Raw genomic sequence first — 227184 nt, 5'->3', positions numbered from 1 at the left:
CCCGTTGCGGCTGGCGATCATGAAAACCAATGCCGCGGCCGCCAGGCCTCCGGCAATGGAACCCACGGCAATCTGTGCGGCACTCGCGGTGGTGAAAAGCATCAGCGCCAGCGCCGCGGTGTAAGCCCCCGAACTGAAGCCAATCACGTCCGGGCTGCCCAGGGGGTTCCGGGTCAACGATTGGAAGAGTGCACCAGAGATTCCGAGGGCGAATCCGAATGCCAGTGCCAGGACCACCCGGGTCAGCCGCCAGTCGCGGACCACCACTTCATAACGGTGCTCGGAGTTTCCCAGCAGCGCGGGAATCACCTGGTCCATCGGCACACGCACATCCCCGAGGGCCAGGGATATGAGCCCAACCAGCAGCCCGCACAGGGCCAGGGCCGTACCCACCAGCAGCGAGGTGCGATCAAGCCGCCAACTCCAACGGCCACGACCGATCCGCACTTCCCGTCGTCCGGTTGGCACCTGGCACCCTTGCACACGCGCACCGGCTGCCTCAGCCGGTGCTGGGATCAGGGGCTTGAGGCTCATAGGGTACTCGCGTTCTTGCGCCGGGCCAAGGCCAAGAGCACAGGTGCACCGGCAAAGGCGGTGATGATTCCCGCCGAGACCTCCGCATTGGGCAGGATCACCCGGCCCAGGATGTCGGAACCAAGCAGCAGCACAGGGGCCAGGACGATGGTGAAAATCAGGATCCAGCCCTGTTGCACGCCAAACAGCCAGCGCACCACGTGCGGAATCATGAGTCCGACGAAACCAATCGGGCCTGCCAGCGCGGTTGCCGCGCCGCAGAGCAATGTCACCGCGGCGATGACCGCGATCCGCACCGGGGCGATGCGCACGCCCAGCGCCTTGGCCGGAGCATCCCCCAGGGCAATCGCATTCAGCGACCCGGCGCAGCACAGCGCGATGGCAAGGCCCACTGCCACGAAGGGGACAATCAGCAGCACTGCTGGAAGCTCGTGGCCGTTGAGATTTCCTGCGGTGTATACCCGCATCATGTCGAAAATCTGCGGACGCAGCAGCACCAGCGCGGTGGTGATCCCCGACAGCACCGCGCCGAAGGCCACACCAGCCAGCACCAAGGTCGACGGGTCGGCGGCGCGTCCTCCCTTGGAGAGGGTTAATCCGTATACCGCCAAGGTTGCGGCGAGCGCACCGCCCAAGGCCCACCAGATGGCACCGAGCACACTCAGCGAACCGAAAGCAAAACTTGCCATCACCAAGGAGAATTGGGCTCCGGCGTTGACGCCCAGGATGCCTGGATCCGCCAGCGGGTTGCGGGTCAGCGCCTGGATCAGGGCCCCGGCTACGCCCAACGCGACCCCGGCCAGAACGCCCAGGACCGTACGTGGAACCCGCAACTGCCGGATGACCTGCGCCTCATCGGTATTGAAGGAGGGATTGGTGATGGTCTGCCAGGCCACGGACAGGTCGATCTGGCGGCTGCCGAAGGCCAGCGAGCACAGCACCGTGAACGCCAACAGGGCAATCAGGCCGGCAAGCCATACCAGCTTGGCTCCCGGTGAACCCACCAGCACCCGGTGCCGTTGGTCCGCATCGGTACCGGCCGCGCTGCCCGGTGGTGCTGCGCCGGGTGGGGCCAGCAACAGCCCGGGGTCCCGTGTGGTTGCCACCGTGCTCAGAGCCCCAGGCGTGCAAGTTCGGACTCGTATGCGATCAATGCCTCGTCGTGGTCTTCGAAGCTGTCCCAGAGGGCATCAAGGGCCTCCTTTATACCGGCATCCAAGGCATCCCACTGGGCACGCCACTTCTCGGCTTGCTCGACCCAGTAGCCAATCACCTTGTATTGGGTGCTTGGCCACCGCAGTTCCCGGTGCAGCATCTTGCGGATCTCACGCAGCGCAGCGGATTGCCCGGCCACCCAGACGTACGGGCGGGTTTCCGATCCGGCCGCCGCCTCAACCGCCTTGCGTGCCACCTTGGGCAACACGCTGGGGGCCACGCCGTTTCCGGCCACAATCCACTGCACGCCCAGGTTCGGCAAACCCGACAGGTCCAGGCGCGAGGCCTCATCCGGGATCTCCACCACCAGCTCGGTGCGCACCTGTTCACCGGTCAGTTCCACCAGCCGTACCGCGGCCGGCAGCCCGGTCAGGTCGCAGATCAGCACCTGCGAGGTTGCTTCCGGCGGGCAATCGTACAGCCCGGTCGGTGAGTTCAAGCCGATCCGGTCTCCTGGTTCGGCGGCCAGTGCCCACGCGGCGGCAATGCCTCCGTCATGGACCACGAAATCGATATCGATCCACCCCTCGCCGCAGTCGCGGATGGTGTAGGTGCGCATTGGCGCGTCCGGCTGCCCCGGAGGCGTGCGCCAGGTATCCCCATCGGCTACCGGAAGGCACAGCAGGCTGCGGTCCTCGGTATGCGGGAAAAACAGGCGAACATATTCGTCGCCGACCCCCGTGCTGGTGAAGCCCTGCACCGCGAAGCGCAGCCGCTTCAGCGTAGGCGAGAGCAGGCGGGTGGATTGCACGGTTGCTTCAAAAATTTCCATGAAAGGATCCTGAATCTGGGGGCGTCGGCTGCTTGAAGTGCGAACGCAGGAGGGGTGGTTGAGCTGCGCTCAGGCGCAGGCAATGGCCGTATCCGTCCGGCCGGGAAACTTGACGGGGCCGGACGGATGCGGCCATGGCTGGATTATCCGGCGAGGTCGCTGCGGACCTGCTGCAGGAACGCTGTGGCGCCCGACGGCGAACCGTAGGCCATTTCCATGTTGTAGGTGTAGATCCGCTCATTCTTCACAAAGGGCAGATCCTTCCAGTAGGGCGACTTGGCCATGGAGGCGATGGACTTGTCCAGCTCGGCCTTCGCATCCTCGCCAACGCCGGTGGACATCCACACCGCGTCCACGTCCTTGAGCCGGTCCAGTTCCTCCAAGCTCAGCGACAGGCCTTTTTCGCGGCTCAACTCGGTGGTCTCCAGGCCAATGGTGTCAAAGACTCCGCATTCGAGGTAGGCGTAGCAGTCGACGTTGACCTTGCCATCCCAGTACCCCAGGGTGGCGACGGTCAGGTCGCCGTTTCCGGCTTCGTCGATAGCGGCTTTGGCTTCGGCACCCGCCTGCTGGTAGTCCTGCAGCCACCGGTCGTACTGGGCCTGCCGGTCGAGGTCCTTGGCGGTCCGCTCGAAGTGCGACTGCCACGTTTCGCCGTCAAAGGCGTTGGTCGTGTAGGTCGGGGCAATGGCCGCGAGCTTCTCATGCACCTCGGCGTCATACCCTAGGCCGTTGAGGATGAAGTCCGGGGCGGCGCCGAGGACGCGCTCGTAGTTGAATTCCGGGTAGTTGGCGAACGGGGTGACCCCCTCCAAGGCTTCCTGGTCGAAGTAGTCCGGGAAGGTAGTGAAGCCGGAGTCGCCGCGAATCGGCTGTTCAGCGGCCAGCGGCACCTCCAGGATGGTCAGGATATCCACGTCGGTGGTGTAGAAACCCAGGGCTGCGGCGGGTTGCTGCTCCAGCGAAACTTCGTGGCCTTGCGGGTCCACGGTCTTCAGCGGGGTTCCTTCGGCCGCCGGGGACGATGGCGCCTGGGAGGCCTCGGAGGACTGGCCGCAGCCGGTCAGGGCCAAGGCCGTGGCGGCAAGCAGCGCGGCTGGGGCCAACAAAGTGCGAGTGATCTTGCGGGTCATGCGGGTGATCCTTAAACGGTCGGCCGCCGGGTGCGTGGACTGCGAGGTCCCACGGAGCGCACCACAAATCGGCACTGAGCATAGGCTAACCTATGTGAGTTACGAAAATAATTAATAGCATATTATGGGTAGCATGTCCTCATCTATGCTCACCGGGCGCACTCTGCTGCGCGGCATGCTGCGAGCCGAACGCGGCCACATCATCGGCGCCATCGCCCTCCTTTCCTGCTGGACAGCGGGCGAAGCGCTTGTCCCCGCGCTGGTCGGTGCCACCATCGACCACGCCATCGCCGGGCAGAGCTTGCCGCTGCTGGTGGTGTGGCTCGCCGCCCTCGGCCTGTGCTTCCTCATGCTGTCCTCCGGCTACCGCTTGGGTGCACGGCTGGGCAACTCCGGAATGAACCGCCAGGTGCACCTGATGCGAACCCGGATCGCCGAGCATGTCATGGACCCCGGCTATCGGCCTGCCACCGCACGGATGCCCGGGGAAATTGCTGCCATCACCTCGGTGGACACCACCGTCACCGCGACGATCATCCGCCAGGCTTCCCTGGGCTTCAGCGCCTTGGCGGGCCTGCTGGTCTGCGCCGGATACCTGCTCTGGGCCAACCTCTGGGTTGGCCTGGCGGTGCTGGCCATCACGCCACTGGGCATGGCCGCCCTGCGCTGGCTGACCCCCAGATTGAGCCGGGCCAGCGACCGGTTGCAGTCCGATATCGCCGCATCCGGCGCGGCGGCCGCCGATCTCATGGCAGGAGTCCAGGTACTGCGTGGCATCGGCGGCCAGGACCAGGCATCCGAGCGCTACCGTGCCGCCAGCCGCAGCGCCGCCACCGCGGGGGTGGCCTCCGCTTCGGCCACCGGACGGATCGAGGGCGCCCAGGTATTGATCTCGGGGCTGGTGCTGCTGTCCGCCGCCAGCCTGGGCGCCTGGCAGGTTGCTGAAGGAGCCATGGGCATCGGCACCTTGCTGGGTGTGCTGGGCGTGGCCCAGTTCTTGTCCACGCCGCTGGGCACCCTGGTCTCAACGGTGGAAGCCGGCACCCGGTCCATCGCCGCGGCGGATCGCGTTGCCGCATTGCTGGCCGACGGCGGGCGGCAACCCGGAACCCGGCGTCCGGCGGCCCAGCCGGATGCAGCACTTGCCTTGGATGTGCCCGGGCTTGGCGAACGCCCGCTGGTTTTCGTGCCCGGCAGGTTCACCGTGCTGGTCTGCGCCAACGACAGCATGCGCCACCGGCTGGCCAAGCTGCTCAGCGAAGGCTCGGAAAATCCTGGCACCGCGGCAGTCCGCGAAGGTACAGCGGCGGCGGCCGCGCGGCTGCTGGTTGATGGAATCGACGCCGCGCAGATCGATCCCGCCTACCTGCCGCAGCTGCTGCGCATGGCCCCGCATCAGGCGCACCTCATCGAGGGCAGTGTGAAGGAAAACATTGTGGGCGACGCAGCGCTGCCCGACCCGCAGACCCTGCAGCTGCTGCTGCGCGCCAGCGGCGTCGACGAGCTGCTGGGCACGCTACCCGATGGGCTCGAACACCAGGTCCAGGGCCGTGGACATAACCTTTCCGGCGGCCAGCGTCAACGCATCGCACTGGCCCGCGCATTATCCGGCGGACCGTTGGCGCGCGTGCTGCACGATCCAACCAGCGCAGTGGATTCGGTCACCGAGGCGAACATCGCCCAGGGCCTGGTCCAGCTGCGCGCGCATGCCGCCAGCAACGGAGCCGGGGCAGGCACCTTGCTGGTGCTGAGCACATCCCCCACCCTGCTGCATGCCGCAGATGAGGTGCTTTTCCTCGCGGCCGATGGAAGCATCACGCGTTCCACCCACCGCGCACTTGCAGAAAATACGACCTATGAAAAGGTGGTCGGCCGATGAGCGCTGTTCACGACCGGGCAGAACCCTCCGCTCCCGCCCTGCCGACCGCCAGCGCCGCTGCGGCCTGGCGGGCACTGCGGCGAACGCTTCGCCCGCACCGCCTGCTGATCACCTGGGCATCCGTGATCACCCTGGCTGCCTCCGCAACGGCCATGGTCCCGCCGTTTGCCATTGGCATCCTGGTGGATGCGCTGGGCACCGGCGCACCGGGCTCCGCCCTGGTGTGGTGCCTGGCCTCCATTGCCGCCTCCTTGCTCGGCGGCGCGCTGCTGACCTGGTACGCCCGGGTGCTGTACGCGCGCATTGCTGAGCCGACGGTGGCCACGCTGCGCGAGGACGCGGTAGAGCACGCGCTCCACCTGGAGTCGGGAATCCTGGAGCGCGCCGGTGATGGCGAGCTCGTCTCGCGTGTCTCGGATGACTCGCGCCTGATCTCCCAGGCAGTAGCCTGGCTGCTGCCCGCGTTGTTGTCCGCCGGCACGCTGCTGGTGCTGTCGGTTCCAGGGCTGTTCACCCTGCACTGGGTGCTGGGGCTCACCGGGCTGATCGCTGTCCCGATGTACCTGCTCTCGCTGCGCTGGTACCTGCCACGCAGCGCACCGCTCTACCGCGAAGAACGCGAGATTCTCGCTCGACGCACCAATACCTTCTTGAACGCATTCCATGGCCGGGCTATGCTGCATTCGCAAGGCTGGGCGCAAACGCAAATCGATGCCCTTGAACACGCAAGCGACGATTCACGCCACGTCGCGGACCGGGTTTTCCGCATGCTGACCCGCTACTTCGCACGCAACAACCGGGCCGAATTCATCACCATGGCCGCGCTGCTGACCTCGGGGTTCTTCCTGGTCCAAGCCAATGCAGCGACGGTTGGCGCTGTCACCACCGCGGCTCTGCTCTACCATCGGCTATTCGACCCGATCTCCGAGGTGGTCACCTTGTTCGACATGCTCCAGGAAGCGGGGATCGCGTTGCGCCGGGTGACCGGAGTGTTGCTGGCCGCTCGGCGCACCCCGCTGGCCAGATCCGCGGTTCCCTCAGCTTCTTCCCCTGCCGAGGGACTGACTCTAAGTGGTGTCAGCCACCGTTTTGAGACCGGCCCGCAGGTCCTGGGCAATCTCGACCTGCATCTGCGCGATGGCCAGTGCGTCGCCTTGGTCGGTTCGACCGGCGCCGGGAAATCCACAGCAGCCAAGATCTTGTCCGGCGTCATCGAGCCGAGCTCAGGCACCGCCGCGTTGGATGGAACCGCGCTGGCCGCCCTGGACACCGCGACCCTGCGCCGCAACATCGCATTAATTTCGCAGGAGACCCATGTCTTTGCGGGAACTGTCCGGGAGAACTTGCTGCTGGGATCCACGGCGCCGTGCACCGATGCCCGGATTCAGCAGGCGTTGGAAACCTGTCACGCTGGCTGGATTAATGCACTGCCCGAAGGCCTTGATACCCTGCTCGGCTCCGATGGGCATCAATTGACGGCCCACGAACAACAGCACCTGGCGTTGGTCCGCATTGAGCTGCTCAACCCGCGCATCATTGTGATGGATGAGGCCACGGCCGAGTCCGGTTCCAGCAACTCGCGGACCCTGGACATGGCCGCCGCCGCGCTGGCTGCCGGGCGCACCGCCTTGGTGATTGCCCACCGTCTCTCCCAAGCGCGTTTGGCCCACCGGATCATTGTGATGGAGCACGGTCAGATTATCGAGGATGGGAGCCATGAGGAATTGCTGGCAGCCGGTGGGCGCTATGCCCAGCTCTGGGCCGCGTGGGAAGGATAGTTCACGTTCTCCTGGCAGCCATGTTCAGTCCGACGTCGAATAGCTGCTGGCTACGGGCTTCGCACCGCTCGGGGCGGCGCTGGTGCTCTCGCGCAGGATTCCCCCTATGCCAAGGCGCCGTGATGCCCTGGACGAGCAGAGCTGGAGGCCCGAGATGTCCCATCCTGCCTCCAGCCCCTGCCCGGTGCTTTATTGTCCGGCTTGCGCGGCTAGCTTGCGCTGCGGCGCTCGTCCCTGATCTGGCCGACCAGCTCTGCGAGCATGTCCTCCAGGGTCACCATGCCGGTGACCTTGCCCGTTTCGCCATCACGCACCAGGGCCAAATGGGCTCCGGAGAGCTGCATTTCCTGCAGCGCGGTGCGCACGCTTTGCTGCTGCCCGAAGGACGGCAGCTCGCGGATGCCGCTGCGCTGCAGCGGCTGCGTCCGGGCTTGCGCGTCGGCGCCCAGCACGTCCTTGACGTGGACATAGCCCACCGGGGTGCCGCCGGCGTCCACCAGCGGGAAGCGCGAGAAGCCATGCGCGGCCGCCGCCTCGATCTGCTCTATCGTGGCATCCACCGGCAAGGTCTGCACCTCATCGAAGCTGATCGCCACGGACTCGATGCTCCGGGCATCGAAGTGCAAGGCGCCCAGCAGCAGCTGCTCGTCATGCGCATCGAGCAGGCCTCCCTCCCGGGATTCGGCCACCATGGAAGAGACCTCGTCGCGGGTAAAGGTGCTGGCCACTTCGTTCTTCGGAACGACGCCGAAAATCCGCAGCACCAGGTTGCCCATGGCATTCATCAGCCACAGCACCGGGCGCAGCACCTTGACCAGGATGACCATGCTCGGGCCCAGGATCAGCGCCATGCGCTCGGGTCCGGCCAAGGCCATGTTCTTGGGCACCATCTCGGCAAGCACCACGTGCAGGTAGGTCACCGCGATCAGCGCAATCGCGTAGGACAGCGCGTCGATCATGCCTGCCGGAACGCCGATGGCTTCGAAGGGCCCGGCCACCGCGTACTTCACCAGCGGCTTGGTGACATAGCCCAGCGCCAGCGAGCAGACGGTGATGCCCAGCTGGGCACCGGCCATGACCAGCGAGACGTTCTCGATGGCCCACAGCGTCATCTTGGCGCTGCGGCTGCCTTCCATGGCCTTGGGCTCGATGATGCTCCGGCGTGCGGAGATCAGCGCGAATTCGGCGCCGACAAAGTAGAAGTTCGCTGCCAGCAGCGCGACCGTCACCAGAATTCCCATAAGGTCGCTCATCGCGCGTCCTCCCCTTCTGCCTGCTCGGACACCGTCACATCGACACTGGCGATCCGCTGCCCATCGGTGGCGTGGATGGTGAATTCAAGTTCCTTATGCGGTCCACCGGGCTCGCCCGGGACCACGAGGCGCACGACATCGCCCACCTCGCCGAACTTGCCCAGCTGGACGGTCAGCAGTCCTGCCAAGGTCTCGTAGTCCGAGTCCTCGGGGATCTGGCAGCCCAGCAGCTCATTGGCCTCATCCGGCCGCAGTGCCGCATCCAGCCGCCAGGAGTTCCCGGAGAGCACCTGGATGGTGGAATCCTCCGGGTCGTGCTCGTCGCGCACTTCGCCGACGATTTCCTCCACGAGGTCTTCCAGCGTGAGCATCCCGGCGACGTCGCCGGTCTCGTCGATCAGTACCGCCAGTTGCAGCCCGCCGTTGCGCATCTGGTCCATCAGCTCATCGAGCTCGATGGTATCCGGGACCAGGAAGGCATCTTCTGCACTGTCCCCTGCCGCGGACTGCTGCCGCTGGGCGTAGGGGATGGCGAGCAAGGCGCGGATGTGCACCATGCCCAGCACGCGGTGCCCGCCCTCGTCCACCAGCGGGAAGCGGGAATGCCCGGTCCGCGCGGCAAGCTCCAGCACTTCGTGCACCGTCTCCTGGGCGGTCACGGTGATCATCCGCGACCGGGCGGTCATCACATCATGGGCCCGGCGGTTGCCGAAGGCCACGGTCCGGCGCAGCATTTCGGCAGTTTCCGAGGGAAGCAGTCCCTCGCGGGCCGAATGCCCCACCAAGGCCACCAGTTCCTCGGCCGAACGGGTCGAGGCCAGCTCTTCTTGCGGCTCGATGCCGAAGCGGCGGACAATCCAGTTGGCGTTGCCGTTGAAGAATGTAAGGAAGGGCTTGGTCACGACGCTGAAGCCGCGCTGGAACCCCACCACGGCCTTGGCTGTTTCGAAAGGCTTGGCAATGGCCAGGTTCTTGGGAACCAATTCGCCGAAGACCATGGTCAAGATGGTGGCCAGGATCAGCGCAATGGCAATGGAGACCGAGCGGGCCAGGGTTTCGTCGAGGCCGAAGTCCTGCAGCGGCCCGACGACCAGGGCCGCGATGGCCGGCTCGGCGAGGAAGCCGATGCCGAGGTTGGTCAGCGTGATGCCCAGCTGGGCGCCCGAAAGCTGGGTGGACAATGTTTCCATGCCCTTGAGAACACCGGAGGCACGGCGGTCGCCGTTCGCGGCGGCCTGCTTGACCTGATTCCGGTTAACCGTGATCAGCGCGAATTCAGCGGCAACGAATAATCCGCAACCGAGAATGAGGAGAAGCGCTATGAGTAGCGAGATCCATTCCAATTACATGCACCCCCTGACCTGCGGAGCCTGGCCGGCATGCCTTCCGGGCAGAGGGTTGGAACTATGAGATCTACTGTCGCCTGAAGCGTCCATCATTCCCTTCCGACCGGAGTATCTTCCTCCGGCCTGCTGTGTTCCATCAATTATCCGGCATGCTGCGCGCCAAATTGGTTGAACCGTACAATTGTTTGCCCAATCCCCTGCTCTTGCATAGAGATTTCACAAGATTACCGGCAGCCGAGCTGATCGGCTATGCCGGAGATTCAACAAACCTGTATCTTCGGTTCAGATCCATTGGCTTCTTTTAAGTCCGCGAAATACGCTGGTCCGGCGCATGGCGCCCAAGAAGGAGAAGCTCTATTTCCGGGCGCTACCGTCTTCGGCGGTTCCTGACGGGCGTGGCTCACTGGCGTATTGCTCTTAGCTTCTTCCAACGACCTGGACACGCAGTTCAACTAGGCCGAAGACCCGCAGAATTTCGTCATCGTCAGGCACGGCTCCCAAGAATGCGGACGTCGAAGGGCTGACTACCGCTTGCTTGAAGATGCGCAAATGCCTGGGCGGTGGGCACTGAGCCGGCCGCTTGCCGGCTCACCCAACAGCGAAGAGGTTCGCCGCGGAGCTACAGTGCTCCATGGCGAACCTCGTCAATGCCCATGCGTCAGGAGAAGTTGATGCCGCCATCGATCAAGACGGTCTGGCCAGTCATGTGGTCCGAGTCCGGGCCTGCCAAATAACTCACCAGCTTGGCGACGTCCTCCGGCTCGGAAACACGGCCAGCCAGAATGTTGTCCACCTGCGCCTGCAGGGCACTGCCCCTCGGGGTTCCTTCACGCGCCGTGAGCCGCTCGTCAATCAAATCCCACATCGCGGTTCCCACCACGCCCGGCGCATAGGAATTGACGGTGATGTTGTGTTTGGCGAACTCCATGGCGGCCGCTTGGGTCAGTCCTCGCACCGCCCATTTGGTGGCCGAATACGAGGCGAGGATGGGAAACGGACGGAAAGCAACGATGGATGCCGCGCCAATGATTTTCCCGCCGCTGCCCTGCTCAATGAAGCGTTTGGCCGCCAGCTGGTAGGAATAGAAGACGCCTTTGATGTTCACGTCGAGCATGCGGTCCAACGCCTCGGGTTTCACGTCCAGGATCTCGTCAACCTGCGCAATGCCGGCGTTGGCCACGAACACCGTCAGGTCGCCCAAGGCTTCGGTACCCTCCTTGATCATCCGTTCCACGTCTTCGGGGTTCGACACGTCTCCGGCTACCCCGACCGCACGGCGCCCGCGCTGCTGGACGGCGGCGATGACCTCATCCACGTTCTCCTGGGCTCCCGGGACATCGGCAACGATGATGTCCTGCCCATCATCAGCCAGGCGCTCGGCGATGGCCCTTCCAATCCCTCGTCCTGCTCCGGTGATGAGTGCGACCCCTGCGGTGGATCCTGCCATGGTGATTCCTCCTGTTAGATGCTGCTCGGACTTTGAAGCGGCCCCTTGGCCCGTCGAGTCTGCCCAGCTTGGGGCCCGCGCTCGCTGCGGGGATAGCTTCGTTCTCGCAGAGCGATAATGCCCGCAACGTGGCGCCGAGCGCGTTGCCGGGCCATTCTCACCAGCCGATAACGACGCTGGCAGCACTGTGACGTGCACTACATAATCCAAGTAAGGCTTCACTGCCGGTTTCCCTGCAGAATCAGCGCAGGAACTGACCTAACCGTCTAATAATCGAGGTGACAACAATGGTGTTCCCAGCAAAATATTCATCTCTCAACGCCCTGGAGCTCTCGGATGAGGCTCGGCGGATCTTGACCCTGATCATTCGGGTTTCGTTTCCGCACCCGCAGTTCCCGGATGGGCCCTACGAGCGCATGACAGAGAAAATCATCGAGGCTTCAGCCGAATCCAGCTGGTTCCGCATGGCTTTGACCCAGGGCTTGATGACCCTGGATACGCTCAGCGAAGAGCATTTCCTGGATCTTCCCGATGACCGTGCACTGGCGGTGCTCAAGCGCATCGCGGATCTGGAGTTCTTCGCCTTCATCCGCCGCACCGTAGTCCTCAATTTCTACGATGACCCCGAAGTGCATCAGGCCCTGGGCTACGAAGGCGAATCCTTCTCCAAGGGCGGCTACGTGAACCGCGGTTTCAATGATCTGAATTGGTTGCCCGAACCGCGCATCGAGGAAAGCGGAGAGCCCGTACAAGACCAGGGCCCGCTTCCCTACGCCGTGAAAGCCTACGCACCAGAAACCAGCAGCAAGCCCGTGGACAACGTCCTGGGTGATTCAGGAATCCTCGAGGAAGGGACAACCCGATGAGCACCGAAGAGCAATCGGCAGTGCACGACCATGACGACGACTCGGTAGTTGTCGTCATCGGCTCCGGCGCCGGCGGCGGAACTTTGGCCCATGAGCTGGTTTCCAAGGGCGTCAAGGTGGTCATGCTGGAGGCCGGCCCGTATCTGAAGAATGAGGACTACCACCAGGACGAATGGGCCGCCTTCAACCAGATGGCTTGGCTGGATCCGCGGACCACCTCGGGGTCATGGCGCGTGGCCCGCGACTTCCCCAATCTGCCGGCCTGGATCGTCAAGGCGGTCGGAGGCACCACCACCCACTGGTCCGGGGCCACCCCGCGATTCAAGGCACATGAGTTCAAGGCGCGCAGCACCTACGGCCGGGTCGACGGGGCCAACCTGCTGGACTGGCCCATCACCCTGGACGATTTGGCACCGTACTACGACCGTGCCGAGCAGAAGATGGGCAGCACCCACCGCCACGGGCGTCCCGCGCTGCCGGCCAACAACAACTACAAGGTTTTTGCCAATGGAGCCCAGCGCCTGGGTTACCGCCAGTACGCCACCGGGCCCTACGCAACCAATGCCGAACCCTACGACGGCCGCCCAGCATCCATCCAGGATGGGTTCAACTTCCAGGGCGACAAGAACAAATCCAAATGGTCCACAATGGTCTCGGAAATCCCGAAGTCGCTGCGCACCGGCCTGCTGGATTTGCGTCCCGAATCGCATGCTGTTCAAGTTACCCATACTGCTGCCGGCAAGGTGGACGGAGTCATCTACATAGATTCCGAAGGGAACCCGCAGCGCCAAAAAGCACGCATCGTGGCGGTGGCCGGCAACGCCATTGAAACCCCTCGCTTGCTGATGCTGTCAGCTTCGCCGCTGTTCCCCGATGGATTGGCGAACTCCTCGGGCCAGCTGGGCCGCAACTACATGCGCCACACCACCGGCAGCGTCTATGCCAAGTTCGACCAGCCGGTGAACATGCACCGGGGCGAGACGATGGCCGGGCTGATTGCCGACGAATCCCGCCATGATCCGGATCGCGGATTCTGCGGTGGCTATTACATGGAAACCATCGCGTTGGGGCCGGCGTTCCTCGCCAGCTTCGTGGAGCCCGGCGGCTGGGGACCGGAATTCACTACGCTGCTGGACGACTACTTGAACACTGCGGGCATGTGGATTACCGGTGAGGATATGCCGCAGGAAAGCAATCGAATCACGCTGAACAACACGGTGAGCGACCGCTTGGGCCTGCCGGTGCCGAATGTCCATTTTGACGACCACTCCAATGACCTCGCCATGCGAACGCACGGCTACCAGCAGGGTTCGCTGCTCTTCGAGGCAGTGGGCGCGCGGTCCACGCACCACACTCCCCCGTACCCGTCGACGCATAATCTCGGTACGGCGCGAATGAGCCAGCGTCCTGAAGACGGGGTGGTCAACGCTTTCGGCCAGGCCCATGATGTTGCGAATCTGTTCATCTCCGATGGCTCGCAATTCACCACTGGAGCCGCGGCCAACCCGACCTTGACCATCGTGGCGCTGGCCATCCGCCAGGCCGAGTACATCGTCGAGCAAATGGCCCAGGCCAAGTTGTAGGCTGTCCGGGCACCTCGTTAGTCGGCGCAAGCTGCGCCTAGCATCGAGGTGCCCCGCAGCGCGCGGCTCACCCGCGAAGCCACATCGCGCAGCAGGACGGAGACGTCTCGGTGGCGGGTCTGGAATTCGGCCGGGTCCATGGAAACTGCCACCGATCCGATGACTTGCCCGGCGCCCGTGGTTACCGGGGCGGCCATGCAGGAGGCACCTCGGATGAATTCTTCGCGTTCGATGGCAATGCCGGTCTCGCGTACGGCGTCCAGTTCTGCGGCAAAGACCTGCGGATCGCAGATGGTCGCGGAGGTCATCCCGGGCATGCCGTGCTTGTCCAGGTAGGCGTGGCAGCGTTCGGCATCCATGGCCGCCAACAGCACTTTGCCGAAGGCGGTGGCATGGGCACCATTGTTGAACCCGAAGCCCATGGGGGTGATGCGCGGGCGCAGTGGCGACTCAACGACGTGGGCGACCACGATATCTTCTCCGCGGTGCACTGCGTAGTAGGCGGCGGCATCGGCCCGCACATGCAATTCGCGGATCAAGCGCGCCACCGAAGGCGGGGTGCCTACCTGCCGGCGCAGCGAGTTATCCAGGGCGTGAAGCTTGTAGCCCAGGGCATAGAGCCCTTCATCGCGCAGGTGGACCAGGTGGCCCGACAGGGTCAAGGTCTTGAGCAGGCGATAAACGGTAGGCAAGGGCATCTGCAGTTCTGCAGCGATCTCCTTGGCAGCCATACCCCGGTTATGCGCGGCCACCACGTCCAGCAAGGCGAATGCTTTTTGAACTGAAGCAAGGCCAGCTAGTGAATCGTTATATCCCATAACCCCATCTTGTCGAGGTGAGCTGGGAACTTCAATATGAGTCGCAGCTGCCGCTGGCCTTGCCCCAGCAATTTCAGGGTTCATCGCAAAAGTTGCTAGCTGATTTCCAATTCGCCCATGCGGTCCCAGGTATCGCCTTCGATCTGCCGGCTGACAATGCGCGGAGTTTCAACCAGGGCCGGCGCCATGTCGATCATGGCCTGCTTGAAGTGGTCGCTGCCCACGTGGTCTCCAGCTGCGTCGTCCTGGAAGGCTTCAACCAGAACGAATTCGTTGGGGTCTTCAAGGCTGCGCGACCAATCAAACCAAAGGTTGCCTGGTTCCGCACGGGTTGACTCGGTGAAACTGCGCACCAGATCCGGCCAGCGGTCTGAGCAATCCGGCTTGACTTTGAATTTAACGACAATAAAGTACACGATGACGTCCTTTCGGTAAGCAGCACATCCCTGCAGAAACAGGGCCTACTGCCAGTTTCCCCGGTGCCACGCGGCTGGGCCTATACGCATTATCGACAGGCGAGAATGCGGCAATCCCAAGAGGACAACAGTGTCCTGCAGCAGCCATCCTGTCCGAGACTCCAGGCGCGATAGTGGCAGTGAAATCCAAATCAGAGCAGCCTCAGCAGCGAGTGGTTGCCGGCCAGATCCTCATCGCCCATCACGGCATCCTTCGGCGGTCCCGCTTCAATCTTGTATTCGACTGATTGGCCTTCTTCGACGCTCATGAATCCGCAGCTCTGAATTGCACTGCAATGCGCGAAGGCATCGGCAAATCCGCCACAAGGCTGGATGAATCCGAAATTGCACGCATGATCAGCCTGCATTTCATGATCTCTCTCCTTATGATCGGGGCCAGCTTTCTGTCCCCATAGAAGTCGCCGCACGGCAAAGCCCTGCGCGGCTGAACGTCCCAGAATTCCAGCAACTTCTGCAGGCACTTTCTGACCGGCCGTAAGCATGGGTACACGGCATAGGGCGCTCTTGCCGATAGGGTGGGCCGTAACCGGAACAATGGCAGAATCCACCCGAGATCCAAGAGGAAATGGCACCATGAAGAATCCGATTCCCGATTACCTCCACGAAGTGCTCGATGCGCTGCGCGACGACACCTCCGGGCAGCGCGCCGGCTACATTCCCGAGCTGGCCGACGCCAATCCGGATTTCTTCGCCCTGGCCGTGACCACCGCTATGGGCAGCACCTACACCGCCGGGGATGCCGGGATCGAGTTCACCATCCAGTCCATCTCCAAGCCCTTCGCCTACGCAGCGGCCATCATGGACCGCGGGTTGGAGCATGTGCTGGAACATATCGGGGTGGAGCCTTCGGGCGAGGCCTTCAACGAGCTGTCGCTGGAGGATGGCACCAATCGGCCGAAGAACCCGATGATCAATGCCGGGGCCATCGCCGCCCACGGCCTGATGGTCGGCGCCGACGCCACCGGCGAGCAGCGCGTTGACCGGGCACTGGATTTGTTCTCCGCACTGGCCGGGCGCCGGCTGCGCATCGACGAAGCGGTCTTCAACTCGGAGCTGGGCACCGCGGACCACAACCTGTCCATGGCCCACATGCTGCGCAAGCACGGGATCATCGACGATGACCCGCATGAGGTGGTCACCGGCTACACCCGCCAGTGCTCCATCCTGGTCACCGTGGCGGATCTGTCGGCGATGGCCGCCACCTTGGCCAATGGCGGGGTGCAGCCGTGCACGCACGAGCGGATCATGGACGAGGCCACGGCCCGCCAGGTGATGTCGGTGATGGCGGTGGCCGGAATGTACGACGGGGCCGGCGACTGGCTGACCCGCGTCGGGATCCCCGCCAAGAGCGGGGTGGCCGGCGGGCTGGTGGGCGTGCTGCCGGACCAGGTGGGCATCGGCGCGTTCTCGCCGCGGCTGGATTCGCACGGCAACAGCCAGCGGGCGCGGCGGGCCTTCGAGCGGCTGTCCACGGACATGGGCATGCACCTGCTGGCCCCGAGCCATGGCCGGCTCGATGTCATCGACGTGCAGCGCGGCGGCACGCGCGAGACCTTCTCGCTGCAGGGCAACGTGCAGTTCACCGCTGCTGCCGAACTGCTCGATATCATGTCCGAGTCGCGTTTCGACGGAGACGTGCACGTGGATATTTCCCGGGTCTTCTCCTTCACCGATGTGGCCCGGCGAATGACCTTGGAAGGGCTGCGCCGGCTGCGCAATGAAGGGCGTCGGGTGTTCTTGCATGATCCGCTGCAGTCGCTGGCAAATCCGGATTTGGGCGATGGTACCTATCCGGAGACGCCCTGAGCGCCGGAATCTAGCGGAAGATGTCCAGGTACGCCAGCGCGGAACCCACCCGGTACTCCGCGGCGGGGTTGTTGGCCACCAGGTAGCGGTCCCGGATGGCCAGTTCCACGTTGTCGGTGACGATGCCGTCCACGCCGATGCCCAGCAGCTCGCGGATGGTGGACTCGTCATTAACGGTCCAGGCATACACCTCCCGGTCCAGCGCGTGGGCCTGCTCCAGGAATTCGCGGGTGAAGGAGGCCTGCTCCAGGGTGTAGAAATCGGCGTTCGCCTTCGGCAGCCCGCCCACGCTCATGGCCACGGTCAGCCCGACCCGCAGCTCGGGGCGCTGCGCCTTGATTTCCTTGACTGCCCGGGGGCTGAGCGAATGGTAGATGTTCTGCGTGGTGGTCCCGGTCGCGTCCAGCTGCGCCAGGAAGCGCTCCAGGTAGCCCTTGGATTCGTGGCCGGTGACCTTCAGCTCCACGAGCACCGGGATGCCCAGCTCATCGGCGTGCTCCAGGTACTCCTGCATGGTGGGGATGCGGTCGGCGAAGCCGCCTTCGCGCACGGTGACCTTCCGGACTTCGGCCAGGGTCATCTCGTGGATGTTCCGGTTCACCCCGGCGACCACCAGCAGGTTGGTATCGTGGCTGGCTACGAAATGCCCGTCCGCGGTTTCCTGGAAATCGGCCTCGACGATGTCGGCCTGATGCGTTGCCGCGGCTTCCAGGGCTCCCAAGGTGTTTTCCACCCCGCCCGCCGAGTAGCCGCGGTGGGCCAGGATCTGCGCGTCCCCGGCTCCCGTTGCGGTCTGCCCCAAGGCAGGGGATGCGGCAAAGCTCGCTGAAAGCACCAAGGCCGCGGCCGCGGTCCCGGCGGTGGCCTTCAGTGCGCGCGACTGCGCGCTGCGATGCCGCTGCGAGCGCTCCTGCAGGGTGACGGGCAGTGCCAGGTGCTCGCGGCTCAGGGCCACCACAATCTGGATCGCCACCACGGTCGCGGCTCCGATCAGCAGGAAACCGAGCGTGTGTCCCACGCCGATGCACAGGGTCGCCACCAGCGCGGAGTTCTGCACGCCGAGCAGGCTGGCGGCCAGATCCGAGGTCCATACCAGCGCCTCGACCAGCAGCGAGGCGCACAGGGCGCAGACTCCCAGCGGGATCCCGATCAGCAGCAGGTAGCGCAGGCTGTTGCGGTGCGTGGCCTTCAGGCTGGTGCCCAAGGCAGCCAGCGGCCGCTTCGGCCCGACAGCCAGCAGCGGCAAGGTGAGCACCAGGCGGAGGTTGGCGTAGATGATCGCCCCGATCATCAGCAGGTAGATCCCCGTGCTCAGCGGCGCCTTGAGGTACTCGCGGGTCACGAAGGGCGGGATCCCCACACCCTGGATCAGCACCGAAGACAGGCCCAAGCCGCCCAGCGGCAGAGCGAGGAAAAAGTACACCATCATCAGCGGCGAGGGGTAGGACAGCATCCGGCCAAGGCAGGCGGCGGTCTCGCGGCACTCGGCCCGCAGGTTGGGAGGCTCCCCGGATTGCTGGCGGTTGACCATCACGATCAGTGCCACGAACTGCACGCTCACCGCGCCCAGTGCCAGCACCGCGATGGCCAGCAGGAGCAGCACCGAGACCGGGTGGGCCAGCAGCGCGGTGTAGGTCCGGTCGGTGACGTTGTTCAGCTTGCTGATTTCCAGCGCCAAGCCGAAGAGGTATTTGATCGCAGGGATGACCAGCAAGCCATTAGCTGCCTGCAGGGTGGTGATTACCGCCAGGTAGCGGAAAACGCGCACGTGCCCAAGCTTCAGCACGTGCAGCAGGAAACCGAGGATCTGCTTCAAGGCAGGCAGGCCGCGGCCCGAGGGCAGCGCAGCGACAGGATAGTTCTGCCTGTCCTTGCGCGATGAAATCCTTGAGGCCACTGCTTTGCTATGCCTTCCCGCCCGCCGGGTACACCTCGGCGGCTCCTTGCAATTCTATCGCCGCCACGTGCCGTTCGCTGAGCGCCTGCTGGATGGCACCTGCGGGTAGCTTGCTGGACAAGGGGCGAGTGTCGCCGCCAACGGGCAAGACCCAATACGAACTAGTCGAGAAGAACCCATGGATATTTTAAGTTGGATCGTTTTGGGACTGATCGCCGGTGCTATTGCCAAGGCCATCAAACCCGGAGAGCAGGGCGGCGGATGAGTCGCTACTTTGCTGCTGGGCGTCGTCGGCGCAATCGTAGGTGGCCGGATCGGCTCAGCAGTCTTCGGCGAAGGCGTGGACCAGTTCTGGTCCCTGTCCAGCTGGGTCCTGGCCATTGGCGGTTCGCTGATCGTACTAGTCATTAGGGGATTGCTCACGCGCAAGCGTGCCTAACTGCACCTGCAGAGCAACGGTCCACCACGGAATAGTGGTGGACCGTTGCCGTGTGATGAAGTGCCTCTCGCATGCCTGCGCCGGTTGCTCACTGGCGAGAATCGGATTCAAAGTCCCGATCCCGAGCCGAATCAACCTCGGGGCCAGTGTCCGCTTCTCTGGTGGAAGACTCAAACTGTTCCAGTTCATCAGTACTGTGCTCGTGAATTGTCTCGCGTAGACCCTCGACTTCCTGGGCCCGTCCTTCCCAGTAGGCCGGCTCTAAGCCGAAGCCATTAGTCGCTTCTTCGGCCATCTTCTTGAAACCATCTCGATGGTCCTCCAGAGCGTTATTCAGATCCTCGAACTCAGCATGACTGACACTTACATCAACGTGCTTTCGTGGCATTTGCATCATCCTAACTTGTTAGAAAGGCTAAATACTTTCTGGTTTCGTCTAACTTACGCGTCCAAGTTGCCTGCGACAGCTACCACAAGGTTTTCCTCAGAAACCTGTCTTCAGAAACACAGGAACTAGGCCCCTCGCGCGTCAGACGATCACTCAACTAGAGCACGTGGAGAATCAAAATCACTGAAGGAAACTAAACGGGCTACTATCCCTTGGTCGGTCTGCTAACTAAGGTATCGGTCAGATCTTCCAGCGTGGATAAAGCGGTGCTATGCGCTCTGCACCTACCGGGAAGACGCGGTGCTCTCCGCCATCTGAGATTTCCCCCTGGAAGGCTGGCTTGGCTCGTCCTCGATCTCGACGCTGCGGATCATGGCCTTCAGGAACTTGGCAACCGCAACCCTCTCGGCCTCGGAGAGCGTGCATACGGCATCCATCATCTGCTCATGCATCCGATGCAGCGTTCCTCGAACGTCCGTATCACTGTAGTCAGTGGGCACAATTCCCACAGACCGCCGATCTGCAGGATGCACAATACGCTCGGCATACCCATCGCGGCATAACCGGTCGATCAATACCGACACCGAGGCATTGGAGATCCCCAGTTCCTCAGCAAAATCCCGCTGGCGGGGAACCAACCCCTTACGGTGCGCAGCGAGCAGGAAGCGCAGCGCCGACATATCGGTCTCATTCATTCCCATCGAACCGCGGGTCGCAGCTCGCATCTTGCGCTCCGCCTCACGGTACTTGCGCATCAGATTCAACAAATCCACCGCCTCGGGCACCGAACGGCCCTCGCCGTACCAATACCCACTGGCTTGATACCTACTCATGAAAACTCCTTCCGCCGGATGCGAACGCCATGCCCGCAACCCCTGGGGTTCCAATACCCTTCTTCGCGAGGTCCAGCTTGCTCAACACAGAAAAAATCATGTAACCTATCTAATAGTTAGCTTGTCTAAAGATATTCTACTACGAAACAGCTATCAGTACCGGAGTGAAAGATGAAAGAATCCTTAGCAGTTCCCGTAGAAACAACGATGCATGACACCAATTCGTGGACCACGCGAATCCACAAGATCGCCGCCTTCGCCTCTGAAGAGTGTCGGAGCCGGGACGCGGTGCATTCAGCAATATGCACCATTACCGGGTCCCCGGAGCAGCTGGTCGTGAATTTGACCTGCACCGCGAAGAGTGAACGGGACGTATCCTCGCTGATGCAATATGTCAACGACACCCTCATGCCGCAGATGGAGACAGCGCTCGGTGTCCGATTCGAGGTGAAGAATCTGCAGTTCGCCGTCGCCGGCAAGGAGAGCCTGCTCACAGCACCAGAGCACGCGCCCGAAGCTGGACTCCCAGCACATTGGCTCGATCAGCCTTCCACCGCACCTTCGCTGGCCCCCACCACTGGTTTAGGGTTCGAACCTACCAGTTTGGGAAGTGAATCAGATGGATCCCATGCAGATTTGAGCATGGCCTAGGATCTGCAGCACCCGCCGCACGCCAAGAGCGGCACCACCAAAACGACGGGACCTTTCCGAAGCGCATCTCACTGCGGAGAATTACGTCCACATCGATATTTTTCATGAGCAGTGCACGAAAGGGAAGTATCTAAAATGCCAGGTCGAATCGCACGAACCCGAACCGCAGTCAGAGTCGCTGATTTTCTCGCCACCCGTGAAGGCAAGTCCCACCTGTCCGACTACGGCTGGGCGCAGGGAATGCCGATCGTCATGACGCAGCCTGCCGAATCGCTCAACGATGCCATGGGCATGGCATCAATCCATGGCCGTGCAGTGCTGGTGGCCATGCTCGATCCGCAAACCGAAGAACTGCACATGATGCATGTCACCGTCCCCCAAGCAGCACTGAAAGTCACCAGGGCCTGCGCTGATCGACTCACCATGGAAGAGTTCTTCGAACGCCTGGCGACCGAGCTCATTGCTGAGTTCCGTGTGAAATTCTGGAAGAACACTGCCGTCGCCCACAAGATCCCAGCCTGCCCCGCTATGCAGTCGCGAACCACCTCACCGGCTCGATATCCTCTCCCGGAACGCTGCCACGCAGAAGCGCCCGTCGCGGCGGGCGCCAGCCAGTAAGCCCTTCAGCCCAGCGGTCCTGGCTCATTCTCATGGCTGGTCAATACCCATGTTGGGTTGGACCGCTAATGGGCCAGAACCGGGCTTCTTCTGGGGGCTAGTTGTTGGCCTCGGTCCTCTATCCAGGGTTGCGGATACCAGGATCCAGAACAGCCACTAAGCCACAACAAAGTGCACAAAGCGTGATGGCATTACCCATGAAGCGATGATGCTCCCCTTTCGTAGCCTTCGAACCGGGATCTTCTGCCTGCCAGTTCCCTTTCAATGACGCCTTTTCGTGAAAATCATTAAGAAATGCTCACCATCAGCACGTAAAGTTACCTGGGACGCAGCGTCCACTTCAGTCGACTGCCTCCTTTCGTTGGAACTTCGGCAGTTAAACATTTAAGGACGGATTCCAGGAGCTCAGCGAAAAAGTTCATCCCCTACCGAGTTATGCTCGATATTGACCGCGAAGACGACAGCTACTGCCTCTTTAAAGCGCTCCAGCATTAAGGTCGATAGCTTAGCGACCACAGCCGGCTCATGGTCACCGAGCACGGCGTCTAGAGGGTCGACTCCTTGCCCGAAGCACTCCCTCTTCACCGGGCATGAAGACCTCGGTGCCAGCATATTCTCGGTTCTTCCCCTAGAGATCGGGCAATTTTATTCGCCTGGGTGTCGGCGTCTAATCCGAATTGGCCCTTTGACACCGTCAGCTTCCACGGGCTCGCCATTTTGAGTTGCAACGACTTCACCTTGCACGGCCAATGCCGCGGCAATCTGGCGCACTTGTCCCATGTACTTACGCCACCCTTCGTCCGGCCCGCCCACTATGCGTGCAACATCACTCGGGCAGATTGACGTGTTTGCCCTATGGCTCAGCAAGCTGCGAATGGTCGCGCGAATTCGCTCTCCCATTGAATCCGATTCCGGCTCCTCCCACCACGGCTGTCCACGTTCGCCCAGTGCGAGCTTGGCATTATTCACACGCTTGCTAGCGCCGATTTCGCCTTGCTTGACTGCCCGGCGGGCTGACATCAGCTCGTTGACCAGCTCTTGTCGTAATTTCGCAGGGATCGAGGGATCACTGGCTCTCCACCGCCGCCCCTTGATTATCAGGTAGCGCCCGTCGGTGGTGGTTTGTACTGGCTTCTCTGAAGGTGCCATCCTATACCCCATCTCCATTCAAAGTCCGACTCCCGAAGCGCACCGTCGCGCTGATCGCATCCTATGGCGAATGAGTCAACTACTAGAGAATTTGCTTTCTATAAATCGTCGAAAATTAACTTGATGAAGGGCAATTGCATTCGCGGACTGCCGCAGGGTTACAGCTGTTTGATAGCTGCAGGGCTTCGGCATTTTATCTTCGTGGCTAGTGCCAGATAGGCGCTGGCACTCCCCCGACCTCTGGGGATGCTCGCTTGGTTTCGGAGCACGCCAACTACTCATCAAATGCTTCCGATACCCGCTCCGATCATGGTTTGGCTGATGCCGGGTTCAATTTTTCCCCGAAGGCAGGGGTCGTTACGGCGCATTCCACGCGTTCGCCGGGCTTGCCGGTTTGCGCCGCGATCTCCTTTACCCCGTCGAGCAGGATCCGGCAGGTGGCGGTGCTGCCTGCGGCAGGCGTAGCCGCGATGGCTGCATCCTTTTCGGCCGTGATGACGCTCTGCGCAGTCCAGATTGATTCGCTGTTCTTGCCAGCACCGCTGGTCGTGGCCACCGCTTGCTCGGTCACTTCGGCCGAGTCTTCGCCGCGGCTGGGCGAGTCCAGGTAGGACACATCACTCAGCGCATCGGCGGCTTCCCCGCTCACGGTGATCTCGTAGGTCACCGCCCAGGCATCCGCAGTCGATTTGTCGAAGCTTTCAATGGCGCCGCATCCAGTCAGGCCCATGCCGAGGACAAGCGCTGCGGAACTGGCCGCCAGCCAGGTCGAAGTGCGGTTGGATGCTGAACGCGAAGTGCCGTGCATGGGATTCCTTTTCTCAGGTGGACGCAGCTGCTGCTTTCTCTACGTGTCAACACTAGTTCCGCGCGCCGGCGATGTCCTCCCGACTGGGAATGATATCCGTTGCCCCGCCTCCCCCCCCTCAGGGTGGAGGCAAGGATCGCCAGCGCTCCCCTGCTTGCCGCGTCTTGGATGCCCCGCTGCCCTGCGCAACGCGGTAAGCTCACTGACTGGACCCTCGCCGTTGAAAGGACATGATCATGCAGCTGCAGCTTGCCCCGGAGAATCGCAAAGCAGGCCTGCCTGCATGAGGCTTTCCATACTTGACCAGGTCCCGCTCACCGAGCATGCCCCCACCGCAGGCCAGGCCCTGTCCAGCGGCCTGCAATTGGCTCAGGATGCGGAAGCGCTGGGCTACCACCGCATCTGGTTTGCCGAGCACCACCACTCGAAATCCTTCGCCAGTGCCGCCCCGGAAATGATGACCGCGCTGGCTTTGGAACGCACGGAAACCATTCGGGTCGGCACCGGTGCCATCTTGCTGCCGTACTACCAGGCGCAGAAGGTCTCCGAAGCCATGGGCCTGCTGGCCGCCGTGTACCCGGACCGGGTGGACATCGGCGTGGGCCGCGCTGCACTCTCGGACCCGCATTACGCGCAGAAGATTGCCACCCTGGTGCATGATCTGGACGCCGTCCACGAGCCCTCGGATACCGAACCGGCAGGCCGCGTCTGGGTACTGGGCGCTGGCGGTTCCACCGCGCCCTTGCCTGGAATGCTCGGGGCGGGCTACGTCCATGGGCACTTCCTGCGCCCTGCTGGCGGCGAGCCTGCCACCCGGGCCTACCGCGAGGCCGCGGCCAACGCAGGGCACGCCGCCCACACCGTGCTGGCCGTTCGCTTTGCCACCGCCTCAACCGAAGAGAAGGCGCAGGCCCTGGCCAATGCGCTCTTGCTCTGGCGCGTGCGCAAGGACCTCGGCCACGATGGACCGATCCCCTCGACGGCAACGGCGGCGAGCCACCCGTGGAATACGCAGGAACTGGCCCGTGCCGAGGAGCGCAGCAAGGCGCTGATCGTAGGCACCCCGGACCAGGTCCACGACCGGTTACTGGCCTTGGCCGAGGAGCACGGTGCCGACGAGCTGATGCTCAATACCTTGGTCTGCGACCCGGCAGACCGGTTGGATGCCTATCGCCTGCTCGCCGAGAGTTTCAACGCCTGAGCTCGGCTTCTGCGTCATTGCCTCGCATCCCGGTCAGCTGCTCATGGCCCAGCACGCAGGGATGCACCCCGTATCCCGGGATCCCGCGTTCCTGCCAGGGTGCCGAGCCTCTGCCTGCTTCGCCTAGCGCCTTGAACAGAGGATTCTCCTAATTGGCCGGCTCGGCGACACGGACAGCTCCACCTTCAACTCGCTTGCCCGTTCCGCGGCGCCAAACGAAAACTGGCTGGGTGGCTATCGATTGAGCACGAAGGTGTTCAAATCATCCAGCGTTTGCTGCATGTGGTTGTCCATGGCTTGGCGGGCTTGGGAGCTGTCGTGCCGCTGAAGCGCAACCAGGATGTGCTCATGCTCGGCGATGGCGTGCTGCTGGATCTGCGCGAAGGCGCTGGTCTCACGCCGCCGTGAGGAGAGCACTCGGCCCAGCGGCTCGTAGAGCGCCGAAACGAAAACATTTCCCGAGGCCCGCAGGATCACGTCGTGGAATTCCAGGTCCGCTTCGACAAAGCCGTCCAGATCGGCGGCCGCGTGTGCTGCGCGCATGGCTTCGAGCAGTTCGCCCATTGCTGCCAGCTGCTCCTCGGTGATCCGCGAAGCGGCCAGCTCGCAGGCGCCGGTTTCCAGCATGCGGCGCAACTCGATCAGCTGCACGGCAGCCGCGGCCGCCCCCACGCCGGCGGTTGTGGCGCGTACTACCGCCTCCAGCGAATTCCACATGTTGACCGGATTCACATAGGTCCCGCGGCCCCGTTCGACGCGGATGATGTTCTGCGCCGCGAGTGTCTTGATCGCTTCGCGCACCGTCATCCGGCTGACTTCCAGGGTCTCGCAGAGTTCCAGCTCGCCAGGAATCAACTCGTCAACCGACAGTTCACCGCTGACTATGCGGTCCAAGACGCTGTCGGCGACCTCTACGACCAATGACTTCCGGGCCATGCTTCCTCCATCCCCGGGACAATTCATCCCGCCAAAGACCTGTCCAGTCTATGTCCCGCAGGCAGTTGCGGCTGACCGCGATCCATGTAACACTAATCGTCATGACAGATGTCTGACATCTTACCTATGATGCCGAGGCATTGCCCAATGACAAAGGAGTCCTTGACCATGCTTGAGTCCGAGTTGCTCGCCGGATACCTCCCGGAGCGCGAGATCGCGCCCGCGAAAATCGCCGAGGCCGCGCGCTCCACCGGCAGCGTGCTGGTGGTCCTGGATGACGACCCGACCGGAACCCAATCGGTCAGCAACCTTCCGGTGCTCACCAGCTGGGACGTCGAGGACTTCCGCTGGGCCTTCGCCCTGCAGGTGGATGGCGAACGCCCGCTGGCCGTCTACGTGCTCACCAACACCCGCTCCCTGGACGCCGACGACGCCGCACTGCGCAATGAGCAGGTAGCCCGGGCCGCCTTGCAGGCAGCGGCGGAAACCGGTCTGTCGGTGTCCTTTGTCAGCCGCAGCGACTCCACCCTGCGCGGGCATTTCCCGCTGGAAACCGACACCTTGGCCGCCACCGTGGCCGCCGTGGATCCGGATTCCTCGGTGGATGCCGTGCTGATGGTTCCTGCTTTCGGCGAAGCCGGGCGGATCACCGTGGCCGGCGAGCATTACATGCGCACCATCGATGGCCAGGTCGCCAAGGTCAGCGAGACTGAGTTCGCCAAAGACGCCACCTTCGGATTCAGCACCAGCTATCTGCCGGACTACGTCGCCGAGAAGACCGCCGGGCGCATCGCGGCCAAGGACGTGATGGTCCTGGACTTGGACACCATCCGTTCCGGCGCTTCCTCCATCGCCACCCGCCTGGCCGAAGCTTCCAACGCACAGGTCGCCACCGCGGATATCGTCACGGAAAACGACCTGCTGGCCTTGTCCGAGGGCCTGCAGCAGGCCGAAGCGGCCGGAACCCGCGTGCTGTGCCGCGTGGGCCCGCCCTTCGTGCGTGCCCGCATCGGCCAGCAGCAGCGCCAGCCATTGTCCGCCGAGGAGATCTACGCGGGCAACGGCGCCGAGCGGCGCACCGCCGGCGGGCTGATCGTGGTGGGCTCCCACGTGGGCGTGACCACCCGCCAGCTGGCCGACCTGACCGGCCGGCACTCGAATGCCACGGTGATCGAGCTGGACGTCCCGGAAATCCTCGCCGACGGCTCCGAGGCCTACCTGAAGGGCAAGGCCGCGCAGATCAGCGCCGCCCTGGCCACCCAGGATGTCATCGTGCACACCTCGCGCAAGCTGGTGAAAACCGATGACGCGGCGCAGTCGCTGGAGATCGCCCGCACCGTGAGCGCTGCGGTGGTTTCGGTCGTCAACCTGATCCTGCACGCTACTCCCCCGCGCTTCGTGATCGCCAAGGGCGGGATCACCTCCTCGGATGTCGCCGCCCATGGCCTGGAAATCCGCCATGCCATCGTGCGCGGGCCGATGCTCCCGGGCATTGTCTCGCTCTGGGAATCGGTGGACGGACCTGCCGCCGGCATCCCCTACATCGTCTTCGCCGGCAACGTGGGCGACGACAGCTCGCTGACCGCCGTCACCGCCAAGCTGAGCGCCACTTTCTAACCATCTTTACAATTTCCTGGAGATCCCAATGAGCACTACCAAAGTTGCAGTCCTCGGCCTGGGCGCCATGGGCCTGCCCATGGCAACCCGCCTGGCCACCAAGCTGGAAGTCAACGGATTCGACATCTCGGCCGAACGCATGGCCCTGGCCAGCCAGTCGGGCATCACTACCTACGCTTCCGCCCGCGAAGCGGTCACCGGCGCTGATGCACTGCTGCTGGCAGTACGCAACGGCGAGCAGCTGGATGCCGTGCTCTTCGGCGAGCAGGGCGTGGCTGGGCAGCTCAAAGCCGGCGCAGTGGTCATCCTGACCTCCACCGTTGGCCTGGAAGCAGTGCCCGCCACCGCCAAGCGCCTGGCCGAACTGGGCTTGGGCCTGGTGGACGCGCCGCTCTCCGGCGGCCCGGTGCGCGCAGGCGAAGGCGACCTGCTGATCGTGGTCGGAGCCGAGCCGGCTCAGCTGGAGAAGGTCCGCCCGGTGCTGGAGCTGCTGGCCTCCACCCTGAGCATCGTGGGCGACAAGCCCGGCGATGGCCAGGCCCTGAAGACGGTGAACCAGCTGCTGTGCGGCGTGCACATCGCCGCGGCCGCGGAGGCCCTGGCCCTGGCGGACAAGCTCGGCCTGGACCAGGCCACCACCCTGGAAGCGCTGCAGGCCGGCGCCGCGAACTCCTTCATGCTCGGCAACCGCGGCCCTCGCATGCTCGAGGCCTACTCCGAGGATGGTGCCGAAGTGCTCTCGCGCCTGGACATCTTCGTCAAGGACATGGGCATCGTGACCTCCGCGGCCCGCTCCCTGCACCTGTCCACCCCGGTGGCCTCGGCGGCCGAACAGCTCTACCTGCTGGGCGAAGCCCACGAGCTGGCCGCGGCCGACGATTCCGCTGTCATCAAGGTCGTAGCCCCGAAGGCTGCCCAGTAAAGTCATCAGCGCGCGAGTTCGACACCCGCGCACCGCGTCAAAGGAGACGACACAACCCATGAGCCCGCTAATGCTGCTACTGATCGCAGTGGCCGGAGTGGCCCTGCTGCTGCTCGGCGTCATCAAGTTCAAGATGCCCGCCTTCATTGTCCTGCTGCTGGTCAGCATGCTCGTGGCCCTGGCCGCGGGCATCCCCATCCAGGAGGTGGCCGGCCTGGTCACCGAGGGCATGGGCGGCACGCTGGGCAGCGTCGCCGTGCTGGTGGGCCTGGGCGCGATGCTCGGCAAGGTCATCGAGATTTCCGGCGGAGCCCAAGTGCTTTCCACCCGCTTCACCGCGCTCTTCGGCCCGCGCCGGGTGATCGCCGCGCTGACCACCGCGGCCTTCCTACTGGCCATTCCGGTGTTCTTCGACGTGGGCTTCATCGTCCTGGTGCCGATCATCTACGGCTTCGCCAAGGCCCTGGGGGTCCCGCCGGTGAAGATCGGCCTGCCGGTGGGCGCAATCATGCTGGCCATCCACGTTGTGGTTCCGCCGCATCCGGGTGTGGTCGGCGGCGCAGAGATCCTCGGCGCCGACATCGGCTGGGCCACCATCCTGGGACTGGCGTTCTGCGCCCCGCTGGGCGTCTTGAGCTACTTCGTGGCCAAGCGCATCAACCGCCGTGAGATCCCGATGCTTCCCGAAACCGCCGAGCAGTTCGAATCCTTCGGCGCTTCCGGAACCGGCACCACCCTGGCCAAGACCAAGGCCCCGACCTCGTCCATGGTCATTTCCATGATCCTGCTGCCGATCGTGATGATCATGCTCGGCACCGTGGGCGGCTCCCTGGTCGCCGCGGAATCCGCTGCGGCGAACATCCTGGGCTTCATCGGCTCGCCGTCCGTCGCGCTGCTGGTAACCGTATTGGTTTCCTACTACCTGCTGGGCGTGCGCAGCGGCTGGAGCAGCGAGCAGACCGGCAAGGTCATGGACTCGGCCCTGGCCCCGGCGGCCATCGTGATCCTGGTGACCGGCGCCGGCGGCGTGTTCGGCAAGGTGCTCACCGAATCGGGCATCGGCACCGTGCTGGCGCAGTCGCTGTCCTCGGCAGGACTGCCGATCATCGTGATGGCCTTCATCCTGGCCGCCATCCTGCGCGCCTCGCAGGGTTCTGCAACGGTCGCGATCATCACCACCACCGGCCTGCTGGCCGCAGCCGTGGAAGCCGGCGGTTATTCCACCGTGCAGACGGTGCTGATCCTGGTCGCTGTGGGCTTCGGCGCCTTCGGCCTGAGCCACGTGAACGACTCGGGCTTCTGGATTGTCACCCGCTTCCTGGGCCTGTCCGTGGCCGAGGGCCTGCGCACCTGGACCGTGCTGACCACGGTGCTGGGCGTGGCCGGGTTCGCGCTCACCGCCATTACCTACGCCATCATCACCGCTGCAGGAGTGTAATAATCCCGATGCTCACCCCCATGAACCAGATGGCCGCCCAGGCCATTGCCGCAGGGCACGCCGTCCCCGCCTTCACCTGCTACGACTTCACCACCGCGCTGGCCGTGGTCGCCGAGGCCGAAGCCCAGGACCGCGCGGTCATCCTGAATGTCGCGCCGAAAGCCGCCGGGTCCACTGCGGGCCTGCGGCTGATCACGGCCCTGCGCACCCTGGGCGAGCAGGCCGCCGTGCCGGTGGCGATCCAGCTGGACCATGCCAGCGACGCGCAGCTGATCGCCCGCGCCGTGCAGGCCGGCGCCACCGCGGTGCTGGCCGACGGCTCGGCCGGGACGCTGGAGGAGAATACCGCGTTCGTCCAGCAGGTGCGTTCGCTGATCGGCCCGGAGGTGGTGCTGGAAGCCGAACTCGGAGCCCTGCCCGGCAACGAGGACAAGGCCTTCGAGCAGAGCGCCTCCCAGCTGACCGATCCGGCGCAGGTGGCCCGATTCGTCCAGGACAGCGGCGCGCAGCTGCTGGCCGTGGCCATCGGCAATGTCCACGGCCGCTACAAGGGCGAACCGAAGATCCATTGGGATGTGCTGGAAGCCATCAATGCCGAATCACCGGTGCCGCTGGTGCTGCACGGGGCTTCGGGCATCGCGCCTGCGGACCTCTCGCGTTCCATTTCCTTCGGGGTGGGCAAGGTCAATTTGAACACCGAGCTGCGCACCGGGACCCTGTCCGCGCTGGCCGGGCAGCTGGACGCCCGTCGCGCCGATGGGCAGAACATCCTGGGCCTGCTCGGTGACTGGGAGCGCGCGGTCACCGAGGTCGCTTCGGCGACGTTCGCCGCGCTGCGCGCCAAATAGCTTGCTGCCTTCGAAGGCCGCGGTACAGGGACTTTCCAGTTCCGGCACCGCGGCCTTCGGTCTATCCGGTGGCGGCGGTGCCGGCACGGTCCAGCGATTGCTGGTGGGTGCGCAGCTGGAGCAGCGCGGCATCCAGCAGCGGGGCGGCCACACCCAGCTGCTGTGCCCGGGCGGCCAGATCCCCGATGATGTGCTCGGCCTCGGCAGGGATGCCGTGGCCCAGGTCGCGGTAGAGCGAGGAGGTGAATGAGCTGCCCGGCTCGGTCAGCAGCCCGATGGACTGCTTATGCCCGGCTTTGCTGACCGGATAGCCGGCCGCGGACGCGATCCGTTCGCATTCGCCGATGGCTTCGCGGATCTTGGGTTCTCCCCCGGCGGCGAGGATATCGCCGATATTCCCGCGGAACAGGCAGGTGATCACCCCGGCCGCGGCGATGAAAGCCCACTTCTCCCAGAGCCGGGCGAGAACATCGTCGAGCACTCCAAGCTCGATGCCACCCACATCAAGAGCCTCGATGATCGGCTCGGGGATCTCCTGTCCGTGCAGACCGCCGAGACCCAGCTGGCACAGGCCGGTCAGCTGCTGGACGACTGCCTGCTCATCCAGCGTGGCAACGATCTTCACAATGCCGCCGAGCACCCGCCCGCCGAAGGCCTGCTCCAGGGCGTCGATATGGGCCATGCCGTTGAGCAGCGGCAGGATCCATGTGCTTTTGCCCAGCGCACCGGCCAGTTCCGGGATCAGCGAGGCCAGCGCCGGGGCTTTGACCGCGACGATCACCAGGTCGAAGGGTTCTTCATCCGCAAGAGCGGTGACTGCCCGAACCGGCCAGGTGCCTTGGGAATCCGGGGCGCTGAAGCGCAGCCCATGATCGGCAAGCTGGGCCTGTCGGCGTTCGCGCACCAGAAAAGTCACGTCCCTTCCGGCCGCCAGCAGGCGTGCTCCCAGCGCGCCGCCGGTCGCACCGGCACCGGCAATCAGAATGCGGGTCATTTTCTCTTCCTTTCCAACAGGCAGCCGATGAGCGCCCTATCGATTTCGTGGTTTACCGGTGCCATCCGGCAATCGGATCAGCCAGCCCCAGCACCGCGGCAGCTAGCAGTCCGAGGGCAATTGCCACCAAGGATACCCCGCCGGCCAAGGTCACGATGCGGCCGGCGGATGGCGATCGATGCACTCCGGAGAACCGGATGACCGTGATGGCCCCGGCCCACCACAGACCGGCCCCGAGGACCACCGTCGCGCAAAGCAACGCGGTCCGGACTGAGGCGCCTTCGGCTTGCCCGATGAACTGCGGCAGGATGGCAGCGAAGAACAGCAGTGCCTTGGGGTTGGTTGCATTGGTGAGCAGCCCGCGGGCGTAGCCGCTCCGGGCCTGTGGGGTCTGGGCCGGCACGGTGCTGTCCGCCCGAGGCAATCCGGCGCGCAGCATGCTGGCCCCCATCCACAGCAGCACCACGGCACCCAGAATCTGGGCGGCGGCCATGGCCCCTGGCGCCGAAATCAGCAGCGCGGTCAACCCGGCCACCGCCAGCAGCGCATGCAACATCAGCCCGGTGACTACTCCTGCAGCCGTGGACACGCCTTGCTGGACCGAGCGCGTGGCCGCCTGCACCACCAGGGCTAGGTCGGGGCCGGGCACTGCCAACGCCACCAATAGCGCCAGGGCAAATGCCACCCATGATTCGATCCCCATGCCATCCCTCCAGCCTCAACTGCTATTCCAGATTTAGACTAGGGGTCAAATTCGCTAGAATCAGTCCATGGGTGACTCAGAAATGAAATCAATCAAATCTCCCGAATTGGATTCGGTAGATTGGGCAATACTGGAATTGCTGCAGGTTGATGCCACGATGCCGAACAAGGAGATCGCGGCCGAGGTGGGGGTCGCGCCCAGCACCTGCCTGGAGCGGATCCGGCGCATGCGCCGCAATGGCACCATCGTGGCTACCCGCGCCCATGTACTGCCTAGCCTGCTGGGCAAGGGCGAGCAGGCGTTTTTGGGAATCCAGATCCGTCCGCACGCCCGCGACACTGCCAACGACTTCGTGCAGAAGGCCCTAGCTTTGCCCGAAACCCTGGCGCTGTACAACGTCAGCGGCAGCGAGGACTATCTGGTCCATGTCGCGGTGGCCAACAGCACTGAGCTCCAGACACTGATCATCGACAAGTTGCTGGCACTGCCCCAGGTGGCGCACTGCCGCACCCAGCTGATCTTCGGCGAGCCGTGGGTGGCTTCGCTGCGCCACCGCTAGCGGTAGCACGTCCCGTCAGTACGGTTTTTCGACCGAGAGCACTTTCAACCCTTCGGCCACCACCCGCCCGTCGTGGATGACGGTGCGGTCGGTGCCCCGGTCCATCACGGTGGAGGCAATGCTCTCGCCATCCACCAGCACCAGGTCGGCCCGGTCCCCCACGGCCACCCCTGGGCGGTCGGCCACCGAAGCCAGGCGCGGCACCGAGCGGTCCATGATCGAGGCACCGCCCATGGTGGCCACGGCCAGCGCATGCCCGATCAGTTCGTCCTGGCGGAACCCGTTGACGAAAGCCAGCTGCCAGGTCCGGTCCAGCAGATCGCAGTTCCCGTAGGGGCTCCAGTAGTCGCGCTGCCCGTCCTCGCCCAGGCCGAAGCGCACCCCGGCTCCAACCAGGTCCACCAGCGGCAGATGATTGGAGGTGCTGGGCGCAACGGAAGTCAGCGAGATGTCCAGCTCGGCGAAGGTGTCGATCAGCCGGCGGCTGGCAGCCTCGCTGACGCTGCCCAGCTCGTAGGCATGGGACAGGTTGACCCGGCCCTGCATGCCCAGCGCCCGGGTGCGTTCGGCAATCAGCTCTGCCGAGAAGACGGCGAGCGCACCGGGCTCGTGCAGGTGCACGTCGATGTCCACCTGGTATTTATCGGCCAGCCCGAACACCACGTCGAGGTGGCGGACCGGGTCGCGGTCCAGTGCGCAGGGGTCGATGCCGCCCATGGCATCGGCGCCGGCTTCCAGCGCATCCTCGAGGTGCTTGACGGTACCCGGCTCGCGCAGGATCCCTGCCTGCGGGAAGACCATGATCTGCACCTCGGCCTCGTTGGCGAACTTCTTTTTCGCGGCCACCACGGCCTCGTATTTCTCCAGCTTGGAATCCACATCCACCTGGGCGAAGGAACGCACCCGCGTGGTGCCGCGGGCGATCATCCGTTCCAGGGTTCCGGCCACGCGCTCGGGCAGCGGGATCTCCGCATCCCGTCAGTTTTCGCGGTCGTTGCTCATCATGCCCCACACTCCCGGGCGTCCAGTGTGCTCGCGGAAGGGCAGGCCGATGCGCGTGGAATCCAGGTGCACATGCACGTCGGAGAAGGAGGGGATCAGGATGCGCCCCCGGCCATCGACATCTGCCAGGTTGCGCACCTGCTGCGGGTCGTGGGCGGTGATCGACGCGATTTTGCCGCCCTCGATCAGGATGTCGCTGGGCGGACCGCCCCAGGGGCGGGCATTGCGGATGAGCATGGTTCAGCTTCCTTGCCGGTATGGACAGTGCTAGTAGAAACGTACCGCATGCGCCCCTAGGGCCAGCAGCGCTTCGGGCCGAGCGCGGTTCTCCTGCTCCAGGCAGGACAATGGCGGGCCCTTGCGGGCCCGCCATCAACTGGATCGGCTATTCGTCAGCCTCTTCTCCGGGCAACGTCGACTGCTCCGGCAGGCTGTCCCAGAACGAGGTGTCCATGGTTTCCACGGAGCCATCGGCTACCGCCTTGATGGTGCTCTCCAGGGTCAGGATGGTCTGCTGGCGCAAGTAGCCATTGGATTTCTGTCCCAGGACATAATCCGGGTTGCTGTGATCGCTCATGCCGCGCATTTCGAAGAGCAAGGTGGAAATGCCGTATTCGGCCGCGATGCCATTGCGCGCAATGGTGTTAGCGGTCCCGCCCACGTACTTGCCCAAGTGGCCCCAGCCGGTCCGGTCGACATTCTGGTAGACCACTGCGCCCAGGCGCTTGGAACCCTCGCGGACTTCCTCAGGCACGTCCGGGGTCGTCGGGTAGAGGATCGAGCCGGACACCAGCTTGCCGTCCACCGCCGAGCGGGTGCCCTGATGGTGCAGGTCGATCATGTAGTCGATGCCGTAGGCGGAGAGCACATTGTTGTGCAGCGCCTGGATTTCCGGTTGCGTCTTGGCCACGTGGTCCCGGTTGATGTCCACGTTGTTGGCGTTGTAGCGGGTCAGGTGCCGGTCCCCCGAGGCGATGTAGTCATCGAGCGGGAAGTCCACATCGCCCATGGCGCCATCCGGGTTCAGCATCGGCACCACCAGGATGTTGACGTCCTTGAGCACCTCCTTCATCCGCCCCGAGCCCAGGTGCTTGATCACTTCCAGGGTCCCCTCGGTGGTCAGCTGCTCGTTGCCGTGCTGCTGGGTGAGGAACATGATCGTGGGATTTTCCGGGTTAGAAAGGTACTTGGCCAGGAACAGATCGCGTCCCTTGGCGGATTGGCCGATGACTTCCAGTTCCATCGCCGATTGCTTGGCATCCTGCTTGCGCAGTTCGGCGGCCATCGACTCGTGCGTATGCAGGATCGAGGTGTTGATGGTTTCATTTCCGGTGTAGTCCGGCCCGTTGCCTACGGCATTGGCCGGGACAAGCCCCAAGCCGAGGAACAGTGCCGAGCCGGCAACGATGCAGGAGCCCCTCTTCAGCAACTGAGCGGGGAACTGCTTTGGCATATTCTTCATTGAATCTCCGATGTCTTCCTGTGATGGGATGGATCTTGGTCATTGCGCCGTCCTCCGGCGTTTCCAGTCTCAGCTGCCGATGATGAAGTAGCCGCCGTTCAGTCCGTCCACCATGACGCGGTAGGACTTTTTCTCCAGGCTCGCTTCGATCATCCAGTTGGGTTTCCAGACCTTTGCGACACTGCTCTTTTCCCGGACCCCGCCGCGCCAGGCCAGCCGGGCCCGGCGCAGTGCCGCGGTGGATAGCAGGGCCTTGGCCCGCCGGCGTGCAGTGTCGAAATCGATGGTGTTCCACTGCGGATCAGCCACCCGGTCCAGCACTTGGCCGGTTTCCGCATCTTCGGCTTGCCACGGATCGCAGACGAAGGCCTTGCCCGAGTAGTAGTCCACCAAGGCGTGCGCCTGCCCTGACCGCCCGGCCAGCTGCGGCACCTCGAAGATGAACCCCGCAAAGGGATGATGGCGCAGCTTGGCCGACTCGACTCTCAGCCCTGGCGCCTTGGCGGCAAGGATGCGTTGCGCGTCCTGTTCATCGACCAAGGTTTTCAGCACCAGTTCATTCACCGCGGGCCGCCATTTCCGCCTGGCTGGCCAGCAGTGCATCCTGGCCCATGAGCATCTTCTTCGGGATCGGGCCGATCTTCGCGGTCTCATCCAGGGCCCGGCCAATATGCTCCGGCACGGGATGCGACTTCTGGCTGGCCAGGCTGCCGATGACCATGGCCGCGGTGGAGGCCAGGATGCCGGTGACCATCGGATCAATGCCGGTGGCATCCGGCGCGCCGGACACCTGCCAGAGCACCGAGACCAGTGTGCCGGCGGCCATCGAGGAGATCGCGCCAACGGTATTGGCCTTCTTCCACCACACCGCGCAGATATAGGAAGGGACAAAGGCGCTGCCCAGCACGGTCGTTGAGAAGATCACCACGGCGGCCACCGCGGGAGGATCAAAAGCGGCAATGCCATAGCCGATGATGGCCAGGGCCAGCACGGTGATCCGCGAGACCCAGACCATCTGCGCATCGCTCATCTTCTTGTTGATGAACCGGGCGTAGATGTCCTGGCTGGCGATGGTGCCGGCCTGCAGCAGCAGGGCATCGGCGGTGGACATGATGGCTGCCATGATCGCTGCCATGACGATGCCCACGGCGAAGGTCGGCAGCACCGCGTCGGCGACCTCGAAGATCGCGGTTTCCGGGTTGGCCAGGTTGGGCAGCAGGATCAGCGCGAACAGGCCCACCAGGTAGGGGCCGGGGATGAACAGCAGGTTGAATACCAATGAGTAGACCCCTGCGGTGCGTGCCACCGATGGCTTCTTCATGGCCATGTGGCTGACCACCACGTGCGGCCAGCCCATGTAGCCGATGGAGAAGACCAGCAGCGCACCGAGAATGACTCCCCACTGTCCCTGGTAGCCCAGGTCCGCTCCCCACATGGTCAGCAGGTTGGGGTTGATCCCGCCCACGGCTTCATTTCCCTTGGTGAAACCGCCCACGGCCATCAGCGTGGCAACCAGGATCCAGACCATGCCGACCACCATGATGATGGCCTGCACGAAGTCGGTGTAGGCCACAGCCAGGTAGCCGCCCAGGAAGGTATAGAGGACAATCACGCCGATGGCGATCGCCAAGGCCACCGGGAAGGACACCCCGGAGACCATTTCCAATCCGCGGCCGCCGGCGATGAACTGGGCCAGCACGTAGAAGAACATGCAGAACAGCGCCACGGGAGCGGCGATAAGCCGGATCCACTTCGAGGGATAGCGGTGCTCCAGGTACTCGATGGAGGTGATGGACCCCAGGATCTGGGATAGCTTGCGCATGCGCCGGCCCAGGACCGAGAGGTTCAGGATGCCGCCGCCCAGGTCGCCCAGCGCGTACCACATGCTGAAATAGCCTTGGGTGTAGCCCATCGATCCGGCACCCATGAACATGTAGCCGGACATGGAAGAACTCTGCAGCCGCAGCGCGGTGACACCGGGGCCGAGGCTGCGTCCGCCGAGCAGGAACCCTTCGGCATCTTGCTTGCCTCGCTTCATCGCCCAGAAGCCGATGGCGGCCATGGCGATGAAATAGATGACCAGGAACAGGATTTCGATGCTCACTGCTACTCCTTCGCATCCTCGCGCTTCCAGCCGCGGCTGAGCCACAGGAAGACAGCTATGTAGATCACCCAGAGGGCCGGAACCCCGATGATGACCATGGTCGTGAACGCCGGTAGTCCAAACATCGACACATTCCTTCTGGGAGCCGCTGGTTCTTATTTCATGAGCTGGGTCACAAGCACCCGCTTGATCCATAGCCTTGCATAGCCCCAGTGGCCAAGACAAGGATAATTCCTAGGTTAACTTGGGAAAACTTCCGTGTCCCTGCATTCGACCGCACTGTCTTCCCGGCCTTTGCGCCTCCGGTCGAGCGCCTCCGGGCCCAAACGGCGGGCAACAACAAAGGCCCCGGCCGGGTTCGGCGGGCATCGTCATATGATGTCCGTCGAATCCCCGCCGGGGCCTTTGGCCCGGAGGGTGCTAGCGCAGCACCACAGTGCGCGAGCCGCTGAGGAAGACCCGGTCTTCGCAGTGCCAGCGCACCGCATCGGACAGGGCCTTGCACTCGGTATCGCGTCCGGCGGCCACCAGGTGCTCGGGCGCGTAGCTGTGGTCCACTTCCTGGACGCGCTGGGTGATGATCGGCCCCTCGTCCAGCTCCGAATTCACGTAGTGCGCCGTGGCGCCCACGGTCTTCACCCCGCGCTCAAAGGCCTGGTGGTAGGGTTTGGCCCCCTTGAAAGAGGGCAGGAACGAATGGTGGATGTTGATGGCCCGGCCGGTGAGCTTGCGGGTGAGATCATCGGAGAGCACCTGCATGTAGCGGGCCAGCACCACCAGATCCACCTCGAAGCGCTCCACCAGGTCCATCAGCTTGGACTCGGCCTCGGGCTTGGTCTCAGGGGTGACAGGAATATGGAAGAACGGAATCCCGTTCCACTCGACCTGCTGCCGGTGGTCTGGGTGGTTGGAGACTACTGCCGCGATCTCCACCGGCAGCTCCCCCATCCGGGCGCGGAACAGCAGGTCATGCAGGCAATGGCCGAACTTGGAGACCATCACCACCACGCGCTTCTTGTTGCCGGCCGGGCGCAAACCCCAGGTCGCCTGGTGCTCATCGGCAAGCTGGCCGAGGCCCGACTCGAGTTCGGCGATCTCGGCAGGGATATCCTCCGCCGCGGCGACCTCGAATTCGATGCGCATGAAGAGCGTCCCGGAAAGCTGGTCGTCATGCTGCTTGAGCTCCCGGATGTCGCCATGGTGCTTGAGCAGCAACCCGGTGACCGCATGCACGATGCCCGGGCGCTCGGCGCAGGTGAGGGTCAGGACATACTTGTTGTTCGGTTCGGTCATCGTGCCGCTCCTTGGTTTCGCCGAGATGGCATTAGCTTCGCCATGGCTCGTAGTGGTTTTTCGGGGGATTTTCATGCGGTTGCAACTGGCTTCCGCGCAGTGCTCTGCGCCGCGGATTCAAAGCCGTCCGGTCTGAGTTTTCCCAGCGGAACTGCGCGCCGCCCCTGCCTTCGGAAGCAGCTGCGGGCAGACTCGCCAACCTCTGGCCGGATACTGATATATCAATTGATGATCACAATACTATGTGTGCTTCAGCACAGCGTCAACAACTTTTCCGGCGGTTCTTCCTGGCGCCTTTCCCAGCGCCCCCAGTACGGTTTTCCGCTCTGCCGCTGGCCGGCAAGCCAAGGGCTGTTGAGCGCATCGGCACAGGAAAAGCGCCCAAATCGAAGCCGGGGCGATACTCTTTGTGTGTCGGCAATTGATTTTTGAACAGTGATAGAGAGCGATATGCCAAGGCCCACCGAACTGACCAGCGCCGCCACCGAGCAAGGCTCGATGGCTGATCGAGCCTACAACGCATTGCGCGACCGGCTGGTGCTGCTCGAAATCGCTCCGACGCACCCGATCCACGAGCCGCAGCTGGCCGAAGAACTGGGCATTGGGCGCACCCCGATGCGCGAGGCTCTCAAGCGGCTGGAAACCGACCATCTGGTGGTGTCCTATCCGCGCCGCGGCACCTTCGCCACGGCCGTGGATTTCCATGAGCTGAACTACATCTCCGAAATGCGCCAGGTGCTCGAGCCGCTGGCCGCGCGCAACGCAGCCGCGAACAAGGACCCGCAGATCCGCGAGCAGCTGGCCAGTTACCTGCAGCAGATCGATGCCCTGGATCCCGCCCTGGACCAGCGTTCGCTGCTGCTGCTGGATGTGCGCATCCACCGGCTCATCTACAAAGCGGCGGCCAACAAGTACCTGGAGGAAACCCTGGTGCGCCTGGATAATCTGGTGACCCGGATCTGGTGCCTGGTCATCGACCAGATGCCTCCGATCGCAGAGCACATTTCCGAGCATTCGGCCCTGCTGCGCGCCATCCTCGACGGCGACGCGCAGCTGGCAGCGCGGCTGGTCTCCGAGCATGTGGCCCACTTCGAGCAGGCCCTGCGCCGCGCCCCCTAGCTGGATGCCGGGGACGCGAACCGGCCGCTAGCGGCCGGCGCCCTCGGGTTCCAGATCAGTTTCGGGCCGCGGCTGCGGTTCGCGCACCGGGGCTTCCAGCTCCTGGGCCACCGGCTCCGGCCGGTCTCCAGCCGGCAGGCCCGACGCGGCCACAATGGAGTTCTCCCTGGTCATCAGGCTGAACTGCTCGCCTTCGTGGCGGTCGATTCCGTCATCCACCGCCTGCTCCAGCACCTCCATCGCCACCTTGCCGCGCAGCACCAGCGGATCACGGCACAGGTCCTTCCACAGCGCCACGCACAGCAGCAGCATCACCAGCACGAAGGGCAGCGCCGAGACGATGGTGATGTTCTTCAGCCCGTTCAGGGCCGCCGCCGGATGGTCCCCGCCGGCCAGCAGCATGACCGCGGCCACCGCTCCCACCGAGACGCCCCAGAAGACCACCGACTTCTTCGAGGGCTCCTGCGCGCCGCGTTCGCTCAGCGCGCCCATCACGATCGAGGCGGAGTCCGCCCCGGTGACGAAGAAGATGGCAATCAGGACCACGGCCAGAGCCATCAGCGCAATCGAGAACCATTCGGGGAATGGCAGTGCGCCCAGCAGCTCGAAGAGCACCGAGTTGAAGTCGATGTCCGGGGCCCCGTCCACCATCTGGGCCAGCGCCTGGCCCATGTCCCCGTTGCGCTCGGCCCGTTCCTGCAGGCCGATGGCGCCGCCGCCGAAGATGGCGAACCAGAACAGCGTGACGGTGGAAGGTACCAGCAGCACCCCGGTGACGAACTGGCGGATGCTGCGCCCGCGCGAGATCCGCGCGATGAACAGGCCAACGAACGGGGTCCAGGAAACCCACCAGGCCCAGTAGAAGATGGTCCAGGAGGAAAGCCACGCGGCCATGTCGCCGTCCCCGGAAGCCGCGGTCCGCGAGGCCATTTCCGGCAAGTCAGCGATGAAGGAGCCCACCGCATTGGGAATCACGTTCAGGATGAACAGCGTGGGCCCGCCGATGAACACGATCAGCGCCAGGATCACCGCCAGCACCATGTTGATATTGGACAGCCACTGGATGCCGCGCTCGATTCCGGAGACGGCCGAGGCCACGAACAAGGCGGTGAGCACCGCAATGATCAGTACCAGGACCCCCGAACCCACCGAGGACAGCAGCCCGGCGGACTGGATGCCGCCGCCGATCTGCAGCGCGCCGAGCCCCAGCGAGCAGGCCGAGCCGAAAAGCGTGGCCAGGATAGCCAGGATGTTGATCGTCTTCCCGCCCCAGCCGTGGACGACCCTTTCGCCGAAGATCGAGGTGAACATCGAGGAGAACAGCTGCGGGCGGCCCAGCCGGAAGCTGCCGTAGGCCATGCCCAGCCCGACAATCGCGTACATGGCCCAGGGGAACAGCGTCCAGTGGAACATGGTGGTGCCCATGGCCGTGCCCACCGCGGCCGAGGTCTGCCCGCCCACGGTTTCCGGCGGCGGAGACATGTAGAAGTACAGCGGTTCGCCCACCCCGTAGAAGACCAGCCCGATGCCCATGCCGGTGGCGAACATCATCGAGATCCAGGAAACCGTGCTGAACTGCGGCTTCTCCCCGTCCTTGCCCAGCGGGATGCGCCCGAAGCTCTTGGCCGCGACCACCAGCACGAACAGGGTGAAAACGGTCGCGGCGATCACGAAGACCCAGCCGGTGTTCGTAATCACCCAGTCGAGGGCCTTCCCGGCCGCGGAGCCCAGCCCTTCGGGCGAAGCGAAGCCCCAGGCGATGAACGCCAGGGCGAGGAGTCCGGCAATGCCGAAGACCCAGTAGTCGGTGCCGGAGGACAGGTATCTTCTGGGCCGGCGCCGGCGAGCCGAGTGCAGCTCGCTGACCAGGTCGTTCACGGGTTGCTCAGTGCGTTTCATTTCGGTTTCCTTCAATAAAGGCAATAGGTGGCGGGCCGGCAGGGGAATGCGGGCGCGCCGAATCAGCCGGGGTCCCGGGGTTGCTCGTGAGTGGTGGCCGGGGCCGGCAATTCGGCCGGGCTCAAGAGCCGGCCGGAAGTGCGCCGTGCAGGCCGGGAATTGTTCCCGGCCGGCACGGCGGGCAGCGGTTAAATGCGCGTCAAGCGCGGATCAGGCGCTGATCAGCCCGTGCGGGTCGAGCACGAACTTCTGCGCGGCGCCTTCGTCGAAGGCCGCGTAGCCCTGCGGGGCCCGGTCCAAGCCAATGGCCGTGGCGTTGACGTTCTTGGCAATCGAGACCTTGTCCGAGAGGATCGCCTGCATCAGCCCGCGGTGGTACTTCATCACCGGGCACTGGCCCGTGACGAAGGTGTGGGACTTGGCGAAGCCCAGGCCGAAGCGCATGGACAGCGAACCGACCTTGGCCGCTTCGTCCTCGGCGCCCGGATCCCCGGTGACATAGAGTCCCGGGATGCCCAGGCTGCCGCCGGCACGGGTGATTTCCATCAGCGAATTGAGCACCGTGGCAGGCTGCTCCTTGCCAGCGTCGTGCCCGTGCCCGCGCGCTTCGAAGCCCACCGCGTCGATGCCGCAGTCGACCTCGGGCACGCCCAGGATCTGGGCGATCTGCTCGGCGGGGTCGCCCTGCGAGACGTCCACGGTTTCGCAGCCGAAGCTGCGCGCCTGGGCCAGCCGGTCGGCGTTCAGGTCCCCGACAATCACGGTGGCCGCACCCAGCAGCTGCGCGGAGGTGGCCGCGGCCAGGCCCACCGGGCCGGCGCCGGCGACGTAGACGGTGGAGCCGACGGTGACCCCGGCGCCGATGGCTCCGTGGTAGCCGGTCGGGAAGATGTCCGAGAGCATGGCCAGGTCCAGGATCTTCTCCATGGCCTGGTCGCGGTCGGGGAATTTCAGGGCGTTCCAGTCAGCGTAGGGCACCAGCACGTATTCGGCCTGGCCGCCCACCCAGCCGCCCATGTCCACGTAGCCGTAGGCGGAACCGGGGCGGTCGGGATTGACGTTCAGGCAGATGCCGGTTTGCCCGACTTTGCAGTTGCGGCAGCGGCCGCAGGAGATGTTGAAGGGCACCGAGACGACGTCGCCGACCTTGAGGAATTCCACATCGCGGCCTACTTCCACCACTTCGCCGGTGATCTCGTGGCCCAGCACCAACCCGACGGGGGCGGTGGTGCGGCCGCGGACCATGTGCTGGTCCGAACCGCAGATATTGGTGGCGATGGTGCGCAGGATGACCCCGTGGTGCACCTGCCGCCCGACGTTTGCCGGGTGGACCCCGGGTCCGTCCTTCAATTCGAATTCGGGGTACGGGGTGTCGATCAGCTCGACCTTGCCTGCCCCGGCGTAGCTTACTGCCAAGTTGCCCATAGCGGACCACTTCCTTGAAATATCAGTTGGATACCAAATCGGATGTGCCCAAGTCTGACCACTGGATGTGATCCATGTCAATAGCCCGGCGAGAAATCCGCCGGGTCCGGCAGCCCGCCGGCGGCCGGCTACCCGTCCAGTTCCTCGGCCGAGCGCAGGGAAATGATGTCCTTGGCGGTGCGCTGCAGGATTTCCAGGGATTCCTCGATCAGCGGCGAGCCGCGGCTGCCCTTGCGGGTCACCGCCACGATGCGCCGCGAGGGCTTGGCCGCCCCGGAAATCCGGCGGCGCACCACGTTCTGCGCATCGCCCAGGGTGGCCAGCCGGGGCAGCAGCCCCACGCCCAGGCCCGCCCCGATGAACGCGATCATGGTTTCCCACTCCACCGCCTCGTGGGCGATATGCGGGGTGACCCCCAGCGAAGTGAAGGCGGCAACGAACAGCGCCCGGTAGACCGACTGCCCGGATTCGGAGATCCACGGGTCATCGGCCAGGTCCTCCAGGGCCACGGACTTGTGCTGCGCCAGCCGGTGCGTGGCGGGCAGCACCACATCCAGCGGGTCATCGAGCAGCACGGTCTGCTCGAACCGGTCCCTGGCGGCAGAACCCGCGGACGTCTGGCTGGCCACGATCACGGCCAGGTCGATCCGCTCCGCGAGCAGCAAGTCCAGGCAGCGCTGCGGCTGCGCTTCGATCAGCTGCACTTCGGTATCGGGCCGAGTGGCTCGCAGGTTCGCGGCCAGCGGGGCAAGCAGCTGCGCGGCAGCGGTGGAGAAACCGCCCAGGCCGAACTGCCCCTGCACCTGCCCGGAGGCGTTGCGCGCGGACGCCGCGAGCAGCTCCCATTGCGTCACAATCCCGTCCAGGCCCGCAACGAAATGCCGGCCCGCGGAGGTCAGCCGCACCCCGCGGCCCTCCTTGGTGATCAGCTTGATACCCAGGGTGCGCTGCAGTTCGCGCAGCTGCGCGGAGACCGCCGAGGCCGAGTAGCCGGTCAGTTCCGCGGTGCGCGCTACCGAGCCCGTGGAGGAGAAGACCCGCAGGGTGGCGAAGCGTGGATCAATCATGCACCAATTGTGCATGGTTCCGTTCAATTTCTTGCGCTTTTCTTGCCGACTATTTCTTCCTAGTCTCGATTCATGCGGTGACCGGCCTCACATCGGCCCGCGCAACCACAGCCAGAGGACGCCAGCCGCGTCGTGTTCCAAGGAGTAACAGATGACCGCTTCGGTAAGCGCACCGCGCACTACGCGTGGGAAGCTCGCTACGTCGGTGAACCAAGAACAGCTCGCCGAGATCACCGAACTCTTCCGCAACCGGCGCAAGGGCTACTCGCTCGAAGCCCCGCTGTATACCGACCCCTCAGTATTCGATGTCGAAATGCAGGCCATCTTCGGGACCCACTGGCTGTTCGCCGCGAGCATTGCCGAGATCCCCGAGCCCGGGGACTACGTCACCGTGGACTACGGTCCGCATTCGCTGATCGTGCTGCGCACCGAGGAGGGCGGGGTCAACGTGCTGCACAACGTCTGCCGGCACCGCGGCGCCCGCGTGCTCACCGAAGCTTCGGGCAGCACCGGGAACCTGGTCTGCGGCTACCACTCGTGGACCTACTCCCCCGAAGGGGACCTGATCCATGCCTCCGCCCCGGGCGAAGGCAAGTTCGACAAGAGCTGCTTCGCGCTCAAGCGCGCCCACGGCCGGGTCCATGCCGGGCTGGTCTTCGTTTCCCTGGCCCAGGACCCGCCGGCGGACTTCGACGAGGTCGCCGGCATCTTCGAGCCCTACCTGGCCCCGCACGATATCGCCCGCGCCAAGGTCGCCTACCAGCAGGACATCATCGAGGAGGGCAACTGGAAGCTGGTGATGGAGAACAACCGCGAGTGCTACCACTGCGACGGGCACCCCGAGCTGGCCTGCTCGCTGTTCCCCACCTGGGGGCTGAGCGACGACACCGTTCCGCCGCACTTGGAAGAGGTATGGGAACGCAACCAGCAAGCCCAGGCGGCCCTGGAGGAACGCTGCCGCCGCTACGGATTGCCCTACGAGGTCGTGGAGCAGCTGGACACCCGCATCGCCGGCATCCGCATCTCCCGCGAATCCCTGGACGGCGACGGGGAATCCTTCTCCGCCGACGGGCACCGCCTGTCCAAGAAGCTGCTCGGCGAGCTGCGCGACTTCCGGCTGGGCCGCTGCTCCATGCACCTGCAGCCCAACAGCTGGTTCCACTTCCAGTCCGACCACGTAATCACCTTCGCGGCCTTCCCGATCAACGAGCACCAGACCCTGGTGCGCACCACCTGGCTGGTGGCCGATGACGCGGTCGAAGGAGACGACTACGATCTGGAGAAGCTCACCCACACCTGGAAGCAGACCAACCTGCAGGACAAGGCCTTCGTCGAGCTGTGCCAGAAGGGCGCAGCCAGCCCCGCCTACCAGCCGGGCCCGTACATGAAGAGCGAATACCAGGTCGAGGCGTTCATCAACTGGTACACCCAGCGCGTGCTGGAGCACCTGGCATGAGCGCAGGCGCCCAGCTGGCATCGAGCGTAGCGGCCCAGCGCATCCGCGGGCTGGAAATGCCGTGGAACCGGGTCCTCAGTTCCCAGGAAGGCCCGGCGAGCGCGGCCCGCGCGCTGGGACCCTGGCACCCCCAGGAGTTCCTGGCCGAATGCGTGCAGACCATCGAGGAAGCCGGCGGGCTGATGACCTTCGTCTTCCGCCGCGCCGACGGCGCCCCGCTGGCCTTCCGCGCCGGGCAGTACCTGAACATCGCCTTCCCGGTGCATGGCGAAGACCAGGACCCGGTGGACCGCAGCTACTCGATTTCCAGCGCGCCCACCGTGCCCTGGACCTTCAATGTCAGCATCAAGCGCGATCCCAAGGGCCTGGTCTCCTCCTGGGCGCATGAGAACCTGCGTCCGGGCATGGTGCTGGAGATGCTCGGCCCGGTGGGCGCCTTCCACCTGGGAGATTCCGACCGGCGCGCCCGCTACCTGTTCCTTTCGGCCGGAGCCGGGATTACCCCGATCATGTCGATGGTGCGCACCATCCACTCGCTGCCCGGCCAGGCCGATGTGGTGGTGCTCTGCCACGGCACCGTGCCCGGGGACTTCGCCTTCTGGCCCGAGCTGGAATACATCGCGCAGGTCGATTCGCGGATCAAGGTGTTCTACTCGCTGGGCGACCGGGCCAAGCCCAAGAGCTGGAAGGGCTTTGCCGGGCGGCTGACCACGGCGATGATCGACGCGGTGGCCCCGGATGCCAATGGCCGCAAGGTGTTCGCCTGCGGGCCGGAAGGCTACCTGAATTCGGCCACCCAGCTGCTGCGCGAGGCCGGGGTGGATGACACCTCGGTGTTCATGGAGTTCTTCTCCGGGGACCGCAAGACGCTGCTCGAATACCAGGAGGAAATCGCTCTGGCCGGGTCCATCGCCGAGGAGGTGGCCGAATCCGTGGAGGAGTTCTACGAGAGCCAGCCGCCGGAGCTGGGGATGTACGAACCCGAGTACGACCAGAGCGGCACCATCGAGGCCAGCGGCCAGAAGCTGGTGGCGGTCGATTCCAATGCCCCGCTGCCGCCGGCCTCACCGCGGGTTCCCGCGCAGGACCCGCCGGATACCGCTTCCTTCCCCACCGTGGGCGAAGGCGAGCTGACCATGACCTTCCTGCGCACCGCGGTGAATGTCCGGATCAGTTCCCAGGAGCACATCCTGGGTGTCGCCCAGCGGGCCGGGGTGCGCATCGGCGCCAACTGCCAGGAGGGCATGTGCGGCTCGTGCAAGGTCGTCAAGCTCGAAGGCGAGGTGGCGATGAACCACCAGGGCGGCATCCGCGCCCGTGAAATCGCGGCCGGGAAATTCCTGCCCTGCTGCTCCACCGCCCAATCGGATCTGGTCATCGACGCCTAGCCGCGCCGGCCACCACCACACCATCAGCTTTCAAGGAGTCCCCATGTCCCGTCTTTCCCCTCGGATCGTCATCATCGGCGCCGGCATCGTCGGCGCCAACCTCGCGGACGAACTGGCCGCGCTAGGCCACACCAATACCCTGGTCATCGAGCAGGGTCCGCTGGATCTTCCCGGCGGCTCCACCTCGCACGCCCCGGGCCTGGTCTTCTCGTCCAACCCGTCCAAGTCCATGACCGAATTCGCGCAGTACACCATCGAGAAGCTCACCGGCCTGGTGGGCGCCGACGGGCGCGGCTCCTTCCTCCCGGTGGGCGGGCTGGAAATCGCCACCACCGATGAGCGCCTGGCCGACCTGCATCGCCGCGCCGGCTGGAACCGCTCCTACGGGGTCGACGCCGAAGTCATCGACGCCGCCGCCTGCCTGGCGAAGTTCCCGATGCTCAACCCGGAGAAGGTCCTGGGCGGCCTGTTCACCCCGGGCGACGGCCTGGCCCTGGCCGCCAAGGGCACCGCGCTGGTCATGGAACGCGCCAAGGCCGCGGGAGTCGAGTTCCGCGACCGCACCATCGTCACCGACATCGAGGTCTCCGGCGGCAAGGTCGCCGCGGTCATCTGCGGCGAGGAGCGCTTCGCAGCGGACATCGTGGTCTCCTGCGCAGGCTTCTGGGGACCGAACATCGGCAAGATGGTGGGCACCTCGATCCCGCTGCTGCCGCTGGGCCACCAGTTCGCCTGGAGCACCCCGGCGCCGTCGCTGGCCGGAGTCAACGAGCTGCCGGCCGGTGCCAGCCGCCCGATCCTGCGCTACCAGGACCGCGACCTCTACTACCGCGAGTGGGGAGATCGCATCGGCATCGGCTCCTACGCCCACCGCCCGATGCCGGTGGACCTGGACACCTTGCAGGCCTACCGCCCGGAAGAGATCACCCACGAGCGGATGCCTTCCTCGCTGGACTTCACTCCGCAGGACTTCGCCGCCGAATGGGAAGCCAGCCAGGAGCTGCTGCCGGATCTGCGCAACACCCGGATCCAGCGCGGCTTCAACGGCATCTTCTCCTTCACCCCGGACGGCGGCTCGCTGGTAGGCCAGTCCAGGGAAGTGGACGGCTTCTACGCGGCCGAGGCCGTGTGGGTCACCCACGCGCCGGGCATCGCCAAGGCCGTGGCCGAGCTGATCACCACCGGCACCTCCACGACGGACCTGAGCGACTGCGACCTGAACCGCTTCGAGGACGTGCAAACCACCAAGGAGTACGTCAGCGAGACCTCGCAGCAGAACTTCGTGGAAATCTACGATGTCCGCCACCCGCTGGAACCGCGCACCAAGCCCCGCGCCGTGCGAACCAGCCCGTTCTACTCCCGCCAGCAGAAGCTGGGCGCCTTCTTCCTGGAGGGCACCGGCTGGGAGCGCCCGCACTGGTACGAGGCCAACGCGGCGTTGCTCGATGAAATGCCGGCGGAGTGGGTGGCCCCGGAGCGCGACAGCTGGTCAAGCAAGTTCCACTCGCCGATTGCCGCGGTGGAAGCCTGGAAGACCCGCACCGCGGTGGCCATGTTCGACATGACCCCGCTCAAGCGCGTGGAAGTCACCGGCCCCGGTGCCGGGCCGATGCTCCAGGGCTTGACCACGGCGAATATGCTGCGTGCCCCGGGCATGGTCAGCTACACCCTGCTGCTGGACCATGCCGGCGGCATCACCAGCGACATCACCGTGGCCCGGCTCTCCGAGCAGGTCTACCAGGCCGGCATCAACTCCAACGTGGATGTCGCCTACCTGGACCGCGAAGCGCGCAAGTTCAATGAGGCCAGCCCGGGCCAGTGGGTGTCAGTTCGCGATATCACCGCCGGGACTTCCTGCATCGGCCTGTGGGGCCCGCTGGCTCCACAGGTCATGGCCAAGATCAGCGACGACGATATGGGCAACGAGGGGCTGAAGTACTTCCGCACCAAGCAGATCTCCATCGCCGGCATCCCGGTCACCGCGATGCGCCTGTCCTACGTGGGCGAATTCGGCTGGGAACTCTACGCCTCGGCGGATGTCAGCGCCAAGCTCTGGGATGCGATCTTCGAAGCCGGGCAGGAGCACGGCATCATTGCCGGCGGGCGCGAGGCGTTCAACTCCATGCGACTGGAGAAGGGCTTCCGCTCCTTCGGCACCGATATGACCAGCGAGCACGAACCGGAACAGGCCGGCCTGGGCTTCGCGGTGAAGGCCGCCAAGACCGCGGACTTCGTGGGCAAGTCGGCGCTGGCCGAACGTGCCGCGGCGGCCACCAAGCGCCTGCGCTGCCTGACCGTGGATGATGGCGTGTCCATGGTCCTGGGCAAGGAACCGGTCTACGTGGATGGCAAGCCTTCCGGCTACGTCACCAGCGCCGCCTACGGATACACGGTCCGCAAGCCGATCGCCTACGCGTGGCTGCCGATCTCGGTGGAAACCGGAGACCCGGTGGCGATCGAGTACTTCGGCAAGCAGATTGCCGCCACCGTGGTCGATGATCCGCTGTACGATCCGCAGATGGACCGTTTGCGCGGAGTTTCGCTGGCCACTTCGGCCAGCTAGCAGCCAGACGCACGTACCCGGGGCCGGGCACCGCTCATGCGAGCGGTGCCCGGTCCTTTTCCATCTGCACCGGCAGCCGGCTGGCTGGTCCATGCCCATGGGAACCCTGCCGCCTGATGCGGCCGCAGCGCTCTCTTGGACTCACTGGCTTCACTGGCCTTCTAGCCGCGTCCGGGAAAAACCAGCTTGCCCATTTGGAGAGAATACATATAGCCTATCTAATAGTTAGCCTGTCTAAATTAATTAGGCATTGAAGCAACTCAACACAGCGGAGCAGATGATGAGTGGTTCCTTGGCAGTTCCCGCAGAGGTAAGTCCGGTTCACAGCTCGGCCTGGGACAACCGGATCGGCCAGGTCGCTGCGCTGGCAACCCGGCTGTGCCAGGAGAAGGATGCAGTCCACTCCGCCTACTGCAGCATTTCCGGATCCCCGAATGAGCTCATCGTGAATCTGGCCTGCACCGCCACGGGCGAAGAGCATGTCCCGATGATCATGCTCTACGTGAACGACACGTTGCTTCCGCAAATGGAAAGGTCTCTCGGCATCCAGTTCGAGGTGCGAAACCTCCACTTCGCCGTTGCCGGCAGGGAAGTCCATGCTCCCGCAACCGCTGGGTTGAAGGGCTGCTCGCCCACCATGGATTGACTGGACCAGCCATTGACCGAGCCCATCCCTGCCACCTCGAAGGATCCCCGGGGTGCCCACGCGGACCTGACATTGATTTAGCCCCTCCGCCAGTGGAGGAATCCCCTCTCGGGTGGCGATTCCTTCGAGCTTGCTTGTTTTCTTATCCAGCGCAAGAAAAGGAAGTAACTGAAATGGCAGGTCGCATCGCTAGAACCCAAACCGCGCTCAGGGTCGCGGATTTCCTCGCGACGCGCGAGGGCAAAACTCATCTGTCGCAGTACGGATGGGTTCCCGGAATGCCCATCGTGATGACTCGGGCCACAGAATCAGCAGATGACGCCATGGGAATGGTCTCGATCCATGGACGTGCGGCCCTGGTGGCAATGCTCGACCCGCTGACCTCGGAACTGCGGATACTGCATATCACCACCCCGCAGCCTGCACTCAAGAAGGTCCGGGTCTCTCCGGCAGGTCTCACCATAGGGGACTTGTTCGAGCAGCTTGCCTCGACGCTGATCGTCGAATTGCGCGTCAGGTTCTGGAACCACACCGCCGTAGCGCACATCATCCCGTCGTGCCCCGGCATGAAGAATGCGAACGACTCCTGGGGCGCTGCCTTCACACGGACCCAGCGGCCGCTGGAAACCACTGCCCAGGCAGCTGCCCTCCCCTGATCCGGCGCGACTGCCGGTAACTGGGCGAAGGGATCCAGGAATGGAATCGAAGCCAGTGCGCGCTGGGATCAACTGTGCCTCCTCGCGCTGAATCCCCGCCAGAGAACCTTCCCTGCCCGCCGCGGAACAGCACCCATGGGAAAGCCGCCGCATCATCAACCTCCCAATCGATGATGCGGCGGCGGCACGTGGTGCACCTGGCCGGCGGCAGATCCCAGTTCATGTCCCCGCCGGCGTGCACCGTGCCCGTGGTTCGCTTCGCCATGGCAATTGCGGTTCCGGCATTGAGGGTTCCACTGCCTGCTGGCTTGCCCGCAGCGGAATCCGGAACACCGGCCAGCCAGCTACCGGCGTCCGGCCATGTGCGCTCCCTTCGCCGGGGCCGCCTGCTGGCTTGCCGCCGCGGCCTGCGCGGCATGCAGGACCAGCAACGCCGTCGTCACCGTGCCCACGCCGCCGGGAACCGGACTCAGGGCCCGTACCAGCGGACGCACCGATGCCGCATGGACGTCTCCCACCAGCTTTCCTTCGGCGTTGACGTTGGTTCCGACATCGATCACCACAGTGCTTTCTTCCGCGTCATTGCCGGTGAGCAGGTTCGCCTTGCCCACGGCCATGACGACCACCGCGGCGGACTTCGTGAAATGGGCCAGATCGGCGGTCCTCGAATGGCAGATGCTCACCGTGGCATCGCGCTGCAGCAGCAGCTGGGCCAACGGCTTGCCCACCACCGCAGAGCGCCCGACCACCGCGACATGCTGCCCGGACAGCGGGATCCGGTAGTGCTCCAGGATCTCGATGACCGAGCGTGCGGTAGCCGGGGCGAAGGCCGGCTGGCCGACACTGAGCCGTCCCAGGCTCAGCGGATTGGCCCCGTCAATGTCCTTGGCCGGGTCGATCAGCGCCACCAGCGCCGCGGCATCCACCCCTGGCGGCAAGGGCGTCTGCAAGATGATTCCGTGCACCGAGCTGTCCTCGTTCAAGGCGGTGATCGCTTCGGACAGCTGCTCCTGGCCGGACCCGGTCAGATCCACGACCTGGCAGTCCACCCCGAGCTGCGCGGCGGCCCGTTCGATCGAGCGCACATACCAGGCGGTGGCCTCGTTATCGGTGGCCAGCACGACCGCGATCCGGACACTGGTGCCCTCGCTGGCCATGCGCACCACCAGTTCTGCGGTGCGGGCGCGGATCGCTTCAGCCACCGGCTGCCCGGCTAGATTGCGTGCCGTCATGCTGCCACCACCGCACGGGCGTGCGCGCTGAGCTCGTCGGCGTGGGCGATCGCCTCGCTGGCCTGGCTGGCCGCCTGGACCAGCCGGTCGCGCTGGGCGATGTCCTTGATTGAGCAGATGTTCATTTCCAAGGTGGCCAGCGCGGTAGCCAAGGCCGCCCGGGCAGCTTCGGCCGCGGCGGCCACGTCGCTGAGAACCGATCGGTTGCCAATGGGCAGCAGGCGCTGGCCCAGCTTGATGACCTCAATGGAGGCCTCGACGGTAGAGGCCAGCGGTGCGGCGGCGGCGATGGTGGCGTTTTGAATGGCCGCGCTGCGCTCCGACTTTTGCTCGCTGCTTTCCTTGGGCAGCTTGTACGCGGCACCCAGGGCGCCGAACAGCCTTTCGTCTTCCTCCGCGGCGAAGAGCCCCTGGCGCATCAGCAGCCGGGCATGCTCGGAAATCTGCTGGGCCTGCTCCTGGACGTCCGCGTACCGCGGTCCGGAAGTGAATTCGGCAACCATGGACACCAATGCCGCGGCCTGCGCCGCATGCAGGCCCGCGGCCGCGCCCCCTCCTGGCGTCGGGGCGCCCGAGGCAAGCCGCTCAAGGTAGCTGCTGACAGTTTCATTGGAGATCAATGGGGTTTCCCCTCGTTCGGGACGCATGGAAGTTGATCCCTGCACCGTTCGGCGGGATTTCCGGCGCGCAGGACCACGGTCCAGGCCGCCGGAACCCCTTGGTATCCGACTGGTATATCAGGTTATCTTGAAGCCTAGAGCACCTACCGAACGCCGGTCAAGGGTTTTCTGCCGCCCGGAACACCCCGGCCCCAAGCGCCATGCGACAGGATCGCCGCTAGTCCATCTAGGAACTGCACATGCCGGCCAACGGGGCCCGGAAGGCATTTTCCCTGCGGCGCACACGCGGTCCCGGCGAAGGGCCAGGCGTGCGCGGCACGAGCCGGAATCCATCAGGAGTGCACCACAGCGACAACCACTTGCTGCGGTGGCATGCCCGCGAACCGCGGGGCCAAGCGAGCGAGCACCACCTTCTCGCGCCCGATGGATCGGGGCAGTGTCCAGCCTCACGAGCATTCCACAAGAAACTTGTACAAGTTAATTGTATTCTATAGCTATGGAAATTGATCCCGAGCCCGCAGACCTTCCCCAGCAAATGCTCGAGGTGCTTTCGCCATTGCTGAGCCTGATACGCACGGCACGATCCATCTCCCCGGGCAAACTGGGAATCCTGCACACCTTGGCCACCGAAGGCCGGGCCAGTGCCGCCCGGATGAGCCAGGCCATCGGGGTCAGCCAGCAGGCCATCTCGCTGACGACCAAGGAATTGGAAGGCCTCGGACTGATCGAGCGGCACCGGGATGAGGCCGACCGCCGCAAGCTCTGGTTCCAGCTCACCGATGACGGCCGCCAAAAGCTGGACCAGGAAATCCTGCTCGGCCGGACCGCGCTGCTCCAAGCCATGGGCGAGAACCTGAGCGAGGAGGACCATTCCCTGATCCGCTCCGCCTTGCCCGCGCTCAAGAAAATCAATACCGCGGTCCGCCCATGAACCGCAACGCACCCAGCCAGAGCCCGCTGGTGCCCACGCTGGTCTTCGCCGCGCTGGCCACGGCAATCGTCTCCTCGCTGGGCATGCTGCTGGTCCCCTCGATTTCCCTGCGGTTCAATGTCGATATTGCCGCCGCCCAGTGGATGCTCACCGTGAATCTGCTGGCCGGCGCCGTGGCAACACCCATCATGGGACGCCTCAGCGATGGACCGCATAAGAAGCGGCTGCTGCTCGTCTCGCTGGCGGCCATGTTCCTGGGTTCTGTCATGGCAGCGTCCGCACCGAGCTTTGGCGTGTTTCTTGCCGGACGCGTGCTCCAGGGATTGTCCTACGGCATTGTTCCGGTCACCATCGCCATCGCCAGGCGCTATGTAGCGCCCGAGCACGTGCAGAACACCATCTCCACCTTGTCGGTGACGGTTGCTTCCGGAATCGGCATCGGCTATCCATTGACCGGCATCATCGCTGGCATTTTCGACTACTCCTACGCGTTCTGGTTCGGTGCGCTATTCGTGCTGGCCACCATCTGCGTGGTGTGGAAAGTTGTTCCTGCAGGCCCCGATACCCAGGCCGAGCAACGCCCCTTCGACTACACCGGCTCCGGCTTGCTGGCCCTGGGGCTCACCTCCCTGCTGCTGGCCATATCCGAGGGCCCCAAGTGGGGCTGGGCTTCACCTGCCACCCTTGTTTTGGGCGGTTTCTCGGTCATCGTGCTGATCATCTGGGTGAGGGTAGAAAACAGCCTTGGCCACCCGCTGATTAATCTGCGCACGCTCAAGCAGGGCGAAGTCCTCCTGGCCAATATCTCGGCCATCGCCCTGGGCGCCGCACTGTATATCGGCATGTCCGTATCATCACTGGTAGCCCAGGCAGATGCGGCAACGGGCTACGGGCTGAGCCTGCCGGTCTTCTGGGCAGGATTTGTCATCTTCCCGCTCTCGGTAGGCAGCTTGGCTGCCAACCGCGTGGTGCGCATACTTGCAAAACGCGTTGGCATCCAGGTCATGCTTCCCATTGGAGCGATCATCATGGCCGCAGCAGGCACCATGCTCTGGCTGCTCCACTCGGCGCTCTGGGAGATCTTGCTGAGCATGCTGGTCTTCGGCATCGGCATGGGCGCAAGCTATGCGGCCATGCCGGCATTGATCGCCCGCAGCGTAGCGACCAAGGAGCTAGGCAGCTCGGTAAGTTTCAACCAGGTGCTGCGTACTGTAGGTTCTTCCTTCGGCACGGCGATTTCCGCGGCCATTATCGCCACCCACCCCGGACTCAATGGCGAGGCCAGCCCGGAAGGCATCGACATGACCTTCTTGATCGGCGCACTGCTTTGCATCGCCTTGGGTGCTGCGTTGCTGGCCGATTCGGCACGGCGCAAGTTCAAGGGACGCAGGTAGGCGAAAGGGTCCTGGATGCAGATAACGCCCCGATACCACGAAGGCATCGGGGCGTTGCCCGCAGGCTGCTGCGCCTAGAATTCGACGATCTCGAATTCGAGAAGTTCAGCGCCGCTGGCCACTGGCTTCTTGGCATCGTTGCCAGCATGGGCCGCATCAGCGCGCTGGGTACGCCAGTTCTCGAAGTCCTCGCGGGTTGCCCACTGGGTGTACACGAAGTACTTGTCTCCACCATTGACCGGATGCAGCAACTTGAACCCTTCGAACCCCGGTGAAGAATCCACTGAATGCTTGCGAGCAGCAAAACGCTTCTCCAGTTCCGGTCCAGCTTCGCCGGGAACCGATAGGGCATTGATGACGACAATCGACATGTTCAACCTTTCTTTTCCGGGCTTCTTTCACGGGAAACCCTCTGTCTCCACCCTACGCCCGCGCGTTCTCGACCGCAGGCCAGCGTGACGAAGTTCGACCGGCTAGTCGGCATGCTCCTGCGGCCAGCAAATTTCAAAGCGTTCCAAGACCAGCTCTCCCCCGGCTTTGGCGGTGTCTTCAGGGTTCCAGTCGATTCCTATGGATTTCTGCGTTCGGCGCCAGAATTTTTCATGTTCTGCGCGCCAGTATTCCAGCGAGAGATCCCCTTCGCCCTCGGCCGCGGCAAACTGCGCGTCTACCTCGAAGAACGAGGAACGCTCGACGGAAAGTACTCGCAAAATTGCTCGCGGCTGCCCTTGCCCATCGCAGACAATGCAGTGGTCTTCAGGTTGCGGGACACGTTCGTTGTAATAGGCATAATCGCTAGCCAGAGATGAAGTCGCTCGCTTGGTTCCGTGCAGCATTTCATCCAGAAGCTCATCGGCAAGCGCAGGATGATCACCGAACGATTCGGCGACATAGTGCGGTGCCTCGGTCCGCGGAATCCCCTTGCTCACCAGGTACGCAGACCACATCTGTTCAGCAGCTTCTGCATTGACAGGCGGCAACACTGGAAGAGATTTTTCAGTCATGGAACGATCCTAGCCGCGAAGCACATTCCGGATGGCCCTGGAATGGCAATGGAAGGACGATTGGGCTGCGTCTAGAGTCCTGGAATCTTGAATTCGAACTTCTCCTTCGAGTTCCCTTGGCTTTCAAATGCAATAGTCCGGCCCCCAAGGAAGTAGAACTGCTTCAGCTTTATAGTCATTGGGCCTTCGCAGCTTAGCCTGAACGAATTAGCTCGCATGTTCGAGGGAACGCAGTTCCCCTCGTACGTCATGTTATCCACCCAAAGCCAGTTGAGCCGCACCTCGAAACTTATTGGATCGCTTTCAGAAGCTCCGCTGATATCGAAGGTGTAATTCGCAAAGAATCCACCTTCCTCTTGTGCCATGATGACCTGGAATCCAGACCCGTCTTGGTCGTCTTCCGGCTCAACTGTTGGTTCCGAGGTTGGTTCCGAGGTCGGTTCTGCAGTCGGCTCCACCGTTGGTTCCGGGGTTGGTTCAGGAGTCGGTTCCGGAGTTGGTTCCGGAGTCGGCTCCACCGTTGGTTCCGGAGTTGGTTCAGGAGTCGGCTCCACCGTTGGTTCCGGGGTTGGTTCAGGAGTCGGTTCCGGAGTTGGTTCCGGAGTCGGCTCCACCGTTGGTTCCGGAGTTGGTTCCGGAGTCGGCTCCACCGTTGGTTCCGGGGTTGGTTCAGGAGTCGGTTCCGGAGTTGGTTCCGGAGTCGGCTCCACCGTTGGTTCCGGAGTTGGTTCCGGAGTCGGCTCCACCGTTGGTTCCGGAGTCGGGTCGACTGTAGGCTCCACCGTTGGTTCCGGAGTTGGTTCAGGAGTCGGTTCCGGAGTTGGTTCCGGAGTCGGCTCCACCGTTGGTTCCGGAGTTGGTTCCGCAGTCGGCTCCACCGTTGGTTCCGGAGTTGGTTCAGGAGTCGGTTCCGGAGTCGGTTCCGGGGTTGGTTCAGGAGTCGGGTCCGCAGTCGGTTCCACTGTTGGTTCCGGAGTCGGTTCCGGAGTCGGCTCGATTGAAGGCTCCACCGTTGGCTCCGCAGTCGGCTCAAAAGTAGATTCAGAGGTCGCTTCAGGCGACGGTCTTGCCGCTGGCATATGTGACAGCGGGAAAAACGGCTTCGTGGATGGCGATTCCACTTGGTTTGTGAATTCTAATTCGTCTTTCGCATCAGGAACAGTTCGTCCAGTCAGGTCCCGCAAGAACATGGCACGGCTCATGACGGCAGATGGCTCGGCCCCAACAATCGGGGCTTCGACTCCTTCCAGCTGGGGCTGGACTGCGCTTTCGGGTGCGGCCCATTCTCTTTCATCATGCACGATCAGTTTCGGTATCAGACCGATGGCGGACGCTGTTACGGCGACACCCACCAAGCCAACGCCTAAAGTAACTGCCAGGCTACTACCTCCTGCAATACTCACACCGGCCCCCGAAGCAACAGAAGCTGCTGTCCCGGCAGTAGCTCCACCAGCAGCCGTTGCCGTGGCTGCCGAAGCTCCCATTCCTGCAATACCTCCCGAGGCAGGAATCCCCAGCGCAGTAATCCCTCCAACGACCAGAGGAAGGACGAAAGCACGCAAAGTAGCACCGATTTCGTCCAGTTCCCCGAACACTACTGCGCAATTCGCGCACGACTTCAAGTGCGCCTTGACTCCACGCTCGTTCCGGCTCCCCAGCGTTCCACGGATAAAGGCCGGCAGATGTTCACGAATATCGGAACAACTTGCGGGCAACCCTGACTGGCCATTCATATGCGCAGCCAAGTAGGCTTCGCGCAGTCCCTCTCGCGCACGTACTGCCAATGCGGAAACCGCATTGGGTGTCATGCCGAGCATTGGCGCAACGTCTCTCGGCGGCAGTTCCTCTACTTCGGTGAGCCACAGGACCGTCTTCCAGCGCTCGGTCAAGGCCTTGAACGCGAGGATGGCAAAGGTGGATTCATGGCGTTCCATCGCCTCGTCCGCGTGCGCATCGCCTGGCAGGAAGTCCTGGACGTCTTCGACGGTAATCTGCTTTGAGGCTGATTTGTTCCTGGAAAAGGCTTCGCGCGATACCGCAGTCAGTAAATAGGCGCGGAAGAACTCATCAGGCCCTGCCCCACGTTCGATGATACGGAAGACCCGCAGGAAAGCTTCGGAGACGACATCCTCGGCATCGGAAGGAGAGTTCGTATGCCTAAACGCTACGTTCAGCGCCACTTGCCTGTGCCGTCGATACAGGTGGTCCTGGGCCTCGCTGCTTCCGTTCCTAACGCCACGAATTAAATCTGCATCGCTGACGTCAGCAAAGCGTGCCCCAGAATCTATTGTCATTACGTCCCCATAACGTTTCACGCGACAGCGCCGGTACCCGCCGCCGATCGCCCCAAGGATTCCCCAATCCCCGGAGCCGGCAATCGGCAACCAATGCCCCGTCGACAATGCCGCCCGACTTTGGACGGCATTTTCATCCTTTAGAACCTATCAGGATTTTTCCAATATCTCTATGAAATGGGTTCGAAAATCCTGAAAGGTGGGCGAGCTCCATCCCCCAAGCTTGCAACTCGCCCACCCGTCAGCATCTTCCCCATAAGACAACTGGACGTCTCGAAACCTCATAATTCCTTGTTGCCCAGTTCAGCGCGTACATCACTTAGATACGCGGAAAAGGGAATCATGACGCAAGAATCCGGATTAATCTGAAATTTTTTCTTCGAGCCGGAATTCGCATAGATTCCGCGATTAGTCCGCACCCGGGCGAGTAGCAGGAACCTGGCTCCAAGCACCCTCCAATGCGGACCATATGCTGTCGTCCATTAACGAAGTGGGGGTAACGGAGACATGCAGCAATGAATGGTCCTCGGCATTCAGCAGTTCCTTGCTCACGGAACTGCTGTCCATGGAGCCTGCGCCTTCCCAAAGCCCGATTTCCAAGGAATACTTTTCAGGTTCCTGCTTCATGTACCGCTGTACCAATTCGTCTGTCGAAACCCGATTGGACGATGCGATGCCCCGAAAATTCCAGATGTTCAGGCGGTCAACCACGTTCAGAAGCTGCCCGTAGTCTTGGCCGGAATCAGGGCGTCCCCTTGGATCTCCATTGGCAGGTGATCGCACATCCATGGTGAGCACCGGACCGGTTTCGTCCAGACTTCCAGCCACTTTCTTCATGATCGAGGTGACTGCGTTTGACCGCCATAGGTAGATTTGCTCTGACGTGGAATCAATCGTTCCGTCAGCAGACCTCGGCCAATCAGGGCGCTCGCTGAACTTCGCAAAGTTCTCCAAGTCATCCTCGCCGAACGTGTAGCTGGGAAACATCAGCTCCGTGACGTTGATGCCATCGGGTGCATAGCGCCGAACGGCTTCACTAACCAGCTCGACAAGCCTGGTATCAAGTCCATCCTCTTTCCACGCCGAGATACTTGCCCAGTTCTTGGAAGGATGCCCCTCGGAGTTGATTCCTGCTAGCGATGGACGGCGCTCCAGCTCTCTGCCCAGCAACGTATCGATATTCAAGTAGATTGTTCGAGGTCTACCCTGCTCATCGCAGCGGAAGGCACTAATCGCTTCAGCAACATAGTCCCGCCCGGTTTGCGTGACTTCGCTGGATTCGACATCGCGTTGGGCTGGCCAGGGGAAAGCCACCCAGTCGAGACGTCCAATGGAGAGCGATACTCCTGTCGCCCTGACCGAATTTAATCGACGGGCAATTTCCGGGATACGGGCAGGATCTTCGGCGGTAATATCTTCAAAACCGACGTTCACAACTCTGGAAAATCGGGGAAGTTGGGTGTCTGTCTTGGAGTGGCGCATGCCGAGGTTGTCTCCTGGGGAACTGGTGCCCTCTGCGCGAGGGGAATCTTGGCAGGCATGCTGCGGAGGCATCGGCTCGACCACCGTGGGGTCCGGCGTCGGGGTCGGTTGATGCGCTGCAGAAGTGGGGAATCTGGTCATGTAGCAAGCAGCCGCCAGCAAAAGAAAAGTCACCAAGCCCGCTATGGCTGCCATTGCCAGTTTCCGGCGTTGACGCTGCATCTTGGCCGCGCTCATGATCCGCTTCCAAGAATGGCAGAGAACTCACCGCTGGAAATGACACCGGTTCTTTGCAGCTTGTTCCATTTGGCGGGCCTCCCGCGGATCTCAAACGCTACCGCTGCGAGCATGGTGAGCCCCATCCCCGTGGCATAGAACGGCCATAGCGGTAGGGTCCACAGGTTCGCCAAATCCCTCCATGCAGTGTTCAGCGCAATGCCAAGAACCACCGAAGCCAGCGTGATTCCGATGCCAATCCAACCGACCACCATCGCGGTGCGACCAATTAAGGTTGCTTCTTCTTCGCCGCCGAAGGTAATCAGCCCGGCCGGGATGAAATAGAGCAATCCGGCAAGCACCAGGATCTGAGCCAGTGGCACCACCACCATCGTGAGAAAATTGAACAGCAGGAACACTCCGAACGGCCCGAACCGGGGGTTGCCGTGCATCCGCCAATGTATCTTGATCGATTGCAGCAGGCCCCGTGCCCAGCGGACTCGTTGCTTCCACAGCGCCTGCAGCGTAGAAGGTGACTCCGCCAAGACAATCGCGCGTGGTTCAAAAGCCACACGATACCCGGCACCATAGAAGCGCCAGGTCAATTCCAAGTCCTCTCCAACCGTATCGGTGCGGAACCCGCCAAGATCCCTGACCAGATCAGCACGGAATGCACCTATATTCCCGGAAACTACCGGCAAGCAATGAATCAGGGACAACGCCCGCCGAACAACCCCCGTTCCCAGATGCGAAAGGACCGAAAGCATCTTGGTCAGCACCCTATCCAGGTTTACAGGCCGGTCGTCACCGCAAACCGCCCCCACCTTCACATCGCGGAATCCAGTGAGCAACCACGGAATAGTCACCGGCGAAAAAATTCCGTCGGCATCGACAAAAACCAGTATCTCTCCAGTCGCGAGGGCAATTCCACGATTAAGTGCCGCGCCTTTGCCGGCATTCTCCTGGCTGATGGCCTGCACCAGGCGATGCTCTTGAGCCAGCTCACGCATCAGCCGTGCGGTGCCATCGGTGGATCCGTCATCGACAATCACCACTTCAGCGAGGTTTCCCTTGCTTCGGACAATTGATTCAACGCAGGCGCGCAATACCACTTCCTCGTTATAGGCCGGGATGATTACCGATACCCTGTAGTCCGGGATCTGCCCGAAATGCCTCGACGCCCGGGTTCGACGGCGGGGCCGCAGAATAGTGTTTGCCGGGCTGCCAGGAGGCAATGACGACAGCTTCCCGTAGCGGGTGAAAAGCAGACCCCGGCGGCATTCGAAAAGCAACGCCAAGGGGATCAACCCCAGCTTGAGCACACCGACGGAAAGGATGACTGCGGTCAGTGTGTAATAGCCAAGAACGAGTGCCGAACTCATGCACAGCCAACTTGCGCTGTGGACGCCACCCCGAGCAAGCGCAATGCAGCATCCAGCAGTTCCGGCGCGGACTGGCTATTGGCTCCGAAACGGGCATTGACCTCGAGCACCACCGGTTGCCCATCGCCACCCAGGCGCACGTCCATGTCTACCGGCCCGACCAGCTCCAGCGACTGCACTGCATTCTTGGCCACCCACGCAACATGAGCGGCTATTGGATCATTCGACTCGCAGCGGCGCACCGATACTGCGTTGCCCACGAGCCCCTCGCGCAGCTCGGTCTTCTCCACCACCACGCAGACCTCGATCTCCCCGGAATCAGGGTTCCTGAAGATCATCGGCGCGAATTCGCGTCCGGGGGCAAAGCGCTGCACAAGATCCCGCGTACCAGCCGGTACGCGGCCTGCCCCGAGGTCTCCTGCCGTAGCCAAGCGGACGCCCCGTCCTCCGCGCGATACGCGTGGCTTGATGATGATCTGCTCTTCCGGGCTGAACTGCGCCAAGGCTTCGCCACTGCCAGCGTTGATCCGGGCAAAATCGGGGACGGGCACGTTATCCCCTCGCAAAGTCAGCATCGTGTAGTACTTGTCGTCGCTGATCAGCACGGATTCTTTCGAGGAAATCAATAATCGGGCTCCGGCCGATTCCAGCAGCTCTCGGATACTCTCTGCCGAAAGCACCGGGAGTTCTTCGCTGACGGTCGGGATAACCAGTTCAGCTGAGTGCTGGAGAACAATCTCTTGAAGCCGAGTGGGGTACTGCTGGTGACCGGCTGCTGGCACCTGGTGGAAGGCGTCGAGCAGCGGATCAGTTATTGGCACCATGTCAGCGCCGATGACGCTATGTCCTCGCGCGTGCAGCTGGCGCGCAAGCGAGCTTCCTGCTGGACCTCCGACCCCGGTGACTAGGATCTTCATTAGAAATCTCCCACTGTGGTTGATACGAGGCGCATTACTTCAAATCCTTCGGCCCGCTGCTGCTTGACCTGGTTGCCACGGAAAGTAGCCATGGACTCGATCCGCGCACGGGTCATATAGGGCTTGTTCCGCTGATCGGCATGTAGCTTGATGGCTTCGACCTTGACGTCGGTGTAGTTCTCGACGTCAACGAAGAAGCTTGGAGAGAAATCATTGCCCACCGAGGGGCTCTCGAAGCAGAGTATGGAGGGCAGTCGCCTCCCGGCGCGCATTACTGCACGGTGCACCGCCTCATGGTCTTGGTGGATATCAGTAGCAGAATGAGTCAGCACGACATCCGGTCCGAAAGCAGCGATTTCCTCCTCGATCGCTGCAACCATCAGGTTGGAATTCTCCGACAGCCGCGTATCGCAAAAGGACCGCACCGTATGGGACTGGGCACCCAGGTAACCGGCTCCGCGTCGGGCTTCTTGAATCCTGCGAGGAGCATGTCCGCCACTTTCACCCTGCGACATGACCACGATACGAACATCATGGCCGGCATCCACCAATTTCGCGATGGTCGCACCGCAAGCCAGCTCGACATCATCAGGATGTGCTCCGACTGCCAGGAAGCGTCTCGGACGGGTGTTGTTCTGAGGCCTTCGTTGCAGCGTCAACATGGACAGGCAGAAAATCAACAATGAGATGGCCATCATTATGGCCACGACTGCCCCGATGTCCGACTGCCCTTGGAAGAGAAGATGCCAGCAGGCCGCGGCTACGAACACCAAGTTGCCAGCAATCCAAGCAACAAGGATGGTCTTGTAGTGCGTAAAGTCACGCACCAGCCATCGTCGTCCCCGCCGGCTCAATGCACTGAAGATCGCGGTTATAGAGGCCACAATGCCGAAGATTGCGAGTGACATACTCATGACGTTCTCTTTCTATGGAGCGTTCAGAAGCGGATCCTTTGCGTTCTTGGCTCTGGTCCTCCTGATAGCGAAGAAAGCCGCATCCCCATGCTGCGCCCGGATTGCTGGGAGATTCCTAAAGCGCATGCTTTCATGCCATCAACGAGTGTCCATTCGATGGATCCATAGAGTTAGAGGGCGCCTGGGTTCACTTCGTGACGGCACTTTCGCAGGAAATCCGAAACTGCGTGTCGGCGAGCAAGCAATACCGATGGCAGTGAGAGCTACAACTGTTAGCTCACTAATGGTTTCAACCGAGGTCCTAGATTCTGGTGACTCATCGCTGCAGGTTCACAGTGCGGAGGGAACCAGACCGGCGAAGTTCAGATGAGAACACCGGGCGGAGAGGCCATCAGCAACGCACCAAATAATCCGGCCGGTTGAGTCAAGCTCAGGACGGTCTGAAACAGCTGCCCGTTTTTTGCACATCGTCCAGATACGCAAAACGCCCGACCGGAAAATTAATTCCAGTCGGGCGTATGCGCGAACTATCTGCAAGAGCCTAGACGATCGGTCCTACGACGATCGCAAGAGCCTGCTCCGCGAACAGTTCACAGCCTCATTCGAATCCTAGGCTTTAGCCATGTCGGCGGTTGCTGCGCCGAGAAATCAGCACACCAGCAGCTGCCAAAAGGAGTCCAGCGATCAACACGTACATCGCAGTGAAACCTGTGTCCGCAAGCTTGTCATCCTTTTCAGATGGCGGCGGAGCTTCGGCTGAGCCTTCAGCCGGAGCTGCCTTCTGAACGAGATCTTCCTCGGCTTCATCGGATTCAGTAAGTTCCGTAGGATCCACAGTCGGCTCAGTCGGGTCAACTGGCTCAGTCGGGTCAACAGTCGGTTCCGAAGGCTACCTCATCTGCTGTCCTCTAAACCGCGGTTCAAGGCCCCGGTCCGGCGCAGGTCCCCGAGCGCCGAAAGCACTTCAATCCGCGGTGCTGGGAGTTGACGGGTACCGCTTGCTGGACTCGGAGCCTCATCACGCTCGGCCGGACGCTGATCAGCTGGAGAACCGTTGGCATGCCGGCGCCAATGGGCATAGGTCTTGAGCCCGAAGGCAAGGAGCACAGCCATGAGGATTGCGCCGAAGACCAGCGACACCTGGACCACTTCGCCCAACGCCAGATCGTCGACTTCTTTGCTCATAATCGAAGCAGCAGTAATCGCGTTCATACCCATTTCCTGTATTCAGAGTGACGGCTGCTCTATCCCCATAGTGCTGACAGTCTATGAGCTGGGCAGCCCAATCCTTTAACGCCACATCCAATCGATACCTGTTTGTTATGCGCCAGGGAAATAGCCTGCGTACCACCGGTGAATACGCTGCGAATCTGCGGTAGCCAAAGCACGCCGGGGCTATCATTGCCCACGGCGCGGCAGAGCCCCCGTCCTGCGGACAGGGGCTCTGCGAGGTACCGGTTCCTAGCTCTCGCGGCGGATCAGCTGACCCGTTGGATTCTGGAAGTCCACGTCGGTCCCGGCAATGATGGACCGGCGGACTACGCCGTTCAGGGTCTTGCCCTGGTACGGGGAAATCGGGTTCTTGTGGTGCAGCTTCTGGACATCCACCTCGAAGGTGTCCTCCGGAGCGAAGACCGCGAAGTCCGCGTCCTTGCCTACCTCGATGCTGCCCTTGGCGCCCAGTCCGGCAAGCTTCGCGGGATTCAGGCCCATCCACTGCACGACCTGTTCCAGCTTCAGTCCGCGCTTCTTCGCCTCGCTCCAGATCAGCGGCAGCCCCAGCTGCAGCGACGCCACCCCGCCCCAAGCCACGCCGAAGTCGCCGTTCTCCACATCCTTGAGGTCAATGGTGGATGGGGAATGGTCCGAAACGACGCAGTCGATGATGCCTTCCTCCAGGCCCTTCCACAGCAGCTCGCGGTTGTCATTCTCGCGGATCGGAGGGCAGCATTTGAAGGCTGTGGCGCCGTCGGGGATTTCCTCGGCCAGCAAGGTCAGGTAGTGCGGGCAGGTTTCCACGGTGAGCAGCACGCCCTCGGCCTTCGCTTCGCGGATCATCTGGAGCGCATCCGAGCTGGACAGGTGCAGCACGTGGGCGCGCACTCCGGTGGTGCGGGCACGCTCGATCACCTGCGCGATGGCGGTGTTCTCGGCATCGCGCGGGCGCGAGTCCAGGAAGCCGGCGTACTTGCCGCCCACCGGCTGCGGGGAGTTGCCGATGATATCGGAGTCCTCGGCGTGCACGATCATCAGCGAGTCGAAGGAGGCCAGTTCGGCCATGTCCTCTTCCATCTCGCCTACACTCAGGGACGGGAACTCGTCGACTCCAGAATGCAGCAGGAAGCATTTGAAGCCGAAGACTCCAGCTTCGTGCAGCTCGCGCAGATCCTTCTTGTTGCCCGGGATGGCACCGCCCCAGAATCCGACGTTGACATAGGCGTTCTTGGAAGCGGCCGCGCGCTTGATTTCCAGCGCTTCGAGGTTCACCGTGGGCGGGATGGAGTTCAGCGGCATGTCCACGATGGTGGTCACCCCGCCGGCAGCGGCGGCCTTGGTCGCCGACTCGAACCCTTCCCATTCGGTGCGTCCTGGCTCGTTCACGTGCACATGGGTATCAACGAGTCCGGGCAGCAGGACCTCGTCGGAGGCCACCTCGATGACGCGCTCTGCGGCCAGTCCGGCACCCAATTCCTGCACGGCGACGATCTTTCCGTCGCGCACGCCGATCTCGCGCGGGCCAATGCCCTGCGCGGTCAGCACTTGCTGGCCGCGCAGCACCAGGTCATAGGTGGTTCCGGTGGCGGTGGGGGACGATGTGCGGCCAACAGCTTCGTTGATGCTCATGAGGTGTTCCTACTCGTTAATTGCTAGGTGTTCTTGGGGCTCGGCAGCTCTATGCCAAGTCTAGGTTGTTGTGGCGCGGGGCACACCCGTATTGGTGAACCGGTGCCCCGCGCCAAACTTTGCGGGTTGCAGGTCAGCGACGACTGCCCTTTCACGCACCCACGGTGGCCGAGGCAGCCATCGGCACCAACGCGGTTGGTGCATCGGCGGCGTCCAAAGCCAGGTCTTCGAATTCATTGACTGCATCCAGCTGCGCGCCCATGGCGATGTTGGTGACCTTTTCCAGGATCACTTCCACCACAACCGGCACCTGGTGCTCTTCGGCCAGCGCATTGGCCTGCGCGAATCCGGCAGCCAGCTGGCTCGGATCCTCGACGCGCACGGCCTTGCAGCCCAGGCCCTCGGCGACCTTCACATGGTCCACGCCGTAGCCGTTGGTTTCCGGGGAGTTGATGTTATCGAAGCCCAGGGACACGTGGTAATCCATCTCGAAGGCGCGCTGCGATTGGCGGATCAGTCCGAGGTAGGAGTTGTTGACCACCACGTGCACGTACGGCAGCTTGAACTGGGCGCCGACGGCCAGCTCCTCGATCATGAACTGGAAATCGTAGTCTCCGGAGAGGGCCACGACCTTTTCCCCCGGCTTGCCGCGCACGACGCCCAGGGCGGCCGGTCCGGTCCAGCCCAGCGGGCCGGCCTGTCCGGCGTTGATCCAGTTGCGCGGCTTGTAGACATGCAGCATCTGCGCGCCGGCGATCTGGCTGAGTCCGATGGTGGACACGTAGGTAGTGTCCTGGCCGAAGGCGGCGTTCATTTCCTGGTAGACGCGCTGCGGCTTGATCGGCACGTTCTCGAAGTTGGTCTTGCGGTGCCCGGTGGACTTGCGGGCGGTGGCCTCGTTGGCCCAGGCCGAGTAGTCCGGCAGGGTGCCGGCGGCCTTACGCTCGCGCACGACTTCCAGGATGGCCTCGATGGCGGCGCCGGCATCCGAGGTGATTCCCAGGTCCGGGGAGAACACCCGGCCGATCTGCGTGCCTTCGATATCCACGTGGATGAATTTGCGTCCGGCGCGGTAGGTGGCCAGATCCCCGGTGTGGCGGTTGGCCCAGCGGTTGCCCAGGCCCAGCACCATATCCGATTCCAGGAAGGTCTGATTGCCGTACTTGGTGTGCGTCTGGATGCCGACCATGCCCGACTGCAGGCGGTGGTCATCCGGGATGGCGCCCCAGCCCATCAGGGTCGGGGAGACCGGGATGTCCAGTTCCTCGGCGAGTTCGACCAGCTGCGCGCTGGCGTTGGCGTTGATCACGCCGCCGCCGGCGATGATGATCGGCTTGCTTCCGGAGAGCAGCAGGTCCACGATCTTCTCGGCCTGGCCGCGCGTGGCCTTCGGCTTCTGGACCGGCAACGGCTCGTAGGCATCGATGTCGAAGTCGATTTCGGCCATCTGCACGTTGATCGGCAGGTCGATCAGGGCCGGGCCCGGGCGGCCCGAGCGCATGATCTGGAAGGCCTTGGCGAAGGTGCCCGGAACCAGTCCCGGCTCCAGCACGGTCGAGGCGTACTTGGTCACCGGCTTGGCGATGGACTCGATGTCCACGGCCTGGAAGTCCTCCTTGTGCAGCACATTGGTCGGGGCCTGCCCGGTGATGCACAGCATCGGGATGGAGTCGGCGATCGCGGCGTACAGGCCGGTGATCATGTCGGTGCCGGCAGGGCCGGAGGTGCCCAGGCACAGGCCGATCTTGCCGGTGGCCCGCGAGTAGCCGTCGGCGGCGTGGCTGGCACCCTCGACGTGGCGGTGCAGGGTGTGGCGGATGCCGCCGTGGGCCTTCATGGCCGAGTACAGCGGGTTGATCGCGGCTCCTGGCAGGCCGAACGCCTCGGTGGCGCCCTCCTTGGCCAGGATCTGGACGACGGCGTCGATTGCGCGCATCTTAGGCATGGGAATACGTCCTTTGGAACGAGAAGAAGAAAAGAAGGATACCTACGGCGGGAAGCCAAGGTGCATGAGTCACCACAACGCCGCTTCCTTGAGCACCAGCTAGCGGCGATGAACTGGAACAAAGCCCATTGCGCAGCGGATACGGTGCGTCGGGCCCCTGCCGTGTACCAGGGGCCCGGCGGCACCGGAGCGTAGCCGGTATTGCGCGGCCGCTAGCTGAAGAAGCGGGTTACCTAGTTGTCCCCGCCGTAGGAAGATTTAGCGGCGCTAGGCCGGGACCGGGGCCTCGATTTTGCCGGCCAGGCGCTGCACCCCGCGGAAGAGGCCCGAATGATCCAGCGCCCCGTCGCCGGAAGCCACGGTGGAGGTGACCAGCTGGGCGACCAGTGCGCCCAGTGGCAGCACGACACCGGCTTCGCGGGCTGCGGAGGTCACGATGCCCATGTCCTTGTTGTGCAGGGCCAAGCGGAAGCCCGGGGCGAATTCGCGGTCCAGGATCTTCTGGGCCTTCTGGTCAAGCACCTTGGAGCCGGCCAGGCCGCCGCCGAGGACCTTGATGGCCGCGTCGGTGTCCACGCCATAGGCTTCGAGGAAGAGTACCGCTTCGGACAGGGCCTGGATATTGGCCGCGACGATCAGCTGGTTGGCCGCCTTGACGGTCTGCCCGGAGCCCGAAGGACCCACCAGCACGATGGTCTTGCCCACGGCTTCGAGCACCGGCTTGGCCGCCTCGAAGTCAGCTGGCTCGCCGCCGGCCATAATGGACAGCACGCCCTCGATGGCGCCGGCCTCGCCGCCGGAGACCGGGGCATCGAGCGGGCGCAGTCCGGCGTCGCGGGCCGCGGCCGCAAGCTCGACGGCCACGTCGGGACGGATCGAGGAGTTGTCGATCCACAGCGCTCCGGCCTTCGCGTTGGCGAGGACGCCCTCTGCGCCGAGGGTGACGGCCTGGACATCCGGGGAATCCGGGACCATGGTGATGACCACGTCCGCATTGGCCACGGCTTGCGCGATGGAAGCGGCCTTGGTTCCGCCAGCGGCGGCCAGCTCATTGCCGGCCTTGTCGCTGCGGTTGTAGCCGGTGACGTGATAGTCGGCGTTGACCAGGTTCTTGGCCATCGGCAGGCCCATGATGCCCAGTCCGATGAAGGCGATGTTCTGCGACATGTGATTCTCCAAAAATTCTTGTGCGAAAAGGTGTTCTCTAGACTGCGGCGCTGCTGCTGGCGCTCTGGAGCCAGTCGAAGGCGGTGGCCGCTTCCTGCTTGTACTCCAGGGCGACGTTGCCGGTGTAGCCCAACTCGCGCGAGCGCTTGATCCAGTCCTGCAGCGGCAGGTCCCCGGTGCCCGGAGCTCCGCGGCCCGGCGCATCGGCGATCTGGATATGGCCGAAGTCCTTGGCATGCGCTTCAATGACGGCGGCGACGTCATCGCCGTTGACTGACAGGTGGTAGAAGTCGGCCAGCAGCGCGATGTTCCCTTCGCCCTGGGCCTTGACAGCCTCGACGACCGCAAGCGCCTGGGCCGCAGTTTTCAGCGGGTAGGCTTCCGTGCCGGAGACCGGCTCGATCAGCACAGTGCCGCCGACCTTGGCCACGCCCTGGGCCGCGGCCACCAGGTTCTCCAAGGCCAGCGCATCCTGGGCCGCCGGGTCGGCGCCCTCGATGCGGTTGCCATACAGGGCGTTGAAGGCCTTGCAGCTGGTAGCTTCGGCGATCGCTACTACCGCGTCGATGTTGTCCTTGAATTCGGACTCGCGCCCCAGCCATGAAACCAGTCCGCGGTCGCCTGCCGGCATATCTCCGGCGAAGAAGTTCAGCCCGTCCAGCTGGACGCCGGCGTTGGCCAGCGAGGCGAGAAATTCGTCGACCTGCTTGCCGGAGGGGGCGGCTTCGCCAAATGGCCACCAGAATTCGACGCTGTCGAAACCCGCCTGCTTGGCGGCATCCGCGCGCTGCAGCAGCGGCAACTCGGTGAGGAGGATCGAGCAGTTCAGAGTGTAGGACACTGGATTTCCCTTCAAGAACACCTTCCAAAGATTCCGCTTTATGGAAGTTAGCTTTTGCTTTATGAAAACTCTAGGACGAGACGCCAATCACTGTCAAGAAGGTTTTGGGACGAAGTGCCGATGCGTGCAGAGCCGCGCAGAAGAGCGCTGCAGTGGCATCAGGACAGGAATGGCGCCCGGTGCGCTCCTGATAAAAGCTGGCTCATCAGTGGATTCCGGGAACGGAATAAAAGGCTCCGGAATCCGGACAAAATACCATCTGGTGAAATTATCATTTTCTATTGCGGGAATGTGATCCAGTGCATACAGTGGTGGTTACTCACCTGGCACATATCTCGGAGTGACTTCCTAGCTCAGGAGCAGCCATGCTTTTTCCACCGTGCATCACGCACAGCGCACAGCGGCTTGCCGTTGCGCCGCGCCCGGCCATGCCGCTTCTCGGCTCGCCGGCCGAGTTCTACGTTAATTTCGGACAGCCGATCTACCCGTAAGCGGGCCCGCCTACCTGTCCTGCGTCCCCGCAGGCAGGCACGGGCCGTTCCCCTGAACGCTCCGCTTCCCCAGATCTGTCATCTTCCCCTGCCGCAGTGCGCCCGAATGCGCCTGCCCGGATGCATGACCCTTTGACAAGGATGTCCATCATGTCGCAAAAGACCCCTGAAATGGTGCCCGAGGCCGCACCGCAGGAAAACCGGCCCGCTATCGACCGGGCCAATCCCTTCGAGTTGAGCGCGTCGCTCTACAACCAGGACCTGGCACCAACCACCCGCTCCGGACGCACCTGGAGCTCTTACAGCATCTTCACCCTGTGGGCCAACGACGTGCACTCGCTGGGCAACTACACCTTCGCCATCGGGCTCTTCGCGCTGGGCATGAGTGGCTGGCAGATCCTCGGCGCGCTGGGCATCGGAGCGGTCCTGCTCTTCGCGCTGCTGAACTTCTCGGGGTTCATGGGCGAGAAAACCGGTGTCCCTTTCCCGGTGATGAGCCGCATCGCCTTCGGCATCAACGGCGCCCAGATTCCCGCGCTGCTGCGCGGGGCCGTGGCCATTGCCTGGTTCGGCATCCAGACCTACCTCGCCGCCCAGGTCCTCGCCGTCATGGTGATTGCCGTGGCCCCGGGGTCCGCAGCCCTGGAGCAGACCAGCTTCCTGGGACTGAACGCCCTGGGCTGGATCTGCTTCGTCGCCCTCTGGGCGGTGCAGCTGGTCATCGTCAGCTACGGCATGGAGATGATCCGCAAGTACGAGGCGTTCGCCGGCCCGGTCATCCTGGCCACCTTCCTGGGCCTGGCCATCTGGATGCTCTTCGAATCGGGTTTCAACGTCTCGATGAGCACCGGCGAATCGAAGACCGGCATCGAGATGTGGACCGCGATGTTCGGCGCGGCCGCGCTGTGGGTCTCGATCTACGGCACCTTCGTCCTGAACTTCTGCGACTTCACCCGTGGCGCATCCTCCAAGAAGGCGATCGTCAAGGGCAACTTCTTCGGCATCCCGCTGAACATGATGTTCTTCGGCGCCATCGTGGTGGTCCTGACCGGTACGCAGTTCTCCATCAACGGCCAGGTCATCACCTCGCCGTCGGATATTGTCGGCGCGATCCCGAACACCTTGCTGCTGCTGCTGGCCTCCGCCGCCCTGCTGGTGCTGACCATCGCGGTGAACCTGATGGCCAATTTCGTGGCACCGACCTACGCATTGACCAACCTGCTCCCGAAGAAGCTGAACTTCCGCACCGCCGCACTGATCTCCGGGGTCATCGGCCTGGTCATCCTGCCCTGGAACTTGTACAACTCCCCCGAGATCATCAACTACTTCCTCGGCGGCCTGGGCGCGCTGCTCGGCCCGCTGTTCGGCATCATCATGGCCGACTACTGGCTGATCCGCAAAGCCCGGATCAACGTCATGGACCTGTACCGCTCGGATGCCGAAGGCACCTACTACTTCACCCGCGGCGTGAACTACCGGGCTGTCGGCGCACTGGTGATCAGCTCGGTGATCGCACTGGTGCTGGCCTTCGTCCCTGCCCTGCACATTGTCGGTCCGTTTGCCTGGTTCCTGGGTTCGAGCGCCGGTGCCCTGGCCTACCTGGCCTTGGCCAAGCGCCAGCACGATCTGGCAGACATCGATGGCGAGCCGATCGCCGTGGCACCAACCCACTAGGAAAACTCATGCGCATTCTGATCCTGAACGTCAACACCACGCAATCCATGACCCGCGCCATCGGGGATTCCGCCCGGCAGGTCGCCTCGCCCGGTACCGAGATCATCGAGCTGACCCCGGATTTCGGGGCTGACTCCTGCGAAGGAAATTTCGAGAGCTACCTGGCGGCCATCGCCGTGATGGACAAGGTGGTCCGCTACACCGAGCCATTCGACGCGGTCATCCAAGCAGGCTACGGCGAGCACGGCCGCGAGGGCCTGCAGGAACTGCTGGATGTCCCGGTCGTGGACATTACCGAAGCCGCCGCCTCCACGGCGCAATTCCTCGGCCACAAGTATTCGGTGGTCACCACGCTGGACCGCACGGTGCCGCTGATCGAGGACCGGCTGAAACTGGCCGGCCTGACCGACCGGCTCGCCTCGGTGCGCGCCAGCGGGCTGGGCGTGCTGGAACTGGAATCCGATCCGCAGCGCGCGGTAGCGGCCATCGTCGAGCAATCCCGCCAGGCAGTGGAGCACGACAAGGCCGAAGTGATCTGCCTGGGCTGCGGCGGCATGGCCGAGCTGGAGGAACAGGTGCGGCTGGCCACCGGCGTGCCAATTGTTGATGGCGTGCGCGCAGCGGTGACCATCGCGGAGTCGCTGGTCCGCATGGGGCTGAGCACCTCCAAGGTGCGCACCTACGCTCCCCCGCGGCCCAAGACCGTGAACGGCTTTCCCATGACTCCGGCGGCCGTCGTTCCGGCGGGTCTCTGAATGCCAAGCCAAATGGCAGGCTCAGCCCAGCGCGCTCACAGTCAGCCGTCCTAGAGTTATAAGTACCTCATGAAGGTGCGAGTGATGACAAAAGGAAACCCCGGTGCTTCGGCACCGGGGTTTTCTTCTTGCCCTGCTCTCCATCGAGGACCGGATTGGCCTAGGAGAATTCAGGCACCTTCGGCAATGCCATGTTCTTCGAGAAGAACTCGGCCAGTTCCGCGCGGGCAGTCAACGGCAAGACCTGGGCGACATACGTGTCCGGGCGGACGACAACCAGGGCTCCGGGCCGGTCGATCTTGCGCTCCGTGAAGATATCCTGATGCGGGATCGCGGCATAGACCTTCTCCCAGTCGGTGATCTGGACCTGGCCCACCTTCGGCATTGCCCGCACCCGGTGCGATAGCGCCCAGCACGAGGGCCGGATCCACGGCAGACCAGCCGATATCGTGCAGCAGCATGGCCAGCAGCACGATATTGGCACCGGCTTCCGGGTGATGGCCCAGCAGCTGATGGGCCATGGACACCGAATACAGGGTGTGCGCATAATTGCTCCGGAACGCGAGAAGCTCCTTGGCGTCCTCCCACCGCTTGCCCGCGGGCAGAAGGCTCCGCATCCACTCAGTGGAAGCCGCAGAACTTTCATCCGCAGACGCAGAACAGCCCTGCCCCCGTTGCGGAGGCAGGGCTGCGGCTGCGCATTCCTAGACGATCGCTTCCACGATCGGCATGTTCCCGTTGTAGAAGTTCACGGTGGAGCGGCGTGCTGCATTATTGGCCACCACATGGGTGATCACTTCGGCGACGTTCTCGCGCGAGGTCTGCGATGCCTCGCCTTCAACGTCTGCTCCGTTCACCTTGCCTGCCTTGTCAGCCAGCACCACGCGCTGGCTGGCCGGTTCCAGGGTCAGCGCCCCCGGGCCCAGGATCGTGTAGTCCAGCTCCGTGCCGCGCAAGTACGCGTCGGCGTCGTGCTTGGCCTTGGCATAGGTGTAGAACGAGTTGGCCGGATCCAGGCTGTCCACATCCACCAGGGCGCGGCTGTAGGAGACCATCACGAAGCGGTCCACGCCGGCCTGCTTGGCGGCCTGCATGGAACGCACCGCGGCATCATAGTCCACGGCGCGGGTGCGATGCTCGTTGCCGCCACCGGCACCTGCGGAGAAGACGATGGCGCTTGCACCGGAAAAGGCCTGGGCCAACTGATCCACGCCAGCGCTTTCGATGTCGATGACTACTGGGGTGGCGCCCGTGGCGCTGATGTCGGCTGCATGCTCCGGGTTGCGGATCAGCGAGTTGACCGCGTAGCCGCGCCCAACCAGCTTGGGCGCTGCCAGCAGGGCAACCTTCCCATGTCCGCCAATGAGAACTACTCGATTTTCTTCAGCCATGAACTGCTCCTTCTGATCGATGCTCGTATTCGGCACAACAAGGCCTGCCACGAGCCTATTCCCGGCGAGCTTTGGCGACGACTTTCTGAGTGCCAGCTTGATAGCGGTCATTTCGGCTGGCAATGGGCGTACGCTCGGGTTCATAGAATTCGCACTCGACCCAGGATGAAGCTCATGAAGCAGAGAACCTTGAACTTGGAACTGAGCAATGACCAATTCGCGGACCTGGCCAATGCGCTGGAGGACCACCGGGACTATTTCAAGAAACGCGCCGATGAAGCAACACTCGGCTTCGGGCTCGACACCGGCTACTGGCAGTCCCGTGCTGCCGAAGTCGAAGAGCTGCTCCAACTAGTCCTCAGCTCCGCCAAGCACGATCAGCATTAGCCCCGCCCCTTCCCCACCCAAGGAGCCAGCATTTTGCCCGCTGGAATTTTCACCATTGGACATTCGGCACGATCCATCGAGGATTTCCTCGCACTGCTAACGCAGTACGGAGTCACGAATGTTGTGGATGTCCGCAAACTGGCCGGCTCCCGCAAATTCCCGCAGTTCAATGCGGATGCCTTGGAAGCCTCCTTGAGCACGGCAGGAATCAGCCTGCACCACGCGGAAGCGCTGACCGGCAGGCGTCCTGTGAGCCGAAGCGTCGATTTCGCAGTCAACGCATGGTGGACGAACCGCAGCTTCCATAATTACGCCGACCATGCCCTCGGGGACGATTTCCTGCAGGCGCTCCAGCGGTTGCAGGCGCGGGCCGCCGGCCAGAAGACGGCGATCATGTGCGCCGAAGCTGTATGGTGGCGTTGCCATCGCAGGATCATTGCTGATCATCTGCTGGCCCGCGGTGCCGAGGTATTCCACATCATCGATGGGCATCCGGCCAAACCTGCCGAGCTGAGCCCGGGCGCGGTGATCGACCAGCAGTCGCGGATCACCTACCCGGCAGCCTGATACCGGCGCGCAAAACGGGCATCAATGGCAGCATCTGCGCCAGGGCTCGGCTCATGCAATGAGCTGGAGGTGCAATTCATTACGCTGCCTGACGCAGCTTCCTCCATGCCTTCGGACACTAATTAAACAAGGCCGATGATCGTTATTTCTCCCTGAAATAGCCCAGTCAGCTGGGGCAAGCCTCATCAAGAGCCGCATTTGCGGACGGTTCCAGCCTTGAATTCGCGCATTTGGGTGACCTAGCTAACATAAGAGCCGTTTGGCTTAATTCGCTCAGATAAGGCTAAGCTAATTATCAGATCACTCAATAGCGCAACCAACGCCGGTTGCTGTCCGAAGAAGGAATACATGTCCTCCATGAAGCTTCGCGCTGCCGTACTGCTGAGCATCGCCGCACTGTCACTGACCGCTTGCGGTTCCGCTACCGATACGGCAGCTGAGGCCAAGGCTGGCGACACCAAGACCGTCACCATCACCGACAATGAAGGTGAGAAGAAGATCGAGGTTCCCGCGAAGTCTGTCGTTGCCACGGATAACCGCACCTTCGAGACCCTGGATTCCTGGGGCATCAAGCTCACCGCAGGCGCTGTCTCGCTGATGCCGGATACCATCTCCTACACCAAGGACGAGAACATCCTGGACTTGGGCAGCCACAAGGAACCGAACCTGGAATCAGTTGTCACCGTCGACCCTGACCTGATCATCAACGGCCAGCGCTACACCCAGCACGCCGCGAAGTTCAAGGAACTGGCTCCGGAAGCCGCCATCATTTCGCTGGACCCACGCGAAGGCGAGCCATTTGACGCTGAGCTGGAACGCCAGGTCACCACCCTGGGCGAGATCTTCGGCAAGCAGGCCGAGGCCAAAAAGCTCGTTGAGGACTTCGAAGCCGCCGAGAAGCGCGTCACCGATGCCTACGACAAGGACCAGACCGTCATGGGCCTGATCGCCTCGGGCGGCGAGCTGGGCTACTCGGCTCCTACCACCGGCCGCACCGTCGGCCCGATGTTCGACTTCCTGGGCCTGACCCCGGCGCTGAAGCTCGACGAATCCTCCACCGACCACGAGGGCGACGACGTTTCGGTCGAAGCCATCGCCAAGTCCAACCCGGACTGGATCATCGTCATGGACCGCGACGCAGCGGTTGAAGCCGACGGTGCGGACTACCAGCCGGCAAAGGACCTGCTGGAGAAGTCCGAGGCGCTGCAGAATGTCACCGCCTCGAAGGAATCCCAGGTTGTCGTCATGCCTGCTGACACCTACACCAACGAGAGCATCCAGACCTACACCGAGTTCCTGAATACTTTCGCTGACGCGCTGGAAGCTGCCAAGTAGCATTCCGGACACCCCAGCCAGCTAGTGGCGAAGCCGTATTCCGGCTTCGCCACTAGAGCTGTTTTCCCACCACTTATTTCCACGGCGGCATAATGACAAGCACGACCTCCCCGGCCCGGACCAAGAGCAAGGTCCTTTCCGGAAAACTCGCATTGGGCATCCTCGCAGTGCTGGTGCTGCTGGCGTTCTCCCTGTTCACCGGCGTCTACGACATCTTCGGCAAGGACGACGGCGCGATGATGTTCGCCGTCACCCGCATTCCGCGCACCATTGCACTGGTACTGGCCGGAGCGGCCATGGCCATGAGCGGATTGGTGATGCAGCTGCTGACCCAGAACCGCTTCGTGGAGCCGACCACCACCGGCACCACCGAATGGGCGGGCCTGGGCCTACTGACCATGCTGGTACTCTTCCCCAGCGCGTCGCTGCTGGCCAAGATGAGCGTCGCGATTGTCTTCGCCTTCATCGGCACCATGATCTTCTTCCTGTTCTTGCAGCGCATTTCGCTCAAGGCCTCGCTGACCGTGCCGATCGTGGGCATCATGCTCGGTTCCGTGGTCGGCGCCTTCTCCACCTTCTTCGCGCTGTCCACCGACAAGCTGCAGTCCATAGGCATCTGGCTGGCTGGTTCCTTCACCTCTGTGATCCGCGGGCAGTACGAGGTGCTGTGGATCGTGGCCATCGTCGCCATTGCCATCTACATCGTGGCCGACCGCTTCACCGTAGCAGGGCTCGGCGAGGAAATCGCCACCAACGTCGGGCTGAATTACCGCCAGGTGATGCTGCTGGGCACCGCGCTGATCGCGGTCGCTACCGGCGTGGTCACCGTGGTCATCGGCAACCTGCCATTCCTCGGCCTGATCGTGCCGAATATCGTCTCGATGGTCCGCGGTGACGACCTGCGCAGCAACCTGCCCTGGGTCTGCCTGCTGGGCATCGCGATCACCACGGTGTGCGACCTGATCGGCCGCACCATCATCATGCCGTTCGAGGTCCCGGTCTCCCTGATCCTGGGCGTACTCGGCGCGGCCGTCTTCATCTTCCTGCTTCTGAGGCAGCGTAAAGTTGGCTAATCTCATGACTCATCCCGCTTTGGGCATCCACCACTCCGCCCGTTCTGCCGGGCCGCTGCCCACCAAGAAGGTCCGCAAGCGATACTGGATCACCCTGTCCATCATGATCGGGCTGGCCCTGTTCTTCGGGATCGGCCTGCTCGCCTGGGATAACCCCATGCCATTTGGCTCCGACGGATTCTGGATCATCGCCAAGCTGCGCGCCAGCAACATCCTGACCATGGTGATCGTGGCCGCCTGCCAGTCCATCGCCACGGTGGCTTTCCAAACGGTGACCAACAACCGCATCATCACCCCGTCGATCATGGGCTTCGAAGCCTTGTACCGGGTGGTGCAGACCGGTGCGATCTTCGTGCTGGGCGTTGCCGGGGTGACCTTCTTCACCGGAGTCAGCCAGTTCGTCCTGCAGGTGGCGATCATGGTGGGCCTCTCGGTGGCGCTGTACGGCTGGCTGCTTTCGGGCAAGCTGGGCAACATCCAGATCATGCTGCTGGTGGGCATCATCATCGGCACCGGGCTGGGCTCGATCTCGACCTTCATGCAGCGCCTGCTGACCCCGAGCGAATTCGATGTCCTCACCGCACGCCTGTTCGGCTCGATGGCCAACGCCGACATGAGCTACATGCCGGTGGCCATCCCGCTGGTGGCCATTGCCGGCGGCTACCTGGTGCTGTCCTCGAAGAAGATGAACATCCTGGCCTTGGGCAAGGAAACCACCATCAACCTGGGGATCAACCACCGCCGCGAGGTCATGAAGACCTTGTTCTTCGTATCGATTCTCATGGCGGTCACCACCGCACTGGTGGGCCCGCTGACCTTCCTCGGCTTCCTGGTGGCCACCTTGGCCTACCAGCTGGCGGACACCTACGACCACCGCTACATCTACCCGATGTCCTTCCTCATCGGCTTCGTGGTCCTGGCCGGCGCCTACTTCGTCATGAAGAACATCTTCTACGCAGAAGGCGTGGTCGGCATCATCATCGAAGCCGTCGGCGGCATTACATTCCTGATCTTCATCCTGCGAAAGGGCCGGCTGTGATTACCCTCAATTCCGTCAGCAAGAAGTACAGCTCCACGGTCTCCATCGGCCCGGTCAGCTTGGAAATCCCCACCGGCGGCATCACCGCCCTGGTAGGCCCGAACGGCGCCGGCAAGTCCACCATGCTCACCATGGTCGGGCGCCTGCTGGGCATCGACCAGGGTTCCATCGAGGTCTCCGGCTACGACGTATCCAAGACCAACTCGAAGGATCTGGCCAAGATCGTCTCGATCCTGCGCCAGGAAAACCACTTCGTGACCCGCCTGACCGTGCGCCAGCTGGTGGGCTTCGGCCGCTACCCGCACTCCAAGGGCCGGTTGACCCAGGCCGATGAAGAGATCATCTCGCGCTCCATCGACTTCCTGGACCTGGGCGAATTGGAAAGCCGCTACCTCGATGAGCTCTCCGGAGGCCAGCGCCAGCGCGCCTACGTGGCCATGGTCCTGGCCCAGGACACCGACACGGTGCTGCTCGATGAGCCGCTGAACAACCTAGACATGAAGCACTCGGTAGTGATGATGCAGCACCTGCAGCGCGCTGCCCGCGAGCTGAACCGCACCATCGTGATCGTGCTGCACGACATCAACTTCGCCGGCCACTACGCCGACTACATCTGCGCAATGAAGCAGGGCAAGGTCGTCGAGTTCGGCACCCCTGATGAAATCATGTGCGATGAGGTGTTGACCAAGGTCTTCGAAACCCCGGTAAAGGTCATCCCGGGCCCCAATGGCCCGCTGGCGGTTTACTACTAGGCAACGCCATGAACACCAAAAGTTGAGCCCCGTGAACGACAACTAGTTCATGGGGCTCAACTGCATCCATTCACCCGCACTGCGGGCCCTGCTTTTGCTATTGCTTGGACTTCCCCAGCGCATTGATCGCGTCAACCATCGTCACGCCCGGATGCTGACGGCGGTATTCCTTCACATCCCGGGGTGAGAGCCCCTGTGCATCGACGGTGATTTCCTGGGGCTTCGGACTGCCAGTCCAACCCCAAAGCATCAAGGTCCAGCTGCCTACGAGCAACCCCCAGGTAGGTTCCTCCGACAGCGCCATGAGCAGAATAGCGGCGGTTGTCAGCGCCAAAAGAACACTGGTGCGCGTTGATTTGCCCATGGGACCGCCTAGCTCGCTGGGGTGGTGCTGTTCCCTTCCAGCCTTTCAAAGAACACACCGGTGATCAAGGATCCATCCCTCATCCTTTAGCAGGAGGCCTGGGCCGTCCATTCCTCAGCCAACAGCGCGTAGCCCACGGAATCCATCCATTCACCGCTGCGATGCAGGCTGTCCTTGCGGCCATGGAATTCCTTGCGCATCCCCAAACGCTCCATCAGTCTCCATGATGGCTCATTGGCGGCAAAGCATTCGGCAGTAACCCTGCGCAGGCCAAGAGGGCCGAAGCACAGGCCCATGGCAGCGGCAACGGCTTCAGTGGCGTAGCCCTTGCCACCGAAGGAGGGATCGAAGCTCCAGCCGAGGTTGCCCTCAACGCCCTTGGCGCGCTGCTCAATTTCGCTTTGCCCCCAGCCATCCACGATATCCAGCATGACCGTGCCAATCAGCTGGGTCCCCTGCCCGGTGTCCAGTTCCACAGCCAGGTTCCTCAGCGGATAGTCCTTCGCGAAGAACAGCGAACGGAATTCTTCCACGGTTGCTGGGCCAGCGGTAATCCACTGGGTGACATCGGCAAGCTGCCGGTAGCGCCAGAGGTCTTCCACATCAGCCGAATTCACGCGACGCAGGGACAGGCGTTCAGTGCGTACCGGCCAGCTGATCTTTTTCAGCGCATCTTCCATTCCCCAAGCCTAGCCCTACGGTTTCCAGGCGGTCCTGGCCGCCACGTTCGCTCGACTGGGATCTGCCTGGTCTTGTCGATGATGGCCTTCGTAGCGGAGGGCGCCTTGCATGCCAAGCTGGATGATTCGCGCTGCACCTGGCCCCGCGCTGTCCTGGGCACTGCAGGTTCTCACCGGCATCATGCAGGCGTTGCGGCAGAAGGAAACGGGCGGGATCCATAAGGATCCCGCCCGTTCCCATTAGCCAGCGCCATCAGGCTGCAGGCAGTTCAGCGCATGCCCCTAGTCGCGTTTGCTGCTGACAAAACCCCAAATGACCAGGACCAGCAGCGAGCCGCCGATGGCCAGCAGCCAGGTGGACAATGACCAGAACTCGCTCACTCCGACACCGAAAACTGCCGAGCCAATCCAGCCTCCCAGCACCGCCCCGACCACGCCGAGCAGCAGCGTGGCAAGCCAGCCGCCTCCCTGCTTTCCGGGCTTGATTGCCTTCGCGATCGCACCGGCAACGAGGCCAAGGATGATCCAACCGATTATTCCCATGCATTCCTACTTCCCCAAGAGATGCGGCACGATGCCCGTGCCGTTAATGGCTATTTTTTGTTTTCCTGGGCCGGCTCAGATGAGCACGGCCTTATTCGAATCCTGCTTTTCCGGCTTCTGGAAGCTGAACGAGATGTGCTTGCGGGAGAAAGGCACCCCCAGCACCATTTCAAGGTCAGGTACCACGCGGCCATTGACCAGCTCGATCCCTCGATTCGCCGGAGCGTCGGCGCGCAGGGTGAATCGCGCATAAAGCACGGGTTCAGCTGCATTGCCGCCAATTCGAACGTTCGCATCCACGATTTCCGGTTGCGTTCGAGCGGCCGTTTCCGCGGCTTTGGCTATTACCGAAGTCTCGATCTCGCTGACTCCTTCGCTGCTCGATTCGTATCTGAATTCATGCGCCGATGGGCGGCGCGGAATGGCAGTGATCAGCACCGCCAGCGAGAGCACGATGCCGGCAATTCCGAGCGCGAGTCCCAGTGGCAGCAGGTACTGCTGATCGATCGGCAGGCTGCTGGCAATCCGGGCTTGGCCGAGGCCAGCGCCTTGGCCAAGCCCCCACCAGACTGCTGCGAGGCCCGAGGCACCGGCCGCCAGCAGGACCAAACCGAAGATCGCCAGAATAAGTCGTTGGCGCACCACATGCGTTCTGAACATTTCTAGTTTCCCCCTCGGCGTTGCACTGAGACCTTGACCTTGGGAGCGCGTTGCAATGGCAACCCGTCGATCACGCGCTGCGCCCGCGCCTGCGCGTTTTCCCGCACGCGCTGAACCGAGTGCGCTGGAGTCTGCACGGTAACCTGGACCAGGGCCGGGCTGGTTTTCACGCTCGCGCGGGTCACCGAATCGGTTCGCTCGACCTCATGCCCCACCAAGGTTGATATTCCACGGCATGAGATTGCCTGTTCCGACCCCGCTGAAGGATCATCGGTAGTCAGCAGGATGCTCTGCCGGGGCCCTGGAATGAGCGCGCTGAGCAACAGCAGCAGACCGAGCACCGCAAGAACCACCATGGCGATCACTGCCAGGTTGTCATTGAAGCGCAAGTTGCTGACCGCGTTAATGCCCTGCTGGGCAAAACCGGGCCATTGTCCGCTGGTCAAACGCAGCAGGCAGGATAGCGCCAGGAGAATGCTCGTGGCCAACACGACGATGAAGCTGATCATCAAGGCCATGGTGCGGGCACTGCGAACGTGCCAGAACCTGCTCATCGCAGCCTCCTGTTGCTAGTTCCTTCATCCGGCGTTGACATCCAGCTCACCCGTATATCGGTTTGCACCTGCTCAACGCCCAGATACTTGCGCAGATCAGCCGCAACCATGTTCCGCACGTCTTCGCAGGCTTGCTGGACATTGCTCGGATAGCTCAATCCAAGGTCCAAATCGACCACCACTGCACTTCCAAGCACCTCGGCCTTGGCCTTGGGCCGGCTGTCAAAATCCTTGTACTTGCCCAGCCCCAGGATCCCACCCGCGGCAGAGCCGACAACTGGCACCTTATAGGCTGCTTGGGCAGCGATTTTTGAATAGACGGCCGTGTTCACCGTGGTGCTTCCACGGCTAGAGGACAGCTCTGCCATCTGCTTCACCGCCGACGTTTGCTGAACACTTGACTGAGGTCAACCCTGTCCTGCAAAAGCCATCCGACTCCAGCGCCGATGATGGCGAAGAATGCCACCACCACGAACTGGGTGAATGATCCGAAGGCAATCAGCAATCCGGCTAGGCAGCCGATGGCCAAACCCCACTTGACGTGTAACATGTTCTGCTCCTTAGATGAGGACAGTTATTTCAGGCCATCGCGGGGCTCGGCGTCATCGTCATCGTCTTCTGGCAGGTGCACGTCGGTGACTTCGATGTTTACCTCGATAACTTCCAAGCCGGTGGCGCGTTCAACCTGGGCGATGATGTTCGAACGGATCTCGTTGGAGACCTCAACGATCGAGAACCCGTAGGAAACTACGATCGACACGTCGATGGCGGTCTGCTGCTCGCCCTTTTCGACGCTCACGCCTCCAGCCGCGTTGGCTTGGGCACCGGGGATGCGTTCGGCCAGCGAGTTGAAGGTCCGGCGGGCGGCGTTGCCCATGGCGTAGACGCCGGAAACTTCGCGGGTGGCGATGCTGGCGATCTTCTGGACAACACGGTCTTCGATGGTCGTCTTGCCCAGTTCGGTGTGCAGCGGACCGCGCAGCTCTTCGTGGACCGGCGTGTCATTTGCGGCCTTTGCCTTGGCCTGGCGTTCCAGCTCTTCGCCGGTTGGCTTGATGATTGGCCCTTGTGAATCGCGTTGCACCATGATGGTCTCCTCATTCATTGAACGGATATTTTTGTGCCTTACACTCATACAGACGAGAGCTACAGATTAATCCTCACACATTATGAGTGTGATATATATCACTTAAGGAGGGGTGTTTGGAACCGACCCGGTTGACCGTGCTTGTTGGTCGTTCAATGGAGGGGGACCCCGAGGCCTTCGGCGAACTCGTCACCGCGCTGACACCCGGCCTGCGCCAATACTGCAAGACTTTTTTCAGCAGCTGGCACGATGCGGAGGATGCCACCCAGGATGCCTGGATCCGCGCGTGGCAGTCATTGGGCTCGCTGCGCGAACGTGCCGCGTTCAAGACTTGGCTCTACCGCATGGCACGAAATATTTGTCTTGATCGCATCCGCCAGCGTGCCAATGACCAGCAAACCGTGGATGATGAAGTGCTAGAGCAAACCCCAGTCCCTGACCGTGAATTGCCAGAAAACGTCGCCGTGCAACGCGGCGAGATTGCCGATGCCTGGCAGATCATCAACGGATTGCCTTCGGCGCTTCGCCAGGCGTTCGTACTGGTCGCGCTCCAAGGCATGAGCTATAAGGAAGCGGCCCTGGTGACCAACGTTTCAGAATCAACTGTGCGAGGGCGACTCGCACGGGCACGCAATGCAATCAGCGAGGCGGTGTCATGAAAACCCTTCCCTGCGGACGTACTACCGAAGACGTTTTGCTGAACCTGGATGAACCTGCAGATCTGCACGAATTGCAGTGCCGGTGGTGCCACGCCGAACGGCAGCGGCTCAAGGACCAGAACGGATTCATCACCCAACTGCTGCACAGCTCGACCCCGGAGCACCAGCCTGAAGCATTCTCGCAGCGAATATTGGGCAAAATAGCCGAGCACTCGCCGTTCCAGCGGATGTGGGATGTGCAAGATGCGGGCACGGGACTGGCCAAACGCGTATCGTCCCTGGAATTAATCAAGGCGATTCGAGCGGCATTTTCCGAGTCGCCGACAGCGCAATTGAACTACACGGAGATCAAGGCGACTGACACGCAGATTCCCCACCTTAACTGGAGGGTGCAATGCCATGTCAGCATGGCTGGGGATAGTTCGGTCCAGGTTATCGAGCAGCAAGTCCTTGACTATGTTCGCTGTGCCATCAGCCCGTTGATCAGCTGGAGGGAACTGGTAGTTAATCTGGTCATTGAAGACCTGCACGGAGAAGCCATCGAGTCCATCACGCTTCGGGGCGAAAACTAGCTACGGCTTCCTTGCTCCCCTGTTCCATCGCTCCGCGGGCTTTTTCCACGCAGCACTGGCGAGCAAGCAAGCACCACAAGTCCCGCAATGGGGAACACCATCAGGGCCATGCTCAACCCGAAGTTCTCGGCAAGGAAACCAACTAGCGGTGGCGAGAACAAGAAGCCCAATCGCATGAGCCAGGAGACGATGCTCAGCCCAGTTCCCGGAGGCAGGCCGGGCAGCTTGTCGGCCTGGTCCATCACCGCCGGGACCAGGGTTGCCGAGCCGAATCCAGCCGCGGCAAATCCCAGCAGCGTGCCCGGAACCGTGGGGAAGAACAACGCCAGACCCATACCGATTGCTATTAGCGCTCCCCCGAACTGGGCCATGCCGCGCTGGCCAAAGCGGTTGACCATGCCATCGCCGAGAATTCGGCCAATGAACTGGGCCCCGACCAGAGCGATGAACCCGCTGGCCGCCAGCGCCGCTGGCGCCCCCAGCTGGCCAAGATACAGCGTGGACCATGAATTCCCGGCGTCTTCAACCATTACTCCGGCTACGGAGATCAAGACCAGGGCGCTCATCATCAGCAGCAGCCGTCCGCGGGATCCTGCGGGGGCCGCGGCCCGGGCAGTTCCGGGTGCAGGTGGTGCAACAGGTTCTATGACCGCCAGTTCGGCGGATCGAGGCAGGCAGAATTTCAGGGCAGTCAGTGCCACCGCGGCGAAGAGCACCATCGATATGCCCAAATGCACTGGCAATGCCAAGTTCATCTGGATCGCTCCGGCGGCCATCAAACCGCCGATCACCGCTCCGACAGACCACAATGCGTGGAAGGAATTCAGTATCGAACGCCCATAGCGCCGTTGCACCACCAGCCCGTGCGCGTTCTGCCCGACATCCGTAATCGAATCCATGGCGCCGCCCAGGGCAAAAGCCAGCACGACCAAGACCACGCCCGGCGCGCTGCCGGCGGCCAGCAAGGCAGCACCGGTAACTATCGTGCCCACGACGGCAACCTGCGCGGAACCAAAACGGCGCACCAGCGCACCTGCAGCCAACCCTGCAAGGATTGCCCCAACAGGCCATGCGGTGACCAGCAAGCCGTAGCCGGCGGTGTCCAATTCCAGTTCCCGCTTCAGCTCGGGAAGGCGCGGCGCCATATTGGCAAAGAGTGCTCCGTTTGTGAGGAACAGGGCCGCGACTGCAGCGCGGGCGCGGGAGTTGACGCTGGATTCGCTGGCTGCCATGGGGCCTTTCACTGCACGTGCATGCGGATTCTTCACGGGGAATGCTTCACTAGCATCCAGCGTCGAGAGTACCAGTGCACCTGCTGGCAAATCCCGAAACCGTGCCGAAAGGCCCGGGAATGGGTGTTTTGCGTCTGACCAGCTGCATCAGGATAGCGGCGAGCTGGCCATCCGCCGGTATTCGCGTTTCGGCTGCAACCTTGGAAGCCCAGCTGGTCCAGTAGCTGGATCGCCCCGTTCGCCAGATGCCCTGCCGCCGTGGAGCCTGCGCTCAGCGTGGCCATAGGCATTGTCAATATCGTAGAAACAACCTCAGCGAGGGTGCGAGTGATGATCGCAGAAGTTCCCGCCGGTTCCACCGGCGGGAACTTCTGGTTAATTCGCAACCGGAAAATCGGAGCTAGCCATCGAGCCAGCGCACTTCTCCGCTGTCCAGGTCGTAGACAGCTGCCACCACCCGGGTCCGCTTTTCTTGCACTGCCTCGCGAATGATGGCAGATCGCTCCAGTAGCTGCTCGGTGACGGCACGGGCATTGGCCTGCACCACTTGGTCCACCTCTTCGCTGCCCGAACCTTCAACTTTTGCCTTGCGTGCTACAGGAGCAATCTGTTCAGCGAAGTCGACCATCTCGCCGGGCAATTGCGGATTCTTGGCATCTTCTTCCATTGCCTTCAAGGTGCCCGCCACCGCACCACAGGCCGTATGGCCGAGGATCACCAGCAACGGGACCGAATAGGGACTGGAAACAGCGAATTCCATGCTGCCAACCAAGGTGTCATCGAGCACTCCGCCGGCGGTCCGGGTGACGAACAGGTCTCCGATCCCCTGGTCGAACAGGAGCTCGGGGGTCACGCGGGAATCCACGCAGCCGTGGATCAGGGCGAAGGGGTTCTGGTGCTCGGCCTGCTCGCTGCGCCGTTCGGTTGCTTGATTGGGGCGTTCTGGCATGCCGTCGGCGTAGCGCTGGTTCCCGGCGCGCAGTACCTGCAGCACTTCATCGGGGGTCTGCGGGGGTCCGGCGAGGTTTGCCCTGTCCGCGTCCGTGGCCTGCGGTGATGCGCAGGCTGCCAGTCCGGCCAGGGCAATGAGCCCGGAGGCACCGGCGAGCAGGCCGCGGCGCGACGGTCCGGCTGGGGTTGGGTTTTGGCGGTTGAGGAAACGTGGTTCAGGTTGCGGCATCATGCCTTCCAGTGGCGTCTGATCAGCTGCCCAGCAGAATTAACTAGAGCTTGACAGTAAATAACATCAAGCAGTCTAGTGTTTTGCATTTGATTCATAAATAGCAAACGTCATATTTCGGCCCCTTTTAACATGAGCGTTGCATGAGGTGCGGATGGCAGCGCCACTCGGTGTCCCCGTCCGCGGAAGACGGTGATTGACACCACACTTTTTCTTCGGTTGGATAGAAGCAGTCAATCGATTGATTGACTCTTGAGTCACAGGGTGGTGTCCATGGAACTGGGAAAGGTCCAGCAAGCAGCCGTAGCCTGCTTTGCCCAGCGCGGTTTCGCCGCCACCGGCATCCGCGAACTAGGCAGTGCCGTAGGACTGAACTCGGCGACCCTCTACCATTACGTCGGCGGCAAGGAAGACCTGCTGGTGGGCATCATGAACGACTGCCTGGCCGCCATGATCTCCGGTGCCGAGCAGGCGCTGGCCGGCAGCAAGGACCCGGTACGCCAGCTCGCGTTGCTCGTGGCCTTCCACGTGGGGTTCACCGCCACCAATCCCAGCACCGCACGTGTCACCGAATACGAGATGCGCGCGCTATCGGCCAAGGCCCGCGAGCAGATGCAGGAACTGCGCGACGCCTACGAGCAGCTCTTCGCCGACGCGCTTCAGGCCGGCGAGCGCCAGGGCAGCTTCAGCACCGTGGACCTGGGCATCGCCCGGTTGGCACTGATGGAAATGGGGACCGGTGTCTCGCACTGGTACCGCAAGGACGGCCGGCTCACACTGGCCCAAGTGCAGTTGAACTTCATTTCCCTGGCCATGCGCATCCTGGCCGTGCCCGACGAATTCCCGTTGCCTGCGCAGCAGCTGCCCGTACCCCGGGTGATCGCCAGCGAACCGACCAGCAAGGACTGACTTCGTGAAGACCCTCTCCTCCCACTTGAACCCCGAGCAGTTCGAGCGCAACGCCGCCGACCAGGCACCACTGCTGGCCGAACTGCACGAACGGCTCGAACGCGCTGCGCGCGGCGGCTCCGAGAAGTCCCGGCAGCGCCATGTGGATCGCGGCAAGCTGCTGCCCCGCGAACGCGTAGACGCGCTGCTGGACGACGGCTCGCCCTTCTTGGAAATCGCACCGCTGGCCGCCGAGGACATGTATGACGGCGCCAGCCCCGGCGCCGGAATGATCGCCGGCATCGGCCTGGTGCACGGCCGCCACGTGCTGGTCATCGCCAACGACGCCACCGTCAAGGGTGGCACCTACTTCCCGATGACGGTCAAGAAGCACCTGCGCGCCCAGGAAATCGCGCTGGAGAACAGCCTGCCCTGCATCTACCTGGTGGATTCGGGCGGGGCGTTCCTGCCCATGCAGGACGAGGTCTTCCCGGACCGCGAGCACTTCGGGCGCATCTTCTACAACCAGGCGCAGCTCTCCGCGAAGAAGATCCCGCAGCTGGCTGCGGTGCTCGGTTCCTGCACCGCCGGCGGCGCCTACGTTCCGGCAATGAGCGACGAGACGGTCATCGTGCGCAACCAGGGCACCATCTTCCTGGGCGGCCCGCCGCTGGTGAAGGCCGCCATCGGGGAGATCGTCACCGCCGAGGAGCTGGGCGGCGGCGACCTGCACGCCAAGACCTCGGGCGTGGTGGACCACCTGGCCGAGAACGACGAGCACGCGCTGATGATCATCCGCGATATCGTCTCCACCCTGCCGGCCAACCCGGCCCCCGCCTGGAGTATCGAAAGCCAGGTCGTCGAGCCGCTCTACCCGGGCAGTGAACTGGCCGGGGTGGTGCCGGTGGATGTCAACGCGCCCTACGACGTGCACGAGATCATTGCCCGCATCGTCGATGCCAGCGAGTTCCACGAATTCAAGGCCGACTACGGCACCACCCTGGTCACCGGCTTCGCGCAGATCCACGGGCACCGGGTAGGCATCATCGCCAACAACGGCGTGCTGTTCTCCGAGTCCGCGATGAAGGGCGCGCACTTCATCGAGCTGTGCGACCAGCGCGGCATCCCGCTGCTCTTCTTGCAGAACCTCGCCGGATTCATGGTGGGCCGCGACTACGAAGCGGACGGCATCGCCAAGCACGGGGCCAAGATGGTCACCGCCGTGGCCACCGCCCGGGTGCCCAAGCTGACGGTGGTCATCGGCGGCTCCTTCGGCGCCGGCAACTACTCGATGTGCGGCCGGGCCTACTCCCCGCGCTTCTTGTGGATGTGGCCGGCCGCGCGCATCTCGGTGATGGGCGGGGCCCAGGCCGCCTCGGTGCTCTCCACGGTCAAGCGCGACGGAATCGAGTCGGGCGGCGGCAACTGGAGCGCCGAGGAGGAGGAATCGTTCAAGGCCCCGATCCGCGAGCAGTACGAAACCCAGGGAAACCCCTACTATTCCACCGCCAGATTATGGGACGACGGGGTCATCGACCCGGCAGATACCCGCCGGGTGCTCGGCCTGGCCCTGGATGTCTGCGCCCGCCAGCCGCTGCCGGAGACCAGCTTCGGCCTCTTCCGGATGTAGTACGAGGAAAACACCATGACTACCAAGCTCTTTGACACTGTCCTGATCGCCAACCGCGGAGAGATCGCGGTGCGCATCATCCGCACCCTGCGGGCGCTGGGCATCGAATCGGTCGCCGTCTACTCCGATGCCGATGCCGGGGCGCTGCATGTGTCCGAAGCCGATCGCGCGGTGCGCATCGGCGCGGCTGCGGCCAATGAAAGCTACCTGGATATCGACGCGGTGATCGCCGCTTGCCGGCACACCGGTGCCCAGGCGGTGCACCCGGGCTACGGGTTCCTCTCCGAGAACGTGGACTTCGCCCGTGCGCTGGAGGCTGCCGGCATCACCTTCATCGGCCCGCCGGTGAACTCCATCAATCTCATGGGCGACAAGATCCGTTCCAAGAACCATGTCCTCTCCCACCAGGTGCCGGTGGTTCCCGGCATCGCCGAACCCGGCCTCGGCGATCAGCAGCTGCTCGCCGCTGCCGCGGACGTCGGCTTCCCGCTGCTGATCAAGCCTTCGGCCGGCGGCGGCGGCAAGGGCATGTTCGCCGTGGATTCCGCCGCAGAACTGCCCGAAGCGCTGGCCAGCGCCCGGCGCACCGCACGCAATGCTTTCGGCGATGACACCCTGTTCCTCGAGCGGCTGGTGCGCAATCCGCGGCATATCGAGGTGCAGATCCTGGCCGATGCGCATGGGAACACCGTGCACCTGGGCGAACGCGAATGCTCCTTGCAGCGCCGCCACCAGAAGGTCATCGAGGAAGCCCCGGCTCCGCTGTTCGAGAATCTGGAGCACGGCGCGGCGATCCGCGAGCGCATTGGCGCCGCCGCGGTGGCCGCTGCGCAATCGGTGGGCTACGTCGGCGCCGGAACTGTCGAGTTCCTGGTGAGCGACCAGAACCCCGACGAATTCTTCTTCATGGAAATGAATACCCGCTTGCAGGTGGAGCACCCGGTCACCGAGGAAGTCGTGCGGGTGAACGGCGCAAAGCTGGATCTGGTCCAGTGGCAGGTGCGCATCGCGGCCGGACAGCCACTGGACTTCACCCAGGACCAGGTGGCATTGGAAGGCCATGCCATCGAGGCCCGGCTCTACGCCGAAGACCCGTCCTCCGGCTTCCTGCCCTCGGTGGGCACCGTGCTGCACGTGCGCGAGCCGGAGAATGTCCGGGTGGATTCCTCTCTGCGCGACGGCCTGGAGATCAGCGCCCACTACGATCCGATGCTTTCCAAGCTCATCGCCTGGGGCCCGGATCGCACCGAGGCGCTGGCCCGCTTGGATAAGGCACTGGCCGGCACCGTGGTGCTGGGCGTGCTGACCAACAGCGAATACCTGCGGCTGCTGCTGGCCGACGAGGATGTGGCCGCCGGAGCCCTGGACACCAACCTGATCGAGCGGAAGATGGACCAGTTCGGCTTCCGCCAGGTCGGGTCCCGCGAACTGGCACTGGCAGCGCATCTGGAGGATCGGCGCATTCCAGCCGCGAATACCCCGTGGGGCCTGCGCGACGGATGGCGGGCCCAGCATCGCCGGGCCAGCATCGGGCACTTCGACGTCGAGGCCGCCGAGGGCAGGACCGCGTTGCTCAGGGACCCCGATTCGAGCCGGGTGCGCGTGGGCGCCGAAGAATTCACCGTGCGGCAGGAACCGGATGGAACACTGTCCGTCAACGGGCAGCGCACAGCACTACAGCATGCCTTCGCCGCAGATGGCACGCTGTGGCTGTGCGAGGAAGGCTGGACCGCGGCGGTGCGCAAGCTGCCCCGCGAAGAAGTCCTCGAACGCCAGCTGGCCACCATCGCCAAGCAATCCGGGACCTTCTCCCCGCATGTCCTCTCGCCCATGCCCGGCACCGTGATCAACGTGCAGGCGGCCGATGGCGATGCGGTCGCCGAAGGCCAGCTGCTGCTGAGCATCGAAGCGATGAAGATGGAGCACCAGCTCTTCTCCCCCGCGGACGGCATCGTGCGCATGACCGGGTTGAAGACCGGGGATCTGGTCAAGGCCAAGCAGGTCGTGGCCACCGTGGAAGCAGCGCAGCCAACCGAAGCACAGCATCAGGAGCAGGACGCATGAGCGAGCAAACCCACAAACGTGTCGAGCAGCGCGGCCTCTACTTCGATGAGCTGCAGCTGGGGGCCACCTACGTGCACAAGCCCGGGCGCACCCTGACCGAAGCGGATAACGTCGCGTTCACGACGATGACCATGAACAACCAGGGCCTGCACCTGGACGCGGCATGGGCTTCCACCCAGCCTTTCGGCAAGCCGCTGGTCAACTCCCTGCTCACCCTGAGCACCATGATTGGCCAGTCGGTAGGCCAGCTGACCGAGGGCACCATCGTGGGGCAGCTGGGCATCAATGACGTGCGCTTCCCGCACCCGATGTTCCACGGCGATACCCTCTACACCGAAACCGAGATCACCGCACTGCGCGAATCGAAGTCCCGCCCCGGGCAGGGCCTGGCGTCCATGACGCACACCGGCCGCAACCAGCACGGCGACATCGTGGCCACCGCAAACCGCACCTGCCTGATGTGGACCAGGCAAGCACACCAGGATTCGATGCAGGCCAAGGGAGGAAAAGCTGATGACTGAGTTCCTGATGGGCCCTTCCCTGCTGTTCTGCCCGGCCGACCGGCCCGAGCGCTACGCCAAGGCGGCACAGCGTGCCGATGCGGTCATCATCGATCTGGAAGACGCTGTGGCTGCCGGGAACAAGGACGCGGCCCGCCGCGCCTTGCTGGATACGCCGCTGGATCCCGCGCGGGTCATCGTGCGCGTGAACCCGGTCGATAGCGAGCACTTCGCCAAGGACCTGGCAGCGCTGGGGCAAACGGCCTACCGCACCGTGATGCTGCCCAAGTGCGAATCGGCGGCGCAGCCGGCCGCGCTGGCAGGCTACGACGTGCTGGCACTGTGCGAAACCGCCAAGGGCATCACCAATGCCTCGGACATTGCCGGGGCGCAGAATGTCGTCGCGCTGATGTGGGGCGCGGAAGACCTGATCGCCTCGCTCGGCGGCACATCTTCGCGGGGCGAGGATGGCAGCTACCGCGAGGTGGCACGGTTCGCGCGGTCGCAGGTGCTGCTGCATGCGGTGGCCCAAGGCAAGGCCGCAATTGATTCCGTGTACCTCGATATTCCAGATCTCAAAGGCCTGGGCGAGGAGTCCCGCGATGCCAAGGCCTCGGGATTCGCCGCGAAAGCCTCGATCCACCCGAACCAGATGCCGGTCATTCGCGAGGCATTCGCACCGACCGAAGCAGAACGGGAACGTGCCCGGCGGATCCTCGACGCCGCGGAGGCGAATCCCGGAGTTTTCGCTTTCGAAGGGCAGATGGTCGATGAGCCGCTGCTGCGCCAGGCCCGGGCCACCTTTGGCAGATAAGCTGTTTCCTGCCATGGGCTACAGTGTGTAGCAATGACCGCCGACAGCTGGCCAACGGAGGTTCAAATGCCTGTCGTGAAGAAACCCGGAGCCGATACCCTGGTGTATTTCTGGTTTGCGGTGGGGTTGGCCGTGCTTGGCATGGTCATCCAGCAAATCGGCGCCGTCATGATGCTCAACGGCTCGCTGGAGCTGAACGTCCTTGAAGTGACCACGCTTCACCTGGTCGCCTGGGGCTGCTATGCCGGATCGGCCATCTTCACCATCGTGGTCATGCACAAGGCTCTGGCCATGCTGATTTATCTCGTGCACCATCGTCGTCCGCTGCCGCCACGCAGGATGCCGGTGATCCGCGATGCCCCGGTGACGGCCCAAACCGCCGAGGCAGCCGCAACAGGCCAAGCCTCCGCTGCCCCATCGTCCATGGCCGATCCGCTGGACCAGGACGAACCGCCTTCCGGGGCCAAGCTAAAAACCTTTCCGCGGCAGGCGCTGGGTGCAGTGCAGCCGCAGGACCGGCACCCTCGCAGCCGGCGCCAGAACCCCAGCAACGGCAACGACCCCGCATAGCGAATAAGCAGAGCCGATCAGGCGCAAAAACTGAGTCTGCCGCGCTTCGCCATGCACAGCTAATCCCGGCGAGGCAAGGCGCTCCACCTGTTTCGGACATCAATATTTGTTCTTCGCACGTCACGAACTCCAACGCCTGTTAGCGCCGGTGCAATGCTTAAAGCAACACCCAGAAGGAGCATGCGATTGAACTCCCCGAAGCCATTGCGGATCCATCGAGCCTGGCTGGTCGCCATCGTGACCACGCTGGCGCTAGTCGCCACGGCGGCGTTCCGCTCGACCACCGGCGCGTTCTTTGAACCACTTGAATCCGAATTCGGCTGGCTCCGCTCCCAGTTATCGACCGCGGTGACCATCAACCTGGTGGTCTACGGCCTGGCAGCTCCTTTCGCCGCGACTTTGCTGGAACGGTATTCCATGCGCAAGGTGGCTGCCATCGCTCTGGCATTGGTGGCCTCCGGAGCCGGATTGTCCGTGTTCATCAGCCAGATCTGGCAGTTGTGGGCGCTCTGGGGTGTGCTGGTTGGACTGGGCACCGGGGCGATGGCGTTGGTTTTCGGTTCTGTGGTTGCCAACCGCTGGTTCTGCGAACGGCGCGGCCTGGTGATGGGCATCTTCTCTGGCGCGAATGCCGCCGGCCAGCTGGTGTTCCTGCCAAGCATTGTACTGATCATCGAGCAGTACTCATGGAGGGCCGCGGCTCTGGTTGTTGCCGTCTTCGCGGTGCTGATCATCCCGTTGCTGCGCTGGCCCTTCGCCAATTCCCCTGCCGAAGCCGGTGTACTGCCTTACGGCGGGGCCGGAGCTGCAGCCGCGCCGGCATCCGGAACGCAGCAGGGTTCGATGGCTGCCGCGACTCTCAAGGCCCTGTTCGCGGCCTCACGCTACCCGGCATTCTGGGTCTTGGCGATGACCTTCTGGATCTGCGGATGGTCTACCAACGGGCTGGTGCAGACGCACTTCATCCCTGCGGCGCACGACCATGGCATGCCGGCAACGACCGCTTCCGGGTTGCTGGCGCTGGTTGGCATTTTCGATATCCTCGGCACGGTGTTCTCCGGGTGGCTGACCGACCGTGTACGCCCGTGGCTGCTGCTTGCGGTGTACTACGCGTTGCGCGGACTGTCCCTGATGTTCCTGCACTCGCTGATGGGTCCAACCGTCGAGCCGCTGATGTGGATCTTCATTGTCTTCTACGGTTTGGACTGGGTGGCCACCGTGCCTCCTACCGTGGTGCTCTGCCGCCAGTACTTCGGTCCGGTTAGAGCCACCGTGGTCTTCGGCTGGGTCTTCGCCTTCCACATGATCGGCGCAGGCGCCGGCTCGCTGACCGCAGGGCTGTCGCGGGAAACCACCGGCAGCTACCTGGCCGCGTGGATTACCGCTGCGGTGCTGTGCCTTGCGGCAGCCGTCAGCCTGCTGTTCTTGCCGCGCATGCGCAAAGCCTACGAGCATCCTCAGCTCGAGAAAGTTGGGGTGTAGCCCGAATCAGCACCAGCAGCTCTCACGGCTTAACGGAAAACCTCGCAGAACAGATCATTGCTGATCGCTCTGCGAGGTTTTGCTTTTCGTGCTTAGACGAGCGCTACGTCCTTGGAAGGAACGTGGAGCTCCTTGTTGCCGTAGTGCACCGAGAAGAACCAGCCGATACCGGTCACGATATGGATCAGGGACAGGCCCACAGCGGTAGCGGCATCTGCTGCGTTCATGATCGGGAAAACGATCGAGACTACCGCGATGAGCAAGCCAGCCCACTGCGCGATCTTGCAAATGCCCTTGTTTGCCCGTCCGATCAGGAAGACCACCAGGCCGAAGAACAGAATCGGGATCAACGTGAACTGCAACAGGTGGTCAAAGGCGACAACATCAGTTGAATTAGGACCAATCCGGCGGGATGCCCCAGCGGCGCCAGACAGGAAGAAAATGATGACATTCAGGTAGCTGGTACCCAGCGCACCGATAATCACCTGAATGAAATTGAATGGGCTATTGGGTTGTCCCTGAGACGTCATGGCACTCCTAGAATTGTTGATAGTTCACAACTATTCTATTCCCGAGTGCCTGTGCCACGGCTCTCAGGAGCCCGTGAGAACCGCGACACTTAGCAGGGCTATAGGTTTTCCAGGGCCGCGATCTCGTTGAACTTCCTATTCGAGTAGTTCACCGCGATATACCAAGACGCTGCAACAACCAGGTGCATAATCGCCAGGGTCAGCGCGGTCCCCCAGTCCTCGGCGAAGAACCACTGCACCACCGCTGAGGTCAAGACGGCGGCAACGCCGACCCACTGGGCGATGCGGCAGAAGCCCGGCTTGGCCCGGCCGATCAAGAAGGTCAGGAAGCCGAGAATGAGAATGGGCAGGGCAGTGAATCGCACGATGTGGATGAAATCCAGGTTCCGGAATAAGCCGCCGGAGTACTCCATGGATGCGCCGATAACCCTGGCAACAAAATAGGCCAAGGTGCTAAGCCCCATGGCTCCGAAAGCCGCAATAACCACCTGGGCGAAATTGAACGGCATCTTGAATCTAGCGTCAGCCTGCATCGCGAATCATCCCCTTTTACAGCGAATTCGAGCTGGACCGGTATTTTCACTGTACGCGCATTCCCGCCCGTTGGACCCCGAACTCCGGAACATTCAAGATCGGGCCCCGCATTAGCCGCTGGCGGTTTCCGCTGGCCTCCCGCGCCATGGCCCGGACCGCGACAGGGTGACGCCCCTCGGCAACACAAGCCGTTGCAGCCGCGGGCACCCTTCGTCGCTTCACTTGGCCATTTTCCGGTCCACAACCGGGAAACCGGAGTAGACTGGAATTGGATCTAACTTCCGTAGAAATGCCGTCATCGGAAGCACTTCCTACCGGCGTAGAGCTTTTGTGCCCTCCTCATTGCCGAGGACGGCGTTCAGATTAACGCAGCAGTGTTGAACCGGGATCTTTATCGAGGCGGCTCGAATTAACTGCCCGCTTCCTTGCGCTTCTCCCATTTGCCCGATAAGGGTTGCCCGCCAGGAACGAATCACAGTTTTGCTCCAGCAGCCCACAGACCGGTTCGGTCCGCTAGTGGCGAATCATGCAACCAGCACAGCCGGACAATACATTTGAAGCCGACAGTGCAAAACGGCAGTACGCGCACAACTGCCGCGGTCCCCGCGATGCCCAACTCAAGAAATGGTACGGCGTTTCCCGTGGAACCGGCCTTGAACTGCAGCACCGAGGGCAGAGCACGGCAATAAAAACGACTATGCAGCAACGGAGGGAATGTCATGGACAAGCCGAACAGCTGTCCGAGGTGCTACAGAAATACCTTGGTTGAAACAGAAACCCGTCGATTCGTCGATGATCAAAACCAGCTCAAGAGATGGGACAACGAAGGCGGCCACGAAGCTGGCCAGCGCCAGGACATGCTGGTAACGATGCGTGAAGTGCTCTGGACCTGCACCTCATGCGGATGGCGCAAGGTTGCCTACAGTTCGCAAGAACCACTACAGGGACCAGAGCGCCGCGTGGACATCTTGCCTGCTACGGGCCAAGCAACCCTACGGCAAGCCTAGCTGAGCTGGCGCCAGGCGCTGCTGCCCACGGCAGAGCACCCTGGTCGCCGGCATGGGACGGACATGGAAAGGAAAAGCCATGATGGACTTCTCCCGCACTCTTGGCAAGAAGCACCAGCCGCTGAAGATAGGCCCGGTGCTCATGAACTCTCTGCCGGGAACTTTGCTCAGCGACAAGGCGCCCGGCGCGTACCGGGTTGCCGCCGTTTTCAACCGCCAGCCCGCAGCCGAGGAAACAGAGTTCTTGACCAGCGATTTCATGCGCGGCCAACTCGATGCCGCCGGCTACCCTAATGCCGTTCTGAGCGCAGCTAACCGAAGATTGGAAATTTCCAACACCTCCCTGGAACAACTGCGTGACGGATTGGCAGCATTAATTGCCCGGGAGCTGGCTCTCGCCGGAAAGAAGTTCGAGGCTGACAGGGACGAAAGAAATTCCCAGTTCCACAAGGATATCGATGCGGAGTCACAGCGTTATGCAGCGGTGCAAAAGCTCGCGGAATCGGTAGCATTCAGCTCCGCGGAGATTCTCGAGCTCCATGGGCCCTGACCCTTCGGTAAATCCGGGTCCCAGCACCGGTACAGCTAGAGCGCCTGGACTGGCTGCACCGGCCCGGGCATTCGCAATAGGGCCGGAACAGCACTCGCGCCGCGCCTGCAACTCCTCTGGCCGCTACTGCCGCAGCCTCGATAAACCTGCGCCTGGCGAGCACCCGGAACTAGGCGCCGAGCACAAGGATGATCGCGCAAGCGCCTAGAGCCAGCAGCACCGCTGTTTTCAGCAGCACGGCGAGAACATCCGCGCTGACGCGTTCAGCCTTCACGCCTTGCGCCATTTTCCGGTACCGGGCACGCTGCGAGAGCAGAATCCCGAATGCCATCGAGGAAGATATCGCAATCAGCAGGATCACGGCCAGGCCATAGTGCGGAAGCCAGCGCAGGAAGACCGCGGAAACCACGAGAAATGAAACCATTGTCCGGTTCCACGCGAAGACGGTGCGCTCTGGCTGCAACCCCGGGTCGCTGATCTCGATGGGCTCTTTCATCACGAGCTGAGGGACCAGAAAATCATGGCGATCGCTGCCAGTGAGGCCACCACGGCACCGAATGCCAGCAGCGGGACAATGGCGGGAATCGGCAACGGCCTGCCGGTGCGCATGCTGCGTTCCACGCGGACCCAGCGCACGGCTGCACCGGCGGCAATCAGGATGCCGACGCCGATCACCAGCACCGCCAGCCAGGTGCGAACTGGCGACGGGAAGGCCTCTGCGGCGAAGGCCTCCAGCGCTGTGCCGCCCGCGAGGAAGGCTAGCGAAGTTCGAATCCAGGCCAAGAAAGTGCGCTCGTTGGCCAGCGTGAAGCGCGGGTCAGGCTCACTGCCCCGTGGCAATATCCAGCGTGAAAGCCGGCTGCGATCTTGCTCGGACATGACCCTCCTTGGTTTGCGTCGATGCTATGAGCATACCCAACCCATTATCGGCTAAACCTATTTAGTTGGTTGATAAAAACAGTTTTACGAATGTGATCCAGCGCATAAGAATTGAATGCAGTACCTGAACGAACGAAAGGGCGCATTCCATGGCCTCCACCAATCTCAATCCCCGCGTCGTTACGCTGGGCACCGCCGGCGGACCACGCTGGTGGACCGGCGAGAACGCCGGCAAGCGCGCGGGAATTTCCACCGCCGTAGTCGTAGGCGAAAGCGTCTACCTGGTGGATGCCGGAACCGGCGTGGGCAACCAGCTGATGAAGGCCGGGTTCACCCCTGCGAACCTTCGCGGCATCTTCCTCACGCACTTGCACTCCGATCACACCATCGACCTGGCTTCGCTGGCCATCTTCGGAATGTTCACCCTGCCGGCCGGCAAGGCTCCGATTTCCATCATCGGCCCCGGCGACCGCGGCGCCCTGCCACCTGCCTCCCCGCGCGCAGTGACCGCCCCGCAGCCGGTCTTCGCGCAGAATCCGACCCCGGGCACTGCCTCGATGTTCGAGCATCTGATGCAGGCCTACGCCACGGACCTGAATGACCGCGTGATCGACGCCCTGCGCCCCTCCCCGCTGGACCACTTCATCGCCTCGGACATCGAGATTCCGGTGGGCACCGGGTACCACCCCAACGAGAACCCGACACCGAAGGGCTTCGCGCCGTTCGAGATCTACCAAGACGAGCTGGTCACGGTGACCGCAACCCTGGTCAAGCACCCGCCGATCGCCCCGGCCTTCGCCTTCCGCTTCGATACCGCAGAAGGCTCGGTGACCATTTCCGGAGACACCGCACCCTGCCAGAACCTGGTGGCCCTGGCGAAGGATACCGACCTGCTGCTTCATGAGGCCATCGATTTCGACTGGGTGCAACGCGCCTACGGTTCGGTTGGCACCTTGGAAGCCCAGGCTTCGATGGACCACCACCGCGCCTCGCACACCTCGCCGGAGCAGGCGATCGAGATCGCGCACCAGGCCGGGGCGCGCAGCCTGGCCCTGCACCATCTGGTCCCCGGAACTACGCCTTTGCAGGTCTGGGAAGCCCACGCCGCGAAATTCTCCGGCAACTACCTAGTGCCCAACGATCTGGACACGATATCCTTTTCCCGCGTCAACAGTGAAATGGCGGCAGTACGATGAGCAGCACCCTGAATAATGGCAACGGCGTGGAGGCACAGGCGTTGGTTCCCTCGCTGAAATCCCCGCAGATGCGCCGGATCCTGGCTTCCAGCTTCATCGGCAGCGCAATCGAATTCTACGATTTCATCCTCTACGCCACGGCGGCCTCGCTGGTCTTCAACAAGGTCTTCTTCGTGGGCCTGACCCCGGGTGTAGCCATCTTCGCTTCCTTTGCCACCTTGGCCGTGGGCTATCTGGCCCGCCCGCTGGGCGGCATCGTGTTCGGCCACTTCGGCGACAAGATCGGCCGCAAGGGCGTGCTGATCACCTCGATGGCGATGATGGGCGGTGCCTCGACACTGATCGGACTGCTTCCTCCCACCGCGCAGATCGGCATGCTGGCCCCGATCGCGCTGATCATCTTGCGCATCGTCCAGGGCCTGGCCGTGGGCGGCGAATGGGGCGGGGCCATGCTGATGGCACTGGAGCACGCGCCGAAGGAGCGCCGCGGCTTCGCGGCGAGCTTCGCGAACATGGGCGGCCCGGCCGGCGCCGTGATGGCCACGTTGGCAGTCTCGGCCGTCTCGCTCATGCCCAATGAGCAGTTCCTGGCCTGGGGCTGGCGCATTCCGTTCCTGATCAGCATCGCGCTGGTGGGCATCGGGCTGGTCATCCGGCTGAAGGTCACCGAGTCCCCGCTGTTCCTCGCGTTGGAAAACAAGGCAGAAGAGCGCAAGACCCCCTTCATGGAGGTCATCACCAAGTACCCGAAGTCCGTCATCCGCGGAACCTTGGTGGGCATGAGCTCCTACACGGTGCAGGGCCTGATGACCGTCTGGGCCATCTCCTACGTAGTCGAGGAAGTCGGCATGGACCGCACTGCGGTGCTGAACATCAAGGCCATTGGCGCCGCGTTGACCGTGGTGGGCATCTGGGTTTCATCGCGCTATTCAGACAAGCTGGGCCGCCGCCCGGTCATGATGGTCGGCATCCTCGCCGGCGCCGTGGCCGCCCTGCCGATCATGTGGATGCTGGAACTGGGCCAGCTGTGGCTCTTCGCCATCGCGCTGTTCGTGGCCAACGGCATCATCCAGGCCTTCATCTTCGGGCCATTCGGCGCGTTCACCGCGGAGCTGTTCCCAACCCGCATCCGCTACACCGGCGCTTCGCTGGTCTACCAGCTCTCCTCCACCGTGGGCGCGGGTTTCACCCCGATGATCGTTGCAGGCCTGGTGCTGCTGGGCGGCGGATCGCTGTGGATCGCCGGAGCCGTTTGGGCCGCCGCGTTCATCGTCGCCGCCCTGGCCATGCGCGGCATCAAGGAAGGCCGCGACGCCGACCTCGAGGCCGAGGAAATGAGCCACTAGCCTCCCGACTGGCGAAAGCGCGGGGCCGGTTGGAACCTACGGGTTCTAACCGGCCTTGCGCTCTTTCTCGGCTCCGGCTTCCTCGCAGAAATCCAAGAACGCGCGCAGCCGCAAGCTAGGGCGGTCCGAAGCGGTGTAGGCCACGCAGATATCGCTCACGCCAACCTCGCCCTCGATCTCCAATACCGACAGCGGCAAGCCGTCGTAGCTCAGGTTGACCGGCGGGCGCTGCACCAGAACGGTATAGCCCAAACCCCGAGCCACCATCCCGCGCACCGCCTCGAAGCTCTGCGAACTCCACCGCACCTTGGGGTCCAAGCCCGACATGCGAAGATTCACCAGCTGGTTATCGCGCACCGTGGGGATGTCCAGGGAGACGAAGTCGTCGTCGGCCAGTTCGCTCAAGGCGACGGAGGTGCGATCGGCCAGCCGGTGATTGCCTCCCACCAGCACATAGGGCCGGCCCGACATCACCGTACGCGAAGAGACCTGCGGCAGCAGGTGGCGGGTATGGGTGAGCACCGCATCCAGGTGGCCCTTGAGCATGCGCTCCTGCAGGTCGGCCCCGTCCCCCTCCACGAGGGTGACCTGCAAATCCGGGTGCACATTGGTGAAGCGTTCGCAGATCACCGGGATCCAGAAAGCGGCCAGCGAGGAATAGCAGCCGATCACCAAAGGGCCGGAGAGCTTGGTCTGGCGTTCGACAATCTGGTCCTGCACTTCTTCGGCATGGCGCACCAGGGCCCGCGAGTCCAGCAGGAAGTCCGTGCCGACAGCCGTGAGCACCACGCCGCGGGCACGTCTGCGCACCAGCAGCTGCGAGCCGACGGCGCGTTCCAGCTCGTCCATGGACTGGGACATGGCTGCCTGGGAAATATGGCACTGCTTCGCCGCAGCGGAGATGGAGCCGAGTTCAGCGACGGCGACGAAGTACTGCAGCTGGCGCAGGGTGTAGTTGATCACCCGCCCAGTCTAGCCAGCGGGCAGCGGACCATTACCGTTCGTAAAGTCGTCCGGTTTTCCTGACCCTCGCCAGATCCCGCTGGCTGACCCTAGTTCTTTCGGCCAACTGACCCAGGCTGGCGCCGTGTTCCAAGGCCAGCACGATAAGCCGCTCAAGCTCAGCAACACAGCTTTGCAGTTCCGCGGTCACCTCGCCGGTTCCTCTGGCTTGCACCTGCAGCAGTGCCAGTCGCTGAACAACGGTGTCGATCGGCGTCCAGTCAAAGTCGAGGACGGGAGGCTTGTACCCGTCCTCGAAAGAAAATTGCCAACCACTCATGCGGGACATCTTCGCATTCAAGACGTTCTGCGGGCAACACTGCACGGTTAAAACCTACGGGCCCAGCATCGGCAAAGAATGCTGGACCCGCAAAATCAAGGAATCTACTTTGATGCACCAATCGCCCACACGCGCGGAAGCTCGGTGCCATTGACCGCCAGGTCGCCAATCAACCGCGCCTTGAACACCCAGGGGTTGTGGTTGCCGGCGGTACGGGCATTGCGCCAGTGCCGGTCCAGGTTCTTGGTAACGCTCGTGGCGCTGGCGGCCAGCGCATCGAAAGCGTGGGTGATCGCGTTGAGGACCAATGGCGTGAGCACCACCTGCGCCTGGGCGCTGGCCAGCTCTGCCGCATCGTTGGCTGCTTCGTCCTCTTCCCCGGTCACCTCGCCGGTGTGCAGCGCCTGCGCAGTTTCGTAGGCACCCTGCAATGCCGTCGACACTCGTTCTACCGTTGCCGCGGCAGCGAAGGCCGCCGCGGAGACCTCGCCGATCACCTGCAGCAGCTGCGGGTCTTCGGCCGCCACATTGGCCGCGGCATGGCTGAAGGTCCGCTTGCGCGCCTTCAGCTCAGCGGCGAAGTCGCGCTCGGCTGCTTTGGCGGAGCCGGCCAGGACAGCGAGCAGCACCTGCTGGTAGAAAGCTGTCTGGTACTTGAAACGCGTATCGAAGTCGATGAGGTCTTCTTCGGCGACAATTGCATCGGTGAAGGTCGAGGTGCCGGTACCCGTGGTGCGCTGGCCGAAGCCATCCCAGTCATCGGCCAGCTCGACGCCGGGCTGGTGGCGGTTGACTGCGGCGATCACCCGCTTGCCGGTGTCGGTGCGCTCTGCGTAGGTATCCAGCCAGTCGGCGAAGATCGAGCCGGTGGAGTAGTACTTGGTGCCGTTGATCTTGAATCCTCCCTCGCCGTCCGGGGTGACCTTGGTGATCACGTCCCCGACCTTGACGGTGCCGACCTCGGTCCAGGAGTTGCCCACCAGTTCTCCCGCCACGAAGCGGGCCAGCCACTTGTCGCGCCCCGGGCCGGGGGCCGCAACCAGACGGTCCTCGACGAAGGCGAAGTGCGCGCGCAGCGCTTGGGCAATATTGGAATCCGCGGCCGCGAGATCCACGAAGAGCTCGAAGAGCTCGGGCAGCGTAGCACCGGCACCCCCGTGCGATTCCGGGACCCGAACCGCACCAAAGCCGGCAGCGGCCAGGTCCGCGACCTGCTGGTAGGGCAATTCGCCGGTGCGGTCGCGTTCGGCTGCGCCCTGCGCAATGCGCGCGAAGAGCGGTGCGAAGCGGTTTTTGAGTCCTGCGAGTCGATTGCCAGTTGCAAGTACAGTCATCGTTCAGTCCAATCCGGGAGAAGTTTTCTTAGGTGTACAGCGAGAGCGGCTGGGACTCTCCGCGCAGGAAGTAGGCGCCGACCTCGATCTTCTTGTAGTCCACTGGGTCGTGCAGCGAATGGGTGCGCACATTGCGCCAGTACAGGTCCAGGCCCACCGAGTTCGCAGTCGAAGATGAACCGGTCACCTCGAAGATCCGGTTCGCCACATCCACTCCCACCTCAGTGGAGACCACCTTGGCTTCAGCAATTTCCACGGCCAACGCCGCTCGCTCGGGCTGGGTGACATCCCCGGCCTTCGAGAGCAGGGCGTCGAATTTCCGGCCCAGCTTCTCGGTCAGCGCCGCCACCGCTGCGGTGCGGGCTTTGAGCTCTCCGACGGTGCGCTGGAAGATCGGGTCCTGCGAGTAGGTCTCTGCCTGCGAGAACAGCCAGGCGTTCTTGCGGCCCAGCAAGATCTGCTTGCCGCGCGCCAGCGCTCCCTGGGCGATGCCCAGGTAGAAGTTGGCGAAGGCCAGCTGGATCCCGGGGGTGAGCAGGGTGGAGACCGGTTCATCGGTGACGAATCCCAGCAAGTCCCTTGCTTCGAGCCGCACGTTGTGGAACTTCAAGGAATTCGACGCGCTCAGCCGCTGTCCCAGGTAGTCCCAGTCGTCAACGATTTCCAAGCCATCGATATCGCGTGGCAGAACCAACGCGAGAATCTGCCCGTCGTATTCTCCGCCCTGGACCAGCGCGTTGATGACGATGACCTCTCCAACACCGGAACCCGTGGAGAACCGCTTGGCTCCATTCAGTCGGTAGCCGTCCCCTTCGGCGCTCAGCGTCAAATCCGGATCAACTGGATTCACCGAATCGCCCCAGAGCCACCCCCCTTCCACGGTGCGCTGCCACCATGCCCCTTGAGCTTCTGCCGGGGCGTAGAACGCAATGCCGGACTGGTTGATGTAGTGGTAAGCCAGCAACTGCGAGATGGATCCATCAGCTGCGGCCAGTATGCGGACCGCTTCGAAGGCCGTTTCCCAATGGGCTCCGGCTCCGCCGAATTCTGCAGGCACCAAGAGATTGAGCAACCCGGCTTCGCGCAGCAGCTGCACTTCGGCGAAAGGCTGGGCGTTCTTGCGGTCGCGGTCGAGCGCGTCAGCCGCCAGTTTGCCAGCTACTTGCTGGGCGACGTCGCGCCAATGAGCGAGTTCAGCTTCATCAGCAGTGCCGATGTAGGGCACGCGCGGCAATTGGGTATCCAGTACAGTCATCTTCGTTCTCCTCTTGGGCTATGGATTCCGAAGGATGCAGAAAATCTGCGGATCCATCGAACCTGGCGTTAGCACTACCTGCGGAGTGCAGGCTTGCTGCGGCGTCTCGGAGCCAGGTCTCTCAGCCGCTCTGGATGGGTTGTGCTCCATCAGTGAAGCACCGACGGCCTCCGCTTGGCAGGGAAGATGTCATAGGACGGAACATCGTCATGAATCGACATTTTCGAGGCCTTCACAGGAGCCTCAGTGGCCGTCATATTTCCTCATGTGTCACCGGGCGCCTAGTACAGCTTCAGGTGTTTGGCTCGCTTCGGATTCCGCTGCCGAGGCCTTTCCCGCATAAGCCCCGCGATAGGCGGCTGCCGGGTGATCGTCAGCCACTCGCGTCGTGCCGGGACCCGCCAGATATTCGCGCAGGGTGTTGCCTTCGTATCCTGCCCAAGTTCTTCCGCGCTTCCGCAACTCGGGAACCACCAGATCGGTGAACTGCTCGAAGGAACCTGGGGTGATGGCATAGGCCAAGTTGATCCCGTCCAATCCTGATTCATCCACCCAACGCTCGATTTCGTCCGCCACGGTTTCCGGCGAACCGACGAGCACCGGTCCGATGCCGCCAACTCCGAGGTAGTCGGCGATGGCATTCGGGGTCCACTTCTGCTGCGGATTCGCTGTAGTGAAAATCGAGACCGCCGATCGCGCCGCGTTGGTTTCCAGATACTGCAGCTCCTCATCCGGCGCGTACTGGCTCAGGTCCAAGCCCGACCACCCGCCATAGAATGCCATGGCACCTTCGCGCGAGGCATAGGACTGGTATTCGCGGTAGAGCTTCTGCGCCTGCGCGTCTGAATCAGCCACCACAGTGGTCATCAGCGCATAGATTTTGGCGGCGTCCCGGGGCCGACCCACCAGTTCGAACTCGTCGCGGATCGCATCGGTCTGGCGGCGGGTGACCGCGGTATTGATCGAATTCAGGAAGATGCCCTCGGCATGCTGCGCGCCAAAGCGCCGGCCGCGCGAAGAAGCGCCCGCTTGGAAGATCGCCGGGGTGCGCTGGATGGAAGGCTCGGAAAGATGGATGCCCGGCACGTTGAAGTACTGGCCGTGATGGTTAATCGGATGCACCTTGGAAGGGTCGGTGTAGACGCCACGTTCGCGGTCCTTGAGAACCGCGTCTTCCTCCCATGATCCCTCCCAGAGCTTGTAGACCACGTCCATGAATTCATCGGCAATGTCGTAGCGGGCGTCGTGATCCAGCTGCCTGGCCATGCCCAGATTGCGGGCCGCCGACTCCAAGTAGCTAGTCACCACGTTCCAACCGATGCGCCCGCGGGTGAGGTGGTCCAGCGAGGAGAACTTCCGGGCCAGCGCGTAGGGTTGCTCATAGGTCAGCGCGCTGGTCACCGCGAAACCGAGATTCTTCGTGGCCGCGGCCATGGCGGAAACCTGCATGAAGGGATCGTTCAGTGGCACCTGGTCGGCATCGAGCAAGGCTGGACCGCTGGAATTCTGGTACACGTCATAGATGCCAAGTACATCGGCGAGGAACAGGGCGTCAAAGCCACCGCGCTCCAGGGTCTTGGCCAGATCCACCCAGTATTCAAGGGTGTTGTATTCGTCGGCTCGATTCTGCGGGTGCCGCCACAGCCCAGGGCTCTGGTGGCTGACGCAGGTCATGTCAAAGGCGTTAAGGTGGATGCGCTTGCCCATTATTTTCTGTTTCCCTTCGCGGTGTTCGTCAGTGCCTGATGCTTGGTCGTGCGCAATAGCGCGAAGATGCCGGTGGCCGGCCGACTCTTGGCCCTCCCGAGCACCACGGCGGCGAGCAGGATGGACAGGAGAACCAGCCCTCGGGCCAGGTCTTGCCAGAAGAAGGACAGGCCAATCAGGTTCAGCCCGTTATCCAGCAGGCCAAAAATCACCACGCCGATCAGCGTTCCGCCCACGGACACTCGCCCGTAGCGGCTGATGGTTGCCCCGATGAAGACCGCGCCAATGGCATCCATCAGATAGGCCTGTCCGCTGCCCGGGACATATCCGTTGGAGCGTGCTGCCAGCACCACTCCGGCGAATCCGGCGATCACCGCGCACAACAGGTAGGCGCTGGCGATCAGCGCATTGGTCCGCAGGCCAGATATTCTTGCGGCGCTCGGCTGTTCGCCGGCCATGGTCAGCTTCCGCCCGTAGCGGGTGATGCCAAGCAGCAGGGCCACCACCAGGGAGATGGAGACCGCGTTGACGATGGCGGCGTCAATGCCCAGGAAGTATCCGCGCCCGATCACGGCAAAACCGTCCGGCACCAGGGGCGCCGACAGGTAGATCGGTGCGCCGCCGCCGGTGAGCAGCTGCTGCACGCTGGTGCCGGCAAACCACACGCTCAGCGTAGCCAGGAAAGCCGGGATTCGCAGGATCACGATCAGCAGCGCATTCACCGCTCCCACCGCCAAGGCGAAAAGCAGCCCGCCGGCCACGGCCACCCACGCACGGTAGCCGTCATGGATCAGCCAAGCGCTGGCCAAGGCTCCCAGATCCAGGGCCACGCCAATCGACAGGTCGATGCCTCCGGCGCGCACCACCAGGGTCAACCCGATGGCGGCCAAGGCGAGCAAAGCCACCTGCCCCAGGATTCCGAAGAGGTTTCCCACGGTGAAAAACACCGGGCTGAGCACCGAGAACACGATGAGGATCAGGGCCAACGTACCCGGAGCCACCAGCCTCGATGCTTGAAGCGTGCCGCGTTTCTTTCCGCTGTAGGCTGCGACCGGTCCGGGGCTCGGCTCCACGGGTGCGGCCAGGGTTTCAATGGTGCTCATCGGTTCTTCCTTCCGCGCAGGGTCACGCTGGCCAAGACCAGCAGGATCAGCAGGCCCTTGGCAGCACCCACCCACTGGCTGGCCACGCCCAGCAGCGTCAATCCGTTATCCAGGGCGGCCACAAATACCGCGGCCAGAACGGTGCCGACCACACTGACCAGCCGCCTGCGCGAAAAGATCATGGACATGTAGGCCACCAGGATGATGTCCAGGAGAATTTGGGTTCCGATGCCTGGAACGGCGGCCGAAAGCCTTGCCACCAGCAGCGTTCCGGCCAGGCCAGCCAACGCCGAGCTGAGCACATAGCTAGCTAGCCGGTATCGGCGCGGGTCAAGTCCCGCCACCTGCGCGGCGGTCGGATTCTGGCCAACCGCATAGGAATTCACTCCCCAGCTGGTTTTGCCATATACCCACCACCCCGCTGCCCCGATGAGCGCCATAAGCCAGGCCACCAATGGGATGCCGAAGAGCACGCTGCCCCGCGCCGCTTCGAAGAAGCCACCGGTAACGGCGATCTTCAAGTTCTGGCTGAAGACCAGTTCCAGCGAAGCGGCCACCCCCATGGTGGCCAAGGTGGCCAGCAGCGGACGCAGGCCCAAGGTGACCGAGAGGCCATTGACGACGCCGATCGCGGTGGCAACGAGGACCCCGTAGAGCACCGCGACCATGCCCGGGGTTCCGGCAGCCGCGGCCAGCGCGGTCACCGTTCCGGCTAGTCCTGCCACCGCGCCGGTGGACAGGTCGATGCCTCCGTTGAGCACGTCGTCGCCGCCAGCGATGATCACAATGGCCAGCCCCACCCCGGCAATGCCGAAGACCGACGCTTGGGTCAGGATGGTGGCGATATTCGAAGCCGTCAAGAAAAATGGGGAACCGAAGGCAAAGAGCAGCAGCACCGCGGTGATGCCGGCGTAGCCGATCCAGGCCGCCAATCTCGGCTTCGTGCGGGACGCGCCAGGCGCAGGTGCTTCGTCGACCGGAACAAGGGTGGTGCTCATGCTTTGACCTCTTCGCGTGATGTTCCGGCGGTTTGGCCGCTGGATGCCAAGTGAAGAATTCTTTCCGTACCCGCCTCGCTCGACGGCAGTTCGGCGATGATCCGACCGCGATAGAGCACCAGCACTCGATCGGCCAGTCCCACTACTTCTTCCAGGTCAACGCTGACCAACAGCGCGGCGGCTCCCTGCTGGACCAACTGGGAAATCTGCGCGTAGATATGCGCACGGCTTCCCACGTCGACGCCCGAGGTGGGTTGGTCCAAGACGAGCACGTCCGATCCCTTGGCCAACCAGCGGGCCAATACCGCTTTCTGCTGGTTGCCGCCGGACAAACCCGAAGCCACGGCTTCTGGATTCGCCGGACGGATATCCAGGCGCTGCACCAGTTCGCTGGCTGTGTCCCGCTCTTTGCGCGCATTCAACAAGCCCAGGCGGCGGCCAAGCTTTCGCAGGCTGGCCGCTGCAATATTTTCGCGCACGGTGTTGCGCAGGAAGATGCCATCTGAATGCCGGTTCGACGGGACGTAGGCGCCTGCCCGGGCGGCAAAGTCCGCCGCAGATGCCACCGGCCGGCCGTGCAGCAGCGCCGAGCCGGTATGCGCACGATTGCCGGTGGCCGCGTCGGCGAGCACCTCAATCCCCGATCCCACCAATCCGGTGACGGCCACGATTTCTCCGGGCGCCACCGAGATATTGATGCCGCTCAATGTTCCGGCCACCGAGAGGTCCACCAGTTCAAGGGCAGGCTCGCCCTGAACGGCGGGCGGCTCGCGCCTCTGGTGCGAGAACTCGTTAACCTGGTTGCCCAGCATCAAGCCGATGACATCTTCGATACTGTCACCGTCCGCGAAACTGGCGTCACCGGCATTTCTGCCGTTGCGCAGCACCGTAATCCGGTCGGTGATCTGCCGCAGTTCCTGGAGATAATGCGAGATGAAAATGATCCCTACCCCGCGGTCCCGCAGATGCCGGATCGTGCCGAAGAGCTGTTCAACTTCATCATTGGCCAACGGTGCGGTCGGCTCATCGAGAATCAGCACCTTGGGTTCGGCCAGTACGGCACGGGCAATCTGGATCAGCTGCTGCTGGGCAACGCTGAGCTCATCAACGAAGGCACCGGTGTCCAGCTCCTGGCCGGTGGTTCGCAAAATATCCGCCCGGGCTGCTGCCTGCGCGGTGCGCTCGTGGCGCCAGAGCCCACGACTCTTCGCGGTGCCCAGATACAGCTGTTCGGCGACGGTCAAGCGGCCGGCCAGATGGCGGTCCTGGTGAATCACTTCAATGCCTAGCGCTTCGGCATCGGCAGGCCGGCGAATTTGCACCGGCTGGCCGGCAAGTTCGATCTGCCCCGAGTCCAGGGTGTACAGCCCGGTGAGTATCTTGATCAGGGTGGATTTTCCAGCTCCGTTTTCGCCCACTAGGCCCAGAACCTCTCCGGCCCGAAGCTGCAGGTGCACATGGTCAAGCACGGCGACCGTGCCAAAGGACTTGTTGATGGCGGCCATGCTCAGCAGTTCCTTAGATTCCGTTGTCATGGCGCACCTGATTCACGTTGTCCTTGTCGACAAAAATCGGCTCGGCATAGCTGGTGCTCGGAACCAGATCGGTTTGCCCATCGAGGAACAGGGCGATATTAGTGGCCGAGGCAGCGGCAATCTGCTTGGTGGGCTGAGCGACGGTGAACTGGTATGAACTGTCCGGGTTCGCTATCAAATCCAGGGCCCCGGGCTCTGCGTCCACTCCATACAGCTTGATGTCGCCACCAGTGGGATCGATGGCCTGCGCGGCACCGATCAGCGGCATGTCCCAGCAGGACCAAATCGCGTCAACTTCGCCCTCGGGCAGCCTGCGCAGTTGGTCCTGGATCTGGTTTTTGGCATCCTCGATGGTGCCTTCGTATTTGTCCTGGAGTTCCGGGGTGATCTTCTCGATATTTGGGTAGTCTTCCAGCACCAGGTTCAGGCTGTTGTACCGGATCCGGCAGGGAGTCACACCGGGGAAGCCGTTGAAGACCAGAATCTTCCCCTTGCCGTGGAGGTCTTCAGCCATGGTGCGAGCCAGCGTGGTGCCGACGTTCCAGTTGTCGCTGGTGACGTTGTTCTTCGAGTATTCGCTTTGGAAATCGATGGTGAACAGCGGGATCCCGGCGGCGTCCACCTTGGCCAAGGCAGGAGTGAGCGTTTGGGCATCGCCCAGGATCACCACGATGGCATCGGGCGACTGGGTGATCAGGTTTTCTACGTCAGAGACGTGCTTCTCGTCTTTGGCTTCGGCTTGGGTAGCGATGACCTCGCCGCCGAGCTCTTTGATGCGCTCTTGGATCTGCTGGTAGACCACGCGCGAGTAGTCGTGCAGGATATCCTTGGCCGCGATGCCGACCTTTTTGCCTTTGAGTGAAGGAACGTTGTCGAGCTTATGCTCGGCTTGCGGATTACTGCTTTGCGCCACAACCGGCGCTATTTCCGGCCGTGGTTCTTTCAGCGAGCAGCCAGTCAGCAGTGTTGCTGCCGCCATCGCTGAAGCCAGAACTTTCAAGGCGTTCGGACGAGTACGAGTCATGTCGTCCCTCTCTTAGACAAATTGAACGAGGGATCCCGAACAGAAGTTCATGCTTCTAGACCCGGGAGTTCCATCGAACCTGGCGTTAGCACTACCTGCGGAGTGCAGGCTTGCTGCGGCGTCTCGGAGCCAGGTCTCTCAGCCGCTCTGGATGGGTTGTGCTCCGAGTCAAGCATTACTGGCAGGTCCTCGGGAAGGGCGCTGTCATGCGGAGGAACAGCAGGACAAAATACGTCATCTTCGCGCCTTCGCCCTGCCGGAAAACGGGCAGATAAGACGTCATATGACCTTCGCATGACGTAATTGGCATGCCGGAACTGGATCTCAAGAGCGTTCCCGCAGGCATCGATTGGGAACACAGCGTGGATCAGGGCACTTCCATGCGACCGCATAGAATGGCCATTCAAGATCAATCGGCAGAAGAGGCGGCAAGTGGATCCAGCAGGCGTGATTGCCTTCATGTTCGGGTTGCTGAGCATAACGCTGGTCGCAGCGTTCCTCGCCCCGATGGCACGGGACCGGAAGCTCGCTCGCAATGCGGCGATCGGCATCAAGACGCGCCACACCTTGGCCAGCGATGGGGCCTGGCTCGCCGGGCATCAGCAGGCTGCGCCCCTGCTTGCCGCGGCTTCCTGGGCCGGTTGGGCGGCATTGGCCAGCGCAGCAGTTCTCTGCCTGCTGGGCCAATTCGGTTTCGCCTTCGCCGCGACCGGAGCCGGCTACCTGGCCGCCATCGCGTTGCTGGTGATCTCGACTGCCACAGCGAATAAGGCCGCGCGGAGCTTCCCGGTGGCAGGCCTGGGCTAATCCAGCACTGCTTAAAGCAACGGATCGCGCCATCTGCCGATGGCGCGATCCGTTGCTTTCTTGGAAGGCGTGCTGCTAAAGCAGTACGGCTCCCAGGACCAGTACAGTCAGGAACCCCGCGGTGCCCTGGATGGCGGTAGCCACGCTCAGGGTCTTGTAGGCGGTGATCACCGGAATGCGGCTGAGCTGCGAGACGACCCAGAAGTAGGAGTCGTTGGCGTGCGAGACAACCATCGCACCGGCGCCTACTGCCAATACGGATAGCACCATGCCCAGCTCCGAACCCAAGCCCAGGGAGCCGAGCATCGGAGCGACCAGCGCGGAAGTGGTCACCATTGAGACGGTGGACGAGCCCTGGGCGGACTTCAGTGCAGCGGCGATCAGGAATGGCACAGCCAGGCCCAAGCCCAGTCCGCTGAGTGAATCCGAAAGAATCGTGGTCAGATCCGACGCGGCCAGGACCGCGCCGAAGCCGGCGCCGGCACCGGTGATCAGCAAGACCGGAGCAGCGGTGCGTACAGCTTCGTTCATCTGCTCATTGAAGACCGCCAGCTTGCTGCCACCGCTCAAAAGAAAAGTCGATGAGATCAAGCCGAAGATCAGCGCAATAACTGGCGTCCCCAGGAAGGAAAGGATTTCCAGGGCAGCGCCTTCGCCAATCGGGTGCGAGGGCAGCTTCGCAATGGATGCGGCACAGATCAGCACCAGCGGAACCAGGATCGGCATGAAGGCCAGCGCCGGGCTGGGCAATTTTCCGAAGCTTGCACGCAGCTGCTCATAGTCGAGTTCGGAGATGTCATTGTGGTCGTCGCTTGGCAACGGGGTCCATTGGGACTTGTTGAAGCGGCTGGCGTAGGCCAAGCCGGCAAGTGCCGAGATGGCCGCAACGGGCAATCCGACAGCGATGATCAAGCCCAGGTTATCGGCAACGCCGATGCTTTCGGCTGCGGCCAGCGGGCCCGGAGTTGGAGGCACCATGGTGTGGGTCGCGTACAGGCCGGTCATCAGGGCGATGGAAGTTGCCAGCCCAGAGACCCCGGTACGCAGGGTGATGGCTTTGCGCAGCGAGTTGAGCACCACGTATCCCGAGTCGCAGAAGACCGGAATGGAAACGATGTAGCCGATAATCGATAGCGTCAGGTTGGGGAACCGGGTACCGAGGACCTTGATCAGCGCATCTGCCATGGAGATCGCGGCGCCGGATTTCTCCAGGATGACACCGATCATTGTTCCGAACAGGATCACCAGTCCGATATTTCCCATGGTGCTGCCAAAGGCCGTGGTGACCGTCGAAGCCACGTCGGCCAGCGGAATCCGGTAGGCGAAGGCCGCCAGGATAGCGGCGCCAACGAGGGCGAGAAATGGGCTGATCTTCAGGCGTGCTGTGACCATCACGATGGCCACAACAAGGATCAGCAGAACAAGCAGTTCGTACACGGCGGGTTGGCTCCTTTGCCAATATCGGTAGTTCTCTGCGTCCAGCCCGCAATGGCTCAACGGGTGGACCAGCCCTGTCGGCAAAGCCGCTCAAGGCTTTGCCCGTTGGGCTAGATGCCACCGTGCCACCCCGGTTTCGGGCGCAAAGATCGATCATCCTGCCAATACTAGGAAAAGTGACCCCGAATACCTATGGGCACACGACCATATTTGCCTGGGTTCGAAAGAGCCAATGTGTGCAAACATCCCACCCTTCCCAGCCCCGGCGCCAGCTCCCCTCGTTTCCAGGGCCTAGAAAACATGCAGCTGGCCCAAGGCCACTCTCGCGTAGATGGCATGCTGGAGTTTCAGGGATTCGCTGGACCGCCGAATATCGACGCCGCTGACCTGGCTTATCCGCTCAAGTCTTTGCACCAAGGTATTGCGGTGAATATGCAGATCCGTGGCCGCTTGGCTCATCGAAGCAGCTGTCGCAACGACCAGCAGGGTTCTGGCTTGTTCCTCATTGAGCTGCATCGCTGGAGCAGCTGCATGTTCCAGGCTGCGGGCTGGGGTGCGGGCGATAGCCACAGCAATTTCCCGGCTCCACATGCGGCGCCGTGCGTGGGATGGCACGAGTGCCGGATAGCCCACCAATACGCGCAGCACTTCGGTTTCGGCCATGAGATCCTCGGCCTTTTCGACAGGCGCGGAGACCAGGAAACGTTCCTGGTCCATGCGCTCGGGAGCGAAAGCTGGCTCGCTGGCAGCGCAAAGCCTCCAGTACGCGCCGGAAAGGCTAACCCATGACGTGCGGTGATGATCCTTCGCCGGCTCTTCGAGCGACGGATCCCCCACGCTTCGGGGCAGCCAAGCTTCAATGCATTTCGGCCCGCGCAAACCATGCGCTGCGAGCGAGCGGTCGATCACTTCAGGCGCAACGCGACCGGCGATCAACGCAGAAATAATGTCGCGGGCTTCGGTCTCGCGCCGCGCGCTGCGAGAGTGCTCGCGTTCCTGGGCAAAGAGCAATTGAACGGTCAGTGCAATCAGGCCGGCCAGCGGTTCCACCTCGTGGGGAGCTCCGGTCACGCCCACAACGCCGCAGAGCTGGTCGTTCAGCACCAGTGGCACATTGACCCCGGGCTGGGTTCCGGCCGAGCCGTCGGCCCGGCTGACACGGATGATGTTGTTGCGGCGGATCGCCTCTGCGCTGCCGTCGTGGTGGGTACCGATACGCGCAGCATCCGTAGAAGCAATGATGACTCCGTGAGCATTCATGATGTTCACATTGCGGTTGATGGTCGGCGCAATCGTGTCGACGACTTTCTGCGCCAACGCGCTAACCAGCCGGGGTTGCTCCTTTTCGCTCATGAGCTCATCCTATCGGCCCGGGACTGCGCAAAGCAGTCCCGGATTAGAACATTGCCGCTAGTCGAGCTTGACGGTGACCGACTTCAGCGAGGTGTAGGCCTCGATGCCTTCACGGCCATTTTCGGCGCCCCACCCCGACTGCTTGAATCCGCCGAACGGCATGTTCGCATCCATGCCGGCACCGGTATTCACCCTGACGTTGCCGGCCTGGATTTTCTTGGCGAAGGTCAACGCGCGGGAAATGTCCTGGGTGAAGATCACCGAATTGAGACCGTAGTCGGTGTCGTTGGCCCGGCGCAGCACCTCGGCCAGCGAATCCTCGTCGCCGAAGGTGCTCACCGAGAGCACCGGCCCGAAGATCTCATCCTTGGCGATGGACATGTCCGGACTGACATTTTTCAGCACGGTCGGCTGCACGAAGAATCCTTCTTCGCCTTCGGCCAAGCCACCGGCAACGAGTTCCGCGCCATCAGCGATGCCCGCCTCGATGTACCCCAGCACGCGCTCGCGCTGCACCTGCGAGATCAGCGGGCCCAGCTGGGTTCCTTCTGCCAGGCCAGCGCCCAGCTTGAGGCTCTTCGCGAATCCGGCGATGCCTTCGATGACCTGGTCTGCGATGTCTTCGTGGACATACAGTCGCGACCCTGCCGCGCAGACCTGGCCGGAGTTGCCGAAGATGCTCATGGCGGCGGCCGGAATGGCCTTGTCCAAATCCGCGTCGGGATAGATCACCACCGGGGATTTGCCGCCCAGCTCAAGGCTCAGCCGCTTGAGATTGACCGCTGCCGACGCCAGCAGCTTCTTGCCTACCGCGGTGGATCCGGTGAAGGAGAGCTTGTCGACATCCGGATGGTCGGCGAGCGCTTGGCCGGCCACCGGCCCCAAGCCCTGGACCACGTTCAGCACACCGGCCGGGATGCCTGCTTCAAGCGCAATCTGCGCCATGCGCACGGCGGTCAGCGGGGTCAGCTCCGCGGGCTTGAGCACGACGGTGCAGCCGGACGCCAGCGCCGGAGCCACCTTGGACAGCGCAATGGTGAAGGGGACATTCCATGGCACGATCAGTGCGGCCACGCCCAAGGCTTGGCGCTGGGTATAGGCGTGCCAGGTTCCTGGCAGGGAAATATCGCGGGTTTCGCCGTTGAGCTTGGTGGCCCAGCCGGCGAAGTAGCGCAAGGTCTCGATGCCCGCGGGCAGCTCGCCAAAGCGGGCGATGTTGAAGGGCTTCCCGCAGTTCAGGGACTCCAGGGTAGCCAATTCATCGAGGTTCGCTTCCAATGCGTCAGCGAAGCGGTGCAGCGCCCGCTGGCGTGCTGCCGGGGTCATTTCTGCCCAGGGCCCGGACTCGAACGCTGCACGGGCGGCAGCTACTGCGCGGTCGATGTCCGCTGCGGTGGCAGCCGTCGTCTCGGTCAGCAGCTGGCCAGTGGAGGGATCGGTTACCGGCAGCTTTTCCCCCGAGCCAGCGACCTCCTGGCCATTGATCACCAGCGGAAGGGGCGTGGCCGCCAAAGCGGCGCGAAGCTGCTGAGCCAGCGGAACGGCGGAAAGATCTGTTGCTGTCATGGAATGTATCTCCTGGTCTGCCCGGCGCGCTTCGTCGTTGGCATCATTTTGAATGTGAGTCTTGCCACACAATCATACTAAAGATATATTGTGATTCAAGGAATACATTTTGATGCTCAGTGTACTTCTTCTTCCGGGAGCCGACCCCGGTCGACAACTCGCAGCCTTCGCCTAGGCACCAAGCTTTCAAGGAGATCCCCATGGTCACGAAACGACGTTTTGCACGGAAGGCCTTCTCCGGCCTCGCAGTCTCTGCCCTCGCAATCGGCACCCTGGCCGCGTGCGGATCCAGCGAGGAGGCCAGCGCCGACGGCCCGGTGAAGCTGCGCGTCGCCATTGCTCCGATCCAGTTCGAAACCGCACGCATCGCCGAAGAGAAGGGCTACTTCGAGGACCAGGGCCTGGACGTTGAATTGGTCAATGGCGCCGACCCCGCCGCCCTGCTGGCCCAGGTGGTCTCCGGTGACGTGAACGTTGCCATCGGCTCGTGGATCAACGTCGCCACCTCTTTCTCCCAAGGTGTTCCGATCCAGGTCATTGGCGGCAACGGCATGGTCGACCCGGAAGCCGACAACTCCGGTGTCATGGTGGCCAAGGATTCCGGGGTCAAGGAACTGGCAGACCTGAAGGGCAAGACCATTGGCGTAGTTGGCGTGAAGTCCGGTGGCGACATCCCCGTGCTCCAGGCATTGGAAGCGGCCGGCGTGAAGGAAAAGGAAGTCACGGAAGTCGCTGTTCCCTACGCGGGCATGGAAGCGGCCTTGGAACAAGGCACCGTGGATGCAGTAGTGCCTGCCGACTCCTTCTACCACCAGATGCTGGAGAAGGGCTACCAGACCATCTCCAACCCGGTACAGGAATTCCAGTCCAGCATGCCGGTAACCGTTTGGACCGTGCAGAAGCAGTGGCTGGAGCAGAATGGCGAGACCGCCAAGAAGTTCGACGCAGCTATGCAGGATGCCGTGAAGTTCTACTCGGACCCGGCCAATCTGGAGGAAGTCCGCAAGGTCCACGCCGAAGCCAACCAGATCGATGTAGCCGATGCGCCCAAGACCTTCGTCCCGGCGGACGTCACCTTCAACGTGGCTGAAGCCCAATCCGGCATCGATGCCATGGTCCACTTCGGCCTGGTCGAGAACAAGGTCATCGTCAAAGATGTGCTCTGGGACGAAGCCCCTACCCGGGCTTCGGCAGACGCCAAGTAGCCCACGTCCTATTCGCCCCACCGGTGGCGTCATCCCCTGCGCTGGCGCCACCAGCACCCCTAGCTTGCAACTGCTTACTCAAGGATTCCCATGAAAGAGTCAACGATTTCACCGGGTCTGCTCTGGACCCTGCGCATCGTGGCCATCGCCGCCCTGCTGGGCATCTGGCAACTGGTGATCGCCTCAGGAACCATGCCCTCCATGCTCCCCGGCGTGGAAAAGATCTTCTCTGCCATCTCCGAAGCCCTGGGCCAAGCGGCCTTCTGGGGCGGGCTAGGCAAGACCCTGCTCGCAGCCCTCACCGGCTGGCTCATTGCTTCGGTCGTGGGTGTCGTCCTGGGCCTGGTCATTGGATCAGTTCGCTTCCTCGACAACTCCACCTCGATTCTGATCGATTTCGGCCGTTCGTTCCCGGTACTGGCCCTGATGCCGGTAGTGATCATGCTGCTCGGCTCGAACACCATGATGGAAATCGTCGTCGTCGCGCTGTCCTGCCTGTGGCCAGTGCTGATCCAGACCATCTACGGTGCACGCCGCCAGGAAGCCGCGGTTGCCGACACCGTCGCCGTCTTCCGCATCCCGCCGATGCTGCGCTTCACCAAGGTCCTGCTGCCTTCTGCCCTGCCGCTGATCGCGACCGGTGTGCGCATTTCCTCGGCCATCGCCATCCTGGTGGCGGTGGGCGTTGAAGTGATCTCCCAGGCACCAGGCATTGGACGCCAGATCACGCTGATGCAGCAGGCGCAGCGTTGGGATCTGGCCTTCGCCTACCTGTTCTTCGCCGGCCTGACCGGATGGGCCATCGCCCTGCTCTTGCAACAGGCCGAAAACCGTTTGCTGAAGTGGAAGAGGCAGAACGATGACTAACGCAACTTTGAACGCCCCCGCAGTGCCATCACGCGCTTCGAAAGCCAAGGCTCCGAGTTCCTCGGCGGCCGCCGGACGCAAGATACTGGTTTCTTCATGGCTCATCGTTGCCGTGGTTGCGGCTTGGTGGTTCGGCTCGGCAAACTCCACGAACTTCTTCATCCCCTCGCTGGAGTCCATCCTCGAAGCCTTGGTCCGCGACCTGGTCAACGGCGTGATTATTTCCGGCGCCTGGTACTCGCTGTCCAATCTCTTTGTCGGCTTGGCCCTGGCTGCCTTCTTCGGCATCTGCGGCGGACTGCTGCTGGGCGAAGTCCCGTTGCTGCTGAAGATCGTTGACCCGATCATCCACTTCTTCCGCGCTGTCCCGCAGGCAGCACTGGTTCCGATGATCATCGGCGTCTTCGGCATGGGGCAGGGTCCGAAGATGGGCACCATCGCCTTCGCCTGCATGTGGCCGATCCTGCTGAACACCATCGACGGCATCTTGGGCATCGAGCCAACGGTGCGCAAGTTCTCCAAGGTCTACCGCATTCCCCGGGGCCTGCACTTCCGCCGCGTGATCCTGCCCGGTGCCACCCCGCAGATCGTGGCCGGTATCCGCGTCGCATTGCCGATCGGCATCACCGTGATGGTGGTTTCGGAAATGTTCGCCTCCATTGAAGGCCTGGGCTTCTACATCCTGAATTCCTCGGCCACCTTCAAGGTTCCGGAGACATGGGCCGGCGCACTGCTGGTCGGTGTCATCGGCTACATCATCTCGATCCTCTTCGTGCTCGTCGAAAAACGGATCCTGCGCTGGTACCACGCCTCCGGCGCCCAGTAGCCTCCGTTTCCGTCCGACCTTCCATCTTCTGACCAAGGAGAATCCCATGACCACCCAAGCACCCGTTGAAACGACCATGGAAACCAAACCATTGCTCATGAAGGTTCGCGGCATGTCCATGAGCTATGGCGCCGGCCCGGCCGAAAACAAGATCCTGGAGAATTTGGATCTGGACGTGGAGTATGGCCAATTCATCTCGATAGTCGGCCCTTCGGGCGTCGGCAAGACCACCTTGCTGCGATGCCTTTCCGGCTTGCTGAAGCCAAAAGCCGGAACCATCGAGGTTTCCGGCACGAAGATCAACGGCCCGCACCCCGATCTCGCCGTGGTCTTCCAGGACTACTCGCGTTCGCTGATGCCGTGGATGACCACCCGCGAAAACGTGGCCTTCCCGCTGCAGGGCAAGGGCATCGGCAAGGCCGAGCGCAACAAGCTGGCCGATGAGCATCTGGCTGCCGTGGGCCTTGAAGGCCAAGGCGGCAAGTTCCCCTGGGAAATGTCAGGGGGCATGCAGCAGCGCGTGGCCATTGCCCGCGCCTTGGCCTACAACGCGAAGGTGCTGCTCATGGATGAGCCCTTCGCCTCGGTTGATGCGCAGACCCGCTTCGACCTCGAAGACCTCGTGCTGGACTTGCAGCACAAGCTGGGTGTGACGATCCTGCTGGTCACCCACGACATCGACGAAGCGCTGTACCTGGCCGACAAGGTGGTCGTGATCGCGGAGAAGCCGGCCACCGTAGTCGACGAGATCGTCACCGGTTTCGGCGAGACCCGCGACCAGCTGGCCACCAAGGCTGACCCGCGCTTCACCGAGGCCCGCGCACGGATCCTCGTGCGCCTGCGCCAGGATTGATCCCCATGGCACTCAGCGCACGGGCAGCACTGGCAAGGCACGGCGATGGCAGCTTCAGCATTGAGGACATCCACGTTGATGCTCCGCTGGACGCGGAATTGCTGATCGAAGTCAAAGCAGTTGGACTGTGCCAGTCCGATGCCCACCTGGCGGGCATGGATCTGGGCCTTCCCGCCCCGCTGCTGCTGGGCCATGAAGTTGCCGGGGTGGTGCTCAGCACCGGCAACCAAGCCTGCGGTTTCACTGCGGGAGACCACGTGCTGGCCAGCTTGATCCAATACTGCGCGCAGTGCGCCCTGTGCCTTTCGGGCCAGGAATACCGTTGCGCCAACCGCCCCAGCACGCTGCGCACGGCCGGCCAAGCACCGCGCGCCAGCTGCAAGGATCAGCCGGTGATGCAGATGTTCGGCACCGGCGGATTTTCCCAGTACACCTTGGTGCATGCCAACCAGGCAGTAAGGATTCCCGAGGAGTTGCCCTTCGCCCAAGCCGCGGTGATGGCCTGCTCCACGCTGACCGGTGCCGGGGCAGTGTTCAACTCCGCCCAGGTGGCCCAGGGGCAATCCGTCGCAGTCATTGGCGCTGGAGGCATCGGGTTGAACGCGATCAATGCCGCCCAGATCGCCGGCGCTTCGAAGATCATCGCAGTGGATCTGAGCGATGAGAAGCTGGAACTGGCCCGCGAATTCGGGGCAACGCACACGATCAATGGCGGCAGTGGAGACGCTGTCGCCAAAATCCAGGAAATCACCGGCGGCGGGGTGGATCATTCCTTCGAGATGATCGGCCTGCAGGCCACCAGCTTGCAGGCGGTGCGCATGACCCGTGTAGGCGGGGATGCCTATCTGGTCGGGTTGCATAAGCCCGGCGCGCAACTGCCGCTGGATGCCATGTCCGACATCATTGGGCCGCAGCGCAGCCTGCACGGGATCTACATGGGCTCTTCCAGCCCGCAACGTGATGTCCCCAAATACACCGAGCACTATCTTGCCGGGCGCCTCAAGCTCGACGCGCTCGTTGCCCGGGAACTTCATATCTCGCAGATCAACGAGGGCTTCGCAGCGATGAAGGCCGGGCAGGGCGTTGCCCGTTCGGTCATCACAGATTTCAGCTGATTGCCTGCCACTTCATATCCCCTTCAAGCACGACGAGGCCATCTTGAGAACTCCATCTTCCGCGCGCCGGGCCCTGCCCCTGTCCGCGGTCCTGCTCGTTTCCACCATGGCCTTGGCCTCTTGCGGCAACGCTGGGCAAGGCGCCGAAACACCGGGCGGCTTGATCCCGCTGAAGGTCTCGGTGGCCGGCATCCAGTTCGAGCCGGCTTACCTCGCCGAATCCCAAGGCTTCTTCGAAGACCATGGCTTGGACGTTGAAATCATCAATGGCGCAGACCCCGCCGCCCAGATTGCTTCTGCTATCTCCGGCGAGGTGGACATCGCCACCGGTTCCTGGGACAACGTCGCCACCTCCGTGTCAAAGGGCCTGCCGATCGAAGCGCTGGCTTCGAATGGCGTGGTCGACCCGAACGTCGATAACTCCGGAGTGCTCGTCGCCAAGGACTCTGGGATTGCGAGGCTTGCCGATCTCAAGGGCAAGACCATCGGTGTCATCGGCGTGAAGACCGGCAGCGATCTGCCGGTCTTCCAAGCCCTGGGAGACGCAGGGGTGGGCGCCGAGGAGTTCAGCGAAGTGGGCATGCCCTACGCCGGGATGCAGGCCGCGGTGGAGACCGGGACCGTTGACGCGGTCGTCCCCAGCGACGTCTTCTACCACCAGATGATTGCGGCCGGCTTCCCCTCCTTGGGCAACCCGGTCCGCGAGTACCAGGGGAATCAGCCGGGCACTTTGTGGCTAAGCACTTCCCAGTGGGCCGGTGCGAATCCAGATACTGCCAAGGCCTTCGTATCGGCCATGAAAGAGGCAGTGGAGTTCTACTCCGATGCAGCCAACCTCGAGGAAGTGCAGAAGATACACGCCGAGGTCAACCAGATTCCGGTGGAAAAAGCTCCAACGCGGTTCGCCTTGGCAGGCACCGCGTTCGATGCAGAGGCTTCCCAGTCAGGCCTGGATGCAATGGCACGCTTCGAGCTCATTGACAAGCCCGTAACAGTGGATGAAGTGCTCTGGGAGCACGCGTCTCGCAAATAACCAGCACCGGCAAATCCTTGGACAGGGACTGGCGCGATGCTAGGCTCACGGGAGCACGTTCTGCCCACGGAAGGTTCACCATGAGTTCGGCAATCAGTTACCTCACCGGAGGATTTCTGGTGTCTCTGCTTGTCACCCTGAACATGACCTGGAACCAGCACCTGCCCGGCATCACCGGGTCCGTGGCGGTTGCGCTCAGCTTCATCGGGTTGCTGGGCTGCGTCTTGTACGCCACGCGCATACAGCGCCGCGCGCAGACCGGAGAGTAGCAGCACCCCCAGAACATGAAACAAGGCCAGCAGATCAGTGAACTGCTGGCCTTGCTTCGTTCAGCGACCGGCGTCGATAAATCTAGAAGGTAATCACGCTTCGGGCCACCGCACCGCCACGCAGCTGCTCGTATCCCTTGTCGATTTCATCCAAGCTGATATGCGCTGACACCAGTTCGTCGAGCTTGAAACGGCCCTGCAGATACAACTCGGCGTACATGGGGATGTCCACCTGGATGTTGCTCGACCCCATGGCCACGCCACGGATGCCCTTCTGGCGTCCCATCAGGTCTCCAAATGGGGTGATGCTGATCTGCGCGCCGGGCTTGTGAACGCCAATCAGGTACGCGGTGCCGCCGATTTCCAGCATGGCCACCGCCTGCTCGCTGGTGGCTTGCAGGCCGATGACCTCGAAGGCATGCGTCACTCCCCCGCCAGCAATCCGCTTGACGGTTTCCACCGCATCGCCCTCCCCGCCGTTGATGACGTCGGTGGCACCGAAGACCTTGGCCAGCTCCAGCTTGGCCGGCTGCAGGTCGATAGCGATGATGCGGGTCGCGCCAGCCAGTTTCGCGCCCTGGATGACGTTCAGCCCGACACCACCGGCGCCGATCACGGCAACGGTATCGCCTGGACGGATGCGCGCGGTATTAATAGCCGCGCCAGCACCCGTGACCACTCCACAGCCAAGCAGCGCCGCGCGGTCGAACGGGATAGCGTCCGGAACCCTTACGACGGTGTTCTCATGCACCAGCACCTGTTCCGCGAAGCCGCCAACACCGATGAACTGGGTGAGCCGCTGCCCACCCAGGGACAATCGCGGATTCTGCTGCGCGGTGCGGTCGGTGTGCGAGGGCACGCGGCACTGGTAAGGTTTGCCGGTGCGGCATCCCTTGCAGACCCCGCAGCTGTGCACTGGAGAAGTCACCACGCGGTCCCCCACCGAGAGCGAGGTGACAGCCGAACCGACGCCCACGACCAGACCCGAGACTTCGTGGCCGAGCACCGCTGGCATGGGGAAGCCGATGTCCGACGTCGCCACGTGCAAATCCGAGTGGCACAGGCCGCTGGCCTTCACGTCAATGAGGACTTCATGGGCTTCGGGGTTGTCAATGCTGATGTCCAGGACATCAAAAGAGCCGGCAACTTCAGAAACGACTGCTGCTTTCATGCTTCCTCCGGAAAATAGTCGCGCAAAGGGGGTGACGCAGAACACTAATGAAAATATACTATTAGAAATAATGCATTTTTAGAAGAAGAATCTAACGAAGGATCTGCAATGCGCGCAGCGGTCATCAACTCCATCGGCGAAGGTTTCAGCATCGAGGAACTCGAAGTCGACGAGCCGCGGGGGCAAGAAGTTCTGGTGAAGGTCGAAGCCGCAGGTCTGTGCCACTCGGATCACATAGTTGCCACCGTAGACCGCGGGCGCCCCTTGCCGATGGTGGTCGGCCACGAAATGGCCGGCACCGTCATCGCGCTAGGCCCCGAAGCCACCGACTTCGAAGTGGGAGACCATGTCATCGCCACGGAAATCAGCTTCTGCGGGAGCTGCGAAGAATGCGTCAACGGAGCGACCTACCGCTGCTTGAATCCCCAGCATGCGCTGCGCGGACCGGATACCCCGGCACGCTTGACGCGCAACGGCGAGCGCGTAGAAGGCTTCGGCGTGGCCGGTTTCGCCGAGTACACGGTCCTGCACCAGAACAAGCTGGTCAGGGTGCCCAAGGAAATCCCATTCGCGCAGGCTGCTGTGCTTGGCTGCGCGACAGCCACCGGCGTGGGCGCGGTGCTCAACGCCGCCAAGGTTTCCCCCGGGGAAACCGTCGCGGTCATCGGCTTGGGCGGCATCGGCCTGAATGTCATCCAGGGAGCCAAGCTGGCCGGCGCCAAGACCATCATCGGCATTGACCTGCAGCCAGAGAAGCTGGAGCTGGCCAAGAAATTCGGAGCCACCCATGTCATCAACGGCGGCACCGAAGACGTGGTCAGCGCCATCCGCGCCATCACCGGCCGCGGAGTCCACCATTCCTTCGAAGCCATCGGCATTGCCCCCACGCAGCGCCAGGCCCTGGAAGTCGCCAAAACCGGCGGACACGTGTATTTCATCGGCATTCCCCAGGGCAAGCCGCTGGAAATGAATATCATGCTGGACCTGCTGATCCCGCAGCGCAATCTCCACGGCATCTACATGGGCTCCTCCACGGTCCGCAATGACATTCCCTACTACGCCGAGCTCTATCTGCAGGGCCGGTTGAATCTCGATGATCTGGTGGCGCAGGAGATCCAGCTCGACGAGATCAACGAAGCCTATGCAAAGCAGGAAACCGGGTCCATCGCCCGCAGCGTGATCCGCTTCTGATCCGCATGAGCAACAAGCTGCAGGCCGCGAACCAGTTTCCTGGTTCGCGGCCTGCAGCCCAGCTAGTGGCGGCCAGCCTCTATTTGCCTTCCTTGGTGGCCCGCTCCTTCTCGATGGCTTGGACCTGGGCAACCATGTCCGGAGCAAAGGCATAGAGCTTGCCCTCTGACTGATGGACCCAGAAGCGCCCGCACAGATCAGTCGTCTCGCTTTGGCCATCGGCTGGCCACCAGTCGGCATCCAAGGTGCGGGTAGCTGAAATCTCGTCAGGCTCGAGGTTCTTGGTGCGCGGGTCAGAAGCGTAGGCCTTGGCCAGTTCGGCTTCGGTCGGATTCCCAACGGTTTCCAGCGCCTGGCACTGGTCGCTGTCCAGCTTGCCGTCGTAGTTCAGCATGAAGATGCGTTCAGCGCCGGTATTGCGCTGGACCAGCTGAACGTCGGTGCCGCCGGACGGAACCCAATCGGGCAGCACACCATCGGCCACGGCCTTCTCTGAAGTTTTGGCAGTTCGAGTGGTGGATTCATCGTACTTGTCGACGAAGAGATCAGAACCGCTGCAGCCGGTGAGCAGGAGAGCGAAGGGAAGGGCGAGCGCGCCAGTGGCGAGGTACTTTTTCTTGAGCATGATTCCATCGTAGAAATTTCCGCGGCCCGGGGAATCAGCGATGCGAGGTAACTATCCCGTGCCCGGCTCATACCCTCGGCTGATAGTTTCCACTTCTGGGATCAACCCTGAAACTCCATCTCACCCAGTAAAAGCACTCGCTAATATCCGCACATCGCCACTGCTTATTGGTAGATTGCCTACGAACCAAACGCTACTTAGGAGCCATCACCGTTGACGACTATTGACCCTGCGGCACTTGAATCGGAACTGCGCATCGCAGAAGAACGGCGCCTTTCGGCCATGCTCGCCCGTGACCTCGAAACCTTGGGGAACCTGCTTGAGCCGGATTTGCAGTACACCCACTCCACCGGTCGTGTCGATGACCGCGACTCATTGCTGGAACTGCTCGGTTCCGGAGCCGTCGAATATTTGGCGCTCAGCCACGACTTCGAGTCCGTTACCCAGGAGGGCAACGTGGTGGTCGTCGAAGGCAGCATGAAAATGCATCTGATTTCCGGAGGCGTCGAAAAGCATCTGGCAACTGCCAACCGCACGGTGTGGGCCAAGACCGGCGGCCAGTGGAAGCTGCGCCTCTTTGTCGGGGCCACAGCGCAATAGGCCCGCACTTCGACGCTTTATAAAGCCACGGCGGCAGGCTGGATCTTCCAACCTGCCGCCTTTCCACAGTGGCTATCGCCTCAATGCCTAAACCTGGCCGCCATGGCGGGCCACTGCTTCACGAGCCAGCGCCTTGCCGAACTCGGTGTGCGCGGCAAGCGCTGCCTGGGCCGCTGGCGCGTCACCGGCAGCCAGCGCTTCAGTCAATTCGGCAACGTGGCGGTGGTCCAGCTGGCGCGACCACTGCTCTGCGGTCAGCGCTTGGCGCCAGACGGTGCCAATTCCCAAACGGCGGAAGGAATCCACCAGCTGGCTGGAGCCGGCAACGCCAACCAGAGCATCGTGGTAGGCGACATTCAGGGCCAAGAACTCTTCCAGGTCGGATTCCGAAGTCTCACGCAGGTCAGCCAGCTTCGCGGTGATCTCGCGCAGGCTGGAAATGGTCTCTTCGGAAATCTTGCCCAGGTGCGAGGCGATCACCCCGGACTCGATGGTGGCGCGCGAGTCGTAGGCCGAATCGGTCAATTCTGCGGTAATCGGCTTTGGCTGGTATTTTCCGGTTTCGGTGCGGAAGACCAGGTGCTCGCTTTCCAGCTTCACCAGCGCGTTGGCTACATGATCAGCGTCGGCCCGGGAAGCCGCGGCGATGGCATCCACGTCGAGGTCTTCGCCCAGTGGACTGGTGCGCAGCAGCACCCAGGTGCGGGTGGCCTGGTAGGCAGCCAACTCCTTGGTCGGCTCCAGGCGGCCCATGGTTCCGCGGTAGTAGGCCAGCGGTTCGCGGTCATGGGCTTCAGCGTGGCTGACCAGTCCCAGGAAAACGGTGTGGGTACCGCCGGTCGGGGTTTCGGCCACATGGCATACGATCGTGGCCAATGCGCCGTCAATCAGCGGGATGCCCTCCGCGGAGAGGGTATGCGGCACGGTAGCGAACTTGTCCTCGCCCTTGCGGCCGAAGTGGAAGGCCAGCGCGCCCTGGTCCTCGGCCAGGATGTTGATGCCGAAGACGCCTGCTTCAACTACCCGGTCATGGGTGGAGCTGGAGCGGTTCAGGCAAGCGAGCATCATTGGCGGTTCCATCGACAGGGAGGACACTGCCGAAGCGGTGGTGCCGTAGAGCTGGCCGTCCACGGCCGTGGTGATCACCGTGACACCGGAGGCGAAGTGGCCTACGACGTTGCGGAAGGTGTTCATGTCTACTGGGGTGACCGATTCAAAGTTGGTGATGCTCATGGGAGTTGCTCCTGGTAATTCGGGGTGAAGTTTCTAGCGGGGTCCAGCGCCGCCATCAGATCAGTCAGATCCGGTGCGCTGGCGAGGTGTTCGAGCTGGTGCTGCAACGCGTCCTTGCGTGCTGCCAGTTCTGGATGCGAGAACTCGAGATTCTTCGAGAACTTCGCAACTACCTGGTCATGCTCCAGGGGTGTGCGCAAGATGTTTCCGTCCGGGTGCTCCACGCGCACGTGGCGCACCTCGCCGCTGCGCAGCCGTGCAGTGATCTCCGCCGTCAGCCGCTGGCTGTTAGGCAGGGTGCCGGCTAGCTCGATGCGCCCGAGCATCTGCGCCAGCTCCGGGTCCGCCAGCGCGCTGGCGGTCAGGTGCTCGGGGCGAACCGTTCCGCGGATCAAGGCGATCGCCGCGGTGGCGTGCACCGAGAACAGGGCTGCCACGGTGCGGGTGTCCCCCGCCTCGAAGCGCGCCCCGACGAATCCGTTCAGGGTCCGCTCGCTCAGGTGGACGGTGAGGCATACGATGTCCTTGTAGCCCACCGTGCCGTCGGCCACCAGTTCCGCGCAGGCCTGCAGCGAAGGCTGCGCGGCCCGGCAACTGGCAAAGGGCTTGATCGTGCAGTCCCCATGGAAGCTCACGCCAAGATCCGCCACCGCCAGTTCCGGCTGCGCGTCGATGCCGAACAGCTGGAAGTAGCCGTGCTTGCCGGTCAGCGGATCATCCGCCGCCTTCATGCCGGCTTTGGCCAGCTGCGCGGCGGAAATTCCGGAGCGGGCTGCGAAGGCCATGGGCAGCTTGAAGCCGTTGGCCCCATCGAAGATCGCCGCCACATTGCCCGAAGCCTGGTTGACCGCAATGCCGATGGCATGGCGTGCCTGCGCCTTGTCCAGGCCCAGCATCCGGCTGGCGATTCCAGCGGCGGCCAGGGCATTCAAGGTGCCGGTATTATCCTGCCCCGAGTACACGTCGAAGCCGCCGGCGATGGCCAGGCGGGCTGCCAGGTCATCGCCCAGCGCCAGCGCGGCCAGTGCTTCTTCTCCGGTGGCGCCGGTGGCTTCGGCCAGGGCCAGCACGACGGCCACGGTGGTTCCGGAGATGTGGGCGGCGACCTGCTTGCCGGCCGGGCCTTCGGCTTCCACCGGCTCGAAGTCGAAGGAGCGGATCAGGGCCGCGTTGACGAAGGCCGCGGAGGTGGCCGGAAGCTTGATTCCGGTACCCAGCACGGTTGCTTCATCGCCGTGGCCCCAGGCCTGCGCCGCTTCGATGAGTCCGGCAATGTCGTCGGCGCGGTGCCCTGCCAGCCCAACGCCCACCGAATCCAGCAGGCGCTGGTTCACGCGCTGGATCGTGGCCGTCGGCAGCTGGCCGTACTGGGTTTCCAGCAGGTGCTCGAGCAGCGCGTCGAGCACATCGGGCGTCGGGTTAGCCATGATTTTCCTGCTTCCCTAGGCGCGCGTTGCCGCGGCGTCCAGGTCCAGTGCGGCCTGCTCGGCGATCACCGGGCTGATGCCCACCTCGGCGAACATCGCCTCGAAGGCACCGGTCTCGCCCTTCATCTGTGCCTTGCGGTGATCCAGCCCGCGGGCACGGCTGACCGACCCCAGGTAGAAGCGCTCGTACAGTTCGATGCGGCTGCCCAGGGCGGATCCGGCGAAGTCCCAAGCGGTGCGGAAGATCTTGGCGCGTTCCTCCGGCGCGATGCCGTTGGCTCCCGGCAGGTACTTCTTGAGCAGTGGGCCCAGGCGCGGGTCCTCGAAGGAGGCCGCGGTCGGGGTGGCCAGCAGGTTGTGGCTGCCCATGGACTTGATGATGTCGTTCACGCGGGCCATCCAGATGGGCATCATGGTGCGCAGCGCGGAGATGTCGTCGTGGCAGAAGAACGCCCCGCCGCCCCATTCGGACGCGTTGACCTCGGCCGAGTGGATCACGGCGCGGGCGATGCGCAGGTAGGAATAGATCTCGCCGAGCATCGATGCGGTGTCCGGCTTGTTGTCGGTGGCGGTGACCTTGGCCATCTGCACGCACAGGTCGTAGGCGAACTCCAGCTTCACCGAGGCGCGGATGGCGGTCTGCTGCTGGGTGTTGCCGGTGGCGGTGCCGGCGTTCAGGGAATTGTAGACATCGAGCTGGCCGTCGATGAACACGCGATCCCAAGGGACCAGCACGTCGTCGAAGATGATGACCGCATCCTGCTCGTCGAAGCGCGAGGAGAACGGCTTGTCCACTACCGGCTGGTCCACGCCGTAGTGGTCGCGGCAGACCGAGACCACGCCGCTGGTGGCGACCGGGATCGCGAAGGACAGCGCGTATTCCTCGTAGCCCTTCTGGATGGGCACCGCCGGGTAGACATAGAGCTCGTCGGCGATCGGGCCCAGGGTGGCGAGCATCTTCGCGCCGCGCACGATCAGGCCTTCAGCGGTGCGGTCCACCACGCGCAAGGTCAGCTCTTCATTGATGCCCTGCAGTTCGCCGACCGACTTGTCGATGGCCGCGTGCACGATGGTGTGGGTCAGCGCCAGGTCGTTTTCCTGCACATGGCGCCAGTAGTTCTCCAGGCGCTCGTAGTAGACCGGGTCGCCGGATTTGGCGAAGATGTCCGGGCGCGAGGCGTGGCCGGCGAGCACCACGTTGACGTAGTCGGGGGTGCGTCCGAGCATGCCATTGGAGTAGCGGGCCAGGCGGTCGAACGCGCGGTGGCGGCGGGCGATGTCTTCTGCGTTCTTGGGACGCAGCAGGGAGACGTTGTGCTGTTCGCCGGTCTGTTCGTCGTTCATCAGGCAGTCATCGGCGTACTTGTGCTGGTAGTCGAAGTAGGCGGCCATGCCGTTGATCGAGCCGGCAAATGCCGGGTGCTCGGTGACGTCAATGCGCTGATCGCCCAGCCAGACCTCGCGGGAATCCTTGAGCCCTGCCAGGTACTGCTCTCCAGTGCGTGCACTCATCTTCGCTGCTCCTTATCGGGCGTCCCGCTGAGCGGGTTCAAAAATATATTCTGTGCATCAGTTTATATAACTTATGTGACCCAGATCAAGCTCTGAGTCGAAGAATTTTTTCAAACCCGCAGGATCACGCGGTTTTCAAGGGCTGAAGAAAATATTATCTGTCTTAAAATGCGTAAAAAGTGGACAAGGTTAGTGAAATGGGCCACTATGGCTTAAGTCACATCAGCGATCAGGAAGGGTTCTCGTCGTGTCCGACTCGCAACAGAACCAGCCAGTGCCGGCAATGGAGCCAAGCGACTCCCTCAACACCAAGGATTTGCGCCGCATTCTCGGATCCAGCTTCTTGGGCAGCGTCATCGAGTACTACGACTTCATCTTGTACGCCACTGCGGCGTCGCTGATTTTCGACAAGGTCTTCTTCGGCAACCTGAGCCCGGGCTTGGCACTCTTCGCCTCCTTCGGCACCTTGGCCGTCGGGTACATTGCCCGCCCGCTGGGCGGCATCGTCTTCGGCCACTTCGGCGACCGCCTTGGCCGCAAGAAGATGCTGGTGCTTTCCATGATGATGATGGGCGTAGCCACCGTTGCCATTGGCCTATTGCCGACTACCGCAACCATTGGCGCAGCTGCCCCGGTCATCCTGGTCTTGCTCCGCGTGGTCCAGGGAGTCGCAGTTGGCGGCGAATGGGGCGGCGCCACCCTGATGGCCTTGGAACATGCACCCGCTTCCAAGCGCGGTTTCGCAGCTTCCTTCGCTAACGCCGGCGCACCGGCCGGTGGCTTGCTGGCCACCTTCCTGGTTTCCTTCATCTCCTTCTCCACCGGTGATGCGTTCCTGGAATGGGGCTGGCGCATTCCGTTCATCTTCTCGGCAGTCCTGATCATCATCGGCATGGTGATCCGCCTGAAGGTCGCAGAAACTCCGGTCTTCCAGGAGCTGGATGCCAAGGCCGCCGAGCGCAAGCAGGAGCGCAAGACTCCTATCTCGCTGGTGCTGAAGAACCATTCGCGCACCGTCATCATCACCCTGATCGCTTCCCTTGGCTTCTACACCTGCCAGGGCGTGCTGACTTCGTGGGGCGTTTCCGAAGCCGCGGCCCAGGGCGTGGACCGCTCCTTTGTGCTGAACACCAAGGGCTACGCGGCCATGGTCACCATCGTGGTCTGCCTGCTGGCCGCCAAGCTCTCGGACAAGTACGGCCGGAAGATGATCCTGACCATCGGCGGCACCGCCGGCATCCTCTGGGCCTTCCCGGCAGTCTTCCTGATGAGCAACGGCACCGGCTGGGGCTTCGCAGTTGCAGTCATCGTCGGCAACGGCGTCATCCAGGGCATCCTGGCCGGACCGATCGGCGCCTACATCTCCGAGCTGTTCCCAGCTGATGTCCGCTACACCGGCGCCTCGCTGGCCTACCAGGGCTCCTCGACCCTTGGGGCCGGCTTCACCCCGATGATCTGCACCGCGCTGGCCGTCAGCTTCGGCATCACCGCCGTAGGCATCTTCTGGGTGGCAATCCTGATCGTCGGACTGGTCGCCATCCGCATCAGCCCGGAAGGCGCCGCCCTGCCTCCCAAGGCAGCCGCGTCAGCGCCGTCCAACGCAAAGCTGAACGCCTGAACCCCGGCACCGGTCCGCGTATCAGTTGATACGCGGACCAGCTTTTAACACCAAACATCAATTTTTCTGAACGCTATGGCGCAAAAGTTCTCCATTTACGACTTTAGAGACTCTTGAAACCATGGACTCAGTGCTTCCCGTCACATCCGCAGGAAAGGATGAGTTTCAATGACTCCCAAGAACCCCCAGCACATGGTGCTCACGACCTTCATGCTCCCCGCTGGCTACCACAAGGACTCGTGGCGCATGGACGGCTCGCGCTCCGAGGAGCTGGCCAACCTGGAATTCGTCTACGACCTGACCAAGATTGCTGAAGACGCCAAGCTGGACGCCATCTTCTTCGGCGACATCGTCCATGCCAACACCGTAATGCGCGGCGATATCAAGATGAACGGCTTCTACGAGCCGATCTCGGTACTTTCCGCACTGGCAGCACGCACCAAGAACATTGGCCTGATCGGAACCGTTTCCACTTCCTTCTCGGAGCCATACAACCTGGCCCGCCAGATGGCCGGACTGGACCACATGTCAGGTGGCCGCGCCGGGTGGAACATCGTGACCAGCTCCGATGGTTTCCAGAACTTCGGCATGGACTGCGCGCCGGATCCAGCCACCCGCTACCGCCGCGCCACCGAGTTCGTCGAGGTAGCCAACCAGTTGTGGGATTCGTGGGAAGACGACGCCGTCACCAACGACAAGGAATCGGCATGGTACGTGGACACCGACAAGATCCACCCGATCAACCATGAGGGCGAATTCTTCAAGGTGCAGGGCCCGATCAACATGCCGCGCAGCCCGCAAGGCCGCCCGGTGCTGGTGCAGGCCGGCTCCTCGGGACCAGGCATGGAACTGGGCTCCTCGGTGGCCGATGGCATCTACACCGCGCAGCCGCTGAAGGAACCATCGGTGGAGTTTTACGCCAAGTTCAAGGCGATGGCGGCTGCCAAGGGCCGCAACCCCAACGACATCAAGATCATCCCGGGCATCCTGCCGATCCTCGGCGACACCCAGGCCGAAGCAGATGAGCTGGCCGAGGAACTGGCCAACCACATCCACCTGGAAAACGGCCGCGTGCAGGTGGGTGCCGATCTGAAGATGGATCTGTCCTCGCTGGACTTCAACGAGAAGATTCCCGCCGAGTGGTTCTCCGATGACCCGGCCCTGGGTTCGCGCTACCAGATCTACCGCCGCAAGTCGGTGGACCAGGGCATGACCCTGCGCGAGCTGATCGTTGACCTGGCCCGCTCCACCGGACACCAGTGGATGGCCGGCACCGCCTCGGCAGTGGCAGACCGCATGATCGACTGGTTCGATTCCAAGGCCTGCGACGGCTTCAACCTGAACGCCCCGTTCAACCCAGGCGGCTTCAAGCTCATCTGCGACAAGCTGATCCCTGAATTGCAGAATCGTGGCTACTTCCGCACCGAATACGAGGGCACCACCCTGCGGGATAACTTCGGATTGTCCTACCCGTCCTCGATCCGCACGCGCGTCTAGCCGCTAGCTGCGCCGGCCCGCATTCTCGAAGAGTTCCGCGGCGACTTCCACCCAGGCTTGGGCACGGGAGTTCAGCCGCGAACTGCGGGGCCAAGCCACCGAAACCGGAACCACGGCGATATTTTCGTCATCGAGTTTCAGCGGCTTGAGCACCACGTTCAGCTCTTCATAGGGTGCTTCCAGGGCCGGCTGCTGGAACAGCACAGCCACCCCGCGGCCGGTACTGACCAGCGAGCGCACGGTCGCATAGGAACGCGAGCGGTGCCGGATCATCGGTTCCAGCCCGCTGCCCTGGTACAGGCCGAGGATGCGCTGGGTGATCGGCTCGGATTCGAAGAGGACCAACGGCTCGTTCGCGATTTCACGCAATGACACCGACGGGCTGGCGGCCAGCGGATGCCCGGAAGGCAGCAGTATCTGGGCCTCGGCCATCGCCACGGTGGCCGAACGCAAGGCTGGTGAGATCTCCGATCCGTAGAGGAAGGCGACATCGATGGAACCATCGAGCAGCGCATGCTGCATTTCCTGGTGGAACCCCTCCAGGAAATCGACCTCCACCTTCGGGCATTGCTGGGCAAAGGCACTGAGCATGGGCGGAATGATGATCGGGCCCAGGGGCATGAAGCAGCCAACGGTTAACGGGCCGGCAAGCTCTTCGCGAGTTCCCTGGCCCATGGTTTCCAGATCATGGGCCCGCTCCAGCAGTTCCCGGGCCTGGAGCAGCACGGTCTTGCCGGTCGCGGTCAACGTCAGCCCCTTGGCCCGGCGCTTGATCGCCAGCTCGGCACCGACGATGCGTTCGAGTTCCGCGATGGACATGGAAATTGCCGAAGGCGCCAGATGCAGCCGGCGGGCAGCTTCGGCCATGGTTCCAGCCTCGGCCGCGACAACGAAGTGCCAAAGCTGGCGCAAGGTCAGTTGCGGGTGGGACACAAGATTCATGTCATCAAGCATATTGATGACGGCACGAAACAAAGCAAGTTTTTTAGATTAAGACAGTGGGGCCGCGGCGTTCGCCGATGGCCAGTGGAAGGGTGAATCATGGATCGTCGTGAAGAATTTCTTGAGGCAGCCAAGGAAATCGTTGGCGCAGAAAACGTTGTTTCCTTGGGAGATTCCGAGGGCTACTTGGATCCCTACCCGCTGAACCCGGGCCGTACCCCTTGGCCCGGCATCCGCCCGGCTAGCACCGAGGAAGTGCAGGCCATCGTCAAGCTGGCCACCGAGCACGAGGTACCGTTGTGGACCTTCTCCTGCGGCAAGAACCTGGGCTATGGCGGCCCCGAACCACGCGATACCGGGATGGTGGCGCTGGATTTGAGCCGCATGAACCGCATCATCGCGGTCGATGACCGGCTGTGCTACGCCGTGGTGGAGCCCGGCGTCACCTTCTTCGATCTCTTCGAATACATCAAGGAACGCGGCCTGAAGGTCTGGATGTCGGTTCCGGCCTTGGGCTGGGGCTCGGTCATGGGCAATATGCTCGACCGCGGCTACGGCATGACCCCGCTGGGCGACCACGTGAAGTCCTTGTGCGGCATGGAAGTGGTCATGCCCGACGGCGATCTGGTCCGCACCGGCATGGGCGCGATGGACGGCACCGAGCTGGGCCCGATCTTCCAGGGCGGCTTCGGCCCGACCTTGGACGGACTGTTCACCCAGTCCAACTACGGCGTGGTTACCCAGGTCGGACTGTGGCTGATGCCGGCACCGCACACCTACGTCAATGGCGATATTTTCGTCGACGACGAGGCGCACCTGCCGCAACTGATCGACATCCTCACCACCTTGCGCCGCGAGGAAATCATCCAGAACAATGCCCTCTGCGGCAATGTGGTGCGCGCGGCAACCATGCGCGGATCGCGCGCCGACTTCTGGGATGGCGAAGGTTCCATTCCCGACTGGCGCCTGGAAGAAATGCGCCAGGAATTCGGCATTGGCCAGTGGAACTGCAAGTTCGCCTTCTACGGCGACCGCGAACTGTGCGAACGCCGCCTGCAAATCGTCAAGGACAGGATCAGCGTGATCCCCGGTGCCCGCGTTGACGCCCGGTTCTACTCGGGAGAAGAAGGCTTGGCCTTGCAGCATGAGGACATCGCCGCCCAGGACCGCACCCAGATGGCCGGCGTCCCGACCTTGAAGCCGCTGTCCACCGTGGGCTGGGCAGCTGAAAACGGCGGACACATCGACGCGGCGCCGATCATCCCGGCCCGCGGCGAACTCGTGGCCGAGTTCTACCAGGAAGCCAAGAAGCTCTACGCGAAGCACGGCTTCGACCTGTACATCGGGTACCACCTGTATCCGCGGCATATGGTTCACGTGACCATGATCTTCTTCGAGCGCGGCAACCAGGAGATGCTCGCCCGTGCGCGCGCCCTGTACTCCGAGCTGCTCGATGCGGCCCGCGCCCGCGGCTACGCACCGTACCGCAGCCACGTGGACTACATGGACCGCATTGCCGACGGCTTCGACTTCAACGACAACGCAGCCCGCCGCCTGCAGGAGAAGATCAAGGATGCACTGGATCCGGCGGGGATCCTGGCCCCTGGCAAGCAGGGCGTCTGGCCTGCGCGCTTCCGCGATCAGCGCTCCAGCGTCTAGCCCCAAGCCCGTGCCTTGAGCCACGCATGATCCCCTCACCGCAATAGGCAGTGGGGGGATTTTCATATGGCTCTTCCCCGGAGTTAGCATCGGCAGAGAATTGGGCATACGCCCCCGCCAGCTCGGAAGATGCTAGGAAAGTACAGCACATTCCATTTTTTACATGCGTTGATTTAATGAACCATTGATATAAAGTGGAGAAGATCGGGCACAACGCGCAATCGTGATCACACTGGTATTGAGCATATGCAAACCGACGAATCCCGCATGAGCGCCAGAGGAGCAGTTAAGTGAAAGACTTCTTCCAGTCCCTGTCCAAGCGTGCATTTGCGATCCTCATCGCTATCGTGGTTCTGATTCTGATCGCAGTGCCAACAGCTCTGATGTCAGGACTTCTGAGCAGTATCTTTGATTCACCGGCAGAAGGCATCCGAGTATTTTTCATCATGGTCGGCGCTGGCGCAGTTCTCCTTGTATGCGAGCTATTCATCGAAGATGCACGCGAACGCCGCCAACTGAAAAAGCGGGCTCTGGCATCGGGCAAAAAGAAATAATCTCCTGCTGGCACTAGTTTCGTTCCCGCCAGCATCCGCATCCACGCCGCTGCTAGAGACCGCGCGCAAAACCACCGTCAACGCGAACGTTCTGTCCGGTCATGTAGCTTGACTCGTCGCTGGCCAAGAAGCGCACGGCCTTGGCAATCTCGGTGGCGCTGGCAGCACGGCGCAATGGAATCTTCTGGACCCATGCTTCAGGGACCGCGCTCGGGTCTTCCTTGGTGAAGCCGGGAAGCACGTTATTCATGCGTATGCCCTTGGGCCCGTATTCATCGGTGTACACCGGTGAGGGCCAGGCACTCCAGGCTATCAATTCCTTGCGCAATCAGTTCCTTGAACGAAAGCATTCACGCTACTGAACTCCCATTCTGGCTTCTTAAGCTGGGTCGCTGCGAAAAGCGGCGACCCAGCTCTTGCCTTGATAGCGCCGCAAAACAGGCTTGCCGGCCATCCGCGTTGCCAAAACACTGCCGGGATAGAGCCCGGATGCGTGCAGCATCATGATGGAAACTGCGCTTGCGCCGGCTCCGGAACCAGTCGGAAATGTTCCCGCTGCAGCAATCCGGGTCAGGGTCTGGGCGTGGGAATGCCCACGAAGGTTCTGGCTACTTGAGCAGCTTCACGTGCGGCAAGCAGGCTAGCCCGACCTCGCCACCGTTTTTCACCGCACTGAGCGTGGTTTCGTAGTGCGCGCGCAATAGCTGGCCAGCCAGTTCCGCATTGCGGTCCAGGGCGGCGTTGAGGATATCGCGATGCTCCTTGTCCAGGTCCCGCTTGGCGTCACGGGTGGCCGGGCCGGCCCAGCGTCCATAGAGCTGGATCAGGTCAGACAGGGTGCGAGTCACCTCGGTCAGCAGCGGAACACCACAGGCCTCAACGAGCTTGTCATGGAAGTTCTGATGCGCGTGATTCCATGCCGGGGTGTGGTTATCCGGGTCTTCGTCCGAACGGCGCGGCGTGCGCTCCAGGGTGTGGTGCGCTGCCATCAGCTCGCTCTCCCACTCCAATGGCGCACGTTCGAAGCCCAGCGAAATTGCCAGCTGCTCGTTGACGCAGCGCATCTCCACGATGTCGCTCAAGTCGGCCAACGACAGTTCCGGGACAAAGAAGCCCTTGTTGGGGCGAAGGGTGACGAGCTTGTCCCCCACCAGCCGGGTCAACGCTTCGCGAATGACCGTACTGGAGGTTTCGTAATGCTCAGAAAGATGCGTGAGCTGCAGCCGGGCACCTGGTTCCCAGCGCCCATCCAGGATATCGGTGCGCAGGGTGTCGCGGATGTGCTTTGACATCGTCTCTGAATCGGTGCGTTTCGCCATGACATAAATCATACCAAAGTCGGCAAAGAATACATTTTTAGTTGACTTATGCATAACCAAGAGGTGACACTGGTTACAACACGCGCCTGCCAGACCCTGTCGCGCACGGCCCGAAAAGACTTGCTAGGAGTAACCAATGAGCGAATCACTGATCGAGACCGCCGCCACCAAACAGGTAGATGACCTGTACTGGCGCGCAAACTACTCTGCTATCACCGAAAGCGACGAGCAGCTGCGCAAGATCGTTGCAAGCACCGACCTGCCGCCACTGATGATGGCCCTGGCCGCGGCAACCGGCGATTACTCGATCCTTCGTGATGAGCTGCGTCCACCGCAGCCGCCGGTTGACACCGTAGGTCAACCGCACGGTGGCATGGACGCCGCAGCTCAGGAAGCGGCCCGCGAATTGGCCTTCCAAGCACTGCGCCGGATCCGCGATGAAAAAATCACCTCGGTGGAGACCCTGGACGACGAGCAGGCCACCACGATCCTGGACTGGATCACCAACCAGGCCACCACCGATTACCACCAGATGCTCAAGCACGACATGGCATTGGTTCCCGAAGTGAGCGGCGCACCGGCCTTCACCAAGGAACAGGTTGCTCCCACCCGCGACTTCACCGTGGCAGTCATCGGCTCGGGCGTGGCCGGCATGGCCGCCGCTTACCGGCTGAAGCAGGCCGGCCTGGACTACACCGTCTTCGAGAAGGGCCACGAAGTCGGCGGTACCTGGTGGAAGAACACCTACCCGGGCGTGCGCCTCGATACCCCCAACTACGCCTATTCATTTTCCTTCGCGCAGCGCGATGACTGGCCCCAGCAGTTCTCCGAAGGCCCCGAGATCCACAAGTACACCCGCGACGTCGCAGAACGCGGCGGCATCACGCAGAACATCCAGATGGGCACCGAGGTGCTTTCGGCCACCTGGGATGAAGAAGACGGACGCTGGGTACTGTCCATCATCGTGGACGGCGGCGAAGTCCAGGAACGCCGCTTCAATGCCGTCCTGACCGCCGTCGGCCAGCTGGACCGCCCGAAGTTCCCCGATACCCCGGGCCACGACACGTTCGCCGGCATCCACGTGCACTCGGCCGAATGGAAGCCGGGCATCGATTTGAAGGGCAAGAAGGTTGCCGTCATCGGCACCGGCGCCAGCGCCTACCAGATCGTCCCAGCCATCGTGGACGAGGTCGAAGAGCTCAAGATCTTCCAGCGCTCCTCCCCTTGGATGCTGCCTACCCCGTTCTACTACGAGGACATGCCCGAATCGGTGATCTGGCTGGTCGAGCACCTGCCGCAGTACGGCCAGTGGCTGCGCTTCTGGCAGCACTGGCTGGGCGTCGAGGGCCGCCAGCACACCACCGCCGCGGATCCTAACTGGACCAAGGAAGGTTCAGTGTCCGCGGTCAACGAGCGCGTGCGCCAGCAGCTGACCGAGATGCTCAAGGAGCAGTACGCCGATCGCCCGGACCTGCTGGCCAAGGTCATCCCGGACTACATCGTGGGCGGCAAGCGCATGCTGCGCGATAACGGCGTGTGGGCCAAGAGCCTGAAGAAGCCGCAGACCACCCTGGTCACCTCGGGCATGAGCGAAATGACCGAGGCCGGGATCATCGATGGCGACGGCACCCTGCACGAGCTGGACGTCATCATCTACGCCACCGGCTTCCAGGCTTCCGAGTTCCTCGAGCCGCTGCGCATCACCGGCCGCGAGGGCAAGGACATCCACGAATACTGGGGCGGCAATGCCACCGCCTATGCCGGGGCCACAGTGCCCGGCTTCCCGAACCTGTTCATCGTTTCCGGACCGAATACCGGGCATGTGGTCAACGGCTCGCTGTTCTCGATGATCGAGTACGGCCTGACCTACATCCTGGACGCACTGAACATCGTGCTCGACAAGGACATCAAGGCACTGGACCTGAAGCAGGAGGTGCTCGATGCGTTCGTGGCGGATCTCGATGCCGCCAACGCGCAGAAGGCCTGGGGCCACCCCGAGGTGCACACCTGGTACAAGAACAAGTTCGGCCGCGTCTCGCAGATCTGGCCTTACCCGATCGTCGAGTACTGGAACATCACCCGCGCGGTCGACCGGTCGCAGTACACGGAAATCCGCTAGGCATGGGGGTTTACAGCTACGCGCAGCGCAGCGCCGGGCGCTTCGGCAAGCTCAGTGAAGCCACCGGACTCACCGCAGCGCAGCCGGCAATTTTCCCTCAGGCCCCAGGTTCCCTGGATTGGTTGCTAGGTCCTGCACTCCAGGAACTGCCCCAGTCCGAGGATGCTTTCCAGGTTGCAGTCTTTGCTCCGCAGGATGCCAAGGACCTTCCGGTGATGGTTTTCCTTCCCGGCGGCGGCTTCGTTTCCGGCGCCGGCACCGTGCGCTGGTACGACGCGCAGGACTTTGCGGAGAAGCAGAACTGCGTGGTGGCCGTGGTCAACTACCGCATCGGATTGCTGGCCCACAACCAGCAGGTGGGCGGCGGGAATACGCCGCCCGAAGAACTGCTCTTGGCGCTCGAATGGGTACAGCGCAATATTGCTGAACTCGGTGGCAACCCGCAAGAAGTCACCCTGGCAGGCCAGTCCGCGGGTGCCTTCTGGGCCTTCGTATTGGCCCAGCTTGAGGCAGCCCGTGGACTGTTCAACAGGCTCTACGTTGGTTCGCTGTCCTTCCAGCCGCCGATGGGTGAAACCCAGGCGCAGGAACGCAATGCGGTGATGGCCCAAGCGCTTAATGGCACCGCCTTGGCCGAGGCCAGCTCCGAGCAGCTCTTGGCTGCCGGCACAGCACTGGCCCAGGCTTGGGCCGGGCGCGGCTTGGGCCTCTACCCGAGTGCCGATGAGTCCGTTCCGGCGGATCTTTTTGATACCGCGCGGGCAGTCGAACGCCTGCATGTGAAGCAGCTATTGCTCTCCTACACCGCCGATGAGGCAAGTGCCTTCATTGGCATGGCCCCCGAGCAGGCATTCACCCTCGATAGTGTGCGCGGGTTTATTGCAGGGAACTTCAATGAACCGCAAGAAGTCTTCGACGCACTGATTGCCGCAGAACCGCAAGCAACGGCCAAGTCACTCATGGTTAGGGCGATGAGCCTGCACCAGATTCAACTCTTTGCCGTGGAATTGGCCGATGCGGCAGCCGCTGCCGGCATCCAGGTGCAGCTCCTGGGCTTCGAAGTTCGCTCCCCGTTGCCTCACGCTGGTTCGGCCCACTGCTTAGAGCTGCCGTTCCTCTTTGGCAACCGTGAGCGCTGGCAGGATGCCCCGATGCTCGATGGCGTGGCCGATGAGCTCTTCGAGCAAACGGCGAAGGTTCTGGGTGATGCCCTAGGGTCATTTATCTGCCTGGGAACCGCAGCTACCAGCGTTAATAGCGCTCTTGCGGTGCACCAGACGGGTGCTCAATCGCTGACAGCACTGGATGAAACAGGCCTGATCAAGCGAGAAATTCAGCGTCCGTTCAGCACCAGGCGACCGGTTTTGGCCTAGTCTTTGCGCGCCTATTCTTGCGGACCAGCAGGTCTGCTCGGGCAGGCGCGCGAGTCTTTTTCCGAAAACACTAGACAATCTAACTTAATGCAAATAATCTAATTATTTAGATCACAATATTTTTATCGGCTACAGAAGGGATCCACCATGGCTTGGGGATTAATCAGGGAAATGGGCCACGTGTCCATCCAGACCAATGACATCGAAGGATCCATCTTCGACGCCACGCAGCTGCTCGGCCTGCGCGTCACCGAACGCACCGGCAACGAGGCCTACCTCGCAGCGAACTCAGTGCACCACGAGCTGACCTACGTCGAGTCCGAAGTCAACGGCATCCACTCCCTGGGCCTGATCGCGCAGAACGGCGACGCGCTGCGCGAGATCCGCAAGCGCGTAGCCAACGAGAACTTCAGAATCGTCTCCGAAACCCCGGTCTCCGCCGGCGTTCAGGACGGCTTCTCGTTCATCGGCCCCGAAGGCTGGATCTTCGAGGTCTACACCGGCATGCAGCACAACGACCGCGGCCTGCTTTCCTTCGGCCCGGACCGCTACGGCCACATCAACTTCCACCCGCGCGACGTGCGCGGCATGATGGAATTTTTGCGCCGGATCTTCGACTTCCGCCTCTCGGATGTCATCGGGGATGACTTCGCCTACTTCATGCGCTGCAACCCGGATCACCACGGCATCGCGCTGATCAAGGGCCAGGGCACCTTCCACCACCACGCCTGGCAGGTCCAGTCGATCGGCGACCTCGCCAAGCTCGGCGACCGCCTGGGCGCGGCCGGCCGCGAACTGATCTGGGGCCCGGTCCGCCACGGCGCCGGCCACAATATCGCCGCCTACTACGTGGAAACCTCCGGCGCGGTCGTGGAGCTCTACACCGATTTGGAGCAGATCTACGACGATGAGCGCGATCCCATTGTCTGGGGCGAAGACGAGAACTGGTGGAACATGTGGTCCAACCGCCGCACCGAGGACTTCCGCACCTTCGGCATTCCCACTGTCACCGAACTGAAAACTTTCATCTAGAACACCCGAAAGGCACCACCATGCAGTACGTATCCTTCAAGGCAGCTGACGGCACCGAAACCTGGGGCGTGTCCATCGACGGCACCGTCTACGATCTGGGCCCCACCGGCAAGAACCTGGCCGCCAATACCCGCGACGCGATCGAAAAGGGCATCTTCGGCACCCAGCTGGACCTGTCCGGCGCGCCAACCATTGCCGAGGCCGAGATCGACTTCCTGCCCTCGGTGACCAACCCGGGCAAGATCATCTGCATCGGCGTGAACTACCTGGCCCACCAGGAAGAGTCGGGCAAGACCGGGCAGACCGCACCGACCGTCTTCACCCGCTTCGCCGACTCGCAGATGGGCCATCTGGCACCTGCAGTGAAGCCGACCACCACCACCAAGTTCGACTACGAAGGCGAAATGGCCCTGGTCATCTCCAAGGAAGCCTTCCACGTCGAAAAGGAAGACGCGTGGGAGCACATCGCCGGCTACGCCTGCTACAACGACTTCTCGGTGCGCGATTGGCAGAAGGCAGCCAGCCAGTGGATCCCGGGCAAGAACTTCCCAGGCACCGGCGGCTTCGGCCCCTACCTGGTTCCAGCAGCCGACCTGGGCGACATCACCACCGCGGTGCTGGAAACCCGCGTGAACGGCGAAGTGCGACAGCAGGCACCGGTTTCCAACCTGGTCTTCGACATCCCGACCCTGATCAACTACGTCACCGGCTTCACCAAGCTGAACCCGGGCGATGTCATCGTCACCGGCACCCCGGGCGGCGTCGGCCTGTTCTACGGCCCAGAAGGCCTGATCAACCACGGCGACGTCGTCGAGGTCGAAATCACCGGCCTGGGCATCCTGCGCAACACCGTGGCCGACGAGGCTACGCTGCTGGCTGGCGCACAGGCCACCGCCGGCGCCACCGCCTGACGCGCAGCCGCGCACTGTTAATACACGAAGCACAAAGGAAGTAGCGGGCAGTGGCACAGTCTCATGAAATCGACGTCCTGGTCATCGGCTCGGGTCCCACCGGCCTGACCGCCGCCAACCTGCTGGCAGATACCGGCCTGCAGGTTGCATTGATCGAAAAGAACCCGGGCAGTGGCGATGAGCCACGTGCCATCAGCGCCACCGATGAAACCCTGCGCGTCATGGCGCACCTGGGAATCATGGATGAGCTGGGACCGCAGATGCTCATGGACACCGGTGCCCGCTACTTCGGCCTGGGCGGCAAGGTCATTGCCGACGTTCGCCCCGGCAAACCCCGCCTAGGTCAGCCCGGCAAGAGCCAGTTCGACCAGCCAATCATGGAAGGCCTGCTCTACGAGGCCGCCACACTGCGCCAGAACCTGGGCCTGCACTACGCCACCGCGGCCACCAGGATCGAACAGCATGCCGACCACGTGATCGTGCACGCCACCCGCACCGGCGAAGCCACCACCGGATTCAACGGCTCCAAGGCAGCAGACACCGGGCAGAACCCCTACGCAGTAGCAGAAGGCGAAGAAACCGCCCTCGAGTTCAAAGCCAAATGGGTACTTGCCTGCGACGGCGGTCGCTCCTTCACCCGACGCGAACTGGGCATCGGCCTGCAGGGTTCCACCCAAACCGAACGCTGGATCGTGGTGGATCTGCTGGATGTGCCGGGCAACCCCGAACCTTTCGCGTCCTTCCACTGCAACGGGCAGCGCCCGGCCGTAGTGGTCCCCGGGGTCGGTGGCCGCCGCCGCTATGAATTCATGCTCTTCGATCACGAAGATGGCGACGCGATGATCACCCCCGAATCCATCACCGCCCTGGTCGCACCATTCCAGGACACCAACGTGGTCTCCGTACGCCGCGCCGCGGTCTACACCGCACACCAGCGCATCGCCGACACCTACCGCAAGGGACGCATCCTGTTGGCCGGCGACGCCGCGCACCTGATGCCGCCCTTCGCAGGGCAGGGGCTGAACGCCGGCATCCGCGACGCCGTGGGTGCTGCTTGGCGCCTGGCCGCGGTCATCAAGGGTGAAGCAAGCGAAGTGCTCATCGATGACTACGAAACCGAGCGTCGCCCGCATGCCGAGGAAATGGTCAAGCTTTCCAAGCGCATCGGCTGGGTAGTGATGAACACCAACCCCGTGATCACCCGCGTGCGCGATGCCGTGGTCACCAGCACCCGCATCATCCCACCGCTGAACCGCTGGCTAACCGGCATGCGCTTCCTCAAGCAGCCTCACTACACCACCGGCACCGTCGCCGCACCGGTTTCCGGGGTTCCGCACCTGGCCCAGAACTTTGCCGGTCGCATGCTTCCGCAGCCAAACCTTGAGGTCAATGGCGCCACTGTGATGCTCGACGAGCTGCTGTCGGCCGGCTGGAACACCATTGAGGTGGCTGCCGGATCCCAGCTGGTCTTCACCAATCAGGACGGCGATAGCGTGAGGGCCAAGGACATCAACCGGGTCTTCGATACCGCCACCGGTACCGTACTGCTGGTGCGTCCAGACTACTATGTAGCAGGCATTGCACCAGCACGCGAGGTCGACCAGCTTCTGGAGGCGCTCAGCGCCAAGGCCACCGTGCTGCGCACCTTCGGTGCCGCCAAGCAAGGAACTCGTGGCTAAGCCAGCAGAAGCTGCCCTATCCGGCATCCGCGAAGCCATCCTCGATGGCGCATGGATGCCCGGCGAGCGCCTGGCTCCCCCGCATCTGGCCCAGCGTTTTTCCACCAGCACCACCGTTATCCGCGAATCCCTCACCCGGCTTTCCGGTGAGGGTTTGGTGGCGGCGATCCCCAACCGCGGATTTTTCGTACCGGAGCTGAACCTGCAGCAGTTGCAGGATCAGACTGAGCTGCGCTGTGTCACCGAGGAATTGGCGGTCAATCTGGCCATCACCCGCGGGGATCTGGAGTGGGAGTCCGCGCTGATTGCCACGCATTACAGGCTGTCCAAGGCACCGCGCCGGCAACAAGATAACCCGGAGCAGTTCACCCCTGAATGGGGTAAGGCGCACCGCGATTTCCATCAGCTGCTGCTGGCTCCATGCGCCTGCCCGCCGATCCTTGAGCTGTCGGCCAACCTGGCCAATTCCACCTTGCTCTACCGGCGTTGGGCGGCCGCTTCGCAGGGTGCCACGCACCGAAATGTTGAGGCCGAGCATGAGGCCATACTGCAGGCGGCACTTGATCGGGATGCACCTGCCTTGGCTGCGCGCTTGCGAACCCACTATGAGGCTTCGGCCAAGATTATTCTGAATGCCGGCCTGCTCAAGCTTGATATTTTCTAGCGTCTAGCGCAGGAAGGTTCGGGCCACGCTGAAAGCTGTGCGCTCGGCTAGTTCCATGGTGTCTGCTGAAAGTTCTGCCAGCGTGGCCGGGCCTGGCGCAATCGAGTACGCGGCCAGGATTCCCGAGGCCTCCAACTGCTCATCGGACAGCTGCACCGAACCGGCCACCACGATCACCTCGGCCTGTTCACCGGCAGCCTGCAACACCCCGGAGACTACCTTGCCGTCCAAGGATTGCGCATCCAGCCGGCCTTCACCGGTGATCACCAGGTCAGCGTCGGCCAGAATTTCATGGGCACCAAGTACCTTGGCCACCAAATCCCAGCCCGGCACCAGCTCCACCTCGAAGTAGGACCCTAGGCTCACCGCAATCCCGCCGGCAGCCCCCATGCCCGGCTGCTCACGCAGTGCCCGGCCGGTATCGGCTTCCAAGACATCGGCCAGTTGCGCCAACCCCTGATCCAGAACCTGGACATCATTTTCACTGGCGCCCTTTTGCGGCCCGAAGATCGCAGCCGCACCCTTGGCGCCCAGTAGCGGGTTGGTGACATCGCAGGCGATTTGCCAGTTAACCTGCCCGGCCCGGGCATCCAGCTGCGAAACGTCGATCCGCGACAACCGGTTCAGCGCCCCGCCCCCTGCGGGAAGCTGCTCCCCGTTGGCGTCCAAGAATTTTGCGCCCAGTGCGCTGAGCAAACCCGTTCCGCCATCGGTGGTTGCTGAACCGCCTAGGCACAGGATGATCCGGGTGACCCCTAGGTCCAGCGCGTGAGATACCAGTGTGCCCAACCCATAGGTAGTGGCATCCAGTGGTTGCCGTGGCACGTCGCTCACCTGAGGCAACCCGGCTGCTTCGGCCGCTTCCACCACCGCGATTTTCCCGTCGGCCGAAAGCCCCAGCCGGGAGGTGACCGGGCGCCCCAAGGCGTCGGTGGTCTCCAGTGCGATCGCCTCGGTCCCCCAGGTGTCGATCAGCGCTTCAAGGGTTCCCTCGCCGCCGTCGGCGAAGGGCACCGCGGTAATCTCGACTGCCCGCGACCGGCTAGCCGCACCCTTGCTGAAGCCTCGTGCCAAGGCCGCAGCTACCCCGCTGGCGCGGGCACTTCCCTTGAAGGAGTCGGGCACAATGGCCACCTTGCAGGGCATCGAATGCTGGGTTGAAGTCATACCCATCAGCCTAGGCACTCTTGAGACCTGCACCTATGGTCTTTTGACTGTAGTTCGAGCGAAGTTCGGGGCCTGCTTATGTGCATTTGTCTGGCTCGCAGATGCTTTTCAAGTGCATCGCTAATAGCTAGCTCTGCCAAAGGAATGGCACAGAAAGCGGCATTAGAGTTTAAAACACCTCTTGAAGGTGCGAGTGATGATCGTAAGGATTCCCGTCGGATATTGCCCGGCGGGAATCTTTCTTTAACCAAGTTCGTGATTAGTCCCGCTGGGAGTCGCGGTACTCCTCGATGGAAGCGTTGAAGCGCTGCAGGTAGCCGGCGAACTGCTCAACGTCCTCAGCCTCCCACTCATTCAGGATTCGATCCAGGGCATGGAGGGTTACTTCGCGGGCATGCTCCAGCTTCGCCAACCCCAGGTCGGTCAGCGTGATCTTACGCGCAATATGGCCATCGGGATCTGCGATGCGTTCTAGGTAGCCATCGTCGATTCCATGGGTTACCTGGCGTTGCAGGGTGGAGTTGTCCAGCCTCAGCCCGTGGCTTAGTTCCGCGATACTCAGCGGACCCTGGGCCTGAATGCGACTCATCAGCAGGTACACGCTGCGATCGACACCACCGAACTGGCGCTGCTGCGCGATGGTGTAGCGGCTGAGCATGAGCTGCTCGTATTCGATCTGTTCCAGATGGCGCTTCATTCCGAACTTCTCCAATGTGTAAAATACATACAGTATGTAGCTTACACATTTATCCCGGAAGGCTCTTGTGCCCAACCCCACCCCCACCGGACATCCGAAATCCGGACTCGCCGTCGGCATCCTCGCCACGGCAGGCATCGCCTCATCGCTCACCCAGACGATGGTTGCCCCACTGATCCCCCAGCTGCCTGGAATCTTCAGCACCTCACCGGATAACACCGCATGGATCATCACCGCGACCCTGCTGGCAGCTGCCGTAGTGATGCCGATTTCCGGTCGTCTCGGTGATATGTTCGGCAAACGCCGAATGATCCTGATCCTGGCCATCCCGCTGATCCTCGGTGGAATCGTTTGTGCCCTGGCACCAAATGTCACCGTCATGATCATCGGCCGGGCCTTGCAAGGCTTTGGTTCAGGCATGATCCCTCTGGGTATCGCAATGTTGCGCGACCTCGTGGATAAGGCGCATCTGCCGGCAGCCATCGCCACGGTTTCAGCCACCCTGGGTGTGGGCGGTGCGATCGGCCTGCCGCTCTCCGCAGCGCTGATCGAGTTCTCTTCCTGGCGCGTGCTGTTCTTCTTCGGTTCGGCGATTACCGTTGTGGTGGCCGCACTGATCTTGAAGTTCATTCCGGCAATTCCAACCATCGGCGCGAAAACCCGCTTCGATTGGCTTGGTGCCATCGGCCTGGCCATCGGCTTGATCGCCCTGATGCTCGGCGTTTCCAAGGGCTCCACCTGGGGCTGGGCTTCCCCGCTGGTACTAAGCCTGCTGATCGGCGCGGTCATCGTCTTCCTGCTGTGGGGAGTATGGGAACTACGCACCAGTGCACCGCTGGTGGACCTGCGCACCGCCGCAATACCCCGGGTGCTGTTGACCAATATCGCCTCGATCTTCGTGGGCTTCGGCATGTATTCCAGCTCGCTGGTGATGCCGCAGATCCTGCAGATGCCTACCGAGGCAGGCTACGGACTGGGGCAGGGCGTACTGGCCGCCGGCCTCTGGATGGCTCCAGCCGGCCTGATGATGCTCTTCCTCTCCCCTGTGGGCGGTCGACTGACCAGCGCCAAGGGCCCAAAGTTCACCCTGGTGCTGGGTATTTTCATCATGTCCGCTGGCTACGCGGTAGGCCAGATTGGCATGGGCAGCCTCTGGGGCCTGCTGATCACCAGCCTGGTCATCAACTCTGGCGTGGCCCTGGCCTACGGCGCAATGCCAGCCATCATCATGGGCGCAGTGCCACGCAGCGAAACCGGTGCCGCCAACGGCTTCAACACCCTGATGCGTTCGCTGGGTACCACCTCGGGTGCGGCAGTGATTGGCCTGGTTTTGGCCCAGATGACCACCGACTTCCACGGCACGGTACTGCCCTCCGAAGCCGGGTTCCACATGACCCTGTGGCTCGGTGCGGGAATCTCCTTGCTGGCGGGGTTGATCGCCCTGTGCATCCCGGCACTGGCCAAGCCCGCCCCGGAGAAGATCTAGTTCACCTCCAGGGATCCATGGCCTACGCGCAGTGCATGCTTACCGCATCCACAGAATGCCAACTTAGAGTATTAAGTACCTCATGAAGGTGCGAGTGATGACGTAGAAACTGGCACTGTCGGTCTTGCGACAGTGCCAGTTTCTGTATCCAAAACCTTTTTGCTCGTGTCCAGCAGTCCGCCGGCCCTGCGGCCCGCCCTCATGGAGTTGAAGCAATTCCCCAAACCTGCAGTTGGCGCTCAGCGCCGGCATAGCTTTGCACCCTACAGTGGTAAATACCTCATGAAGGTGCGAGTGATGATCGAGTAACCCCGGCAAAGCAATTCGCCGGGGTTACGATTTTAACCGGCCGGCGGATAGTCGGGTAGTTGGGTGCCCACTTTAAGTGAGTTGCCCTACAGAGCTACTCGCCCTTTATTGAACAGATTGGATCAACGACCCGCCCTCTGGCCTCAATAGCGCCTTGCCCTTGTTCCACCTCGGAGGCACTACTTACCATGACGATACCCCACGTTCGGCAAACACTTGTTCCGGTCGATCGCAGCTCGCTCACCTGCAACTTTTGGCTCCGCTCACACACGCTTTCATGGATGGACATATCGAAAAGGGTATACATTTTGGCATTGAAAGTCGTTCGTGAATCTAACCCCGATTCGCCCCCGGGGCTATCATGTCCTGAATTTCTCAATACTTTTATCCGCGGTCCTCGGCAACAGCCTGGTCCGTCCACAAGTCTTACGATCTAGGTGCCATCTGCGACCTGATTTAGTGACCCCGATGTGAATCGGTCGGCTGAGGGGCTAAGTCGAGCCTGTCCTTTATGCATTAACGTCGGGCTTAAAAACATCCGGAGTGACTGAATTGTGACTATTAATTTCGCTTGACTCCTATATCGCAGCTCCGGCTGACGGTTATGGGCTCCTTGTAAGCAGAACGTTATGTCTAACCATCGAGAAATACGAAGGCGCGGCCCAAGATCTCGTAACCAACGGCATCGACCGTGCGAAGGAGAATTTGGGCATCATGATTACGGCATGGAAGGAGAGTTGCGATCAGGGCTACCAGGGGTATCAGAATGGCCAAAGTTCCTAATAACCGCACCCCGCGGCCGTGGAACCTAAATTCCATGTGCGGACTTGGACCAATGGTAGATTCTCGAAAATCGGTTACACTACTATCGATAATAAAAACGTCCCATTCATATCTAAATGTTTAATATTCGACTTAGGCCATAATGATGAAATTTTCCTTTGTCGCATTACCCCTTGCATTGTCTTTGGTGACTGTATCGCCAGGGACGGCGCAAGCTGTTGAAACTCCGGTTGGCGAAACCTACACGTTGCAGCAGTCCTCGGAATACGCCCTTTCAACGAAAGATTTTTTTCTCCGAAAAGACCTCTGCAGAATCCAACTACATTGAAGCGGCATCACCTGCCGAAGCAGTAGCCAAAATGAACATGATGGATGAACTGCGTCAAGCGGGATTCAACGTGGGGACCATGGCAAAGGTTAACTATGGGCCTTGCAAGATCGTGGCCGAAGGTTTTCACACCAGAAAATCCGGGAAGTACGAGACGGGTGGCTTCAAATCCACTACCTATTGCACCAAGAAAGTCACTGCGATCCACCATTCTTCCCAGGCACGTTTTAAGCGGCTTGCGTGGTGGGTCAAGGGTGGTCGCGCGATTGGCCAGCCAGCCCAAAAGATAAAAGCTGGTAAACATAATGGCACCTACTACCCGACTGTCTTCCAGCAGACAAATCACGCGCTGACATGTAAATATGCAAAAACGACCACTTGGTCAGGTCGCACCCTCGGAACAATTGTCTACAATGGCAAGACTTACTATGCTGATGCTTATGCTCCTGTGCAGAAGGGGGTTCGATGCCGCCTCTAAGCAATATCCTGACAAAAATCAAGAATCGTCTTAGATCGAAATATTCAGAGGAACTGATGGTTTTCGTTGTCTACGGTAAACAACCCAGCCCGTTTCCAGATCTAGAACACATAGAGCCAATAATTGCGATCGTGGCCAGTGAGCGTGAATGCTATGAGATTCAGGAAAAGTACCCAGAAACTCAAGTCAGCTGGGAAGCTCGGAAGGTCCAGAATACTGAAGGCATGGAACTGACAGGGGGCGGCATTCTGTATCTCACGCATACTACTTTATTGCCGTACGACGAGGATGGCGATGGGAATCCAATCTTCGGAATCATGGAGTCCCCACAGCCTACAGGCCTATATTGCAGTCGGGACACCGCTGAGCAAGAAGCACCGGGTCAATATCTGCACAGAGTCAGCCTCGGTGAAATAAACCTTCGCGGTGTCGGCGAGCTTTTGTGATAAGCATCCAGTTCCTTACGCCAGTATGTGACGTTGCCAAACGTGAAAAGGGGGCAAACCAGGCGTGGCTTCTCAGCGTGATGATGGCCGCACCAAAGGAGACAGGTTGACCCGTACCGAACATCGCTGAAATTTTCAGCATTGGTCATGCAACCGACTGTCAGACCAGCAGACGAGCCATCGAGCCTACAATTCAATATTGTGATTCAGACACTGCATTTGGCCTCCGGTCATGTGGCATGCCGATGGAGGCCATACGATCTGGTTCAGCAGTTAAATAAGTCGGCTGTGCCTACCGTGCGCTTCAATTTCTCCGACTTAGACCCACAGCAGGGTTGTGACGGCAATTTTGATATTCACCCCTCACCGGCACCAAAGTAACGATTCGCAGGACCGCGCAGCACTGATGAAATCCGTGCGAACAAAGTACCGACCTTCCTCCATGTGGATTCGAGCATGCACCGCTCGTCACCACGAAACTTCGACAGCGGAATGGAAATCTCGTCGATAGGAACATTCAGTAGTCGTAACCACAACCCACCGTGGATTGATTGGCTCCGCAGCGTAATTTGGCAGGAAACGGTGCTTTCTCAGTAAAGACCTCGTGGAGAGTACCAGGCCTGGGCTCTGACTGTTGAGCAATCTGTTCATTCTCCCAACCGGCGAGCGCGTACCTCCCGAATGACGGTCAGCGCCTGCGTCCGATCTGCAGCCCTGAGCCCAATCGGGCATAGGTGCGATAACGTAGACGGGTTCCCAATTTCCCTTCCCTGGGACATCTGACGAAACGGAGCCCCGGTGAGTACCGCGACCGCTGAACTGACGCCCCTGCAACGACAGTCGGTGCTACGCACCCTGAAGTCCCCGCGATTGCTCAAGACAGAGCTGCTCGCCGGCCTGGTAGTCTCCCTGGCACTGATCCCCGAGGTCATCGCCTTCACCGTGATCGCCGGAGTCGACCCGCGCGTGGGCATCTTCGCGTCCTTCACGATGTCGGTGGTCATCGCGATCACTGGCGGGCGCCCGGCGATGATTTCGGCAGCTGCCGGCGCGGTGGCTCTGGTGGTCGCCCCGCTGGTTCGTACCCACGGGGTGGAATACCTCTTCGCCACGGTGGTCCTGGCCGGCATCATCCAGGTATCGCTGGCGCTGCTGGGCGTGGCCAAGCTGCTGCGCTTCATCCCGCGCCAGGTGATGATCGGCTTCGTCAACGGCCTGGCCATCTCGATTTTCTGGGCGCAGATGCCCGAGCTGCGCAATGTCCCGTGGATGGTCTACCCGCTGGTGATCCTGGGCGTGGCCATCGTGTGCTTCTTCCCGAAGATCACCAAGGCGGTTCCGGCTCCGCTGATCGCCATCGTGGTGCTCACCGCGATCACCATCTTTGCCAAGGTCGCCGTTCCGACCGTGGGCGACAAGGGCGAACTGCCTGATTCGCTGCCGCTCTTCCACCTACCCGGGGTGCCGCTGGACCTGGAGACCCTGCAGATCATCGCGCCCTACGCGATCGCGGTGGCCTTCGTGGGGCTGCTCGAATCGCTGCTGACCGCCAAGCTGGTCGATGACATCACCGATACCCCGTCAAGCAAGACCCGCGAGTCCTGGGCACAGGGCACCGCGAATATCGTCACCGGCTTCTTCGGCGGCATCTGCGGCTGCGCGATGATCGGCCAGACCATGGTGGGCGTGAAGGTCTCCGGCGGGCGCACCCGCATCTCCACCGCCTTCGCCGGCATCTTCATGCTGCTGCTCGCGGTGCTGCTCGGCGACATTGTCGCGCAGATTCCGATGGCGGCCCTGGTGGCGGTGATGATCGTGGTTTCGGCGACCACCTTCGACTGGCATTCCATCCGACCGAGCACGCTGAAGATGATGCCCAAGAGCGAAACCTTCGTCATGGCCATCACCGTGGCGCTCACCGTGATCACCAGCAACCTGGCCATCGGCGTAGGGGCGGGCATCCTCTCGGCGATGGTGCTTTTCGCCAATCGGGTGGCGCATATGGTCACCGTGGATCGCAGCGCAACCCCGGATGCCGCCGTGTACAAGGTCAACGGCGAACTGTTCTTCGCCTCCTCGAACGACCTGTACACCCAGTTCGACTACGCGCAGGACCCCGAGAAGGTCATCATCGACATGTCTGATTCGCACCTGTGGGACGCCTCGACCATCGCCGCCCTGGATTCGATCCGCACCAAGTACCAGAACTACGGGAAAACCGTGGAAATCCGCGGCCTGAACGAGGCCAGCCAGAAGATGCAGGACCGCCTGGGCGGAAAGCTGAACTAGGGCACGGAGCTCAGCTTCCCTCCGCGCTCTTCCCGCGTTCGGCCGTCCGCAGGCGCTTGGAGGAGTACATGTCCCGGTCGGCCCGGAGAATCATCGTGCTCAAGTTGTCATCCGTGCGGGCTTCTGCCGTTCCGAAGCTCCACGCCAGCGGCGATGTAAGCTCGATGCGCTCCATCAGCACCTGAGCCTGGCCACGGGTCGTATTAGGGAAAACCAGCACGAATTCATCGCCGCCCAAGCGGCTGACCAGGTCCCCGGCCCGCGTGGCACTGCGCAGATGCCGCACCAGTTGCTTCAAGGCAAGATCCCCGGCTTCGTGGCCGCCTTGGTCGTTGATCTCCTTGAATCCGTCCAGGTCCAGCAGCGCCACAGCCAGGGGCCTGCGGTATTTCCGGGAGGAGAGCAAGGCGGCATCGCCGCGCACGGCCAGCCCGACGCGGTTCAAGGCCCCGGTCAATGCGTCGATCTGGGTTTGCTGGCGGAACCGGCGCTTGACGTAGAGGCCGACGAACATCCCGGCGACGGTGAAGAAGACCAAGCTCAGCACGTTCAACAGCCCGCTTTGGTGCTCGGTGCCCACAGCAGGGCCGAAGAACACCGAGTAGGGAATCGTGAAAGCCATGATCGGGTAGATGGTCCACCGGGTGACGGCCGGGGGAAAGAGCCACGACATGTACAGTGCGATGAGCGGAAATTCCTGGAGCCTGAAGACGATCTGCTCATGGTTTAGCGAAAAACCCACGAAGACCACGAAGGCCGACAGTTCGGCCAGGGCCCCGAGATAGGCGATCCACAACGGAAAACGATCCAGCATCCACCACACGGCGATCACCAGCCCCAGCGCCCCGGCAACCCTGGCTACCGCCAGCTTCTGGAAGAGCGGAGAGCTGAAATCATTGCCCAGGTTGACCACATAGAAAAGCAGCAGGAAAACTGCCACCATCCCTGTGACAGCCACTTCCAATCGCTTGATGCGGCGGAGCCTGGCTGGCAGGAACCGGCTCCACCAAATTCCGTCGTCGTTTGACCGCCGATCCATTGTCCTCGGCATGCCATCACCCGCTTTCTCTTTAATTCATCTTAACCGCGTGATCCCGGCCAGTGGCGCGGTAAGATCTCATTCGTAGCAACAGCCTAATCAGCAATCAAGTTGCCAGCCCATACCGCCAGGTTAGGTAGTCCATGAAGTTCGTATTCCAGCCATTGATCAACCTGCGTTCCACAACGCTGCTGGGTTTCGAGGCACTGGCGCGCTTCAGCGACGGGCGCAGCCCTGACGAGCATTTCTCCGCGGCCCGGACCGAAGGCAACCTGGTAGAACTTGAGCTTCGCGCTCTGGAGCGCATTGTCGAATCCAGCCAAGGCCTGCCCGACGGGCTGCTGCTCACCATGAATGCTTCGGGTCCAGCGATCAGGGCGTTCGCGCACTCAGAGCCGGCACTCGATCCCCGGCTGCTCTGGGGCCTGGAACTGCACGAGCAGTCCGCGCCGGAAGTTTGCGATGCCGCCCGCATCCATGCAGATGAGCTCGGCTGCCTGCTGCTGGTTGACGATGCCGGCATCGGCTATGCAACGCGGGGGCGCATCCTCCGGCTGAAGCCGCACATTGTGAAGCTGGACCGTTCGCTTTTCATCCGCTACCTGGCATCGACGCAGGCTCGCGAACACGTTGACATCCTGCTGGCCGCTGCCCGCGAGATCGGTGCCAGAACTCTGGTCGAGGGGATCGAAACCGGTGAACATCTGGATCTGGCCCGGAAGCTGGACTTCGACTATGCGCAGGGCTTCTATTTCAGCCCGGGCATAGAGCTTGCGGGGTTGCCAGCTGCGATGCATGAGCTACACGGACGCCTCGGGATCGATATTCCGGGTTTCTGAGCGCCGTTCCCGTCCCCGCGAGCTGCGGATCCGGATCACCGGCAACAGCTTGGCCAGTCCCAGAACCAGATAGAGCACGGTGTTGATCGCGACGAACGAAGCGAGCACCGCGAACCAATCACTGAGCAGAACGCTTTCGGGAAGAATGATTCCACGTGGAATCTGGACGAGGTGGTTCATCATGAGGTGATTTCCTTACGTGCGGCGCCCGCGTGGTCGACGTGCTTCCAATCCGCGCTCCGGGCAAACGCGATATCCCCTACGCCCTTGAGGAACGCAAGGTCCAGGAAGGCGTCATAGACCAATTCCGGAATCACCAGCGCGGCGATGATCCTGGCTTTCCAGCCGCCGTGCCAGACCGTGACCACGCGCTCGACAGCGAAGAGCGCTCCAAGCAGCATCCAGAAGGGGAACCACACCCAGTTGTCCATGGAGACCAGCATGATGATCATCAGCGCGAAATAGCTGAACAGCGCGATCACGCCGTAGCCGATGCCGATCTGCTGGGCCCAGTACCGCGTGGTCTGCGGGGTGACTCCGTACGCGCCCAGGTTCTCCAAGGCGCCGCGCTGCCAGCGCAGCCGCTGCGCCCACAGCATCTTCCAGTTGGGCATCAGCTCGGTGACCACCGTGCAGTCCTGCGGCGATGTGGTCAGCGCGCCGAGGGTTTTGAGCGCAATGGTCAGTTCGTTGTCTTCGGTCAGAGCCTCCGTGTCGTAGACCTCGCCGCAGGTGCCCGGCAGCATGCTCCCGCGTGCCGCAGCCACTTCGCGCAGGGCCGTCGCGCGGAATACCGAGGCCGTTCCGGTCAGCACGAAGACCCGGCCGTCGCGACGGCCGATTTCGCGTTGGTAGCGGGTGTACTCATTGCGCTGGAACTGGCCGATCAGCCCATGGCCCTCTTCTCCGTGGAACAGCCCGCCCACGGACATCAGCGCGCGGTCCCAGGTGAAGCGGTCCCGGGCGGTTGCCAGGAAGTCCGCGCCGATCTGGCTGTCGGCATCCATCACCATGACGCAGTCGTTATCGCCCATCCCGGGCAGGATCGAGTGCAGCGCCTGGTTCAGCGCGCCGCCCTTCTTGTGCTTGTTCTCCACCGATTCGAACACCTCGACCCCGTGCTCGCGGGCAACTTGCACGGTCCGGTCGGTGCAGTTGTCGGCAACCACGATGATGCGCGAGGGAGCGAAGCTCTGCTCTTCCAGTGCTTTCAGGGTGTACGGCAGGGAGGCTTCTTCATTGTGCGCCGGGATCAGCACGGTCACGGTCACCGGCCCGGCGTAGATGCCCCGCGTCCGGGCCATCACCGCTTTGGGCGCCAGCGGCCGGCTCGATTTCTGGATCGGCGTCCGGCGATAGCGCCAGGTGACAAAGCGTTCGCCCAGGACCACCAGCAGCACCAGGATCACTGCTGCGGCGACGGCGAAAGCGAGGATGGACAGATCCGGCAGCTCGGTGCTGTAGAAAGTAGTCCAGAGTTTTCCGATATGGACCTCGATCGGGTTCCACATCAGCGCAGGCTTCCCGCTCATGCTCAACGCCCAGGCCAAGAGCGAGGCCGCGAGAACGACGATCAAAATGACAGCGATGCCCACTAAGCGGCTGAAATGTTTCTGCAAGTACGCGCCCCATTCACGTTCGGATTCCTTGGCAACCCCTGGCCTGGACCTGATCTGGATCAGCGAATCATGCCGGGCTTGCCCAAGGCAAGCTACATGGAAAACTAGCAGTCGGAAAAATCATCGACGCAGTATTTATGTCCAAGGTCACCTCCACCCAAAGCAACGCTGTGCCTTGCGCCCCTGCCTGGTGGCATTTGGCTACAGTTCGAGCACTTTCGCCGCATCCTCGCGCAGCTGGTTCTTGCGGATCTTCCCGGTGACGGTGGTCGGGAAATCCTGCAGGATCTGCACGTAGGCGGGGATCTTGTAATGCGCCAGATGCCCGGTGCAGTATTCGCCGATGGCCGCGACGTCCAGGGGTTCGCGGCCGTCCCTCATGCGGATGCAGGCGCAGATCGCCTCGCCGTACTTCTCATCGGGCACCCCGATCACCTGCACGTCCTCGATATCCGGATGCTTGTAGAGGAATTCCTCGATTTCCGCCGGGTAGATGTTCTCCCCGCCGCGGATCACCATGTCCTTGATGCGGCCCACGATGGTGCAGTACCCGTCCTCGCGCATCACCGCCAAGTCGCCGGTGTGCATCCAACCCTCGTCGTCGATGGCCGCCCGGGTCTTGTCTTCGTCGTTCCAGTAGCCGAGCATCACCGAGTAGCCGCGGGTGCAGTATTCGCCGGTTTCCCCGCGCTGCAGGGTTTCGCCGCTCACCGGGTCCACCACCTTGATTTCCACATGCGGGTGCACCCGGCCGATGGTGGAGGTGCGGCGCTCGATATCGTCGTCGCTGCGGGTCTGGCAGGAGACCGGCGAGGTCTCGGTCATGCCGTAGGCAATGGACACCCCGTCCATGCCCATCTCGTCGATGCAGCGGCGCATCACCTCGACCGGGCAGATGGATCCGGCCATGATGCCGGTGCGCAGCGACGAGAGGTCGAAGACCTTGAAATTGGGCAGGTTCTGCATGGCGATGAACATCGTGGGCACCCCGTACAGGCCCGTGCACTTCTCCTCCGCCACTACCCGCAGCGTGGTGTCGGCGTCGAAGCCCGGGGCCGGGATGACGATGGTCGCGCCCCGGGAGGTGCAGCCCAGGTTGCCCATCACCATGCCGAAGCAGTGGTAGAACGGCACCGGGATGCACAGCCGGTCATGCTCGTCCAGGTCGATCATGCCGGTGACCTGGTAGCCGTTATTCAGGATGTTGCGGTGGCTGAGCACCGCGCCCTTGGGGTAGCCGGTGGTGCCCGAGGTGTACTGGATGTTGATCGGATCCCCGGGCTTGGTGGCCGCCAGATGCCGGGCCAGCTCCTCGTCGCTGACCTGCTCGCCCTCGGCCAGCAATTGCGCGAAGTCCCCGGTGTCCACGTAGACCACGCGTTCGAGGCTCGGGGTGTCGGCGCGGGTCGCCTCCACCATCGAGCGGTAGTTGCTGGTCTTGAATTCGGAGACCGCCAGCAGCAGGCGCACCCCGGAGTGGTTGACCGCGTAGGCGTATTCGTGGGTGCGGTAGGCAGGATTGACGTTGACCAGGATGACGCCGATCTTCGCGGTGGCGTATTGCGCGAATACCCATTCCGCGCAGTTAGGCGCCCAGATGCCCACCCGGTCTCCCGCCTCCAGGCCGGCGGCCAGCAGGCCCTTGGCCAGGGCGTTGATCTGCGCATCCAGGTCACTCCATGACCAACGCCGTCCGCTGGCCGCTTCAACCAGTGCTTCTGCCGGGCCGAAGCGGGCAGCGGTGCGTTCGAAGTTGGCTCCGATCGTCTCTTCGATCAGCTGCGGTCCGCTCTCGCCCTGGGCATAAGCCTTCATCTGCGTACCCCTTCATGGATCGCCTCGTCGGAATTGGCGCGGACACGAAACATGTGCCCAGCGTCACATTCACACCCTAACCGCGAGCTGTCCCGCTGCCAAGCGCCAGGAAGGAGCCATGCTGGTGGCCAAGTGGCGACATGGGGCCGTGGCGGTCCGTGGCAGTCCAGTGCCTCCCGGCATGATTCAGGTCTGTAAATCAATCGTCGAATACAGTGCGGCCCAGTCATTCATACTTGTAGACTCTCAATCGACCCAGAATAAGTATTTCACCCTCTTGGACCGCCGCGTTAGAGTTGCCAGCAAGCGTCTTCTGCGCATTCGACGCGCGGTCCGACGATCGGAGCACCATGGACACGAGACTACTTCGCTACTTTGTCGCCGTCGCCGAAGAACGCCATTTCGGCCGCGCAGCGGCGCGCCTGCATATCGCGCAGCCCCCGCTCTCCCAGCAGATCAAGCAGCTCGAAGAGACCCTGGATACCCAGCTGCTGATCCGCACCACGCGCAAGGTGGAACTGACCAACGCCGGCGAGCTGCTGCTGCGCCGCGGACGCATCCTGCTCGCAGAGCTCGACCAGCTCTCCCGCGATGTGCGCACCGTGGGCCAAGGCGCGCTGGGCGTGCTGCGACTGGGTTCCACCGGCAGCGCCACCTCGCGCATCATGCCCAAGCTCATCGAAGCCAGCTCCCAGCAGATGCCGGGCCTGCAGCTGAATGTGCAGGGCGAAATGCTCACCCCGCAGATGGTCGAGGGACTGGTCGAGGGACGCCTGGACCTGGCTATCCTGCGCCCGCCGGTGCGCGGCACCGAGGTGGACTACATGCTGCTGGACCGCGACCACCTGGCCGTGGCGCTGCCGCTGGGCCACCCGCTCGCCGCCCACGATGAGCTGGACCTGGAACAGCTGGCTGGCGAGAAGTTCATCTGCTACCCGCCATCCTCCGCGGTGAACAACATCATCATGGACTCCTGCCGCCGCGTGGGCTTCGCCCCGCAGATCGCGCAGGTGGCCAGCGAAACTTCCACCCTGCTCACCTTCGTCGCCGCGGGCCTGGGCATCGGGTTGCTGCCTACCACGCACTACCTGCCGCACAGCACCCGGATCACCTTCCGGCCGCTGCGCAACGCACCGGCCGTCGACCTGGCGATCGCCTGGAAGGCCGGCAACGAGTCTGCGCTGGTGCGCAACTTCCTGGAACTTTGCACATTGCTCAACCCCCTAGAAAGGCTGGACCCCGATGCGAATCCAGCGGATTGAAACAATCCCCTACGCCATCCCCTACAACCACCCGCTGCGCTTTGCCAGCGGCGAGGTGCACACCGCCGAGCACGTGCTCATCCGCGTGCACACCGACGAAGGCGTGATCGGCACCGCCGACGCCCCGCCGCGCCCGTACACCTACGGCGAGACGCAGAAGTCCATCGTCGCGATCGTGCAGGATGTCTTCGCCCCGCAGCTGATCGGCCTGGAGATCATGGACCGCGCCAAGATCCGCCAGGTGCTGGATAGGACCATCCACAACCAGGTGGCCAAGGGCGCGATCGACATCGCCGTCTGGGACGCCATCGGCCAGGCGCTGGGCACGCCGGTGCACAAGCTGCTTGGCGGCTTCACCGACTCGATGCGCGTGAGCCACATGCTCGGCTTCAAGCCCGCCCAGGCGCTGCTCGACGAGGCCCTGCGCTTCGGCGAGCAGTACGGCATCACCACCTTCAAGCTCAAGGTCGGCCGCCGCCCGCTCGCCCTGGACATCGAGGCCTGCCGCGTGCTGCGCGAAGGGCTGGGCGAGGACGTGGAGCTCTACCTGGATGCCAACCGCGGCTGGAGCGCGAACGAGTCCATGGAGGTGCTGCGCCAGACCGAGGGCCTTGGCCTGACCATGCTCGAAGAGCCGTGCGATGCCAAGGAAGCGATGAGCCGACGCCGCCTGGTCGAACGCTCCCCGATCCCGATCGTCGCCGACGAGTCCGCGCCCACCGCGGGCGATGCCTCGCGCGAACTGCTCTCCGGCGGCGCGAACGCAATCTGCATCAAGACCGCCCGCTCGGGCTTCACCGAAGCCACCGAAATCCTGGGCCTGTGCACCGGACTGGGCGTGGATGTCACCATGGGCAACCAGATCGACACCCAGGTCGGCTCGCTGGCCACGGTGACCTTCGGCGCGGCCTTCGAAGCCACCAGCCGCCGCGCCGGCGAACTGTCCAATTTCCTGGACATGGCCGATGACCTGCTCGCCGAGCCGCTGCAGATCGTCAACGGCCGCATTCCGGTGCGCACCGTGCCCGGCGTGGGCGCCGCCATCGACGAATCCAAGCTGGCGCGCTACCGCCAGGACCACGTGCTTTCCACCTCGAACTAAAGGAGATCCCCATGTTGTTCCTCGCCCGTATGGACGTTGTTTTCCCGGACCACCTGACCAATGAGCAAGTCGCTGACTTCCAGGCCCGGGAAAAGGAGTACTCCGCAAGCCTGCAGCGCAGCGGCAAGATGCAGGGCATCTGGCGCGTGGTCGGCGAGTACGCGAACCACTCGCTGTACAACGTCGAATCCAACGACGAACTGCACGAAATCCTCAGCGGCTTCCCGATGTACCCGTACATGAAGATCAAGGTCACCGCGCTGGCCAAGCATCCGAATTCGCTGGCCTAGGACTTTTCCGGACCGGCGGATTCCCTCCGTGTCCCAGCCCACAAGCATTGATATTCAAAACGTTCCAATGGCCGACAAATGAGTATTTCACTTGGCATAGACGCTGCACTACATTGAATATCAATCACCCGGGATGATGGGGGTCACAGTATGGATCCGCATCCGCCACACCACATAATTTAGGGGAGTCACCATGACCACTGAAACTCCAGCAGACGCAACTGCAGCCAAGTCCGGCAACGCCGCCACCGACAGCTTCCGCAACTCCGGCAAGCTCGGCAGCATCGCGACCTCCACCGAGCGCGTGAACATGCTTGCTTCCAAGCTCGTCAAGGCCGCCAACGACATCATCCTCGAAGAGCGCGTGAGCTACGACGAGTTCAATGCCCTGAAGGCATGGTTGATCAAGGTTGGCGACGACGGCGAATGGCCATTGTTCCTGGACGTGTGGCTGGAGCACTCGGTGGAAGAGGTCGCCACCGACCACCGCGAAGGCAACAAGGGCTCGATCGAAGGCCCTTACTACGTGCCCGAAGCGCCTTCGCAGAACACCCCTGCCACCATCTCGATGCGCGAGGACGAGAAGGGCACCAACCTGCTCTTCCAGGGCCAGGTCCGCTCCACCGACGGCTCGGCGCTGAAGAACGCCAAGATCGAGCTGTGGCACGCAGACGAAGAGGGCTTCTACTCGCAGTTCGCCCCTGGCATCCCCGAGTGGAACCTGCGCGGCACCTTCATTGCTGACGAGGAAGGCAACTTCCAGATCAACACCATGCAGCCAGCCCCGTACCAGATCCCGACCGACGGCGCCTGCGGCCAGCTGATCGTCGCCGCCGGCTGGCACGCGTGGCGCCCAGCGCACCTGCACCTGAAGGTCTCCGCCGAGGGCCACGAGTTGCTCACCGCCCAGCTGTACTTCCCGGGCGATGCGCACAACGACGACGACATCGCCACCGCGGTGAAGCCGGAACTGATGCTCGACGTGCACCCAGCAGCATCGGGCAACGGCAAGCAGGTCACCTACGACTTCGTGCTCGACCCTGTGAAGTAAGCCCCAGCGCGCCTCAACACGGCGGGGGTCCCGGCAGCATTGGCCGGACCCCCGCCGTTGCCGTACCCGGAACCTCGACGAACGGGCGAACACCCGCCAATCCAATGGGAGCGCAGCATGAATGCTTCAACACTGAACGATCCAGCCGGGAAGTTCCAACCCCAATCCATCGCGCACCGAGCTGCCGATACCAGCGAACCCCAGAACCACTGGGCCTGGACCGGATGGATACCAGAAGAGGAGCACGGCATCTCGATGCTTGCCGCCTAGGCTTTTGCCCTCAGTACTACCGACGCGAAGCCGAAGGTCCCGACAGCAATGACGCTGCCGGGACCTTCGGCGCACCTGAGGACGGACTCCAGGCAATGCGGCTGCCTGCAGCGGGCGCACTGTTCATCTTGCGGCCAGCTAGCTTGCTCGGGATCAGCCCGCGGCCTTCTTCACCAGGTCCCGGATCCTGTCTTCCGTTGCAGAATCCAGCGAGGTGATAGTCCATGCAACTGGATGCATGCGGGAGCCTTCCTCGTAGGCTGGATTCACGACTTCTCCAAAACCGAAAGCTACGAAGTCCTTGTCAGGCTTGATGTAGCAGACGTCTTTGCCATCCCGGACGTAGAACGGAAGTCCCCAGCGGACGATCGGCTCCAGCGATGGTGCGCTCTGCATGATTATGGCGTGAAGCCGTTCGGCAATCTCGCGATAGGGTGCTGGAGCTGTGCTGAGCTTGGCCAGAACTGCGGCGTCGCCTTTTTTGGTGAAGATCATCCCTAGTCTCCTTCTAACGGTTGGCGCTGCATTGCGGCGCTGGGTGATGTCGCTCGCGCGATCGCTTTTGGCGCCCGATCGGCCCATAATGCACCTTACCGACTAAGGGCATCTGATTCACGGATTCTTGCACTGGAATACAGGCAGCTGGCCTCAGGACAGCTTGATCGCGCAAGGAAGTAGCATGGACGCCCAACTCATACGCGTATTGGTTATCCCACCAAGTTGACTAGTGCACTGTTAGGCTACTGACATGCGTAAACTTCTAGCCATCTCCGGGTTCGCCATGATCGTGGCCTACGCGGCTTACGGCTCACTGCTCATGAACAATTGGGCCGTGACCGCAGCAAGTGGACTCTCCCTCGATGAAACCATTTCCGAGATGGCCTCAATGGACCAGAATTACGACTCGCTTGGAGGGTGGGTCTTCGCAGCCACTGGAACCGCCCTCGCCATTTCTTGGCTCGTTCCGGTAGTTTCCGCCGGACGCAAGCTGCCCGCCTGGGCGGCTATCGGAGCTTGGAGCCTGATCATTGCCTTAGGCGCACCGGCTTATTTCTTCGCTTCTTTCGCCAATATGAACTCGGTGGGCGACACCTTTGCCGATTGGAACGCCGATGCCGCCTCGAATCTAGCCGCACCCCTGTACATGGCCAGCGTCCTCGCCTTTGCCATACTCGCAGCCATGGCAGCCCTTGGCATCCGAACTGCCTTCACCCGGCCGCCACGCCCCCTGCATCCAACTAGCAACTAGCACGGCACCCATTACTGCCTCCCCTGGTCCAGCGATTTTCGCGCCAGAACCACGCTTAATCGCATTCGTATAAACTTTCTAGAACTTATCCACAATTGGTTTCGAACCAGAAGATACTGTCGATAATCTGCGCGAACGTTAACTATGACTATTCCCGCATATCTAGACGATCACGACGATGAACATCGCCTTCCACTGCGCCCGCCGGGCACCCGCATGGAGTCGCACAGAGCGTCAGCGCTCGACGCCCATCGCGAGCACCAGTTGTTCTTCGGACCCATCAAGCAGGTTGCCGACGAACTATTCAATGCGGGCCCCGTGGATGGGCCCGGAGACGCATTGGAACGCCTGAAGAAACTCCAACGCCTGATGAGCAGCGCTGAAGCCGCTATCTGCGTTTTACTGGCAGACGGAGTCGAGCAGGTCAGCGCGTCCTTCAATGACCTGATTGCCACCGAGCATGCCCACACCCCAGACGAGGAAGCCGAAGCCAGCAAGAGTGCCGAATACTATGGCATAGACCGTGGCAGCGAGCAGGTCATCAACTCCAATTTCGTAGCTGAGTCAGCTGTCGCATTGCGCGAATCCGTCCGTAAAGCCAGCAAGCGGATGTTCCATGCCAAGGGCTTGCGCCACGCCTGCAAAGCCACCCTTGCCGCGCTCGCTGCAGGTGAGATTACCGTTAAGGCCGCCCACGACATCGTCAAATACTCGCAAGACCTTTCCCCGGAGCAGGTCGGCCGCATGGAGGAAAATTTGCTGCCTCTGGCAAGAACAGCCTGCGACGAGACCGTCTACCAGCGGGCCCGTCGCTTTCACGACCGGATGAATCCCAATTCGGCAGAGAACCGGCAGAAGAACGCATTCGCAGCCCGTAATCTCAAGGTGTGGAATGAGGAGAATGGCATGGCTACCTTGCAGCTGCATCACCGCGCTGATGTCATCCATTCGATTCGCAACTCGATAAAGCAGGCAGCCGCCCAGATCACTGATTCCAAGGATCTGCGCACGCAAACGCAGGTTGAAGCCGATGTGCTTGCGGACGTGTATCTGCATGGCTGGCCCGGAATGGAAGGCATGCCGCTGAAGCCACGGGTTGCCATCACGATCCCAGCCATTGAAATGCTCGCGAATCCCGCTCGCGCCCTCGCTGATTTGGAAGGTTACGGGCCGATCCCAATCGGCGTAGCGTTGGAAATCGCCGCGGATGCTCCGTCGTTCCAGCGCGTTCTGACCGACCCGTGGACGGGAGCCGCAATTGATGTGGAGCCCAAGAAATATCGGCCTTCCCAGGGGTTGCGCGATTTGCTGCGTTACCGCGACCAGCATTGCGGTTTCCCTGGTTGCCGCCGCCTGCCCGATCGTTCGGAAATTGATCACATCGAAGCGTATGGACAGGGCGGCCACACTACCCGGCAGAACACTCATCTCTTGTGCAAGCAGCATCAGATGTACAAGCACGCGCTTGGCTGGAAGGTCTTCGCTTGCCCGGATGGCTCCAAGACGTGGGTATCTCCGCACGGGCTGCGGTCAATCACGGTTCCCGAGAGCGTGGACAACGTGGAGAAATTTGATCATGTCAACGATCGTTGTCCTCAACGTCCCCAGGAGGCTGCGGCCTGCGAGGTGCAATTGACCCCCGAAGTGCGGCGAGTACTGGGGCTCGGCCAAGATGAGGGCCTGCCCGGAACCGAAACCAGCTAGAGCCAGTACCTGATTTGGATTTCGAGCGATAAATTTTTTCAGTCACTAGCACCACCACACCACCCATACTTCGCAGGAGCAACGGCTTTGAGTCTGGTTGCAATGCTGGACGCGGCCTGAATCAAGAATCCCGGCCGCGTTCGATTCAAGCGATTCGTGCTGAATGAAGAAAATCTACAGTCACAGCGCGTAGGTCAACTCGAACTCCGCATGGTTCTGCTGCCCTCGGGAATGAAAATTTTTTTCAGTCGGAAGGCACTATCCTTCAAGGTCGAAACGCGCCAGCGCAGCAAGCTCAGTACGGTTTGAGACCGCCAGCTTCGTGTAGATCTTGGTCAGGTGGTATTGCACTGTCTTGGTTCCTATATACAGCTCTTCAGCGACACGTCGATTGCTTGCACCTTCGCAAACCAGCTTGGCCACGGCTTGTTCCTGCGCCGTCAGCGTCGACCAGTCAGCACTCTCCCTGCGCAGCATCCCGGTTCCGCTTGCCTGGAGCTCACGAGTGCAGCGGTCGATGTACACGGATGCATCGAAGTGCGTGAAAATCGCCAGCGCGCGGGTCAACGGCGCAACGCATTCGGCTCGCTTGCCGGCTCGGCGCAGGCATTGCCCGTAGTAGAAATCAATTTTTGCCCGGTGGTAGACCGACCCGATGCCTTCCAAACGGCGGATGGCATCTTCAAAGGCCAAACGGGCTGCGTCGATATCACCGCGGGCTGCCAGCAAGGTGCCTTGCACGCTCAGGAATCGAGCGGCTCCGCTCTGGTGGCCTGAAGCGAGAGCACTCTCCAGCAACGGCTGTACGAAATTTTCTGCTTCATCCAGGCGTTCGCAACGGATTAGCGCCATGGCGTATGTATCCTGCCAGGTCCAGAAACCTGCTTGGTCGATGCCCTGCGTACGGTCCAGCCGAAGCAATGGTTCCAGCGTCCGCACAACCTCTTCATGGTTTGCCTGCGCCCGGGCAATCTCGGCCCGCGCCATCCGGTAAGGCATCTCCATAATGGCATAGCTTCCGGTGCGTGCCCACGACTTGCGTAGGTGCAGATCCGCCTGCTCCCAATTGCCGCGCAATGCGTGAATCTGCACCGCGGTCAGCTGGATCAGCGGACGCAGGATCTGGATTTCAGAACGCTCCTGCAGGGACTGCGCGGATCGAACCGTCTCCAGCGCTTGGTCCCAGTCGCCCATGAGGAATTCAGCGCGCGCCGACCAGGCTTTGGCCCACAGCGAGATGCGCAGGGAACCATCGCTGAAGTCCGTGGAGCTGGCTGCGGAGAGCTCGTGCCGGGCTAGCTCCACGCGATCGGTCGCGAGGTAGACCCAGCCCAGTGACATTTCTGCGCGCTGGCGCTGTGCTCCTGCCGGAAGGGTGGCCAGCAGGTCCATCAAGACCTGCTCCCCCTCATCAGCCCGGCCCATCATCGCCAGGCCGAGCCCTTGGATGGCTGCATTCTCAATGGCCAGCGGGCTGCCCACCTGGGCAAGGCGCAGCGATTGCTCAGCCCAGTCAATGATCTTCTGCCCCTTCAAACGGCACAGCGAATCGAGGACTTGGCGTTGGGCGATCGCGGCCATCACATCGTTGTCCTGATGCTGGACCGCGTTCTGCCAGGCACTGGACAGCCAGCGCTGCGCGGTGTTGGCGCGGCCTTGCAGGATCGAGATGTATCCGGAAAGCACGTCCCGTTCCGGACTGCTTTCCAAGCTCGAAAGCTGATGCGCGAAGGTTTGCGCCCGCGGCAGCTCGCCGGCGGCGACAATCGCATCCACTGCGTTGAGCAGCAGGGAGTCGCGGCGCATCGGTTCCGGGGACAAGTGCATGGCCCTGAAGTACGCGGTAGCGGCCGAAGACCACTCGCCCCGCTTGCCTTGGGACCGCGCGTAGTCTTGCAGTTCCATCGACAAGCTGCCATCGGGCAGGATGCTCGCATCGGCCCGATGGCCCAGCTTGGCCCCCTGGTCCTCGACGATGTCCGCGGCGCAAGCATGCAACCGGATGCGGGTGCTCAGCGGGATCTGATGGTAGACAGCCATTTGGGTCAATGCGTTCTCGAACCCGAGCCGCACCTTCCCGCTATGGCCGTGGGTTTGCGCCAGCGAGGAGTCGAGAATCTGCTGGATCGGCAGCAGCGGATCATCCTCGCCCACCAGCTTGGCGATATTGTCGATCCGGGCCTGCGCGCCGAGCACCGCGGCCGCTTCCAGCAGCGCCCGCGCCCGCGGTTCCAACCCCTCCAATAGCTCGATGACGTGCAACGACAGGGCGCGAGGGGCAGGCGGCCAGCGGTCGAACTGCTCCCAGCTGTGCTCCGGATTCTCCTGGGCCAGCTCGATGACCACCTGCAGGTTGCCCTCGGTGTAGTCCACCAGCTGCTCGACGGCCATGGGAGGCAGGTCGATCCCCGTCCTGGCGCAGATAATCTCGCGCGCATGCGTTGGATCGGGCACTTGAAGCTGCAGGATCTTCAATTGGCTGTCGGCCAGGAATTCCCGGGTTTCCGGTGAAAGCCTGGCCAGGTTCTGGTCGCGCATCACCAGCACGATGAGTACCGGTTCATTGCGCAAGCGGCGCCAGGCGTAGTGCAGCGCCTGGAAGCTCAGGTCATCGACCCATTGCGCATTTTCCAGCACCAGCACACGGGGTTGCGGCGCCTCCCTGCGCAGGTATTCCAGCAAGGCCTCGCCCAGCGCCCCGGCCGAGCCTGCGTGGCTGCGTTGCAGCAACGGGCCCAAGGCGGCTCCGGGCTGCGCGGTTTCCCAGCGCGAAGCGGTCACCAGCTGCACCGATTGGCTGGCCAACCGGGTTAGCAGCGCCTTGATGATCGTGCTCTTGCCGCTGCCGCGCGGACCCTTCAGCACGGCCAGGGTACTGCCAGTTTGCTGGACTTCGCGGGAAAGGCCGATGAGCGCATCCTGGCCCTGCTGGGCACTGAGCATGGCGTTCACCAGCCTTCCTGCGTCGCCGCGTTGCGTTTCGATGTGCTGCTACTTCCCTGCTCCCGCGGCAGCCAGCTCTTCTTGCGCGCTGCGCTGCGCGGCCGAACGGGTCATCGGGACGCAGGTGGTGACCAGCGTTCCAACGATAGCAACTGCGGCGAAGACATAGAATGCGGTTCCCGGGGAAACTCCCGCCGAAAGCAGCACTCCGCCCAGCAGCGGGCCGAAGATCCCGCCCAGCCTGCCGAATCCGGCGCACCAGGCCACCCCGGCCCCGCGGGCGGCACTGTGGTAGTAGTTCGACACAAATCCGTAGATCAGCACCTGCGTGCCGATGGTTCCCACACCTGCCACTGCCACCAGGGACAGCAGCAAGCCCAGCGGGAGCTTGAGGGTCAGCAGCACCATTGCCAGCGCGGCCAGGAAGAAGGTCAGCGCCACGACCTGCTTGGGGCCGACGCGGTCGGCGGCCACCGAAGCCAGCAGCCCGCCGAAGACCGCGGCGAGGTTCAGCACCAGCAAGAAGAGCAGCGAATGGGACTTGCCGTAGCCTGCCTGCTGCATGATTTCCGGCATCCAGGTGTTCAGCCCATAGGTCAGCAGCAGTCCGGCGAAGCTCATCATGCCCAGCAGTGCGGTAGGCAGCGCGTAGCGCCTGGTGGCCAGCGCGGCGAAGCCGACACGTTCGGCCTTCAGCTGCCCGGCATCGGCGTCGCTGGGAAGTTCCAGCAGCATTCCGGTGCGCGCAGCCACCTCGCGGGCTGCGGCCACGCGGCCGCGGGAGAGCAGCCACTGCGGGGATTCGGGCAGCTTGAACCAGGCCATCGGCAGCAGGAACAGCAGCGGCAGCGCGCCGATGAGGAACAGCCCGCGCCAGCCGATCACGTCGCTGAGCACCATGGCCAGCAGCGAGGCGAGCACGCCTCCGGCCGGCACGCCCGAGTAGACGATCGCGTTGTAGTAGTTGCGGCGGTTCTTCGGGGCGAACTCGGCCACCACCGCGCCAGCGGTGGCCACGATCGCGCCCACGCCCATGCCGGTGAGGAAGCGCAGGATGCCGAACCACAGGGTGTCGGGCGCCAGCGCGGTCAGGCCCATGCCGACGGAGAACCAGATGATGCCGGTGATCATCGCCTTGCGCCGGCCGATGTAGTCGCCGATCGCGCCGGTGGACAGCGCACCGACCATCACGCCGAGCAGCGCGTAGCTGCCCAGCAATCCGGCGGCGGCTTCATCGAGCTGGCCGAGCTGGCTGGGGTCCGCCAGCAGCGTGGAGACGATGGTTCCGAAAACCACCAGGTCGTAGCCGTCGAAGATCAGGGCGATGGCGGCGATCACCACCACCCAGCGCACGGCGCCATTGGCGGCAGTGCTGGATGTCATTGGGCTGGTATTCACGTGTTTTTCCGTTCGTTTGCGGTGACCGGGGAACCTCGTTGTTCCCCGGAAAATACGTGCCCGGCGCTGGAAGCACGGCCGGGTTGGTGCTGGATGGAACAAACGGCCCGTGATCACGAGCCGTTTGTTCCATGGTGGTGCGTTTGTGGTGCCGGGACTGCCGCTAGCCGAGGTCTCCTCCGGCCACCGCGAGGGTGGAACCGGTGATGTAGGAGGCCTCATCCGAGGCCAGGAACACGATGGGCGCCGACTGCTCGTCCAAGGTGCCGTAGCGCTTGAGCAAGGTTGAGTCCACGGTCTGGTCCACGATGGCCTGGTACCAGGCTTTTTCCTGCTCGCCGGTGGGCGCCGGCCCGCGCTTGACTACCCGTTCAGGGGCTTCGGTGCCGCCCGGCGCGGTGGCGACCACGCGGATGCCCAACTCGGCGCCCTCCATGGCCAGCGCCGAGGTGATGGCCTTGACCCCGCCCTTGGCCGCCGCGTACGGGACGCGGTTCATGCCGCGGGTGGCGACCGAGGAGACGTTCACGATGGTTCCGGATCGGGCCTGGACCATTTCCTCGAAGACCGCACGGCACATCCACAAGGTCGGGAACAGCGATCGCCGGATTTCCTTTTCGATCTCCTCGGGCGCGTAGTGCTCGTAGGGCTTGGCCCAAATGGTTCCGCCCACGTTGTTGACCAGCACATCGATGCGTCCGAACTGGTCCTTCGCGGCGGTGACCGCAGCCAGCGCGCCCTCGTAGGTTTCCAGGTCGGCGGTCACGCTCAGCGCGGTGGCGCCGTCGGCGCGCAGGGCCCCGGCCACCTCGTGGATCAGCGCCGCGCGGTCCACGAGCACCATTTCCCCGCCCTCGGCGGCGATGCGCCGGGCCACGGACCAGCCGATGCCCTGGGCGGCGCCGGTGACCATGACGACCTTGCCGGCAAAGCGGCCCGGATGGAAGGACTCGGGCAGCACGGCGCTCACTGGGCCGCTGCCTTGGAAGCGGCGGCCATGGTGGCCTTGGCGTGCTGGTTGTGCGCGGTGATCGCCGCGCGGGCAGCGGCGATGTCCTGCTTCTCGAAAGCGGCGACGATGCCCAGGTGGTCGGCGTCCACGGCCCCGTCGATCCAGTGCTCCTGGCGCAGCACGGCGGCCATCAGCGCCGGCACGTCCAGGCGGCGGTAGGCCTGCAGCAGGTGCTCGTTGCCCACGGCCTTGAACAGGAATTCGTGGAAGGCGTCATTGGTGACGGTGAATTCCTCGGCGTTGATGAACTTCTCGCCGTCCAGGGTCTTGCCGGCCAGTTCGGCCAGGACCTTGAATTCGCCCAGCTGGCCCTCGGCCAGCTTGCCCATGGTCAGCTCGACGACGGCCAGTTCCAAGGCCATGCGCGCATCGAACTGGGCCTCGAAGCTGGCGTGCTCCTCGCCGATTTCGTAGCCCTGGTCGGCGGCGGCTTGCGCGGCGGACGCCTCGGCAGCCGGGGCGGCAGGCTCGGCGTCCGGAACGACGGCCAGCGCGAACTTCTCGTAGTAGAAATTCTGCGGCTTGAGGCCTTCGGCTTCCAGGTGGCGGCGCACGCCCTCCACCATCGGAGGCGGGCCGCAAAGGTAGATATCCACGTCGCCCTCGGCCAGGTGCTGCGGCTCGAAGTGGTTGGTGACGTAGCCCTTCTTCGGCGAAGCGCTGTCCGGGTCACCCACCACGGTGTCGAAGCTGAAGCCCGCGATGCGCTGGGTGTAGTCCTGCAGCACATCGAGTTCGACCAGGTCGATGTCGGTGTTCACGCCGTAGATCAGGTGCACCGGGTGCGGGTTGTCCATGCCGGCCAGCTTCTCCAGGATGGCCAGCAGCGGGGCCAGGCCGGTACCGCCGGCGAGCAGCAGCGATTGGCGCTTGGGTTCGCGCAGGAAGAAGCTGCCCATCGGGCCGGTGAAGGTGATGCGGTCGCCCACCTGCGCGGTATCGCGCATGTAGGTGGACATCAGACCGCCATCGGTGATGCGGATCAGGAAGGAGACGATGTCCACTTCCGGGCCCGAGCTGAAGGAGTAGGAACGGGTTTGCCCGCCGGAGCCGGGGACCTCGATGTTCACGTACTGGCCCGGCAGGAAGGAGAGGTCTTCGCGCTTGTCCACCTCGAGGCTGAAGGCGTAGGTGGTTTCGGAGATGCGGCGGATCTCGCTCAGCGTGGATTCGAAGGAGGCGGCCGAGGTCTTGGCGACATCCGAGGTGGTCGGGATCTGCAGCACGAGGTCGGATTCGGGGACCATCTGGCAGGGCAGGCAGTATCCGGCCTCTGCCTCGTCGTCGGTCAAGGCTTCTTCGATGTAGTCGCCGCCGTCGTACTTGCCCGACTCGCAGAAGGCCTTGCAGGTGCCGCAGGCGCCGTCGCGGCAGTCCAGCGGGATGTTGATGCGGGCTTTGTAGGAGGCATCGGCGACGGTTTCGTTCGCGCCGACCTTGATGAAGCGGGTGATTCCGTCTTCAAAGGCGAGGGCTACCTGGTGGGACATGGCATGCTCATTTCACAGGATTCGGGGATGGGCGAGTCGGCGGGACCTGCACAGGCCCCGCCGCCCAATGGGTGTCGCTTAGATGTGGTAGATGTCCACCACGTGGTGGATGTAGTCGTTCTTCAGAACGACCTTCTTCGCGGTGATCACCGGCGCGGTGCCGGAGTAGTCGATCGTGTAGAACGAGGTGCCGAAGTAGGTGTCCACGTTCTGGTAGCGGTAGTACAGGGTGAACCAGTTGAAGCGGATGTCCACCTTGTCGCCGTCCACTGCAACGATCTCCACGTTGGTGATGTTGTGCCCGGTGCGCGGCTCGGGCAGCGAGGTGGCCGAGGAGCGGTCGGTCTTGATGCGGAAGACGCGGTCTTCCAGGCCGCCGCGGTTAGCGTAGTAGATCAGCGAGATCTCGCGCTGCGGGTCTTCGGTCAGCTGCTCGTCATCGGCCCAGGCCGGCATCCAGAAGGTGGCTTCCGGGTGGTAGCAGTCCAGCCAGCGGTCGAAGTCCCGGTCATCGAGGAAGCGGGCTTCCTGGTAGAGGAACTGCGCGATATCCGCGGTGGTGACTGCGCCGTTGGAAGTCGGCGCCTCGGTCAGTGCGATGGTGCTCATCTGTCTTGTCCCTTCGACCTTAGTTCTGTGCTTCGCGTTCGTTATCCACGGCTTGGCGCATGGTCTGCAGCCAGTAGCCGTGCTGGATCGGGTACAAGCCCTCGTCCTCGGTGCGCGCTCCGGAGGAGATGGGCTTCAGGCCCACCTTGTCCGCGTTCTCATCCGGGCCGGTGATCTGGTGGGCCTGGCCGCGCGAGAGGTCATTCCACTGCGCCGAGGTGGCCAGGTAGGTCTTCTGGCAGGAGCGGAATTCTTCCAGGTCATCCGGGGTGGCCATGCCCGAGGCGTTGAAGAAGTCCTCGTACTGGCGGATGCGGGCCGCGCGCGCGGTGTCCGATTCGCCCACCGGGGCGAAGCAGTAGATGGTCACCTCGGTCTTGTCCACGGAGATCGGCCGGAAGACGCGGATCTGCGAGCCGAACTGGTCCATCAGGTACACGTTCGGGTACAGGCACAGGTTGCGCGAAATGCCGATCATCCAGTCGGCCTTGGCTTCGCCGAACTTGGCAACCAGCTCGTCGCGCTTCTCGGCCAGCGGGCGGTTGGCCGGATCCAGCCATTCGGTCCACAGCAGCAGGTGGCCGTGCTCGAAGGAGTAGTAGCCGCCCTTCTGCTTGTCCCAGCCGCCGGCGTCCATGGTCTTGGTGTCGTTGGAGGATTCGCCGTTGGCGCGGCGGGCCTGGGTGGCGGCGTAGTTCCAGTGGGTGGCCGAGACATGGTAGCCGTCGGCGCCGTTCTCCGCTTGCAGCTTCCAGTTGCCGTCATAGGTGTAGGTCGAGGCGCCACGCAGCACTTCCAGGCCTTCTTCGGACTGGTCAACCATCATGTCGATGATCTTCGTGGCCTCGCCCAGGTGCTCTTCCAGCGGCAGGACATCGGCGTTCAGCGAGCCGAAGAGGAAACCGCGGTAGTTCTCGAAACGGGCGACCTTGGTCAAATCGTGGGAGCCGTCCTTGTTGAACTGCTCCGGGTAGCCAGCTCCCCGCGAATCCTTGACCTTGAGCAGCTTGCCGGAGTTGTTGAAGGTCCAGCCATGGAACGGGCAGGTGAAGGTGGTGCGGTTATCGGTCTTGCGCCGGCAGAGCATGGCTCCGCGGTGGCTGCAGGCGTTGATCAGCGCGTTGAGTTCGCCCTGCTTGTTGCGCGAGATGATGATGGGCTGGCGGCCGATGTTGGTGGTGTAGTAGTCGCCGATGTTCGGGATCTGGGACTCGTGGGCCAGATACACCCAGTTGCCTTCCCAGATGTGCTTCATTTCCATCTCGAAAATCTCTTCGTCGGTGAAGATATTTCGATTGGCGCGGAACTCTCCGGTTTCCGGGCTGTCAACCAGCGCGTTATCCAGCAGGCTGGATACCTCGTTCAGGGTCTCGGTCATGGCGTGGTGTGCTCCGTCCATTCAATGCTCGTTTAAAGGGGAAACCGCTGCAGCCGGTTTGCATGGATTCAACTTTGGCAGAAAGTGCGGGCGGTCACACTAGGGTTATGCCTAGGCTTGGGCTAGGCATCTGACTACTATGTTTTCGATCGTCTGAATTCACACCTGTTGCCTATCAATGCATCGGCGTATTCTTTTACTACGACCTCCAGCCACTTTTTCGAAGCAGGCTTGCCCATGCGCGATGAAGGACCCCCTGATCTCCCGCCGGCCCACGGCCAGAACCCCGAAGTTCCGCCGCAGGGCCAGCGCTCTTTCATGCACATCCTGGTCAACACCGCCGTCGCGAACCTCACCACCAGCTACCTGTGGTTCGCGCTGACCTTCTGGGTGTACCTGGAGACCGAGAACGTCATGGCCACCGGCATCATCGGCGGCGCATTCATGCTGCTGATCTCCGTGTTCTCCATGGTTTTCGGGACGATCGTGGACAACCACCGCAAGAAATCGGTCTTCGTCTTCTCCGCGATGATCACCGCTGTGGCCTTTTCCCTGGCTGGGCTGATCTACCTCTGGCTGCCCACGAAGGACATCCTGGATATCGGAGGATGGCAATTCTGGATCTTCTGCCTGGTCATCCTGTTCGGCGCGATCGTGGAGCAGATGCGAGGCATCGCGCTGTCCACGACGGTCACCTTGCTGATCCCGGTCGAGCGCCATGCCAATGCCAACGGACTGGTAGGCACGGTGCAGGGCATCGCCTTCATCATCACCAGCGTGTTCTCCGGGCTGTCCATCGGGCTGCTGGGGATGGGATGGACGCTGGCCATTGCCATCGTGATGGTCGTGGTCACGATGCTGCACCTTTTGGGCATCTCCATCCCGGAGGAGGAACCGGAAAAGGAGGAAGGGCGGACCAAGACCAGCGACCTGCGCCTGGGCTTCACTACAGTGATGGCCATCCCTGGCCTATTCGCGCTGATCATCTTCTCGATGTTCAACAACTTCATCGGCGGCACCTACATGGCGCTGATGGATCCCTACGGGCTGACCATCATGCCGGTCGAAGCCTGGGGCATCACCTTCGGGCTGGCATCCACCGGCTTCATCATCGGCGGCTTGGCCATCGCCAAGTTCGGCCTGGGGGCCAACCCGATCCGCACCATGCTCCTGCTGGTTGCCGTCATGGGATTCCTCGGCGCGATCTTCACCATCCGCGAATGGACGTGGCTCTATGTGCTGGGCATCTGGCTCTACATGATGCTGATCCCGGCGGTGGAAGCCTCGGAGCAAACGGTGATCCAGAAGGTGGTCACCTTCCGCCGCCAGGGCCGGGTGTTCGGCTTCGCCCAGATGATGGAAGCCGCCGCGGCGCCGATTACCGCTTTCCTGATCGCGCCGATAGCCCAGTACCTGGTCATCCCCTTCATGCGCTCGCCAGCGGGCGACGACCGATTCGGCTGGCTGGTGGGGCAAGGCCAGGCGCGCGGCATCGCCTTGATATTCCTGGCCGGCGGGCTGATCATGATTGTGGTGGCGCTGCTGGCCATGGGCACCAGCCAGTACCGCAAGCTGTCGACAATTTTCCAGGCCGAATCACCTGGAGCACCCGAGGAGGCATCACTTGCCAACAAGTCAGAAGACCCTTCCAACTGAGGCCAGCGTGGAGGAATTCATTGAGGCGGCAACCCCGGCCAAGCGCCGGGTTGACGGCCACGAACTGGACCGCATCTTCCGCGAAGCCACCGGCGAGCAGCCGGTGATGTGGGGACCGAGCATGGTGGGCTACGGAAGCTACACCTACATCTCCCCTGCCAATGCGCGCACCACGGGCATCTGGCCCAAGACCGGTTTCTCGCCGCGCAAGGCCCAGCTCTCGCTCTACGGGCTGAAGGACCTTCCCGAGGGCGCCCAGCTCTTGCCGCAGCTGGGCAAATACACCGAGGGAGCCGGTTGCGTGTACGTGAAAAAGTTGGAGGACATCGACCTGGAGGTGCTGCGGAAACTGATCTCCATCGCTGCCTCGCGGCAGGACGACCAGGCTCGATAGCCTCCAGGGGCTTCGCTCCGCCGCCTAGTTCGCCACGGCGGCCAGCCGGGCCTTCCTGAAACCCCTGAAAATTGCCCGCCCGCCTGCAACTGCACCCAGCACAATTGCCACCGCACCCGAGAATAGCGAGACGGCCATGGGAAGCTGCGGGCTGGCGGAATCCGGGAAAGCGTCAAAGAGCAGTAGCGTCCAGAAAAGGCCGGGAATCACCCCGGCGGCCAGGGCGCTGAAGCTGAACACCAGAGCGTGCAGCCAGCGCTCGGTTGCGCTTCCCAGCCATGCCATCACGCCGGCAACTGCCAGCCATGGAAGCAGCGGGAACGCCAAGGGCACCCACAGGTCGGGTTCGGACCACCATGGGGCATCCGCGATCAGCGGATCCACGATCAGCAGCAGCACCGCAAAGAGGATCCCGCTGGCTGCAGCCAGCCAGCTCATTGGCCAACTGATTTTTTTGCCCATTAGCGATTGCCTGCTTGCTACTAGCGAATATCTTCCTAGGTTGGATGATACCCGCAGACTGGTGCCTCTGCGGGTATCATCCCCTGCCTTATTCGGCTTCTTCGAAGAAGGCCTCGACCTCTGAGATGCCGGCGGAGATGACCGGAACCAGGCGCTCGTCGATGCTGTAGCGCTCGCCGTCCTTGGAAATCAGACCGTAGCCGACCAAGGAATCCATGGCGGTGCGGGCTTCTGGAAGCACGGCATCGTAGATCTTCGGGCCGCAGTTGCGGCGCAGGCCCTCCAAGTCCCCTTCGCGGCCGGTGGATGCGGTGACCAGCAGGTTGCGCAGCACCAGGTAATGGGCTTCATCCCGCAAGGTGACATCGAAGGTCGGGTTCAGGTGCGCCTGGACGCAACCGACAGCCATCTCGAAGAGCAGCTGCGCGCTGCCCGCTTCCTCGCCGGCAACCAGCAATTCGTAGGCGTCCGGATCCGTGCGCAGCACCGATCCTTCCGACTCCACGACGGACATCCGGCCGGCGCTCCAGATGTAGTTGAAGGCTAGTGGCGCCGGGCCTTCCGGGTCGAAGGTTTCGGCATCCAGGCCAACGGCAGTCAATACCTTGGCGCGCGGCGCTTCGGCTGCTGCACTGAAGTCCTCCATGTCCACGCCTTCGGCCACCGCCTGGGCATAGGCCTTGACCTGGCTGAACAACCTGGTTTCGCGCAGCAATCCGCATAGCTCCGCGTCGCCCTCGGCAAAACCATTGAGCGTATCTTCCAGCATCTCGCGCAGGGCTTCGAGGTTCTCCGCAGGGCCCTGCCAGAGCATGCGCTGCTCGATGAAGCTGAAGTATTCCAGCCATGTGGTGAAGATCGGCTCCGGAGCCAAGGATTCCGGCAGGTTGCCCAGGTGCTCGGCCAGAGTCTCGCCGAAGACATCGATGTCCAGGTCGAACAGGTTCGAGCTGCGGGCGTTCTCGGCGTACTGGCCGGCGATCTGTCCGATGACGTCCAGCTGCATGCCCGCTGCCTGCGCCGCCTGTTCAGGCGAAAAGGCAGGAACCTGCTGCGCTACCCAAGTTGTGTAGTCCTGGCGAAGCGCATTGATCTGCTGTTCAGCCTGGATCAGGAACACGCTGCGGCCGCGCGCTGCCGCCTTGGCAGGATTTCCTGCGCCCGAGTTCTTCTTGCCTTGACGCTTTTTGCTGGCCATGAGCCGTCCTTTGGTTCCGAAATTGGTCTCTGGTTAAAGCCTACGGTGCCCGCCCGAAGCCGGGCGAATAGCGCGATGCGGCTCACCTGCGTGGAAGCATGCCCGGATGACCCCGCCGGATCGTGGACCTTTGGTGTTCAAGGTGCTCACTTGCTGTTTTCTTGTCCACTTTCATTGACCAATGGCGCTGAATCCGACAAGATGAACAGCAAAGACAGACGTAGCCTGCGACACAATGCTTTCAGCTCTGCAGAAAATCTGCGCCGTGGCCTATTAATGAACTTGGATTTCCTAGTAGTTTCGGCGGGGGCCGCTTCAGTGGTCCGCGAAGCCCCGGATCATTGGTGATTTCCGGCCATCGGCTGTCCTGGCAGATGCTACTGCGATAAGAGGGAGAAAATAATGAAGATCGCGGTTTTGATCAAAGAAGTCCCAGATACCGGAGAGGACCGCCTGCTGGATCTGGAGACCGGCCTGGCCGACCGTGCCGCTTCAGAAGTGGTGCTCGATGAAATCGGCGAGCGGACCCTGGAAGTTGCGCTGAAGCATGCTGATGCGAACCCTGGAACTGAAATCACCGTGCTGACCATGGGCCCGGATTCAGCTCAAGCCACCCTGCGCAGGGGCTTGGCCATGGGCGCTGCCAGCGCCGTGCATATCAGCGACGAGGAGCTTCTCGGCGCCGATCTGGTCCTCACCGCGCAGGTCCTGGCGGCGGCTTTGCGCCGAGGCAGCTACGATCTGGTCCTCACCGGCAACATGTCCACCGACGGCTCCGCGGGCATGCTCCCAGTCATGCTGGCCGACCTGCTTGATCTTCCGGCGGCGACTTCGTTGTCCTCGGTAGAAATTGCCGACGGCGCGATCAGCGGATTGCGCGAGCTGGATGGCGCTGCCGCCCAGATCAGCGCTCCATTGCCAGCGGTCGCTTCGATCACCGAGGCATTGCCAGATGCCCGCTTCCCGAATTTCAAGGGCATTATGGCCGCGAAGAAGAAACCGGTCGAGTCCCTGTCCCTGGCCGATTTGGGCGTCGAGTCCCTGCCTGCGGATACTGCGCGTTCCATCATGGTTTCGGTGGCCCAGCGCCCGCCCCGCACCGCCGGAACTGTCATTGCCGATGACGGCGATGCCGGTAACGCAGTGGCCGAATTCCTCGTCAAGAACAACCTGGTGTGAGCGGAAAGAAAACCATGACTTCCTTTGCTTCTGATTCAATTCTTGTTTTCCTCGAGACCACGGCCACTGGAACGCTGGCCAAGAACCACGCGGAACTGCTCGGCGCCGCCTCTGCCGTGGGCACCCCGGTAGCGCTTCTCGCCGCTCCGGCCGGATCCCTTGATTCACTGGCGGCGCAAGCCAGCGAGTCTGGCGCCGCGCAGGTACTCACCGCCGCCGTCGATTCTCCAGTGCTGACCGCGCCGATGGCTGACGCGCTGCAGCAGGCCTTCGGGCAAATCCAGCCACAAGCCGTGCTGCTGGGGCATACCCTGGCTTCGCGCGAAGTGGCCGCACGCTTCGCGGTGCGCCACCGCTTGGCGCTGAGCGTCGATGCGCTCGGTGTTTCGCGTGATGACCAGGGAATCATCGCAGCCCACTCGATCTACGGCGGCGCGTATTCGACCCACAGCGCCCCGACCTTCGGCGCGCCGGTGATCACCGTGCGCGTGGGCAGCATCGAAGAGCGTGCCCAGGCCCAACCGGCGAGCGCGATCCCGCTGGAGGTAGCCGCCAGCGGCAAGCCGGAGGTCGAGGTCAAGGAACTGAGAACGGCCGAAACGGCATCCACCCGTCCCGAGCTGCGTTCCGCGGCACGCGTGGTCTCCGGTGGCCGTGGGTTGGGCAGCGCGGAGCAGTTCGACCTGGTGCACCAGCTGGCCGATGCCTTGGGTGCTGCCGTGGGCGCGTCGCGTGCGGCGGTGGATGCCGGATACGTCGAGCATGCCGCCCAGGTGGGCCAGACCGGCGTGGCAGTTTCTCCCCAGCTGTACGTGGCACTGGGCATTTCCGGAGCCATCCAGCACAAGGCGGGCATGCAGACCGCCAAGACCATCATCGCCATCAACAAGGATGCCGATGCGCCGATCTTCGAGATCGCCGACTTCGGCGTGGTGGGGGATGTCTTCAAGGTCGTGCCCCAGCTGATTTCCGCCTTGGAAGCACGCAAGGCCTGATCGCCATGAACGCACCAAACCAATCCATCCGCCAGGGGCTGCCGCGCGTGGCCGGCGGCGATCCCTGGCCGCCAGCCGAGCTGTTCGCTCCCGCTGCAGGCGCCGCGGTCCCGGCAGGGCCTAGCGCGGTCGAGGATGCTGCAGAACCAGTTCTCGACCAGCCCGTTGGCCCGTCGGTGCCTGCGGAACCAACGCCTGGCCAAGCATCTGCTAGTTCCGGAGCCAGCGCACCGGCCGCGGAACCTGTTGCAGATCAGGGCGCGGTTGCCGGGCTTCTTCGCCAGGGCCTGCCACGGGTTGCCGGCGGCGGGCCGTGGCCGCCTGCGGGAACGCCGGTCGCCGCGAACGCTCCAGCCGCATCGCAGAACGCTTCCGCTGCACCAGCACCCGAGCCGGTTGCCGAGCTAGTTGGCGAACCGGTTGCCGAACCGGTAGCTGAATCAGCGCCGGCGGCCCCCGAACCAGTTGCCACCGCGGGTACCGCCCCGGCCACAGCGGTTTCCAGTGCCGGGGCACCAGCAGTTCGCCGTGGCCTGCCGCGCACCGCCGGTGCAGAACCGTGGCCGCCAAGTTCATTCGTGGCAGCTCCCGTTGTTGCCGCAGCTCCAGCGGCTCCAGCGCCTGCGCTCCCGCCGGCACCGGTTGCGGAAGCTGCCCAAGCCCAGGCCGCACCGGCCATCCCGCCGAGGGCAGAGGCAGCACCCGCGGATCCGGTGGGCCAGGCATCCGGCGCCGCGCTGGTCTCGGAGCCTGCGGCCGCCGAGGTGCAGGCTGCTCCTGCCCGTACCCGCATGGGTGCGCAGGAACCTGCCGCGCCAGCAGCCGCGGCAAGTAACGCGCTGACCGCCGGGCGCGCGAGCAAGCCGGCACCCCAGGCAGCGGCGAAGAGCAAGAAAGAAGCGGCCAAGCATGGCCCGCTGACGACCAAGCAGTGGGTGCTGGCTGGAATCCTTGGCGCATTCTGCGCCTTGGGCATCGCCACCGCCGTGGTGCTCGTTGCCCGCGGCATTGCCGGCATCGATGCCGTGGAGTCATTCATGGAACGCTACCCGGGTGAGTACCACCTGCCGGACTCGGCACCTCTCGGGTTCCCTGGCTGGCTAGCATGGAACCACTTCTTCAACTTCTTCCTGATGGTCCTGATCATCCGTTCTGGCATGCTGGTCAGGCACCAGAAGAAGCCGCCTGCCTATTGGTCGTCGAAGCGCAGCCCGAAGGTGAGCATCAACCTCTGGCTGCATCAGGGTCTTGACCTGCTGTGGATCATCAATGGCCTGGTGTTCCTCGTGCTGCTGTTCGCCACAGGCCACTGGATGCGCATCGTCCCGACGTCTTGGGAGATCTTCCCCAACGCGATTTCGGCGGCCTTGCAGTACCTGACGCTGGATTGGCCCACCGAAAACGGCTGGGTGAACTACAACTCGCTGCAGCAGCTGGCCTACTTCACCACCGTGTTCATCGCGGCCCCGGTCGCGGCGATCACCGGCTTCCGGCTCAGCGCCTTCTGGCCGAAGAACATGCCAGCACTGACCGCGAAGTACCCGATCGAGGTTGCCCGCGCGCTGCACTTCCCAACCATGCTGTACTTCGCTGTGTTCATCCTCGTGCACGTGATCCTGGTGTTCTCCACCGGGGCGCTGCGCAACCTGAACCACATGTACGCGGCCCAGGGTTCCACGGATCCAGCCGCGTACGCGGATAACTGGACCGGACTGCTCTTCTTCGCGCTCTCGCTGCTCGTAATCGCCGGCGCCTGGCTGGCCTGCCGGCCAATGATCCTCGCATCCATAGCCCGGCTCTTCGGCAAGGTCAGTGCAAGGTAGGAGCAGCGATTCTTGCCTCTGGCGCAAAACTGATCGCGCATGGGGTCGATCGTCAGTAGGGTCGATAACAACGGCCTTACTGACGAATGGGGAACAACGAAAATGAGCCACCACCACGAACACCACACCAAAGAACATGATGATGTCGCCTTCTGGGAGAACCACTACGGCCAGTCCGAGCGGGTCTGGTCAGGCAAGGTCAACCAGGTCATCGAGAACCTTGTCGCCCCGCTGGCCCCCGGCACGTCGCTGGATATCGGCTGCGGGGAGGGAGGCGATGCGCTGTGGCTGGCCACCCACGGCTGGAAGGCTACCGGAGTCGACATCTCGCCCACCGCGGTGAAGCGCGCGCAGGAAGAAGCGGCCAAGCACGGCCTGGACGCGGGGCAGACCCGCTTCATCGCCTCGGATCTGGCTGCGTGGAATACCGGGGAAACCTTCGACCTGGTGACCTTGAGCTTCTTCCAGGCACCCTTTGAATTCCCTCGCGCCAGCTTCCTGCGCAAGGCAGCGACCCTGGTCGCACCCGGCGGCCACCTGCTGGCCCTGTCCCATGCATCGATGCCGTCCTTCGCCAGCAAGCCCGATCACCAGATGCCCGTGTTCCCCAGCCCCGAAGAGGAACTGGAAGCTTTGGCTCTGGATCCGGCGCAGTGGGAGGTGCTGTGCGCCGAGGTCCGCGAACGCACCATCATCGGTCCCGATGGCAATCCGGCGACCCTGGAGGATGCCGTGGTATTCGTGCAGCGCAAGGTGTAAAAAGTTCGACCCTCCAGCCCCATCGGGCTGGAGGGTCAACGACGGCCTAGATATCCCACACGGATCTAGGCCAGCTTCAGGGCCTGCGACGGGGAGTAGGCGCCTAGCGGCACCGAGTCGCGCACCACGTCGCGCAGGTTCAATGCATCACCGCCCGCAGGCATAGCCGCTTGCAACTGCACGAGCACGTTGCCCAGGGCGGTGCATTCCACGGGTCCGGAAATGACCGGCACGCGCGCATGGTCTGCAGTGCGCTGGCACAGCAGCTGGCCTTGCGAGCCGCCTCCGACAATATGGATGTTCTCCAGCTCGAATCCACCCAACCGCGCGGCTTCTGCAGCTTGGCGGGCGAAACTCTGAGCCAGCGACTCGACGACTACCCTGATCACTTCGGCAGGTGAGCACGGGCGCTGCCCGCCGGCGGCTTCCACCGCATCGCAGATGCGCTGGGCCATCTGGCCAGGAGCCAGGAACCGCTCGCTTTGAGGATCGATCAGCACCTGCGGAACAGGCAATTCCGCGGCCTCGGCAAGGAGCTGCTCCAAGCTGGTTTCTTCCCTTCCGGCGGCTTCCGCGTCGTCGTTCCATTGGCGGATCGACTCGCTGAGCAGAAAGGTTCCGGCGACGTTCTTCAGGAACCGGACACTGGAATCCAGCCCCAGCTCGTTGGTGAATCCCGCTTGATGCGCTTGCTCGGTGAGTACCGGGCGGTCCAGCTCCACACCAACCAATCCCCACGTTCCGCAAGAGATATAGGCGGATTGCCCGCTGGAGAGCGGGGTCGCGACCACTGCGCTGGCCGTGTCATGGGAAGCGACCGCCACTACCTGGACTTCGTGGCTGGCTCCGAATTCCGCAGCCAGCTCGGGCAGCAGTGCGCCCACCGGCTGGCCAGGGTGCACTAGCTGCGCGAGCTTTCCCGAAAGCCCCAGTTCAGCAACCAGATCCTCGTCCCATGTACCGGTGCTGTGGTTCAGCAACCCGGTAGTGGAAGCGTTCGTCCACTCGCTGCGCCGATGCCCTGTGAGCATCCAGTTGAAATAGTCGGGAACCAGCAGCAGCGCCTCGGCGTTCGCCAACCGGTTTTCCAACTTCTCGGCTTGCAACTGGTACACGGTGTTGAACGGAAGGAATTGCAGCCCATTGCGTGCAAACAACTCGCGCCGGCTGAATTTCTGTTCCAGCGCAGCAACCGCGCGCTCATTGCGCGGATCCCGGTAATGCCGCACTTCTCCCAGGCGCTTGCCGTCCTTGAGCAACGCATAGTCCACCGCCCAGGAGTCCACCCCGATGCTGGCGATATCCCCGCGCTGCGCGAAAGCCAGCGAGAGGCCGTGGCGAATTTGCGCCCAGAGCTCATCGATATCCCAGGCCAGCGCTTCTTGCCGCGCCCCTGGTTCCAGGCTCGACAGCGGAACCGGTCCGTTGGCGAAACGGTGGACGGCAGTGAGCTGGAGCTTCCCGTCCACCATCTGGCCGATCATGACACGTCCGCTGGTGGCGCCGAGGTCGATAGCTGCGACCGGCGCGCTCTCTGCTTGCTTGCTCATCGCAGGAAGGCTGCCGCCACTCCGGAATCCACCGGAATGTGCAATCCGGTGGTCCGGGTCAGTTCCGGCCCGGTCAGCACGAACACGGCATCGGCAATGTTCTCCGGGATGACCTCGCGCTTCAGGATCGTGCGGTTTGCGTAGAACTGCCCCAGATCCTCCTCTGCCACGCCATAGGTCGCCGCACGCTGGGCACCCCAGCCGGAGGCGAAGATCCCGGAGCCGCGCACTACGCCATCGGGGTTGATGCCGTTCACGCGCACGCCATGCTCGCCCAATTCTACGGCCAGCAAGCGCACCTGATGCGCCTGGTCGGCCTTCGTGGCCGAGTAGGCAATATTGTTCGGACCTGCGAAGACCGAGTTCTTGGAGGAAATGTAGATGATATCGCCGCCGAGCTTCTGCTCGATCAGCACCTTGGCCGCGGCCTTGGAAACCAGGAACGATCCCTTGGCCATCACATCATGCTGCAGGTCCCAGTCGGCCTCGGTGGTTTCCAGCAAGGGCTTTGAAAGCGAGAGGCCCGCGTTGTTCACCACCAGGTCCAATCCGCCAAATGCCAGCACCGCCTCATCGATGGCACGTTGCACGGCGTGCGCATCGGCCACGTTGGCGGCGACGCCAACGGCCACATCTGCTGTACCCAGCTCCGCCGCGGCGGCCTGCGCCTTGTCCAGGTCCAGGTCTGCGATGACCACGCAGGCTCCCTCGGCTGCCAGCCGCTGCGCCACGGCCTTGCCGATGCCCGACGCGGCACCGGTGACCAGGGCGATGCGCCCGGCATGGGATTTGGGCTTGGGCATGCGCTGCAGCTTGGCTTCCTCCAGCGCCCAGTATTCAATGCGGAACTTCTCGGCATCGGAAATCGGCGTATAGCTGGAGACCGCTTCGGCGCCGCGCATGACGTTGATGGCATTGAGGTAGAACTCGCCAGCGACCCGTGCGGTCTGCTTATTCGCCCCATAGGAGAACATGCCGACGCCCGGGACCAGCACGATCAGCGGGTCGGCCCCGCGCATCGCCGGAGAGTCCAGGTCCTTGTGGGCCTCGTAGTAGGCCTGGTAGTCAGCACGGTACTGCGCATGCAGTTCTTCCAGGCGAGCGATCTGCTCCGATACGCCTGCGGTAGCGGGAAGATCCAGCACCATCGGCTTGATCTTGGTGCGCAGGAAGTGGTCCGGGCAGCTGGTGCCCAGGGCCGCCAGCTGCGCCAGCTTCTGGCGCGAGAGGAAATCCAGGACTCGCTGGTCATCGCTGAAGTGCCCCACCATGGGCTTGTCGGTGCTGGCCAGGCCGCGGATGCTCGGGGCCAATGCGGCGGCGCGGGTCCGGCGCTCCTCCTCGTCCAGCGGCTCGAATCCGGGAACCACAGGACCGAAGGGCTCCGGTGCGCCGTGCTCGTCAAGGTAGGCAGCGGCGGTGTCGATGATCCACAGCGAGTTGGACTCGGATTCCTGGGAGGTATCTCCCCAGGCGGTGATGCCATGGCCGCCGAGGATGCAGCCCACGGCTTGCGGATTGGCGTCCTTGATCGCGGCAATATCCAGTCCCAGCTGGAATCCGGGGCGGCGCCAGTCAACCCAAGCCACCTTGTCGCCGAAGATCCTTGCGGTCAGCTCCCGGCCGTCCTTGGCAGTGGCAATGGCAATGCCGGAGTCCGGGTGCAAGTGGTCGACGTGGTTTGCGTTGACCAGCCCATGCATTGCGGTATCAATGGATGGCGCGGCGCCTCCCTTGCCGTGCAGGCAGTAATCGAAGGCCGCGACCATCTCGTCTTCGCGCTCCACGCCCGGGTAGGCGTCCACCAGCGAGCGCATGCGGTCCAGGCGCAGGGTCGACAGCCCCTTTTCGGTCAACGTGCCGAGGTCCCCGCCCGATCCCTTGACCCAGAGCAGCTCAATTTGCTCACCGGTGACCGGGTCTTTCGCGGTGCCCTTGGCCGAGGTGTTTCCACCGGCGTAGTTGGTGTTCTTCTTGTCTGCACCCAACCGGTTGGATCGTTGAATCAGTTCCTGTGCGGTGGTGCGTGTCGCGATGGTGTTGCTCATGGTGTTCTTGTCTTCCGACTCGTTAATGTGCATGGGGGCAGTGGTTCTCAGGCGTCGACTTTGGTGGCCCTGGTTTCATATCCATAGCGCTCCAGTTCGATCTCTTCCAGCGACTTGCCTCGCGTTTCCGGCGCCCAAATGGTGCCGATCAGCAACGCGACGACCAGCAGGCCGATGATCAGGAGGCCAAGCTTTTCCAAGCCCAGGTTGGTGAGCAGTACCGGGAACACCAACGAGAGCAGGCCGACAAGCACCCGGGCAAGCATGAACAGCACGCCCTGTGCACTGGCGCGGTAGCGCGTGGCGAAGAGCTCCGCGGTCCATAGCCCGTAGAAAGCCTGCGCGCCGATACCCGCCGAGATGCCCCAGGCCACTGCGTAGAACAGCAGGGAGAAGGCACCTGGAGGAGCGAAGATCAGCACGGTCCAGGCCGCAACACCCAGCAGGGCGCCACCGAAGTAGAGCCAACGCCGCGAGACCTGGTCTCCGTATTTCATGAATCCGAAATAGGTTGCGGCGGCGGTCAGCACCCAGACCAGCACCTGGAGCAGGTTCTGCTGGGTAGCGGATTCAACGCCAGCGGCAGCATAGACGCGAGGCTGGAAAATGCCAGCCTGCCCTGCCACGGTATTCCATAGCCCATAGACGCCGAGCAGGAAGAAGAGCGCGCTCCAGTTGCGGCGGTCGGCCAGCAGCCCGCGCATGCCGGAGAAGAACGAGGCTTTCACGCCAGCAGCCGTTTCCGCGGCACGTTGCTCCTTCCACCTCCTGGACTCGGGCAATCCGCGGCGGACCCACCAAGTGACAGCGGCGATCAGGAAAAGATGGAAGAAGATTGCCCGGGAGCCGTTCACGCCCCAAGGCTCAACCAGGATCGCCAGCGCGAAACCGATGGCTGGGCCAATCGACCACGCCAGCTGAGCGGTGCCCACGTGCGCAGCACGCGATTCCTGCGGAGCCTCCTCGGCAATGTAGGTCCAGGAGGCTGGAACGCCTGCGCCCACGGCAATGCCCATGAGGACCACGCCGATGATCAGCAGGCTCGTACCGGAGGAGAAGGTGATCATCAGGGCGCCGACCATGAACACGATCAGGTCGTAGGTATAGATGAACTTGCGGCCCAGACGGTCGCAGAGCGGTCCGCCGATCAGTGCACCCAGGGCCGCGCCGAACGCGTTGGCCGACACGGCAGCGATGACACCGACCAGCGCGTCGTCGAATCCGAACGCGCCCTGCCACAGGCTGAGGCTGGTGGCCAGCGCAATGATGGCTCCGGCTTCTATGTAATTGCTCATGGCTACGGCAATGGTGGCTTTCCACCCGGAGATGCCGCGCTTCTTTGCTGCGGTGTTCATGATCAGGCTCCCCATCCTGCTTGCACGCCACCAGCGCGCGATGCTTCGATTCGGCTCTGGTAATCGGAGGTGCGGAAGGCCTGCATCGGATCGGCTGGCAGGCCGCGCGTTGCGCGCCATGCTTCCAGGTCGGCCCGCACGTCGGTGTAGAAGGCATCCATGAAGATCTCGTTGGCGGCCAGGACATCACCGGAAATCTGTGCTTCAGTCAGCGCTACGCGGTCGATCAGCAACGCCCGGGCCGTCATTTCCTGCACGTTCTGGACGCTTCTGATCTGGCCCAGGATCTTGTTCTCCACGTTGTGGCACTGATCGAGCATGAAGGCCACAGGCGTGTCCTGGTCCAGTCCGCCACCGCGGATCACCTCGGCCATGATGCGGAACAGCTGATACGGGTCTGCCGAGCCAACGATCAAGTCGTCATCCGCGTAGAAGCGGGAATTGAAGTCGAAGGATCCGAGCTTGCCAAGCCGCAGCAGCTGCATCACGATGAACTCGATATTGGTGCCTGGCGCATGGTGCCCGGTGTCCAGGCAAACCATGGCCCGATCCCCCAAGGCCGCAACCTGGGCATAGGACGTTCCCCAGTCGGGCACGTCGGTGTGGTAGAAGGACGGTTCGAAGAACTTGTACTCCAGCACCAGGCGCTGGTCTCCGGAAAGCCGCGCATATATTTCGGCCAGCGAATCGCCTAGCCGGTCCTGGCGCCCGCGCATATCCGCTTGGCCTGGATAGTTCGAGCCCTCTGCCAGCCAGATTTTCAGGTCCTGGCTTCCGGTGGCATCCATTACGTCGATGCATTCGAGGTGGTGGTCGATTGCCTTGCGGCGGATCTTCGGATCCTCATGGGTCAAGGCGCCGAACTTGTAATCGTCATCCTGGAAGGTATTCGAATTGATGGTTCCGAGGCTGACGCCCAGGCCTTCTGCATGCTCGCGCAGCACGGTGAAGTCCTCGACCTTGTCCCACGGAATGTGCAGGGCCACCGAGGGAGCCAGTCCGGTCAATCGGTTGACTTCAGCCGCATCGGCGATTTTTTCGAAGGGATCGCGCGGGGTCCCGGGGGTCGAATAGACCTTGAAGCGGGTGCCCGAATTTCCATAGGCCCAGGAAGGGACTTCGATGGCAAGGCGGTCAAGGATTTGCAGGTGCTCAGGGCTCAGCTTCGAGCTCATGGAACTCTCCATTTCTAGTAATTCTGCGGGCTACTACTGCTGGGATGCGGCAAGTGCGGCCAGCTGGTTTTCGAGATTGAAGACCTCGCGCAGACGCGGCGCTTGCTGATCTGGCCGGCCGCCCAGGCTGAGGAAGAATCGGCTCATTTCCGCTTCCCACGCTGCGGTGCGCGGGTCGGAGTCCAAGGCGGCCTGGGCAGCGCTGTCGTCATCGGTTTCGTAATAGCCGATCAGCAACCCGTCCTCGCGCAGAAAGAGTGAGTAGTTGCGACGCCCGGCTTCTTCGATGGCTTGGAGCATCTGCGGCCACACTTCCCGGTGGCGCGACACATACTCGTCGATCAGGTCGGGATTGACCTGCAATTGAAAGCAAACTCGCATCGTACTACTCTTCCGGAGCGCTGGAACTGGGTGGGCAAAACTGTGCGATCCGATTCGCTTTGCACAAAAATGAATCGTTTCAATCGCTTCGAAATTCGAGTGTAGAGCAGGTCACACTTGAATTGCAAGCGGTCGGTCGATCGAATGCCGCATTCTTTTGAATCCTTTCAAAAAGCTGTTGGGATTCCAGTTCCCATCCGTGCGCCAGTTATACTCGCAGAAGAACAACTCACCGAAGAACAGGAAAGCTCTGTGGCCGTCAGCGTCAAGGAAGTTGCCGCCGAGGCGGGCGTTTCTGTAGGCACCGTCTCCAACGTGCTCAACCGGCCCCAGGTTGTTTCCGAACACACCGTTTCCAAGGTCACCGCAGCCATCGAGAAGCTCGGCTTTGTCCGCAACGATGCGGCCAGGCAACTGCGTGCCGGCCGCAGCCGGAGCTTCGGGCTCGTCGTCCTCGATGCACGCAACCCGTTCTTCATGGACGTCACCCAGGGCGCCCAGCATCGTGCCTTGGACAACGGCTACACCGTGCTGATGGGAGCCAGCGACAATTCCCTGAGCACCGAACAGCAACTGCTGGATCTCTTCGAAGAGCAACGCGTCGCCGGAGTACTCATCTCCCCCTTGCACAGCGACTTGAGCCGGCTCTGGCGGATCCGCGAAGCGGGCACGCCAGTGGTGCTGGTGGACCGCGGAAGTGGCGACCGCAGCTTTTCATCGGTCTCCGTGGACGATGTGGAAGGCGGAAGAATTGCCGTACGGCACCTGCTGGACATTGGCAGAAAGCGGATCACCTTCGTCGGCGGACCGCAGAGCATCGAACAGGTCCAGCACCGATTAACGGGAGCCCAATCGGTATTGGCCCAAGCCCCGGATGCCGTGCTGGAGCACATGCCTACCAAGAACCTGACTGTGCTGGAAGGACGGGCAGCCGGAGAGCGTATTCTTGCCATGGATCCTGCACAGCGCCCCGACGGGATCTTTGCGGCCAACGACCTGCTCGCGTTGGGCATACTGCAGGCCCTGGTGATGTCCGGCGAACTCAGTGTTCCCGAGGATATTGCTCTGGTGGGATACGACAATATCGACTTCGCCGAGTCGGCCGTCATCCCGATTACCACCGTGCGCCAGCCAGCAGAAGAAATCGGGCGAACCGCTGTCGACGTCTTGCTGCGCGAAGCAGAAGCGGGCGATCAAGCGGTCCGCGAGCAATTCGTTTTCACTCCCAAGCTCGTTATCCGTGCATCGACTGTGGCCCCGAGCCAAGCGCGCTGACGTTTACCTTAGGGGTTCCTGAAAAGCGGGTTCTGCAGCTTCTGATGCCCAGCGGTTCTTGCTAGGTTGGCATTCCAAGCAACGAGAGGGATGGATTTATGAGCGAGAACAACCCTGAAGCCCGACTGCACAAGGCAGAGGCCGAAGAGCCCGATACCATTTCCGACCCTGCTTTGAATGATGAAGTTGGCCAGGACTGGACCGATGAAGGCGGAGCGACGCCGCATGGAGCCGCGCTAGACGACGACTAGGCCAGAGGGCCAACCAGCCGAAAACCAAAAATGCCCGTGGGTTGCCAAGTTTGAAAGTTTGGCAACCCACGGGCATTTTCACTGGCTTGAATCAGCCGCCTAGAACTCGAACTCCAGGTGGGCATTGACTTCGTCCTTGTTGAAATACGCCGGATCGATCTCGTATTCCTCTTCGTAACCGAAGTTCGAAAGCCAGTCTTGCACTTCCTCGTACTCCGGGTCCGTCGGATCATCGAGAATATCCAGCTTGGCTTCCCAGCCACCGATCCCGCCGCTGTCCTCCATCGGAGCCATGCGCCGGCCGCCGGTGCATCGCGGCAGCTGGCCGCCATCGGCATCCAGGATCTTCTCGACGTCGATGCGCACTTCCCAGTTGTCCCCGAAGTCGTACAGGTAATCCAGGCGGTCTTTTTCCTTCTGCAGCAACGAGGAAACCAGGGTTTCCGCTTCGTTCTTCTGGTAGTCCATGTCGTCAATCTCTGGACCATATGAAGTGCCGCCGAAGCCACCCTCGTAGAAGCTGTGCAGGTGCCCGTCGTACCAGTCGAAGCTCGCTTGGATGATGTCGTGCAGGTCGCCAAGGTTCAGGTCCATGGGCACCAGCACGCGACGCCAGATCGGCGGCTTGGCGTCCTTGAGGGTCAGCTTCAGCTGCAGCACCTTGCCGGTATACGGTGTTTCGCGCTTCAGACGTTTCGGCTCGTCATCGTCCGGCCCGAACATCGCGTCGAGATCAGTGTCGTCGAATTCATCCTCATCGAGCAGGTCCTGTTCAACGTCGGTAATCGCCAGGCGGACGATAGTGGGCACCGAGTACGCTTCGCCATCTTCGATAAGGCCAAGTACGCGCAGTTCATGCATGCGCACATGCGCGGTTTCCCATACCTTTGGCGACCATTGATCATCTCGCGGGTCAGCCACGCGATGCGGGTTGCCTTCGATCCCCTCGACGATCCAGAACGCTGCCAGCCCCCAGGCTTCAAGGCTGGCGTCATCGCCGCCTTCCGGCTTTTCCAGCAACGAGTCCAGGCAGGCCTGGATGAAGTAGAAGTTCGGCTCGAAGGAGTCGGCGTCTTCATGCTGCATGATGTCTTCGTACGTCACGCCGCGCTCCGGCTTGCCCTGTTCGGGCAGCTTGATGGCGCTGACCGATTCCAGTGCCGAGAGCACGACCGCAACCATCAGGCCCCTGCGCGATTCGTGGACTTCCGGAGGCAGCTGGTCGGCGAGCGCTATTGCGGCCGTTTCCAAGAATTCAGACGCCGGCAAGCTGGCCCACAGATTCTTGCCCTCGGTGAGGGTCCAAGCCAAGAAGGCACGGCCCAGCTTGCTGATCCGCATGGCGGCGATTTCAGCCAGGGCCGCTTGAGAGGCCTCGTCAGATGCCATGATCTCGTCAATTTCATCGTTTTCATCGATGCCGTCATCACCGGCGAATGGATCCTGGGCTTCCAGCGACTTCCGGAACCACTCCAGGCTTTCGGCCTCGCGCTCCCACAGACCGGCATCGCGCAAGAACTCGACGTAATCCGCCCAGGCCATATAGATCATGGTTCCCAGCCCATTATCGGCGGCATCGGGATTCTCGGCCTCTTCGAATTCAATCATCGAGCTGAGCACTGCCAGCAGTTTGGGCGGATCAAAATCGGTAACCTTGTCCAGGCCGACGACTTCGGCGTAGATGCCCAGGGTTTCGCGCACTGCGGCAAGGACCATCAGGGCCAGTTCTGGGTCATCGCGGTTCTCGGAGAACCAGCGTACGAACTGCGGCGTGAGCGCGTCCAGGCCGCGCCCCACCTTCACCCGGTCCAGGGAGACGACGCCCTCTTGCAGGCGTGCCGGATGCCCCTGCTTGGGCTTCTGCTTCTTCTTTTTCTTCGCCATCGGACTGCTTTCCTGGTCGTTTGCTTCTCCCCCTAGGCTACGTGGCTGCTGGTTCCTGAAGAAGCATGCCTGGCACGTGTTCTGCTGGACAGCTTCCTGCCGTCGCAGCCAGGCACCGCCAGGGCCCGCACGGCGCGGATATGAATCGAGTCGCTTTCGATATCTATGGCGTAACCCGTACTGCTGGAGCGCCCGCGTTGGTAGGGTGACTTCATGATCAATACTGCTCGTTTGCACTCGGACCTGTCACGACTCAACCGCGAAACCGCGATGATGTCGGCCACGATCGAAACCCTGTCCACCGAAGAAATGGCCGCCGCCTCGCTGTGCGAAGGCTGGAGCCGGGCGCAGGTCATTGCGCACTTGGCCTCCAACGGCCGGAGCCTGGTCAAGCTCATCGACTGGGCCACCAGCGGAGAACCGCAGGAGCTCTACGCCTCGCGCGAGGCCCGCGACGCGGAGATCGACGAGCTGGCGGCCCTGCCGCGCGAGGAACTGGTCAAGAAGTTCCAGGACGCCGCCGCATACTTCGCCGAGCAGTGCGAACGGCTCAGCGGCGAACTGGCCGTGGAAGAGGTGGACCTTCACGGCAAGATCATTCCGGCGACCTCCATCGTGGCCCTGCGCATCTCAGAGGTGGTCATCCACCACCATGATCTGGATACCGCGTGGACCATCGAGGAAGCCGATCCGGATTCCCAGGAGAACGCCGTCGAGGCCGCCGTGCGGACTATGCGCGTGAAGAACGCTCCGGGCATGACGCTGGTGACCGAAGAGGGCGACGAATGGGTCATCGGCGATGGCGCGCTGAAGGTGCGCTCGGACCGCGAAGGCTTGATCGAATGGCTGGCCCGCGGCCAGGCCCGGCATATCGAGGCCGATGGCCCGATTCCGGTTTTGCCTTCCTGGTAACCATCTTCTGGCAGGCGTGTCAGCACGCGGCAACGGTTGGCCCTGCAAGGAGAATGGATTCGGCCCGCTTGTCGAAGTGAAAAGGAGCCGGCATTGATCCCTGTCATCGTGCTCACCGGATATCTGGGTGCAGGCAAGACCAGCCTGCTCAACCGCTTGCTGACCCGCCCGGGTACCCGCGTCGGGGTCATCATCAACGACATCGGCAAGGTCAACGTGGATACCGGGCTGATCACCGGCCAGATCGATGCGGCCGAATCCATTGCCGGCGGCTGCGTTTGCTGCCTGTCCGATAGCAGCGGCCTGGACGAGCTGCTGGAGAAGCTGGGCCAGCCGAAGCTGCGCCTGGATGCCATCATCGTGGAGGCCAGCGGCGCGGCCGACCCGCTGAACGTGGATCGGCTGCTGCGTTTCGGCAAGGCCCACGGGGTACGCTTCGGCGGCATCATCGACGTGATCGACGCGGTGGAGCATGAGCACACCGTGGATACCGCGGCGATGGCCCCGGCCCGCTTCAGCGCCACCAGCATGGCGGTGGTCAACAAGCTGGACCGCATTGCCCCGGAACACCGCGACGCGGTCCTGGCCAGGATCAGCGGACGGATCCGCGAAATCAACCCGCACGTTGCCATCATCCCGGCGTCGCACGCCGCCATAGACCCCGAGCTGGTCTTCGACATCGCCCTGAACGAAGACCCGATCGACGAGTTGCCGTTGGCGGCTGCCTCCCGCCCGCACCACGACCACGAGCATGCTTCGCACGCCAACGCGGTGACGGTGCGCTGCCCCGAGGCCGCGGATCCGGGTGCCATCTTGGACCTGCTGGAGCACCCGCCTGCTGCGGCCTACCGGCTCAAGGGGCATGTGAAGCTGCGCACCGATCGCGGCGCGCAGCGCTTCCTGGTCAACATGGTCGGGCGGCAGATCCATTTCGCGAAAGCAGCGGCCCACAGCGATCCGGCCAATGACGCGCTGGTCGCCGTGGGAATGAACTTGGACGAGGAAGCGGTTGGCGCGGCATTAGCGGCCGCCTTGGAACCAGCACGACTTGATCCTTCGCCGGGAAATCTCACCCGTTTGGAACGGCGGTTGATTTTGAGCAGCGATGCAGCAGATGCTCCGGCCAAGGTTGACGCTGAAGAGTTCTAGCTGCTGCGGCACTGATGCCTGCGAGTTGGCAACGAGGGCATCCGCTGCCCCGTCTCGACCTGCAACATCGAGCCGCGTTCGCATCCAGTTCGCGCCCGGTGCATAGGGGCACGTCCCAAACAGGCCAAGCCTTCGGAAATAACTCAAGTGCTGCCCGCGACTCCAGTGATGAGTCCCAATTCCAACCCGTCCAACGTTGGACGATTCCGTGCTCCCCGCGATTGCCGGGATGACGCCCGGTATTGCCGATGGTTTCGATGAGCGGTTCCAAGTGATCCTTGGATCTTCACGAAACAGCCCCGGGTCGCCAAAACCGAAGGCCGCATCCCGCGCGACCCTGCCGTCAGCCCACCATGTCCGAGCAAAAGAAACATCACTGGAACATGAAATGGACACGGTGCGCCGATGGCCGGCGGGTCAGCGCGGGGTGCGGCCCCGGCAGTCTCTGGAAATGAACGCTTACAACGCGATCTGGCGGTTCTGGTCCTTGTAGAGCAGGTACCGGAAGTTCTCCGGGCCGCCGGCGTAGCAAGCCTGCGGGCAGAAGGCGCGCAGTGACATGTAGTCCCCGGCTTCGACCTCGACCCAGTCGCCATTCATCCGGTACACGCCCTTGCCTTCAAGCACGTACAGGCCATGCTCCATGACGTGGGTTTCGGCGAACGGGATGGATGCGCCCGGTTCGAAGGTCACGATATTCACGCCGAAGTCGAAGGCCACGTCGTTGGGATCGAGCATGCGGGTGGTGCGCCACTTGCCATCGGTGCCCGGCATCGGGCCAGGTTCGATGTCGCGCTCATTGCCCACCACGGGAGCCGGTGCGGCGACGCCTTCAAGCACTTCGTAGCGCTTGCGCAGCCAGTGGAAGCTGGTGGTCTCGGTGCCGTCATTGCGGGCGGACCACGTAGCGCCGGCTGGCAGGTAGGCGAAGCCGCCGTCCACCAGCACATGTTCGGTGCCCTCGATGAGAAGGGTCAGCTGCCCGGTGAGCACGAAGATGAATCCCTGCACCTGGGCCTGCGGCTCCGGCTTGGTGGCGCCGCCGCCCGGGGCAACTTCCACGATGGCTTGGGAGAAGGTGGTGGCCCCGCCGGCGACCGGGCGGTTGAGCACCCAGGCACGGGTGTTGGTCCACTCGGGGAAGACGCTGGTGACGATGTCGCGCAGCACGCCCTTGGGGATCACGGTATAGGCCTCGGTGACGATGGCCCGGTCGGTGAGCAGATCGCTCTGCGGCGGGTGGCCGCCGAAGTCCGAGTAGTACGACGAGGAGTTCTGGATGGCTGGAACAGTCATGGTGTTGTCCTTAGGCGTGGGAGCGGTTCAAGGCGATCGCCTCGAGTTCGGGCAGGGTGATCTGGGCTAGTTCGGTGACCTCGTCGGCGCTGACCGCACCGCAGGCCACCCCGCGGTGGATGTAGCGGGCCAGGGCCCGTGCGGTGGCCGGCTCGTCCATGATGGCCGAGTTGATCTGGTGGACGTAGTTGCGCAACCGGGTTCCGGCTGCCTGCAGGCCTTCGCGGAAGAAGGCGAAGGTGGCCAGGTAACGGGTGACCAGCTGATTCTCGTGCATGTCCCAGCCCTGGTAGATGCCGCGGGACAGGTGGCGGGAGACCAGGCGGGCGTGCAGTTCCCAGGCGGCCGCAATGTTCTCCGGGTCGCCGGCCGGGATGATGTTGGTGGAGCCGTCGGACAGTTCCACCCCGGTGCCGGCTACGGCCACCTGCATGACGTCCTTGGCGAAGTCCGCTACCGGGTGCTCCATGGACTGGTATCCGGCGGCCACGCCCAGCGACGCGGAGTAGTCGTAGGTTCCGTAGTGCAGCGAGGATACCCGGCCCTTGCCCGAGGCGATCAGCTGGGCCACCGGATGGGTTCCGTTGGCGGCCAGGATGACCTGCGGGGTTTCCACCTGCACTTCGAAGCGGATGCGTCCGGCTTCCAGCCCGTGGGCTTCTTCCAGCTTCTCGGCCAGGTAGACCATGGACTCGACCTGGGCCACGGTGGTCACCTTGGGCAGGGTCAGGCGCAGGCCCTCGGGCAGCGGACCGTTGGCCAGAAGCCGGGTGATGAACAGGTCCAGGGTGCGGATCCCGCGGGCCCGGGTGGGTGCTTCGAAGCATTTGAAGCGGATGCCGATGCAGGCCGGGGCTTTGCCGGCGGCCACCGCGGCGGATACCGAGTCGGCCGCGGCAAGCACTGCGGCGTCCTCCTCGGCATCCGTGCGGTTGCCGTAGCCGTCCTCGAAATCGAGGCGCAGATCTTCGATGGGTTCGCTTGCCAGCTTCGCGCCAACCAGTTCCGCCAAGCGCTCTGGTTCGGCCAGCTTGAGCTTGGCCGCCAAGGCGGATAGGCCAATCAGTCCTCCGGCAGTGGCTACTGCGTTGTGGCCCCAACGTTCTGGGAGGTCCACGGTGTACTTGTCCCCGGGGACGTACACGGTATGGATCGGCTGGCGGGCTCCGGTATCCCCCGGGTAGGAGGTTTCCAGCAGCCGGTCGGTGGCGGCCAGCTTTGCTTCTACGCTGGCAAGCGTGGACTCATCGAAGGTGTTGCTCATGGCTTGGTCACGTATTCCTTTTCCAAGAGTTCGTAGGCTGGGGTGGTGAGGAAGTCCGCGAAATCCTCGTCCTTGCCGCTGGTCAGTTTCGCGATCAGTTCCGCTGCCGGCTGGTAGTAGGCGTTGAAGTGCTCTTCATTGTCGACCTCCGCGCGCAGGCGTTCAACCTCTTCGGCGAGAATGCCAGCAACCAGTTCGGCGGTGATGGTGTTGCCGGTGTCGGCGGCGACCACCTGGTTGCGGATCTGCTGCCAGATCTGCGAGCGCGAGATCTCCGCGGTGGCGGCGTCTTCCATCAGGTTGTGGATGGCGACCGCGCCGTTGCCCGAGAGCCACACGGCCACGTAGTTCACGGCCACGTAGAGGTTGGCGCGCACGCCGGCCTCGGTGACATCGCCAGGAGCGCTGGCCACGTCCAGCAGCTGGGCCGCGGTGACCTCGACCTCCGGGCGCTGGCGGCCGATCTGGTTCGGCTTCTCGCCGAGCTTCGCGTCGAAAATCTCCTTGCACAGCTCAACCAGGTCAGGGTGGGCGACCCAGGATCCGTCGAATCCGTCGTTGGCCTCACGGGACTTGTCCTCGCGGACCTTGTCGAAGGCGGCGGCGGTAACTTCTGGTTCGCGGCGGTTCGGGATGAACGCCGCCATGCCGCCCATGGCGAAAGCCCCGCGCTTGTGGCAGGTCTTGACCAGCAGCTCGGTGTAGGCGCGCATCATCGGCGCGGTCATCGATACGGCCGAGCGGTCGGGCATGATGAACGCTTCGCCGGCTTCGCGGAAGGTCTTGATGATGGAGAACAGGTAGTCCCAGCGGCCCGCGTTCAGGCCAGAGGCGTGCTCGCGCAGCTCGTAGAGGAATTCCTCCATCTGGAAGGCGGCCGGGATGGTCTCGATGAGCATGGTGGCGCGCACGGTTCCGTGGGCGATGCCCAGCTCGGCCTGGGCGAAGGTGAAGACCTCGTTCCACAGGCGCGATTCCAGGTAGTGCTCCATCTTCGGCAGGTAGTAGAACGGGCCCTGCCCCGATTCGGCGAGCACCTTGGCATTGTGGAAGAAGTGCAGGCCGAAGTCGACCAGTGCACCGACCGCCGGATTGCCGTCGATGAGCACATTGTTCTCCGGCAGGTGCCAGCCGCGGGGGCGGACCACCACGACCGCGCGCGGGGCGTCGGTGCGCAGCGCGTAGGACTTGCCGGTTTTCGCATCGGTGAAGGCCAAGGTGCCCCGGGCGGCGGCCGAGAGATTGGAGATCGCATCGATGACATTGAACCAGCTCGGAGTGGAAGCATCTTCCAGGTCGGCCAGCCAGACCTTGGCGCCGGAGTTCAGCGCGTTGATGGCCATCTTGGCCGGGGAGGCCGGGCCGGTGATCTCCACGCGGCGGTCGCGCAGCGCCTCTGGGGCTTCGGCGACCTTCCAGTCGCCGGTGCGCACGGATTCGGTCTGCGGATCGAAGTCGATGGACTTGGCATCGGAGAACTGCTGGCGGCGCACGCCGCGTGCGGCCAGCAGCTGATCGCGGGTGCCAGCGAACTTCTGGTGCAGCTTCTCGATGAAGGCCAGCGCTTCGCCCGAGAGGATCTGCTGGGCATCGGCGGCGTCGGGGATGCTGGTGATTTCAATACTCATGGGTTGTTCCTTAACTTCTTGTGCTCTGTTCCAATGAAGGGTGCGTTGACATGCACCCTAAGGTCTTGCTGCGCAGCGCCTACTTGGCGGCGGCTGCGTCCTGCACTGCCATGGCCACATCGGAGGCGACCTGTGGGTCGAATACCGACGGGATGATGAATCCGGGGTTCAGCTCTGATTCGCTGACCCGCGCGGCAATGGCGTCCGCGGCGGCCAAGAGCATGGCGTCGGTGATCTCGGTGACGCCTGCATCCAGCAGCCCGCGGAAGAAACCTGGGAATGCCAGGACGTTGTTGATCTGGTTGGGGAAGTCGCTGCGCCCGGTGGCGACCACCGCCGCGTGGCGGCCGGCCAGTTCCGGGTCCACCTCGGGATCCGGGTTGGCCATGGCGAAGACGATGGCGCGCTCGTTCATGGCGGCGATATCGGCTTCGTCCAGCACGTTCGGGGCCGAGACGCCGATGAAGACATCCGCGCCGGCGATGGCTTCCTTCAGGGTGCCGGTGAAGTTCTGCGGATTGGTGTTTTCCGCCAGCCAGGTGCGGTGCGCATCGGCGTAGGCTTCGTTGCGGGTGATCGCGCCATTGCGTCCGCAGGCGATGATGTTCTGCGCGCCGCGGGCCATGAGCAGCTGGATGATCGCGTTGCCGGCCGCGCCGACCCCGGAGACCACGATGCGCAGGTCCTCGATCTTCTTGTCCACGACCTTCACCGCGTTGAGCAGCGCGGCCAGGGTGACAATTGCGGTGCCGTGCTGGTCGTCGTGGAAGACCGGGATGTCCAGTTCTTCGCGCAGCCGGGCCTCGATTTCGAAGCAGCGCGGGGCGGCGATGTCTTCGAGGTTCACCCCGCCGTAGACCGGTGCCAGGGCCTTGACGATCATGATGATCTCCTCGGTGTCCTGGGTGTCCAGGCAGACCGGCCAGGCATCGACATCGGCGAACTGCTTGAACAGCGCCGCCTTGCCTTCCATGACCGGCAGGGCTGCAGCCGGGCCGATATTGCCCAGCCCCAGCACGGCCGAGCCGTCGGTGACCACGGCGATGGTGTTGCGCTTGACCGTCAGGTTGCGCGCATCGGCAGGGTTCTCGGCGATGGCCATGCAGACGCGGGCGACACCCGGGGTGTAGGCGCGGGAGAGGTCATCGCGGTTGCGCAGGGCGACCTTGGGGGTCACCGAGAGCTTGCCGCCAAGGTGCATCAGGAAGGTGCGGTCCGAGACGTTGCGCACGCTCACGCCATCGAGGCTATCCAGCGCCGCGCGCACGGTCTCGCCGTGGGCCACGTCGGTGGTGTTGCAGGAAACGTCCACCACCATGTGGGTGTGGTTGGACTCGGTGACATCCAGGGCGGTGATGTGCGCGCCGGCCGAACCGACCGCGCCGGCCAGCTCGCTGGTCGCGGTAATCGACGCAGGTGTCTGGACGCGAAGCGTGAGTGAATATCCCGGGCTTGGTGCTGCCATCTGATCCTCCTGTAAAAGTTTCCGTATAGTGGATACTATTATCCTCAAAATGAAAATGCAAGAGTGTTTTGTGGCGCCCGGCACGATTTTTGCCGAGTTAATATCGGATCGTGGAAGAAAAGCCTGATTCTGCGCTATTCTTGGGACTAGGATTTCGCATCGTAGAAGTAATGCGTAGCCCTCTTCCGAAACCAGTGCCTTTATTAGGAGCAAAGATGACGCAGACTTCCAGCAAGTCCACCACCGGCGGCGTCCAGTCCGTCGAACGTGCTTTCGAGCTCCTGGAAGTCATCGCCCGTGCCGGCGGAGAAGCCGCGCTCAGCGAGCTTGCCGCCGATACTCCCCTGCCATTGCCGACCATCCACCGCCTGCTGCGCACCCTGGTCGGAGTGGGCTACGTGCGCCAGCTGCCCAACCGCCGCTATTCACTGGGCCCGCGGCTGATCCGGCTGGGCGAGGTAGCCAACCGCCAGCTGGGCGCCTTGGCCTCCCCTGCGCTGAAGGATCTGGTCGCGAAGCTGGGCGAATCGGCGAATATCGCGGTGCTCGACGGAGACATGGTCACCTACATTGCCCAGGTGCAGTCAGCCCACTCGATGCGCATGATCACCGAAGTCGGACGCCGCGCCATGCTGCACAATTCCGGGGTCGGCAAGGCCGTGCTCTCGGTGCTGGATGACGAGCGCGTGCAGCGTTTGGTCTCGCAGGCGGGCATGCCCCCGAAGACCGCGAACACCATCACCACCCTGGGCAAGCTGTTCACCGATGTCGAGGCCACCCGCGAACGCGGCTACGCCATCGACGAGGAAGAGCAGGAACTAGGGGTTCGCTGCATCGCCGTGCCAGTACCGGGCGCGCCAACGCCGATGGCCATCTCGGTTTCCGGGCCGGTGACCCGCGTTGACGAGGCCTTCATCGACAGCGCGGTGCCGGTATTGCAGGAGGCGGCCCGCGAGCTGGGACGCCAGCTGGTGGCCGCGGCGGACTAGCCGCGCTTGGCGATTCCGGCACGCAAGCAAAGATGCCCGCCTGGGCAGTCGATGGCATCGACCGCCCAGGCGGGCATCTCAGTTCGCGCTGCTGCCGGAACACCTATGGAGCCGGCGAACAGGCGTGCTACTGCGCGAACTGGGTTTCGTGCAGCTCGCTATAGCGCCCGCCGAAGGCCAGCAGCTCGCTGTGGGTTCCGCGCTCGACGATGCGCCCGCCCTCCACGACCAGGATCTGGTCCGCCGAGCGGATGGTCGACAGGCGGTGGGCAATGATCAGCGCCGTGCGGTCTGCCAGCGCCTCGCCCAGCGCCGCCTGCACCGCCGCTTCATTCGACGAGTCCAGGGCCGCCGTCGCCTCATCCAGGATGACTACCTGGGGTGCTGCCAGCAGCAGACGGGCAATGGTCATGCGCTGGCGTTCGCCACCGGAAAGCCGGTAGCCCCGCTCGCCCACCACGGTATCCAGGCCATCGGGCAAGGAAGCGATCACCGGCTTCAGCCGGGCACGCTCCAGCGCCTCCCAGATCTGCTTTTCGGTCGCTTCGGGCCGGGCCAGCGTCAGGTTGGAGCGGATGCTCTCGTGGAAGAGGTGCCCGTCCTGGGTCACCATGGACACCGTCGAACGCAGCGAATCGAGCTCAAGCTGGCGGATATCCTCGCCGGCCAGTTCAACACTGCCCGAATCCACGTCGTACAGGCGCGCCAGCAGCGAGGCGATGGTGGACTTGCCCGCACCCGAGGAGCCGACCAGCGCGTAGGTTTGGCCCGCGGGGATCTCGAAGTCGATATCATGCAGGACCTCTTCGCCGCCGCGGGTGTCCAGGATGGCTACTTCTTCCAGCGAAGCCAGCGAGACCTTGTCGGCGCTCGGGTAGGAGAAACTCACGTGGTTGAATCTCACCGGCACCGCCCCGGCCTCGAGTCGGCGGGCGTTCGGGGCATCGGCAATCAGCGGCTCCAAGTCCAGCACCTCGAAGACGCGGTCGAAGCTGACCAGCGCGCTGGTGATTTCCACGCGCGCGTTGGCCAGTGCGGTCAGCGGCGTGTAGAGGCGGGTGAGCAGCATGCCCAGGACCACCACGTCGCCGGCGGCCAGATCACCGCGCACCGCGTACATGCCGCCCAGACCGTAGACCAGGGCGAGGGCCAGGGCCGCAACCAGGGTCAGCGCGGCGACGAAGTAGAACTGGCGCATGGCCATCTTGACGCCGATATCCCGCACCTTGCCGGCACGCAGCGCGAACTGCTCGGACTCGTCCTTGGGACGGCCGAAAAGCTTGATCAAGGTGGCGCCGGGGGCGGAGAAGCGCTCGGTCATCTGGTTGCCCATGGTCGCGTTCAGGTCCGCGGATTCACGGCGCAGCAGGGCCACGGACCTGCCGAAATGGCGGGCGGGCAAGAGGAAAATCGGCAGCAGCACCAGAGCGATCAGCGTGACCTGCCACGAGGTGGTGAACATGACCGCAGCGGTGAGCACCAGCGCCACGGTATTGGAGACCAGCCCGGAAAGGGTTCCGGCGAAGGCGGATTGCGCGCCGATGACATCATTGTTCAAGCGGCTGACCAGCGCACCGGTCCTGGTGCGCGAGAAGAATGCCACCGGCATCTTCTGCACATGGTCGAAGACTGCGGTGCGCAGGTCATAGATGATGCCCTCGCCCAAGCGCGAGGAGAACCAGCGGACCACTACGGACACCACCGCATCCAGGATCGCGATCCCCGCCATGACCAGAGCCAAGTTGATGATCGTCCGCACCCCGGATTGCGCGACGACTTCGTCGACCACCCGTCCAGCGAGCACCGGGGTGATCACGGCCAGGACTGCGGCGAAGATGGAGAAGACGACGAAGACCAGCAGCCGGGACTTGTAGCTGGCTGCGAACTTCAGCACTCGCTTAGGCGTGGTTGGAGCGTAGGCCTTGCCCTTGTCTCCTGACAGCTTCCATAGCGAATGCCAGGCGGCGCTTTCCATGCTCATAAGTGAGTGCTCTCAATCCTGCTGGAAGTAATCGGTGGGTTCCACCTTTGTCCATGATCCCAGTAAGCCATCCGCGACTTCCAGGTAGGGTCAGCTTACGGCGGCCAGCCCGGGCGACACAGCCCGATTGCCCGACGCGCAATAACCGGGATCCCTGCATCAAGAACAGCGGTACCCCCGGGTTCATTCCTCGCCGGCCCCGCGCGGCACAGCACGAGCCCCCGATGGCGCGTGACACGCCCAACGCTGCCGCCATCGGCACAGCGGTACTCGGAGCCAGATAAATGCCTATCAAACACGGATTAATTCCATAATCCAGAAGGAATCCATTCCGCATAACGAAATTATCTTTTTTCATTGCGGAATATTGTGACGTGCCTTACAGTTGACACCATCCAAGCCACGGGCACATACCTCGGAGCGAGTCCATCCTCAGGAGCAGCCATGAAAATCAAATCCGCAGACGACTTCCGGGTCGCTGAGCCAACCCCCAAGAAACCTTTCTACACTTCCCTGTTCTTCCAGCTTGGCGTCGCAATCGTCGCCGGCGTCTTGATCGGCCACTTCCTGCCGAAGGTCGGATCCGAGTTGCGCCCGCTGGGCGACGGATTCATCATGCTGATCAAGATGATCATCGCCCCGCTGATCTTCCTGGTGATTGTCACCGGCATTGCGGCGGTGGGCGATGTCAAGGCAGTGGGACGCGTTGGCGTCAAGGCATTGGTCTACTTCACCTGCGCCACACTCTTCGCCCTGGTCTTCGGCCTGATCATTGCCAACCTCTTCCAGCCAGGCGCCGGGTTGAACATCGACCCGTCATCCCTCGACGCCGGGGCCATCGAAGAGAAATCCGGAGAGGCCAAGGGGGCCGCCGACTTCATCCTGGGAATCATCCCGGTCAGCGTCATCGGCGCCTTCGCGGATAATAACTTGCTGCAGGTGTTGTTCTTCTCGGTCTTCTTCGGCGCAGCCATCGTGGTGGTCGGCCAGGAACGCTGCGCACCACTGCTCGCGGTGTTCGAGAACGTCCTGGAGCTGATCTTCAAGGTCATGAGCTGGGTCATGCGGGTCGCACCCCTGGGTGCCTTCGGCGCCATGGGCTTCATCATCGGCCAATACGGCATCGAGACACTGGGCACCTATGCGAAATTAATTCTCGCCTGCTACGCCGCGGCCCTGCTGTTCATCGGCATCCTCTTCCTGATCGCCTGGGGATTTGCCCGGGTTCCGCTGTGGCAATTCATCAAGTACACCCGCGAGGAATTCCTGCTGGCCCTGGGCACCGCATCAACCGAGTCGGTGATGCCTCGCATCATGACCAAGCTGACCAACGCCGGATGCTCCCGCGCCACCACCGGCTTGGTGGTCCCGACCGGATATTCCTTCAACCTCGACGGTGCGGCCATCTACTTGTCCATCTCGCTGCTGTTCCTGGCCCAGGCGTTCGGCCACAATCTCAGCTTTGGCCAGCAGCTTGCCGCCCTGGGCATCCTGCTGCTGACTTCCAAGGGCATGGCCGGCGTCCCTGGATCCTCGTTCTTGGCCCTATCGGCGACGGCAGCCGCCCTGGGCATCTTCCCGGTGGCCGGCGTGGCCCTGTTGCTGGGCGCGGACCGCATCATGGATTCGATGCGCGTTGCCGTGAACCTGCTGGGCAACTGCGTGGCCACCTTCGTGGTCGCCAAATGGGAAGGGCAGTTCGACCGCGAGGCAATGAAGCGCGCCTTCGCCGGGGAAATCACCAATGAGGACTCGGCCCGCATGCTCGGACGCGATGAGGAATGGGAAGCCATGGAGGCCGAACGCGTAGCCAACGGCGGCCAGCCTTCACCGAAGTTCGGCGGTGGCCCCACCCCGGAGGCCCTGCTCAAGTTCGATATGAGCCCGGCAACCGAAGCCGAAGCAGCTGCGGCCACGCAAAAAAGCTACCCCGATGAGGAACGCGCAGAAGCGCGCAGCTGAGTCAGGCGGTTGCCGCACGGAAAACTGCGGGGACCTTGAGAGCTAATCGGCCGGGGTGCACTGGAGCTTTCCAGTGCACCCCGGCCGATGGCCGTTCCACCTGCTGGCAGGGAAACTCGTCTCCAGGCAGGCCTTGCTAGATGGCGCTCCAGCCGGTATCTGAAGCCAGGACCACGCCGTTGATGTTGGTGCTGTCCTCGCTGAGCAGGAAGGTGATCGAGGCGGCGAGCTGGCTTGCGGTAGCCATGCCCGGAATGATGCCCATCAGCGGAGGGATTACCTGCTGGGCAAATTCGGAGGCCATTGGAGCCTCGATATTGGTCTGCACCGCACCCGGAGCCACTGCGTTGAAACGCAGCCCCTTCTTGCCGTACATGACAGCCGAGTTCTTGGTCATGCCGATGACCGCGTGCTTCGAGGCCGTGTATGCGACGCCGGCGGCCGAGCCGCGCAGGCCAGCTTCCGAAGCCACATTGACCACGTTGCCCTGGCCGGCCTCGAGCATCAGCGGGACCACCGAACGGGTCAGCTTCAGAACGGAATTGACGTTCACATTCATGACCCGTTCCCAGGTCGAGTCCTCGATCTCGTGGATCGGCTCGAACTTGTCCATAATGCCGGCGACGTTGGCCAGCGCATCGATCCGCCCCTCGCCAGCTGCCACTACCTGGTCCACTACCGCTTGGTCGGTGATGTCGCCGGCCACAACGGCAACGTCCAGATCCGGGTTCTCGGCAACAAGCTCATCGAGCCGTTCGCGGCTGATGTCCGCGGCGATCACCTTGCCGCCTTCCTTGGCCACGCGCAGCGCGGTGGCCTTGCCGATGCCCGAACCGGCGCCAGTGACCACCACTGTCTTGCCGGCAAAACGTTCTGCGGTGACCTTTTCCTGCCATGCGTTTTCCATGCCCATAACCGTTCCTTCTGGTTGCCGATGAATTGGTAGTTTCATGTTATGACACACTGTGTCTTAACTCAATGGGCCATAATTGGGATATGCCTGACACCCGAGATTCCGTTGCCACGCACCTGCCTGGGCGCCCGCAGTCCATTGATCCCGACTCCGTGGCCCGCACCGCCCTGGCGCTCTTCGCCAAGCATGGCTATGGCGAAGTCTCGATGGCGCAAATTGCCGAAGAAGCGGGAATCGGACGCAAGAGCCTCTACCGCTATTTCGCTTCCAAGGCGGATTTGGTGTGGGGCGGCCTGCTGGAAGCTTCGGCCATTTCAGACGGCGCCTTCGCCTCGGCGAAGCAGGAGGGCCACGACCTGGTGGGTGCCATGCACGCTGCTGCGGTGGCAGCTTTCGATTCGCTGCCGGATCCGGAGGTCACGCGAGGACGCCTGAGGCTTATCGCTGACCAGCCCGAGCTCCTGGCCCAGGCCTCGATGCGGATGGGCAAGGACAACGAGCGGGTGCTGCGGCATTTCTCGGAAGGCGGGGTCAGCGCGCAGACGGCGCCCTATCTGGCGCTGGCCTTCGGCACGGTGACTTTTGCAGCATGGATCAGCTGGGCGCAATCTGCTGACCCCAGCCCGGAACCGTACTTGGCCGAGGCGATCAAGGTGCTTCGCTTGCCGTAGCCTGTAGCGGTTGCTAGCGCTTCTCCGCCCATTTGTCATCGATCATGGCCGCGAAGTCGAAGGCTTCATCGAGGATCTCGCGAAGTGTACTGCCCGCCGTCCCAACCCAACGGGTCAGTGCATGGTCGTAAAGGGCCAGACCCAGCAACGCGGCGGTTTCAGCCAGCCGCTGGTTCGCGCAGAACGGCGACAGCGCCTGGGCCAGCGCTACCTGCTGCTCTCGCCGGGATTCCTGCCAGCTGGCCCGGAGCGCAGGGGTGCTCCTGACCAGCTCAATGCGGCCCTGCATCGCCACCGGATCCTGCTCAGCGAATACTACTGCCGATTCAAAGCTGCGGCGCAAAAGCTCCAACAAGCTCTCGCCCGGATGCGAAGACATGGAGCTGGCCATGTCGGAGAAGTGCGCGGTCATGGAACGCAACGCAGTAACTACCGCGTCCTCTTTTGACGAGAAGTACCGGAAGAACGTGGCACGGGATATTCCGATTGCCTGGGCTGCCTGCTGGGCGGTGACGTTCTCCATGCCGCGTTCGGCGAACACGGCATAAACCTGTTCCGCCAACTCGACTTTCATCTTTTCGCGCACTCGATCGCGAACCACGCTTCCCATGGCAAGAATTTTACTCTGAGATTCAAGGGCAGAAGTGAGACACAGTCTCTTTATGCTGGTCATTGCCACTTTAGCTACGGTGTGTCGTTTCGGCCGCAGTTCACGGAACTCAATAAATCACGGAACATGATGACCGCTGAATCCTGCTTCGCTAGGCTCAAGAAGAGAGAAACTGACTACTCGAAGGACCACCATGGCACAGCAGATCGCAAACAGCATCGACCTCGGCCAGGGGTTGGAAGCCACCTCGCAGGGTTTTGGTTGCATGTCCCTGAGCGGGCCCTACGGATCGGCCGACGATGCCGAATCCCTGCGCACCTTGAACCATGTTCTTGATCGCGGCGTCACGTTCCTGGATACCGCCAACATCTACGGCGAAGGGCACAACGAAACCCTGCTCTCGCAGGTGCTCAAAACCCGTCGCGGCGAAGTCACCCTGGCAACCAAGGCGGGCATCGTGCGTCCGAAGAATCCGGGAGACCCACGCGCTAATGGCGACCCGGACTTCATCAAGAAATGCATGGATGCGAGCCTGCAGCGGCTGGGCGTAGACCACGTTGACCTGTACTACTACCACCGGGTGGATTCCCGGGTGCCAATCGAGGAGACTGTCGGAGCCTACAAGGAGCTAGTCGAAGCAGGGAAGGCCCGGCACATCGGCTTGTCCGAAGTGACTTCCGAGGAGCTGCGCCGAGCCCACAAGGTGCATCCAATTTCCGCGATCCAGATGGAGTACTCGATTTTCAGCCGGGACATCGAAAGATGGCTCTTGCCAGCCGCCAGTGAACTCGGCGTGGGCCTGGTGACCTACGCGTCGCTGGGTCGCGGGTACTTCACCGGAGAAGTTGATTCCCTGCAGCAGCTTGAAGCCAACGACATCCGCCATAACTTCCCGCGCTTCGAAGCGGCCCGCATGCAGCACAACCATCCATTGCGGCAAGTCATCGCGGAGGTGGCCCAGCGCGAAGGTGTTTCAACCGCCCAGGTGTCACTGGCGTGGGTTTATGAAAAAGCACGCGCATTCAATGTGGCCGTCTCCCCGATTCCGGGGACCCGCTTCAGCGCGCACTTCGAGGATAATCTGGGGGCGCTGGATGTCCGCTTATCCCTGGAATCAATGTCGCAGCTGGATGCCTTGGCTGCCCAGGTGGACGGTGAGCGCCAAAAGGACGTGATGTCGGTGTCCAAGGGCCGTGAAGAGGTGCAGATGGCCCGGATGTAGCTTCGCTGATCGCTACTGCGTAGAGTCGTGAAGGTAGCGCATAGCCAGCAGCTGGCAGCAGGAAAGGACTATCCCATGAGAATCGCTTTGGCGCAGGTTCTGAGCACCGCTGATCCGCAGCGCAATCTGGTAACAGTGCGCGATCATGCGCGCCGGGCAAAGGAAGCAGGCGCCTCGCTGGTGGTCTTCCCCGAGGCCATGCAGGTTTCCTTCGGCCACGATCTCGCCAAGTACGCGCAACCCCTGGATGGGCCCTGGGCTACACTGATCCGTCAGCAGGCGCGGGATATAGGCATCACCATTGCCGTGGGCATGTTCACCCCCGGTGAAGGCGGCCGGGTACGCAACACCTTGCTGGTCGCCGGTGAAGGCGTAGATACCCACTATGACAAGATCCACCTCTACGATGCCTTCGGCTATGCCGAGTCGGATTCGGTGACGCCCGGAACTTCTCCGGTGCAGTTCGAGCATGAGGGAACGACGATCGGTTTGGCCACCTGCTACGACTTGCGGTTCCCGCGCTTGTTCACCCGCCATGCGAAGGCTGGTGCAGCGGTCAATATCGTCAGCGCTTCGTGGGGCCAGGGCGAGGGCAAGGCCGAGCAGTGGACCACCCTTGCGCAGGCCCGCGCCTTGGACGCGACGACGTTCGTGGTGGCAGTGGACCAGGCTGATCCTGAAAGCATTGGACGCAAGATCACCGGTACCGCGCCTTTGGGCGTCGGGCATTCGGTGGTGGTTGATCCGCTAGGACGCATTATTGCCCGGGCCGGTGCAGAACCCGAGCTACTGGTAGTCGATCTGGATCTCAGTCAGGTCCAGGCCGCTCGCAAGCAGCTGCCGGTGCTGGCCAACGCGGTCGACCTGTAGCCAGGCGGTTGGCTCAGCAATTGAGGCTTACCAGCCAGCCCATCGCTGGCGCCGGCGGCGAGGATGGGATCCCGGATATTACTGCGCGCTTCCAGCAGGACCCTTGAGGGGATGCGCTCGCCCAATCCGAGTTTCCGCCCGTGCGCTTTTCGATGCCATGGCCCACCGCTAAGTGCGAGAAGCCCGCGAGGCTACCGCCCGCCCGCTGCGCGATAGCAGGGATATTCCGCTGGATCTAGTCGCGAATTCAGCGAAAGCGAGGCAGAAGCGTAGCGGTGTTGCGGTCGCCAGATGAATCGCCAGCACTACTCGCGGCCCGCCTGCCGGCCTGCCAACCGTGGCCCGGACGCTGCCCTTGGCGGTCACGAGGATGCACACTGATTAACCGAGGATGCCCTGGGGCCGCATACCGCTAACCCCAGATGCTGCTGATCGGTGAATAGTCGTTGGAATACTGCTCTTCCCCCGCCTTGCGCCTTCCACTAGTCTGATTAGGATCCACCATGAATATTGCCTGCCATCGGAGCCTTCAGTGCCACTAGCCTTACCCGAATCCACGCTGCCCCATCCCTCCTCGGCTCCTGCGCTGAATTGGGGCATCCTCGGGCCGGGGTGGATCGCCTCGCAGTTTGCCGCATCGCTGAACGACTTGACCGCCAGCCGGCTCGCAGCAGTCGGCTCGCGCACCTTGGCCCGCTCCGAGCAGTTCGCACGCACCTACGGAGACGCCGGAACCCGGGCCTTCGGCTCCTATGCCGAGGTGCTCGGGGACCCTGGGGTGGACGTCGTCTACATCGCCGTCCCGCACAGCGGCCACGCGGAACTTGCGCTCGAGGCGATCGCCGCGGGCAAGCATGTCCTGGTGGAGAAGCCAATGAGCCTGGACGCCGGGCAAACTTCCCGGATCATCGAGGCGGCCAAAGCTGCCGGAGTTTTCGCCATGGAAGCCATGTGGTCACGATTCCTGCCCATCGGCAATGTGGTTTCACAGGTCGTCAAGTCCGGAATCCTGGGGCAGATCATCACCGTCCAGGCTGATTTCGGCGCCAAGTTCGAGGTCGACTACGACTCGCGCATCTACGACCCGGCGCTCGGCGGCGGGGCCCTGCTGGATGTCGGCGTCTACCCTATTGCCTTCAGCGCCATGGTCTCCCCTGCCAAGCAGCTCCTGCACGCTTCGGGACGCATGGCCAAAACCGGGGTTGACGCTACCTTCACCGCGGTCCTTTCCAATGAAGACGGTTCCACGGCAATGGTCTTCAGCAGCATCGAAACCGATTCGCCGCAGGGCGCATGGATTGCCGGCACGCAGGGCACCTTGGAACTCCAGCGCCCGATTTGCTGCGGTTCCGGGCTGGTGCTGCGCAGTGCCGACGGCAAGATCGCCGACAGCCGCGAGTTCACGGAAACCTCGCCTACTGCCGGTTTGGGCTGGGAAGCGGCCCACGTGGCCCAGTGCATTGCCCTGGGCCTGGCCGAATCCCCGGTCATGCCGCTGGCTGAATCGCTGGCGATTGCGCAGACCATGGATCGGATCGCGGCCACGCTGCGCACCAGCTAGTTTCCCAGGCCGCTGCGCTTCAGCTTGGCGCAATCAGCCGCGCTGGGCCGAAGCCTTCCAGGCGCTGTGGACCATCTGCTGCAGGCTATGGCGCATCTGCCAATCAAGGTCGCGGGCGGCCAGCTTCCCGTCGGCGACAATGCGCGCCGGGTCGCCCGGGCGGCGCGCTTCTTCCACCGCGGTGAAACCGATGCCGGTGGCCTTCGCTACCGCATCCATGATCTGGCGCACCGAGACGCCATCGCCGGAGCCCAAATTGTAGACCGGCTCCAATACCTCGCCGGCTTCCAGTTTCCTGGCCGCCTCCACGTGCGCCAGCGCCAGGTCGGCGACGTGCACGTAGTCGCGCACGCAGGTGCCGTCCTCGGTGTCGTAGTCGGTGCCGAAGATCTTCGGCGTCTTTCCGGCATTCAGCGCCTGGAACACCAGCGGGAACAGGTTGTGCGGGCTGGCATCGTAGAGTTCTTCGCTGCCCGAGCCGACCACGTTGAAGTAGCGCAGCGAGGTGTGCTTCAGCCCGGTAGCCACCGCCTGGTCCCGGATCAGCCATTCCCCCACGAGCTTGCTCTGTCCGTACGGGGATTCGGGGAAGGTGCCGGTGGATTCGGTCACCACATCTTCGTCCGGGGTGCCGTAGACGGCTGCCGAGGAGGAGAAGACCATGTTATGCACGCGGGAGGACGCCATGGCTTCGAGCAGGTGCGCGGTGCCGGTGACATTCTGCTCGAAGGCCAGCAGCGGGTGCTTCACCGATTCGCCGGCATACTTGTAGCCGGCCAAGTGGATGACCCCGGTGACCTCGTGGCGCTTCATGATTTCCACGAGCTTTTCGGTCTGCAGGATGTTCAGCTGGTAGAACGGCACCTGTTCGGGAACGAAGCCGTGCACCCCGCTGGACATCGAGTCCACGACGACCGGCTCAAGGCCTGCCGCGGACAGCGAACGCACCACGTGGGATCCGATATATCCGGCTCCGCCGGTCACTAGCCAACTCATGCCCGGCCTGCTCCTTCGTCTGCAATTACGGTGAAAATGGCCGGCTCGACATAGCCGGCCTGGTCAAAGGCTTCGCGGACGGCCTGGCTGACCGGTTCGATCTGCTCGCGCTTGACCAAGGCAATGGCGCTGCCGCCAAAACCGCCACCGGTCATCCGGGCTCCGATCGCCCCGGCCGCCATGGCCGCTTCCACGGCGGCGTCCAGTTCCTCGCTGGAAATCTCGTAGTCGTCGCGCATGGATTCGTGCGACTGGCAAAGCAGCTTGCCCACCGCGGGCAGGTCGCCTTCGCGCAGCGCGAGGACAGTATCCAGGACGCGGCGGTTCTCGGTCACGATGTGCTTGGCGCGGCGCTTGGCTACCGGGTCCCCAATGGCCTCCAGCTCTTCGATGCTGTGCACCTCGCGCAGCGATGCTACCTCCAGCACCGCGGCGGCCTGCTCGCAGCTGGTGCGACGGGCGGCGTAGCCGCCATCCACGTGCGAATGCTCTACGCGGGTGTCCATGACCAGGACCACCGCGTCATGCTGCGCCAGCGGCAGCGGCACGGATTGGGATTCCATGGATCGGCAATCCAGGAACAGCGCATGCTGGGCATGGGACATCAGCGAGGCGCTCTGGTCCATGATCCCGGTCGGAGCACCCACGAATTCGTTCTCGGCACGCTGGGTCAGCTGGGCCATCTGCACCTTGGACAGGCCCAGGCCGTAGAGATCGTCCAGCGCCACGATGGTCGCCACTTCCAGGGCATGCGAAGAGGACAAGCCCGAGCCCACCGGGACATCGGAGTCCACCATCAGCTCCAGCCCGCCAATGTGCACGCCATCGAGCTGGCTCAGCGCCCACAGCACGGCGGCCGGGTAGGCGGCCCAGCCGGGCACCGCGCGGGGCACCAGCTCATCGAGGGTAATGGAGGTGACCGGCGGTTCGTCGCCCGCCCCGTAGGTGGAGGCGAAATCCAGCACCTGGCTGCCCGGCTCCAGCTGCGACTTGCGGCGCACGGCCACCAGCGCGTTCTTGTCGATGGCGAAGGGCAGCACATAGCCCATGTTGTAGTCGGTGTGCTCGCCGATCAGGTTCACCCGTCCCGGGGCCCGCCAGATGCCTTCCGGGTGGTGGCCGTAGGCCTTGGTGAACTTCTCGCGCAGGGCGTTGACGCGCGCCGCGGTTTCCTTCGTTCCGCTGCGGCTCATGGCATGACCTCGCGCAGCCGTGCAGCAGTCTGCTCGGCCGGGACGTCGTTGATGAAAGCGCCCATGGCAGCTTCCGATCCGGCCAGGAACTTCAATTTGTCAGCGGCCCGGCGCGGGCTGGTCAGCTGCAGGTGCAGCCGTGAGGCCTTGCGGGCCACGGGCTCCAGCGGAGCCTGGTGCCAGGCGGCGATGTACGGGGTGGGCGTCGGGTACAGCGCGTCGAATCCGCGCAGCAGGTCCCGGTACATCACGGCCAGCTCGGCTTTTTCGTCCGCATTGAGCGCGGCGAAGTCCGGCACGTGGCGGTGCGGCACCAGGTGCGCTTCCAGCGGCCAGCGGGCCGCGTAGGGCACGAACACGGAGAAGTGCTCGCCCTCGGCGACCATGCGCGTGCCCTCCTTGCGCTCGAAGTCCAGGATGTCGCCCATCAGGGTGCGCCCGGTCTTCTCCAGGTGCGCGATGCCCTGGCCGGCCATCTTGGCGGCGGTTGGCGCCAGGTACGGGTAGGCGTAGATCTGCCCATGCGGGTGGTGCAGGGTCACGCCGATATCCTGGCCGCGGTTCTCGAACACGAACACCTGCGCAATGTCCTCCATGGCGGACAGGGCGGCGGTGCGCTGCGCCCAGGCCTCGATGACGGTGCGCGCCCGGGTATCATCCAGCGATGCGAAGGAACCGGTGTGCTCGGGGGTGAACACCACGACCTCGCAGCGCCCGTAGGCCGGGGCCGGCTGCTGCACCGGTGCGGCCGCTGGAATCCGGCCCATTGCCGGGCCCAGGGACGGGAAGCGGTTCTCGAAAACCACCACGTTGAAGTCCTCGGCAGGGATTTCGCTCTGCCGCCCGTGGACGCTGGGGCACAGCGGGCATTCTTCCTTGGGCGGGAGGTAGGTGCGCGACTGGCGGTGGGCCGCTACGGCCACCCAGTCCCCGGTCAGCCGGTCGTAGCGCAGTTCGCCAGGCTCCCCGCGCGGCTCCAGCGGCCGGGTGTCGGCCACCGGTTCGGGCACGGCGGCATTGGCGTCGGCGAAGAAGATCGCCTCGCGGCCATCGGCCAGGTGATGGACCCGGTGGGTCGGTTCATGTGCTGCGGAGCCCTGCGGCATTGCAATCTCTCCAGTTGACTCGTGGTGGTTCCAAAGGTGGGTGGCGCCTGGGATGCTAGCGCGGCTGGACCGGGCCGATCAGCCAGCTGGCTTCGTGGCTGGCGCCCGGTGCCAGGGCGATGACGTCCTGGCCGGAGTTGTAGCCGCCCGGCGGGCAGGTCATCGGCTCGATGGCCAGGCCGGTGCGGTCCAGGGCCGGATCATCGCGGTCGGCGGTGTGTATCTGGACCCACGGGCAGGCTTCGTCCCAGGTGATGTGCGATCCGACGCCCCCGGCGTCGGTGATCTCCGCGCGGAAAGAACCGTCCGCGCGGGCAGCCAGGCCAGTGTAGGCATGGTCGATGAAGAGATCCCCGATGGGCTTCGGGGTGCGGAAATCCAGCTCGGTGCCGGCGGCCTGAACCGTGTCGCGCGGCAGCAGGCGCGGGCCTTCGGTCAGCTGCACCTTGCCAGCTGGCAGGGTGAAGGTCCATTCATCCGCCTTCTTGCCCGGGGCGACCAGGTAGGCGTGCGAACCCCAGCCGAAGGGCGCGGTGCCCGTCCCGAGGTTGGTGGCGGCAGCGACGGTGCGCAGCCCGCCGGCCTCCAGCCGGTAGCCGATCACCAGCTGCACCTCGTACGGATAGCCGGCGCTCGGGGCGATGACGGTGCGCAGCTGGGCGAAGTCGGCACGGTGCTCGATGATCTCGAAGCCGGTATCGATCACCAGGCCGTGCAGGGCATGGCCGCGCTCCGGCTCGGTGATCGGCAGCTGCAGCTCTTGGCCTTCCCAGCTGTAGGCCCCGTCGATCACCCGGTTGGGCCACGGGGCCAGGATGGCGCCCGCGAAAACCGGGCGCGGCCCGTGCGGGTCGAAAGCGCGCACCAGCGGGCGGGAGCCGTACTGGAGGGAAACCAGGGTGGCGCCCACCGTGGCCACTTGCGCGGTGAAGCCATGGGCTTGCAGCGTCAGCACCGTTCCATTGGCGGTGTCCTTCAGGGGCAGTGCGAGGCGGTCCATGTCTTCATCCTTCTTGCTGGGCCATCGAAAACGTCGGGCACGCATGGGCCCTCCCGCAATCGCGTGCGGGAGGGCCCATGGCACCAGTGGCAGGCTAGTTGCCAGCGCCCGCGCGGCGCTTGTTGTAGATGTCGAAGGCGACTGCCAGAAGCAGCACAACGCCCTTGACGATCTGCTGGGTGGAGGCGCCCACGCCCATCAGCTGCATGCCGTTGGAGAGCACCGCCATCACCAGGCCGCCGACGATCGCGCCGGTCACCCGGCCCACGCCGCCGGTGGTCGAAGCGCCGCCGATGAAGCAGGCCGCGATGGCGTCCAGCTCGAACATGTTGCCGGCACCCGGCTGGGCGCCGTTGGAACGCGAGGAGAAGACCACTCCGGCCACGCCCGAAAGCAGGCCCATGTTGATGAAGATCCACATGTTGATCTTCTTCACGTTCACGCCCGAAAGCTTCGCGGCGGACAGGTTGCCGCCGATGGCGTAGACGTGGCGGCCGAAAACGGTCTTGGTGGTCAGCACGTGGTAGCCCAGGATCAGGGCAGCCAGGATGATCAGCACGATCGGCATGCCGCGGCTGGTGGCGATCTGCCAGAAGAACCAGAGGATGATGATGCCCGAGATGATGTTCTTGGCCAGGAACATGGCCATGGATTCAACGCTCTGGCCGTACTTGGCGCGTCCAGCGCGGTTGCGCCACTGCGAAACGAACAGTCCGGCCACGGCGATCACGCCGATGATCACGGTGAACAGGTCGAATCCGTTGCCGCCCAGCAGCCCGTTGAGGAAGCCGCCGGCGATCTGGCCGTATTCGCCGGGGAACGGCGAGAGCGACACGTTGCTCAGCACTTCGTAGGTCAGGCCGCGGAAGAGCAGCATGCCGGCCAGGGTCACGATGAACGCGGGAATGCCCACGTACGCCACCCAGAAGCCCTGCCACAGGCCGCACAGGGCGCCCACGGCGATGCCGGCGAGCATGCCGACCCACCAGGGCAGATCCCCCTTGATGACAATGACCGCGGAGACCGCACCGGTCAGCGCCACGAGGGAGCCGACCGACAGGTCGATGTGCCCGGCGACGATCACCAGGATCATGCCCAGGGCGAGGATCAGCACGTAGGAGTACTGCAAGATGATGTTGGTGATGTTGATCGGGCTGAGCAGCAGCCCGTTGGTCAGGATGGTGAACAGCACCACGATGAGCACGAAGGCAATGTAAATGCCCGAGGTGCGCAGGTTCTTGGTGAAGATATCCTTCAGCTCGCTTGTGATGGTCATCGGGTGCTTTCCTTCTCGATGGTCATGAGTTCCATGAGGCGTTCCTGGGTGGCTTCGCTGCTGGGCAGCTGGCCGGTCATTCGGCCGTAGGCCAGGGTGTAGATGCGGTCGCAGATGCCCAAGAGCTCTGGCAGTTCGGAGGAGATCACCAGCACGGCCTTGCCGGCAGCCGCCAGCTCGTTGATGATGGTGTAGATCTCGTATTTGGCGCCGACGTCGATGCCGCGGGTAGGCTCGTCGAGGATCAGCAGCTCAGGTGCGGTGTGCAGCCATTTGCCCAGCACGACCTTCTGCTGGTTGCCGCCCGAGAGGTTCCCGACCTTCGCCATCACGTTCGGGGTCTTGATGCGCATGGACTTGCGGTAGTGCTCGGCAATCTGGATCTCCTTGTTGCCGTCCACGAAGCCCTTGGAGGAGATCTTGTCCAGGCCGGCCGCGGTGGTGTTCACGCGGATGTCCTCGATCAGGTTCAGCCCGAACTTCTTGCGGTCCTCGGAAACGTAGGCGATGCCGGCCTTGATGGCCTTGCCCACGGTGGAGGTGTCCACCGGCTTGCCGTCCATCTTGACCGTGCCGGTGATGTTCCGGCCATAGCTGTGGCCGAAGATGCTCATCGCCAATTCGGTGCGCCCGGCGCCCATCAGTCCTGCAATGCCGACGATTTCGCCGGCGCGGACCTCCAGGTTGGCGCCTTCCACCACGGTGCGGTCCTGCTGGACCGGGTGCTGGACCGACCAGTCCTGGACCTCGAAGACCACGTCGCCGATCTGCGGTACGCGTTCCGGGTAGCGGGAGGACAGTTCGCGGCCCACCATGCCGCGGATGATGCGGTTCTGGTTGGACTCGGGATCGGCCATGTCCAGCGCCTCGATGGACTGGCCATCGCGGATGATCGTGGTGGTGTTGGCAATGTCCTCGATCTCGCCGAGCTTGTGCGAAATGATGATCGAGGTGATGCCCTGTTCACGCAGTCCGCGCAGCAGGTTCAGCAGGTGCTCGGAGTCGTCGTCATTCAGCGCGGCGGTCGGTTCGTCAAGGATCAGCAGCTTGACGTTCTTGCTCAGCGCCTTGGCGATTTCCACCAGCTGCTGCTTGCCCACGCCCAGCTGGCCAACCGGGGTGACCGGCAGTTCGTCCAGGCCCACGCGGGCCAGCAGGTCCGCGGCGCGGTGGTTGGTCTCGTTCCAGTCGATGAAGCCGCCGCGCGCGGTTTCGTTGCCGAGGAAGATGTTCTCGGCCACCGACAGGTACGGCACCAGCGCCAGCTCCTGGTGGATGATCACGATGCCCTGGGCTTCGGAGTCCTTGATGTTCGAGGCCTTGAGCTCTTCGCCTTCGAAAATGATCTGGCCCTCATAGCTGCCGTGCGGGTAGACCCCGGAGAGCACCTTCATGAGGGTGGATTTTCCGGCGCCGTTCTCTCCGCAGATAGCGTGGATTTCGCCCTTGCTAACCGAAAGGTTGACGCCGTCCAGCGCCTTGACTCCGGGAAAAGTCTTGGTGATGTCCTGCATGTGCAGGATCGTGGTGTCCATAGTGCAGACGTCCTTGGTGTGTGCTGTGAGCGGTGCATCCGGTGGGCGGGAGGGCGGCTTGCCCTCCCGCCCACCGGATTGCGGCCTGGGAGACTACTTGGTCTGGCCGGCCTTGACTTCCTCGGCCGTGTAGTACTCGGAGTCGACCAGCAGGGAGGTGATGTTGTCCTTGACGACGATGTCCGAATCCAGCAGGTAGGAAGGAACAACCTTCTTGCCGTTGTCGTAGGTTTCGGTGTCATTGGCTTCCGGCTCGCCGCCGCCTGCGTAGGACTTCACTGCCTCGACAGCCTGGGTAGCCAGCTTGCGGGTGTCCTTGAAGATGGTTGCGTACTGCACGCCATCGTCGATCAGCTTCACCGAAGCGATTTCTGCATCCTGGCCCGAGATGATCGGCAGGCCGGCCTCGATGGTCTTGCCGTAGCCGGCGTTGGACAGTGCGGTGATGATGCCGCGGGAGATGCCGTCGAATGGCGAGAGGATGCCGTCGATCTTGGTCTTGCCGCCCTGGTAGTGGGCGGTGATCAGGTCTTCCATGCGCGACTGGGCTTCTTCCTGGCTCCAGCGCAGGGTAGCTGCCTGCTCGATCTTGGTCTGCCCGGACTTGACCGTCAGGGTGCCGTCATCCAGGTAGGGCTTGAGGGTATCCATGGCGCCCTTCCAGAAGAAGTGCGCGTTGTTGTCGTCGATCGAACCGGCGAAGAGCTCGACGTTGAACTTGCCCTCCTTGCTGGTGCGCTTGCCTTCCTCATCGGCCAGGCCCATGCCGGTCAGCAGCGAGGTTGCCTGCTGGACGCCGACGTTGTAGTTGTCGAAGGTGACGTAGAAGTCGACGTTCTCGGTGCCGTTGATCAAGCGGTCGTAGGAGATGATCGGGATGTCCTGGTCCGCTGCGGCCTGCAGCTGGGTGGACAGCGCGGTGCCGTCGATGGAGGCGACTACCAGGATGTCGCTGCCCTTGGTGATCATCTGGTCGATCTGCTGCTGCTGGGTGGGGATGTCGTCATTCGCGAACTGCAGGTCGACTTCGAAGCCAGCGGCTTCCAGCTGGGACTTGACGGCTTCGCCGTCGGCAATCCAGCGCTCGGAAGTCTCGGTTGGCATTGCCACGCCCACCTGGATGTCCTCAGGTGCAGTCGACTCGCCTTCGCCGGCTCCTGCTCCGCCGCCAGCGCCAGCGCCACCGCCGCTGCACGCTGCCAATGCGCCGACCAGTGCCAGCGATCCCATGGTCGCCACGGCCTTGCGGGTCCAATTATTCCATGCCATCTTTTCCTCCTTGAAAGGTTGCCATATCTGCGAGTGAGACTGGACTCACACTATGTTAGCGCTAACACAGTGATTTCAGCCACCCTCTATGTAAATAAATTAAGATTCCTTACTCATTGGTAATGCACGCCCCGCCACGGGGCGCGCATTACCTGGGCAGGTGTCCTTCGAACCGCTAGAAACCCTGCGCCAAGCGGTAGTAGCTCTGGTTCACGCGAATCTGCTGCGCGAAGTTCCGGCGGGTGGTTTCCTCATCGATAACCAGCAGCTCGGTGCCTGCGATTTCGGCGAAGATCTCGAAAGCCTCGATCCCCGCGGCCGTGGACATCACCGTGTGGTGCGCACCGCCGGCAGCCAGCCAGGACTCGGCGGAAATATTGAAGTCCGGCCGCGGGCTCCACACCGCGCGCGCCACCGGCAGGTTCGGCAGGTCCGCCGGCGGAGTGACCACATCCACCACATTGGCAGTCAGGCGGAAGCGCTCGCGCATATCGGCCATGGACACGACCACCGCACCTTCGGCAACGTCCGCGTTGAAGACCATGCGCACCGGATCCTCGCGGCCGCCGATGCCCAGCGGGTGGATTTCAACCCGCGGCTTGGAGGTGGTCAGCGACGGGCAGACCTCGAGCATGTGGGCGCCGAGGATCAGCTCCTTGCCGGGAGTCAGGTCGTAGGTGTAGTCCTCCATCAGCGAGGCGCCGCCCGGCAGGCCCTCGCCCATGACCTTGGCGGCACGCACCAGTACCGCGGTCTTCCAGTCGCCTTCGGCGCCGAAGCCGTAGCCCTTGCCCATCAGGCGCTGCACAGCCAGGCCCGGCAGCTGCTTGAGCCCGCCCAGGTCCTCGAAGTTGGTCGTGAACGCCATGGCGCCGGCCTTGCCCAGGAAGGCTTCCAGCGCAATTTCCTGGGATGCGGCATAGCGCAGCGACTCGTGGCGGGCACCGCCGGCGCGCAGTTCGGGCACGACTTCGTATTCGCGCTCGTACTCGGCGACCAGCGCATCGATGTCGGCCTCGGCCACGGCCTGGACCGCTTCGACCAGGTCGTTGACGGCCCAGGTGTTCACCGAGACGCCGAAGCGGATCTCCGCCTCGGTCTTGTCCCCCTCGGTCACCGCGACGTTGCGCATGTTGTCGCCGAAGCGGACCAGGTTCAGGTTTTGCACGGCGTTGAAGCCGGCAGCGCCGCGGATCCAGGTGCCCACGCGGCGGGATACGGCAGGGTTGGAGACATGGCCGACCACGGTGGTGCGGGCCGCGCCCAGGCGGGTGGCCAGGTAGGCGTACTCGCGGTCGCCGTGGGCGGCCTGGTTCAGGTTCATGAAGTCGAAGTCGATCGAATCCCAGGGCAGTTCGACATTGGCCTGGGTGTGAAGGTGCAGCAGCGGCTTCTGCAGGGCCTTCAGGCCGTTGATCCACATCTTGGCCGGGCTGAAGGTGTGCATCCAGGTGATGACGCCCAGCACTTTGTCATCCGAGTTTGCTTCCAGCATTGCGCGGCGGATGGATTCGGAGTCCTTCAGGACCGGCTTCCACACGATCCTTGCCGGAACGTCGGCGGACGCATCCAGCGCCTGCGCGACCTCGGTGGACTGCTGCGCCACCTGGCGCAGCGTCTCTTCGCCGTACAGGTCCTGGCTGCCGGTGAAGAACCAGATTTCTTGGGTGTTATATGCCTTGGCCATGATGTCCTTACTGTCCGTAGACGTTCTGGTAGCGCTCGTAGAGCGAGTCGATATGCTTCTGGTCGATCGCGACCGGGTTGCCTAGCTGGCGCGAGATGTGCACGGTTCGCGCCACTTCCTCGCACATCACTGCGGCTTTGACTGCGGCCTTGGCGTCCTTTCCGATCGTGAAAGGACCGTGGTTGCGCATCAGCACGGCCGGGCTGCGGGACTCGCTCAGCGTGGACACGATGCCGCGGCCAATCGAATCATCGCCAATGATGGCGAAGGGGCCTACCGGGATCGGGCCGCCGAATTCGTCGGCCATCATGGTCAGCACGCAGGGAATTTCCTCGCCGCGCGCCGCCCATGCGGTGGCGTAGGTGGAGTGGGTATGCACCACGCCGCCCACCTGCGGCATGTGCTCGTAGGTGTAGGCATGGGCCGCGGTGTCCGAGGACGGGGCGCGGGTGCCATCGAGCAGCTTGCCGTCCAAGGTGCAGACCACCATGTACTGCGCGGTCAGCTCGTCGTAGGCGACGCCCGATGGCTTGATCACGAACAGGTCCGCGGAGCCGTCGGCGATTTCCGGGTGGCGCACGCGCTGCGACACGTTGCCGGCAGTCCAGACCACCAGCTCATAGCGCGGCAATTCGGCGTGCAGGTCGGCAACAATCTGGCGGACCGTGGCCACCTCGTCCTGCATTGACTGCGGGTAATCCGCCAGGATTCGTGGTTGATTCATCGGTTTCTCTTTTCGTCCGAAACTGTGTGCGATGCCTAGATGGCGGTAATGGCGGTGCGCTGAATGGCCAGGCCGGCTTCATAGGTTTCCAGGTAGGCCTCGAAGCCGGCACGGTCATCGGCCTGCGGCTCCGCGAGGCTCAAAGCGGCACCGGCGAAGACTTCGGAATCCAGGAATTCAGGCAGGGACTGCTGCAGGCCATCGAGGACTCGGCGCCGGTACGCTGCCAGGACGGCGATGCCCCATGCACCTCCGTGTCCGGCGCTGTCCCCGACAAGGACGGGAGTGTTGATCGCAGCGGCCAGCAGCCGTTGGGCCACCCCGGCGGTGCGGAAGATGCCGCCATGGGCAAACATCTGCTTGACCTCGACGCCTTCGGCGGCCAGCACGCGCAGTCCGAGGCTCAGCGTGGCGAACATGGCGTACACCTGAACACGCACGAAGTTGGGCAGGTTCAGCGTGGAGTCCGGGGTGCGCAGGATGGCCGGACGGCCTTCGGCAAGACCCGCTACCGGTTCGCCGGAAAGATTGTTGTAGGCCAGGAGCCCCGCACCATCGGCAGCACCCTGAAGGGCCGAACGCAGCAGGGTTTCGAAGACCGCGTTGTCGTCGGCGTCGCTGCCCAGCGCCCGGGCGAACTGCCCGAAGACCTGGGCCCAGGCGGCAAATTCGCTGGCGCCGTTATTGCAGTGGACCATGGCTACCGGATGCCCATCGGGCGTGGTGACCACGTCGATTTCGTGGTGCACTTCCTTGAGCGGCGCGTCGAGGACCACCATCGCGAAAATGGAGGTTCCGGCGGAGATGTTGCCGGTGCGCTGGGCTACCGAATTGGTGGCCACCATGCCGGTTCCGGCGTCTCCTTCCGGTGGGCACAGCGGGCTGCCAGGCTGGAGCTGGCCGGTGGGGTCCAGGAGCAAGGCCCCGGCTTCGCTAAGCGTGCCAGCATCTGCACCGGCGGGCAGTGCCGCGGGCAGCATTGAGGAAACCCCTGCGGTCGCGCCATGCCGGGCAGCCACCGCGTCAAAGGCGGAAAGCATCCGTGCATCGTAGCTGCCGGTGGCTGAATCGATGGGGAACATTCCCGCGGCATCGCCCACGCCAAGCACAAAATTTCCGGTGAGAAGCTCATGCACGAATCCGGCCAGCGTGTTCAGGCGGGAAACTTTCGACACGTGCTCTTCGCCGTTGAGCAGCGCTTGGAAGTAGTGCGCTACGGACCAGCGCTGCGGGATATTGAAGTCCAGTTCCTCGCTGAGCATCGCCGCCGCTTTTGCCGTGGAGGTGTTGCGCCAGGTGCGGAAGGGAACCAGCAGTTCCCGGTCGGCGTCGAAGGCGAGGTAGCCATGCATCATCGCGGAGATTCCAACGGCTCCTAGCTGCGTTGGGCGTACTCCGTGGCGCTCTTGGGCATCTGCCAGCACCTGGGCCATAGAGTCCTGCAGGCCGGCGACGATGGCTTCGCGGGAGTAGGTCCAATTCCTGTTTTCGTACTGGTTCTCCCAGGCGTGGCTGCCGCTGGCAAGCTGCTGGTGGCCGGGGCCGATCAGGCTGGCTTTGATATTCGTTGAACCGAACTCGATGCCCAGCACGGCTTCGCCGGTGCTGATGATCTCGCGGGCGGTTGGCCCGTTGAGCTGTGTTGCCATGAAATCTCCGTTCGCACAGCTCGGTGAGCAGCGCCATAGCCATCGTTTCCTGCTCCACTCGCGAAAAATGCGCTGGCAGAACAAAACCTCGATCCAATGTTAGCGCTAACAATTTGTGATCCGCAATACCGGATCCCGGACTCGGGGAATGAAGCGCTTGGCTAGCGGGCGTTGGGCGGTGCGGTACTCGCCCGGATTACCAGCGTTGGCGCAATCACTTTCGGGACCCTGTCAGCCGTGGCGCCTTCCAGCAATTCCATCAGCGCAGCATGGCCGACATCGCGGAAAGGCTGGCGAACCGTGGTCAGCGAAGGGATCAGGAAATTGGAGATTTGCAGGTCGTCGAAACCGATAACCGAAACGTCATTGGGCACTTCCAGCCCGGCTTCCCAGAAAGCACGCAGAACACCGGTGGCAAGGTAATCATTCGCTGCGAATACTGCCGTAACTTCGCCGGCGCGTATCGGGTCAACCAGACGCTGGCCTGCCTCATAGCCGCTCTGGGCCTGCCAGGATTCAGCTGGCACCTCAACAATCGGGGCCTTGGCTTCCAGCATTTTTTCCCGCCAGCCGATCTGCCGTTCGGTGGCGTCGAACCAGCCGGTCGGCCCGGACACGTGGACGATCTTGCGGTGCCCCAGGGCCAGAAGATGACCAGTGGCCAAGCGCGCGCCTTCACGCTGGTCGATGTACACGTAATGCGCCGGATCCGCGTCGGGAACCTCCGTGCGAGCGGCCACGACCACCACTGGAATCGTCAGGGCAGCATCATCCAGGGCATCGATCACCTTTTCGAAGGGCGCAACCATCACCACGCCATCAACGCCCTGGTCCACCAGGTGGCTGAGGGCTTCGCTCGCGCTGTGCGCGTCATAGCGATCCAGTGCGGTAACGGTCACGAAATATCCCTGCGCACGGGCAGCGGCCTCGATGGCCAGCACGGTGGATTGCGGTCCGAAGAATTCGCTGCCGATGGTCAGAATGCCGATAGTGCTCGAGTGCGATGTGGCCAGTGCCCGCGCGGCTCGGTTGCGGCGATAACCCAGCTGCCGGATGGCATCCAGCACCTGGTCGCGGGTTCCCGCCCTGACGTTTGGATGGTCGTTGAGCACGCGGGAAACCGTCTGATGAGACACCCCAGCCAAGGCCGCCACATCCGCCATCGACGGGGGCCGGTTTCCTGGGCGCCCTTCACCGGGCTGAGCAATGTTCACAACGGTCATTATTGCAAACACCTTCGAAACAGCCACTGTCGCGGGCGAATATCCAGTCAATCAGCGAGCCGGATTACTGCATTCCCTTGAAGGTATATAACGCACTTTCGCCTTGAACCATTGAAAAACCGGTGATGAACAGACGTATCCTGCACTCGCAGACCAGCCTAGCGGCGGCTCGGAAAAAACTCATGGAGAATTTGCCCGAGCGTATTACTTTCCGGGGAGCAATGGGCATATGATCTTGGAAGCACATTTGTACTGACAACTGTACATTTCGTTTCCACGCATGCATTCCACACGCCAAGGAGGACCAATGGCAAAACTGTCCATGAATGTCACAACAAGTTTCTACGGGAATGTTGCCACCGACATTGCAACGGCACGGTCGGCCGGATTCGGCGGCATCGAGCTGCAAAGCCCGAAACTCTATCGCTATCTTGATGCCGGCTTTTCTGTGCACACGCTTCCAGAAATGCTCACGGGCCTTGAAGTGACAGGAATCGGCGCAGTCCTTGACCTTGAACGCCAAGGCACCGCACGGGATGACATGCTCCGGGAAGTCAGGCGGATGGCCGAAATCGCCACAGTGGTCGGCGCACCGATCCTGCAAATGTGCACCGGGCCAGTGGACTGGAATGTGGTCAAGGATTTCAAGTCCGGAAAACTCGCAGCATCTGATGATCGCTACCGCGGGACACTCGGCCTCTCGGAACCGGAAGCCATGGCCATTGCCGCCGATAATGTATCTGCTGCCGCCGGGATCGCCGCAGAGCACGGGCTGGAGATCTACTTGGAACCGCTGGCTTGGTCCAATATCAATCGGTGTCGGCAAGCCCTGGAAATTATTGAGCGCTGCGGCCGCGAGAACGTTGGCATCGCCTTGGACACCTGGCATTTCTGGACCGTCGGGGACACCTTGGAAGAAGTGGCCGCGTTGCCCAAGGAACTGATCAAGGCGGCCCATATTTCCGACGGGTTGGATCTGGATCGGCGCCATGAGGTTCCGGCCCAGGACGTGCACCGCAATGTCGTCATCGGCGGTGGCGCCATCCCATTGCAGCAGTGGGTGGACGCGATCAAGTCCACCGGCTATGACGGCTGCTGGGTTTCCGAGATGTTCTCTGACCGCGCCAATGAGCACGACTTCCACAAGGTTGCCAGCACCATGCGCAATCTTCTGGACATCATGATCTCCTGACTTCAACCAACTTCACGAGGTGCCTTCAATGCAAAGATTCGCCCTGATCGGCGCCGGCTTCATCGGCTCGGTGCATGCACACAACTTGGCCGCACACCCGGAGATCGACTTTAAACTGGTCTACGACATTGACCCTCAGCGAGCTGCTGCTCTGGCCTCGCGACATGGCGCCAAGGCAGCAGCAACGCTCGACCAGATTTTCGGCAATGACGGCCTGGACGCAGTGTTCATCGCGTCATCAACGGATTCCCACGCCCAGAACCTCCGCCTTGCAGCCGATGCGCGCCTGGCGGCTCTCGTCGAAAAGCCAATCGACCTCGACTTGGAAACGGCAAAGGCGACGGTAGCCTACGTTGAACGTTCAGGAATCAAGGCCATGGTCAATTTCAACCGGCGCTTCGATCGCGCTCACGCAGAGCTCAAGGAGCTCGTGCACTCCGGGCGAATCGGCGATCTGGCTTTGCTCCAGTTGACTTCGCGTGGCCCAGCATTGCCACCACTGGATTACCTGAAAAATTCTGGCGGCCAGTTCCGCGATCAGGCCGTGCACTTC

The 227184-nt window shown here is 62.9% G+C and carries 208 protein-coding genes, 2 pseudogenes and 2 riboswitches (2 of these 212 only partly in view); of the genes and pseudogenes, 93 read left to right on the top strand and 117 right to left on the bottom strand.

Features of this window, described 5'->3' with window-relative positions:
- The 4 genes from EDF61_RS09935 to EDF61_RS09920 form a co-directional block, all read right to left on the bottom strand.
- Positions 1 to 534 carry the 5' portion of a FecCD family ABC transporter permease gene (locus EDF61_RS09935; RefSeq protein WP_105658957.1) on the bottom strand. Its footprint begins 567 nt before the window's first position, so only the first 534 of its 1101 coding nucleotides appear in the window; the start codon lies at positions 532 to 534; its stop codon lies beyond the left edge, outside the window.
- Positions 531 to 1640, bottom strand: a complete 1110-nt coding sequence (locus EDF61_RS09930; protein ID WP_105662362.1) for a FecCD family ABC transporter permease — start codon at positions 1638 to 1640, stop codon at positions 531 to 533. Before EDF61_RS09930 ends, EDF61_RS09935 begins: the two co-directional genes overlap by 4 nt.
- Positions 1641 to 1645: 5 nt before the next feature.
- The gene (locus EDF61_RS09925; protein ID WP_105658956.1) at positions 1646 to 2521 is read right to left on the bottom strand and encodes a siderophore-interacting protein; all 876 of its coding nucleotides are present in this window, start codon (positions 2519 to 2521) and stop codon (positions 1646 to 1648) included.
- A gap of 143 nt (positions 2522 to 2664) precedes the next feature.
- Entirely contained in the window at positions 2665 to 3654 is a 990-nt protein-coding gene (locus EDF61_RS09920) for an ABC transporter substrate-binding protein (protein WP_133833967.1), read from the bottom strand.
- Positions 3655 to 3787: 133 nt separating this feature from the next.
- Here EDF61_RS09920 and EDF61_RS09915 point away from each other — a divergent pair, with 133 nt between their 5' ends.
- Both EDF61_RS09915 and EDF61_RS09910 read left to right on the top strand, forming a co-directional pair.
- A complete protein-coding gene (locus tag EDF61_RS09915; RefSeq protein ID WP_166650768.1) occupies positions 3788 to 5533 on the top strand; it encodes an ABC transporter transmembrane domain-containing protein in 1746 nt (581 codons plus the stop codon).
- Entirely contained in the window at positions 5530 to 7311 is a 1782-nt protein-coding gene (locus tag EDF61_RS09910; protein WP_133833965.1) for an ABC transporter ATP-binding protein, read from the top strand. Before EDF61_RS09915 ends, EDF61_RS09910 begins: the two co-directional genes overlap by 4 nt.
- A gap of 209 nt (positions 7312 to 7520) precedes the next feature.
- Here the strand turns inward: EDF61_RS09910 and EDF61_RS09905 are convergent, their stop codons facing one another.
- The 3 genes from EDF61_RS09905 to EDF61_RS09895 form a co-directional block, all read right to left on the bottom strand.
- Positions 7521 to 8564: a hemolysin family protein gene (locus tag EDF61_RS09905; protein ID WP_133833964.1), complete on the bottom strand. Its 1044-nt coding sequence runs from the start codon at positions 8562 to 8564 to the stop codon at positions 7521 to 7523.
- Positions 8561 to 9907 carry a hemolysin family protein gene (locus EDF61_RS09900; protein WP_133833963.1) on the bottom strand — a complete coding sequence of 449 codons (1347 nt, stop codon included), beginning with the start codon at positions 9905 to 9907 and terminating at the stop codon, positions 8561 to 8563. Before EDF61_RS09900 ends, EDF61_RS09905 begins: the two co-directional genes overlap by 4 nt.
- Positions 9908 to 10568: 661 nt before the next feature.
- Positions 10569 to 11357: an SDR family NAD(P)-dependent oxidoreductase gene (locus EDF61_RS09895; RefSeq protein WP_105658950.1), complete on the bottom strand. Its 789-nt coding sequence runs from the start codon at positions 11355 to 11357 to the stop codon at positions 10569 to 10571.
- Between the two features lie 287 nt (positions 11358 to 11644).
- Here EDF61_RS09895 and EDF61_RS09890 point away from each other — a divergent pair, with 287 nt between their 5' ends.
- Both EDF61_RS09890 and EDF61_RS09885 read left to right on the top strand, forming a co-directional pair.
- Positions 11645 to 12223: a gluconate 2-dehydrogenase subunit 3 family protein gene (locus tag EDF61_RS09890; RefSeq protein WP_133833962.1), complete on the top strand. Its 579-nt coding sequence runs from the start codon at positions 11645 to 11647 to the stop codon at positions 12221 to 12223.
- Entirely contained in the window at positions 12220 to 13806 is a 1587-nt protein-coding gene (locus tag EDF61_RS09885; RefSeq protein WP_105658948.1) for a GMC family oxidoreductase, read from the top strand. Before EDF61_RS09890 ends, EDF61_RS09885 begins: the two co-directional genes overlap by 4 nt.
- A gap of 17 nt (positions 13807 to 13823) precedes the next feature.
- Here EDF61_RS09885 and EDF61_RS09880 read toward each other — a convergent pair whose 3' ends face one another.
- The 3 genes from EDF61_RS09880 to EDF61_RS19270 form a co-directional block, all read right to left on the bottom strand.
- Positions 13824 to 14624: an IclR family transcriptional regulator gene (locus EDF61_RS09880; RefSeq protein WP_105658947.1), complete on the bottom strand. Its 801-nt coding sequence runs from the start codon at positions 14622 to 14624 to the stop codon at positions 13824 to 13826.
- A gap of 95 nt (positions 14625 to 14719) precedes the next feature.
- Positions 14720 to 15040, bottom strand: coding sequence for a putative quinol monooxygenase (locus EDF61_RS09875; RefSeq protein ID WP_105658946.1), 321 nt, complete (start codon positions 15038 to 15040; stop codon positions 14720 to 14722).
- A gap of 191 nt (positions 15041 to 15231) precedes the next feature.
- On the bottom strand, positions 15232 to 15648 hold the full coding sequence (locus EDF61_RS19270) for a cold shock domain-containing protein (RefSeq protein WP_426736065.1): 417 nt from the start codon (positions 15646 to 15648) through the stop codon (positions 15232 to 15234).
- A 25-nt stretch (positions 15649 to 15673) separates the two neighbouring features.
- Here EDF61_RS19270 and EDF61_RS09865 point away from each other — a divergent pair, with 25 nt between their 5' ends.
- The gene (locus EDF61_RS09865) at positions 15674 to 16906 is read left to right on the top strand and encodes a glutaminase (protein WP_133833961.1); all 1233 of its coding nucleotides are present in this window, start codon (positions 15674 to 15676) and stop codon (positions 16904 to 16906) included.
- Positions 16907 to 16916: 10 nt separating this feature from the next.
- On the opposite strand, the gene EDF61_RS09860 is transcribed toward EDF61_RS09865, so the two are convergent.
- Positions 16917 to 18803, bottom strand: a complete 1887-nt coding sequence (locus tag EDF61_RS09860) for a glycerophosphodiester phosphodiesterase (protein WP_133833960.1) — start codon at positions 18801 to 18803, stop codon at positions 16917 to 16919.
- A gap of 178 nt (positions 18804 to 18981) precedes the next feature.
- Between EDF61_RS09860 and EDF61_RS09855 the strand changes: the two are divergent.
- Positions 18982 to 19242, top strand: a pseudogene (locus tag EDF61_RS09855) (GlsB/YeaQ/YmgE family stress response membrane protein).
- An 88-nt stretch (positions 19243 to 19330) separates the two neighbouring features.
- Here the strand turns inward: EDF61_RS09855 and EDF61_RS09850 are convergent.
- Entirely contained in the window at positions 19331 to 19630 is a 300-nt protein-coding gene (locus tag EDF61_RS09850; protein WP_133833959.1) for a hypothetical protein, read from the bottom strand.
- Between the two features lie 284 nt (positions 19631 to 19914).
- Positions 19915 to 20463 (bottom strand): MarR family winged helix-turn-helix transcriptional regulator, encoded by a 549-nt coding sequence (locus EDF61_RS09845; protein ID WP_133833958.1) that lies wholly within the window; start codon positions 20461 to 20463, stop codon positions 19915 to 19917.
- A gap of 207 nt (positions 20464 to 20670) precedes the next feature.
- Here EDF61_RS09845 and EDF61_RS09840 point away from each other — a divergent pair, with 207 nt between their 5' ends.
- Positions 20671 to 21114 carry a hypothetical protein gene (locus EDF61_RS09840; protein WP_133833957.1) on the top strand — a complete coding sequence of 148 codons (444 nt, stop codon included), beginning with the start codon at positions 20671 to 20673 and terminating at the stop codon, positions 21112 to 21114.
- 135 nt (positions 21115 to 21249) lie between these two features.
- The gene (locus EDF61_RS09835) at positions 21250 to 21732 is read left to right on the top strand and encodes a hypothetical protein (RefSeq protein ID WP_105658938.1); all 483 of its coding nucleotides are present in this window, start codon (positions 21250 to 21252) and stop codon (positions 21730 to 21732) included.
- A gap of 645 nt (positions 21733 to 22377) precedes the next feature.
- Here EDF61_RS09835 and EDF61_RS09830 read toward each other — a convergent pair.
- Both EDF61_RS09830 and EDF61_RS09825 read right to left on the bottom strand, forming a co-directional pair.
- Positions 22378 to 22881 carry a DUF3253 domain-containing protein gene (locus EDF61_RS09830; protein ID WP_105658963.1) on the bottom strand — a complete coding sequence of 168 codons (504 nt, stop codon included), beginning with the start codon at positions 22879 to 22881 and terminating at the stop codon, positions 22378 to 22380.
- A gap of 307 nt (positions 22882 to 23188) precedes the next feature.
- Complete coding sequence (locus EDF61_RS09825; RefSeq protein WP_105658936.1) at positions 23189 to 23689, bottom strand: hypothetical protein; 501 nt, start codon at positions 23687 to 23689, stop codon at positions 23189 to 23191.
- Positions 23690 to 23972: 283 nt separating this feature from the next.
- Between EDF61_RS09825 and EDF61_RS09820 the strand changes: the two genes are divergently transcribed.
- The gene (locus EDF61_RS09820; protein WP_133833956.1) at positions 23973 to 24890 is read left to right on the top strand and encodes an MsnO8 family LLM class oxidoreductase; all 918 of its coding nucleotides are present in this window, start codon (positions 23973 to 23975) and stop codon (positions 24888 to 24890) included.
- Positions 24891 to 25124: 234 nt separating this feature from the next.
- Here EDF61_RS09820 and EDF61_RS09815 read toward each other — a convergent pair whose 3' ends face one another.
- On the bottom strand, positions 25125 to 25826 hold the full coding sequence (locus EDF61_RS09815; RefSeq protein WP_105658934.1) for a FadR/GntR family transcriptional regulator: 702 nt from the start codon (positions 25824 to 25826) through the stop codon (positions 25125 to 25127).
- 147 nt (positions 25827 to 25973) lie between these two features.
- On the opposite strand from EDF61_RS09815, the gene EDF61_RS09810 reads away from it, so the two are divergent.
- From EDF61_RS09810 to EDF61_RS09795, 4 genes are read left to right on the top strand one after another with little or no spacing between them, the layout of a single operon-like run.
- A complete protein-coding gene (locus EDF61_RS09810) occupies positions 25974 to 27443 on the top strand; it encodes a four-carbon acid sugar kinase family protein (protein ID WP_286172186.1) in 1470 nt (489 codons plus the stop codon).
- A 28-nt stretch (positions 27444 to 27471) separates the two neighbouring features.
- Positions 27472 to 28365, top strand: coding sequence for an NAD(P)-dependent oxidoreductase (locus EDF61_RS09805; protein ID WP_105662339.1), 894 nt, complete (start codon positions 27472 to 27474; stop codon positions 28363 to 28365).
- A 58-nt stretch (positions 28366 to 28423) separates the two neighbouring features.
- On the top strand, positions 28424 to 29803 hold the full coding sequence (locus tag EDF61_RS09800; RefSeq protein WP_133833955.1) for a GntP family transporter: 1380 nt from the start codon (positions 28424 to 28426) through the stop codon (positions 29801 to 29803).
- Between the two features lie 20 nt (positions 29804 to 29823).
- On the top strand, positions 29824 to 30651 hold the full coding sequence (locus EDF61_RS09795) for a class II fructose-bisphosphate aldolase (RefSeq protein ID WP_286172185.1): 828 nt from the start codon (positions 29824 to 29826) through the stop codon (positions 30649 to 30651).
- A gap of 61 nt (positions 30652 to 30712) precedes the next feature.
- Here EDF61_RS09795 and EDF61_RS09790 read toward each other — a convergent pair whose 3' ends face one another.
- On the bottom strand, positions 30713 to 31645 hold the full coding sequence (locus EDF61_RS09790) for a ketopantoate reductase family protein (protein WP_133833953.1): 933 nt from the start codon (positions 31643 to 31645) through the stop codon (positions 30713 to 30715).
- Positions 31646 to 31697: 52 nt separating this feature from the next.
- Positions 31698 to 32348: a LysE family translocator gene (locus tag EDF61_RS09785; RefSeq protein ID WP_105658928.1), complete on the bottom strand. Its 651-nt coding sequence runs from the start codon at positions 32346 to 32348 to the stop codon at positions 31698 to 31700.
- 67 nt (positions 32349 to 32415) lie between these two features.
- On the opposite strand from EDF61_RS09785, the gene EDF61_RS09780 reads away from it, so the two are divergent.
- Positions 32416 to 32907 (top strand): Lrp/AsnC family transcriptional regulator, encoded by a 492-nt coding sequence (locus EDF61_RS09780; RefSeq protein ID WP_133833952.1) that lies wholly within the window; start codon positions 32416 to 32418, stop codon positions 32905 to 32907.
- Between the two features lie 15 nt (positions 32908 to 32922).
- Here EDF61_RS09780 and EDF61_RS09775 read toward each other — a convergent pair.
- The 6 genes and pseudogenes from EDF61_RS09775 to purU form a co-directional block, all read right to left on the bottom strand.
- Positions 32923 to 34146 (bottom strand): annotated as a pseudogene (locus EDF61_RS09775) (amidohydrolase family protein).
- 148 nt (positions 34147 to 34294) lie between these two features.
- Positions 34295 to 35362 carry a M14 family zinc carboxypeptidase gene (locus tag EDF61_RS09770; protein ID WP_133833983.1) on the bottom strand — a complete coding sequence of 356 codons (1068 nt, stop codon included), beginning with the start codon at positions 35360 to 35362 and terminating at the stop codon, positions 34295 to 34297.
- A 78-nt stretch (positions 35363 to 35440) separates the two neighbouring features.
- A complete protein-coding gene (locus EDF61_RS09765; protein ID WP_133833951.1) occupies positions 35441 to 35935 on the bottom strand; it encodes a hypothetical protein in 495 nt (164 codons plus the stop codon).
- Positions 35928 to 37475: a sodium/proline symporter gene (locus EDF61_RS09760; protein ID WP_133833950.1), complete on the bottom strand. Its 1548-nt coding sequence runs from the start codon at positions 37473 to 37475 to the stop codon at positions 35928 to 35930. Before EDF61_RS09760 ends, EDF61_RS09765 begins: the two co-directional genes overlap by 8 nt.
- Before the next feature lie 2 nt (positions 37476 to 37477).
- The gene (locus tag EDF61_RS19090) at positions 37478 to 37600 is read right to left on the bottom strand and encodes a hypothetical protein (protein WP_286172184.1); all 123 of its coding nucleotides are present in this window, start codon (positions 37598 to 37600) and stop codon (positions 37478 to 37480) included.
- Between the two features lie 295 nt (positions 37601 to 37895).
- Positions 37896 to 38768, bottom strand: a complete 873-nt coding sequence (gene purU / locus EDF61_RS09755) for a formyltetrahydrofolate deformylase (protein ID WP_105658923.1) — start codon at positions 38766 to 38768, stop codon at positions 37896 to 37898.
- A gap of 450 nt (positions 38769 to 39218) precedes the next feature.
- On the opposite strand from purU, the gene EDF61_RS09750 reads away from it, so the two are divergent.
- Positions 39219 to 39887: a GntR family transcriptional regulator gene (locus EDF61_RS09750; protein WP_105658922.1), complete on the top strand. Its 669-nt coding sequence runs from the start codon at positions 39219 to 39221 to the stop codon at positions 39885 to 39887.
- Positions 39888 to 39914: 27 nt separating this feature from the next.
- On the opposite strand, the gene EDF61_RS09745 is transcribed toward EDF61_RS09750, so the two are convergent.
- The 3 genes from EDF61_RS09745 to EDF61_RS09735 form a co-directional block, all read right to left on the bottom strand.
- The gene (locus EDF61_RS09745) at positions 39915 to 41786 is read right to left on the bottom strand and encodes a BCCT family transporter (RefSeq protein WP_105662331.1); all 1872 of its coding nucleotides are present in this window, start codon (positions 41784 to 41786) and stop codon (positions 39915 to 39917) included.
- Between the two features lie 210 nt (positions 41787 to 41996).
- A complete protein-coding gene (gene fdhA, locus EDF61_RS09740) occupies positions 41997 to 43211 on the bottom strand; it encodes a formaldehyde dehydrogenase, glutathione-independent (protein WP_133833949.1) in 1215 nt (404 codons plus the stop codon).
- A gap of 128 nt (positions 43212 to 43339) precedes the next feature.
- A complete protein-coding gene (locus EDF61_RS09735) occupies positions 43340 to 44278 on the bottom strand; it encodes a LysR family transcriptional regulator (protein ID WP_105658919.1) in 939 nt (312 codons plus the stop codon).
- Positions 44279 to 44429: 151 nt separating this feature from the next.
- Between EDF61_RS09735 and EDF61_RS09730 the strand changes: the two genes are divergently transcribed.
- The 5 genes from EDF61_RS09730 (at position 44430) to EDF61_RS09710 (ending at position 50987) form a co-directional block, all read left to right on the top strand.
- Entirely contained in the window at positions 44430 to 45734 is a 1305-nt protein-coding gene (locus EDF61_RS09730) for an aromatic ring-hydroxylating oxygenase subunit alpha (protein ID WP_105658918.1), read from the top strand.
- The gene (locus EDF61_RS09725) at positions 45731 to 47122 is read left to right on the top strand and encodes a flavin reductase family protein (protein WP_133833948.1); all 1392 of its coding nucleotides are present in this window, start codon (positions 45731 to 45733) and stop codon (positions 47120 to 47122) included. Before EDF61_RS09730 ends, EDF61_RS09725 begins: the two co-directional genes overlap by 4 nt.
- A gap of 43 nt (positions 47123 to 47165) precedes the next feature.
- Complete coding sequence (locus EDF61_RS09720; protein WP_133833947.1) at positions 47166 to 49685, top strand: GcvT family protein; 2520 nt, start codon at positions 47166 to 47168, stop codon at positions 49683 to 49685.
- Positions 49686 to 49935: 250 nt separating this feature from the next.
- Positions 49936 to 50331 carry a hypothetical protein gene (locus EDF61_RS09715; protein ID WP_133833946.1) on the top strand — a complete coding sequence of 132 codons (396 nt, stop codon included), beginning with the start codon at positions 49936 to 49938 and terminating at the stop codon, positions 50329 to 50331.
- Between the two features lie 173 nt (positions 50332 to 50504).
- Positions 50505 to 50987: a hypothetical protein gene (locus EDF61_RS09710; RefSeq protein ID WP_133833945.1), complete on the top strand. Its 483-nt coding sequence runs from the start codon at positions 50505 to 50507 to the stop codon at positions 50985 to 50987.
- Positions 50988 to 51331: 344 nt separating this feature from the next.
- On the opposite strand, the gene EDF61_RS09705 is transcribed toward EDF61_RS09710, so the two are convergent.
- Both EDF61_RS09705 and EDF61_RS09700 read right to left on the bottom strand, forming a co-directional pair.
- Positions 51332 to 52219: a bifunctional 5,10-methylenetetrahydrofolate dehydrogenase/5,10-methenyltetrahydrofolate cyclohydrolase gene (locus tag EDF61_RS09705; RefSeq protein WP_133833944.1), complete on the bottom strand. Its 888-nt coding sequence runs from the start codon at positions 52217 to 52219 to the stop codon at positions 51332 to 51334.
- Complete coding sequence (locus tag EDF61_RS09700) at positions 52216 to 52866, bottom strand: cyclodeaminase/cyclohydrolase family protein (protein WP_133833943.1); 651 nt, start codon at positions 52864 to 52866, stop codon at positions 52216 to 52218. Before EDF61_RS09700 ends, EDF61_RS09705 begins: the two co-directional genes overlap by 4 nt.
- A 469-nt stretch (positions 52867 to 53335) precedes the next feature.
- Here EDF61_RS09700 and EDF61_RS09695 point away from each other — a divergent pair, with 469 nt between their 5' ends.
- Both EDF61_RS09695 and EDF61_RS09690 read left to right on the top strand, forming a co-directional pair.
- Positions 53336 to 53770: a MarR family winged helix-turn-helix transcriptional regulator gene (locus EDF61_RS09695; protein WP_133833942.1), complete on the top strand. Its 435-nt coding sequence runs from the start codon at positions 53336 to 53338 to the stop codon at positions 53768 to 53770.
- Positions 53767 to 55164 (top strand): MFS transporter, encoded by a 1398-nt coding sequence (locus EDF61_RS09690; RefSeq protein ID WP_133833941.1) that lies wholly within the window; start codon positions 53767 to 53769, stop codon positions 55162 to 55164. Before EDF61_RS09695 ends, EDF61_RS09690 begins: the two co-directional genes overlap by 4 nt.
- 74 nt (positions 55165 to 55238) lie before the next feature.
- Here EDF61_RS09690 and EDF61_RS09685 read toward each other — a convergent pair whose 3' ends face one another.
- From EDF61_RS09685 to EDF61_RS09625, 13 genes are all read right to left on the bottom strand, one after another.
- On the bottom strand, positions 55239 to 55535 hold the full coding sequence (locus EDF61_RS09685) for an antibiotic biosynthesis monooxygenase family protein (RefSeq protein WP_133833940.1): 297 nt from the start codon (positions 55533 to 55535) through the stop codon (positions 55239 to 55241).
- A gap of 102 nt (positions 55536 to 55637) precedes the next feature.
- The gene (locus EDF61_RS09680; protein ID WP_133833939.1) at positions 55638 to 56168 is read right to left on the bottom strand and encodes an ASCH domain-containing protein; all 531 of its coding nucleotides are present in this window, start codon (positions 56166 to 56168) and stop codon (positions 55638 to 55640) included.
- Positions 56169 to 56239: 71 nt separating this feature from the next.
- Complete coding sequence (locus tag EDF61_RS09675; RefSeq protein ID WP_133833938.1) at positions 56240 to 58462, bottom strand: sigma-70 family RNA polymerase sigma factor; 2223 nt, start codon at positions 58460 to 58462, stop codon at positions 56240 to 56242.
- Positions 58463 to 58870: 408 nt separating this feature from the next.
- Positions 58871 to 60181 (bottom strand): glycoside hydrolase family protein, encoded by a 1311-nt coding sequence (locus EDF61_RS09670; protein WP_133833937.1) that lies wholly within the window; start codon positions 60179 to 60181, stop codon positions 58871 to 58873.
- Complete coding sequence (locus tag EDF61_RS09665; RefSeq protein WP_133833936.1) at positions 60178 to 61542, bottom strand: glycosyltransferase family 2 protein; 1365 nt, start codon at positions 61540 to 61542, stop codon at positions 60178 to 60180. Before EDF61_RS09665 ends, EDF61_RS09670 begins: the two co-directional genes overlap by 4 nt.
- Positions 61539 to 62459: an ATP-grasp domain-containing protein gene (locus EDF61_RS09660; protein ID WP_133833935.1), complete on the bottom strand. Its 921-nt coding sequence runs from the start codon at positions 62457 to 62459 to the stop codon at positions 61539 to 61541. The genes EDF61_RS09665 and EDF61_RS09660 overlap by 4 nt, the downstream gene beginning before the upstream one ends.
- Entirely contained in the window at positions 62459 to 63373 is a 915-nt protein-coding gene (locus EDF61_RS09655; RefSeq protein WP_133833934.1) for a PIG-L deacetylase family protein, read from the bottom strand. Before EDF61_RS09655 ends, EDF61_RS09660 begins: the two co-directional genes overlap by 1 nt.
- Positions 63374 to 63989: 616 nt before the next feature.
- Positions 63990 to 64208: an LPXTG cell wall anchor domain-containing protein gene (locus EDF61_RS19190; RefSeq protein WP_133833933.1), complete on the bottom strand. Its 219-nt coding sequence runs from the start codon at positions 64206 to 64208 to the stop codon at positions 63990 to 63992.
- A 59-nt stretch (positions 64209 to 64267) separates the two neighbouring features.
- Complete coding sequence (locus EDF61_RS09645; protein ID WP_133833932.1) at positions 64268 to 64585, bottom strand: hypothetical protein; 318 nt, start codon at positions 64583 to 64585, stop codon at positions 64268 to 64270.
- A gap of 249 nt (positions 64586 to 64834) precedes the next feature.
- Positions 64835 to 66217, bottom strand: coding sequence for an allantoinase AllB (gene allB, locus EDF61_RS09640; RefSeq protein WP_133833931.1), 1383 nt, complete (start codon positions 66215 to 66217; stop codon positions 64835 to 64837).
- Positions 66218 to 66368: 151 nt separating this feature from the next.
- A complete protein-coding gene (gene gcl, locus EDF61_RS09635) occupies positions 66369 to 68162 on the bottom strand; it encodes a glyoxylate carboligase (RefSeq protein WP_133833930.1) in 1794 nt (597 codons plus the stop codon).
- Positions 68163 to 68429: 267 nt separating this feature from the next.
- Entirely contained in the window at positions 68430 to 69329 is a 900-nt protein-coding gene (locus EDF61_RS09630) for a 2-hydroxy-3-oxopropionate reductase (protein WP_133833929.1), read from the bottom strand.
- A gap of 37 nt (positions 69330 to 69366) precedes the next feature.
- Positions 69367 to 70170 (bottom strand): hydroxypyruvate isomerase family protein, encoded by an 804-nt coding sequence (locus EDF61_RS09625; RefSeq protein WP_133833928.1) that lies wholly within the window; start codon positions 70168 to 70170, stop codon positions 69367 to 69369.
- Positions 70171 to 70811: 641 nt separating this feature from the next.
- On the opposite strand from EDF61_RS09625, the gene EDF61_RS09620 reads away from it, so the two are divergent.
- Positions 70812 to 72335, top strand: coding sequence for an NCS1 family nucleobase:cation symporter-1 (locus EDF61_RS09620; protein WP_286172183.1), 1524 nt, complete (start codon positions 70812 to 70814; stop codon positions 72333 to 72335).
- A gap of 8 nt (positions 72336 to 72343) precedes the next feature.
- The gene (locus EDF61_RS09615; RefSeq protein ID WP_133833927.1) at positions 72344 to 73090 is read left to right on the top strand and encodes an aspartate/glutamate racemase family protein; all 747 of its coding nucleotides are present in this window, start codon (positions 72344 to 72346) and stop codon (positions 73088 to 73090) included.
- 160 nt (positions 73091 to 73250) lie between these two features.
- On the opposite strand, the gene EDF61_RS09610 is transcribed toward EDF61_RS09615, so the two are convergent.
- The gene (locus tag EDF61_RS09610) at positions 73251 to 73475 is read right to left on the bottom strand and encodes a hypothetical protein (RefSeq protein ID WP_208294249.1); all 225 of its coding nucleotides are present in this window, start codon (positions 73473 to 73475) and stop codon (positions 73251 to 73253) included.
- Positions 73476 to 73794: 319 nt separating this feature from the next.
- Positions 73795 to 74481 carry an SDR family oxidoreductase gene (locus tag EDF61_RS09605; protein ID WP_105656618.1) on the bottom strand — a complete coding sequence of 229 codons (687 nt, stop codon included), beginning with the start codon at positions 74479 to 74481 and terminating at the stop codon, positions 73795 to 73797.
- Between the two features lie 174 nt (positions 74482 to 74655).
- On the opposite strand from EDF61_RS09605, the gene EDF61_RS09600 reads away from it, so the two are divergent.
- The 6 genes from EDF61_RS09600 (at position 74656) to EDF61_RS09575 (ending at position 79634) form a co-directional block, all read left to right on the top strand.
- Positions 74656 to 74868: a hypothetical protein gene (locus EDF61_RS09600; RefSeq protein ID WP_105656406.1), complete on the top strand. Its 213-nt coding sequence runs from the start codon at positions 74656 to 74658 to the stop codon at positions 74866 to 74868.
- 33 nt (positions 74869 to 74901) lie between these two features.
- Positions 74902 to 75435 carry a DUF488 domain-containing protein gene (locus EDF61_RS09595; protein ID WP_133833926.1) on the top strand — a complete coding sequence of 178 codons (534 nt, stop codon included), beginning with the start codon at positions 74902 to 74904 and terminating at the stop codon, positions 75433 to 75435.
- Positions 75436 to 75783: 348 nt separating this feature from the next.
- Positions 75784 to 76770 carry a siderophore ABC transporter substrate-binding protein gene (locus EDF61_RS09590; RefSeq protein ID WP_133833925.1) on the top strand — a complete coding sequence of 329 codons (987 nt, stop codon included), beginning with the start codon at positions 75784 to 75786 and terminating at the stop codon, positions 76768 to 76770.
- 92 nt (positions 76771 to 76862) lie between these two features.
- Positions 76863 to 77843 (top strand): ABC transporter permease, encoded by a 981-nt coding sequence (locus tag EDF61_RS09585; RefSeq protein WP_208294248.1) that lies wholly within the window; start codon positions 76863 to 76865, stop codon positions 77841 to 77843.
- A 4-nt stretch (positions 77844 to 77847) separates the two neighbouring features.
- Entirely contained in the window at positions 77848 to 78882 is a 1035-nt protein-coding gene (locus tag EDF61_RS09580) for an iron chelate uptake ABC transporter family permease subunit (protein ID WP_105656410.1), read from the top strand.
- On the top strand, positions 78879 to 79634 hold the full coding sequence (locus EDF61_RS09575; protein WP_105656411.1) for an iron ABC transporter ATP-binding protein: 756 nt from the start codon (positions 78879 to 78881) through the stop codon (positions 79632 to 79634). Before EDF61_RS09580 ends, EDF61_RS09575 begins: the two co-directional genes overlap by 4 nt.
- Positions 79635 to 79731: 97 nt before the next feature.
- Here EDF61_RS09575 and EDF61_RS09570 read toward each other — a convergent pair whose 3' ends face one another.
- The 8 genes from EDF61_RS09570 to EDF61_RS09540 all read right to left on the bottom strand — a co-directional run bounded on the left by EDF61_RS09570 (position 79732) and on the right by EDF61_RS09540 (position 83540).
- Complete coding sequence (locus tag EDF61_RS09570; protein ID WP_133833923.1) at positions 79732 to 79998, bottom strand: hypothetical protein; 267 nt, start codon at positions 79996 to 79998, stop codon at positions 79732 to 79734.
- An 86-nt stretch (positions 79999 to 80084) separates the two neighbouring features.
- A complete protein-coding gene (locus EDF61_RS09565) occupies positions 80085 to 80678 on the bottom strand; it encodes a GNAT family N-acetyltransferase (protein WP_133833922.1) in 594 nt (197 codons plus the stop codon).
- Between the two features lie 282 nt (positions 80679 to 80960).
- Positions 80961 to 81221, bottom strand: a complete 261-nt coding sequence (locus EDF61_RS09560; protein WP_105656414.1) for a GlsB/YeaQ/YmgE family stress response membrane protein — start codon at positions 81219 to 81221, stop codon at positions 80961 to 80963.
- 75 nt (positions 81222 to 81296) lie between these two features.
- Entirely contained in the window at positions 81297 to 81881 is a 585-nt protein-coding gene (locus tag EDF61_RS09555; RefSeq protein WP_105656415.1) for an Asp23/Gls24 family envelope stress response protein, read from the bottom strand.
- Between the two features lie 2 nt (positions 81882 to 81883).
- Positions 81884 to 82435 carry a DUF6286 domain-containing protein gene (locus tag EDF61_RS09550; protein WP_133833921.1) on the bottom strand — a complete coding sequence of 184 codons (552 nt, stop codon included), beginning with the start codon at positions 82433 to 82435 and terminating at the stop codon, positions 81884 to 81886.
- Complete coding sequence (locus tag EDF61_RS09545; protein ID WP_146112224.1) at positions 82432 to 82803, bottom strand: Asp23/Gls24 family envelope stress response protein; 372 nt, start codon at positions 82801 to 82803, stop codon at positions 82432 to 82434. The genes EDF61_RS09550 and EDF61_RS09545 overlap by 4 nt, the downstream gene beginning before the upstream one ends.
- Positions 82804 to 82808: 5 nt before the next feature.
- Complete coding sequence (locus EDF61_RS18800; protein ID WP_166650766.1) at positions 82809 to 82985, bottom strand: hypothetical protein; 177 nt, start codon at positions 82983 to 82985, stop codon at positions 82809 to 82811.
- A gap of 24 nt (positions 82986 to 83009) precedes the next feature.
- Positions 83010 to 83540 carry an Asp23/Gls24 family envelope stress response protein gene (locus EDF61_RS09540; RefSeq protein WP_286134072.1) on the bottom strand — a complete coding sequence of 177 codons (531 nt, stop codon included), beginning with the start codon at positions 83538 to 83540 and terminating at the stop codon, positions 83010 to 83012.
- Between the two features lie 98 nt (positions 83541 to 83638).
- On the opposite strand from EDF61_RS09540, the gene EDF61_RS09535 reads away from it, so the two are divergent.
- Both EDF61_RS09535 and EDF61_RS09530 read left to right on the top strand, forming a co-directional pair.
- Positions 83639 to 84181, top strand: a complete 543-nt coding sequence (locus EDF61_RS09535) for an RNA polymerase sigma factor (RefSeq protein ID WP_133833920.1) — start codon at positions 83639 to 83641, stop codon at positions 84179 to 84181.
- The gene (locus EDF61_RS09530; RefSeq protein ID WP_133833919.1) at positions 84178 to 84753 is read left to right on the top strand and encodes a hypothetical protein; all 576 of its coding nucleotides are present in this window, start codon (positions 84178 to 84180) and stop codon (positions 84751 to 84753) included. The genes EDF61_RS09535 and EDF61_RS09530 overlap by 4 nt, the downstream gene beginning before the upstream one ends.
- Here EDF61_RS09530 and EDF61_RS09525 read toward each other — a convergent pair.
- Positions 84750 to 86021 carry an MFS transporter gene (locus EDF61_RS09525; RefSeq protein WP_133833918.1) on the bottom strand — a complete coding sequence of 424 codons (1272 nt, stop codon included), beginning with the start codon at positions 86019 to 86021 and terminating at the stop codon, positions 84750 to 84752. The genes EDF61_RS09530 and EDF61_RS09525 overlap by 4 nt on opposite strands.
- A gap of 364 nt (positions 86022 to 86385) precedes the next feature.
- Positions 86386 to 87168 (bottom strand): carbonic anhydrase, encoded by a 783-nt coding sequence (locus EDF61_RS09520; RefSeq protein ID WP_105662309.1) that lies wholly within the window; start codon positions 87166 to 87168, stop codon positions 86386 to 86388.
- A 270-nt stretch (positions 87169 to 87438) separates the two neighbouring features.
- Between EDF61_RS09520 and EDF61_RS09515 the strand changes: the two genes are divergently transcribed.
- The 7 genes from EDF61_RS09515 to EDF61_RS09485 all read left to right on the top strand — a co-directional run bounded on the left by EDF61_RS09515 (position 87439) and on the right by EDF61_RS09485 (position 95113).
- Positions 87439 to 88074 carry a TetR/AcrR family transcriptional regulator gene (locus tag EDF61_RS09515; protein WP_105656422.1) on the top strand — a complete coding sequence of 212 codons (636 nt, stop codon included), beginning with the start codon at positions 87439 to 87441 and terminating at the stop codon, positions 88072 to 88074.
- Between the two features lie 4 nt (positions 88075 to 88078).
- Positions 88079 to 89683, top strand: a complete 1605-nt coding sequence (locus EDF61_RS09510; protein ID WP_133833917.1) for a carboxyl transferase domain-containing protein — start codon at positions 88079 to 88081, stop codon at positions 89681 to 89683.
- Between the two features lie 15 nt (positions 89684 to 89698).
- Entirely contained in the window at positions 89699 to 91747 is a 2049-nt protein-coding gene (locus EDF61_RS09505; RefSeq protein WP_133833916.1) for an ATP-binding protein, read from the top strand.
- Positions 91744 to 92268, top strand: coding sequence for a MaoC family dehydratase (locus EDF61_RS09500; RefSeq protein ID WP_133833915.1), 525 nt, complete (start codon positions 91744 to 91746; stop codon positions 92266 to 92268). The genes EDF61_RS09505 and EDF61_RS09500 overlap by 4 nt, the downstream gene beginning before the upstream one ends.
- Positions 92261 to 93061 (top strand): HpcH/HpaI aldolase/citrate lyase family protein, encoded by an 801-nt coding sequence (locus EDF61_RS09495; protein WP_166650764.1) that lies wholly within the window; start codon positions 92261 to 92263, stop codon positions 93059 to 93061. Before EDF61_RS09500 ends, EDF61_RS09495 begins: the two co-directional genes overlap by 8 nt.
- Positions 93062 to 93127: 66 nt before the next feature.
- On the top strand, positions 93128 to 93631 hold the full coding sequence (locus EDF61_RS09490; RefSeq protein WP_133833914.1) for a hypothetical protein: 504 nt from the start codon (positions 93128 to 93130) through the stop codon (positions 93629 to 93631).
- Positions 93632 to 93811: 180 nt separating this feature from the next.
- Positions 93812 to 95113 carry an MFS transporter gene (locus EDF61_RS09485; protein WP_133833913.1) on the top strand — a complete coding sequence of 434 codons (1302 nt, stop codon included), beginning with the start codon at positions 93812 to 93814 and terminating at the stop codon, positions 95111 to 95113.
- 92 nt (positions 95114 to 95205) lie between these two features.
- On the opposite strand, the gene EDF61_RS09480 is transcribed toward EDF61_RS09485, so the two are convergent.
- Positions 95206 to 95643 carry a DUF6069 family protein gene (locus tag EDF61_RS09480; protein ID WP_105656428.1) on the bottom strand — a complete coding sequence of 146 codons (438 nt, stop codon included), beginning with the start codon at positions 95641 to 95643 and terminating at the stop codon, positions 95206 to 95208.
- Positions 95644 to 95741: 98 nt separating this feature from the next.
- On the bottom strand, positions 95742 to 96176 hold the full coding sequence (locus EDF61_RS09475; RefSeq protein WP_105656429.1) for a DUF6069 family protein: 435 nt from the start codon (positions 96174 to 96176) through the stop codon (positions 95742 to 95744).
- A 762-nt stretch (positions 96177 to 96938) separates the two neighbouring features.
- On the opposite strand from EDF61_RS09475, the gene EDF61_RS09470 reads away from it, so the two are divergent.
- Both EDF61_RS09470 and EDF61_RS09465 read left to right on the top strand, forming a co-directional pair.
- Positions 96939 to 97184: a hypothetical protein gene (locus EDF61_RS09470; protein WP_105656430.1), complete on the top strand. Its 246-nt coding sequence runs from the start codon at positions 96939 to 96941 to the stop codon at positions 97182 to 97184.
- A 79-nt stretch (positions 97185 to 97263) separates the two neighbouring features.
- A complete protein-coding gene (locus EDF61_RS09465) occupies positions 97264 to 97734 on the top strand; it encodes a hypothetical protein (protein WP_133833912.1) in 471 nt (156 codons plus the stop codon).
- Positions 97735 to 97903: 169 nt separating this feature from the next.
- Here EDF61_RS09465 and EDF61_RS09460 read toward each other — a convergent pair whose 3' ends face one another.
- Both EDF61_RS09460 and EDF61_RS09455 read right to left on the bottom strand, forming a co-directional pair.
- Positions 97904 to 98230, bottom strand: coding sequence for a DUF202 domain-containing protein (locus EDF61_RS09460; RefSeq protein ID WP_133833980.1), 327 nt, complete (start codon positions 98228 to 98230; stop codon positions 97904 to 97906).
- Positions 98230 to 98613 (bottom strand): YidH family protein, encoded by a 384-nt coding sequence (locus EDF61_RS09455; protein ID WP_105656433.1) that lies wholly within the window; start codon positions 98611 to 98613, stop codon positions 98230 to 98232. The genes EDF61_RS09460 and EDF61_RS09455 overlap by 1 nt, the downstream gene beginning before the upstream one ends.
- A gap of 149 nt (positions 98614 to 98762) precedes the next feature.
- Here EDF61_RS09455 and EDF61_RS09450 point away from each other — a divergent pair, with 149 nt between their 5' ends.
- A complete protein-coding gene (locus tag EDF61_RS09450) occupies positions 98763 to 99809 on the top strand; it encodes an MBL fold metallo-hydrolase (RefSeq protein ID WP_133833911.1) in 1047 nt (348 codons plus the stop codon).
- Entirely contained in the window at positions 99806 to 101155 is a 1350-nt protein-coding gene (locus EDF61_RS09445; protein ID WP_105662301.1) for an MFS transporter, read from the top strand. Before EDF61_RS09450 ends, EDF61_RS09445 begins: the two co-directional genes overlap by 4 nt.
- A gap of 45 nt (positions 101156 to 101200) precedes the next feature.
- Here the strand turns inward: EDF61_RS09445 and EDF61_RS09440 are convergent, their stop codons facing one another.
- The 9 genes from EDF61_RS09440 to EDF61_RS09400 form a co-directional block, all read right to left on the bottom strand.
- Positions 101201 to 102118 carry a LysR substrate-binding domain-containing protein gene (locus EDF61_RS09440; RefSeq protein ID WP_105656436.1) on the bottom strand — a complete coding sequence of 306 codons (918 nt, stop codon included), beginning with the start codon at positions 102116 to 102118 and terminating at the stop codon, positions 101201 to 101203.
- 31 nt (positions 102119 to 102149) lie between these two features.
- Positions 102150 to 102446 carry a hypothetical protein gene (locus EDF61_RS09435; RefSeq protein WP_166650763.1) on the bottom strand — a complete coding sequence of 99 codons (297 nt, stop codon included), beginning with the start codon at positions 102444 to 102446 and terminating at the stop codon, positions 102150 to 102152.
- Positions 102447 to 102541: 95 nt separating this feature from the next.
- Positions 102542 to 103771, bottom strand: coding sequence for an acyl-CoA dehydrogenase family protein (locus EDF61_RS09430; protein ID WP_133833909.1), 1230 nt, complete (start codon positions 103769 to 103771; stop codon positions 102542 to 102544).
- A 28-nt stretch (positions 103772 to 103799) separates the two neighbouring features.
- On the bottom strand, positions 103800 to 105026 hold the full coding sequence (locus EDF61_RS09425) for an acyl-CoA dehydrogenase family protein (RefSeq protein WP_208294247.1): 1227 nt from the start codon (positions 105024 to 105026) through the stop codon (positions 103800 to 103802).
- Between the two features lie 50 nt (positions 105027 to 105076).
- Positions 105077 to 105167, bottom strand: a riboswitch (SAM riboswitch).
- Positions 105168 to 105296: 129 nt separating this feature from the next.
- On the bottom strand, positions 105297 to 106733 hold the full coding sequence (locus EDF61_RS09420) for an LLM class flavin-dependent oxidoreductase (protein WP_133833908.1): 1437 nt from the start codon (positions 106731 to 106733) through the stop codon (positions 105297 to 105299).
- Entirely contained in the window at positions 106733 to 107836 is a 1104-nt protein-coding gene (locus tag EDF61_RS09415) for an ABC transporter permease (protein ID WP_133833907.1), read from the bottom strand. Before EDF61_RS09415 ends, EDF61_RS09420 begins: the two co-directional genes overlap by 1 nt.
- The gene (locus EDF61_RS09410) at positions 107833 to 108834 is read right to left on the bottom strand and encodes an ABC transporter permease (protein ID WP_133833906.1); all 1002 of its coding nucleotides are present in this window, start codon (positions 108832 to 108834) and stop codon (positions 107833 to 107835) included. Before EDF61_RS09410 ends, EDF61_RS09415 begins: the two co-directional genes overlap by 4 nt.
- On the bottom strand, positions 108831 to 110369 hold the full coding sequence (locus EDF61_RS09405) for a sugar ABC transporter ATP-binding protein (RefSeq protein WP_133833905.1): 1539 nt from the start codon (positions 110367 to 110369) through the stop codon (positions 108831 to 108833). The genes EDF61_RS09410 and EDF61_RS09405 overlap by 4 nt, the downstream gene beginning before the upstream one ends.
- The gene (locus EDF61_RS09400) at positions 110353 to 111393 is read right to left on the bottom strand and encodes a substrate-binding domain-containing protein (protein WP_105656443.1); all 1041 of its coding nucleotides are present in this window, start codon (positions 111391 to 111393) and stop codon (positions 110353 to 110355) included. The genes EDF61_RS09405 and EDF61_RS09400 overlap by 17 nt, the downstream gene beginning before the upstream one ends.
- Positions 111394 to 111460: 67 nt before the next feature.
- A riboswitch (SAM riboswitch) is annotated at positions 111461 to 111551 on the bottom strand.
- Between the two features lie 274 nt (positions 111552 to 111825).
- Between EDF61_RS09400 and EDF61_RS09395 the strand changes: the two genes are divergently transcribed.
- Positions 111826 to 112200 carry an SdpI family protein gene (locus EDF61_RS09395; RefSeq protein WP_133833904.1) on the top strand — a complete coding sequence of 125 codons (375 nt, stop codon included), beginning with the start codon at positions 111826 to 111828 and terminating at the stop codon, positions 112198 to 112200.
- A 75-nt stretch (positions 112201 to 112275) separates the two neighbouring features.
- On the opposite strand, the gene EDF61_RS09390 is transcribed toward EDF61_RS09395, so the two are convergent.
- The 3 genes from EDF61_RS09390 to EDF61_RS09380 all read right to left on the bottom strand — a co-directional run bounded on the left by EDF61_RS09390 (position 112276) and on the right by EDF61_RS09380 (position 116556).
- Positions 112276 to 113637 (bottom strand): GntP family permease, encoded by a 1362-nt coding sequence (locus EDF61_RS09390; protein WP_133833903.1) that lies wholly within the window; start codon positions 113635 to 113637, stop codon positions 112276 to 112278.
- A gap of 291 nt (positions 113638 to 113928) precedes the next feature.
- Positions 113929 to 114990: a CdaR family transcriptional regulator gene (locus tag EDF61_RS09385; RefSeq protein ID WP_133833902.1), complete on the bottom strand. Its 1062-nt coding sequence runs from the start codon at positions 114988 to 114990 to the stop codon at positions 113929 to 113931.
- A 57-nt stretch (positions 114991 to 115047) separates the two neighbouring features.
- Positions 115048 to 116556, bottom strand: a complete 1509-nt coding sequence (locus EDF61_RS09380) for an aldehyde dehydrogenase family protein (RefSeq protein ID WP_133833901.1) — start codon at positions 116554 to 116556, stop codon at positions 115048 to 115050.
- A gap of 200 nt (positions 116557 to 116756) precedes the next feature.
- Between EDF61_RS09380 and EDF61_RS09375 the strand changes: the two genes are divergently transcribed.
- The 7 genes from EDF61_RS09375 to EDF61_RS18795 all read left to right on the top strand — a co-directional run bounded on the left by EDF61_RS09375 (position 116757) and on the right by EDF61_RS18795 (position 122724).
- On the top strand, positions 116757 to 117761 hold the full coding sequence (locus tag EDF61_RS09375; protein ID WP_133833900.1) for an ABC transporter substrate-binding protein: 1005 nt from the start codon (positions 116757 to 116759) through the stop codon (positions 117759 to 117761).
- A gap of 90 nt (positions 117762 to 117851) precedes the next feature.
- Positions 117852 to 118628, top strand: a complete 777-nt coding sequence (locus EDF61_RS09370) for an ABC transporter permease (protein ID WP_105656449.1) — start codon at positions 117852 to 117854, stop codon at positions 118626 to 118628.
- Complete coding sequence (locus EDF61_RS09365) at positions 118621 to 119454, top strand: ABC transporter permease (protein ID WP_133833899.1); 834 nt, start codon at positions 118621 to 118623, stop codon at positions 119452 to 119454. Before EDF61_RS09370 ends, EDF61_RS09365 begins: the two co-directional genes overlap by 8 nt.
- Before the next feature lie 46 nt (positions 119455 to 119500).
- Positions 119501 to 120307 carry an ABC transporter ATP-binding protein gene (locus EDF61_RS09360; protein WP_105656451.1) on the top strand — a complete coding sequence of 269 codons (807 nt, stop codon included), beginning with the start codon at positions 119501 to 119503 and terminating at the stop codon, positions 120305 to 120307.
- 5 nt (positions 120308 to 120312) lie between these two features.
- On the top strand, positions 120313 to 121422 hold the full coding sequence (locus tag EDF61_RS09355) for a zinc-binding dehydrogenase (protein WP_133833898.1): 1110 nt from the start codon (positions 120313 to 120315) through the stop codon (positions 121420 to 121422).
- A gap of 43 nt (positions 121423 to 121465) precedes the next feature.
- Entirely contained in the window at positions 121466 to 122455 is a 990-nt protein-coding gene (locus tag EDF61_RS09350; RefSeq protein ID WP_133833897.1) for an ABC transporter substrate-binding protein, read from the top strand.
- Between the two features lie 119 nt (positions 122456 to 122574).
- Complete coding sequence (locus EDF61_RS18795) at positions 122575 to 122724, top strand: hypothetical protein (protein WP_166650762.1); 150 nt, start codon at positions 122575 to 122577, stop codon at positions 122722 to 122724.
- Between the two features lie 82 nt (positions 122725 to 122806).
- Here EDF61_RS18795 and EDF61_RS09345 read toward each other — a convergent pair whose 3' ends face one another.
- Positions 122807 to 123895, bottom strand: coding sequence for an alcohol dehydrogenase catalytic domain-containing protein (locus EDF61_RS09345; RefSeq protein WP_105656455.1), 1089 nt, complete (start codon positions 123893 to 123895; stop codon positions 122807 to 122809).
- 108 nt (positions 123896 to 124003) lie between these two features.
- Between EDF61_RS09345 and EDF61_RS09340 the strand changes: the two genes are divergently transcribed.
- Positions 124004 to 125086, top strand: a complete 1083-nt coding sequence (locus EDF61_RS09340) for a zinc-binding dehydrogenase (RefSeq protein WP_105656456.1) — start codon at positions 124004 to 124006, stop codon at positions 125084 to 125086.
- A 79-nt stretch (positions 125087 to 125165) separates the two neighbouring features.
- Here the strand turns inward: EDF61_RS09340 and EDF61_RS09335 are convergent, their stop codons facing one another.
- Positions 125166 to 125711, bottom strand: coding sequence for a hypothetical protein (locus EDF61_RS09335; RefSeq protein WP_133833896.1), 546 nt, complete (start codon positions 125709 to 125711; stop codon positions 125166 to 125168).
- Between the two features lie 213 nt (positions 125712 to 125924).
- Here EDF61_RS09335 and EDF61_RS09330 point away from each other — a divergent pair, with 213 nt between their 5' ends.
- The gene (locus EDF61_RS09330; RefSeq protein WP_105656458.1) at positions 125925 to 126311 is read left to right on the top strand and encodes a nuclear transport factor 2 family protein; all 387 of its coding nucleotides are present in this window, start codon (positions 125925 to 125927) and stop codon (positions 126309 to 126311) included.
- Between the two features lie 87 nt (positions 126312 to 126398).
- On the opposite strand, the gene EDF61_RS18790 is transcribed toward EDF61_RS09330, so the two are convergent.
- From EDF61_RS18790 to EDF61_RS09315, 3 genes are read right to left on the bottom strand one after another with little or no spacing between them, the layout of a single operon-like run.
- Complete coding sequence (locus EDF61_RS18790; protein ID WP_166650761.1) at positions 126399 to 127544, bottom strand: flavin reductase; 1146 nt, start codon at positions 127542 to 127544, stop codon at positions 126399 to 126401.
- Entirely contained in the window at positions 127541 to 128971 is a 1431-nt protein-coding gene (locus EDF61_RS09320) for an MmgE/PrpD family protein (RefSeq protein WP_133833895.1), read from the bottom strand. Before EDF61_RS09320 ends, EDF61_RS18790 begins: the two co-directional genes overlap by 4 nt.
- A 15-nt stretch (positions 128972 to 128986) precedes the next feature.
- Positions 128987 to 130483: a 4-hydroxyphenylacetate 3-hydroxylase family protein gene (locus tag EDF61_RS09315; RefSeq protein ID WP_133833894.1), complete on the bottom strand. Its 1497-nt coding sequence runs from the start codon at positions 130481 to 130483 to the stop codon at positions 128987 to 128989.
- A gap of 247 nt (positions 130484 to 130730) precedes the next feature.
- Here EDF61_RS09315 and EDF61_RS09310 point away from each other — a divergent pair, with 247 nt between their 5' ends.
- Positions 130731 to 132101: an MFS transporter gene (locus EDF61_RS09310; protein WP_286134662.1), complete on the top strand. Its 1371-nt coding sequence runs from the start codon at positions 130731 to 130733 to the stop codon at positions 132099 to 132101.
- Positions 132102 to 132269: 168 nt separating this feature from the next.
- Complete coding sequence (locus tag EDF61_RS09305) at positions 132270 to 133598, top strand: LLM class flavin-dependent oxidoreductase (RefSeq protein WP_133833893.1); 1329 nt, start codon at positions 132270 to 132272, stop codon at positions 133596 to 133598.
- A 3-nt stretch (positions 133599 to 133601) separates the two neighbouring features.
- Here EDF61_RS09305 and EDF61_RS09300 read toward each other — a convergent pair whose 3' ends face one another.
- On the bottom strand, positions 133602 to 134540 hold the full coding sequence (locus EDF61_RS09300; protein ID WP_166650760.1) for a LysR substrate-binding domain-containing protein: 939 nt from the start codon (positions 134538 to 134540) through the stop codon (positions 133602 to 133604).
- 99 nt (positions 134541 to 134639) lie between these two features.
- On the opposite strand from EDF61_RS09300, the gene EDF61_RS09295 reads away from it, so the two are divergent.
- Complete coding sequence (locus EDF61_RS09295) at positions 134640 to 136199, top strand: FAD-binding oxidoreductase (RefSeq protein ID WP_105662285.1); 1560 nt, start codon at positions 134640 to 134642, stop codon at positions 136197 to 136199.
- A gap of 290 nt (positions 136200 to 136489) precedes the next feature.
- Positions 136490 to 136753 carry a hypothetical protein gene (locus EDF61_RS09290; protein WP_105662284.1) on the top strand — a complete coding sequence of 88 codons (264 nt, stop codon included), beginning with the start codon at positions 136490 to 136492 and terminating at the stop codon, positions 136751 to 136753.
- 52 nt (positions 136754 to 136805) lie between these two features.
- Here the strand turns inward: EDF61_RS09290 and EDF61_RS09285 are convergent, their stop codons facing one another.
- Both EDF61_RS09285 and EDF61_RS09280 read right to left on the bottom strand, forming a co-directional pair.
- Positions 136806 to 137081, bottom strand: coding sequence for an SDR family oxidoreductase (locus tag EDF61_RS09285; RefSeq protein ID WP_208294246.1), 276 nt, complete (start codon positions 137079 to 137081; stop codon positions 136806 to 136808).
- Positions 137082 to 137361: 280 nt separating this feature from the next.
- A complete protein-coding gene (locus EDF61_RS09280) occupies positions 137362 to 138072 on the bottom strand; it encodes a GntR family transcriptional regulator (protein ID WP_166650759.1) in 711 nt (236 codons plus the stop codon).
- 136 nt (positions 138073 to 138208) lie between these two features.
- On the opposite strand from EDF61_RS09280, the gene EDF61_RS09275 reads away from it, so the two are divergent.
- The 6 genes from EDF61_RS09275 (at position 138209) to EDF61_RS09250 (ending at position 145850) form a co-directional block, all read left to right on the top strand.
- Positions 138209 to 140191, top strand: a complete 1983-nt coding sequence (locus EDF61_RS09275; RefSeq protein WP_133833890.1) for a flavin-containing monooxygenase — start codon at positions 138209 to 138211, stop codon at positions 140189 to 140191.
- A 2-nt stretch (positions 140192 to 140193) separates the two neighbouring features.
- Complete coding sequence (locus tag EDF61_RS09270) at positions 140194 to 141564, top strand: carboxylesterase family protein (protein WP_133833889.1); 1371 nt, start codon at positions 140194 to 140196, stop codon at positions 141562 to 141564.
- A gap of 147 nt (positions 141565 to 141711) precedes the next feature.
- Positions 141712 to 142596 (top strand): VOC family protein, encoded by an 885-nt coding sequence (locus EDF61_RS09265; RefSeq protein ID WP_105656469.1) that lies wholly within the window; start codon positions 141712 to 141714, stop codon positions 142594 to 142596.
- Between the two features lie 20 nt (positions 142597 to 142616).
- The gene (locus EDF61_RS09260) at positions 142617 to 143507 is read left to right on the top strand and encodes a fumarylacetoacetate hydrolase family protein (protein ID WP_133833888.1); all 891 of its coding nucleotides are present in this window, start codon (positions 142617 to 142619) and stop codon (positions 143505 to 143507) included.
- Between the two features lie 50 nt (positions 143508 to 143557).
- Positions 143558 to 145186 carry an FAD-dependent monooxygenase gene (locus tag EDF61_RS09255; protein ID WP_133833887.1) on the top strand — a complete coding sequence of 543 codons (1629 nt, stop codon included), beginning with the start codon at positions 143558 to 143560 and terminating at the stop codon, positions 145184 to 145186.
- Positions 145179 to 145850, top strand: coding sequence for a GntR family transcriptional regulator (locus EDF61_RS09250; protein ID WP_133833886.1), 672 nt, complete (start codon positions 145179 to 145181; stop codon positions 145848 to 145850). Before EDF61_RS09255 ends, EDF61_RS09250 begins: the two co-directional genes overlap by 8 nt.
- A 3-nt stretch (positions 145851 to 145853) precedes the next feature.
- On the opposite strand, the gene EDF61_RS09245 is transcribed toward EDF61_RS09250, so the two are convergent.
- Entirely contained in the window at positions 145854 to 147017 is a 1164-nt protein-coding gene (locus EDF61_RS09245; protein WP_166650758.1) for a glycerate kinase, read from the bottom strand.
- 259 nt (positions 147018 to 147276) lie between these two features.
- Positions 147277 to 147714 carry a MarR family winged helix-turn-helix transcriptional regulator gene (locus EDF61_RS09240; protein ID WP_105656474.1) on the bottom strand — a complete coding sequence of 146 codons (438 nt, stop codon included), beginning with the start codon at positions 147712 to 147714 and terminating at the stop codon, positions 147277 to 147279.
- A gap of 67 nt (positions 147715 to 147781) precedes the next feature.
- Here EDF61_RS09240 and EDF61_RS09235 point away from each other — a divergent pair, with 67 nt between their 5' ends.
- From EDF61_RS09235 to EDF61_RS09220, 4 genes are all read left to right on the top strand, one after another.
- A complete protein-coding gene (locus EDF61_RS09235) occupies positions 147782 to 149200 on the top strand; it encodes an MFS transporter (RefSeq protein WP_286172180.1) in 1419 nt (472 codons plus the stop codon).
- A gap of 1451 nt (positions 149201 to 150651) precedes the next feature.
- Positions 150652 to 151098 carry a hypothetical protein gene (locus EDF61_RS09230; protein ID WP_208294245.1) on the top strand — a complete coding sequence of 149 codons (447 nt, stop codon included), beginning with the start codon at positions 150652 to 150654 and terminating at the stop codon, positions 151096 to 151098.
- Positions 151086 to 151544: a hypothetical protein gene (locus EDF61_RS09225; RefSeq protein WP_133833883.1), complete on the top strand. Its 459-nt coding sequence runs from the start codon at positions 151086 to 151088 to the stop codon at positions 151542 to 151544. The genes EDF61_RS09230 and EDF61_RS09225 overlap by 13 nt, the downstream gene beginning before the upstream one ends.
- A gap of 798 nt (positions 151545 to 152342) precedes the next feature.
- Entirely contained in the window at positions 152343 to 153833 is a 1491-nt protein-coding gene (locus tag EDF61_RS09220; protein ID WP_133833882.1) for a SulP family inorganic anion transporter, read from the top strand.
- Positions 153834 to 153843: 10 nt separating this feature from the next.
- On the opposite strand, the gene EDF61_RS09215 is transcribed toward EDF61_RS09220, so the two are convergent.
- On the bottom strand, positions 153844 to 154791 hold the full coding sequence (locus EDF61_RS09215) for a GGDEF domain-containing protein (RefSeq protein WP_166650757.1): 948 nt from the start codon (positions 154789 to 154791) through the stop codon (positions 153844 to 153846).
- 224 nt (positions 154792 to 155015) lie between these two features.
- Between EDF61_RS09215 and EDF61_RS09210 the strand changes: the two genes are divergently transcribed.
- Positions 155016 to 155711 (top strand): EAL domain-containing protein, encoded by a 696-nt coding sequence (locus EDF61_RS09210; protein ID WP_105662275.1) that lies wholly within the window; start codon positions 155016 to 155018, stop codon positions 155709 to 155711.
- Here EDF61_RS09210 and EDF61_RS09205 read toward each other — a convergent pair.
- From EDF61_RS09205 to EDF61_RS09195, 3 genes are all read right to left on the bottom strand, one after another.
- On the bottom strand, positions 155673 to 155894 hold the full coding sequence (locus tag EDF61_RS09205) for a hypothetical protein (protein WP_286172179.1): 222 nt from the start codon (positions 155892 to 155894) through the stop codon (positions 155673 to 155675). The two genes, EDF61_RS09210 and EDF61_RS09205, sit on opposite strands and share 39 nt — an antisense overlap.
- Positions 155891 to 157306 carry a glycosyltransferase family 2 protein gene (locus tag EDF61_RS09200; protein ID WP_286172178.1) on the bottom strand — a complete coding sequence of 472 codons (1416 nt, stop codon included), beginning with the start codon at positions 157304 to 157306 and terminating at the stop codon, positions 155891 to 155893. Before EDF61_RS09200 ends, EDF61_RS09205 begins: the two co-directional genes overlap by 4 nt.
- 225 nt (positions 157307 to 157531) lie before the next feature.
- Positions 157532 to 159145 (bottom strand): AMP-binding protein, encoded by a 1614-nt coding sequence (locus tag EDF61_RS09195; protein WP_105656480.1) that lies wholly within the window; start codon positions 159143 to 159145, stop codon positions 157532 to 157534.
- Positions 159146 to 159495: 350 nt separating this feature from the next.
- On the opposite strand from EDF61_RS09195, the gene EDF61_RS09190 reads away from it, so the two are divergent.
- The 5 genes from EDF61_RS09190 (at position 159496) to EDF61_RS18785 (ending at position 163120) form a co-directional block, all read left to right on the top strand.
- The gene (locus EDF61_RS09190) at positions 159496 to 160407 is read left to right on the top strand and encodes a LysR substrate-binding domain-containing protein (protein WP_105662373.1); all 912 of its coding nucleotides are present in this window, start codon (positions 159496 to 159498) and stop codon (positions 160405 to 160407) included.
- A complete protein-coding gene (locus EDF61_RS09185) occupies positions 160388 to 161509 on the top strand; it encodes an enolase C-terminal domain-like protein (RefSeq protein WP_105656481.1) in 1122 nt (373 codons plus the stop codon). The genes EDF61_RS09190 and EDF61_RS09185 overlap by 20 nt, the downstream gene beginning before the upstream one ends.
- Before the next feature lie 11 nt (positions 161510 to 161520).
- Positions 161521 to 161799, top strand: a complete 279-nt coding sequence (catC, locus tag EDF61_RS09180) for a muconolactone Delta-isomerase (RefSeq protein WP_105656482.1) — start codon at positions 161521 to 161523, stop codon at positions 161797 to 161799.
- Between the two features lie 193 nt (positions 161800 to 161992).
- Complete coding sequence (catA, locus tag EDF61_RS09175) at positions 161993 to 162850, top strand: catechol 1,2-dioxygenase (protein WP_133833881.1); 858 nt, start codon at positions 161993 to 161995, stop codon at positions 162848 to 162850.
- A 117-nt stretch (positions 162851 to 162967) separates the two neighbouring features.
- On the top strand, positions 162968 to 163120 hold the full coding sequence (locus tag EDF61_RS18785) for a hypothetical protein (RefSeq protein WP_166650756.1): 153 nt from the start codon (positions 162968 to 162970) through the stop codon (positions 163118 to 163120).
- Positions 163121 to 163273: 153 nt separating this feature from the next.
- Here the strand turns inward: EDF61_RS18785 and EDF61_RS09170 are convergent, their stop codons facing one another.
- Entirely contained in the window at positions 163274 to 163615 is a 342-nt protein-coding gene (locus tag EDF61_RS09170) for a DUF1801 domain-containing protein (protein WP_286134079.1), read from the bottom strand.
- A gap of 253 nt (positions 163616 to 163868) precedes the next feature.
- Between EDF61_RS09170 and EDF61_RS09165 the strand changes: the two genes are divergently transcribed.
- Positions 163869 to 164369 carry a hypothetical protein gene (locus EDF61_RS09165; protein ID WP_133833880.1) on the top strand — a complete coding sequence of 167 codons (501 nt, stop codon included), beginning with the start codon at positions 163869 to 163871 and terminating at the stop codon, positions 164367 to 164369.
- Positions 164370 to 164513: 144 nt separating this feature from the next.
- Positions 164514 to 166073 carry an HNH endonuclease signature motif containing protein gene (locus EDF61_RS09160; protein WP_133833879.1) on the top strand — a complete coding sequence of 520 codons (1560 nt, stop codon included), beginning with the start codon at positions 164514 to 164516 and terminating at the stop codon, positions 166071 to 166073.
- Positions 166074 to 166331: 258 nt separating this feature from the next.
- Here the strand turns inward: EDF61_RS09160 and EDF61_RS09155 are convergent, their stop codons facing one another.
- The 6 genes from EDF61_RS09155 to benA all read right to left on the bottom strand — a co-directional run bounded on the left by EDF61_RS09155 (position 166332) and on the right by benA (position 174903).
- The gene (locus EDF61_RS09155; protein WP_286172192.1) at positions 166332 to 169016 is read right to left on the bottom strand and encodes a LuxR C-terminal-related transcriptional regulator; all 2685 of its coding nucleotides are present in this window, start codon (positions 169014 to 169016) and stop codon (positions 166332 to 166334) included.
- 48 nt (positions 169017 to 169064) lie between these two features.
- On the bottom strand, positions 169065 to 170399 hold the full coding sequence (locus tag EDF61_RS09150; RefSeq protein ID WP_133833877.1) for an MFS transporter: 1335 nt from the start codon (positions 170397 to 170399) through the stop codon (positions 169065 to 169067).
- Between the two features lie 178 nt (positions 170400 to 170577).
- Positions 170578 to 171384, bottom strand: coding sequence for a 1,6-dihydroxycyclohexa-2,4-diene-1-carboxylate dehydrogenase (locus EDF61_RS09145; protein ID WP_133833876.1), 807 nt, complete (start codon positions 171382 to 171384; stop codon positions 170578 to 170580).
- On the bottom strand, positions 171381 to 172916 hold the full coding sequence (gene benC / locus EDF61_RS09140; protein ID WP_133833875.1) for a benzoate 1,2-dioxygenase electron transfer component BenC: 1536 nt from the start codon (positions 172914 to 172916) through the stop codon (positions 171381 to 171383). Before benC ends, EDF61_RS09145 begins: the two co-directional genes overlap by 4 nt.
- Before the next feature lie 78 nt (positions 172917 to 172994).
- The gene (benB, locus tag EDF61_RS09135; protein WP_105656489.1) at positions 172995 to 173525 is read right to left on the bottom strand and encodes a benzoate 1,2-dioxygenase small subunit; all 531 of its coding nucleotides are present in this window, start codon (positions 173523 to 173525) and stop codon (positions 172995 to 172997) included.
- 19 nt (positions 173526 to 173544) lie between these two features.
- On the bottom strand, positions 173545 to 174903 hold the full coding sequence (gene benA / locus EDF61_RS09130) for a benzoate 1,2-dioxygenase large subunit (RefSeq protein WP_133833874.1): 1359 nt from the start codon (positions 174901 to 174903) through the stop codon (positions 173545 to 173547).
- 237 nt (positions 174904 to 175140) lie between these two features.
- Here benA and EDF61_RS09125 point away from each other — a divergent pair, with 237 nt between their 5' ends.
- Positions 175141 to 176559 carry an MFS transporter gene (locus EDF61_RS09125; RefSeq protein WP_105656491.1) on the top strand — a complete coding sequence of 473 codons (1419 nt, stop codon included), beginning with the start codon at positions 175141 to 175143 and terminating at the stop codon, positions 176557 to 176559.
- Complete coding sequence (locus EDF61_RS09120) at positions 176528 to 176953, top strand: DUF1801 domain-containing protein (RefSeq protein WP_105656492.1); 426 nt, start codon at positions 176528 to 176530, stop codon at positions 176951 to 176953. The genes EDF61_RS09125 and EDF61_RS09120 overlap by 32 nt, the downstream gene beginning before the upstream one ends.
- A gap of 24 nt (positions 176954 to 176977) precedes the next feature.
- Here EDF61_RS09120 and EDF61_RS09115 read toward each other — a convergent pair whose 3' ends face one another.
- The gene (locus EDF61_RS09115; RefSeq protein ID WP_133833873.1) at positions 176978 to 177415 is read right to left on the bottom strand and encodes a hypothetical protein; all 438 of its coding nucleotides are present in this window, start codon (positions 177413 to 177415) and stop codon (positions 176978 to 176980) included.
- Positions 177416 to 177503: 88 nt separating this feature from the next.
- On the bottom strand, positions 177504 to 178613 hold the full coding sequence (locus EDF61_RS09110; protein ID WP_133833872.1) for a hypothetical protein: 1110 nt from the start codon (positions 178611 to 178613) through the stop codon (positions 177504 to 177506).
- Between the two features lie 402 nt (positions 178614 to 179015).
- Here EDF61_RS09110 and EDF61_RS09105 point away from each other — a divergent pair, with 402 nt between their 5' ends.
- The 4 genes from EDF61_RS09105 (at position 179016) to EDF61_RS09090 (ending at position 183369) form a co-directional block, all read left to right on the top strand.
- Positions 179016 to 179792 carry an electron transfer flavoprotein subunit beta/FixA family protein gene (locus EDF61_RS09105; protein ID WP_133833871.1) on the top strand — a complete coding sequence of 259 codons (777 nt, stop codon included), beginning with the start codon at positions 179016 to 179018 and terminating at the stop codon, positions 179790 to 179792.
- 14 nt (positions 179793 to 179806) lie between these two features.
- On the top strand, positions 179807 to 180787 hold the full coding sequence (locus EDF61_RS09100) for an electron transfer flavoprotein subunit alpha/FixB family protein (protein WP_133833976.1): 981 nt from the start codon (positions 179807 to 179809) through the stop codon (positions 180785 to 180787).
- A 5-nt stretch (positions 180788 to 180792) separates the two neighbouring features.
- On the top strand, positions 180793 to 182610 hold the full coding sequence (locus tag EDF61_RS09095; RefSeq protein ID WP_133833870.1) for a cytochrome b/b6 domain-containing protein: 1818 nt from the start codon (positions 180793 to 180795) through the stop codon (positions 182608 to 182610).
- A 102-nt stretch (positions 182611 to 182712) separates the two neighbouring features.
- Positions 182713 to 183369 carry a class I SAM-dependent methyltransferase gene (locus EDF61_RS09090; protein ID WP_105656498.1) on the top strand — a complete coding sequence of 219 codons (657 nt, stop codon included), beginning with the start codon at positions 182713 to 182715 and terminating at the stop codon, positions 183367 to 183369.
- A 65-nt stretch (positions 183370 to 183434) separates the two neighbouring features.
- On the opposite strand, the gene EDF61_RS09085 is transcribed toward EDF61_RS09090, so the two are convergent.
- The 5 genes from EDF61_RS09085 to EDF61_RS09065 are packed head-to-tail and all read right to left on the bottom strand — an operon-like array spanning position 183435 to position 189878.
- Positions 183435 to 184919: a rhamnulokinase gene (locus EDF61_RS09085; RefSeq protein WP_133833869.1), complete on the bottom strand. Its 1485-nt coding sequence runs from the start codon at positions 184917 to 184919 to the stop codon at positions 183435 to 183437.
- On the bottom strand, positions 184916 to 186967 hold the full coding sequence (locus tag EDF61_RS09080) for a bifunctional aldolase/short-chain dehydrogenase (RefSeq protein WP_133833975.1): 2052 nt from the start codon (positions 186965 to 186967) through the stop codon (positions 184916 to 184918). Before EDF61_RS09080 ends, EDF61_RS09085 begins: the two co-directional genes overlap by 4 nt.
- Positions 186968 to 187014: 47 nt before the next feature.
- Entirely contained in the window at positions 187015 to 188322 is a 1308-nt protein-coding gene (locus EDF61_RS09075; RefSeq protein ID WP_208294243.1) for an MFS transporter, read from the bottom strand.
- Between the two features lie 2 nt (positions 188323 to 188324).
- A complete protein-coding gene (rhaI, locus tag EDF61_RS09070; RefSeq protein WP_105656500.1) occupies positions 188325 to 189497 on the bottom strand; it encodes an L-rhamnose isomerase in 1173 nt (390 codons plus the stop codon).
- A 33-nt stretch (positions 189498 to 189530) separates the two neighbouring features.
- Positions 189531 to 189878, bottom strand: coding sequence for an L-rhamnose mutarotase (locus EDF61_RS09065; protein ID WP_105656501.1), 348 nt, complete (start codon positions 189876 to 189878; stop codon positions 189531 to 189533).
- Between the two features lie 252 nt (positions 189879 to 190130).
- On the opposite strand from EDF61_RS09065, the gene EDF61_RS09060 reads away from it, so the two are divergent.
- Both EDF61_RS09060 and EDF61_RS18780 read left to right on the top strand, forming a co-directional pair.
- Positions 190131 to 191153, top strand: coding sequence for a LacI family DNA-binding transcriptional regulator (locus tag EDF61_RS09060; protein ID WP_208294242.1), 1023 nt, complete (start codon positions 190131 to 190133; stop codon positions 191151 to 191153).
- A 98-nt stretch (positions 191154 to 191251) separates the two neighbouring features.
- Positions 191252 to 191404 (top strand): hypothetical protein, encoded by a 153-nt coding sequence (locus tag EDF61_RS18780; protein WP_166650735.1) that lies wholly within the window; start codon positions 191252 to 191254, stop codon positions 191402 to 191404.
- A gap of 99 nt (positions 191405 to 191503) precedes the next feature.
- On the opposite strand, the gene EDF61_RS09055 is transcribed toward EDF61_RS18780, so the two are convergent.
- The gene (locus tag EDF61_RS09055; protein WP_105656503.1) at positions 191504 to 193288 is read right to left on the bottom strand and encodes a plasmid pRiA4b ORF-3 family protein; all 1785 of its coding nucleotides are present in this window, start codon (positions 193286 to 193288) and stop codon (positions 191504 to 191506) included.
- A gap of 213 nt (positions 193289 to 193501) precedes the next feature.
- On the opposite strand from EDF61_RS09055, the gene EDF61_RS09050 reads away from it, so the two are divergent.
- Together EDF61_RS09050 and EDF61_RS09045 are read left to right on the top strand one after the other, a co-directional pair.
- Positions 193502 to 194200: a maleylpyruvate isomerase family mycothiol-dependent enzyme gene (locus tag EDF61_RS09050; protein WP_105656504.1), complete on the top strand. Its 699-nt coding sequence runs from the start codon at positions 193502 to 193504 to the stop codon at positions 194198 to 194200.
- Positions 194201 to 194293: 93 nt separating this feature from the next.
- A complete protein-coding gene (locus EDF61_RS09045; protein ID WP_133833868.1) occupies positions 194294 to 195349 on the top strand; it encodes a CobW family GTP-binding protein in 1056 nt (351 codons plus the stop codon).
- Between the two features lie 459 nt (positions 195350 to 195808).
- On the opposite strand, the gene EDF61_RS09040 is transcribed toward EDF61_RS09045, so the two are convergent.
- From EDF61_RS09040 to EDF61_RS09025, 4 genes are all read right to left on the bottom strand, one after another.
- On the bottom strand, positions 195809 to 196645 hold the full coding sequence (locus EDF61_RS09040) for a bifunctional allantoicase/(S)-ureidoglycine aminohydrolase (protein ID WP_105656506.1): 837 nt from the start codon (positions 196643 to 196645) through the stop codon (positions 195809 to 195811).
- Between the two features lie 10 nt (positions 196646 to 196655).
- The gene (locus EDF61_RS09035; protein WP_105656507.1) at positions 196656 to 197909 is read right to left on the bottom strand and encodes a DUF6986 family protein; all 1254 of its coding nucleotides are present in this window, start codon (positions 197907 to 197909) and stop codon (positions 196656 to 196658) included.
- Positions 197906 to 199537: a malate synthase A gene (gene aceB / locus EDF61_RS09030; RefSeq protein WP_133833867.1), complete on the bottom strand. Its 1632-nt coding sequence runs from the start codon at positions 199535 to 199537 to the stop codon at positions 197906 to 197908. Before aceB ends, EDF61_RS09035 begins: the two co-directional genes overlap by 4 nt.
- Before the next feature lie 79 nt (positions 199538 to 199616).
- Positions 199617 to 201002, bottom strand: a complete 1386-nt coding sequence (locus EDF61_RS09025) for an NAD-dependent malic enzyme (RefSeq protein WP_133833866.1) — start codon at positions 201000 to 201002, stop codon at positions 199617 to 199619.
- A 215-nt stretch (positions 201003 to 201217) separates the two neighbouring features.
- Here EDF61_RS09025 and EDF61_RS09020 point away from each other — a divergent pair, with 215 nt between their 5' ends.
- Positions 201218 to 201991, top strand: a complete 774-nt coding sequence (locus EDF61_RS09020) for an IclR family transcriptional regulator (protein WP_105656510.1) — start codon at positions 201218 to 201220, stop codon at positions 201989 to 201991.
- A gap of 127 nt (positions 201992 to 202118) precedes the next feature.
- On the opposite strand, the gene EDF61_RS09015 is transcribed toward EDF61_RS09020, so the two are convergent.
- Positions 202119 to 203972 carry an ABC transporter ATP-binding protein gene (locus EDF61_RS09015; RefSeq protein WP_133833865.1) on the bottom strand — a complete coding sequence of 618 codons (1854 nt, stop codon included), beginning with the start codon at positions 203970 to 203972 and terminating at the stop codon, positions 202119 to 202121.
- 444 nt (positions 203973 to 204416) lie between these two features.
- Here EDF61_RS09015 and EDF61_RS09010 point away from each other — a divergent pair, with 444 nt between their 5' ends.
- Entirely contained in the window at positions 204417 to 205934 is a 1518-nt protein-coding gene (locus EDF61_RS09010; protein WP_105656512.1) for a cation:dicarboxylate symporter family transporter, read from the top strand.
- 136 nt (positions 205935 to 206070) lie between these two features.
- On the opposite strand, the gene EDF61_RS09005 is transcribed toward EDF61_RS09010, so the two are convergent.
- On the bottom strand, positions 206071 to 206841 hold the full coding sequence (locus EDF61_RS09005; protein WP_353615983.1) for an SDR family NAD(P)-dependent oxidoreductase: 771 nt from the start codon (positions 206839 to 206841) through the stop codon (positions 206071 to 206073).
- Positions 206842 to 206930: 89 nt separating this feature from the next.
- Here EDF61_RS09005 and EDF61_RS09000 point away from each other — a divergent pair, with 89 nt between their 5' ends.
- On the top strand, positions 206931 to 207518 hold the full coding sequence (locus EDF61_RS09000; RefSeq protein WP_105656514.1) for a TetR family transcriptional regulator: 588 nt from the start codon (positions 206931 to 206933) through the stop codon (positions 207516 to 207518).
- Positions 207519 to 207531: 13 nt separating this feature from the next.
- On the opposite strand, the gene EDF61_RS08995 is transcribed toward EDF61_RS09000, so the two are convergent.
- Positions 207532 to 208128 (bottom strand): TetR family transcriptional regulator, encoded by a 597-nt coding sequence (locus EDF61_RS08995; RefSeq protein WP_166650755.1) that lies wholly within the window; start codon positions 208126 to 208128, stop codon positions 207532 to 207534.
- Positions 208129 to 208321: 193 nt separating this feature from the next.
- Here EDF61_RS08995 and EDF61_RS08990 point away from each other — a divergent pair, with 193 nt between their 5' ends.
- The 3 genes from EDF61_RS08990 to EDF61_RS08980 all read left to right on the top strand — a co-directional run bounded on the left by EDF61_RS08990 (position 208322) and on the right by EDF61_RS08980 (position 211781).
- Positions 208322 to 209350, top strand: a complete 1029-nt coding sequence (locus tag EDF61_RS08990; protein ID WP_105656516.1) for an aldo/keto reductase — start codon at positions 208322 to 208324, stop codon at positions 209348 to 209350.
- A gap of 75 nt (positions 209351 to 209425) precedes the next feature.
- A complete protein-coding gene (locus EDF61_RS08985) occupies positions 209426 to 210220 on the top strand; it encodes a carbon-nitrogen hydrolase family protein (protein ID WP_105656517.1) in 795 nt (264 codons plus the stop codon).
- A gap of 532 nt (positions 210221 to 210752) precedes the next feature.
- Positions 210753 to 211781, top strand: a complete 1029-nt coding sequence (locus tag EDF61_RS08980; protein WP_166650754.1) for a Gfo/Idh/MocA family protein — start codon at positions 210753 to 210755, stop codon at positions 211779 to 211781.
- A 33-nt stretch (positions 211782 to 211814) separates the two neighbouring features.
- Here the strand turns inward: EDF61_RS08980 and galE are convergent, their stop codons facing one another.
- The 11 genes from galE to EDF61_RS08925 form a co-directional block, all read right to left on the bottom strand.
- Positions 211815 to 212777 carry a UDP-glucose 4-epimerase GalE gene (gene galE, locus EDF61_RS08975; RefSeq protein ID WP_105656519.1) on the bottom strand — a complete coding sequence of 321 codons (963 nt, stop codon included), beginning with the start codon at positions 212775 to 212777 and terminating at the stop codon, positions 211815 to 211817.
- Positions 212774 to 213970 carry a galactokinase gene (gene galK / locus EDF61_RS08970; protein ID WP_133833862.1) on the bottom strand — a complete coding sequence of 399 codons (1197 nt, stop codon included), beginning with the start codon at positions 213968 to 213970 and terminating at the stop codon, positions 212774 to 212776. The genes galE and galK overlap by 4 nt, the downstream gene beginning before the upstream one ends.
- A complete protein-coding gene (gene galT / locus EDF61_RS08965) occupies positions 213967 to 215076 on the bottom strand; it encodes a galactose-1-phosphate uridylyltransferase (protein ID WP_133833861.1) in 1110 nt (369 codons plus the stop codon). Before galT ends, galK begins: the two co-directional genes overlap by 4 nt.
- Positions 215077 to 215131: 55 nt before the next feature.
- Positions 215132 to 216076 carry an aldose 1-epimerase family protein gene (locus EDF61_RS08960; RefSeq protein WP_133833860.1) on the bottom strand — a complete coding sequence of 315 codons (945 nt, stop codon included), beginning with the start codon at positions 216074 to 216076 and terminating at the stop codon, positions 215132 to 215134.
- Between the two features lie 94 nt (positions 216077 to 216170).
- Positions 216171 to 217352, bottom strand: a complete 1182-nt coding sequence (gene mmsB, locus EDF61_RS08955; protein ID WP_105656523.1) for a multiple monosaccharide ABC transporter permease — start codon at positions 217350 to 217352, stop codon at positions 216171 to 216173.
- On the bottom strand, positions 217349 to 218887 hold the full coding sequence (mmsA, locus tag EDF61_RS08950; RefSeq protein WP_105656524.1) for a multiple monosaccharide ABC transporter ATP-binding protein: 1539 nt from the start codon (positions 218885 to 218887) through the stop codon (positions 217349 to 217351). Before mmsA ends, mmsB begins: the two co-directional genes overlap by 4 nt.
- A 93-nt stretch (positions 218888 to 218980) precedes the next feature.
- The gene (gene chvE, locus EDF61_RS08945) at positions 218981 to 220156 is read right to left on the bottom strand and encodes a multiple monosaccharide ABC transporter substrate-binding protein (RefSeq protein ID WP_133833859.1); all 1176 of its coding nucleotides are present in this window, start codon (positions 220154 to 220156) and stop codon (positions 218981 to 218983) included.
- 175 nt (positions 220157 to 220331) lie between these two features.
- Positions 220332 to 221843 carry an L-arabinose isomerase gene (gene araA / locus EDF61_RS08940; RefSeq protein WP_133833858.1) on the bottom strand — a complete coding sequence of 504 codons (1512 nt, stop codon included), beginning with the start codon at positions 221841 to 221843 and terminating at the stop codon, positions 220332 to 220334.
- A gap of 7 nt (positions 221844 to 221850) precedes the next feature.
- A complete protein-coding gene (locus EDF61_RS08935; RefSeq protein WP_133833857.1) occupies positions 221851 to 222567 on the bottom strand; it encodes an L-ribulose-5-phosphate 4-epimerase in 717 nt (238 codons plus the stop codon).
- 35 nt (positions 222568 to 222602) lie between these two features.
- On the bottom strand, positions 222603 to 224216 hold the full coding sequence (locus EDF61_RS08930) for a xylulokinase (RefSeq protein ID WP_133833856.1): 1614 nt from the start codon (positions 224214 to 224216) through the stop codon (positions 222603 to 222605).
- A 161-nt stretch (positions 224217 to 224377) separates the two neighbouring features.
- Complete coding sequence (locus EDF61_RS08925) at positions 224378 to 225439, bottom strand: LacI family DNA-binding transcriptional regulator (protein ID WP_105656529.1); 1062 nt, start codon at positions 225437 to 225439, stop codon at positions 224378 to 224380.
- Positions 225440 to 225746: 307 nt separating this feature from the next.
- Here EDF61_RS08925 and EDF61_RS08920 point away from each other — a divergent pair, with 307 nt between their 5' ends.
- Positions 225747 to 226631, top strand: coding sequence for a sugar phosphate isomerase/epimerase family protein (locus tag EDF61_RS08920; RefSeq protein WP_133833855.1), 885 nt, complete (start codon positions 225747 to 225749; stop codon positions 226629 to 226631).
- A gap of 28 nt (positions 226632 to 226659) precedes the next feature.
- Positions 226660 to 227184, top strand: the 5' portion of a protein-coding gene (locus tag EDF61_RS08915; RefSeq protein ID WP_105656531.1) for a Gfo/Idh/MocA family protein. It continues 477 nt past the right edge of the window; 525 of the gene's 1002 nt are visible here — the first part of the coding sequence; its start codon is at positions 226660 to 226662; the stop codon falls past the right edge of the window.

It is taken from the genome of Arthrobacter sp. JUb115 (assembly GCF_004365035.1).
Taxonomy (GTDB): domain Bacteria; phylum Actinomycetota; class Actinomycetes; order Actinomycetales; family Micrococcaceae; genus Glutamicibacter.
This window is presented reverse-complemented; position numbering and strand designations above follow the sequence as displayed.

What these genes read in the sequence shown, in the direction of transcription:
- EDF61_RS09925 (WP_105658956.1), bottom strand. Translation starts at nt 2,521, where the DNA reads ATGGAAATTTTTGAAGCAACCGTGCAATCCACCCGCCTGCTCTCGCCT.
- EDF61_RS09920 (WP_133833967.1), bottom strand. Translation starts at nt 3,654, where the DNA reads ATGACCCGCAAGATCACTCGCACTTTGTTGGCCCCAGCCGCGCTGCTT.
- EDF61_RS09915 (WP_166650768.1), top strand. Translation starts at nt 3,788, where the DNA reads ATGTCCTCATCTATGCTCACCGGGCGCACTCTGCTGCGCGGCATGCTG.
- EDF61_RS09910 (WP_133833965.1), top strand. Translation starts at nt 5,530, where the DNA reads ATGAGCGCTGTTCACGACCGGGCAGAACCCTCCGCTCCCGCCCTGCCG.
- EDF61_RS09905 (WP_133833964.1), bottom strand. Translation starts at nt 8,564, where the DNA reads ATGAGCGACCTTATGGGAATTCTGGTGACGGTCGCGCTGCTGGCAGCG.
- EDF61_RS09895 (WP_105658950.1), bottom strand. Translation starts at nt 11,357, where the DNA reads ATGGCAGGATCCACCGCAGGGGTCGCACTCATCACCGGAGCAGGACGA.
- EDF61_RS09890 (WP_133833962.1), top strand. Translation starts at nt 11,645, where the DNA reads ATGGTGTTCCCAGCAAAATATTCATCTCTCAACGCCCTGGAGCTCTCG.
- EDF61_RS09885 (WP_105658948.1), top strand. Translation starts at nt 12,220, where the DNA reads ATGAGCACCGAAGAGCAATCGGCAGTGCACGACCATGACGACGACTCG.
- EDF61_RS09880 (WP_105658947.1), bottom strand. Translation starts at nt 14,624, where the DNA reads ATGGGATATAACGATTCACTAGCTGGCCTTGCTTCAGTTCAAAAAGCA.
- EDF61_RS09865 (WP_133833961.1), top strand. Translation starts at nt 15,674, where the DNA reads ATGAAGAATCCGATTCCCGATTACCTCCACGAAGTGCTCGATGCGCTG.
- EDF61_RS09850 (WP_133833959.1), bottom strand. Translation starts at nt 19,630, where the DNA reads ATGCCACGAAAGCACGTTGATGTAAGTGTCAGTCATGCTGAGTTCGAG.
- EDF61_RS09845 (WP_133833958.1), bottom strand. Translation starts at nt 20,463, where the DNA reads ATGAGTAGGTATCAAGCCAGTGGGTATTGGTACGGCGAGGGCCGTTCG.
- EDF61_RS09840 (WP_133833957.1), top strand. Translation starts at nt 20,671, where the DNA reads ATGCATGACACCAATTCGTGGACCACGCGAATCCACAAGATCGCCGCC.
- EDF61_RS09835 (WP_105658938.1), top strand. Translation starts at nt 21,250, where the DNA reads ATGCCAGGTCGAATCGCACGAACCCGAACCGCAGTCAGAGTCGCTGAT.
- EDF61_RS09830 (WP_105658963.1), bottom strand. Translation starts at nt 22,881, where the DNA reads ATGGCACCTTCAGAGAAGCCAGTACAAACCACCACCGACGGGCGCTAC.
- EDF61_RS09825 (WP_105658936.1), bottom strand. Translation starts at nt 23,689, where the DNA reads ATGCACGGCACTTCGCGTTCAGCATCCAACCGCACTTCGACCTGGCTG.
- EDF61_RS09820 (WP_133833956.1), top strand. Translation starts at nt 23,973, where the DNA reads ATGAGGCTTTCCATACTTGACCAGGTCCCGCTCACCGAGCATGCCCCC.
- EDF61_RS09815 (WP_105658934.1), bottom strand. Translation starts at nt 25,826, where the DNA reads ATGGCCCGGAAGTCATTGGTCGTAGAGGTCGCCGACAGCGTCTTGGAC.
- EDF61_RS09810 (WP_286172186.1), top strand. Translation starts at nt 25,974, where the DNA reads ATGACAAAGGAGTCCTTGACCATGCTTGAGTCCGAGTTGCTCGCCGGA.
- EDF61_RS09805 (WP_105662339.1), top strand. Translation starts at nt 27,472, where the DNA reads ATGAGCACTACCAAAGTTGCAGTCCTCGGCCTGGGCGCCATGGGCCTG.
- EDF61_RS09800 (WP_133833955.1), top strand. Translation starts at nt 28,424, where the DNA reads ATGAGCCCGCTAATGCTGCTACTGATCGCAGTGGCCGGAGTGGCCCTG.
- EDF61_RS09795 (WP_286172185.1), top strand. Translation starts at nt 29,824, where the DNA reads ATGAACCAGATGGCCGCCCAGGCCATTGCCGCAGGGCACGCCGTCCCC.
- EDF61_RS09790 (WP_133833953.1), bottom strand. Translation starts at nt 31,645, where the DNA reads ATGACCCGCATTCTGATTGCCGGTGCCGGTGCGACCGGCGGCGCGCTG.
- EDF61_RS09785 (WP_105658928.1), bottom strand. Translation starts at nt 32,348, where the DNA reads ATGGGGATCGAATCATGGGTGGCATTTGCCCTGGCGCTATTGGTGGCG.
- EDF61_RS09780 (WP_133833952.1), top strand. Translation starts at nt 32,416, where the DNA reads ATGGGTGACTCAGAAATGAAATCAATCAAATCTCCCGAATTGGATTCG.
- EDF61_RS09770 (WP_133833983.1), bottom strand. Translation starts at nt 35,362, where the DNA reads ATGCCAAAGCAGTTCCCCGCTCAGTTGCTGAAGAGGGGCTCCTGCATC.
- EDF61_RS19090 (WP_286172184.1), bottom strand. Translation starts at nt 37,600, where the DNA reads ATGTTTGGACTACCGGCGTTCACGACCATGGTCATCATCGGGGTTCCG.
- purU (WP_105658923.1), bottom strand. Translation starts at nt 38,768, where the DNA reads ATGACCGAACCGAACAACAAGTATGTCCTGACCCTCACCTGCGCCGAG.
- EDF61_RS09750 (WP_105658922.1), top strand. Translation starts at nt 39,219, where the DNA reads ATGCCAAGGCCCACCGAACTGACCAGCGCCGCCACCGAGCAAGGCTCG.
- EDF61_RS09745 (WP_105662331.1), bottom strand. Translation starts at nt 41,786, where the DNA reads ATGAAACGCACTGAGCAACCCGTGAACGACCTGGTCAGCGAGCTGCAC.
- fdhA (WP_133833949.1), bottom strand. Translation starts at nt 43,211, where the DNA reads ATGGGCAACTTGGCAGTAAGCTACGCCGGGGCAGGCAAGGTCGAGCTG.
- EDF61_RS09735 (WP_105658919.1), bottom strand. Translation starts at nt 44,278, where the DNA reads ATGATTGATCCACGCTTCGCCACCCTGCGGGTCTTCTCCTCCACGGGC.
- EDF61_RS09730 (WP_105658918.1), top strand. Translation starts at nt 44,430, where the DNA reads ATGACCGCTTCGGTAAGCGCACCGCGCACTACGCGTGGGAAGCTCGCT.
- EDF61_RS09725 (WP_133833948.1), top strand. Translation starts at nt 45,731, where the DNA reads ATGAGCGCAGGCGCCCAGCTGGCATCGAGCGTAGCGGCCCAGCGCATC.
- EDF61_RS09720 (WP_133833947.1), top strand. Translation starts at nt 47,166, where the DNA reads ATGTCCCGTCTTTCCCCTCGGATCGTCATCATCGGCGCCGGCATCGTC.
- EDF61_RS09710 (WP_133833945.1), top strand. Translation starts at nt 50,505, where the DNA reads ATGGCAGGTCGCATCGCTAGAACCCAAACCGCGCTCAGGGTCGCGGAT.
- EDF61_RS09705 (WP_133833944.1), bottom strand. Translation starts at nt 52,219, where the DNA reads ATGACGGCACGCAATCTAGCCGGGCAGCCGGTGGCTGAAGCGATCCGC.
- EDF61_RS09700 (WP_133833943.1), bottom strand. Translation starts at nt 52,866, where the DNA reads ATGCGTCCCGAACGAGGGGAAACCCCATTGATCTCCAATGAAACTGTC.
- EDF61_RS09695 (WP_133833942.1), top strand. Translation starts at nt 53,336, where the DNA reads ATGGAAATTGATCCCGAGCCCGCAGACCTTCCCCAGCAAATGCTCGAG.
- EDF61_RS09690 (WP_133833941.1), top strand. Translation starts at nt 53,767, where the DNA reads ATGAACCGCAACGCACCCAGCCAGAGCCCGCTGGTGCCCACGCTGGTC.
- EDF61_RS09685 (WP_133833940.1), bottom strand. Translation starts at nt 55,535, where the DNA reads ATGTCGATTGTCGTCATCAATGCCCTATCGGTTCCCGGCGAAGCTGGA.
- EDF61_RS09680 (WP_133833939.1), bottom strand. Translation starts at nt 56,168, where the DNA reads ATGACTGAAAAATCTCTTCCAGTGTTGCCGCCTGTCAATGCAGAAGCT.
- EDF61_RS09675 (WP_133833938.1), bottom strand. Translation starts at nt 58,462, where the DNA reads ATGACAATAGATTCTGGGGCACGCTTTGCTGACGTCAGCGATGCAGAT.
- EDF61_RS09670 (WP_133833937.1), bottom strand. Translation starts at nt 60,181, where the DNA reads ATGAGCGCGGCCAAGATGCAGCGTCAACGCCGGAAACTGGCAATGGCA.
- EDF61_RS09665 (WP_133833936.1), bottom strand. Translation starts at nt 61,542, where the DNA reads ATGAGTTCGGCACTCGTTCTTGGCTATTACACACTGACCGCAGTCATC.
- EDF61_RS09660 (WP_133833935.1), bottom strand. Translation starts at nt 62,459, where the DNA reads ATGAAGATCCTAGTCACCGGGGTCGGAGGTCCAGCAGGAAGCTCGCTT.
- EDF61_RS09655 (WP_133833934.1), bottom strand. Translation starts at nt 63,373, where the DNA reads ATGAGTATGTCACTCGCAATCTTCGGCATTGTGGCCTCTATAACCGCG.
- EDF61_RS09645 (WP_133833932.1), bottom strand. Translation starts at nt 64,585, where the DNA reads ATGAACGCGATTACTGCTGCTTCGATTATGAGCAAAGAAGTCGACGAT.
- allB (WP_133833931.1), bottom strand. Translation starts at nt 66,217, where the DNA reads ATGAGCATCAACGAAGCTGTTGGCCGCACATCGTCCCCCACCGCCACC.
- gcl (WP_133833930.1), bottom strand. Translation starts at nt 68,162, where the DNA reads ATGCCTAAGATGCGCGCAATCGACGCCGTCGTCCAGATCCTGGCCAAG.
- EDF61_RS09630 (WP_133833929.1), bottom strand. Translation starts at nt 69,329, where the DNA reads ATGTCGCAGAACATCGCCTTCATCGGACTGGGCATCATGGGCCTGCCG.
- EDF61_RS09620 (WP_286172183.1), top strand. Translation starts at nt 70,812, where the DNA reads ATGTCGCAAAAGACCCCTGAAATGGTGCCCGAGGCCGCACCGCAGGAA.
- EDF61_RS09615 (WP_133833927.1), top strand. Translation starts at nt 72,344, where the DNA reads ATGCGCATTCTGATCCTGAACGTCAACACCACGCAATCCATGACCCGC.
- EDF61_RS09610 (WP_208294249.1), bottom strand. Translation starts at nt 73,475, where the DNA reads ATGCCGAAGGTGGGCCAGGTCCAGATCACCGACTGGGAGAAGGTCTAT.
- EDF61_RS09605 (WP_105656618.1), bottom strand. Translation starts at nt 74,481, where the DNA reads ATGGCTGAAGAAAATCGAGTAGTTCTCATTGGCGGACATGGGAAGGTT.
- EDF61_RS09600 (WP_105656406.1), top strand. Translation starts at nt 74,656, where the DNA reads ATGAAGCAGAGAACCTTGAACTTGGAACTGAGCAATGACCAATTCGCG.
- EDF61_RS09590 (WP_133833925.1), top strand. Translation starts at nt 75,784, where the DNA reads ATGTCCTCCATGAAGCTTCGCGCTGCCGTACTGCTGAGCATCGCCGCA.
- EDF61_RS09585 (WP_208294248.1), top strand. Translation starts at nt 76,863, where the DNA reads ATGACAAGCACGACCTCCCCGGCCCGGACCAAGAGCAAGGTCCTTTCC.
- EDF61_RS09580 (WP_105656410.1), top strand. Translation starts at nt 77,848, where the DNA reads ATGACTCATCCCGCTTTGGGCATCCACCACTCCGCCCGTTCTGCCGGG.
- EDF61_RS09570 (WP_133833923.1), bottom strand. Translation starts at nt 79,998, where the DNA reads ATGGGCAAATCAACGCGCACCAGTGTTCTTTTGGCGCTGACAACCGCC.
- EDF61_RS09565 (WP_133833922.1), bottom strand. Translation starts at nt 80,678, where the DNA reads ATGGAAGATGCGCTGAAAAAGATCAGCTGGCCGGTACGCACTGAACGC.
- EDF61_RS09560 (WP_105656414.1), bottom strand. Translation starts at nt 81,221, where the DNA reads ATGGGAATAATCGGTTGGATCATCCTTGGCCTCGTTGCCGGTGCGATC.
- EDF61_RS09555 (WP_105656415.1), bottom strand. Translation starts at nt 81,881, where the DNA reads ATGTTCAGAACGCATGTGGTGCGCCAACGACTTATTCTGGCGATCTTC.
- EDF61_RS09550 (WP_133833921.1), bottom strand. Translation starts at nt 82,435, where the DNA reads ATGAGCAGGTTCTGGCACGTTCGCAGTGCCCGCACCATGGCCTTGATG.
- EDF61_RS09545 (WP_146112224.1), bottom strand. Translation starts at nt 82,803, where the DNA reads ATGGCAGAGCTGTCCTCTAGCCGTGGAAGCACCACGGTGAACACGGCC.
- EDF61_RS18800 (WP_166650766.1), bottom strand. Translation starts at nt 82,985, where the DNA reads ATGTTACACGTCAAGTGGGGTTTGGCCATCGGCTGCCTAGCCGGATTG.
- EDF61_RS09540 (WP_286134072.1), bottom strand. Translation starts at nt 83,540, where the DNA reads ATGAATGAGGAGACCATCATGGTGCAACGCGATTCACAAGGGCCAATC.
- EDF61_RS09530 (WP_133833919.1), top strand. Translation starts at nt 84,178, where the DNA reads ATGAAAACCCTTCCCTGCGGACGTACTACCGAAGACGTTTTGCTGAAC.
- EDF61_RS09520 (WP_105662309.1), bottom strand. Translation starts at nt 87,168, where the DNA reads ATGATGCCGCAACCTGAACCACGTTTCCTCAACCGCCAAAACCCAACC.
- EDF61_RS09515 (WP_105656422.1), top strand. Translation starts at nt 87,439, where the DNA reads ATGGAACTGGGAAAGGTCCAGCAAGCAGCCGTAGCCTGCTTTGCCCAG.
- EDF61_RS09505 (WP_133833916.1), top strand. Translation starts at nt 89,699, where the DNA reads ATGACTACCAAGCTCTTTGACACTGTCCTGATCGCCAACCGCGGAGAG.
- EDF61_RS09500 (WP_133833915.1), top strand. Translation starts at nt 91,744, where the DNA reads ATGAGCGAGCAAACCCACAAACGTGTCGAGCAGCGCGGCCTCTACTTC.
- EDF61_RS09495 (WP_166650764.1), top strand. Translation starts at nt 92,261, where the DNA reads ATGACTGAGTTCCTGATGGGCCCTTCCCTGCTGTTCTGCCCGGCCGAC.
- EDF61_RS09490 (WP_133833914.1), top strand. Translation starts at nt 93,128, where the DNA reads ATGCCTGTCGTGAAGAAACCCGGAGCCGATACCCTGGTGTATTTCTGG.
- EDF61_RS09485 (WP_133833913.1), top strand. Translation starts at nt 93,812, where the DNA reads ATGCGATTGAACTCCCCGAAGCCATTGCGGATCCATCGAGCCTGGCTG.
- EDF61_RS09480 (WP_105656428.1), bottom strand. Translation starts at nt 95,643, where the DNA reads ATGACGTCTCAGGGACAACCCAATAGCCCATTCAATTTCATTCAGGTG.
- EDF61_RS09475 (WP_105656429.1), bottom strand. Translation starts at nt 96,176, where the DNA reads ATGCAGGCTGACGCTAGATTCAAGATGCCGTTCAATTTCGCCCAGGTG.
- EDF61_RS09465 (WP_133833912.1), top strand. Translation starts at nt 97,264, where the DNA reads ATGATGGACTTCTCCCGCACTCTTGGCAAGAAGCACCAGCCGCTGAAG.
- EDF61_RS09460 (WP_133833980.1), bottom strand. Translation starts at nt 98,230, where the DNA reads ATGAAAGAGCCCATCGAGATCAGCGACCCGGGGTTGCAGCCAGAGCGC.
- EDF61_RS09455 (WP_105656433.1), bottom strand. Translation starts at nt 98,613, where the DNA reads ATGTCCGAGCAAGATCGCAGCCGGCTTTCACGCTGGATATTGCCACGG.
- EDF61_RS09450 (WP_133833911.1), top strand. Translation starts at nt 98,763, where the DNA reads ATGGCCTCCACCAATCTCAATCCCCGCGTCGTTACGCTGGGCACCGCC.
- EDF61_RS09445 (WP_105662301.1), top strand. Translation starts at nt 99,806, where the DNA reads ATGAGCAGCACCCTGAATAATGGCAACGGCGTGGAGGCACAGGCGTTG.
- EDF61_RS09435 (WP_166650763.1), bottom strand. Translation starts at nt 102,446, where the DNA reads ATGTCCCGCATGAGTGGTTGGCAATTTTCTTTCGAGGACGGGTACAAG.
- EDF61_RS09430 (WP_133833909.1), bottom strand. Translation starts at nt 103,771, where the DNA reads ATGACTGTACTTGCAACTGGCAATCGACTCGCAGGACTCAAAAACCGC.
- EDF61_RS09425 (WP_208294247.1), bottom strand. Translation starts at nt 105,026, where the DNA reads ATGACTGTACTGGATACCCAATTGCCGCGCGTGCCCTACATCGGCACT.
- EDF61_RS09420 (WP_133833908.1), bottom strand. Translation starts at nt 106,733, where the DNA reads ATGGGCAAGCGCATCCACCTTAACGCCTTTGACATGACCTGCGTCAGC.
- EDF61_RS09415 (WP_133833907.1), bottom strand. Translation starts at nt 107,836, where the DNA reads ATGAGCACCATTGAAACCCTGGCCGCACCCGTGGAGCCGAGCCCCGGA.
- EDF61_RS09410 (WP_133833906.1), bottom strand. Translation starts at nt 108,834, where the DNA reads ATGAGCACCACCCTTGTTCCGGTCGACGAAGCACCTGCGCCTGGCGCG.
- EDF61_RS09405 (WP_133833905.1), bottom strand. Translation starts at nt 110,369, where the DNA reads ATGACAACGGAATCTAAGGAACTGCTGAGCATGGCCGCCATCAACAAG.
- EDF61_RS09400 (WP_105656443.1), bottom strand. Translation starts at nt 111,393, where the DNA reads ATGACTCGTACTCGTCCGAACGCCTTGAAAGTTCTGGCTTCAGCGATG.
- EDF61_RS09385 (WP_133833902.1), bottom strand. Translation starts at nt 114,990, where the DNA reads ATGAGCGAAAAGGAGCAACCCCGGCTGGTTAGCGCGTTGGCGCAGAAA.
- EDF61_RS09380 (WP_133833901.1), bottom strand. Translation starts at nt 116,556, where the DNA reads ATGACAGCAACAGATCTTTCCGCCGTTCCGCTGGCTCAGCAGCTTCGC.
- EDF61_RS09375 (WP_133833900.1), top strand. Translation starts at nt 116,757, where the DNA reads ATGGTCACGAAACGACGTTTTGCACGGAAGGCCTTCTCCGGCCTCGCA.
- EDF61_RS09370 (WP_105656449.1), top strand. Translation starts at nt 117,852, where the DNA reads ATGAAAGAGTCAACGATTTCACCGGGTCTGCTCTGGACCCTGCGCATC.
- EDF61_RS09365 (WP_133833899.1), top strand. Translation starts at nt 118,621, where the DNA reads ATGACTAACGCAACTTTGAACGCCCCCGCAGTGCCATCACGCGCTTCG.
- EDF61_RS09360 (WP_105656451.1), top strand. Translation starts at nt 119,501, where the DNA reads ATGACCACCCAAGCACCCGTTGAAACGACCATGGAAACCAAACCATTG.
- EDF61_RS09355 (WP_133833898.1), top strand. Translation starts at nt 120,313, where the DNA reads ATGGCACTCAGCGCACGGGCAGCACTGGCAAGGCACGGCGATGGCAGC.
- EDF61_RS09345 (WP_105656455.1), bottom strand. Translation starts at nt 123,895, where the DNA reads ATGAAAGCAGCAGTCGTTTCTGAAGTTGCCGGCTCTTTTGATGTCCTG.
- EDF61_RS09340 (WP_105656456.1), top strand. Translation starts at nt 124,004, where the DNA reads ATGCGCGCAGCGGTCATCAACTCCATCGGCGAAGGTTTCAGCATCGAG.
- EDF61_RS09335 (WP_133833896.1), bottom strand. Translation starts at nt 125,711, where the DNA reads ATGCTCAAGAAAAAGTACCTCGCCACTGGCGCGCTCGCCCTTCCCTTC.
- EDF61_RS18790 (WP_166650761.1), bottom strand. Translation starts at nt 127,544, where the DNA reads ATGAGCATCACCAACTTTGAATCGGTCACCCCAGTAGACATGAACACC.
- EDF61_RS09320 (WP_133833895.1), bottom strand. Translation starts at nt 128,971, where the DNA reads ATGGCTAACCCGACGCCCGATGTGCTCGACGCGCTGCTCGAGCACCTG.
- EDF61_RS09315 (WP_133833894.1), bottom strand. Translation starts at nt 130,483, where the DNA reads ATGAGTGCACGCACTGGAGAGCAGTACCTGGCAGGGCTCAAGGATTCC.
- EDF61_RS09305 (WP_133833893.1), top strand. Translation starts at nt 132,270, where the DNA reads ATGACTCCCAAGAACCCCCAGCACATGGTGCTCACGACCTTCATGCTC.
- EDF61_RS09300 (WP_166650760.1), bottom strand. Translation starts at nt 134,540, where the DNA reads ATGAATCTTGTGTCCCACCCGCAACTGACCTTGCGCCAGCTTTGGCAC.
- EDF61_RS09295 (WP_105662285.1), top strand. Translation starts at nt 134,640, where the DNA reads ATGGATCGTCGTGAAGAATTTCTTGAGGCAGCCAAGGAAATCGTTGGC.
- EDF61_RS09280 (WP_166650759.1), bottom strand. Translation starts at nt 138,072, where the DNA reads ATGGCGAAACGCACCGATTCAGAGACGATGTCAAAGCACATCCGCGAC.
- EDF61_RS09275 (WP_133833890.1), top strand. Translation starts at nt 138,209, where the DNA reads ATGAGCGAATCACTGATCGAGACCGCCGCCACCAAACAGGTAGATGAC.
- EDF61_RS09270 (WP_133833889.1), top strand. Translation starts at nt 140,194, where the DNA reads ATGGGGGTTTACAGCTACGCGCAGCGCAGCGCCGGGCGCTTCGGCAAG.
- EDF61_RS09265 (WP_105656469.1), top strand. Translation starts at nt 141,712, where the DNA reads ATGGCTTGGGGATTAATCAGGGAAATGGGCCACGTGTCCATCCAGACC.
- EDF61_RS09260 (WP_133833888.1), top strand. Translation starts at nt 142,617, where the DNA reads ATGCAGTACGTATCCTTCAAGGCAGCTGACGGCACCGAAACCTGGGGC.
- EDF61_RS09245 (WP_166650758.1), bottom strand. Translation starts at nt 147,017, where the DNA reads ATGACTTCAACCCAGCATTCGATGCCCTGCAAGGTGGCCATTGTGCCC.
- EDF61_RS09240 (WP_105656474.1), bottom strand. Translation starts at nt 147,714, where the DNA reads ATGAAGCGCCATCTGGAACAGATCGAATACGAGCAGCTCATGCTCAGC.
- EDF61_RS09230 (WP_208294245.1), top strand. Translation starts at nt 150,652, where the DNA reads ATGAACATGATGGATGAACTGCGTCAAGCGGGATTCAACGTGGGGACC.
- EDF61_RS09225 (WP_133833883.1), top strand. Translation starts at nt 151,086, where the DNA reads ATGCCGCCTCTAAGCAATATCCTGACAAAAATCAAGAATCGTCTTAGA.
- EDF61_RS09210 (WP_105662275.1), top strand. Translation starts at nt 155,016, where the DNA reads ATGAAGTTCGTATTCCAGCCATTGATCAACCTGCGTTCCACAACGCTG.
- EDF61_RS09205 (WP_286172179.1), bottom strand. Translation starts at nt 155,894, where the DNA reads ATGATGAACCACCTCGTCCAGATTCCACGTGGAATCATTCTTCCCGAA.
- EDF61_RS09195 (WP_105656480.1), bottom strand. Translation starts at nt 159,145, where the DNA reads ATGAAGGCTTATGCCCAGGGCGAGAGCGGACCGCAGCTGATCGAAGAG.
- EDF61_RS09190 (WP_105662373.1), top strand. Translation starts at nt 159,496, where the DNA reads ATGGACACGAGACTACTTCGCTACTTTGTCGCCGTCGCCGAAGAACGC.
- EDF61_RS09185 (WP_105656481.1), top strand. Translation starts at nt 160,388, where the DNA reads ATGCGAATCCAGCGGATTGAAACAATCCCCTACGCCATCCCCTACAAC.
- catC (WP_105656482.1), top strand. Translation starts at nt 161,521, where the DNA reads ATGTTGTTCCTCGCCCGTATGGACGTTGTTTTCCCGGACCACCTGACC.
- catA (WP_133833881.1), top strand. Translation starts at nt 161,993, where the DNA reads ATGACCACTGAAACTCCAGCAGACGCAACTGCAGCCAAGTCCGGCAAC.
- EDF61_RS18785 (WP_166650756.1), top strand. Translation starts at nt 162,968, where the DNA reads ATGAATGCTTCAACACTGAACGATCCAGCCGGGAAGTTCCAACCCCAA.
- EDF61_RS09170 (WP_286134079.1), bottom strand. Translation starts at nt 163,615, where the DNA reads ATGATCTTCACCAAAAAAGGCGACGCCGCAGTTCTGGCCAAGCTCAGC.
- EDF61_RS09165 (WP_133833880.1), top strand. Translation starts at nt 163,869, where the DNA reads ATGCGTAAACTTCTAGCCATCTCCGGGTTCGCCATGATCGTGGCCTAC.
- EDF61_RS09160 (WP_133833879.1), top strand. Translation starts at nt 164,514, where the DNA reads ATGACTATTCCCGCATATCTAGACGATCACGACGATGAACATCGCCTT.
- EDF61_RS09155 (WP_286172192.1), bottom strand. Translation starts at nt 169,016, where the DNA reads ATGCTCAGTGCCCAGCAGGGCCAGGATGCGCTCATCGGCCTTTCCCGC.
- EDF61_RS09150 (WP_133833877.1), bottom strand. Translation starts at nt 170,399, where the DNA reads ATGACATCCAGCACTGCCGCCAATGGCGCCGTGCGCTGGGTGGTGGTG.
- benC (WP_133833875.1), bottom strand. Translation starts at nt 172,916, where the DNA reads ATGTCCCACCAGGTAGCCCTCGCCTTTGAAGACGGAATCACCCGCTTC.
- benB (WP_105656489.1), bottom strand. Translation starts at nt 173,525, where the DNA reads ATGAGCACCATCGCACTGACCGAGGCGCCGACTTCCAACGGCGCAGTC.
- benA (WP_133833874.1), bottom strand. Translation starts at nt 174,903, where the DNA reads ATGACCGAGACCCTGAACGAGGTATCCAGCCTGCTGGATAACGCGCTG.
- EDF61_RS09125 (WP_105656491.1), top strand. Translation starts at nt 175,141, where the DNA reads ATGCGCGATGAAGGACCCCCTGATCTCCCGCCGGCCCACGGCCAGAAC.
- EDF61_RS09115 (WP_133833873.1), bottom strand. Translation starts at nt 177,415, where the DNA reads ATGGGCAAAAAAATCAGTTGGCCAATGAGCTGGCTGGCTGCAGCCAGC.
- EDF61_RS09110 (WP_133833872.1), bottom strand. Translation starts at nt 178,613, where the DNA reads ATGGCCAGCAAAAAGCGTCAAGGCAAGAAGAACTCGGGCGCAGGAAAT.
- EDF61_RS09105 (WP_133833871.1), top strand. Translation starts at nt 179,016, where the DNA reads ATGAAGATCGCGGTTTTGATCAAAGAAGTCCCAGATACCGGAGAGGAC.
- EDF61_RS09100 (WP_133833976.1), top strand. Translation starts at nt 179,807, where the DNA reads ATGACTTCCTTTGCTTCTGATTCAATTCTTGTTTTCCTCGAGACCACG.
- EDF61_RS09095 (WP_133833870.1), top strand. Translation starts at nt 180,793, where the DNA reads ATGAACGCACCAAACCAATCCATCCGCCAGGGGCTGCCGCGCGTGGCC.
- EDF61_RS09090 (WP_105656498.1), top strand. Translation starts at nt 182,713, where the DNA reads ATGAGCCACCACCACGAACACCACACCAAAGAACATGATGATGTCGCC.
- EDF61_RS09085 (WP_133833869.1), bottom strand. Translation starts at nt 184,919, where the DNA reads ATGAGCAAGCAAGCAGAGAGCGCGCCGGTCGCAGCTATCGACCTCGGC.
- EDF61_RS09080 (WP_133833975.1), bottom strand. Translation starts at nt 186,967, where the DNA reads ATGAGCAACACCATCGCGACACGCACCACCGCACAGGAACTGATTCAA.
- EDF61_RS09075 (WP_208294243.1), bottom strand. Translation starts at nt 188,322, where the DNA reads ATGAACACCGCAGCAAAGAAGCGCGGCATCTCCGGGTGGAAAGCCACC.
- rhaI (WP_105656500.1), bottom strand. Translation starts at nt 189,497, where the DNA reads ATGAGCTCGAAGCTGAGCCCTGAGCACCTGCAAATCCTTGACCGCCTT.
- EDF61_RS09065 (WP_105656501.1), bottom strand. Translation starts at nt 189,878, where the DNA reads ATGCGAGTTTGCTTTCAATTGCAGGTCAATCCCGACCTGATCGACGAG.
- EDF61_RS18780 (WP_166650735.1), top strand. Translation starts at nt 191,252, where the DNA reads ATGAGCGAGAACAACCCTGAAGCCCGACTGCACAAGGCAGAGGCCGAA.
- EDF61_RS09055 (WP_105656503.1), bottom strand. Translation starts at nt 193,288, where the DNA reads ATGGCGAAGAAAAAGAAGAAGCAGAAGCCCAAGCAGGGGCATCCGGCA.
- EDF61_RS09050 (WP_105656504.1), top strand. Translation starts at nt 193,502, where the DNA reads ATGATCAATACTGCTCGTTTGCACTCGGACCTGTCACGACTCAACCGC.
- EDF61_RS09040 (WP_105656506.1), bottom strand. Translation starts at nt 196,645, where the DNA reads ATGACTGTTCCAGCCATCCAGAACTCCTCGTCGTACTACTCGGACTTC.
- EDF61_RS09035 (WP_105656507.1), bottom strand. Translation starts at nt 197,909, where the DNA reads ATGAGCAACACCTTCGATGAGTCCACGCTTGCCAGCGTAGAAGCAAAG.
- aceB (WP_133833867.1), bottom strand. Translation starts at nt 199,537, where the DNA reads ATGAGTATTGAAATCACCAGCATCCCCGACGCCGCCGATGCCCAGCAG.
- EDF61_RS09025 (WP_133833866.1), bottom strand. Translation starts at nt 201,002, where the DNA reads ATGGCAGCACCAAGCCCGGGATATTCACTCACGCTTCGCGTCCAGACA.
- EDF61_RS09020 (WP_105656510.1), top strand. Translation starts at nt 201,218, where the DNA reads ATGACGCAGACTTCCAGCAAGTCCACCACCGGCGGCGTCCAGTCCGTC.
- EDF61_RS09015 (WP_133833865.1), bottom strand. Translation starts at nt 203,972, where the DNA reads ATGAGCATGGAAAGCGCCGCCTGGCATTCGCTATGGAAGCTGTCAGGA.
- EDF61_RS09010 (WP_105656512.1), top strand. Translation starts at nt 204,417, where the DNA reads ATGAAAATCAAATCCGCAGACGACTTCCGGGTCGCTGAGCCAACCCCC.
- EDF61_RS09005 (WP_353615983.1), bottom strand. Translation starts at nt 206,841, where the DNA reads ATGGAAAACGCATGGCAGGAAAAGGTCACCGCAGAACGTTTTGCCGGC.
- EDF61_RS09000 (WP_105656514.1), top strand. Translation starts at nt 206,931, where the DNA reads ATGCCTGACACCCGAGATTCCGTTGCCACGCACCTGCCTGGGCGCCCG.
- EDF61_RS08995 (WP_166650755.1), bottom strand. Translation starts at nt 208,128, where the DNA reads ATGGGAAGCGTGGTTCGCGATCGAGTGCGCGAAAAGATGAAAGTCGAG.
- EDF61_RS08990 (WP_105656516.1), top strand. Translation starts at nt 208,322, where the DNA reads ATGGCACAGCAGATCGCAAACAGCATCGACCTCGGCCAGGGGTTGGAA.
- EDF61_RS08985 (WP_105656517.1), top strand. Translation starts at nt 209,426, where the DNA reads ATGAGAATCGCTTTGGCGCAGGTTCTGAGCACCGCTGATCCGCAGCGC.
- galE (WP_105656519.1), bottom strand. Translation starts at nt 212,777, where the DNA reads ATGAGTTGGCTAGTGACCGGCGGAGCCGGATATATCGGATCCCACGTG.
- galK (WP_133833862.1), bottom strand. Translation starts at nt 213,970, where the DNA reads ATGAGCCGCAGCGGAACGAAGGAAACCGCGGCGCGCGTCAACGCCCTG.
- galT (WP_133833861.1), bottom strand. Translation starts at nt 215,076, where the DNA reads ATGCCGCAGGGCTCCGCAGCACATGAACCGACCCACCGGGTCCATCAC.
- EDF61_RS08960 (WP_133833860.1), bottom strand. Translation starts at nt 216,076, where the DNA reads ATGGACCGCCTCGCACTGCCCCTGAAGGACACCGCCAATGGAACGGTG.
- mmsB (WP_105656523.1), bottom strand. Translation starts at nt 217,352, where the DNA reads ATGACCATCACAAGCGAGCTGAAGGATATCTTCACCAAGAACCTGCGC.
- mmsA (WP_105656524.1), bottom strand. Translation starts at nt 218,887, where the DNA reads ATGGACACCACGATCCTGCACATGCAGGACATCACCAAGACTTTTCCC.
- chvE (WP_133833859.1), bottom strand. Translation starts at nt 220,156, where the DNA reads ATGGCATGGAATAATTGGACCCGCAAGGCCGTGGCGACCATGGGATCG.
- araA (WP_133833858.1), bottom strand. Translation starts at nt 221,843, where the DNA reads ATGGCCAAGGCATATAACACCCAAGAAATCTGGTTCTTCACCGGCAGC.
- EDF61_RS08935 (WP_133833857.1), bottom strand. Translation starts at nt 222,567, where the DNA reads ATGAATCAACCACGAATCCTGGCGGATTACCCGCAGTCAATGCAGGAC.
- EDF61_RS08930 (WP_133833856.1), bottom strand. Translation starts at nt 224,216, where the DNA reads ATGGCAACACAGCTCAACGGGCCAACCGCCCGCGAGATCATCAGCACC.
- EDF61_RS08925 (WP_105656529.1), bottom strand. Translation starts at nt 225,439, where the DNA reads ATGACCGTTGTGAACATTGCTCAGCCCGGTGAAGGGCGCCCAGGAAAC.
- EDF61_RS08920 (WP_133833855.1), top strand. Translation starts at nt 225,747, where the DNA reads ATGGCAAAACTGTCCATGAATGTCACAACAAGTTTCTACGGGAATGTT.